This is a genomic window from Mesorhizobium sp. BHbdii, from assembly GCF_053848045.1.
In genome coordinates this window covers 615169-841192 of sequence record NZ_JBSPKX010000002.1, presented here as the reverse complement: position 1 = coordinate 841192, position 226024 = coordinate 615169, and the positions used below count along the sequence as shown (strand labels likewise).

At 62.8% G+C, this 226024-nt stretch carries 212 protein-coding genes, 1 tRNA gene and 5 pseudogenes (2 of these 218 running past the window's edge); 83 read left to right on the top strand and 135 right to left on the bottom strand.

Going from position 1 to position 226024, the window contains the following annotated elements:
- From ACWTU8_RS16830 to ACWTU8_RS16800, 7 genes are all read left to right on the top strand, one after another.
- Positions 1-562 carry the 3' portion of an ABC transporter permease gene (locus ACWTU8_RS16830; protein ID WP_029349227.1) on the top strand. Its footprint begins 281 nt before the window's first position, so only the last 562 of its 843 coding nucleotides appear in the window; the start codon falls outside the window, past its left edge; its stop codon occupies positions 560-562.
- On the top strand, positions 555-1349 hold the full coding sequence (locus tag ACWTU8_RS16825; RefSeq protein ID WP_455849011.1) for an ABC transporter permease: 795 nt from the start codon (positions 555-557) through the stop codon (positions 1347-1349). Before ACWTU8_RS16830 ends, ACWTU8_RS16825 begins: the two co-directional genes overlap by 8 nt.
- Positions 1346-2419 carry an ABC transporter ATP-binding protein gene (locus tag ACWTU8_RS16820; protein WP_455849010.1) on the top strand — a complete coding sequence of 358 codons (1074 nt, stop codon included), beginning with the start codon at positions 1346-1348 and terminating at the stop codon, positions 2417-2419. The genes ACWTU8_RS16825 and ACWTU8_RS16820 overlap by 4 nt, the downstream gene beginning before the upstream one ends.
- 17 nt (positions 2420-2436) lie before the next feature.
- Positions 2437-3711, top strand: coding sequence for a glycosyltransferase (locus ACWTU8_RS16815; RefSeq protein ID WP_455849009.1), 1275 nt, complete (start codon positions 2437-2439; stop codon positions 3709-3711).
- A gap of 235 nt (positions 3712-3946) precedes the next feature.
- Positions 3947-4297, top strand: a complete 351-nt coding sequence (locus ACWTU8_RS16810; protein ID WP_455849008.1) for a cupin domain-containing protein — start codon at positions 3947-3949, stop codon at positions 4295-4297.
- 24 nt (positions 4298-4321) lie between these two features.
- Positions 4322-4666 (top strand): cupin domain-containing protein, encoded by a 345-nt coding sequence (locus tag ACWTU8_RS16805; RefSeq protein WP_455849007.1) that lies wholly within the window; start codon positions 4322-4324, stop codon positions 4664-4666.
- Positions 4667-4685: 19 nt separating this feature from the next.
- Complete coding sequence (locus ACWTU8_RS16800) at positions 4686-6194, top strand: aldehyde dehydrogenase family protein (RefSeq protein ID WP_455849006.1); 1509 nt, start codon at positions 4686-4688, stop codon at positions 6192-6194.
- 16 nt (positions 6195-6210) lie between these two features.
- Here ACWTU8_RS16800 and ACWTU8_RS16795 read toward each other — a convergent pair whose 3' ends face one another.
- From ACWTU8_RS16795 to ACWTU8_RS16775, 5 genes are all read right to left on the bottom strand, one after another.
- Positions 6211-6972 carry an SDR family NAD(P)-dependent oxidoreductase gene (locus ACWTU8_RS16795; RefSeq protein ID WP_029349238.1) on the bottom strand — a complete coding sequence of 254 codons (762 nt, stop codon included), beginning with the start codon at positions 6970-6972 and terminating at the stop codon, positions 6211-6213.
- 10 nt (positions 6973-6982) lie between these two features.
- Positions 6983-7795 (bottom strand): ABC transporter permease, encoded by an 813-nt coding sequence (locus ACWTU8_RS16790; protein WP_455849005.1) that lies wholly within the window; start codon positions 7793-7795, stop codon positions 6983-6985.
- A complete protein-coding gene (locus ACWTU8_RS16785) occupies positions 7795-8658 on the bottom strand; it encodes an ABC transporter permease (RefSeq protein WP_455849004.1) in 864 nt (287 codons plus the stop codon). The genes ACWTU8_RS16790 and ACWTU8_RS16785 overlap by 1 nt, the downstream gene beginning before the upstream one ends.
- Positions 8659-8732: 74 nt before the next feature.
- Positions 8733-9896 carry an ABC transporter substrate-binding protein gene (locus ACWTU8_RS16780; RefSeq protein WP_455849003.1) on the bottom strand — a complete coding sequence of 388 codons (1164 nt, stop codon included), beginning with the start codon at positions 9894-9896 and terminating at the stop codon, positions 8733-8735.
- The gene (locus ACWTU8_RS16775) at positions 9877-11004 is read right to left on the bottom strand and encodes an ABC transporter ATP-binding protein (protein ID WP_455849085.1); all 1128 of its coding nucleotides are present in this window, start codon (positions 11002-11004) and stop codon (positions 9877-9879) included. The genes ACWTU8_RS16780 and ACWTU8_RS16775 overlap by 20 nt, the downstream gene beginning before the upstream one ends.
- Before the next feature lie 122 nt (positions 11005-11126).
- On the opposite strand from ACWTU8_RS16775, the gene ACWTU8_RS16770 reads away from it, so the two are divergent.
- Entirely contained in the window at positions 11127-11939 is an 813-nt protein-coding gene (locus ACWTU8_RS16770) for a response regulator transcription factor (RefSeq protein WP_135934205.1), read from the top strand.
- Positions 11940-11972: 33 nt separating this feature from the next.
- Here ACWTU8_RS16770 and ACWTU8_RS16765 read toward each other — a convergent pair whose 3' ends face one another.
- The 5 genes from ACWTU8_RS16765 to ACWTU8_RS16745 all read right to left on the bottom strand — a co-directional run bounded on the left by ACWTU8_RS16765 (position 11973) and on the right by ACWTU8_RS16745 (position 18675).
- Positions 11973-14042 carry a 3-hydroxyacyl-CoA dehydrogenase NAD-binding domain-containing protein gene (locus ACWTU8_RS16765; protein WP_455849002.1) on the bottom strand — a complete coding sequence of 690 codons (2070 nt, stop codon included), beginning with the start codon at positions 14040-14042 and terminating at the stop codon, positions 11973-11975.
- Positions 14043-14162: 120 nt separating this feature from the next.
- Positions 14163-15110 carry an ABC transporter permease gene (locus ACWTU8_RS16760; protein ID WP_455849001.1) on the bottom strand — a complete coding sequence of 316 codons (948 nt, stop codon included), beginning with the start codon at positions 15108-15110 and terminating at the stop codon, positions 14163-14165.
- A gap of 3 nt (positions 15111-15113) precedes the next feature.
- Positions 15114-16094, bottom strand: a complete 981-nt coding sequence (locus ACWTU8_RS16755) for an ABC transporter permease (RefSeq protein WP_455849000.1) — start codon at positions 16092-16094, stop codon at positions 15114-15116.
- A 1-nt stretch (position 16095) separates the two neighbouring features.
- The gene (locus ACWTU8_RS16750) at positions 16096-17616 is read right to left on the bottom strand and encodes a sugar ABC transporter ATP-binding protein (protein ID WP_455848999.1); all 1521 of its coding nucleotides are present in this window, start codon (positions 17614-17616) and stop codon (positions 16096-16098) included.
- Between the two features lie 45 nt (positions 17617-17661).
- Positions 17662-18675 (bottom strand): substrate-binding domain-containing protein, encoded by a 1014-nt coding sequence (locus ACWTU8_RS16745; RefSeq protein WP_455848998.1) that lies wholly within the window; start codon positions 18673-18675, stop codon positions 17662-17664.
- A 193-nt stretch (positions 18676-18868) separates the two neighbouring features.
- Here ACWTU8_RS16745 and ACWTU8_RS16740 point away from each other — a divergent pair, with 193 nt between their 5' ends.
- The 6 genes from ACWTU8_RS16740 to ACWTU8_RS16715 all read left to right on the top strand — a co-directional run bounded on the left by ACWTU8_RS16740 (position 18869) and on the right by ACWTU8_RS16715 (position 26570).
- A complete protein-coding gene (locus tag ACWTU8_RS16740; protein ID WP_455848997.1) occupies positions 18869-21271 on the top strand; it encodes a glucan 1,4-alpha-glucosidase in 2403 nt (800 codons plus the stop codon).
- Positions 21272-21389: 118 nt separating this feature from the next.
- Complete coding sequence (gnd, locus tag ACWTU8_RS16735; protein ID WP_455848996.1) at positions 21390-22406, top strand: phosphogluconate dehydrogenase (NAD(+)-dependent, decarboxylating); 1017 nt, start codon at positions 21390-21392, stop codon at positions 22404-22406.
- A 16-nt stretch (positions 22407-22422) separates the two neighbouring features.
- The gene (gene zwf / locus ACWTU8_RS16730) at positions 22423-23799 is read left to right on the top strand and encodes a glucose-6-phosphate dehydrogenase (RefSeq protein WP_455848995.1); all 1377 of its coding nucleotides are present in this window, start codon (positions 22423-22425) and stop codon (positions 23797-23799) included.
- Between the two features lie 17 nt (positions 23800-23816).
- Positions 23817-24521 (top strand): ROK family protein, encoded by a 705-nt coding sequence (locus ACWTU8_RS16725; RefSeq protein ID WP_455848994.1) that lies wholly within the window; start codon positions 23817-23819, stop codon positions 24519-24521.
- 147 nt (positions 24522-24668) lie between these two features.
- Complete coding sequence (locus ACWTU8_RS16720) at positions 24669-25130, top strand: MucR family transcriptional regulator (RefSeq protein ID WP_029349266.1); 462 nt, start codon at positions 24669-24671, stop codon at positions 25128-25130.
- 207 nt (positions 25131-25337) lie between these two features.
- A complete protein-coding gene (locus ACWTU8_RS16715; RefSeq protein WP_455848993.1) occupies positions 25338-26570 on the top strand; it encodes an MFS transporter in 1233 nt (410 codons plus the stop codon).
- 98 nt (positions 26571-26668) lie between these two features.
- Here the strand turns inward: ACWTU8_RS16715 and ACWTU8_RS16710 are convergent, their stop codons facing one another.
- Positions 26669-27271, bottom strand: a complete 603-nt coding sequence (locus ACWTU8_RS16710; protein WP_455848992.1) for a TetR/AcrR family transcriptional regulator — start codon at positions 27269-27271, stop codon at positions 26669-26671.
- Positions 27272-27491: 220 nt separating this feature from the next.
- On the opposite strand from ACWTU8_RS16710, the gene ACWTU8_RS16705 reads away from it, so the two are divergent.
- Entirely contained in the window at positions 27492-27848 is a 357-nt protein-coding gene (locus tag ACWTU8_RS16705; protein WP_455848991.1) for a hypothetical protein, read from the top strand.
- 89 nt (positions 27849-27937) lie between these two features.
- On the top strand, positions 27938-28753 hold the full coding sequence (locus ACWTU8_RS16700; protein ID WP_287336324.1) for an oxidoreductase: 816 nt from the start codon (positions 27938-27940) through the stop codon (positions 28751-28753).
- A 250-nt stretch (positions 28754-29003) separates the two neighbouring features.
- On the opposite strand, the gene ACWTU8_RS16695 is transcribed toward ACWTU8_RS16700, so the two are convergent.
- From ACWTU8_RS16695 to hemC, 6 genes are all read right to left on the bottom strand, one after another.
- Positions 29004-29720, bottom strand: coding sequence for a glutamine amidotransferase (locus ACWTU8_RS16695; RefSeq protein ID WP_455840854.1), 717 nt, complete (start codon positions 29718-29720; stop codon positions 29004-29006).
- 11 nt (positions 29721-29731) lie between these two features.
- Positions 29732-30211: a tellurite resistance TerB family protein gene (locus ACWTU8_RS16690; RefSeq protein ID WP_455848990.1), complete on the bottom strand. Its 480-nt coding sequence runs from the start codon at positions 30209-30211 to the stop codon at positions 29732-29734.
- A gap of 45 nt (positions 30212-30256) precedes the next feature.
- Positions 30257-31858 carry a heme biosynthesis HemY N-terminal domain-containing protein gene (locus ACWTU8_RS16685; protein WP_455848989.1) on the bottom strand — a complete coding sequence of 534 codons (1602 nt, stop codon included), beginning with the start codon at positions 31856-31858 and terminating at the stop codon, positions 30257-30259.
- 10 nt (positions 31859-31868) lie between these two features.
- Positions 31869-33365 (bottom strand): COG4223 family protein, encoded by a 1497-nt coding sequence (locus ACWTU8_RS16680; protein ID WP_455848988.1) that lies wholly within the window; start codon positions 33363-33365, stop codon positions 31869-31871.
- A 312-nt stretch (positions 33366-33677) separates the two neighbouring features.
- Positions 33678-34394, bottom strand: a complete 717-nt coding sequence (locus ACWTU8_RS16675) for a uroporphyrinogen-III synthase (protein WP_455848987.1) — start codon at positions 34392-34394, stop codon at positions 33678-33680.
- A 1-nt stretch (position 34395) separates the two neighbouring features.
- Positions 34396-35322, bottom strand: a complete 927-nt coding sequence (gene hemC, locus ACWTU8_RS16670; protein ID WP_455848986.1) for a hydroxymethylbilane synthase — start codon at positions 35320-35322, stop codon at positions 34396-34398.
- A gap of 104 nt (positions 35323-35426) precedes the next feature.
- Between hemC and tsaD the strand changes: the two genes are divergently transcribed.
- The 6 genes from tsaD to ACWTU8_RS16640 all read left to right on the top strand — a co-directional run bounded on the left by tsaD (position 35427) and on the right by ACWTU8_RS16640 (position 39475).
- The gene (gene tsaD, locus ACWTU8_RS16665) at positions 35427-36512 is read left to right on the top strand and encodes a tRNA (adenosine(37)-N6)-threonylcarbamoyltransferase complex transferase subunit TsaD (RefSeq protein ID WP_455849084.1); all 1086 of its coding nucleotides are present in this window, start codon (positions 35427-35429) and stop codon (positions 36510-36512) included.
- Positions 36509-37519, top strand: a complete 1011-nt coding sequence (locus tag ACWTU8_RS16660; RefSeq protein WP_455848985.1) for an NAD(P)H-dependent glycerol-3-phosphate dehydrogenase — start codon at positions 36509-36511, stop codon at positions 37517-37519. Before tsaD ends, ACWTU8_RS16660 begins: the two co-directional genes overlap by 4 nt.
- A gap of 24 nt (positions 37520-37543) precedes the next feature.
- Positions 37544-37840: a YciI-like protein gene (locus ACWTU8_RS16655; protein WP_065007224.1), complete on the top strand. Its 297-nt coding sequence runs from the start codon at positions 37544-37546 to the stop codon at positions 37838-37840.
- Between the two features lie 27 nt (positions 37841-37867).
- Entirely contained in the window at positions 37868-38293 is a 426-nt protein-coding gene (locus ACWTU8_RS16650) for an EVE domain-containing protein (RefSeq protein WP_065007225.1), read from the top strand.
- Positions 38294-38346: 53 nt separating this feature from the next.
- Complete coding sequence (locus tag ACWTU8_RS16645) at positions 38347-38946, top strand: class I SAM-dependent methyltransferase (protein WP_455849083.1); 600 nt, start codon at positions 38347-38349, stop codon at positions 38944-38946.
- A 109-nt stretch (positions 38947-39055) separates the two neighbouring features.
- Entirely contained in the window at positions 39056-39475 is a 420-nt protein-coding gene (locus ACWTU8_RS16640) for a DUF1761 domain-containing protein (protein ID WP_455849082.1), read from the top strand.
- A gap of 155 nt (positions 39476-39630) precedes the next feature.
- On the opposite strand, the gene gcvA is transcribed toward ACWTU8_RS16640, so the two are convergent.
- Positions 39631-40572 carry a transcriptional regulator GcvA gene (gene gcvA, locus ACWTU8_RS16635; RefSeq protein WP_029349297.1) on the bottom strand — a complete coding sequence of 314 codons (942 nt, stop codon included), beginning with the start codon at positions 40570-40572 and terminating at the stop codon, positions 39631-39633.
- Between the two features lie 167 nt (positions 40573-40739).
- Between gcvA and ACWTU8_RS16630 the strand changes: the two genes are divergently transcribed.
- Positions 40740-40976, top strand: coding sequence for a hypothetical protein (locus ACWTU8_RS16630; protein WP_029349299.1), 237 nt, complete (start codon positions 40740-40742; stop codon positions 40974-40976).
- A 137-nt stretch (positions 40977-41113) separates the two neighbouring features.
- Here the strand turns inward: ACWTU8_RS16630 and ACWTU8_RS16625 are convergent, their stop codons facing one another.
- The gene (locus tag ACWTU8_RS16625; RefSeq protein WP_455840861.1) at positions 41114-41710 is read right to left on the bottom strand and encodes a L,D-transpeptidase family protein; all 597 of its coding nucleotides are present in this window, start codon (positions 41708-41710) and stop codon (positions 41114-41116) included.
- 84 nt (positions 41711-41794) lie between these two features.
- Between ACWTU8_RS16625 and ACWTU8_RS16620 the strand changes: the two genes are divergently transcribed.
- Complete coding sequence (locus tag ACWTU8_RS16620; RefSeq protein ID WP_029349304.1) at positions 41795-42478, top strand: response regulator transcription factor; 684 nt, start codon at positions 41795-41797, stop codon at positions 42476-42478.
- Positions 42479-42707: 229 nt separating this feature from the next.
- Positions 42708-43163: a cyclic nucleotide-binding domain-containing protein gene (locus ACWTU8_RS16615; protein ID WP_455848984.1), complete on the top strand. Its 456-nt coding sequence runs from the start codon at positions 42708-42710 to the stop codon at positions 43161-43163.
- A gap of 214 nt (positions 43164-43377) precedes the next feature.
- On the opposite strand, the gene ACWTU8_RS16610 is transcribed toward ACWTU8_RS16615, so the two are convergent.
- From ACWTU8_RS16610 to tesB, 6 genes are all read right to left on the bottom strand, one after another.
- Positions 43378-44184 carry an exodeoxyribonuclease III gene (locus ACWTU8_RS16610; protein ID WP_455848983.1) on the bottom strand — a complete coding sequence of 269 codons (807 nt, stop codon included), beginning with the start codon at positions 44182-44184 and terminating at the stop codon, positions 43378-43380.
- A 382-nt stretch (positions 44185-44566) separates the two neighbouring features.
- A complete protein-coding gene (locus ACWTU8_RS16605) occupies positions 44567-45250 on the bottom strand; it encodes an outer-membrane lipoprotein carrier protein LolA (protein ID WP_455848982.1) in 684 nt (227 codons plus the stop codon).
- A gap of 167 nt (positions 45251-45417) precedes the next feature.
- Positions 45418-48072, bottom strand: coding sequence for a DNA translocase FtsK 4TM domain-containing protein (locus ACWTU8_RS16600; RefSeq protein ID WP_455848981.1), 2655 nt, complete (start codon positions 48070-48072; stop codon positions 45418-45420).
- Positions 48073-48344: 272 nt separating this feature from the next.
- Positions 48345-49772: an ammonium transporter gene (locus ACWTU8_RS16595; protein WP_065007235.1), complete on the bottom strand. Its 1428-nt coding sequence runs from the start codon at positions 49770-49772 to the stop codon at positions 48345-48347.
- A 31-nt stretch (positions 49773-49803) separates the two neighbouring features.
- Complete coding sequence (locus tag ACWTU8_RS16590; protein WP_023800571.1) at positions 49804-50142, bottom strand: P-II family nitrogen regulator; 339 nt, start codon at positions 50140-50142, stop codon at positions 49804-49806.
- Between the two features lie 218 nt (positions 50143-50360).
- Positions 50361-51236: an acyl-CoA thioesterase II gene (tesB, locus tag ACWTU8_RS16585; RefSeq protein WP_455849081.1), complete on the bottom strand. Its 876-nt coding sequence runs from the start codon at positions 51234-51236 to the stop codon at positions 50361-50363.
- A gap of 94 nt (positions 51237-51330) precedes the next feature.
- Between tesB and ACWTU8_RS16580 the strand changes: the two genes are divergently transcribed.
- Positions 51331-52593 (top strand): ubiquinone biosynthesis hydroxylase, encoded by a 1263-nt coding sequence (locus ACWTU8_RS16580; protein ID WP_455840866.1) that lies wholly within the window; start codon positions 51331-51333, stop codon positions 52591-52593.
- Between the two features lie 43 nt (positions 52594-52636).
- On the opposite strand, the gene ACWTU8_RS16575 is transcribed toward ACWTU8_RS16580, so the two are convergent.
- The 3 genes from ACWTU8_RS16575 to ACWTU8_RS16565 all read right to left on the bottom strand — a co-directional run bounded on the left by ACWTU8_RS16575 (position 52637) and on the right by ACWTU8_RS16565 (position 53850).
- Positions 52637-53164, bottom strand: a complete 528-nt coding sequence (locus ACWTU8_RS16575; protein WP_065007237.1) for a hypothetical protein — start codon at positions 53162-53164, stop codon at positions 52637-52639.
- 113 nt (positions 53165-53277) lie between these two features.
- Positions 53278-53634, bottom strand: a complete 357-nt coding sequence (locus ACWTU8_RS16570) for a YciI family protein (protein WP_455848980.1) — start codon at positions 53632-53634, stop codon at positions 53278-53280.
- Between the two features lie 3 nt (positions 53635-53637).
- Positions 53638-53850, bottom strand: a complete 213-nt coding sequence (locus tag ACWTU8_RS16565; protein WP_455848979.1) for a hypothetical protein — start codon at positions 53848-53850, stop codon at positions 53638-53640.
- 192 nt (positions 53851-54042) lie between these two features.
- On the opposite strand from ACWTU8_RS16565, the gene ACWTU8_RS16560 reads away from it, so the two are divergent.
- On the top strand, positions 54043-54468 hold the full coding sequence (locus tag ACWTU8_RS16560) for an OsmC family protein (RefSeq protein ID WP_065007239.1): 426 nt from the start codon (positions 54043-54045) through the stop codon (positions 54466-54468).
- Positions 54469-54513: 45 nt separating this feature from the next.
- Here ACWTU8_RS16560 and ACWTU8_RS16555 read toward each other — a convergent pair whose 3' ends face one another.
- The 7 genes from ACWTU8_RS16555 to ACWTU8_RS16525 all read right to left on the bottom strand — a co-directional run bounded on the left by ACWTU8_RS16555 (position 54514) and on the right by ACWTU8_RS16525 (position 60217).
- The gene (locus tag ACWTU8_RS16555) at positions 54514-55155 is read right to left on the bottom strand and encodes a YceH family protein (protein WP_455848978.1); all 642 of its coding nucleotides are present in this window, start codon (positions 55153-55155) and stop codon (positions 54514-54516) included.
- A 46-nt stretch (positions 55156-55201) separates the two neighbouring features.
- On the bottom strand, positions 55202-55981 hold the full coding sequence (locus ACWTU8_RS16550) for a succinate dehydrogenase iron-sulfur subunit (RefSeq protein ID WP_065007241.1): 780 nt from the start codon (positions 55979-55981) through the stop codon (positions 55202-55204).
- A complete protein-coding gene (locus ACWTU8_RS16545; RefSeq protein ID WP_455848977.1) occupies positions 55981-56439 on the bottom strand; it encodes a DUF3052 domain-containing protein in 459 nt (152 codons plus the stop codon). Before ACWTU8_RS16545 ends, ACWTU8_RS16550 begins: the two co-directional genes overlap by 1 nt.
- 306 nt (positions 56440-56745) lie before the next feature.
- The gene (sdhA, locus tag ACWTU8_RS16540; protein WP_455848976.1) at positions 56746-58584 is read right to left on the bottom strand and encodes a succinate dehydrogenase flavoprotein subunit; all 1839 of its coding nucleotides are present in this window, start codon (positions 58582-58584) and stop codon (positions 56746-56748) included.
- Between the two features lie 5 nt (positions 58585-58589).
- Positions 58590-58964, bottom strand: coding sequence for a succinate dehydrogenase, hydrophobic membrane anchor protein (gene sdhD, locus ACWTU8_RS16535; protein WP_210335001.1), 375 nt, complete (start codon positions 58962-58964; stop codon positions 58590-58592).
- A gap of 23 nt (positions 58965-58987) precedes the next feature.
- Entirely contained in the window at positions 58988-59407 is a 420-nt protein-coding gene (sdhC, locus tag ACWTU8_RS16530) for a succinate dehydrogenase, cytochrome b556 subunit (protein ID WP_455848975.1), read from the bottom strand.
- A 474-nt stretch (positions 59408-59881) separates the two neighbouring features.
- The gene (locus ACWTU8_RS16525; protein ID WP_455848974.1) at positions 59882-60217 is read right to left on the bottom strand and encodes a hypothetical protein; all 336 of its coding nucleotides are present in this window, start codon (positions 60215-60217) and stop codon (positions 59882-59884) included.
- Between the two features lie 246 nt (positions 60218-60463).
- Here ACWTU8_RS16525 and ACWTU8_RS16520 point away from each other — a divergent pair, with 246 nt between their 5' ends.
- Complete coding sequence (locus ACWTU8_RS16520) at positions 60464-60814, top strand: hypothetical protein (protein ID WP_029349337.1); 351 nt, start codon at positions 60464-60466, stop codon at positions 60812-60814.
- On the opposite strand, the gene ACWTU8_RS16515 is transcribed toward ACWTU8_RS16520, so the two are convergent.
- A complete protein-coding gene (locus tag ACWTU8_RS16515; RefSeq protein WP_455848973.1) occupies positions 60798-62021 on the bottom strand; it encodes a diguanylate cyclase in 1224 nt (407 codons plus the stop codon). The genes ACWTU8_RS16520 and ACWTU8_RS16515 overlap by 17 nt on opposite strands.
- Before the next feature lie 77 nt (positions 62022-62098).
- Complete coding sequence (locus tag ACWTU8_RS16510; protein ID WP_455848972.1) at positions 62099-63295, bottom strand: diguanylate cyclase; 1197 nt, start codon at positions 63293-63295, stop codon at positions 62099-62101.
- Between the two features lie 163 nt (positions 63296-63458).
- Between ACWTU8_RS16510 and ACWTU8_RS16505 the strand changes: the two genes are divergently transcribed.
- Complete coding sequence (locus ACWTU8_RS16505; protein ID WP_029349343.1) at positions 63459-63770, top strand: hypothetical protein; 312 nt, start codon at positions 63459-63461, stop codon at positions 63768-63770.
- A 68-nt stretch (positions 63771-63838) separates the two neighbouring features.
- On the opposite strand, the gene leuC is transcribed toward ACWTU8_RS16505, so the two are convergent.
- The 5 genes from leuC to rplS all read right to left on the bottom strand — a co-directional run bounded on the left by leuC (position 63839) and on the right by rplS (position 69027).
- Positions 63839-65248: a 3-isopropylmalate dehydratase large subunit gene (leuC, locus tag ACWTU8_RS16500; protein ID WP_029349344.1), complete on the bottom strand. Its 1410-nt coding sequence runs from the start codon at positions 65246-65248 to the stop codon at positions 63839-63841.
- Between the two features lie 387 nt (positions 65249-65635).
- Positions 65636-66271, bottom strand: a complete 636-nt coding sequence (locus ACWTU8_RS16495; RefSeq protein WP_455848971.1) for a class I SAM-dependent DNA methyltransferase — start codon at positions 66269-66271, stop codon at positions 65636-65638.
- A 56-nt stretch (positions 66272-66327) separates the two neighbouring features.
- Positions 66328-67143, bottom strand: coding sequence for an amino acid ABC transporter permease (locus tag ACWTU8_RS16490; protein ID WP_455848970.1), 816 nt, complete (start codon positions 67141-67143; stop codon positions 66328-66330).
- A gap of 284 nt (positions 67144-67427) precedes the next feature.
- Positions 67428-68225 carry a transporter substrate-binding domain-containing protein gene (locus ACWTU8_RS16485; protein WP_455848969.1) on the bottom strand — a complete coding sequence of 266 codons (798 nt, stop codon included), beginning with the start codon at positions 68223-68225 and terminating at the stop codon, positions 67428-67430.
- Between the two features lie 262 nt (positions 68226-68487).
- Complete coding sequence (rplS, locus tag ACWTU8_RS16480) at positions 68488-69027, bottom strand: 50S ribosomal protein L19 (protein WP_455848968.1); 540 nt, start codon at positions 69025-69027, stop codon at positions 68488-68490.
- Between the two features lie 316 nt (positions 69028-69343).
- Between rplS and ACWTU8_RS16475 the strand changes: the two genes are divergently transcribed.
- Positions 69344-70096 carry a sulfite exporter TauE/SafE family protein gene (locus tag ACWTU8_RS16475; protein WP_455848967.1) on the top strand — a complete coding sequence of 251 codons (753 nt, stop codon included), beginning with the start codon at positions 69344-69346 and terminating at the stop codon, positions 70094-70096.
- Here ACWTU8_RS16475 and trmD read toward each other — a convergent pair.
- Together trmD and rimM are read right to left on the bottom strand one after the other, a co-directional pair.
- On the bottom strand, positions 70078-70776 hold the full coding sequence (gene trmD, locus ACWTU8_RS16470; RefSeq protein WP_455848966.1) for a tRNA (guanosine(37)-N1)-methyltransferase TrmD: 699 nt from the start codon (positions 70774-70776) through the stop codon (positions 70078-70080). The two genes, ACWTU8_RS16475 and trmD, sit on opposite strands and share 19 nt — an antisense overlap.
- Positions 70773-71372: a ribosome maturation factor RimM gene (gene rimM / locus ACWTU8_RS16465; RefSeq protein WP_455848965.1), complete on the bottom strand. Its 600-nt coding sequence runs from the start codon at positions 71370-71372 to the stop codon at positions 70773-70775. Before rimM ends, trmD begins: the two co-directional genes overlap by 4 nt.
- A 128-nt stretch (positions 71373-71500) precedes the next feature.
- Between rimM and ACWTU8_RS16460 the strand changes: the two genes are divergently transcribed.
- The gene (locus tag ACWTU8_RS16460) at positions 71501-72439 is read left to right on the top strand and encodes a tyrosine recombinase XerC (protein WP_029349363.1); all 939 of its coding nucleotides are present in this window, start codon (positions 71501-71503) and stop codon (positions 72437-72439) included.
- Between the two features lie 115 nt (positions 72440-72554).
- A complete protein-coding gene (locus ACWTU8_RS16455; protein WP_455848964.1) occupies positions 72555-73622 on the top strand; it encodes a TraB/GumN family protein in 1068 nt (355 codons plus the stop codon).
- A 684-nt stretch (positions 73623-74306) separates the two neighbouring features.
- On the opposite strand, the gene lpdA (ACWTU8_RS16450) is transcribed toward ACWTU8_RS16455, so the two are convergent.
- The 11 genes from lpdA (ACWTU8_RS16450) to mdh form a co-directional block, all read right to left on the bottom strand.
- Positions 74307-75713 carry a dihydrolipoyl dehydrogenase gene (gene lpdA, locus ACWTU8_RS16450; protein WP_455848963.1) on the bottom strand — a complete coding sequence of 469 codons (1407 nt, stop codon included), beginning with the start codon at positions 75711-75713 and terminating at the stop codon, positions 74307-74309.
- Between the two features lie 24 nt (positions 75714-75737).
- The gene (locus ACWTU8_RS16445; protein WP_455848962.1) at positions 75738-76493 is read right to left on the bottom strand and encodes an SDR family oxidoreductase; all 756 of its coding nucleotides are present in this window, start codon (positions 76491-76493) and stop codon (positions 75738-75740) included.
- The gene (locus ACWTU8_RS16440; protein WP_455848961.1) at positions 76490-77002 is read right to left on the bottom strand and encodes a hypothetical protein; all 513 of its coding nucleotides are present in this window, start codon (positions 77000-77002) and stop codon (positions 76490-76492) included. The genes ACWTU8_RS16445 and ACWTU8_RS16440 overlap by 4 nt, the downstream gene beginning before the upstream one ends.
- 41 nt (positions 77003-77043) lie before the next feature.
- Positions 77044-78345, bottom strand: a complete 1302-nt coding sequence (odhB, locus tag ACWTU8_RS16435) for a 2-oxoglutarate dehydrogenase complex dihydrolipoyllysine-residue succinyltransferase (RefSeq protein ID WP_455848960.1) — start codon at positions 78343-78345, stop codon at positions 77044-77046.
- Between the two features lie 50 nt (positions 78346-78395).
- A complete protein-coding gene (locus ACWTU8_RS16430; RefSeq protein ID WP_455848959.1) occupies positions 78396-81383 on the bottom strand; it encodes a 2-oxoglutarate dehydrogenase E1 component in 2988 nt (995 codons plus the stop codon).
- 121 nt (positions 81384-81504) lie between these two features.
- A complete protein-coding gene (gene sucD, locus ACWTU8_RS16425) occupies positions 81505-82410 on the bottom strand; it encodes a succinate--CoA ligase subunit alpha (protein ID WP_065007261.1) in 906 nt (301 codons plus the stop codon).
- A 12-nt stretch (positions 82411-82422) separates the two neighbouring features.
- Positions 82423-82842: a PIN domain-containing protein gene (locus ACWTU8_RS16420; RefSeq protein WP_029349379.1), complete on the bottom strand. Its 420-nt coding sequence runs from the start codon at positions 82840-82842 to the stop codon at positions 82423-82425.
- A complete protein-coding gene (locus ACWTU8_RS16415) occupies positions 82832-83062 on the bottom strand; it encodes a hypothetical protein (protein WP_455848958.1) in 231 nt (76 codons plus the stop codon). Before ACWTU8_RS16415 ends, ACWTU8_RS16420 begins: the two co-directional genes overlap by 11 nt.
- Positions 83063-83123: 61 nt before the next feature.
- Complete coding sequence (locus ACWTU8_RS16410) at positions 83124-83495, bottom strand: cupin domain-containing protein (RefSeq protein ID WP_029349383.1); 372 nt, start codon at positions 83493-83495, stop codon at positions 83124-83126.
- Between the two features lie 4 nt (positions 83496-83499).
- Positions 83500-84693 (bottom strand): ADP-forming succinate--CoA ligase subunit beta, encoded by a 1194-nt coding sequence (sucC, locus tag ACWTU8_RS16405; protein ID WP_455848957.1) that lies wholly within the window; start codon positions 84691-84693, stop codon positions 83500-83502.
- A 31-nt stretch (positions 84694-84724) separates the two neighbouring features.
- A complete protein-coding gene (gene mdh / locus ACWTU8_RS16400; RefSeq protein ID WP_455848956.1) occupies positions 84725-85693 on the bottom strand; it encodes a malate dehydrogenase in 969 nt (322 codons plus the stop codon).
- 367 nt (positions 85694-86060) lie between these two features.
- Here mdh and ACWTU8_RS16395 point away from each other — a divergent pair, with 367 nt between their 5' ends.
- Positions 86061-86333 (top strand): GNAT family N-acetyltransferase, encoded by a 273-nt coding sequence (locus ACWTU8_RS16395; protein ID WP_455848955.1) that lies wholly within the window; start codon positions 86061-86063, stop codon positions 86331-86333.
- Positions 86334-86452: 119 nt separating this feature from the next.
- Here the strand turns inward: ACWTU8_RS16395 and zapE are convergent, their stop codons facing one another.
- Both zapE and ACWTU8_RS16385 read right to left on the bottom strand, forming a co-directional pair.
- Entirely contained in the window at positions 86453-87655 is a 1203-nt protein-coding gene (gene zapE / locus ACWTU8_RS16390; protein ID WP_455848954.1) for a cell division protein ZapE, read from the bottom strand.
- A gap of 138 nt (positions 87656-87793) precedes the next feature.
- Positions 87794-88333, bottom strand: a complete 540-nt coding sequence (locus ACWTU8_RS16385) for an AprI/Inh family metalloprotease inhibitor (protein ID WP_455848953.1) — start codon at positions 88331-88333, stop codon at positions 87794-87796.
- A gap of 261 nt (positions 88334-88594) precedes the next feature.
- Between ACWTU8_RS16385 and ACWTU8_RS16380 the strand changes: the two genes are divergently transcribed.
- From ACWTU8_RS16380 to ACWTU8_RS16350, 7 genes and pseudogenes are all read left to right on the top strand, one after another.
- Positions 88595-89635, top strand: coding sequence for an MBL fold metallo-hydrolase (locus tag ACWTU8_RS16380; RefSeq protein WP_455848952.1), 1041 nt, complete (start codon positions 88595-88597; stop codon positions 89633-89635).
- A gap of 99 nt (positions 89636-89734) precedes the next feature.
- Positions 89735-89896 carry a DUF1328 family protein gene (locus tag ACWTU8_RS16375; protein ID WP_029349395.1) on the top strand — a complete coding sequence of 54 codons (162 nt, stop codon included), beginning with the start codon at positions 89735-89737 and terminating at the stop codon, positions 89894-89896.
- 171 nt (positions 89897-90067) lie between these two features.
- Positions 90068-90952 carry a diaminopimelate epimerase gene (gene dapF, locus ACWTU8_RS16370; protein ID WP_455848951.1) on the top strand — a complete coding sequence of 295 codons (885 nt, stop codon included), beginning with the start codon at positions 90068-90070 and terminating at the stop codon, positions 90950-90952.
- Positions 90952-92289, top strand: a complete 1338-nt coding sequence (gene mtaB, locus ACWTU8_RS16365; protein ID WP_455848950.1) for a tRNA (N(6)-L-threonylcarbamoyladenosine(37)-C(2))-methylthiotransferase MtaB — start codon at positions 90952-90954, stop codon at positions 92287-92289. The genes dapF and mtaB overlap by 1 nt, the downstream gene beginning before the upstream one ends.
- An 11-nt stretch (positions 92290-92300) precedes the next feature.
- Positions 92301-94256, top strand: a complete 1956-nt coding sequence (ftsY, locus tag ACWTU8_RS16360; protein ID WP_455848949.1) for a signal recognition particle-docking protein FtsY — start codon at positions 92301-92303, stop codon at positions 94254-94256.
- Between the two features lie 61 nt (positions 94257-94317).
- A complete protein-coding gene (locus ACWTU8_RS16355; protein ID WP_095520069.1) occupies positions 94318-94992 on the top strand; it encodes a septation protein A in 675 nt (224 codons plus the stop codon).
- A 16-nt stretch (positions 94993-95008) separates the two neighbouring features.
- Positions 95009-95628 (top strand): annotated as a pseudogene (locus ACWTU8_RS16350) (pyridoxamine 5'-phosphate oxidase family protein).
- A 69-nt stretch (positions 95629-95697) separates the two neighbouring features.
- On the opposite strand, the gene ACWTU8_RS16345 reads toward ACWTU8_RS16350, so the two are convergent.
- A complete protein-coding gene (locus ACWTU8_RS16345; RefSeq protein ID WP_455840766.1) occupies positions 95698-96615 on the bottom strand; it encodes an SMP-30/gluconolactonase/LRE family protein in 918 nt (305 codons plus the stop codon).
- 296 nt (positions 96616-96911) lie between these two features.
- Here ACWTU8_RS16345 and ACWTU8_RS16340 point away from each other — a divergent pair, with 296 nt between their 5' ends.
- Positions 96912-97079, top strand: coding sequence for a hypothetical protein (locus ACWTU8_RS16340; protein ID WP_084646772.1), 168 nt, complete (start codon positions 96912-96914; stop codon positions 97077-97079).
- Between the two features lie 92 nt (positions 97080-97171).
- On the opposite strand, the gene ACWTU8_RS16335 is transcribed toward ACWTU8_RS16340, so the two are convergent.
- The 6 genes from ACWTU8_RS16335 to ccmA all read right to left on the bottom strand — a co-directional run bounded on the left by ACWTU8_RS16335 (position 97172) and on the right by ccmA (position 100787).
- Positions 97172-98218 carry a DUF2332 domain-containing protein gene (locus ACWTU8_RS16335; RefSeq protein ID WP_455848948.1) on the bottom strand — a complete coding sequence of 349 codons (1047 nt, stop codon included), beginning with the start codon at positions 98216-98218 and terminating at the stop codon, positions 97172-97174.
- A gap of 15 nt (positions 98219-98233) precedes the next feature.
- Positions 98234-98812, bottom strand: a complete 579-nt coding sequence (locus tag ACWTU8_RS16330) for a DsbE family thiol:disulfide interchange protein (RefSeq protein ID WP_455848947.1) — start codon at positions 98810-98812, stop codon at positions 98234-98236.
- Positions 98809-98976, bottom strand: a complete 168-nt coding sequence (gene ccmD, locus ACWTU8_RS16325) for a heme exporter protein CcmD (RefSeq protein ID WP_455848946.1) — start codon at positions 98974-98976, stop codon at positions 98809-98811. Before ccmD ends, ACWTU8_RS16330 begins: the two co-directional genes overlap by 4 nt.
- Before the next feature lie 107 nt (positions 98977-99083).
- Positions 99084-99461 (bottom strand): Imm50 family immunity protein, encoded by a 378-nt coding sequence (locus ACWTU8_RS16320; protein ID WP_455848945.1) that lies wholly within the window; start codon positions 99459-99461, stop codon positions 99084-99086.
- Positions 99461-100126, bottom strand: coding sequence for a heme exporter protein CcmB (gene ccmB / locus ACWTU8_RS16315; protein WP_095520063.1), 666 nt, complete (start codon positions 100124-100126; stop codon positions 99461-99463). Before ccmB ends, ACWTU8_RS16320 begins: the two co-directional genes overlap by 1 nt.
- Before the next feature lie 52 nt (positions 100127-100178).
- On the bottom strand, positions 100179-100787 hold the full coding sequence (ccmA, locus tag ACWTU8_RS16310; protein ID WP_455848944.1) for a heme ABC exporter ATP-binding protein CcmA: 609 nt from the start codon (positions 100785-100787) through the stop codon (positions 100179-100181).
- Between the two features lie 285 nt (positions 100788-101072).
- On the opposite strand from ccmA, the gene acnA reads away from it, so the two are divergent.
- Positions 101073-103763, top strand: a complete 2691-nt coding sequence (acnA, locus tag ACWTU8_RS16305; protein ID WP_455848943.1) for an aconitate hydratase AcnA — start codon at positions 101073-101075, stop codon at positions 103761-103763.
- A 69-nt stretch (positions 103764-103832) separates the two neighbouring features.
- Here acnA and ACWTU8_RS16300 read toward each other — a convergent pair whose 3' ends face one another.
- Positions 103833-104507 carry a ceramidase domain-containing protein gene (locus tag ACWTU8_RS16300; RefSeq protein ID WP_455848942.1) on the bottom strand — a complete coding sequence of 225 codons (675 nt, stop codon included), beginning with the start codon at positions 104505-104507 and terminating at the stop codon, positions 103833-103835.
- Between the two features lie 178 nt (positions 104508-104685).
- On the opposite strand from ACWTU8_RS16300, the gene ACWTU8_RS16295 reads away from it, so the two are divergent.
- Complete coding sequence (locus ACWTU8_RS16295) at positions 104686-105495, top strand: DUF1223 domain-containing protein (RefSeq protein ID WP_455848941.1); 810 nt, start codon at positions 104686-104688, stop codon at positions 105493-105495.
- Positions 105496-105991: 496 nt separating this feature from the next.
- Complete coding sequence (locus tag ACWTU8_RS16290) at positions 105992-106375, top strand: DUF2794 domain-containing protein (protein WP_455848940.1); 384 nt, start codon at positions 105992-105994, stop codon at positions 106373-106375.
- Here the strand turns inward: ACWTU8_RS16290 and ACWTU8_RS16285 are convergent, their stop codons facing one another.
- The 4 genes from ACWTU8_RS16285 to ACWTU8_RS16270 form a co-directional block, all read right to left on the bottom strand.
- On the bottom strand, positions 106376-106948 hold the full coding sequence (locus ACWTU8_RS16285; protein ID WP_455848939.1) for an N-acetyltransferase family protein: 573 nt from the start codon (positions 106946-106948) through the stop codon (positions 106376-106378).
- Positions 106949-107100: 152 nt separating this feature from the next.
- A complete protein-coding gene (locus ACWTU8_RS16280; RefSeq protein WP_029349432.1) occupies positions 107101-107880 on the bottom strand; it encodes a Bax inhibitor-1/YccA family protein in 780 nt (259 codons plus the stop codon).
- Between the two features lie 242 nt (positions 107881-108122).
- Positions 108123-110672, bottom strand: a complete 2550-nt coding sequence (locus ACWTU8_RS16275) for an ABC transporter permease (protein WP_455848938.1) — start codon at positions 110670-110672, stop codon at positions 108123-108125.
- Entirely contained in the window at positions 110672-111382 is a 711-nt protein-coding gene (locus ACWTU8_RS16270; RefSeq protein WP_455848937.1) for an ABC transporter ATP-binding protein, read from the bottom strand. The genes ACWTU8_RS16275 and ACWTU8_RS16270 overlap by 1 nt, the downstream gene beginning before the upstream one ends.
- 86 nt (positions 111383-111468) lie before the next feature.
- On the opposite strand from ACWTU8_RS16270, the gene ACWTU8_RS16265 reads away from it, so the two are divergent.
- Together ACWTU8_RS16265 and thpR are read left to right on the top strand one after the other, a co-directional pair.
- Positions 111469-112113 (top strand): arylesterase, encoded by a 645-nt coding sequence (locus ACWTU8_RS16265; RefSeq protein WP_455848936.1) that lies wholly within the window; start codon positions 111469-111471, stop codon positions 112111-112113.
- A gap of 131 nt (positions 112114-112244) precedes the next feature.
- Positions 112245-112841, top strand: coding sequence for an RNA 2',3'-cyclic phosphodiesterase (gene thpR, locus ACWTU8_RS16260; RefSeq protein ID WP_065007287.1), 597 nt, complete (start codon positions 112245-112247; stop codon positions 112839-112841).
- On the opposite strand, the gene ACWTU8_RS16255 is transcribed toward thpR, so the two are convergent.
- Complete coding sequence (locus tag ACWTU8_RS16255; protein ID WP_082982268.1) at positions 112745-113263, bottom strand: low molecular weight protein-tyrosine-phosphatase; 519 nt, start codon at positions 113261-113263, stop codon at positions 112745-112747. The two genes, thpR and ACWTU8_RS16255, sit on opposite strands and share 97 nt — an antisense overlap.
- A 52-nt stretch (positions 113264-113315) precedes the next feature.
- Here ACWTU8_RS16255 and ACWTU8_RS16250 point away from each other — a divergent pair, with 52 nt between their 5' ends.
- The 5 genes from ACWTU8_RS16250 (at position 113316) to ACWTU8_RS16230 (ending at position 116777) form a co-directional block, all read left to right on the top strand.
- Complete coding sequence (locus ACWTU8_RS16250; protein ID WP_455848935.1) at positions 113316-113612, top strand: 4a-hydroxytetrahydrobiopterin dehydratase; 297 nt, start codon at positions 113316-113318, stop codon at positions 113610-113612.
- Positions 113613-113764: 152 nt separating this feature from the next.
- The gene (locus tag ACWTU8_RS16245) at positions 113765-114127 is read left to right on the top strand and encodes a YkvA family protein (protein WP_095520051.1); all 363 of its coding nucleotides are present in this window, start codon (positions 113765-113767) and stop codon (positions 114125-114127) included.
- A 235-nt stretch (positions 114128-114362) separates the two neighbouring features.
- Positions 114363-114866 (top strand): invasion associated locus B family protein, encoded by a 504-nt coding sequence (locus tag ACWTU8_RS16240; RefSeq protein WP_029349450.1) that lies wholly within the window; start codon positions 114363-114365, stop codon positions 114864-114866.
- Positions 114867-115065: 199 nt separating this feature from the next.
- Positions 115066-116301, top strand: a complete 1236-nt coding sequence (rlmN, locus tag ACWTU8_RS16235; protein WP_029349452.1) for a 23S rRNA (adenine(2503)-C(2))-methyltransferase RlmN — start codon at positions 115066-115068, stop codon at positions 116299-116301.
- Positions 116298-116777 (top strand): hypothetical protein, encoded by a 480-nt coding sequence (locus tag ACWTU8_RS16230; protein ID WP_455848934.1) that lies wholly within the window; start codon positions 116298-116300, stop codon positions 116775-116777. The genes rlmN and ACWTU8_RS16230 overlap by 4 nt, the downstream gene beginning before the upstream one ends.
- Here the strand turns inward: ACWTU8_RS16230 and ACWTU8_RS16225 are convergent.
- On the bottom strand, positions 116749-117390 hold the full coding sequence (locus tag ACWTU8_RS16225) for a LysE family translocator (protein ID WP_029349456.1): 642 nt from the start codon (positions 117388-117390) through the stop codon (positions 116749-116751). The two genes, ACWTU8_RS16230 and ACWTU8_RS16225, sit on opposite strands and share 29 nt — an antisense overlap.
- A gap of 177 nt (positions 117391-117567) precedes the next feature.
- Here ACWTU8_RS16225 and ACWTU8_RS16220 point away from each other — a divergent pair, with 177 nt between their 5' ends.
- The 5 genes and pseudogenes from ACWTU8_RS16220 to leuB all read left to right on the top strand — a co-directional run bounded on the left by ACWTU8_RS16220 (position 117568) and on the right by leuB (position 121807).
- Positions 117568-118791, top strand: coding sequence for an argininosuccinate synthase (locus ACWTU8_RS16220; protein ID WP_455848933.1), 1224 nt, complete (start codon positions 117568-117570; stop codon positions 118789-118791).
- A 158-nt stretch (positions 118792-118949) separates the two neighbouring features.
- Positions 118950-119417, top strand: coding sequence for a hypothetical protein (locus ACWTU8_RS16215; protein ID WP_455848932.1), 468 nt, complete (start codon positions 118950-118952; stop codon positions 119415-119417).
- A gap of 71 nt (positions 119418-119488) precedes the next feature.
- Positions 119489-119968: a hypothetical protein gene (locus ACWTU8_RS16210; protein ID WP_455848931.1), complete on the top strand. Its 480-nt coding sequence runs from the start codon at positions 119489-119491 to the stop codon at positions 119966-119968.
- 85 nt (positions 119969-120053) lie between these two features.
- Positions 120054-120435 (top strand): annotated as a pseudogene (locus ACWTU8_RS16205) (RidA family protein).
- A 268-nt stretch (positions 120436-120703) separates the two neighbouring features.
- A complete protein-coding gene (gene leuB / locus ACWTU8_RS16200) occupies positions 120704-121807 on the top strand; it encodes a 3-isopropylmalate dehydrogenase (protein ID WP_455848930.1) in 1104 nt (367 codons plus the stop codon).
- Between the two features lie 417 nt (positions 121808-122224).
- Here leuB and ACWTU8_RS16195 read toward each other — a convergent pair whose 3' ends face one another.
- Both ACWTU8_RS16195 and ACWTU8_RS16190 read right to left on the bottom strand, forming a co-directional pair.
- Complete coding sequence (locus tag ACWTU8_RS16195; RefSeq protein WP_455848929.1) at positions 122225-122923, bottom strand: DUF805 domain-containing protein; 699 nt, start codon at positions 122921-122923, stop codon at positions 122225-122227.
- A 176-nt stretch (positions 122924-123099) separates the two neighbouring features.
- Positions 123100-124941, bottom strand: coding sequence for a DEAD/DEAH box helicase (locus ACWTU8_RS16190; protein WP_455848928.1), 1842 nt, complete (start codon positions 124939-124941; stop codon positions 123100-123102).
- Between the two features lie 436 nt (positions 124942-125377).
- Between ACWTU8_RS16190 and ACWTU8_RS16185 the strand changes: the two genes are divergently transcribed.
- The gene (locus ACWTU8_RS16185; protein ID WP_455848927.1) at positions 125378-126412 is read left to right on the top strand and encodes an aspartate-semialdehyde dehydrogenase; all 1035 of its coding nucleotides are present in this window, start codon (positions 125378-125380) and stop codon (positions 126410-126412) included.
- 267 nt (positions 126413-126679) lie between these two features.
- Here the strand turns inward: ACWTU8_RS16185 and ACWTU8_RS16180 are convergent, their stop codons facing one another.
- Positions 126680-127087: an ACT domain-containing protein gene (locus ACWTU8_RS16180; protein WP_455848926.1), complete on the bottom strand. Its 408-nt coding sequence runs from the start codon at positions 127085-127087 to the stop codon at positions 126680-126682.
- 155 nt (positions 127088-127242) lie between these two features.
- Here ACWTU8_RS16180 and ACWTU8_RS16175 point away from each other — a divergent pair, with 155 nt between their 5' ends.
- From ACWTU8_RS16175 to ACWTU8_RS16165, 3 genes are all read left to right on the top strand, one after another.
- Entirely contained in the window at positions 127243-128148 is a 906-nt protein-coding gene (locus ACWTU8_RS16175; protein ID WP_455840745.1) for a bestrophin family protein, read from the top strand.
- 130 nt (positions 128149-128278) lie between these two features.
- The gene (locus tag ACWTU8_RS16170) at positions 128279-128689 is read left to right on the top strand and encodes a DoxX family protein (protein WP_455849080.1); all 411 of its coding nucleotides are present in this window, start codon (positions 128279-128281) and stop codon (positions 128687-128689) included.
- A 151-nt stretch (positions 128690-128840) separates the two neighbouring features.
- The gene (locus ACWTU8_RS16165) at positions 128841-129104 is read left to right on the top strand and encodes a YMGG-like glycine zipper-containing protein (protein WP_292193300.1); all 264 of its coding nucleotides are present in this window, start codon (positions 128841-128843) and stop codon (positions 129102-129104) included.
- 78 nt (positions 129105-129182) lie between these two features.
- Here the strand turns inward: ACWTU8_RS16165 and rpsP are convergent, their stop codons facing one another.
- From rpsP to ACWTU8_RS16130, 7 genes are all read right to left on the bottom strand, one after another.
- Positions 129183-129584: a 30S ribosomal protein S16 gene (rpsP, locus tag ACWTU8_RS16160; RefSeq protein ID WP_455848925.1), complete on the bottom strand. Its 402-nt coding sequence runs from the start codon at positions 129582-129584 to the stop codon at positions 129183-129185.
- Positions 129585-129628: 44 nt separating this feature from the next.
- Positions 129629-129955 carry a chorismate mutase gene (locus ACWTU8_RS16155; RefSeq protein WP_127209851.1) on the bottom strand — a complete coding sequence of 109 codons (327 nt, stop codon included), beginning with the start codon at positions 129953-129955 and terminating at the stop codon, positions 129629-129631.
- A gap of 7 nt (positions 129956-129962) precedes the next feature.
- On the bottom strand, positions 129963-131582 hold the full coding sequence (ffh, locus tag ACWTU8_RS16150) for a signal recognition particle protein (RefSeq protein WP_455848924.1): 1620 nt from the start codon (positions 131580-131582) through the stop codon (positions 129963-129965).
- Positions 131583-131890: 308 nt separating this feature from the next.
- Positions 131891-132856 carry a CPBP family intramembrane glutamic endopeptidase gene (locus tag ACWTU8_RS16145; RefSeq protein ID WP_455848923.1) on the bottom strand — a complete coding sequence of 322 codons (966 nt, stop codon included), beginning with the start codon at positions 132854-132856 and terminating at the stop codon, positions 131891-131893.
- Between the two features lie 203 nt (positions 132857-133059).
- Positions 133060-133659, bottom strand: a complete 600-nt coding sequence (locus tag ACWTU8_RS16140) for a DUF1236 domain-containing protein (protein ID WP_455848922.1) — start codon at positions 133657-133659, stop codon at positions 133060-133062.
- Positions 133660-133722: 63 nt separating this feature from the next.
- Positions 133723-134814 (bottom strand): zinc-binding metallopeptidase family protein, encoded by a 1092-nt coding sequence (locus tag ACWTU8_RS16135; RefSeq protein ID WP_029349482.1) that lies wholly within the window; start codon positions 134812-134814, stop codon positions 133723-133725.
- Between the two features lie 100 nt (positions 134815-134914).
- Positions 134915-136162: a flavin monoamine oxidase family protein gene (locus ACWTU8_RS16130; RefSeq protein WP_455848921.1), complete on the bottom strand. Its 1248-nt coding sequence runs from the start codon at positions 136160-136162 to the stop codon at positions 134915-134917.
- A 265-nt stretch (positions 136163-136427) separates the two neighbouring features.
- Between ACWTU8_RS16130 and ACWTU8_RS16125 the strand changes: the two genes are divergently transcribed.
- Positions 136428-137222, top strand: a complete 795-nt coding sequence (locus ACWTU8_RS16125; protein WP_455848920.1) for a lytic murein transglycosylase — start codon at positions 136428-136430, stop codon at positions 137220-137222.
- A gap of 120 nt (positions 137223-137342) precedes the next feature.
- On the opposite strand, the gene ACWTU8_RS16120 is transcribed toward ACWTU8_RS16125, so the two are convergent.
- A complete protein-coding gene (locus ACWTU8_RS16120; protein WP_455848919.1) occupies positions 137343-138269 on the bottom strand; it encodes a hypothetical protein in 927 nt (308 codons plus the stop codon).
- A gap of 61 nt (positions 138270-138330) precedes the next feature.
- Positions 138331-138936 carry a 3-isopropylmalate dehydratase small subunit gene (gene leuD / locus ACWTU8_RS16115; RefSeq protein ID WP_065007311.1) on the bottom strand — a complete coding sequence of 202 codons (606 nt, stop codon included), beginning with the start codon at positions 138934-138936 and terminating at the stop codon, positions 138331-138333.
- 153 nt (positions 138937-139089) lie between these two features.
- On the opposite strand from leuD, the gene ACWTU8_RS16110 reads away from it, so the two are divergent.
- Both ACWTU8_RS16110 and ACWTU8_RS16105 read left to right on the top strand, forming a co-directional pair.
- Positions 139090-139515 carry a GNAT family N-acetyltransferase gene (locus ACWTU8_RS16110; RefSeq protein WP_455848918.1) on the top strand — a complete coding sequence of 142 codons (426 nt, stop codon included), beginning with the start codon at positions 139090-139092 and terminating at the stop codon, positions 139513-139515.
- 158 nt (positions 139516-139673) lie between these two features.
- Positions 139674-140462 (top strand): DUF72 domain-containing protein, encoded by a 789-nt coding sequence (locus tag ACWTU8_RS16105; protein ID WP_455848917.1) that lies wholly within the window; start codon positions 139674-139676, stop codon positions 140460-140462.
- Here ACWTU8_RS16105 and ACWTU8_RS16100 read toward each other — a convergent pair.
- The 4 genes from ACWTU8_RS16100 to ACWTU8_RS16085 form a co-directional block, all read right to left on the bottom strand.
- The gene (locus ACWTU8_RS16100) at positions 140381-141547 is read right to left on the bottom strand and encodes an NAD(P)/FAD-dependent oxidoreductase (RefSeq protein ID WP_455848916.1); all 1167 of its coding nucleotides are present in this window, start codon (positions 141545-141547) and stop codon (positions 140381-140383) included. The two genes, ACWTU8_RS16105 and ACWTU8_RS16100, sit on opposite strands and share 82 nt — an antisense overlap.
- A gap of 63 nt (positions 141548-141610) precedes the next feature.
- Entirely contained in the window at positions 141611-143113 is a 1503-nt protein-coding gene (locus tag ACWTU8_RS16095) for an ATP-binding protein (protein WP_455849079.1), read from the bottom strand.
- A 59-nt stretch (positions 143114-143172) separates the two neighbouring features.
- Entirely contained in the window at positions 143173-143868 is a 696-nt protein-coding gene (locus ACWTU8_RS16090; protein WP_455848915.1) for a response regulator, read from the bottom strand.
- A 3-nt stretch (positions 143869-143871) separates the two neighbouring features.
- Positions 143872-145422, bottom strand: coding sequence for a DUF4153 domain-containing protein (locus ACWTU8_RS16085; protein WP_455848914.1), 1551 nt, complete (start codon positions 145420-145422; stop codon positions 143872-143874).
- A gap of 298 nt (positions 145423-145720) precedes the next feature.
- Between ACWTU8_RS16085 and ACWTU8_RS16080 the strand changes: the two genes are divergently transcribed.
- Together ACWTU8_RS16080 and ACWTU8_RS16075 are read left to right on the top strand one after the other, a co-directional pair.
- The gene (locus ACWTU8_RS16080; protein WP_455848913.1) at positions 145721-146614 is read left to right on the top strand and encodes an HpcH/HpaI aldolase/citrate lyase family protein; all 894 of its coding nucleotides are present in this window, start codon (positions 145721-145723) and stop codon (positions 146612-146614) included.
- 25 nt (positions 146615-146639) lie between these two features.
- Positions 146640-146846, top strand: coding sequence for a DUF1737 domain-containing protein (locus tag ACWTU8_RS16075; RefSeq protein ID WP_095520027.1), 207 nt, complete (start codon positions 146640-146642; stop codon positions 146844-146846).
- Between the two features lie 91 nt (positions 146847-146937).
- Here ACWTU8_RS16075 and ACWTU8_RS16070 read toward each other — a convergent pair whose 3' ends face one another.
- On the bottom strand, positions 146938-147360 hold the full coding sequence (locus ACWTU8_RS16070; protein WP_029349504.1) for a metallopeptidase family protein: 423 nt from the start codon (positions 147358-147360) through the stop codon (positions 146938-146940).
- A gap of 173 nt (positions 147361-147533) precedes the next feature.
- Between ACWTU8_RS16070 and ACWTU8_RS16065 the strand changes: the two genes are divergently transcribed.
- Genes ACWTU8_RS16065 through ACWTU8_RS16055 form a run of 3 tightly spaced genes read left to right on the top strand, consistent with a single transcriptional unit; the run spans position 147534 to position 153338 of the window.
- Entirely contained in the window at positions 147534-148553 is a 1020-nt protein-coding gene (locus tag ACWTU8_RS16065) for an ImuA family protein (RefSeq protein ID WP_065007320.1), read from the top strand.
- Positions 148495-149976 (top strand): DUF6504 family protein, encoded by a 1482-nt coding sequence (locus tag ACWTU8_RS16060; protein WP_455840730.1) that lies wholly within the window; start codon positions 148495-148497, stop codon positions 149974-149976. Before ACWTU8_RS16065 ends, ACWTU8_RS16060 begins: the two co-directional genes overlap by 59 nt.
- Positions 149973-153338 (top strand): error-prone DNA polymerase, encoded by a 3366-nt coding sequence (locus ACWTU8_RS16055; protein WP_455848912.1) that lies wholly within the window; start codon positions 149973-149975, stop codon positions 153336-153338. Before ACWTU8_RS16060 ends, ACWTU8_RS16055 begins: the two co-directional genes overlap by 4 nt.
- A gap of 12 nt (positions 153339-153350) precedes the next feature.
- Here ACWTU8_RS16055 and ACWTU8_RS16050 read toward each other — a convergent pair whose 3' ends face one another.
- From ACWTU8_RS16050 to ACWTU8_RS16035, 4 genes are all read right to left on the bottom strand, one after another.
- Positions 153351-153587, bottom strand: a complete 237-nt coding sequence (locus tag ACWTU8_RS16050) for a Trm112 family protein (protein ID WP_095520024.1) — start codon at positions 153585-153587, stop codon at positions 153351-153353.
- A 195-nt stretch (positions 153588-153782) separates the two neighbouring features.
- A complete protein-coding gene (locus tag ACWTU8_RS16045; protein WP_455840728.1) occupies positions 153783-154454 on the bottom strand; it encodes an LON peptidase substrate-binding domain-containing protein in 672 nt (223 codons plus the stop codon).
- Positions 154455-154619: 165 nt separating this feature from the next.
- Entirely contained in the window at positions 154620-155618 is a 999-nt protein-coding gene (trxA, locus tag ACWTU8_RS16040) for a thioredoxin (RefSeq protein WP_065007341.1), read from the bottom strand.
- 94 nt (positions 155619-155712) lie between these two features.
- Positions 155713-156210: a prolyl-tRNA synthetase associated domain-containing protein gene (locus ACWTU8_RS16035; protein ID WP_455848911.1), complete on the bottom strand. Its 498-nt coding sequence runs from the start codon at positions 156208-156210 to the stop codon at positions 155713-155715.
- A gap of 231 nt (positions 156211-156441) precedes the next feature.
- On the opposite strand from ACWTU8_RS16035, the gene ACWTU8_RS16030 reads away from it, so the two are divergent.
- Positions 156442-156516 (top strand) — tRNA-Gly (locus tag ACWTU8_RS16030).
- A gap of 69 nt (positions 156517-156585) precedes the next feature.
- Here the strand turns inward: ACWTU8_RS16030 and ACWTU8_RS16025 are convergent.
- The 6 genes and pseudogenes from ACWTU8_RS16025 to ACWTU8_RS16000 form a co-directional block, all read right to left on the bottom strand.
- A pseudogene (locus tag ACWTU8_RS16025) lies at positions 156586-156787 on the bottom strand (IS256 family transposase); the annotation flags it as partial.
- A gap of 239 nt (positions 156788-157026) precedes the next feature.
- Positions 157027-158097 carry an adenylate/guanylate cyclase domain-containing protein gene (locus tag ACWTU8_RS16020; protein WP_455848910.1) on the bottom strand — a complete coding sequence of 357 codons (1071 nt, stop codon included), beginning with the start codon at positions 158095-158097 and terminating at the stop codon, positions 157027-157029.
- A gap of 3 nt (positions 158098-158100) precedes the next feature.
- A complete protein-coding gene (locus ACWTU8_RS16015) occupies positions 158101-158592 on the bottom strand; it encodes a Rab family GTPase (RefSeq protein ID WP_245316398.1) in 492 nt (163 codons plus the stop codon).
- Positions 158593-158608: 16 nt separating this feature from the next.
- Positions 158609-161266, bottom strand: coding sequence for an OmpA family protein (locus ACWTU8_RS16010; protein ID WP_455848909.1), 2658 nt, complete (start codon positions 161264-161266; stop codon positions 158609-158611).
- Between the two features lie 7 nt (positions 161267-161273).
- Complete coding sequence (locus tag ACWTU8_RS16005) at positions 161274-161939, bottom strand: coiled-coil domain-containing protein (protein ID WP_029349544.1); 666 nt, start codon at positions 161937-161939, stop codon at positions 161274-161276.
- 619 nt (positions 161940-162558) lie between these two features.
- A pseudogene (locus ACWTU8_RS16000) lies at positions 162559-162710 on the bottom strand (IS110 family transposase); the annotation flags it as partial.
- Positions 162711-162870: 160 nt separating this feature from the next.
- On the opposite strand from ACWTU8_RS16000, the gene ACWTU8_RS15995 reads away from it, so the two are divergent.
- On the top strand, positions 162871-165843 hold the full coding sequence (locus ACWTU8_RS15995) for a glycosyltransferase (RefSeq protein WP_455848908.1): 2973 nt from the start codon (positions 162871-162873) through the stop codon (positions 165841-165843).
- A 47-nt stretch (positions 165844-165890) separates the two neighbouring features.
- On the opposite strand, the gene ACWTU8_RS15990 is transcribed toward ACWTU8_RS15995, so the two are convergent.
- Both ACWTU8_RS15990 and ACWTU8_RS15985 read right to left on the bottom strand, forming a co-directional pair.
- Positions 165891-166571 carry a peroxiredoxin-like family protein gene (locus ACWTU8_RS15990; protein ID WP_095495752.1) on the bottom strand — a complete coding sequence of 227 codons (681 nt, stop codon included), beginning with the start codon at positions 166569-166571 and terminating at the stop codon, positions 165891-165893.
- 18 nt (positions 166572-166589) lie between these two features.
- Positions 166590-169889 (bottom strand): ATP-binding protein, encoded by a 3300-nt coding sequence (locus tag ACWTU8_RS15985; RefSeq protein WP_455848907.1) that lies wholly within the window; start codon positions 169887-169889, stop codon positions 166590-166592.
- A gap of 241 nt (positions 169890-170130) precedes the next feature.
- Here ACWTU8_RS15985 and ACWTU8_RS15980 point away from each other — a divergent pair, with 241 nt between their 5' ends.
- Positions 170131-171900, top strand: a complete 1770-nt coding sequence (locus ACWTU8_RS15980) for an adenylate/guanylate cyclase domain-containing protein (protein WP_455848906.1) — start codon at positions 170131-170133, stop codon at positions 171898-171900.
- Positions 171901-172108: 208 nt separating this feature from the next.
- On the opposite strand, the gene ACWTU8_RS15975 is transcribed toward ACWTU8_RS15980, so the two are convergent.
- The 3 genes from ACWTU8_RS15975 to ACWTU8_RS15965 form a co-directional block, all read right to left on the bottom strand.
- On the bottom strand, positions 172109-173494 hold the full coding sequence (locus ACWTU8_RS15975; protein WP_455848905.1) for a hypothetical protein: 1386 nt from the start codon (positions 173492-173494) through the stop codon (positions 172109-172111).
- A gap of 210 nt (positions 173495-173704) precedes the next feature.
- Positions 173705-174229 (bottom strand): GNAT family N-acetyltransferase, encoded by a 525-nt coding sequence (locus tag ACWTU8_RS15970; RefSeq protein ID WP_455848904.1) that lies wholly within the window; start codon positions 174227-174229, stop codon positions 173705-173707.
- A 75-nt stretch (positions 174230-174304) separates the two neighbouring features.
- Positions 174305-175129 carry a hypothetical protein gene (locus ACWTU8_RS15965; RefSeq protein ID WP_455848903.1) on the bottom strand — a complete coding sequence of 275 codons (825 nt, stop codon included), beginning with the start codon at positions 175127-175129 and terminating at the stop codon, positions 174305-174307.
- Positions 175130-175336: 207 nt separating this feature from the next.
- Between ACWTU8_RS15965 and ACWTU8_RS15960 the strand changes: the two genes are divergently transcribed.
- A complete protein-coding gene (locus ACWTU8_RS15960) occupies positions 175337-176752 on the top strand; it encodes a DUF5939 domain-containing protein (protein WP_455848902.1) in 1416 nt (471 codons plus the stop codon).
- 36 nt (positions 176753-176788) lie between these two features.
- On the opposite strand, the gene ACWTU8_RS15955 is transcribed toward ACWTU8_RS15960, so the two are convergent.
- The 8 genes from ACWTU8_RS15955 to ACWTU8_RS15920 all read right to left on the bottom strand — a co-directional run bounded on the left by ACWTU8_RS15955 (position 176789) and on the right by ACWTU8_RS15920 (position 187722).
- Positions 176789-177268: a class I SAM-dependent methyltransferase gene (locus ACWTU8_RS15955; protein ID WP_455848901.1), complete on the bottom strand. Its 480-nt coding sequence runs from the start codon at positions 177266-177268 to the stop codon at positions 176789-176791.
- A 208-nt stretch (positions 177269-177476) separates the two neighbouring features.
- The gene (locus ACWTU8_RS15950; protein WP_455848900.1) at positions 177477-178658 is read right to left on the bottom strand and encodes an ABC transporter permease; all 1182 of its coding nucleotides are present in this window, start codon (positions 178656-178658) and stop codon (positions 177477-177479) included.
- Positions 178655-179653 carry an ABC transporter permease gene (locus ACWTU8_RS15945; protein ID WP_065006533.1) on the bottom strand — a complete coding sequence of 333 codons (999 nt, stop codon included), beginning with the start codon at positions 179651-179653 and terminating at the stop codon, positions 178655-178657. The genes ACWTU8_RS15950 and ACWTU8_RS15945 overlap by 4 nt, the downstream gene beginning before the upstream one ends.
- Positions 179654-179655: 2 nt before the next feature.
- Complete coding sequence (locus ACWTU8_RS15940) at positions 179656-181524, bottom strand: ABC transporter substrate-binding protein (RefSeq protein WP_455848899.1); 1869 nt, start codon at positions 181522-181524, stop codon at positions 179656-179658.
- A 26-nt stretch (positions 181525-181550) separates the two neighbouring features.
- Positions 181551-183446, bottom strand: a complete 1896-nt coding sequence (locus ACWTU8_RS15935) for an ABC transporter ATP-binding protein (protein WP_455839311.1) — start codon at positions 183444-183446, stop codon at positions 181551-181553.
- A 148-nt stretch (positions 183447-183594) separates the two neighbouring features.
- Entirely contained in the window at positions 183595-184935 is a 1341-nt protein-coding gene (locus tag ACWTU8_RS15930) for an adenylate/guanylate cyclase domain-containing protein (protein ID WP_455848898.1), read from the bottom strand.
- 171 nt (positions 184936-185106) lie between these two features.
- Positions 185107-186450, bottom strand: a complete 1344-nt coding sequence (locus ACWTU8_RS15925) for a nucleotide sugar dehydrogenase (RefSeq protein WP_455849078.1) — start codon at positions 186448-186450, stop codon at positions 185107-185109.
- A gap of 111 nt (positions 186451-186561) precedes the next feature.
- Positions 186562-187722: a DUF3095 domain-containing protein gene (locus ACWTU8_RS15920; RefSeq protein WP_455849077.1), complete on the bottom strand. Its 1161-nt coding sequence runs from the start codon at positions 187720-187722 to the stop codon at positions 186562-186564.
- Positions 187723-187814: 92 nt separating this feature from the next.
- Between ACWTU8_RS15920 and ACWTU8_RS15915 the strand changes: the two genes are divergently transcribed.
- The gene (locus ACWTU8_RS15915) at positions 187815-188903 is read left to right on the top strand and encodes a glycosyltransferase family 4 protein (RefSeq protein ID WP_455848897.1); all 1089 of its coding nucleotides are present in this window, start codon (positions 187815-187817) and stop codon (positions 188901-188903) included.
- Positions 188900-189664 (top strand): polysaccharide deacetylase family protein, encoded by a 765-nt coding sequence (locus tag ACWTU8_RS15910; RefSeq protein ID WP_455848896.1) that lies wholly within the window; start codon positions 188900-188902, stop codon positions 189662-189664. Before ACWTU8_RS15915 ends, ACWTU8_RS15910 begins: the two co-directional genes overlap by 4 nt.
- A gap of 1 nt (position 189665) precedes the next feature.
- On the opposite strand, the gene ACWTU8_RS15905 is transcribed toward ACWTU8_RS15910, so the two are convergent.
- From ACWTU8_RS15905 to ACWTU8_RS15890, 4 genes are all read right to left on the bottom strand, one after another.
- Positions 189666-190520, bottom strand: coding sequence for an MBL fold metallo-hydrolase (locus tag ACWTU8_RS15905; protein ID WP_455839187.1), 855 nt, complete (start codon positions 190518-190520; stop codon positions 189666-189668).
- 133 nt (positions 190521-190653) lie between these two features.
- Positions 190654-191103 carry a cyclic nucleotide-binding domain-containing protein gene (locus tag ACWTU8_RS15900; protein WP_029349567.1) on the bottom strand — a complete coding sequence of 150 codons (450 nt, stop codon included), beginning with the start codon at positions 191101-191103 and terminating at the stop codon, positions 190654-190656.
- A gap of 303 nt (positions 191104-191406) precedes the next feature.
- Entirely contained in the window at positions 191407-194121 is a 2715-nt protein-coding gene (locus tag ACWTU8_RS15895) for an ABC transporter transmembrane domain-containing protein (protein ID WP_455848895.1), read from the bottom strand.
- A gap of 17 nt (positions 194122-194138) precedes the next feature.
- Positions 194139-194504, bottom strand: coding sequence for a hypothetical protein (locus tag ACWTU8_RS15890; protein ID WP_455848894.1), 366 nt, complete (start codon positions 194502-194504; stop codon positions 194139-194141).
- Positions 194505-194583: 79 nt separating this feature from the next.
- Here ACWTU8_RS15890 and ACWTU8_RS15885 point away from each other — a divergent pair, with 79 nt between their 5' ends.
- The gene (locus ACWTU8_RS15885; RefSeq protein ID WP_455848893.1) at positions 194584-195258 is read left to right on the top strand and encodes a class I SAM-dependent methyltransferase; all 675 of its coding nucleotides are present in this window, start codon (positions 194584-194586) and stop codon (positions 195256-195258) included.
- Between the two features lie 100 nt (positions 195259-195358).
- Here ACWTU8_RS15885 and ACWTU8_RS15880 read toward each other — a convergent pair whose 3' ends face one another.
- From ACWTU8_RS15880 to ACWTU8_RS15865, 4 genes and pseudogenes are all read right to left on the bottom strand, one after another.
- Positions 195359-196555, bottom strand: a complete 1197-nt coding sequence (locus ACWTU8_RS15880) for a glycosyltransferase family protein (RefSeq protein ID WP_455848892.1) — start codon at positions 196553-196555, stop codon at positions 195359-195361.
- On the bottom strand, positions 196552-197796 hold the full coding sequence (locus ACWTU8_RS15875) for a glycosyltransferase (RefSeq protein WP_455848891.1): 1245 nt from the start codon (positions 197794-197796) through the stop codon (positions 196552-196554). Before ACWTU8_RS15875 ends, ACWTU8_RS15880 begins: the two co-directional genes overlap by 4 nt.
- 1 nt (position 197797) lies before the next feature.
- The gene (locus ACWTU8_RS15870) at positions 197798-199012 is read right to left on the bottom strand and encodes a glycosyltransferase family protein (protein ID WP_455848890.1); all 1215 of its coding nucleotides are present in this window, start codon (positions 199010-199012) and stop codon (positions 197798-197800) included.
- Between the two features lie 638 nt (positions 199013-199650).
- Positions 199651-199731, bottom strand: a pseudogene (locus tag ACWTU8_RS15865) (DUF2726 domain-containing protein); the annotation flags it as partial.
- 435 nt (positions 199732-200166) lie between these two features.
- Here ACWTU8_RS15865 and ACWTU8_RS15860 point away from each other — a divergent pair.
- Positions 200167-200523 carry a hypothetical protein gene (locus ACWTU8_RS15860; protein ID WP_065006520.1) on the top strand — a complete coding sequence of 119 codons (357 nt, stop codon included), beginning with the start codon at positions 200167-200169 and terminating at the stop codon, positions 200521-200523.
- Between the two features lie 384 nt (positions 200524-200907).
- Here ACWTU8_RS15860 and ACWTU8_RS15855 read toward each other — a convergent pair whose 3' ends face one another.
- The 4 genes from ACWTU8_RS15855 to ACWTU8_RS15840 form a co-directional block, all read right to left on the bottom strand.
- Positions 200908-201999 carry a Gfo/Idh/MocA family protein gene (locus ACWTU8_RS15855; RefSeq protein ID WP_455848889.1) on the bottom strand — a complete coding sequence of 364 codons (1092 nt, stop codon included), beginning with the start codon at positions 201997-201999 and terminating at the stop codon, positions 200908-200910.
- 68 nt (positions 202000-202067) lie between these two features.
- Positions 202068-203234: an ABC transporter substrate-binding protein gene (locus ACWTU8_RS15850; protein ID WP_287336201.1), complete on the bottom strand. Its 1167-nt coding sequence runs from the start codon at positions 203232-203234 to the stop codon at positions 202068-202070.
- Positions 203235-203366: 132 nt separating this feature from the next.
- A complete protein-coding gene (locus ACWTU8_RS15845; protein ID WP_029348002.1) occupies positions 203367-204215 on the bottom strand; it encodes an ABC transporter permease in 849 nt (282 codons plus the stop codon).
- The gene (locus tag ACWTU8_RS15840; protein ID WP_455848888.1) at positions 204212-205039 is read right to left on the bottom strand and encodes an ABC transporter ATP-binding protein; all 828 of its coding nucleotides are present in this window, start codon (positions 205037-205039) and stop codon (positions 204212-204214) included. The genes ACWTU8_RS15845 and ACWTU8_RS15840 overlap by 4 nt, the downstream gene beginning before the upstream one ends.
- Before the next feature lie 271 nt (positions 205040-205310).
- Here ACWTU8_RS15840 and ACWTU8_RS15835 point away from each other — a divergent pair, with 271 nt between their 5' ends.
- Entirely contained in the window at positions 205311-206270 is a 960-nt protein-coding gene (locus ACWTU8_RS15835; protein ID WP_455848887.1) for a MurR/RpiR family transcriptional regulator, read from the top strand.
- A 175-nt stretch (positions 206271-206445) separates the two neighbouring features.
- Positions 206446-208224: an NAD(P)-binding domain-containing protein gene (locus ACWTU8_RS15830; RefSeq protein WP_455848886.1), complete on the top strand. Its 1779-nt coding sequence runs from the start codon at positions 206446-206448 to the stop codon at positions 208222-208224.
- A 164-nt stretch (positions 208225-208388) separates the two neighbouring features.
- On the opposite strand, the gene ACWTU8_RS15825 is transcribed toward ACWTU8_RS15830, so the two are convergent.
- Together ACWTU8_RS15825 and ACWTU8_RS15820 are read right to left on the bottom strand one after the other, a co-directional pair.
- Positions 208389-209618 carry an amidohydrolase/deacetylase family metallohydrolase gene (locus ACWTU8_RS15825; RefSeq protein ID WP_455848885.1) on the bottom strand — a complete coding sequence of 410 codons (1230 nt, stop codon included), beginning with the start codon at positions 209616-209618 and terminating at the stop codon, positions 208389-208391.
- A 29-nt stretch (positions 209619-209647) separates the two neighbouring features.
- Positions 209648-209950 (bottom strand): RidA family protein, encoded by a 303-nt coding sequence (locus ACWTU8_RS15820; RefSeq protein WP_455849076.1) that lies wholly within the window; start codon positions 209948-209950, stop codon positions 209648-209650.
- A gap of 323 nt (positions 209951-210273) precedes the next feature.
- Here ACWTU8_RS15820 and ACWTU8_RS15815 point away from each other — a divergent pair, with 323 nt between their 5' ends.
- From ACWTU8_RS15815 to ACWTU8_RS15805, 3 genes are all read left to right on the top strand, one after another.
- On the top strand, positions 210274-211032 hold the full coding sequence (locus tag ACWTU8_RS15815; protein WP_455848884.1) for an SDR family NAD(P)-dependent oxidoreductase: 759 nt from the start codon (positions 210274-210276) through the stop codon (positions 211030-211032).
- Positions 211033-211135: 103 nt separating this feature from the next.
- On the top strand, positions 211136-211891 hold the full coding sequence (locus tag ACWTU8_RS15810) for a COG4280 domain-containing protein (protein ID WP_455848883.1): 756 nt from the start codon (positions 211136-211138) through the stop codon (positions 211889-211891).
- Positions 211888-212097 (top strand): hypothetical protein, encoded by a 210-nt coding sequence (locus tag ACWTU8_RS15805; protein WP_065006511.1) that lies wholly within the window; start codon positions 211888-211890, stop codon positions 212095-212097. The genes ACWTU8_RS15810 and ACWTU8_RS15805 overlap by 4 nt, the downstream gene beginning before the upstream one ends.
- Positions 212098-212160: 63 nt before the next feature.
- Here ACWTU8_RS15805 and ACWTU8_RS15800 read toward each other — a convergent pair whose 3' ends face one another.
- Complete coding sequence (locus ACWTU8_RS15800; protein ID WP_455848882.1) at positions 212161-212589, bottom strand: Lrp/AsnC family transcriptional regulator; 429 nt, start codon at positions 212587-212589, stop codon at positions 212161-212163.
- A gap of 124 nt (positions 212590-212713) precedes the next feature.
- Here ACWTU8_RS15800 and ACWTU8_RS15795 point away from each other — a divergent pair, with 124 nt between their 5' ends.
- Positions 212714-213817, top strand: a complete 1104-nt coding sequence (locus tag ACWTU8_RS15795) for a saccharopine dehydrogenase C-terminal domain-containing protein (RefSeq protein WP_455848881.1) — start codon at positions 212714-212716, stop codon at positions 213815-213817.
- A 230-nt stretch (positions 213818-214047) separates the two neighbouring features.
- On the opposite strand, the gene lpdA (ACWTU8_RS15790) is transcribed toward ACWTU8_RS15795, so the two are convergent.
- The 4 genes from lpdA (ACWTU8_RS15790) to ACWTU8_RS15775 form a co-directional block, all read right to left on the bottom strand.
- Positions 214048-215445: a dihydrolipoyl dehydrogenase gene (gene lpdA, locus ACWTU8_RS15790; RefSeq protein ID WP_455848880.1), complete on the bottom strand. Its 1398-nt coding sequence runs from the start codon at positions 215443-215445 to the stop codon at positions 214048-214050.
- 141 nt (positions 215446-215586) lie between these two features.
- The gene (locus ACWTU8_RS15785; protein WP_455848879.1) at positions 215587-216975 is read right to left on the bottom strand and encodes a dihydrolipoamide acetyltransferase family protein; all 1389 of its coding nucleotides are present in this window, start codon (positions 216973-216975) and stop codon (positions 215587-215589) included.
- 20 nt (positions 216976-216995) lie between these two features.
- Complete coding sequence (locus tag ACWTU8_RS15780; RefSeq protein ID WP_455848878.1) at positions 216996-218009, bottom strand: alpha-ketoacid dehydrogenase subunit beta; 1014 nt, start codon at positions 218007-218009, stop codon at positions 216996-216998.
- 2 nt (positions 218010-218011) lie between these two features.
- Positions 218012-219244: a 3-methyl-2-oxobutanoate dehydrogenase (2-methylpropanoyl-transferring) subunit alpha gene (locus ACWTU8_RS15775; RefSeq protein ID WP_127314033.1), complete on the bottom strand. Its 1233-nt coding sequence runs from the start codon at positions 219242-219244 to the stop codon at positions 218012-218014.
- Positions 219245-219777: 533 nt separating this feature from the next.
- Here ACWTU8_RS15775 and holA point away from each other — a divergent pair.
- Positions 219778-220824 (top strand): DNA polymerase III subunit delta, encoded by a 1047-nt coding sequence (holA, locus tag ACWTU8_RS15770; protein WP_455848877.1) that lies wholly within the window; start codon positions 219778-219780, stop codon positions 220822-220824.
- A gap of 305 nt (positions 220825-221129) precedes the next feature.
- Here holA and ACWTU8_RS15765 read toward each other — a convergent pair whose 3' ends face one another.
- The 5 genes from ACWTU8_RS15765 to mnmE form a co-directional block, all read right to left on the bottom strand.
- Complete coding sequence (locus ACWTU8_RS15765; protein WP_455848876.1) at positions 221130-222014, bottom strand: ParB/RepB/Spo0J family partition protein; 885 nt, start codon at positions 222012-222014, stop codon at positions 221130-221132.
- A gap of 49 nt (positions 222015-222063) precedes the next feature.
- Positions 222064-222864, bottom strand: coding sequence for a ParA family protein (locus tag ACWTU8_RS15760; RefSeq protein WP_455848875.1), 801 nt, complete (start codon positions 222862-222864; stop codon positions 222064-222066).
- 37 nt (positions 222865-222901) lie between these two features.
- Entirely contained in the window at positions 222902-223537 is a 636-nt protein-coding gene (gene rsmG / locus ACWTU8_RS15755) for a 16S rRNA (guanine(527)-N(7))-methyltransferase RsmG (RefSeq protein WP_455848874.1), read from the bottom strand.
- On the bottom strand, positions 223534-225408 hold the full coding sequence (gene mnmG, locus ACWTU8_RS15750) for a tRNA uridine-5-carboxymethylaminomethyl(34) synthesis enzyme MnmG (RefSeq protein ID WP_455848873.1): 1875 nt from the start codon (positions 225406-225408) through the stop codon (positions 223534-223536). The genes rsmG and mnmG overlap by 4 nt, the downstream gene beginning before the upstream one ends.
- Before the next feature lie 515 nt (positions 225409-225923).
- On the bottom strand, positions 225924-226024 hold the 3' portion of the coding sequence (gene mnmE / locus ACWTU8_RS15745) for a tRNA uridine-5-carboxymethylaminomethyl(34) synthesis GTPase MnmE (RefSeq protein WP_455848872.1). It continues 1234 nt past the right edge of the window; 101 of the gene's 1335 nt are visible here — the last part of the coding sequence; its start codon lies beyond the right edge, outside the window; its stop codon occupies positions 225924-225926.

Here is a 226024-nt window from a genome sequence, read left to right as displayed (position 1 = left end):
GGTCCTGCCTTTCTGGTCCAACTACCTGATCCGCACCTACGCCTGGATCGTGCTGCTCAACCGCGAGGGCCTGATCACGCAGCTCTTGCGCTGGCTTGGCTACACCGGCGAGCCGCCGTCGATGCTCTACAGCGAAGGCGCCGTCATCGCCGGTCTGGTTTACAATTATCTGCCCTTCGTCATCCTGGCCTGCTACGCGCCGCTGTCGCGGCTCAATCCGGAGCTCGCCGAGGCCTCACGCGACCTCGGCGCTTCGGCGATGACCACATTTCGCCGGGTCATCCTGCCGTTGACGGTGCCGGGCATCGCCGCCGGGGCGGTGTTCGTCTTCGTGCTGTCGATCGGCAATTTCGTCACGCCGGCGCTGCTCGGCGGCGGCCGCTTCCAGATGATCGGCAATCTCGTCTACGACCAGTTCCTGACCGCCAATGACTGGCCCTTCGGCGCCGCACTTGCCATGGCGCTGATCGCCATAATGCTGCTAGTGCTGACGGCGCAGGCCCTGGCTGCGGATCGCGCCGCAGGCCGTGCCGCCGAGGCGAAAGGAGGCGCCGATGGCTGAGCGCTCCCCCGCCACGCGGCGCACGCTCTGGCTTGTGCTTTCGCTGGTCTTTGCCTTTCTCTACATCCCGATCGCGGTGCTGGTGGCGCTGTCTTTCAACCAAGGCGGGCTGCCGACCGTCTGGTCGGGCTTTTCACTGAAATGGTATGCCTCGTTGGTCGGAAACGCCGCGATCCTTTCGGCTGCCCTCAACACGCTGATCGTGGCGCTCGTCTCGACGGCAATCGCCACCTTGCTCGGCACGCTGCTGGCGATCGGTGTCGAAATACGCCGGCAATATGGGAGCGGCCTCGAGGCGCTGATCTTTGCGCCGATGATCATTCCCGACATCGTGCTGGCGATCGCGCTGCTCAGCTTCTTCTCTTTGCTCGATTTTACCCTGGGCCTGCACACCATCATCCTCGCCCATGTCGTCTTCAACCTCGCCTTCGTCTGTTCGGTGGTGCGCGCGCGAATGAAGAGCTTCGACTGGTCGATCGTCGAGGCCTCCGCCGATCTCGGCGCCTCCGCGCTCACCACCTTCAGGCGGGTGACATTGCCGGTCATCCTGCCGGCGGTCGTCGCCGGTGCGCTGCTCGCCTTCACGCTTTCGGTGGACGAGTTCATCATCGCCTTCTTCACATCAGGCGCCGGCCGCGCCTCGACCACGCTGCCGATGCAGATCTATTCGATGATCCGCTTCGGCATCACCCCGGAGATAAACGCATTGGCGACCATCGTCATGGCGGTCAGCATCACCGCGCTGACCCTGTCGCAGCGGCTCAACCGCGGGGTGATCGGCCAATGAGCGAACCCCGCACGCTGCTGGCGATCGACAAGGTGTCGAAGAATTTCGGCCGGGTGACCGCCGTCGACCGCATTTCGCTCGATATCCGTGAGAACGAGTTCTTCGCCCTGCTCGGGCCGTCGGGCTGCGGCAAGACCACGCTGCTGCGCATGTTGGCCGGCTTCGAGACGCCCAATGACGGGCGCATCCTGCTCGACGGGCACGACATCGCCAGGACGCCGCCCAACAAGCGGCCGGTCAATCTGATGTTCCAGTCTTATGCGCTGTTTCCGCATATGAGCGTCAGGGCCAACGTCTCCTACGGCCTCGAAATGGAAAGCTTGCCGGCAAAGGACATCCGCTCCCGCGTCGACGCCATCCTGGCGACGACCGAGCTCATTCCTTTCGCCGACCGCAAGCCGGAGCAACTGTCGGGCGGGCAGAAGCAGCGCGTCGCGCTTGCCCGGGCGCTGGTCAAGCGGCCGCGGCTGCTGCTGCTCGACGAGCCGCTCGGCGCGCTCGACAAGAAATTGCGCGGCGCCATGCAGCTGGAGCTGAAGCGCCTGCAGCACGAGGTCGGCATCACCTTCGTCATCGTCACCCATGACCAGGAGGAATCGCTTGTCATGGCCGACCGCATGGCGGTGCTGAGAGACGGCAAGCTGCTGCAATGCGACACGCCGCATGCGGTCTACGAGCATCCCGCCGACCGTTTCGTCGCCGACTTCATCGGCGTGATGAATTTCGTGCCGGGCAAGGCCACCGCCGACGGGGTGAAGGCAGCGGACGGCACACGGATCGTCGGAACGGTTCCCTCGCCTCTGGCTTCCGGCGCAGCGGCGGTCGCTTCAGTGCGGCCCGAGCGAATCCGGCTTTTCCCGTCGCCAGAGACAGCCAACCGGATCGCCGGCACGGTCGAGGCGCTCGCCTATCACGGGCTCGACCTGCAGCTGCATGTCCGCACCGCTCTGTCGCCAAAGCCGTTCCTGGTGCGCGTCACCGCCGACGCCGCCGACCGGCGCCCGGTCTCGTCGGGCGATGCGGTCGAACTCGGCTGGGATGCCGCCGACGTCAGAATTTTCGCAGATTGATTGGAAGGAGAAGCTTGATGGCTCAGAAGACGATCGCGTTTTTTCCGGAAGCAGCCTACGGCCCGGCGCTCAATTCGGTCGGCATCGCCCAGGCGGTCGAGGCGCACGGCCACAGAGCGGTGTTCCTGTCGGACCCTGGTTTCCTCGATGTCTACAAGGGCTACGGCTTCGAGGCTCATCCGGTGAACCTGTCCGAGCCGATGCCGCCCGAGCAGATGGCAAAGTTCTGGGAAGACTTCATCAACGGCCACATCCCGAACTTCCGCAAGTCGCCCTACGACCAGGTCGACAACTACGTGAAGGATTGCTGGACGGCCATTGTCGACAGCGCCAAATGGGCTGAGAAGGACCTGCCTGGTGTACTTGCGACGATCAAGCCGGATGTTATCTGCGTCGACAACGTCATCCTGTTCCCGGCGATCAAACAGTACGGCAAGCCGTGGGTGCGCGTCATCTCCTGCTCGGAAAATGAAATCGAGGACGAGGATATCCCGCCGCATCTGTCCGGCTGCGGTGAGAATGACCACGCCTGCCATCGGCGCTACCGCGATCATTTCAACGCCGTCATCAAGCCGATCCATGACGACTTCAACGCGTTCCTAAAGGCGAACAACGAGGCGCCGTATCCGATCGGCCAGTTCTTCGAGGCTTCGCCCTATCTCAACCTGCTGCTCTATCCCGAGGCGGCAAAGTTCAAGCGCCGCCATCCGCTCGACCCGGCAAAATTTCAGTATCTGGAAGGCTGCGTGCGGCAGGAGAAGCCCTACACCGTGCCGACCTTCGCGAAAAACAATGACGGGCCGCTGCTCTACGTTTCCTTCGGCAGCCTTGGCGCCGGCGATGTCGATCTGCTGAAGCGCATCATCGCGACGCTGGGCAAGACGCGCTACCGGGCGCTGGTCAATGTCGGGGGATACAAGGACCAATACGTGCAAGTGCCCGAAAACGTCATCGTCGAGAGCTGGTTTCGGCAGCCCTCGGTCATCCCGCAGGTCGATGCGGTGATCCACCATGGTGGCAACAACTCGTTCACCGAGTGTCTCTACTTCGGCAAGCCGGCGATCATCATGCCCTATGTCTGGGATGGCCACGACAACGCGACGAGGGTCGAGGAGACCGGCCACGGCTTCGGCATGCCGCGCTACGACTGGAGCGATGCCGAGCTGATCGCCAAGATCGAAACCTGCCTGACGGACCCGGCAATCAAGGCCAAACTGGCTAGGACATCGGCGCAGATGCAATCGCAGAACGGCCCGGAGAAAGCGGCGGGGCTGCTGGAGAAACTGCTGTGACCGGGCTTATGGGTATGGCGTTCCTTCGCGCCCCCCTCTGTCCTGCCGGACATCTCCCCCACAAGGAGGGAGATTGGCTGTCATCAGTGCTTTCGCAATCGCCAACTTCAGAAATGGGGCGCTCTCGGCGAGGCTGCCGATCTCCCCCAAGTGGGGGAGATGTCCGGCAGGACAGAGGGGGCTCCGTAGAGCGAAGGCCTCTCGAAAATGAGCGTCGCACCAACGGAGTACCCACATGACCTCCTCCGCGCCACATCTCCACCAGGCTTCCACCCGCGCCGACCTCATCGACTGGGGCACCCAGCCCAATGTGCTGGAAGGTGCTTCGCACTCGGCCGGCAGGCTGGTCCACAAGGGGCCGAACAACCAGCCGGAATCCGGCATCTGGGTCTGCACGCCCGGCCGTTGGCGGCTGGCGATTCCGCGCGACGAATTGTGCCATTTCGTTGCCGGCCGCGCGACCTACCGATCAGATGACGGCGAGGTGATAGACGTCTCCGCCGCCACGGTGGTCATGTTCCCGGCCGGCTGGGCGGGTGAATGCACCGTCTACGAAACCATTCGCAACATCTACATGCTGGCCTGAAGCCAGCCACTGGAGCTTTACGACATGCCGACACCGATCATGAAATCGCCGCTCGCCCTCACCGACCTGGTCGACTGGGGCGTCATCCCCACCATGATCGAGGGCGAATCCCGCACCTCCGGCAAGCTGCTGCACAAGGGACCGGAGGGCCGCTCCGAATGCGGGCTGTGGGTCTGCACCCCAGGCAAATGGCACTGCCATGTCACCCGCGACGAGTTCTGCCATTTCCTCGAGGGACGCTGCACCTATGTCCACGAATCCGGCGAGGTGATCGAGATCGAACCAGATACTGCGGCGTTCTTTCCGCAGGACTGGAACGGCGTTTGCACTGTCCACGAGACGATCAAGAAGGTCTACATGATCCGCTGAGCGGGTTGAAAGGAAGACCATGGAATTCTCCGCTGACCGGCCAACCTTTTTCGTCAATCCGGATTATCGGCCGATGACCGGTGCGGCAAAACCAGTAGTCGATCCGGCGACGCTGGGAACCGTGGGCGCCATCGCTGCCGCAGCCGACGGCGAGATCGACGGCGTGCTCACCGCGGCGACCAAGGCGCAAACGGCGTGGAAGAAGCTCGACGCCAAGAGCCGCGCCAGACATCTGCATGCTGTCGCAAACGCTATCGAGGCGGCCGACTTCACGCGCTGCGCCGAGCTGATGGTGCGCGAGATGGGCAAGCCCTATCCGGAAGCGATCGGCGAGATCGCCAATTGCGCACCGATCTTCCGCTATTACGCCGAAATGGCGCGTGACGACGCCGGCAAGGTCGCCGGCACGACGCAGGCCGGTTCGTTCCAATATGCGCGCTACGAGCCCTACGGCACGTCGGTGCATATCATGCCCTACAACTTTCCGATCCTGTTGATGTGCTGGACCGTCGCCGCTTCGCTTGCCGCCGGCAATGCCTGCGTGATCAAGCCGGCCGAGGCGACGACATTGTCGACGCTGGATTATATCAAGGTGTTCCGCTCACTGCCGGAGGGCCTGGTTTCCTGCCTCCCCGGCGGGGCGGCCACCGCTCAGGCGCTGATCGCTTCCGACCGTACCCATGCGGTCGCCTTCACCGGCTCGGTCGCCGCCGGCAAGGCCGTCGCCGTCGCCTGCGCCGAGCGCATGAAGCCTTGCGTGATCGAGGCCGGCGGCAGCGATCCGCTGATCATCAGCCAACACGCCCCGCTGGACGTGGCGGCGGCCGGCAGCGTCACCGCCGCGTTCCACCTCACCGGCCAGGTCTGCACTTCGGCCGAACGGTTCTTCGTCGTCGATGCCGTTCACGATCGCTTTGTCGATCTGTTTGCCGAGAAGACACGGACGCTTCGCATCGGCAACGGCCTCGACAAGACCGAGATCGGGCCGCTGGTCAGCGAGGCGGCGCGGGCGAAAGTCATGCGGCTGGTCGACGATGCGGTCCGCACCGGTGCCAAGGCGGTCACCGGCGGGCGCATCCCGCCGGCGCATAATGTCGGCTGGTTCTACGAGCCGACGATCCTGACCGGCGTCACCCCCGACATGGCGATTGTGCGCGAAGAGTGTTTCGGACCGGTCGCCGCGATCTGCCGGGTCAAGGATTTCGACGAGGCGATAGAGCTTGCCAATGACAGCCCGTTCGGGCTCGGCGCCTCCGTTTTCACCACCGATCTAGCCGAAGCGCATGAGGCTGCGGAGCGGCTCGAGGCCGGCATGGTCTGGGTCAACAATCCGCTCATCGACAATGACGCGCTGCCGTTCGGTGGCTGGAAGGCGTCTGGCCTCGGCCGCGAACTTGGACGCCAGGGGCTGGATGCCTTCCGCCGCTCGAAGATGGTGATCATCGACCACAAACCAGCGATCCAGGACTGGTGGTATCCCTATCCCGACAGCTGGTTCCGCGAAGCCGGCGGCCGCAAGCACGTATGAGTATGAACGGCTGCGGTCAGCCGATGCTCTCGCCGCCGTCAATCACCAAAGCCTGGCCGGTCATGAAGGACGAACGATCGGAGACGAGGAACAGGATCGCTTCGGCTATTTCTTCGGCGCTGGCCCAACGCTGCATGGGAATCTTGGTGCGGACATAGCGTTCGATCGCATCCCGCCCGCCCATCTGGGCGATGAAGGGCTCGTTGAAGGGCGTATCGACCCAGCCCGGACAGAGTGCGTTGACGCGGACATTGTGCGTGGCATAGTCGAGCGACATCTGCCGGGTCATCGCCACCACGGCATGTTTTGAGGTTGCGTAGGCGATCATCTCGCGGTCGTAGAACACACCTGAATTCGAGGCGGTATTCAGGATGACGCCGCCGCCCTGTTCGATCATCGACGGCATGACGAGCCTGGCAGCGAGGAACTGCGCCCGCACATTGATCCGCCACGAGGCATCCATGCCGTCGACGCCGACTTCGGTCAGCGTACCGCCGACCTGGACTCCGGCGTGATTGTGCAGGATATCGATCCGGCCATGTTTGCCCAGCGTTCCAGCGATGAGTTGCTCGACCGCCGCGTCCTCGCCGACATCCGTGGCGATCGCCTCGGCCCGGCCGCCGGCGGCACGGATGTCGAAAGCGGTGGCTTCGCCGGCAGCCTGATCCCTGTCGGCGATCACCACCACCGCGCCTTCCCTGGCGATGATCATGGCACCGGCGCGCCCGATCCCCGACCCGGCGCCCGTCACCACGGCGATGCGATCTTTCAGAATCATGATGCGACTTTCAGTTTGATGGTTTGCGTTGGCGCAATTGCCATTGGGCAAGCACCACAAGCAGCACCGAGGCGACGAGCACGATCGTCGCGATGGCGTTGATTTCGGGCGTCACCCCGCGCCGGATCGAGGCAAAGACATAGATCGGCAACGTCGTCTGTGCGCCGGCGACGAAGAAGGCGACGATGAAATCGTCGAAGGAGAATGTGAAGGCGAGCAGGAAGCCGGCGATCACCGCCGGCATGATCTGCGGCAACACGATGCTGCGGAAAGTCGTCAGCGGGGTGGCATAAAGATCACTCGAAGCCTCGACCAGATTGCGGTCGAGGCTGCCGAGGCGTGTGCCGACGATCATCGCCACCAGCGCCATCGAAAACAGGCCGTGCGCGGCGATGATCGACCCGTAGCCAAGCGCTAGGCGCGGCGGCTGGTCGTTCGGCCACAGCGATGCGAGAAACGGATTGACGACCCCAAATAGCTGGACGAGCGCGACCAGCGTCGAGATGCCGATGACGACGCCCGGAACGACGATCGCAGCACCCAAAAGCGCATCGAATATGGCCCGTGTCCGCGCGCCGACGCGCGCCAGGCCAAGCGCCGCCGCCGTGCCGCACAGCGCCGCGAGCAACGCGCTGGTGGTGGCGATGAACAGGCTGTTCTTCAGCGCTTCGACCAGGAAAGGGTTCGACAGCGCCTTGCCGTACCATTGCACCGAAAAACCGGTTAGCTCGCTGGCGTGACGGCCCGCATTGAAGGAGAACAGCACCACCAGCGCGATCGGCAAGTACAGGAAGGCAAAGACCGCAACGACGAAGGCGCGCATCAGATCAGGTCCACCCGACGCGCGCCCGAAAGCCGGGTCGAAATACGGTTGGCGGCAAGCAGCACCACCACCGAAACCAGAACCAGCGTGATTGCGATTGCCGATCCGAACGGCCAGTTGCGCGATTGCAGGAACAGGTCGACCAGCGCGTTGCCGATGAAGAAGACCTTGCCGCCGCCGAGCAGCGTCGGAATCAGATATTCGCCGAGCAGCAGGATCATGACCAGCGAGAAGCCGGTCATCACACCCGGCAGCGACAGCCGCAGCGTCACACCAAGGAATGTCGAGACTGGTGTCGCGCCGAGGTCGGCGGAGGCTTCCAGCAGCCGGCGATCGAGCCGCTCGAGGCTGACATAGATCGGCAGGATCATCAGCGGCAGATAGCCATAGACGATGCCGAGCAGGACTGCGCCCGGCGTGTTGATCAGCCGCACATCTTCGAACCCGACATAGGCCAGCAATGCCGGGATGCCGCGCCCGCCCAGAATATACATCCAGGCGTAGGTTCGCATCAGTAGGCTGGTCCAGAACGGGATGACGACAAGCGCAAGCAGGATCAGCCGCCACCGCTCCGGCGCGCGCAAGGCGAGGTAGTAGGCGACCGGATAGGCGACGAGAAGACAGGCCAGTGCGCCCGCCGGCGCCAGCACCATCGTATTCCAGAAGGCGGTCGCCCGCGCCGGAAGATTGGCATATTGCGCCAAGGTGAAAGCGGCCTGATAGCCGCCTTCCGGCGCCCGCTGGCCAACGCTGAAAACGGCGATCGCGACGAACGGCAAGACCAGAAAGACCACCAGCCACGCGGTTGCTGGACCGAGCAGCAGCGCGGTCAGGAGATTGTGACGAAGGACATTGCTGCGCATTGAAAAACCGCCCCGGTGCCGGCGGCTCTGCCCGCCGGTAGAGTTGCCTGCATCGGACCTATGGCCCGCCCGGTTCAAGCCGACTTGAAGCGCGCCATCAGTTCGGCCCGGCCCGGATCGGTCAGCGTCGCAGCCGCACCGAATTCCAGCGGCTTCAGCAGATCCGCCGCCGGGTAGAGGATCGGATTGGCCAGCACTTCCTTTGGCAGCAGCGCATTGACCCGCGCATCGGTGGAGGGCGCACCGTTGGCCAGGTGCTCCTTGACCGCGACTTTTGGGTCCATCAGGTAGTTGAGCAGGGCATAGCCGGCGGGCTTGTTGGGCGCATCCTTCGGAATGGCGTAGAAGTCGGTCCAGATCTCGCCGCCCTCCTTGCCAAGCACATAAGCGATCTCCGGAATGTCGCGGTGAAGCTGCGCCCCGTCATTGGTCCAGCACATCGTCATCCAGGCGTCTCCGGCACGCATCGACGGCTGATAATCGCTGGAAACCGCGAACAGATGCGGCTTGACCTTCAGCAGCAATTCTTCCGCCTTGGCGAGTTCGTCCTGCTTCAGCGAGTTGAACGAGAAGCCGAAATATTTCAGCGCATTGCCGATCGTGGTGAGCTGGTAATCATGAACCATGGTCCGGCCGTCGCCTTCCGCCATAGCCGTGTCCCAGAATTCCTTCCAGCTCGTCATCGGCTTTGTGAGCTTCTTGGTGTTGACGGCAAATCCGGTGGTGCCCCAATTCTTCGGCACCGCGTAGGTCACGCCATCGATCGTGCCTTCCGAGGTGAAGCGTGGGTCCTGTTGCGAGCCGTCGAAATTGGCGAGCTTGGCCATGTCGAGCGCTTCGATGATGTCGAGTTTCTTATAGGTGGAGATCGTGTAGTTGGTCGGCACGAAAAGGCTCCAGCCAGAAGCGCCGGCCTGCAGCTTGGCCAGCATCTCCTCGTTTGACCCGAACACATTGACCTCGACGGCGACGCCCGTCTCGGCCTTGAAATTCTCGAACGTCGCCGGGTCGTGGTAATTGGGCCAGGTGGCGATCGACATGCGGTCGCCAAGACCCTCCTGGGCGAAGGCCGGCGAGGGCATAATGCCGAGCTCGCGGGCCATCACCGCCGTTGCGATGCCAAGACCGGTGAGGCCAAGGAATTCGCGGCGGCCGATGGAACCGCGCTTGAGGCGCATCAATTGATCGACGAATTTTTCGGGGCTTATCGGCAGTCCGTCACGATATGATTTCGACATGTTTGTTTTCCCTCTGGTTGGTCCCGTTGTTCTTGGTATCAGGAAACGCGAGCGGCGTTCCGGCTGTAAAGCCGATGGCGACGGGTTCACCCGGCTTGAAGAGATTTTTACTGCCGATCAGGTGATCGGCCTTGGCGAGCAGCGTTCCGATACCCCCGACCTCGATCGCATATTCCGCGGTCGAGCCCAGAAAGATCCGGTTGCGGATAATGCCGTTGAGCCGGCCGCTTCCCGGCGCGCCGAGGCTTAAAGATTCAGGACGCAGGCTGACCGCAACGGCTTCGTCCTGCCGCAGCGAAGTCCGCTTGCGCGCGGCTATGACGGTACCGTCGGCAAGCGCTACCTCGACGAGGTTGCCCGAGTGCCCAGCGACCTTGCCGCTCAAGAGATTGGTCTTGCCGACGAAGTCGGCGACGAACAGGTCGGCGGGCTCGTCATAGATTTCGCTCGGCTGTCCGAGCTGGACGATGCGCCCGCCATTCATGACGCAGACGAAATCGCTCATCGACAGGGCTTCTTCCTGGTCGTGCGTGACAAGGACGAAGGTGATGCCGATCTCGCGCTGCAGGTTCTGCAACTCTATCTGCATGTCTGTGCGCAACTTCTTGTCGAGCGCCGCCAGCGGCTCGTCGAGCAGCAGCACCGCCGGCTTGTTGACCAGCGCGCGCGCCAGGGCGACACGCTGCTGCTGGCCGCCGGAAAGCTCGTGGATCTTGCGGCGGCCGTAGCCGGCAAGCCGCACCATCGCGAGCGCCTCGCCTGCCCTCAGGCTGATCTCCCGCGACGCCAACCGCGGCCGCGCCTGGCGCAGCCCATAGGCGATGTTGTGCTCGACATCCAGATGCGGGAACAGCGCATATTGCTGGAACACCATGTTGACCGGCCGCCGGTAGGGCGGCGTGTCGGCCATATCGCGGCCGCGGATGAACACCGCACCTTCGCTCGGCTGTTCGAAGCCGCCGATCATGCGCAGGCAGGTTGTCTTGCCGCAGCCGGACGGCCCGAGCAGAGCGACAAAGGCAGACGGCGGGATGGCAAGATCGATGCCGCTGACCGCAGTCACGCTGCCGTAGCGTTTGGTGACCCCGCGAAACTCGATATCTGGCATTGCGGTCAAAGCTGCGGGCTCCAGCGAAGGCGATTTTCACGACGCTATCAGAGCCAACGGTGACTAGTATATACCTCGCAGGTGGTATATTCAGTCTATTTTCTCGTTTAAAGGGGTATAAATTGAGCGGATCGCGCGGCGACGAATACAATCAGCTCGCTGCGCTCATCGCTGCGACACGGGAGACGAGCGGCGAGCTTTTCGGCAAGGCGATGGTCACCTGGCTCCGGCAGCATGTCAGCTTCGATCACTGTGTGGTCTTCGGCTATCGCGGCGCCTCGCGCCCGCCGCTGCTGTTCGAGACGTTCTCGCCAGCCGAAAGCCACGTCTTCGTAGCGCTCTATCAGGAGGGGCCTTATCTGCTCGACCCGTTCCACCACGCGGCGGTCGAGCGCAAGGAAGGTTTTTGGCGCATGCGCGAGCTGGCGCCGGACCGCTTCTATGCCAGCGAATATTACCGCTCCTACTATAGCCAGACCAAACTGGCCGAAGAGGTCGGCTTCTTCGTGCCGCTGCCGGGAAAGGACGCGCTGGTGGTCTCGCTGATGCGACTGCATGCTTCGGGACCCTTCGGAACCGCCGATGCCAGATTGCTGCGCGACATGGCGCCGGCGGTGATCGGTTTCGCAAGGCTGCGCTGGCCGGCCCTTCCGGCCGACGAACCGGCAGAGACGAAGCAGGACGAGGCGATTGCGCCGGTCAACGAGTTCGAACGTGCTCATATCTGGAAGAGCCTTTCGCTCACACCGCGCGAAAAGCATGTCGTCGATCTGGTGCTTCAGGGGCATTCGACGGAATCGATAGCCAGGGCGATGCGCATCGTACCGGGAACCGTAAAGGTCCACCGCCGCAACATTTATCGCAAGCTCAAGATCAAATCGCAGGCTGGTCTTTTCGCGCGTTTTGTCGAGATCATGGACGCGCGGATTCGGTAGTCCACGATTTTCTAAAATGGCCTCGCTCAGAGTTTAGCTGGCGACGCCTTCCCAGGCGCCGGTTTCAGCCATCTGTCTGAGCAGCGGCGCCGGCTTAAAAAAGTCCTTGCCGGTCCGCTCGTGCCAGTGGTCCAGCCGTCCGATGATCTTGTCGAGTCCTTCGAGGCCCGCCCAGAACATCGGCCCGCCCTTGCCCACCGGAAAGCCGTAGCCGTTTACCCAGACGACATCGATATCGGAGGCGCGGGCAGCTATCCCTTCCTCGAGGATCTTCGCCCCCTCATTGATCATCGGATAGAGCGTCCGCTCGATGATCTCGTCAGCGCCGATCGCGCGCGGCGCGATGCCCTTCTCGGCAGCCTTGTCGCGGATTAGCGCTTCGACCTCGGGATTGGGAGCCGGCGTACGCGAGCCGTTCTCGTAGAGATAAAAGCCTCTGCCGGTTTTTTGGCCGAAATGCCCCTGTTCGCACAGCGTGTCGGCGATCATTGCCGTCTGGCCGCGTGCCTTGCGGTTGCGCCAGCCTATGTCGAGGCCGGCGAGATCACCCATCTGGAACGGCCCCATCGGCCAGCCGAAATCGGTGAACACCCGGTCGATCTGCTGTGGCGTTGCACCTTCCAGCAAAAGCGCCTCGGATTCGGTGCCCCGCGCAGCCAGCATGCGGTTGCCGACGAAGCCATGACAGACGCCGACCACGACCGGCACCTTGCCGATCCGTCGCGCCAGTTCGACGATTGTCGCCAGCGCATCGGGCGCGGTCTTCTCGGCCCGCACGATCTCCAGGAGCTTCATGACGTTGGCCGGCGAAAAGAAATGCATGCCGACGACATCCTGCGGGCGCGACGTCGAGGCGGCGATTTCGTTGACGTCGAGATAGGAGGTGTTGGTGGCCAGGATCGCGCCTGGTTTGGCCACCGCGTCGAGCCTGCCGAACACATCCTTCTTGATCGCCATCTCCTCGAACACCGCCTCGACGATCAGGTCGCAATCGGCGAGGTCGTCATAGGCGGTGGAACCCTTGAACAGGCCGAGCCGCTGACGCTTGTTGTCTTCGCTGAGCGAGCCGCGGCTGACCGACACGGCGTAGTTCTTGTCGATCATCGCCAGCCCGCGTTGCAGCGCTTCCTGCGTCGCCTCCAGCACGGTGACGGAGAAACCGCCATTGGCGAACGCCATGGCAATGCCGCCGCCCATGGTGCCGGCGCCGATGACGCCGACCCGCGCGATCTTGCGCCTGACAATATCCCTGCCGGCAACCTTCGCCGCCTCCCGCTCGGCGAAGAACAGATGACGCTGCGCGCGCGACTGGTCGCCTGCAACGAGCTTGGCGAACAGTTCGCGTTCCGCCGCAAGCGCTTCTTCGAACGGCAGCGTCATGGCGTTGCGAACGGACTGCGCGCAGGCGATCGGCGCTTCGAGGCCGCGCGCCTTTTTGGCGAGTCCCGCCGCCGCCTTGTCGAATGCAGCCAAGTCAGCCTTCTCGAGATGGCCATCACGGTCGCGCACCGGCGTGAACGGTCCACCTTTGCCAGCCATTTCGCCGGCGAAACGAACCGCCTGCCCGGTCAAGGCGCCCTCGAAGACAGCGTCGATCAGGCCGGCGGCAAGCGCCTCGGACGCGCCGATCGGCGTTCCCGAAACGATCATGCTGAGCGCCTTGAGCGGCCCGACGAGGCGCGGCAGCCGAACAGTGCCGCCTCCGCCAGGCAGCAGGCCGAGCTTGACCTCCGGCAAGCCGAGCGTGGCCTGGCTGTCGGCAATGCGAAAATAGCAGCCGAGTGCCAATTCCAGGCCGCCGCCGAGCGCGGTGCCGTGAATGGCGGCAACCGTCGGCTTGGCAATGGTTTCCAGCATGGCAATGATGGCGCGCAGATCCGGCTGCTGCACCGGCTTGCCGAACTCGGTGATGTCGGCGCCGGCGACGAAGGTCCGCCCGGCACAGGCGATGACGATGGCCGCGACATCGGGCTCGTCGCGCAAGGAAACAAGCGCCTGCATCAGCGGCTCGCGAACATGGAAGCTCAGCGCGTTGACCGGCGGATTGTCGATGGTCACGACGGCAACGCCGCCGTCCCTTGTAACGCTCACGAAATTGGACACGCAAACCTCTCGCAATGATGTCGACCGACAACGCGACGGGATTTACAGGGCCAATGCCCGGAAGGGAACCCGACGTTTTCCGGCAGGCTCTCGTCAGGACCGGCTGACACTGACGCTACTTCAGCGCAGCGCCTTCTGGCCGCCCGCGGCGGTGATGACGCCGACGATGATCAGCCCCGTCAGCAGCAGCCGGACGCCGGCGCTGACGCCGAACGTGTTGAGCATGGTCAAAAGCAGCACCAGGAACAGGGCCGCGCCCCAGACGCCCGGTACGTTGGCCTTGCCGCCGGCCACCGACGTGCCGCCGATGACGACGACGGCGATAGAGGCCAGCAGGTACTCGTTGCCGATATCGACATTGGCGCCACGGAAATAACCGGCAAGCAGCGCCCCGTCGAGGCCGCCGAGCGCGCCCGACAGCGTGTAGGTAAGGAAGCGGATGCGGCCGACATTGACGCCGGCCAGCCATGCGGCGCGGATGTTCTGGCCGATCGCCAGCACTGAACGGCCATAGATCATGCGCTGCAGCGCGATTGCAGCGCCGATGGTGAACAGCACGGTAAGGATCGCCAGCACCGGAATGCCCAGAATCTGCCGGTTGGTGAAATCGGCGAAGCCTGGCGGTGGCTTGATCTGCAAGCCGCGTCCATAGCTGATGTCGATCGACTGGATGATGAAGCTGGCCGACAGAGTGGCGATGATCGGCGGAATGCGCAGCGCCCAGATCAAGAGATAGTTGGTGGCACCGACCGCCATGCCGCAGGCCAGCGCCGCCAGCAGCCCGACGGCAATCATCGAATCATTGCCGTCCATCACCTTCATGGCGACGGCGCTGGCGAGGCCGATATTGGCCGGCAGAGACAGGTCGACATTGCCCGGCCCGAGCGTGATGACGAACATCTGTCCGACGCCGACGATGACGGTGAAAACGGCGAGCGAAAGTGCTGCCGTGATCATGCCGCCGCCGCCATATCCGCCCGTGAAGGCAATCGTCGCCAGCCACACCAGCAGCGCGCCGATGAAGGACCAGATCCAGGGTTTGGCGAGCAGCAATCGCAATGATGCCATCGCTCACCTCTCCCTGCGGCTGATGAGCACCCGGGCCGCCAGCACGATGATGAGGATGGCGCCATTGGCAGCCACCTGCCAATCGGGCGGGATGTGCATGAAGGTCAGCAGCGGCGACGCGGCGAGCGCCAGCGTCAGCGCACCTATCACCGCGCCGATCGGTGACACCCGGCCGCCCACGAATTCGCCGCCGCCGAGGATGACGCCGGCGATCGAAAGCAGCGTATAGCCATTGCCGATATTGGCATCGGCCGATGTGGTGATGCCGATCAAGGCCATGCCGGACAGCACGCCGAACAGGCCGGCGAGTGCAAACAGGATGATCTTGGTCTTGAGCAGCGACCAGCCGGCGCGGCTGAGGGCCGCGGCATTGCCGCCCGATCCGCGCAGGATGACACCATAGGAGGTGCGCATCAGCCCGAAATAAACCACCGCAGCGATCAGCAGCGCCGCAATGATCGGGAAGGGAACCAAAGGCGGCTTGAAAGCCATGAGCGACAGCAGCCAATCCGGCGCCTTGCCGCCGGGCTTCGGCAGGATCAGGATGGCCAGCCCCTGCCAGACGAAGCTCATGCCGAGCGTCACCACGATCGAAGGCAGGTTGCGCAGGTGGATCAGCGCGCCGAGCAGCGCATAAACACCGATTGACCCGAGCAGGATCAAGGCGCCGACCAGCGGCGCATCCTTCAGCCACGTCGCGGTGACGCAGCCGACGAAACCGACAAAAGTGCCGATCGACAGGTCGAGCTCGTTGCCGGCGATGACGAACATCTGCGCGATCGTCGCTAGGGCGATCGGAATCGCCAGGTTGAGCATCAGGCTGAAGCCGAAATAGCTGATGGCGCGCGGGTTGAGCCAGGCGATCGCCAGCAGCACCAGCACCAGCGACAATGCCGGCAGCAGGCCGCGCAACAGGCGCGCCCGCGCCAGCCTGTCACGCTCGGAGGAACCCTTGAGACCGGTCTCGATGGGTGCTGCCGTCATCTCAGGCAGCGTCGCCGAACGAGGACTGGATGATCTTTTTCTCCGTCAGCTCGTCGCGACGAAGGTTGGCGACGATCCGGCCGTTCTTGAAGACGTAGATTTGGTGGCAATTGTCGAGCTCTTCAGTTTCCGTGGTGTACCAGAGGAAGGTGCGGCCACGGCCAGCCTCTTCGCGCAGAAGGTCGTAGACCTCGAGCTTGGTGCCGATATCGACGCCGCGCATCGGGTCGTCCATCAGCACGATCTTCGCGTCGGAACCGAGCGCCCGGGCAAACAAAGCCTTCTGCTGGTTGCCGCCGGACAGCGAGAAGATGTTGTTGTTCATGTCGGGGGTGCGGATGCCGATTTTCCTTTGCCAGAAGTCGGCGAGCTCGGCTTCGCGTTGCGACGAGATCAGCAGGCCGTTACGCAATCGCGCCAGCGAGCGGATGCCGATGTTTTGCGCAATCGACCATTGCGGGAAAATCCCGTCCGACTGCCGGTCCCCGGCCACCAGGGCCACCGGCGCGGTCACCTCGATGCCGGCTTTAGAACGCGCAGCGGCGGCGAAAATCGCGAGCAGCAGATCGGTCTGTCCATGGCCGGCCAACCCGGCAAGGCCGATGATCTCGCCAGCATGCGCCACAAGTTCGTTGCCGTCCTCCTGGCGCGCTGGGCGGGCCCGGACCCGCAATGGGCCGGTCTCCGGCTTTTGGGTCGCGATTTCGGCCGCGATCTTCTCACGCGCTTCCGCTCCACCCATGGTCGTCACCAACCTGTCGCGATCGAAAGCCTTCGCCTCATCTGACGCAACGACCTTGCCGTCGCGCATCACCACGATGCGGTCGGCATGCTGCAGCACCTCGCCCAGAACATGCGAGATCAGGATGCAGCTCCGGCCAGCTGCGACAAAGCGCCGGACGAATGCCAGCAACTGGCCGGCCGTATGCGCGTCTAGCGAGGATGTCGGCTCGTCGAGGATGACCAGTTCGAGCGGATCCTGCGTCACCGTGAAGGCACGCGCCACCTCGACCATCTGCCGTCTGCCGATAGAAAGGTCGCTGGCGATATCGGAGGCGGAGATGCTGTGGCCCGGGAATATCTCGTCGAGCTTGGCGGCGATCAGATCCGCCGCCTTGCGCCGCCAACTGAGGCCGCGCAATGCCGGGTGGTTGATACGCGTGTTCTCGGCAACGCTGAGATTCGGGCAGAGCGAGAGTTCCTGGAACACGCAGCGTATGCCGAGCTGTTGGGCGCGCAGCACCGAATAATTGTCCTCGATAACTCCACGCACTGCGATCTCACCGCTGTCGGGCACAAGCGTGCCCGACAGCATGTGCATGAGTGTCGACTTGCCCGCGCCATTGTGGCCGACGAGACCGACGCATTCACCGGCACCAACGTGGAAATCGACGCCGGCAAGCGCCCGGACGGCGCCGAAATGTTTTTCGGCTCCGTCCAGTCTGATGATGTCCATATTGGCGGCGCCGAAACCTTTTTCGGCGCCGTTCAGTCTGGCGATGTCTGTGTTACCCCTAGGCATCCCTAGCGATGTCCAGTTAGCAATGCAGCTGACAACGTGCCACGCTCACTTGATGTTGGCTTTGATCGCCGCGATGGCGTCTTCCTGCGTGTATTCGTGGCTGGCCACACCACCCTTGGGGATTTTCGGCAGCGCGGCCTCGAAAGTATCCTGGGTGAAGGCGAGGTATGGCACCAGCAGATCATGCGGGATGTCGGTGCGGCCGTCGAGCACCTGCTGCGCCACCCAGAAGGCCAGAGACGATACGCCGGGAGCGATGGATGCCGACCAGGTCTGGTAGCCGTCCTTGTCCTTCTGTTCCTTCCACCACTGCAATTCGTCCTGGCGGTTGCCCATGATGATGGTTGGGCGCGGTTTGCCAGCGGCGGCGAAGGCCTGTGCCGCGCCATAGCCGTCGCCGCCCTGATCGACGACGCCGACGATTTCCGGCAGCGATGGCAGGATCGTCGCCACCGCTTTCTGTGCCGTCGTCTGATCCCAGTCGCCGGTCACCGAACCGACGATCTTGAACTCGGGATGAGCGGCAACGCCTTCCAGAATTCCGGCATGGATGGCGTCGTCGATCGATGTGCCGGCAAGGCCGCGGATTTCCAGCAGATTGCCGCCCTCGGGATGGAACTTGGCCATCTGCTCGACTTCCTGCCTGCCCATATCCTTGAAGTCGACGACTACGCGGTAAGCACAGGGTTCGGTGACAATGCCATCAAAGGAGACGACGACAATGCCGGCATCGCAGGCCTGCTTGATGGCGCCGTTGAGCGCATCTGGCGATGCGGCGTTGATGACAATGGCGTCATAGCCCTGCAGGATCAGATTCTGGACCTGGGCTGCCTGGGTCGGCACCTCCTTGTCGGCCGTCGTGAAGATATCCGCGGCTGCCACCACCCCGTCGGCGACCGCCTTCTTGGTGACGATGGCATAGCTGTCGAGCATTGCCTGCCGCCACGAATTGCCGGCATAGTTGTTGGAAAAGGCGATCTTCTTGTCGCTTGTGTCGGCCAGCGCGGTGCCGGACGCTAACATCGCCGCGAAGGCGGCCAAAACGAATATTCTCTTCATGTCATACTCCTCCCATGGATTGATGGTCTTACTGATGGCTGATACGTTCGCGACGTTGTTTTTTATCTATTATCAGACAAATGCAGATAGGCAGCAAGCTGTCAACAGCAATCCGTCCCGACGATCAACTTGCGGTGCAATGATTGAAACGGGTTCGGCTCCTAGTCTAGGGATGGCACTGGAGACCGATTGAATGGCAGCGACGCCAAACCTTGCCCCGGGTGCACCCGGCATTCCGGCGCGCTGGACGTCGAGCGCCAAGAGCGGCGTCGGAACCGCGCTTTCACCGGCCTGCCCTATCTGGTTCACGATCAGCCACGGCATTCTCAACGAGGTCTATTATCCCAGCCTCGACAGCGCCTGCACCCGCGACATGGGGCTGGTCGTCACCGGCCCCGGCGGCTATTTCTCGGAAGAAAAGCGCGATGCCGTGCACAGCGTCGAGCCGTTCGAGGATGGAGTGCCCGCCTACAGGCTGGTCAACACCGCCGCCGATGGCACCTACCGGATCGAAAAGCGGATCACTACGGATCCGGAACGCCCCGTTTTGCTGCAGGAAATCAGCTTCACGCTGCTGAGAGGCCCGGTTGCCGACCACCGCGTCTACGCACTGCTGGCACCGCACCTGGTCAACGCCGGCATGGGCAACACCGCCTGGGTCGGCGACTACGAGGGAAGGCCTGTCCTGTTTGCGTCCGGGCGTCGCGTCTGCCTGGCGCTCGCCTCGTCGCTGCCTTGGGGAGCATGCTCGGCCGGCTATGTCGGTGTCTCCGACGGCTGGCAGCAACTGCGTCGTGACGGCCGGCTCGACCCGGCCTGCCGCAGGGCCGAGGACGGCAATGTCGCGCTGACCGGAGAGATCGGCTTTTCGGCTGTGAACCCAAAGGCCTTGCTGGCCCTGGGTTTCGGAACGACGCCGCAAGAGGCGGCGGAAAATGCCTCGGCCAGCCTGAAGCGGGGTTTTGAGCCCGCAGCCAAACCCTATGTCAAGAAATGGCGGGATTGGCAGGCTGGCTTGCTGCCGCTGGACCGGCATGTAGCAGGGATCAACACCTACCGCGTCAGCACAGCGGTTCTGGCGACGCACCGGTCGTCCGACGGAGCAGCCGTCGCCAGCCTGTCGATCCCATGGGGCTTCAGCATGGGCGACGACGATCTCGGCGGCTATCATCTGGTCTGGCCGCGCGATCTGGTCGAAACCGCGGGCGGCTTCCTGGCCGCCGGCGACCCGACGCAAGCGCTTGAGATCCTCGCCTATCTCCGCGCTATCCAGCAGCCGAATGGGCATTGGCCGCAGAACGCCTGGCTCGACGGATCAGCCTATTGGCCCGGCATCCAGATGGACGAATGCGCCTTTCCATTGCTGCTCGCCGACGCGCTCCGCCGCGCAGGGCACCTGGCAGACGCCGCGTTGCTCTCCTTCATGCCGATGATCGAGCGCGCCGCATCCTATGTCGTGCGCAACGGTCCCGTCACCGGCGAAGACCGCTGGGAAGAGGATGCCGGCTACAGTCCGTTCACCCTCGCCGTCGAGATCGCAGCACTGCTCGCCGCGGCCGACATGTTCGACGTTTGCGGCAAAGAAGAGCCGGCAAACTATTTGCGTGAAACCGCCGATGTCTGGAACGACCAGATCGAGCGCTGGACCTATGTCACCGGCACTCCACTCGGCGAAGAGGTCGGCGTCGCGGGCTACTACGTCCGCATCGCGCCGCCCGACACCGCCGGCGCGGCGTCGCCGAAAGACGGCTATGTGCCGATCAAGAACCGGCCGCCCGGCGATACCGACCGGCCGGCCGAGGCGATCGTCAGCCCGGATGCGCTGGCGCTTGTCCGCTTCGGCCTCAGGGCTGCCGGCGATCCGCGCATCGTCGACACCGTCAAGGTCATCGACGCGCGGCTGCGTTGCGACCTGCCGCAGGGGCCCGTCTGGTATCGTTATACCGGCGACGGCTATGGCGAACATGCTGACGGCGCGCCTTTCGATGGAACCGGCCGGGGTCGGCCCTGGCCGCTGCTGGTCGGCGAGCGCGCCCATTACGAACTGGCGGCGGGCCGCAAGGACAAAGCAGCGAGCCTGCTGAAGACGTTTGAAGGCTCGGCCGGGGCTGGCGGCCTGCTGCCGGAGCAGGTCTGGGATGGTCCCGACATGCCGGAACGCGAGCTGTGGCACGGCCGACCATCGGGCAGCGCCATGCCGCTGGTCTGGGCGCATTCGGAGCACATCAAGCTGCTGCGTTCGCTCAGTGACGGCGCGGTCTTCGACATACCGCCGCAAGGCGTGAAGCGCTACATTGATGACAGTAGCGTGGCGCCGCGACGGACATGGCGCTTCAACAACAAGGCCCGCACTATGCCCGCCGGCAAGATGCTGCGCGTCGAGCTGCTGGCGCGGGCGGTGGTGCATTGGAGCAGCGACGATTGGGCGACCGCCCATGATGCCGCGACGATCGAGAATGCCTTCGGCATCCATTTTACGGACCTGCCCGTTGCCGATGTTTCGCCGGGCAATACGATCGTCTTTACTTTTTTCTGGTCCGATGCCGGCCGTTGGGAGAATGTCGACTTTTCCGTCGGCATCGGCGAGCCGGACTAGAGCATGATCCCGAACCGAAGGTCAGCGTAGCAACAAGTGGAGACCGGTTTCGGAAAAGATCATGCTCCAACGACAGAGCCCGTAGATCTTCTATCCCTCAAGAACCAGGACGAGAAACATGCAGATCGGAATGATGGGACTGGGCAGGATGGGCGCCAACATGGTGCGGCGCCTGCTGCGCGATGGCCACGAATGCGTGGTCTACGACATCAACCCGGCCAGCGTCGCCGCCCTTGTGACGGCTGGTGCGATCGGAGCGGCCTCGATGGAGGAGTTCGTCGGCAAGCTGACCAAGCCGCGCACCGCCTGGCTGATGCTACCGGCGGCCATCACCAGCCGGATCGTCGACCAGGTGGCCGACCTTATGGAGCCGGGCGACATCATCGTCGACGGCGGCAATTCCTATTATCACGAGGCTGTCGACCACGCAGCGCGCCTGGCATTGAAAGGCTTGAACTACGTCGATGTCGGCACCAGCGGCGGCGTCTGGGGCCTCGAACGCGGCTATTGCCTGATGATCGGCGGCCCTGACAGCGCGGTCCAGCATCTCGACCCGGTCTTCGCGACACTGGCCCCCGGCGCCGATGCCGGGGTGCCGGCCCCTGGGAAGGCTGCAGGAACCGCCCCCTTCGGCTATCTCCACTGCGGACCGAGCGGCGCCGGCCATTTCGTCAAGATGGTCCACAACGGCATCGAATACGGCGTCATGGCCGCCTATGCCGAGGGCATGAACATTTTGAAGTCGGCAAATGCGGGCAAGAGACAGCGGACGGCCGACGCTGAAACCAGTCCATTGGAAAACCCGCAATACTACCAGTTCGACATCGATATCGCAGAGGTGGCCGAGGTCTGGCGGCATGGCAGCGTCATCGGCTCCTGGCTGCTCGACCTCACAGCCGGCGCGTTGAAGGCCGACTCGGCGCTGACGCAGTTCGGCGGACGAGTCTCGGATTCAGGCGAAGGCCGCTGGACCTTGAAGGCGGCGATCGACACCGGCGTGCCGGCGCCGGTTCTGTCCTCGGCCCTGTTCGACCGCTTCTCCTCGCAAGGCGAATCCGAATTCGCCGACAAGCTGCTGTCCGCCATGCGCTATGCCTTTGGCGGCCATGTCGAAAAGCCGAAGACCGGCTCGTGACAGGGAAGGCACGCTCATGAACCAGGAACGGTCCGACACGCTGGTGCTTTTCGGGGCGACCGGCGATCTCGCCCACAAGAAGATATTCCCGGCACTTTACACCATGGTCGCCAAGGGAACGTTGACGGAGCCGGTGATCGGCGTCGCTTTCGACGCCTGGGACGTGAAGCAGTTGCAGGCGCGCGCCCGCGACGGCATCGTCAAGGCCATCGGCAAGGTCGACGAAAAGATCTTCGCGAAACTTGCGTCGCTGCTTCGTTATGTCAGCGGCGACTACCGTAGCGCCGCGACCTTCGAGAAGCTGAAAAGCGCGCTGGGAACCGCACAGCACCCGCTGCATTATCTGGCGGTGCCGCCGACCATGTTCGAGACGGTCATCCAGGGGCTGGAACAGTCGAGCGCGGCCCAGGGCGCGCGCCTGATGGTGGAAAAGCCTTTCGGCCACGATCTGCAATCGGCGCGCTGGTTGAACCGGGTCCTGCACCTGGTATTCGAAGAGCAGTCGATCTTTCGCATCGACCATTATCTCGGCAAGGAGGCGATCCAGAACCTGCTCTATTTTCGCTTCGCCAATTCTTTTCTCGAGCCGATCTGGAACCGCAATTTCGTCGAGAGCGTGCAGATCACCATGGCCGAGGATTTCGGCGTCGAAGGCCGCGGCCGCTTCTATGACGAGGTCGGCTGCATCCGCGACGTCATCGAGAACCATCTGCTCAACATCCTGCTGCTGCTTGCCATGGAGCCGCCCGTTGGCCGCTCGGCCGACGATCTGATCGACGAGAAGGTGCAGGTGCTGCGGGCGATCCGGACGCTGACCAAGGACGATGTCGTGCGCGGCCAATTCAAGGGCTATCTCCGCGAGCCGGGCGTCGCGCCGAATTCGCCGGTCGAGACCTTTGCGGCGGTGCGGTTTTTCGTCGACACCTGGCGCTGGCAGGACGTGCCCTTTTTCATCCGCGCCGGCAAATCAATGCCGGTGCACGCCACTGAGGTCATCGTCCGGCTGAAGCGGCCGCCGCTTGCTGTCTTCGACCCTATCAAGCCTGAGGATGCCAACTACGTGCGCTTCCGCATCGACCCGCAGGTGGCGATCTCGATCGGCGCCCAGCGCAAGGCTGCCGGTGACGACATGATCGGCGAGCAGGTCGAACTCACCGCGCTCGACGACAGCAAGGGCGACATGCCGCCCTATGAGCGGCTGATCGGCGACGCGATGAACGGCAACGGCCAGTTGTTCACCCGCCAGGACGCCAGCGAACTCGCCTGGCGAATCGTCGGCCCGGTGCTCGGCGACACCACGCCGCCTCATCTCTATGAGCCGGGGACATGGGGGCCCGCCGATGCGATGGCCGGGTTCGGACCGCCGAACGGCTGGATCAATCCGGCGAAATGAACTCGAGAGGCGACGCAATGGCCAAAGCGGCGAAAAAGCCTGCACCGGACAGCGAGAAGATCGTACTTGCGATCGATATTGGCGGCTCCCATGTCAAGATCCTCACCAGCGCCGGCGGCGAGGAGCGCAGAACAGATTCCGGACCCGGCCTGACGCCGCAGCAGATGATCGCGGCCGTGCAGACGCTCGCCGACGGTTTGCCCTACGACGTCATCTCGATGGGTTATCCCGGCCCGGTGCACCACAACAGGCCGCTGACCGACCCCGCCAATCTCGGCAAGGGCTGGGTCGGATGCGACTTCGCAGCGCAGTTCGGCAAGCCGGTAAAGGTGGTCAACGACGCGCTGATGCAGGCCGTCGGCAGTTACGAAGGCCGGCGGATGCTGTTCCTCGGCCTCGGGACGGGGCTCGGTGCTGCGATGATCGTGGACAATGTCGCCCAGCCGATGGAACTCGCGCATCTTCCCTACAAGAAGGGCGGCAGTTTCGAGGATTATGTCGGCGAACGCAGCCTTGAAAAGCGCGGCAAGAAGAAATGGCGCAAACACGTGTTCGACGTCGTCGAGCGGCTGCGCGCCGCCATGCAGCCTGACTATGTGGTCATCGGCGGCGGCAATGTCGACAAACTGGACGAATTGCCTGCCGGTTGCAGGCGCGGCGACAACACACGCGCCTTCGAAGGTGGATTTCGACTGTGGCGCGACAAATCCCTGATCGTCTGATATTATGGGGGTTTAGGGCCAGACCTGTTGATCTGGCCCAGCCGTTAGTATTGTTATTCAAAATAATGTGTGGCGTGGTGCGCCGTCATTGCGTTACGCAGATTTGCCGACTAGGAATTCTGCGACCCCACTAACGGAGAAAATAGATTGACCGACGACAGCAACAAAGCCCGCAAGGACATTGACCTTCTCGAGCTGACCGCTCACATCGTGTCCGCTTACGTCGAGAAGAACCGCTTGCCCGCTTCCGGCCTCGGCGATCTCATCGCCAGCGTCAGCGCGTCGATAGGTGGGCTCGGACAACCCGCCGCTCCGGTGGCAGCGCCGCTGATTCCGGCGGTCAATCCCAAGAAATCGGTGACGCCGGACTACATCATCTGCCTCGAAGACGGCAAGAAGTTCAAATCCCTGAAGCGCCATATTGGCGTTCATTTCGGGCTGACGCCGGATGCCTACCGCGCCAAATGGGGCTTGCCGGCCGACTATCCGATGGTTGCCCCCACCTACGCGGCCTCGCGCTCGCAGTTGGCGAAGGCGATCGGTCTTGGCCGCAAGGCCGCCCCGCCGGCGCCGGTCAAGAAGACCAGGAAGCCCAAGGCCACGGTCTGACACGTCATTCGAAGCCCGGCAAATGGAAGCCTCGAAGATTGGCGCGAAGGACCTCGACCTGTGCGCCAAAATAACCTCTCCACCTCCGCCATTTACAATTAGCATGGTAGCGCGAAATCTTTGATCCAGAGCCGATTTTTGCGCGCGCCCCGCACCGAACCGCGCTAAAAGCGCTGTGGTCGGACCAGCGCCCGGGGCCATTCACAAATGACATCGGAACCCGATGCATCGCGCTATGCCGCCTTCCGCCACAAACCCTTCCTGAGCTATTGGGCGGCGCGCTTCCTCTCCACATTCGCCACCCAGATCGTATCCGTCGCCGTCGGCTGGCAGGTGTACGACCTGACCCGCGATCCGTTCGATCTCGGACTTGTCGGCATTGTCCAGTTCCTGCCTTCGCTGCTGCTGGTGCTCGTCACCGGGGTGGTCGCCGACCGTTTCGGCCGCCGGCTGATCATGGCGCTGACGGCGCTGCTGGAGGCGATCTGCGCGTTGGCGCTGCTGCTGCTGACGCTGCGCGGCCTTAGCGGGCCGGGGTTGATCTTCGGCGTGCTCGCCATGTTCGGCATCGCGCGCGCCTTCTTCGGACCGGCCGCGGCGTCGCTGTTCGCCAACCTCGTGCCGCCAGAGGATTTCGGCAACGCGATCGCCTGGAATTCGTCAGCCTGGCAGACGGCGACCATCGTCGGACCGGTCGCCGGCGGCCTGCTCTACGGGCTTTCGGCGGAAGCGGCATACGGCACCGCAGCCGTTCTGATGTTTGTCGCCGCAGTGCTGGTCTTCAGCATCCCGAAGCCTGCCCAGCGCAGCGAGACCGATAGGCCGACGATGCAGACCCTGTTTGCCGGCTTCGGCTATATCTGGAACGAAAAGATTGTGCTCGGCGCCATTTCGCTCGATTTGTTCGCCGTGCTTTTGTCCGGCGCCACGGCACTGCTGCCGGTCTATGCGCGCGACATCCTCGAACTCGGCCCATGGGGCTTGGGAATGTTGCGTTCGGCGCCGGGGATCGGCGCCATCTGCGTTGCCATCTGGCTGGCCGGACATCCGATCCGCAATCATGCCGGCGTGGTCATGCTCGGCTTCGTCGCGCTGTTCGGCGCCTTTACCGTGCTGTTCGGCCTCTCCATCATCACCTGGTTGTCGATCGCAGCGCTCGCCTTGCTCGGCGCCGCCGATATGTTCAGCGTCTACATCCGCGAGACGCTGATCCAGCTGTGGACGCCGGACAAGGTTCGCGGCCGCGTCAACGCCGTCAATCAGGTTTTCGTCGGCGCCTCCAACGAGCTCGGCGAATTCCGCGCGGGTACCATGGCGGCATTGATCGGCACCGTGCCCGCGGTGGTGATTGGCGGCGTCGGCGCAGTCGTTGTCGCCGGGCTGTGGGCGGTGCTGTTCCCGCAGTTGCGCAAGGTGCGCCACCTCAACGGGCGAAACTGATCCGGGGCAGACTGATCCGAGGTACGGGACCGCGAGTCCCGAATGACCCCGCGCTTGCCACGTAGCGCCGCTTTCCAGCAGCTCCCAACCATAAATAGTCAGTTCTCCAGACCTTCGAGCAGCGTGAGGAGGGCGGCGTCCAGGGGATTTGGGCCGACTTTTTCGAGTTGGAACAAACCTTCCATGGTCAACATGGTGATGCCATGGACTTGCGCCCAACAGGCTGCCGCGCGACCCCGCACGTCGCGCTTGCGCAGCACGCCCTCGGCCTCGCCCCGATCCAGCAATGCGATCACCACGCCAAACACAGCGAGCGCCCTCTCGCTCAGATGCACGTCCGCTGCCTTGCCGGCCTCCGCGCTGAACATGAGCTGGTAGAGACCCGGATTTGAGGTTCCAAACCGAACATAGGCCCGGCCGACGGCGAGAAATTCGTCCCGCCAGGAATTTGCCCCTCTTGGCTTTGCCGTCGTCATCGCCTCATGCAGCCTGTCGAATCCCAGCAGCGCCATTTCGGCAAGCAGGGCGGCCTTGTCCGGAAAGTGCTTGTAGGGAGCGGCATGGCTGACGCCGGCACGGCGCGCCACTTCCCTCAGAGTGAACTGCCAGCCCTTTTCCTCGTGCAGCATGGCCATGGCGGTCTCGATGATCGCGTACCTCAGATTTCCGTGGTGGTAGGGACGATCGGTGGCTTCTTGCATGCTGGCTCACAAAGTTATCATCAGAAACATTGTTGACATTGCCTACTTTCGGGCTTATGTCAATGCCTGGAAGTTAACGCTGTCAACATTGGAGCCTGCTATGAACACCGTTGCAAATGAAGTCGGAACCCGCCTCGCCCTTACTCATCAGCGCGCGCAATCGGCGCATCCTGCCCTCCCGGACCGGCCGAGAGCGGCACAGTCCAAACGGAGCCTCGCGATGATCAACCTCATCGGTGGTGTGGTGGCATTCGGCCTGGCCGCGTCTCCGCTGCATGCCGGTGAGCTGTCGGCCATGGCGGGGGAGAGTATCCGTATCGGCGGCCTTCATGGCGTCCTCTACTACACCAACGACAATGACGGCTATCGGGTGATCGCAACGATGGCGGATGGTGAGGCCGGGGCTCCGGTGCGCTTCTCGGCCACCCTCGCCGAAGGCCAGTCGGCCACCATATCGGTGCCGGGAAAATTGGGCGAACCTGACCAAAGCCTCGAGATGTCGCGCTCGGGCGACAAGCTTACCGTCACCGAGGTGGGATCGGTGTCCGACCAGAAAACTGGGGCCATTGCCGAGTAATGGCTTCCCTAGGTCGCCGGGGCGTGCGCCACATCTCCATTTGTGCGCACGCCTGCAGCCGGTAATCCAGCACAAAGAAAGCGATTTCCATGAACAAGACCAATCTTGGCGTCGCCCTGGTGACGGGCGCATCCACCGGCATCGGCCACGCAACGGCCAAAGCCCTGCAGAATGCCGGCTTTCGCGTGTTCGGAACCAGCCGTCGCGCGGTCGCCGAACGATCCGACGGCATTACCATGCTGACCTGCGACGTCACCGATGACGCGTCCGTGGCGAAACTGGTCGATGACGTTCTGGCCGAGGCCGGGCGTATTGATCTGCTCGTCAACAATGCCGGCATGGGTCTGCTTGGCGGCGCGGAAGAGTCCTCCATGGCCCAGGCTCAGTCGTTGTTCGACGTGAACGTCTTCGGCGTTTTCCGCGTGACCAACGCGGTGTTGCCGACAATGCGCCGCCAAGGAAAGGGCAGGATCGTCAATTTGAGCTCGGTGCAGGGTTTCATCCCAGCGCCCTATTTCGCGCTTTATGCGTCGACCAAACATGCCATTGAAGGCTATTCCGAATCGCTCGACCACGAACTGCGCCCGTTCGGAGTTCGCGTCGTGCTGGTCGAGCCCGCCTATACCCGTACGTTATTCGAAGACAATCTCGCCAGGCCGGATCAGTTGCTTGATATCTATGACTCTGCGCGCGCTGGCATGAATGTAGCCGTGCGGAAGGCGATGGAAAAAGGCGATGCGCCCGAAGTGGTAGCCAAGACCGTATTGGCGGCTGCGACCGATCCCGCTCCTAAGAGGCGCTATCCGGCGGGAAAAATGGCGCGCCAGGTCAGTTTCCTGCGCCGTTTCGTCCCGGCATCGGCATTCGACAAAAGCCTGCGTAAGCAAAATGGGCTGCCGGTCTGACGTCCCCGTCAACGACTGCTGCTTCGGTCGAACCGGCAAGCCAGGCTGCTGTCGCTCGGTTCACCGCTTCGGCAGGCAGACCTTGCCGTCCGGTGGGCTGACGAAACTCTTGGCGCATTGTCGGCTCCGGCGGTGGCGGGACTTGGAATCGGTGGCACGACTCCGGACACCTGAAGCCGCAGCGCCTCGTCCCCAAAAACGGCGAAACAAAATTAGATCAGGAGTTTGCGTTTATAGACGCAAAACTAGATCAGGACAGCGCGGGCTTACCGAAGATCGTCTGCAGGAATTCGCCGAGCCAGCGCTTCAGATGCATGTCCCAGATTAGCCGGCCGCCGAGATGGTCGCGGCCGGGCTGCGCGCCGGGCAGTTCGAAGCGATGCGCGCCGCGAACGACCCAGCGCTGCATCATCGCCCTGGTCAATTCGCCATGGAACTGGATGCCCCAGGCATTGTCGCCATAACGAAAGGCCTGGTTGGGATAGGTTTCGGCCGTCGCCAGCAGCGTCGCATCCTTCGGCAGCGAGAAGCCCTCGCGGTGAAACTGGTAGACCATCTCAGGCCAGCGCATCAGCTTCCTGCCATCCTCCGTCGCTTTCAGCGGATACCAGCCGATCTCGACCAGCCCCTCGCCATGCCCCTCGACCTTGCCGCCAAGATGTTTGACCAGCATCTGCGCGCCGAGGCAGATGCCGAGCAACGGCCGGTTCTCCCGGAGCGGAACTTTCAGCCAGTCGGTCTCGCGGCGGACGAAGTCGTCCTCGTCATTGGCGCTCATCGGTCCGCCGAACACCACGGTTCCGGCATGACCGTCCAGTGTTTCCGGCAAGGCGTCGCCGAGCGGCGGGCAGCGGAGATCGAGGTCGAACCCCTCTTCGATAAGCATGTGGCCGACGCGCCCGGGGCTCGAACTCTCCTGATGCAGCACGATCAGGATTTTTGGTCTCGGCCTCGGCGTGGATGGCATGGGTATCCTGTCTATTCGTCGCTCGACGTTCCAGTAGCATCCGGCGCTTCGGCGGCCGCCTTGCGGCGTGCCTCGACGCGGTCGTGGCGTTCGACATCCATCAGCTCGGCGACCCGCCAGACGATATTGTCCTCGAGTTCGTGCAATTCGCCATCGGCATAGACAATCTGCCACATCAGGCCGATGAAGGCTTTTCGCGCGTCCGGATCGAGCTGACGCTTCAAAACACTGGTGAAGGCGTAGAGGTCGATCGCCTCATTGTCGGCCCGCTCGCCGGCAGCGGCAAGCGCGTCGAGCTCGTCGCCGCCGATCGAATAGCTTTCCGCCAGCACCGCCTTGAACCGCTCCCATTCGGCATCCTGACGCACGCCGTCGGCACTCATCACATGGTAGAGAAGGGCGGAAGCGGCAATGCGCGGATCATCGGCGTTGTTGCGGGCGCTGCCAGCTGCCGGCAGGTCCTTCATAAACGACAGAAAGCGTTCGAACATGTGATTCCTACTTCCCATCGGCCAAAACTATCAAGCTCAGCCGAATCAAAACAATCGAAACTTGCGTGGTGATTTTTGGTCTTGGTCGTCCGGATCGACGCCGGGATCGTCGGGCAGCCGGGCCAGTTCCTCCGCCGGTTCGACAGCTTCGGCATCCGGCGGCACCGCGGCAAACGCCGTGGCGTTGACCGGCGCAACATCGTCTTCGCCACTTTCCGAGGCCGCCGCGGTGGTCGGTCTTTCGGCCGAACCAGCGGGGTTCAGCTCGATCACATTTTCTTTTGCCGGCTCGATGGGCGCCGCAATCGTCGGCACTACGGCGTCCGGCGCGTCCTCATCACTGTCGATGAGCTGGCCGAGCCGCTCCATCGGCGCCCGCCACTCAAAGGCGTCAAGCTTGCCGGTGATCGGCGACACCGGCGCCCAGCGTTCGGAGACGACGCTGTCGGCAACCCAGGCCGGATCGCGCGGTGCACGCACTGCCTTGGACAAAAGTTGCCGAATCTTGCCCTGATCGCCGGTCTCGGCCTCCTCAATGTCGGCCAGAAGCAGATAGGCGCCTTCGCGGCGATCCATGCGTATGGCTGCCTCGGCCTCTTTGCGGGCGGTTGAAAAGTCCTGCGCGTCGAGTGCGGCGCGTGCCACCGCCAGCGATGATTCGGCGTGGTTCTTCTTCATCTCCTGCAGCTTCTTCGCCCGGTTCAGGCGGTCGAGCACGGCATCGCCTGGCCGGGCGTGGGTGTAAAGCTGCGCGATCTCCGGATGCGGCTCGGCTTTCCACGCCGCTTCCAGTATCTTCGCGCCCTTGCGCACATCATTCTGTCTGAACAGCAGTTTGGCTGCGATCACCGCCGCCGGCGCGAAATCCGGCCGCAGCCGGTTGGCCTCGAGAGCAGCGGTTTTGGCGGCATTGGGATCGCTGTCGATCAGCGCCTGCGCCTTGGCAGTGAGCAGCACGGCGCGACGTCGGTTGGCGGCGTCGCGTTCGATCTGGCGCGTCGATTTCTGCGCCTCGACCAGTTTCAGCGCGCCGTCCCAGTCGCCGCGCCCGGTCAGATCTTCCAGCGTCGATTCGGCGGCCCAGGCCAGCTGCGGCGCCATCGCGGCGGCGCGGCCGGCATAGTGCCGCGCCGCGTCGCGGTCGCCGAGGCGCTCGGCCTCGAGGTAGAGCCCGCGCAGGCCGAGCAGCCGCATTTCGGGATCGTCGAGCATGGTCTCGAACTTTTCGCGGGCACCCTCATGGTCGCCTTCGAGCAGCGAGGCTTGCGCCTCGAGCAGGTGGATCAGCGGCTCCTGGTCGGAGCGAATGAGCTTTGCCGCTTCCTTGGTCTTCTTGCGGGCGAGCGCTCCGTCACCGGCGCCGGCGGCGATCATGCCGGTCGACAGCGCCTGATAGCCACGGTCGCGACGGCGCACGCGGAAATAGCGCGATATGGTGTAGGGGCTGTTCCACAGCGCCTTGAGCAGCCACCAGACGATCATCAGCGCGGCGACCACGGCGACAACCGCCACCGCCGCCACCATCAGGCTGACCTGGTATTGATAGCCGCTGAAGGTGACGACCATCTCGCCCGGCCGGTCGGCCAGCCAGGCGAAACCCAGCCCGAGCACGAAAACGACGGCGAGGAAAAGCAGAATGCGAATCATCGGGTTTTCCTCACGCCTTCATCGCACTGGCGATCAGCGCCTCAATCTGCGTCTCGACTTCGGTCCGCGCCTTCAGTTTGCCGGCAAATTCGGCGCCGGCGGCCTTGGCCGCCTCGGGCAGTGTGTCGTATTCGCTGAGCGCCTTGGCGTAGTCGCCCTGGTTGACCGCCACCTCCATACGCGCGACGGTTTCCGGCGCCCCGGCGCCTTCGACGGCGCCGATCGGCCGGACCTTGACCAGCGATTCGGCGCTCGACAACAGGTTTTGCAGGAAGCCGGCATTCTGGTCGACGGGCTCCGAGGCAGCGACCATGGCATTGGCCGCGGCGGGCATTTCGGCGGCGATCTCAGCCCGGGTCGGAACGCCCTTCTCGGCGTAGCTACGCAAGGTCGCGAGCTCCGGCGCATCGGGTGAAATCGCCGCAAAGGTTTCGAGTTCGGCCGCGAAAGGCGCACCGCGGTCGAGTGCTGCCTTCAGCGCCGATGCGGCAATGGCGAGCGCGATCTTCGGTTGCGCTGCCTGTGCCTCGAGCTTGCCGGAAAGCTGCGACACGGATTGTTCCAGCGCCGCAAGCCGGCCCTCCTGCGCTTTCGCCGTCTCGCCGGCGGATTTCACCAGTGCGTCGAGCCCGACCAGCTTTTCGTTGAGCGGGCCGAGATCGACCGGCGCCGTATTGCCGGTCTGGCCAAGAGCCGCAATCTCCGTCTCGATCTGCCTGACCTTGTCGCCAAGGGCTGCAAGCCCGGCACTGTCGCCTGCTCCACCCTGCTCGACCGCCGATTTCAGCGCAGCGACATCCGTCTTGACCTGATCCAGGGCCGACGACAGCCCGTCCACCTTGGCCGACGCATCATTGTTGCCGCCTGTGTCCTTGAGCCCGGCGATCTCGCTCTTTAGCGAAGCGATTTCGCCATTGATGCCATCGAGCGATACGCCGCCCGAGGAGGCATCGCCAGCCCCTGGCGCGCCGAGCAAGCCGGCAAACTGCAGCCCTCCGGCGGCGGCGAGTGCGATGACGCCGCCGATAATGCCGGCAGCGATGCCGTTGATGCCGCCACGCTTCGGCTGCGCCATGTATTCATTCCCTGTCTGGGTTTCTTTCGGCGCTTCATCGGTCCCGCTGCTGGTCCCCGTCCCGCTGGCTTCGGCGGATGCGTCGTCGAAACTGTAGTCGAAGGCCCGGCTCGCCGACGCCTCCGAGCCGGCCGGATAAGTCGGTTTGGGTCCTTCGGCACCTTTGGCGCCACCCTCTGCCGGCTCTTCCGAGCCGGCCGGCGGGGCCGCGTCGGCATGTTCCCACGGCTCGATGTCGGTCTGATCGGCATGCACGGGTTCATCAGGCGCTTCCGGCTGCGACGCGTTTGCCGCTTCCTCCGCCTTCGCCTCGTCGGTCCGCCCGTTGGCGGCATCCTCGTCGGCAACGCGCGAGACGGCGCCGGGTTCGAGCTCGATGGTCACCGGCTCACGACGGCTTTTCGAATGCCGCATCTTCGGCGTCTTGACCATGCTTGGGCTCCACAAAATTCGCTTCGGGATGGTTCAGAAAGGGTCTAGCACATCACCAAGCGATGAAAAGGGCGGCGTGATGACGCCGTGGCTTCGGGGTCGGTTTTGGCGAGACGCCGCAGGGCCCGTGTCTGCGCTTCAGGGAGATCAGAAACAAAAAACCCGCCTTGGCGGCGGGTCGTCGGCGCGAATGGGCACGACAAGCAATTGTTAGCACAGCTGCCGGCACAAAGCAAGAACAAACATGCCGATCCAGGCAGTCGCCCAGCGCTGACGCCCGGGACGGGGCAGGCAAGCAGCGGCAGGCGCCGGTCAGCGCCGCGCCTGCAAAAGGCCCAGCAGCGCATCTTCACTGGGCTCAGGCGCTATCCGGATCCTGTCGCCGGCGACATCGTCCAACACCGCGGCAATGCGCGCCGACAAAGCGAAAAAAACCGTCCTCTCAAAAACGCCAAGCAGCGCCGGCCGGCCAGCCAGTGCCTGCATCGCTGTGGCCGCATTGGCCGAGTAGAGCAGCACCGCCGCGACCGGCGGGCCGGACAAGCGCGCAAGAACGGCTTCGTCGGAATAGTCCCGCGCGACGGTGTCATAGGTCTCGACGGCGCGGACGTGAACGCCTGCCGCCTGCAGCCGCTGCTCGAAACCCGGAAACCGTACGCGCCCGCACAGATAGACGATGGTCTGTCCGGCGTAGCCGCCGGCAAGCGCATCCGCCAGCGCCTGGGCATCGCCGGGGCCTTCGCTGACGGAGAAGAATCCCGAAGTGTGGGCCGCTTCCGCGGTCCTTTTACCGACGGCATGGCAGGGCAAGCCGGCGAGCGCTGCGATGATTTCCTTCGGCGCGTGACGCACGGCATTGGCGCTGGTGGCGGCAACGGCCACGGCATTGTCTGCGACCCCGTCCGCATCGACCGGCAGAGCGACCGTCTCGGTCAATGGCAGCAGGATCGGCTGAAAACCCTGGTCCAAAAGCCGCTGCGCCGTGCGCGAGGCGCCCGGTTCCGGCCTCGTCACCAGGACACGAACCATGTCAGGCCCAGCCGTCGAAGAATTTTTCGCCGGCCTTGGCCCGTACGGTCCTGGCGGCATCCTCGCCGATGTGGGCGGCATCCTGCACCGGACCTTCCGCCTTGACCTCATGGGACTGCGTACCGTCCGGCGAGATTATCAGGCCGGCAAAGACAACCGTTCCGCCCGATATCGTCGCATGGCCGGCGATCGGCGTGCGGCACGACCCGTCGAGCGCTGCCAGGAAAGCGCGTTCGCAGGCCAGCGCCTGTCCGGTCGGCAAATCATGGATTGCCGTCAGCATCTTTTCCACATCGAGGTCGCCGATACGACTTTCGATGCAGATCGCGCCCTGCCCCGGCGCCGGCGGAAAGGTGTCGAGCGGCATCAGGTCGGTGATGACATTTTCGAGCCCGAGCCGCTTCAGCCCGGCATAGGCAAGGATGGTGCCGTTGGCAACGCCCTCGTCGAGCTTGCGCAGCCGCGTCTGCACATTGCCGCGGAACATCACCACGTCGAGGTCCGGCCGCATCCGCCGGATCAGCGCCTGGCGCCGCAGCGACGACGAACCGACCTTTGCGCCGTGCGGCAATCCGGCGATCGTTTTCGCCGCCTTGCCGACGAAAGCGTCGCGGGCGTCCTCGCGTGGCAGGAAGGCGGAAAGTTCCAGCCCGTCGGGCAACACCGTCGGCATGTCCTTCGACGAATGCACGGCGATGTCGATACGGCGCGCCAGCAGCGCTTCCTCGATCTCCTTGGTGAACAGGCCCTTGCCGCCGGCTTCCGACAGCGGCCGGTCCTGGATGCGGTCGCCGCTGGTCGAGATGACGACCACTTCAAATGCCTCAACCGGCATGCCGTGCGCGGCCATCAGTCGCGCCTGCGTTTCATGCGCCTGCGCCAGCGCCAGCGGGCTGCCGCGTGTTCCGATTTTCAAGGTTGTTTGCATGGCGCGCCGTCCGTGATAACCCCCGGCAGATTGAGGCCGTTTTCCGGGCTTCCTCCTAACGGGGAAAGACTGGTTGCACAATCTCTAGGGATAGCGACGAATTGATCCGCGTTCTGGGCATTGAGACGAGTTGCGACGAGACCGCCGCGAGCGTGGTGGCGCTGGACGGCGGCGGCGCGCCGAAAATCCTGTCCGATATCGTGCTCAGCCAGATCGAGGAGCATGCCGCCTTCGGCGGCGTCGTGCCGGAAATCGCCGCGCGCGCCCATGTCGAGGCGCTGGACGGCATCATCGAGGCAGCGCTCGCCGATTCGGGCGTCGATCTCGCCGACATCGACGCGATTGCCGCGACTGCCGGCCCCGGCCTGGTCGGCGGGCTGATCGTCGGGCTGATGACGGCCAAGGCGATCGCCGCCGCGGCGAACAAGCCGCTGATCGCCATCAACCATCTCGAAGGCCACGCGCTGACCGCGCGGCTGACCGACGGGCTCGATTTTCCCTACCTGTTGCTGCTGGTGTCCGGCGGCCACACGCAGATCGTCGCGGTGCGTGGCGTTGGCGACTATCAGCGCTGGGCGACAACCATCGACGATGCGCTCGGCGAAGCCTTCGACAAGACCGCCAAGATGCTCGGCCTGCCCTACCCCGGCGGGCCGAATGTCGAGAAGGCGGCGGCGACCGGCGACGCCGCACGCTTCGCCTTCCCGCGGCCGATGAAGGGATCGGCGCAGCCCGATTTCTCCTTTTCCGGGCTGAAGACCGCCGTGCGCCAGGCAGCAACGGCCATTGCCCCGTTGAGCGAACAGGACGTCGCCGACATTTGCGCCTCGTTCCAGGCGGCGGTGGCGGATGCGCTGGACGATCGTGTTTCGAGGGCGCTGAACCGATTCCGTCAGGAGTTTCCAGGCGAGATGGAGCCTGCGCTCGTCGTCGCCGGCGGCGTCGCTGCCAACCGGACGATCAAGGCCACACTCGAAGCCCTATGCGAGAAAGCCGGCTTTGCTTTCGTCGCACCGCCGCTCAAACTCTGCACCGACAATGCAGCGATGATCGCCTGGGCCGGCATCGAACGGCTGCGCGTCGGCATCGCGGGTGAGAACGCCGCCGATTTCGTGCCGCGCTCGCGCTGGCCGCTGGACAGTATCTCTGCCCCGATGGTCGGCTCGGGCCGGCGCGGAGCCAAGGCATGACCGGTAGCGGGCACAAGGCGCCAAGCGGTTGGCGCATTGCCGTGCTCGGCGGCGGTGCCTGGGGCACGGCGCTGGCGCTGGCCATGCTGCGAGCCGGTCATTTCGTCCGCCTCTACGCGCGCGACCCGGAGACCGTCGCCGCGATCGACCGTGGCGAAAATCCGCGCTATCTGCCGGGCATCGCGCTCCAGGCCGGCATCGTGGCAACGAGCGACATCGAGGCCGCGCTCGACGGCGCCGACTGCGTTCTGGCGGTGGCGCCGGCGCAGTCGCTTCGCGCCATGCTGGCCACCGCGAAAACCCATATGCCGAAAGGCGCCCCGCTGGTTCTCTGCGCCAAGGGCATCGAGCGCGACACCGGCGCGCTGCTGTCGGCCATCGCTAGAGAGATCCTGCCTGAAAATCCGGTCGCCGCCCTGTCCGGCCCAAGCTTCGCCACCGACGTCGCCAGGGGCCTGCCGACGGCCGTGGTGGTCGCCGCCCGCGACGAGGATCTGGCGGCGGATCTTGCCGCCCGCTTCTCGGCGCAAAACCTGCGCTGCTATTCGAGCGACGATCTCATCGGCGTCGAGATCGGCGGCGCGCTGAAGAACGTCTTCGCCATTGCCGCCGGTGCCGTCACCGGCGCCGCGCTCGGCGCCAGCGCCCAGGCCGCCATGGTGACCCGCGGCTTCGTCGAATTGCGCCGCATCGGTGCTGCCTTCGGCGCCAGGCCGGAAACGCTGATGGGACTTTCCGGCCTCGGCGATCTTTTGCTCACCTGCTCGTCCGCCCAGTCGCGCAATTTCGCCTACGGGCTGGCGCTGGGACAAGGCAAGGCACTTGCCGGCCTGCCATTGGCCGAAGGCGTGCCCACGGCGGCGATCGCCGCCCGCATTGCCGCCGAGCGCAAGATCGATGCGCCGATCATCACCGCCGTTGCCGCCATACTGGACGGCACGATCACCATCCGCCAGGCTGTCGCGGCGCTGATGACAAGGCCGCTGAAGACTGAAACCGACGTGTAATTTCGAACAATCCGGAGATGGAAGATGCTGTTTGCGTTGATTTGCAAGGACAAGCCTGGAAGCCTGCAGGTGCGGCTCGATACCCGGCCCGAGCATGTTGCCTTCCTGGAAGGATTGAACGGCGAGAAGAAGCTGGCCTTCGCCGGTCCGTTCCTCGAGGCCGACGGCAAGCCGAACGGCAGCCTCGTCGTGGTCGAGGCGCCCGATCTGGCCGCGGCACAAGCGCTGTCGGCGGCAGACCCCTATGCCAAGGCCGGGCTGTTCGAAAGCGTCGAGATCCGGCAATGGAATTGGACCTTCAACAAGCCGGCGGCTGCCTGATCGCCAGCTGCCAGGAGGAGCAAAAAAATGAACTACTGGCTGTTCAAATCTGAACCCTCGGTCTTCTCCTTCGAGGACCTCAAGGCGAAGGGCAAAGCCGGCACGCAATGGGACGGCGTGCGCAATTATGCGGCGCGCAACAATATGAAGGCGATGCAGATCGGCGACCTCGGCTTCTTCTACCACTCCAATGACGGGCTCGATGTGGTCGGCATCGCCGAGGTCTGCGCGCTGGCTCATCAGGACACGACTTCCGACGATCCGCGCTGGGAATGCGTCGATATCCGCGCCGTAAAGGATATGCCGAAGCCGGTGACGCTGGAACAGGTCAAGGCCAATCCCAAGCTTGCCGAGATGGCACTGGTCCGGCTCGGACGGCTTTCCGTGCAGCCGGTGACGCCAGCCGAATGGAAAGAGGTCTGCCGCATGGGCGGCCTGACGCCCGCTCCGTGACGGCGCTGACGCCGAACAGCGCGAAAAGCTTCATCCTCGACAACACGGCGCTGATGGCGCCGCCGCATGTGCCGGAGATCCTGCTGCATCTGGCCGACGAAGCGCACGATCTGTGGCAGCGGACCGAGGACGAACTGGCCGAAATCGGCCTGCCGCCGCCCTTCTGGGCTTTCGCCTGGGCCGGCGGCCAAGGCCTTGCCCGCTATATCCTCGACAATCCGTCCGATGTGCAGGGCAAGCGCGTGCTCGACTTTGCCTCCGGTTCCGGCCTTGTCGCCATTGCCGCGGCGAAGGCCGGCGCGGCAGAGGTGATCGCCGCCGATATCGACCCGTTCTGCGCGACCGCGATCCGCCTCAACGCCGAGGCCAATGATGTCGGGATAAAGTTCCTCGGCTCGGACTGCATCGGAGCCGATGCCGGCTGGGATGTGGTTCTGGCCGGCGACGTCTTCTACGACAAATCCTTCGCCGAACGGCTGATGCCATGGTTCGCGACGCTGAAGGCGCGCGGCGCCGACATTATCGTCGGCGATCCCGGCCGTTCCTATATGCCGCAAGCAGGACTGGAGCCGCTTGCCGTCTATGAAGTGGCGGTAACCCGGGCGCTGGAAGACGCCTTGGTCAAGCGCACGACCGTCTGGCGGTTTGCTTGACGGCATCGCCGAACCGGCGTTCCATCACGCATCGATTTTGAGAGTACGCATATCGTTGTCCCAAAACCGCTGGGCACTTTTGGGCGACATGCTTCCGGGGAGGGAAATCATGGATTTTTCAGCAGTGAACTGGCTGGCGGTGATCGTCGCCGCCGTGGTGGCGTGGTTGTTCGGGGCTGCCTGGTACATGGGTCTGAGCAAGCCCTGGCTCAAGGCCGTCAGGCTTGATCCGGCGACCATGAGTAAATCGCCGCTGCCCTTCGTCATCAGCTTCATTGCGGAACTTGTCATGGCGCTCGTCATGTCCCTGATTATCGGAGCGATGACCGGTGGCGAACCGAGCCTCGTTGCCGGGCTCGTCTTCGGCTTCGTTCTCTGGCTCGGATTCGTCGCCACGACGTTATCCGTCAATCATCGCTACGAAGGGTTCGGCTGGGACCTGACCATCATAGACTGCGGCCACTGGCTCGGCGTGCTGCTTATCATCGGCGCGGTGATCGGCTGGTTCGGAGCAGGCGTCGCGGGCTGACCCAGCCGCCACGAAACAATGCATGTCGCGCAAAAGTGTGCAGCGGTTTTGCGATAACGACATGCATAAAAACAACAACCTAAAGCGCGTCGCATGAGGCCGGTCAAACGCGACGCGCTTTAGTCGACGACCGCCGGCTGACGACGCAGAGCGACCTAAAGCTCATCCAGGCGTTGGTCCGGCTGCGGGTTGTGAACTTCGTTCAGGAGCCAATCCCTGAACGCCTCGATCCTGGCGTCGTTGGCCGATCCGATGGGGTAGACCAGATGATAGGCGAAGTCGGGCGGAACCCTGATGCCAAGTTCGAATGGCCGGATCAGCCGGCCCTCGGAAAGATCGTTTGCCACCATGGCAAAATCGGCGAGCGCGACGGCATTGCCGTCGAGCGCGGCCTGAACGGCGTCGGTCGAGGTGCCGAACACGATCGTCCGGCTGTCGTCGAAATCGTCTACGCCGGCCGCCGCCATCCACATGCGCCAATTCGGCCACGTCACGCCTTGTCGCGCCCACTCGATATGGGCAAGCGTGTGATGGAAGAGATCGCGCGGCTCGCGCAGCGGCGGGCCGGAGGCCAGCAGGCTGGGGCTGCACACAGGAATGATGATGTTGTCGAACAGCCGGTGGGTGCAAAGGCCCGGATATTTTCCCGCGCCGAAACGGATACCGACATCGACGTCGTCCAGGTCGAAATCGCGCAATTCGGACGCAATGTCGAAGCGGAGCTCGATGCCCGGCCGCTGCTTGCGAAAGTCATCGACGCGCCGCATTAGCCATTTTGTCGCGAACTGCGCGTCGAGGGTCACTTTCAGCAGCGCCGTTCCGCGCGCCATCTTGTGCGCCCGTGAGACGGCCCGGCCAAGCAGATCGAGCGCGTCGGTCGACGCCTCGAACAGCACCGCGCCCGCCTCCGTCAGCCGGATCGTGCGGCTGGTGCGCGTGAACAGCACGATGCCGAGCTGATCCTCGATTTCCTTGATCTGGTGGCTGACCGCAGCCGGCGTCAGGCCGAGCTCATCTGCGGCGCGGGTGAAATTGAGGTGCCGGGCCGCCGCCTCCAGCGTCCTCAGTGCACGGGTTCCCGGCAGCAGGCGAGCCATCACAGTAGGACGAGGAGAGGCCGGTCGATCATTTTCCAAATCCTCAAATAAAACTTGAAGATGCTGAGAAAACTACTCGTTTCTCATTTTAATTTCAATCCAGCATGATGGGACCATCGAAACAACATCAAACCGGATTTTACATCCCGAATGAAGTGGATTGTGCCATGTCCCACATAGTTATGACTCCTGCAATCGCCCGGTCGGCCTGGCTGCGCGCGACGCTCGACTGGTTTCGCCATGCGAAAGTTGCGGTCAATCTCCCGCATCAGAACGTCGACGATCTTGCGGACCGCCAACTGCGCGATATCGGCGCCGAACGCAAGGATGTCGCGCGCGTGATGGACCGGGAACTCGGCCGGTTGGGTCTGCTCGACATCGGCTGGCAGAGGCCGCGGACGTAGGGCAGTAGGGCAGCTAAAAGGTAAGCGGCGCGCCTGCGCGATCCTACTGACACTTTCTTATTCCCTTATTCCCTTATTCCCTTATTCCCCTATTCCCCTATTCCCCTATTCCCCTATTCCCCTATTCCCCTATTCCCCTACCTCACCACCTTCATCACCGTGCGATCCGACAGCAGCGGCAGCAGCCGTGCCATCGTGCGCGCCGTCACCGCGACGCAGCCTTGCGTCGGCGTGAAGCCGGGGCGCGCCAGATGAAAGAAGATGGCGCTGCCGCGCCCGCGGCGACGCGGAGAAATGTTCCAGTCGAGCACCAGGCAGGCATCATAGAGCCGGTCGGTGCGCAGCATCCGCTCGTGGCTGGCGCCATAGGGGATCCTGACCGGACGGTTGTAGTTGCGGTCATCAGGCACTTCGCACCAGCCGAGATCTGGACCGATCGGCGCCATCGCCAGCCGGGTTTTGCGGCCTCCGGAAAAATGATCGTTACGAAAGTATCCCGACAGGATCCGCATCGAACCAAGCGGCGTGGCGCCGTCGCCTTCGCGCTTGCCGGCCGATATGCCGCCGCGTCCCAGCGCACATGAAAACACCAGTTTGCCAGCTTGCAGAAGCCCCTGGCTGGCGTGGCCGGGCCTGGCGCGCACGGTGAGAACACGAAGCCCTTTTCGCAAAAATGCGCTCGCCTCATTGCACGCGCGTTTTTTCTTGTATGATCGTGCCACGGAACAAATCATTGTGATCGGCTGTTGTGTCGGTCAGCTTCCGCATAAACAGGCAGCGGTCAACTGAATTTTCTTTTCAAAACAACGGATTGATCCATGACTTCACGCACCATTCTGATCGTCGATGACGATGACGACCTGCGCGGCACGCTCGTCGAGCAATTGTCTCTCTATGAGGAATTCGACGTCCTGCAGGAATCAACCGCCGCCAAAGGTGTCGCCACGGCCCGCGGCGGCCTCATCGATCTGCTCATCATGGATGTCGGTCTCCCCGATATGGATGGCCGCGAGGCAGTGAAGATACTGCGCAAGGGCGGCTATAAGTCGCCCATCATCATGCTGACGGGACACGACACCGATTCCGACACGATTCTCGGCCTCGAAGCCGGCGCAAACGACTATGTGACCAAGCCATTCCGCTTCGCGGTTCTCCTGGCCCGCATCCGTGCCCAGCTTCGCCAGCATGAGCAGAGCGAAGACGCCACCTTTTCGGTCGGCCCCTACACTTTTAAGCCCAGCCAGAAGCTTCTGATCGACCAGCGCGGCGCCAAGGTGCGGCTGACCGAAAAGGAAGCCTCGATCATCAAGTATCTCTACCGCGCCGACCAGAAAGTGGTAACGCGCGACGTGCTGCTCGAGGAAGTCTGGGGCTACAATTCCGGCGTCACCACGCACACGCTGGAAACCCACGTCTATCGGCTGCGCCAGAAGATCGAGCGCGATCCTTCCAACGCAGAAATTCTTGTGACAGAAAGCGGCGGCTACAAGCTGGTTCCTTAAACATTTAATCATTCAATCAGCGGTCGGGGCAGGGGCCGCTTTCGGGTACGATCCTGAGACTGGAGGTGGTTCTGGATCGAACTCGCTGACGCATCGGACCAAAATCGGAAGCGATTTTTGGAAAGCACGGTGCGTCGATTTCAAAGCGTAAGAGCGTCCTTTGCGCGTTCAAAGGGATGCTCGGCGCTTTAAGGGAGGGATTGGACTGGCCGTTCGGGGACCTAGCTAGATGGCGTTGGATGACGACATCCGCATCCTGTCCGCCGTGAGGCTCTTCGAGGGCTTCACGGAGGAACAGTTGCGTCTGCTCGCCTTTGGCGCGGAAACCACCAAGCTGCAGGCCGACCACAAACTCTACCGCGAGGACGACGAGGCTGATTGCGCCTATATCGTGGTCAGCGGGCGCATCGTGCTGTATCGCGAGCAGGATGGCGCCGGCGTCCCGATAGGCACGGCCGGTCCCGGTACGATGCTGAGCGAACTGGCGCTGATCGCCGACACCAACCGGCTGACCAGCGCATCCGCCGAGATCGATTCGGAAGTGCTGCGGCTCAGCCGCAAGATGTTCCACCGCATCCTGGAGGAATATCCCGATATCGCGGTCCATCTGTACCAGCGCATCTCCGAGGATTTTCTGGCAATGATCCGCCGCATCGAGGAGCTGGCGCCGCGTTTCGACAACTGAACCCGGATGCTTTTCGACTCGCTCTCGCAACCAATGACCCGTGAAAGCCATCGAATCAGGGCGGCAAGGCTGATGTGTATCGAGATTCAGATCAGGCCTTAGCCGAGACTGGTGGGATCCGAGAACCGGAGCGGAGCGTACTTTTGGGTACGTGAGCACCGGAAGCGCAGGAAACCACCATTCGCCGGCCGGCCTCATCTGAATATCGATACACCTAATCCAGGTCGAACCGCGCTATGACCGGCACATGATCCGACGGCCGTTCCCAGCCGCGCGCCGGCCGCAGGATCTCGTAGCCGGCAAAGCTCGGCACCAGGTTTGGCGACGACCAGACATGGTCGAGCCGCCGGCCGCGATCCGACGCTTCCCAATCCTGCGCGCGATAACTCCACCAGGTGTAGAGCTTCTGCTCATAAGGCACGTTGAGCCGCATCAGGTCGACCCAGTCGCCGGCGAGCCGCATCGCCTCGAAATTTTCCGTCTCGACCGGCGTATGGCTGACCACCTTCAGGAGCTGCTTGTGCGACCAGACATCGTGCTCGAGCGGCGCGATGTTGAGGTCGCCGACCAGGATCGAACCGGACACTTCGTCGTGCTCGGCGCGGATGGCGTTCATTTCGGCGACGAAATCGAGCTTGTGCTTGAACTTGCGGTTGATGATCGGATCGGGCTCGTCGCCGCCGGCCGGGACGTAGAAATTGTGCAGCAGGATCGCCTTTCCGCCGGCCCGCATGGTGACCGACAGATGCCGGCAGTCCTCGATCTCGCAGAAGCGGCGCTTTTCGACAATCGCGATCGGCCGCCGCGCCACCGTCGCCACGCCGTGATAGCCCTTCTGGCCGTGGAAGGCGATATGCTCGTAGCCGAGCTTGCGAAAGGCCTTCTCGGGAAACAGTTCGTCGGGAACTTTGGTTTCCTGCAGGCAGAGCACGTCCGGTGCCTGTTCGACAAGCAGGCGTTCGACGATCGGCATGCGCAAGCGGACGGAATTGATGTTCCAGGTGGCGATGGAAAAGGGCATACGGAGGGTCCGGACGGCACGGGACCGCAGGAACCTGGATAGCTCCGACGGGCTGGTGCTTTTTTTGGCAAGGCAGTTCCGGAAACTACTGCCAGCCATACGCTGCAAAAACAAGCCGGGCGCAATCGTTGACCCTCGCGCCGCCCCTCATTGCCCTGCCGGGCATTTCTCCCCGGAGAAAGACGCTGGCTCCAGCCGCGGCGCCTTTCTTTCAACCATGGTGGATGGCGAAATCGTCGATTACAGCGTCCTTCTCCCCATTTACGGGGAGAAGATGGCGGTAGCCAGATGAGGGGCAGCGCTGACGTCCAGAAAGGCTCCCCACGACGAAACGCAGGGAACTACCGTTCGCAGGCCGGCATTATCTGAATATCACGATACCTCAGCGCGACTTGGTGTTCAGCTCGCGGTTCGCCGTATAGTCGATGGCAAAGGTGTCGGGGGCGAAGCTCACGCCTTCCCTGACGTTGAAGATCATCACCGTCGTGTCCTTGCCTTGCGCATCGGTGATCGTCCATTGGCGCAATTCGTAGGTTTTCGGATCGAACATCATGGTGATCTTCGAACTGCCGAACACCGATTTGTCGGCGAGTTGAATAGTGGTGACGTCGTTCTCTTCCTTGACGCTTTTGACGCGGCCGCCGGAGAGGTCGATCTTGGTGTCGAGCAGCAGCTTGAGCGGCGTTTTCGACAGTGGGTAGAGATCCGAGGTTTTCAGCCGCTTGTTGAGGATGACCACCGACTTGCCGTCGGAAATCACCCTGAAATTCGACGTCCCGTCATAGTTGAAGCGAATCTTGCCCGGCCGTTCCAGAAAGAACTTGCCGCCGGTCTGCTCGCCCTTGGGTCCGAACTGCACGAATTCGCCGGTCATCGATTTGACCGAGGAAAAATGGTCGGCGATCTTCTGCGCGGTGGGTGGCACCGCCGCTTGCGCCGACGCCAGCAACTGGACCCCGGGCACGACGTTGATGGCCGCAGCACCTGCCAGGACCAGGCCGAGGCCAAGCAGCTGGCGGCGGGTCGGGGCAAAATGGCTGATCGTGGCGAAAGAGGAGTTTTTCATGCCGGTCACTCTCGTCTGGTTTATCTGTTGTCGCCGTGTTTGGCCCCCCAGTTGGGCTTAAGTTTGGCGGCCTAACAGCGCTTGGTCGTTGCAAACGCGCCAGAAGGGTCATAGTTGCCGCCGTCGACCTTGCGGCCGGGCAAATCCCATGGTTCTTGCCGGTCGGATCAGAACTTGTCGTCCTCCGTCGGCACCAGAATCTCGCGTTTTCCGGCATGGTTGGCCGGGCCGACAATGCCTTCCTTCTCCATCTTCTCGATGATCGAGGCGGCGCGGTTGTAGCCGATGCCGAGCCGGCGCTGGATGTAGCTGGTCGAGGCCTTGCCGTCGCGCAGCACCACCGCAACCGCCTGGTCGTAGGGATCGTCGGAATCCTCGAAATTGCCGCCGCCACCACCCGAGCCACCCTTGCCCGACGGCTCGTCGTCGTCCTCATCGTCATCCTCGGTAATCGCATCGAGATATTCCGGCACGCCCTGCAGCTTCAGATGCGCGACGATCTTCTCGACCTCGTCATCGGAAACGAAGGGGCCGTGTACGCGCTGGATGCGGCCGCCGCCGGCCATGTAGAGCATGTCGCCCATTCCAAGCAGCTGTTCGGCGCCCTGCTCGCCCAGGATGGTGCGGCTGTCGATCTTCGACGTCACCTGGAAGGAGATGCGGGTCGGGAAGTTGGCCTTGATCGTGCCGGTGATGACGTCGACCGACGGCCGCTGCGTCGCCATGATGACGTGGATGCCGGCGGCTCGCGCCATCTGCGCAAGGCGCTGCACCGCGCCTTCGATGTCCTTGCCAGCGACCATCATCAAATCGGCCATCTCGTCGATGATGACGACGATGTACGGCATCGGCTCGAGATCGAGGTTTTCGGTCTCGTAGATCGCTTCGCCGGTCTGGCGGTCGAAGCCGGTCTGCACGGTGCGCGAGATTTTCTCGCCTTTCTTCTCCGCCTGCTGCACCCGCGCGTTGAAACCGTCGATGTTGCGGACGCCGACCTTTGACATTTTGCGGTAGCGGTCCTCCATCTCGCGCACGGTCCATTTCAGCGCCACCACCGCCTTCTTCGGATCGGTTACGACAGGCGTCAAAAGATGCGGGATGCCGTCATAGACAGAGAGCTCCAGCATTTTCGGGTCGATCATGATCAGCCGGCAGTCCTGCGGCGTCAGCCGGTAGAGCAGTGACAAGATCATAGTGTTGATGGCGACCGACTTTCCCGAACCGGTGGTGCCGGCGACCAGCACGTGCGGCATCTTGGCGATGTCGACGATGACCGCCTCGCCATTGATGGTCTTGCCTAGCGCCAGCGCCAGCTTGGCCTTGGTGGTCTCGAAATCGCGGCTGGCCATGATTTCCCTGAGATAGACGGTCTCGCGCTTGGCGTTCGGCAGCTCGATGCCGATGGCGTTGCGGCCCGGCACCACGGCGACGCGGCAGGCGATCGCGCTCATCGAGCGGGCGATGTCGTCGGACAGGCCGATGACCCGCGACGATTTGATGCCCGGCGCCGGCTCCAGCTCATAAAGCGTGACGACGGGGCCCGGGCGGACATGGATGATCTCGCCCTTGACGCCGAAATCCTCCAGCACGCCCTCGAGCAGGCGGGCATTCTGCTCCAGCGCGTCCTTGGACAGGGTGGCATCGCGCACGACGTTCTTCGGCTCGGACAGGAAATGCAGTGACGGCATTTCGAATTGTTCGGAGCCGATCAGCGAGGTCTGGGCTTCGCGCTGGACACGGGCGCCCGGAACGGGCCGGGGCGCCGGCGCCGCGACGCGGGTGGCCGCGTCGGAGCGGAACGGCTGCACCTTCGCATTGGGCGCAGTGCTGCGCTGGCCCACGGGCTCCGGCGCAAAATCCATGTCGTCGTCATCGTCAAAAACATCGGCGTCGTCGGGATCGAGCGAGGCGCTGCGGTCGTTGACCATGGCGGCGAAGAATTCCGGCTCGACGCGGGCCCGGCCATCGGCACTCATCCGCGATTCGGCAAATTCGGCCGATTCGACCCGCTCGGCAGCGCGCCGCCAGGCGCTGGCGCGCGGTTCCATCTCCGGTTCGAAGTCATCGTGCTCCCGGCGGCGCGCGGCACGGCGGCGGAGATAGGCGCGCAACGACAGCCACCAGTGCGTGATCGCGCCAAGCGCCAGAATGCCCTCGTCGCCCTCGTCCTCGTCATTGTCGAAAAGCAGTTCGTCCTGGTCCCGGGGATCGGGCGCAGCCGGTTGCTCCAGGACCGCGAAACCGTTCTGGCGTGCAATCAGCGCCGAGCCGTAGGCAAACAGCCACAGTGCCGGCGCGGCGAGAAGCACGGCGAGCACGCTGGCGATGAGACCGGTCGGGTAGCCGCCGACGACGAAGCCGGGAATCTTGAGCACCATGTCGCCGAACACGCCGCCGAGACCGGTCGGCAGCGGCCAGGTCTTGGGGGGCACCACGCAGCCGGCGATGGCCGCGGCAAGCACAGCGTAGCCAAACCAGGCGAGCCCGCGCTTCAGCAGCCTGTCGACGCCGCGCGCCGAAAACAGCAGAAATCCCCAGACCACCGCCGGCACCAGCGCCGCGACGGCAGCAAGGCCGAAGAACTGCATGGCAAGGTCGGAGAAGACAGCGCCCACATAGCCCATGGCGTTGCTGACGATATTATCGGTGGCGTGGGAGAAGCTTGGGTCGGCGACGTTCCAGGTGGCGAGGCTGGCGATACCGAAGGCGACCAGCGCAAACAGGCCGGCACCGACCAGCCGGCCGACCTGACGCCGCGCGAACGCCCGGATGCCGTACCCCGTATCGGCCAGCGCGAGCGGTGCTGAAGCCCCTGAACGCATGCTCTTCCCCGTCTGTCGTTGCCTGGCCGATAGCGTGCGCGCAGCTCGGCAGATTCGGGCACCAGACTATCGGCGGGAAGGTTAAGGCAGCATTAACTATAAGGGGTTGGGGGAAGTATCTTGCGGCGAGTATCTGGCTTGGCCGTCTGCGCAAAAAAGAGGCCCGGAACGGGTCCGGGCCTCAATGCGTGAGCCCTTGCAGGAGCGTCACGACGGGATGGGAGGATGCAGCGCGGCCGAGGCCGCCCAGACAAGACTTACGGGTGCAAGGCTTACGGGTGATAGGCCGCTTCGCCATGCGCGGTGAGGTCGAGCCCTTCACGCTCTGCATCGGCTGTTGGACGCAAGCCTACGATCATATCGACGATCTTGTAGAGGATGGCGCTGCCGATGCCCGACCACAGGACGGTTACCAGGACACCCTTGAACTGCGACCACAGCTGGGTCGCCGTGCCGGCATAGCCGGCGGCGAAGTCGGCTGTCGAATAATCGACGATGCCAGCGCCGCCGAGGGCGGGGTTGACCAGGATGCCGGTGCCGAGCGCGCCGATGATGCCGCCGACGCAGTGGATGCCGAAGACATCGAGGCTGTCGTCGTAGCCGAACTTGTTCTTCACGACCGAGACGAAGAAGTAGCAGACGCAGGTGGCGACGATGCCGAGCACGATGGCGCCCATCGGTCCGGCAAAGCCGGCAGCGGGTGTGACGGCGACAAGGCCGGTAACCGCGCCCGAAACCGCGCCAAGCATCGACGCTTTGCCGCGCAGCAGCGTTTCGAGCACGATCCAGGTCACTGCCGCCGCCGCGGTGGCGACGAAGGTGTTAACCATGGCCAGCACCGCGTAGGCGTTGGCTTCGAGGTTCGAACCGGCGTTGAAGCCGAACCAGCCGACCCACAGTAGTGAAGCGCCGACCATGGTCAGCGTCATCGAGTGCGGCGCCATAATGTCCTTGTTGTAGCCGATGCGCTTGCCGATCATCAGCGCGCCGACAAGGCCGGCGATGCCCGCATTGATGTGAACGACCGTGCCGCCGGCGAAGTCGATGGCGCCGAAGCCGAAGATGAGCCCCGACGGGTCGCTATAAGCGCTCGGGCCGCCCCAGAACCAGACCATATGCGCGATCGGGAAGTAGACGAATGTGACCCAGAGGATGGTGAAAAGGATCACGGCGGAGAACTTGACGCGTTCGGCGAAGGCGCCGACGATCAGGGCGGGCGTGATGCAGGCGAAGCTCATCTGGAAGATGACGAACACCAGCTCAGGAATGGCAACGCCCTTGGTGAAGGTTTCCGACACCGTCGTCACGTCGACACCGGCAAGAAACATCTTGGAAAGGCCGCCGACGAAGGCATTGCCGGGGGTGAAGGCAAGGCTGTAGCCGTAGAAAACCCAGACGATCATGACCACGCTGGTGATGGTGAAGACCTGCATCAGCACCGACAGCATATTTTTGGCGCGAACCAGGCCGCCGTAGAAAAGGGCAAGGCCGGGAATGGTCATCAACAGCACCAGGATGGTGGATATCATCATCCAGGTCGTGTCGCCCTTGTCCACGGTGAAGGCCGGCGCCGCTGGCGCTGCCGGTGCGGCCGGAGCCGCTTCCTGCGCGAATGCGGCGACCGTGCCCAGTGCTGCGATAGCGAGCGAGCCCAGCAGCGCGGTGCGCGCCGCCGACTTCAAAGTAGAAGGAATATTCATTGAACTCTCCATTGGAATACGTGTCCGCAGCTCAAAGCGCGTCGGTGTCTGTTTCGCCGGTGCGAATGCGCACCGCCTGGTCGATGCCGAAAACGAAGATCTTGCCGTCGCCGATCTGACCGGTCTTCGCCGCCGCGGTGATGGCTTCGACGGCCTTGTCGACCATGTCCAGGCCGACCGCGACTTCGATCTTGATCTTCGGCAGGAAGCTGACCGCGTATTCCGCCCCGCGATAGATTTCCGTGTGTCCCTTCTGACGCCCGTAGCCTTTGACTTCGGTGACGGTCAGGCCCTGGATGCCGACTGCGGTGAGCGCTTCGCGCACCTCGTCGAGCTTGAACGGCTTGATGATTGCCATCACGATTTTCATAAGGTTTCACCCTTTGCTGTTGCGGTCCCCCGCGTTTGTACGACGTCGCCGATCCCATGAGAGCCGGAGAGTGCCCGCTAGGATTCAAGCTCCGTGCCAGTTGCCGAAGCAGGGAGTTAACCTGTTGTTAAATAAGCGATTGGGGAAGGTTTGTCGGCTGACTGTGCATAGTCGCGACAACGCAGTTGATTAAAAAATAGGCAATTTTGAAAAAATGCCTATTCGGCGGGCGGCCGCTTCAGCCTGATCAGGCCCTCCTGAGCAACCGAGGCGATCAACGCGCCGTCGCGGGCGAACAGCGACCCGCGAGTGAATCCCCGCGACCCTTGCGTCGACGGGCTGTCCTGCGTGTAGAGCATCCAGTCGTCGAGCGGATGGCTGCGGTGGAACCACATGGCGTGATCGAGGCTCGCCGCCTGGATGTCGCTATCGAAAATGGCGCGGCCATGCGCAAAGGTCGAGGTATCGAGCAGCGTCATGTCGGAGAGATAGGCAAGCACTGCAGCCTGCGTGGCGCGATCGGCCGGAACCGGGCCGGTCGTGCGGATCCAGATGTTCTGCTTCGGCTGCAGCTTTTCCCGGCTGGTGTAATGCTCAAGCATCACCGGTTTCATCTCGATCGGCCGGTCACGCTCCCAGTAGCGCCTGATGCCGTCGGGCACGGCCTCGCCGAACTTGCCAATCAGTTCGCGCTGCGACAGCAATGTGTCGGGCGCCGGCACGTCCTGCGGCATCGGAACCTGATGCTCGAGCCCGGCCTCATCCTGCTGGAACGAGGCTTCCAGCGAAAAGATCGCCTGGCCGTGCTGGACAGCCACGACACGGCGCGTGGTGAAGGAGCCGCCGTCGCGGATGCGGTCGACCTGGTAGATGATCGGCACCTTGGTGTCGCCGGGCCGCATGAAATAGCCGTGCAGCGAATGTACGTGGCGTTCGGGCTCCACCGTTCGCTGGGCGGCGACCAGCGCCTGGGCGATGGTCTGGCCGCCGAAGACGCGCTGCCAGTCAAGTTTGGGGCTGCGACCACGGTACAGGTTGTGTTCCAGCTGCTCGAGGTCGAGAATGCCGAGAAGCTCGTCCATGGCCGCCGTCATGTTTCGCGCCCTCACCGCAAGTGTGATGGCGGTTTCCGACAGGAATGGCGGGCAGTCAAGGCCGGAAGGGAATTTGGCCGGAAAGGAATTTGCCATGGTGGATCGCAAGGAGGATGCAAAAAACCGAACCGCGCTCGACATTCTGGTCGCCGGCGCCGGCTATGTCGGGCTTGCCGCCGCAGTATCGCTGAAACAGGCGCGACCGAGCCTGGCGGTCGCTGTCGTCGACGCCGCGCCCGCCGGCGTCTGGCAAAAGGACGGCCGCGCCTCGGCCATCGCCGCTGCCGCTTGCCGCATGCTCGACCAGCTCGGCGTCTGGGCCGAAATCGCGCCCGAAGCGCAGGCGATCACCGAAATGATCGTCACGGATTCGCGCGCTTCCGATCCGGTGCGCCCGGTGTTTCTCACCTTCGATGGCGAGGTCGCGCCCGGCGAAGCCTTTGCGCACATGGTCGCCAACCGGGATTTGAACGGCGCCTTGCGCCGGCGCGCTGAAAAACTAGGCATCGACATCATCGAAGGCGTCGCCGTCAGTGCCTTCGACGTGAACGGCGCCGGCATCACCGTGCATCTTGTCGACGGCGCGACGCTGAAGGCGCGGCTGCTGGTCGCCGCCGACGGCGTGAACTCGAAGCTGCGCGACATGGCCGGCATCAGGACGGTGAAATGGCAGTACGGCCAGTCCGGCATCGTCTGCACCGTGGCGCATGAACGGCCGCACAATGGCCGCGCCGAAGAGCATTTTCTGCCAGCCGGCCCCTTTGCCACGCTGCCGCTCAAGCCGGACAAGGACGGGACCAACCGCTCGTCGATCGTCTGGGTCGAGCGGTCGGAAGATGCCGAAAAACTGGTCGACGGCGACGACCTCGTCTTCGAGCACGAGCTCGAACAGCGGTTTGGCCTGAAGCTCGGCGAAATCCGCGTCGCCGACAAGCCGCGCGCCTGGCCGCTCGGCCTGACGCTTGCCCGCGCCTTCGTCGCGCCGCGCATTGCCCTCGCCGGCGACGCCGCCCACGGCATCCACCCGATCGCCGGCCAGGGCCTCAATCTCGGCTTCAAGGATGTGGCGGCACTGGCTGAAGTGGTGGTCGAGGCCGACCGGCTCGGCCAGGATATCGGTGCGCTCGACGTGCTCGAACGCTATCAGCAGTGGCGGCGTTTCGACACGCTGCAGATGGGCATCACCACCGATGTCCTGAACCGGCTGTTTTCCAACGACATCAGCCCGTTGCGCGCCGTCCGCGACATCGGCCTAGGCCTGGTCGAACGCATGCCGCGGCTGAAGGATTTCTTCATCCGCCAGGCGTCCGGTCTGTCCGGCGACACGCCGAAGCTGCTCAAGGGCGAGGCGATCTGAGCCCGGAAGGGCAGCAAACCAATATTGAGCCAGGCAATTTCGTTCAATTGACCTCGAAGCCCAGCTTCTGCCGCAGCCGCAGTATCCGCTGGTCGGATATCTTCAGGGGTTGCTCGCCAGCCTGCGCTGCGCGGTTCACCATCTGCAGCAAATCGTTTCGCTCAGTCACATCCAGACGTTCGCGCAGGAACGGCGCCAGCTTGTCGATGACAACAGTGGCATCGTCGATCTGTGACGCCGCCCATTTGGCGTAGACCACGGCCTCATCGGTCTTCTTGTCGTCCGCAATCTCTGAGATCATCGACCGAATCGCGGCTTCGCGCTGCGGCAGGACAGGGCCGTTCTCGGAAACGATGGCGGTGATCAGCGTCGCGGCCGCCACGACCGGATCGTCGATCGCCGTCAGCGGTGAGAGCGCCGCCTGCTTGCGCAGTCTCTTGCGGCGAATGTTCCCTTGCACACGGCCGACGACGTCCGCGACCTCGCGCGCCGCATCGTTCATGGCCTTCATCCGATACCACCAGAACGCCGCCGCTCCCAACAGCCCAATTGCGGCAATCAGTATATGCATGCCCGTGATCCCCAAACCGCAGCGACGATAGGAGAAGTGCTGCCTCGCTTCAACGCGCAAAAGTTGCGCCCGCAGAAGAAACTGATTCAGCCGGACGCAAAACAGAATAATCTCTAGGACCCCGGCACGTTGTAGATCGCTCTGACCTCGATCGTGCCGATTTCGGCCAGAGGGATGCCGCCGGCAATCTCCATCGCCTCGTCGATATCCCCGGCCTCGACCATGACGAAGCCGAGCAATTGCTCCTTGGTCTCGGCGAAAGGGCCGTCGGTGACCAGCCGCCTGCCCTTGCGCCGGCGCACGCTTTTCGCGGTCTTCACCGATTGCAGCGCCTGCGCGATGATCAGCCGGCCGCTTTGCTCCACCGATTTGTCATAAGCCAGCGAGTCGGCGTCGAGCTTGGCCAACCTCTTCGGGCTCATTGCATAAAGCTCCTTTTCCTCACCGTAGACCAGGCAAACATATTTCATCTCTCATCTTCCTTGTTGGGACGAACCGTTGGCAACCGAGGTCCCAGCCGGGCTTTTGACCGCCGCATGATCGACAAGGGAAACCGCAGTCCCGATGATGGCGACCGCCGCAAGCAGTCGACCGAAACCGGAAGGTGACCGATGCAACCAGTCGGCTTCTTGTTCAGCCGCCTTTCGGCCGGTGTCTCTCCAGTGGGCAGAAAACAAATCATTCATGTGATCCTCCATCCGGCCACGAAACCCGTGGCCGCCCGCAGGACGGCCGAGGCAGATGGAAGTCGACATTTTTACACGCGGATTTTTTTTGCGTCGCCATTGGCGCGAAAGCACGGGTGGCCTTCGTGCCCGCGCGCGCTATAGTCGATCAGACGCCGATCACGGCTCAGCCACCGCATCAAGGAGGAATTCATGGACCGCACCGCAAACGCCGTCTGGAAAGGCAATCTGAAAGAGGGCAAGGGCACGCTCGACACGCAGAGCGGGACCCTGAAAGGCACGCCCTACTCGTTCAAGATGCGCTTCGAGGACGAGAGCGGCAAATCCGGCACCAATCCGGAGGAACTGATCGCAGCGGCTCATGCCGGTTGCTTTGCCATGCAGCTTTCGCATGTCCTGGCCGAGAACGGCACCCCCGCCACCGAACTCGACGCCAAGGCCGTGGTGACGCTGATTCCGGGCACCGGCATCACCGGCAGCGCGCTCACGCTGGTCGGCAAAGTGCCAGGCATCGATGCCGCGAAATTCCAGGAGCTGGCTGAACAAGCCAAGGCCGGGTGTCCGGTCTCGAAGGCGCTCGGCGCGATAAAAGTGTCACTCGACGCCAAGCTCGGCTGAGCGGCCGAACCTCGCGAACCGGCAGCGCAATGGACCGGCGGGGCGCTACTGTCCCTCGCCGGTCAGCGCGTTGATGCGTGCGCGCAGCTGTCCGACCTCTTCCTCGAGAGCTTGCACGCGTGCTTCGAGATCCGAGGCCGGCGAAGGTGATTGCACGGGCGTTCCAGCCACCACCGGCGTCTGCACCGGCCCGCTCAAGAGATGCACATAGCGGTCCTCACGCTGGCCGGGTCCACGATCGATCTGCTGAACGAGCGGCGGCTTGCGGCCGATCAACAGGTCGAGATTGCTGCGAAGCTCGTCGATGGAGGGCAACCGCGCCATGCGGTCGCTCCGCGCCAGCAATTCATAGGCGGTCTGCGGACCGCGCAGCAACAGCAGCCCAAGCAGCGCAATCTGCGCTGAGGTCAGCGAAAAGCGCTGCGCGACGACATGCTCGTAGCGCTCGACGCGCGAAGCAAAGACCTGCCTGACCAAGCCCTTGTGCTCAAGCTGGCCAAGCGCTCGTCTTACCTCGACAAGCTCGACCGACATCACCGGCTCGCGCGCCGTCTTCTGGTTGGCGGCGGCAAGTGCCGCATTGAGCGTCAGCGGGTAGATATCGGGCGTCAGTTCCTTCTTTTCGATCAGGCAACCGAGCGCGCGCGCTTCGACGGGAGAAAGGATGGGCAGTTCGGTGTCGGTCATAGGTCGGCTATCCTTTTTAGCTGGATCGCGACATGCGCCGCCGAAGCTACACCCTTCTCTCCACCATCATCTTCTTGATCTCGGCGATCGCCTTGGCCGGATTGAGCCCCTTGGGGCAGGTCTGGGCGCAGTTCATGATGGTGTGGCAGCGATAGAGCCGGAACGGGTCTTCGAGGTTGTCGAGCCGTTCGCCCGTGGCCTCGTCCCGGGAATCGATCAGCCAGCGATAGGCCTGAAGCAGCGTCGCCGGGCCAAGATAGCGGTCGCCGTTCCACCAATAGCTCGGGCAAGAGGTCGAGCAGCAGGCGCATAATATGCATTCATAAAGCCCGTCGAGCTTTTCGCGGTCCTCATGGCTCTGCAGCCATTCCTTGGCCGGCTCGGGCGACACCGTCTTCAGCCATGGCTCGATCGAGGCGTGCTGGGCGTAGAAATTGGTGAGATCGGGCACCAGATCCTTGACCACCGGCATATGCGGCAGCGGATAGACCTTGATCGCGCCGGAAATGTCGTCGCAGCCCTTGGTGCAGGCGAGCGTGTTCGAGCCGTCGATATTCATGGCGCAGGAGCCGCAGATGCCCTCGCGGCAGGAGCGGCGCAGCGTCAGCGTCGGGTCGATCTTGTTCTTGATGTAGAGCAGCGCGTCAAGCACCATCGGCCCGCAATCGTCCATGTCGACGAAATAGGTATCCATGCGCGGGTTCTCGTCATCGTCCGGCGACCAGCGGTAGATGCGGTACTCGCGCAGATTGGTCGCGCCCTCCGGTTTCGGCCAGGTTTTCCCGGCCTTGATCTTCGAGTTTTTCGGAAGCGTGAGTTCGACCATTACCTCAGGTCCTTTCGGATGACGAGCTTCAGCCCGGACCAGATATCGTTGACGGCTGCGACCTTCACGTCGACAAGATCGAGCTTCAGCGCCTCGGCGCGGATGACGTCCTCGGTGACGTCGGTCGGCACTTTCGACGCCCTCTTCGGCCAGGAGACCCAGACCATGCCGTCGCGCTTGACGGCCATCTCGACATCGCTCAGGCGATCCTCGATCTCGGCGCGCTGCCGGGTGAAGGCATGGACGGCATCATATTTGTGGCGAATACCCGAGATCGCAGACCATTCGGCCAGCCGGTCGAGCTGGGCAAAATTGACGGCATCGGCGAGATCATCCAGTTCCGCCGGCAGCGCGATGAAGGCCGCCGTCATCCCGTCCTTGAAGCCAAGCTTAGCCGGCAGGGGCGTGCCGGAATATCCCGCTGTCGTCGACGCCACCCTATTTCTCCGCGTGAACATAGAGGGAATTTACGAATCCCGTGCAACTGCCGTATACGCGCACTTCCACGGCTTTCCCTATTATTTGCTTTCTCGCGGCACGTGCTGGCAAATTCCGGTCTCCTACCACGCACCTAACTGGCCCATTGCCTTTCTCGAACCAAAACCTGTTTGACGACTGCGCGCTGGAGGCGTCCTTCCAAACCGGAATATCGTCCACTGCCTTTGAGTGCTTGTAGACGTCACTATAGATATAGACGGTATCGGCCGACGTCGCGCACCCGCTGACGGCAATGGAGAGTATCAAGATCGCCAGCAGTCTCATCGTCAATACACCCTCGCCTTGGGCGCGATCTTGGCCGGGTTGATGCCGCCGTCTGCTTCGCTAAGCAGCGGCTCGGTGTGCACCGGCCGGTAGCTGAGCGACACCTCGCCGTCTTCGCTCAGCCGGGCCAGTGTATGCTTGCGCCAGGCCAGATCATCACGAGCCGAAAAATCTTGCCGCGCATGCGCGCCGCGGCTCTCCTTGCGCGCCTCGGCGCCGTAGACGGTGGTGATGGCGTTGGCCATCAGATTTTCCAGCTCAAGCGTCTCGACCAGGTCGGAGTTCCAGATCATCGAGCGGTCGAACACTTTTACGTCCTTGAGCTCGGCCCAGATCTGCGAAATGCGCTTGCAGCCGCTTTCGAGCGATTCCTGCGTGCGGAACACCGCCGCATCGTCCTGCATCGCCTTCTGCATCTTTTCACGCAAAACCGCCGTCGGCGTCGAGCCGTTGGCGTGACGCAGCCGGTCGAAGCGGTCCACGATCTTCTCGACCGAGGCTTCGTTGGGCGACGGGATCGCGGCGTTGCGGTCGATCACCTGGCCTGCCCGGATCGCCGCAGCGCGGCCGAACACCACCAGATCGATCAGCGAGTTGGAGCCCAGCCGGTTGGCGCCATGCACCGAGGCGCAGCCGGCCTCGCCGACCGCCATCAGCCCTGGCGACACCTGGTCCGGGTTCAAGGCGGTGGGGTTGAGAACCTCGCCCCAGTAATTGGTCGGCACGCCGCCCATATTGTAGTGGACCGTCGGCAGCACCGGGATCGGCTCCTTGGTCAGGTCGACGCCGGCAAAAATTTTTGCCGATTCCGAAATCCCCGGAAGTCTCTCGTGCAAAACGGCCGGATCGAGGTGGTCGAGGTGGAGAAAAATATGGTCCTTGTTCTTGCCGACGCCGCGTCCCTCGCGAATCTCCAGCGTCATGCAGCGCGAGACCACGTCGCGCGAGGCAAGGTCCTTGGCCGACGGCGCGTAGCGCTCCATGAAGCGCTCGCCTTCGGAGTTGACGAGATAGCCGCCCTCGCCGCGCGCGCCCTCGGTGATCAGGCAGCCGGCGCCGTAGATGCCGGTCGGGTGGAACTGCACGAACTCCATGTCCTGCAGCGGCAGCCCGGCCCGCGCTGCCATGCCGCCGCCGTCGCCGGTGCAGGTGTGCGCCGAGGTCGCCGAGAAATAGGCGCGGCCATAACCGCCTGTCGCCAGCACCACCATTTTTGCCGAGAAGCGGTGGATGGTGCCGTCGTCGAGATTCCAGGCGACGACGCCGGTGCAGGTGCCGTCCGGCTCCATGATCAGGTCGAGCGCGAAATACTCGATGAAGAACTGGGCGTTGTTCTTCAGCGACTGGCCGTAGAGCGTATGCAGGATGGCGTGGCCGGTGCGGTCGGCCGCCGCACAGGTGCGCTGCACCGGCGGGCCGTCGCCGAAATTCATCATGTGGCCGCCGAACGGCCGCTGGTAGATCTTGCCTTCTTCGGTGCGCGAGAACGGCACGCCGTAATGCTCAAGCTCGTAGACGGCGGCAGGTGCTTCGCGCACCAGATATTCCATGGCGTCGACATCGCCGAGCCAGTCCGACCCCTTGACGGTGTCGTACATGTGCCACTGCCAGGAATCGGGGCCCATATTGGACAGCGAGGCGGCGATGCCGCCTTGAGCGGCGACCGTATGCGACCGCGTCGGGAAAACCTTGGTGATGCAGGCGGTGCGCAGTCCCTGTTCGGCCATGCCGAGCGTGGCGCGCAGGCCGGCGCCGCCGGCGCCGACGACCACCACGTCGAACTTGTGGTCGACGTAGCTATAGGCGGACGTCGTGTCGGCGTTTTTCGCGTCCTTGGCCAAAATTTTCAGCCTCCAAATGCCAGTTTGAGCAGGGCGAAGATCGAGGCGACGCCGACCACCACGGGAAAGAATGTGTTGAGTGCGAGCAGCGCCAGCCTCATGCCCTCGCCATGAACATAGTCCTCGATGATCGCCTGCATGCCGAGCCGCATATGGTAGAGTCCCGACAAGAGCACCAGGGCCAGGACCAGCGCCACGAACGGGTTGGCAAGTGCGGCGCGCACTTCCGCATAGCCGGCGCCGTTCAACGCGATCAGGAAGCCGACGAAGAACAGGATTAGCGGGATGTTGGCGATCGCCGTCAGGCGCTGGCGCCAGAAATGCTCCGTACCCTCGCGGGCGGAGCCGAGGCCGCGGACCTTCGCCAGCGGCGTGCGCATGTCGGTGTTGCGGTGGCTCACGATCAGGCTCCCCGCGCCATATAGCCGGTGACCCAGATCAGCAGCGTCAGCACGATCGAGCCGGCCAGCGTCGCCCAGGCGATCCTGGAGGCCGTGTCCTTTTCAAGACCTGCCCCGGTATCCCAGATCAGATGGCGCACGCCGCCCAGCATGTGGTGCATCAGCGCCCAGGTATAGAAGAACAGCACCAGCCGCCCCAGCCACGAGCCGAAGGCCCAGTTGACGGCATCGAAGGTGGATTGCGAGCTCGCCGCCGCCATCAGCCACAGCGCGACCAGCAGCGTGCCGAAATAAAGCGCCCCGCCGGTGATGCGATGGAGGATCGACATCGTCATCGTGATCGGCGGTCGATAGACGGTCAGATGCGGCGAAAGCGGCCGTTCACGTCTGGCAAATTCGCGGGTGGCTGGTGATTTGCTCATGGCTCCCCCAGTTCGGCGTCTCTGGAGCCCCAGGGGAAATGCGGCGTTACCGCTTCCGGTTGCGACTTCGGACAGCCGGTTTCTAATGCGCTTTTTGCACCGCGTCAAAGCCGGAAAATCGTTTCGAAAACGTAATTTAGTCTGACAAAAGGGCGGTGTTTCGCTTCAATCGATTAGGGCGCGAGCCAAAGCCGGCGCAATGTTCGCTGCAGTGCGGCATATCTGCCCGAACGAACAGCTGGGGTGTGTTGAGATTAAGATCAGGCCGCCGAAAATGGTAGATGCCGAGAACCGGAGCGGAGCGTACATTTCGGTACGTGAGCCCGCGCATGATCCCGAAATCGAATTCGTTTCGGAAAGGTCATGCGCAAAATCAAAGTTCTACAGCGTCCTTTGCGCCTGCGCGCAGCGCTGTAGGGAAGCGCAGGAATCGACCATTTGCAGGCCGGATCACCTGAATATCGACACACCCGGTCAGCGGGTGCAGGTCAGCGGCGTCTTCCCGCCGTTCATCACCAGCGCGTCGCGTCCGTCGATCACGATTGCGTCATGCGCCGCGCCGAAGCGGCTGCTTTGATTGGCGGGCGAGGCCGGCAGGCCCTCGCTGGCGCCGTCCGGGCCTAGCACGCGCACCGAAGTGCCGAGGTTTTCGATGGTGATCCTTGTGCCATCAGCGCAACTGTAGGTGGCGGTGCGCGGCTGTGGTGAATCGGTCGCGGTGGCCGGCGCATTGGTCTGCGAGACGCAGGCAACGGTGATCAGCAATGGAACATGGACAAGCGTCACCCGAAACGTCCGGCTTAACGCCATATGCTGCTGCCTCCCTACGCGTCAATCCAGCCGCGATGCGTGGCCAAGATCACCCGCGCCGGCCGCGATGGTGCGGGCAAGCATGGCCGAAAGATGGCCGCAGCCTTCCAAGGCGCCGGATATTAACCATGTTTGCCGAGATCTGGCTGCCAGCAGGCCTGGCCTCTTAACAACGGTTAATAAAAGGTTAATAAAAGGTTAATTTATGCTTCGAGGAAGACTCGCCTCTGACAAATGGGGGACGCCATGCATTCGAATTCAGGCAGATCGCGCTTTACGGCGCTCATCCTGGTGGCGGTGGCCATCGGCCTCGCAGCACCGGCACTCGCCGGGACGCGCGACCGCGTCTACGCCGATTCTTTTGGCAATCTCGTCATCGAAAGCGCCGCCGGCTACAAGCGCATCCTAGTTGGCGAGGGCAGCCTGGCCAAGGAACTGTCGGACTACACCGGCGCCGGCCAACCCAAAATCTATGAAAACGACGCGGATGACGTCAGCAGCCGCGACTGCTACAGGCCGCCGGTTTTCGTGAAGGGCCGCAGTTATATGTATGGGCTTTCCGACGGCGAGATGCCGGAACTCAGCCCCTGCCGCTGATCTTCGGCCCGGCGTTGGCAACAGCCGTCTGCCCGGCGGCGATTGATCCTATCGAGATGCGCACGCAATCGCGTCCGCTGCCCTTCGCCTGATAGAGCGCTTCGTCGGCGCGCCGCAGCAGGTCGGAAAACCCTTCGGCCGGGTGAAGCTCGGCTACGCCGAAGCTGGCGGTGCAACGATGGTCCGCCGGCAGACAGTCGATCGGCAAGGCCCCGAAAGCGCTGCGCGTCCCTTCGGCGAAGAGCCGCGCGGCGGCGAGGTTGGTTCCCGGCAGGATGATGGCGAATTCCTCACCACCAATGCGACCGGCGACGTGATGATCGGCGGCCGCATCACGCAGGAAGCCGGCAAAGGCTTCGATGACCCGGTCGCCGGACGCGTGGCCGAAACTGTCGTTGATGCTCTTGAAATGATCGAGGTCGGCGATGACCAGGGCGACCGGAATACCCTTGCGCACGGCGTCACGCATCGCCAGCTCGGCATGACGTTCGAAGCCGCCGCGGTTGAGCAACCTCGATAGCGTGTCCGTCTCCGACTTCGACGTCGCCTCGGCGAGCACGTCGCGGACCAGGATGACCAGAATGAGAAGCGCGATTGTCAGGCCGAACACCGTGCCGAGCGATTGCGATACCAGAGCGTAGTTGCTCTGCAGATAGGCCTGCGGATTGACACCCCAGCCGCCCATTGCATGGGCGATGAACGGCTTGCTCACGAATTGCAGAGCGCTGGCCGTCAGAACGGCCATCAACGCATGGTCGAGCCAGTCGCGTCTTTGCCTGGACGACCAGACGATGCCGACGCCGACGAACTGCATGGCCGCATAGGGAAGCTGGTAGGCCATCATGCGGGCAAGCGACTGGCGCGGCAGGTCCTGCACGAAATACACGGCCACGGTGGCCGCAAACAGGAAGACGAGCATCGGCGCCCAGCGCGGCGCCACGCCGTATTTATGGGCAAGCCCGCCATTGAAGGCGATGGTGGCGCCCAGGAAAACGGCGAAACCCGCGACGACTGCCGGTCGCGCATTGTCGAAGAGGGGAATGCTGAACTCGATGGCGAAATAGGCCATCCCGAGCAGATAACCGAAGACCAGCCAGCGCGCCGGCGCGCGCGCCACATCGTTGAACGAGATGGTCATGAAGGCAGCCGCCAACAGGCCGGCGACGAGCAAGTTGATTGCAAGGATGAACTCTGCGCCGCCGCCCATGTGGTTTTTCGCACTCCCTGCGCCAGCAAATCATGAACGGGCGAAAAAGACGTTAACGTCGGCCTAGAGCGGGATGATCAGCCGGCTTTGAGCGGCTCCACAACGAGCACCGTTTCCGACCGTTCATGGGATAGCTGCACGCTGTCGCGGCCGTTCCTCTTGGCTTTGTAAAGCGCCTCGTCGGCGCGGCGCATCAGCGGCTCCAGCCCTTCCTCGCCGGTGCGGGCCGCCACGCCGAAGCTCGCCGTCACTCTTGTGCCGTGCGGAAGCCCGTCGATGCTGCCCGCCGAATAGAGCGTGCGAATGGCTTCGGCAAACAGCCTTGCCGCGCCAAGGTCGCTCAGCGGCAAAAGCACGGCGAACTCCTCGCCACCGATGCGGCCTGCGACGCCGCTGGTGCCGGCAGCCGATAGAACCTTGGCGGCGAAGTCGGCGATCGCGCGATCGCCCGCCGCATGCCCATGCAGATCGTTGAGCGCCTTGAAATGATCGAGGTCGGCGAGCACCAGCGCGACCGGCAGTTTGGCGCTGGCGCAGTGCTGCAGGAGGAGCGTGGCGCGCTCCTCGAAACCGCGGCGGTTGAGCAGGCCCGACAGCGGGTCGGTGTACGCCTCGGCCTTCAGCGCTTTCATCACGTCGAGTGCAGCCGCGCAAAACAGGCAAAGCGCGATGAGCAAAGACAGCAGCGCATGCGACAGCAGCGCCGTTGTCCAGTAGGACGAGGCATAGAACCCGTCATAGCTTTGGTAAGGTCCATGCGCGATGACGATTACGAGGGTGCGCACGAAGAAGTTCAACCCGGAAAGCAGCGACAGCACGAACAGGATCATTTCCGTCGGGCCCTTGTCGCGCACCACGCGCAGTTCGGCGGCGACAACCAGACTGAGGCCGCCGAAGGCGAAATTCATCACCAGGATTCGCCAGGTGAGATCCGGCTGGAAGAACATGAACCAGCAAAAAGCGGCCAGGCCGCCGCTCGCCAGGACGCCGATCGCGACAAAGGGCACGCGCCGTCCATAACGCGTCACGATCGCGCCAGCGAGACCACAGGCGGCGATGGTGAAGCAGAGGTTGGAGAGTAGCTTGGTCGGCGCCATGCCGATGGGCAGCGTGAAATACTGCAACAGGAAACCGGCCGCCGAAAGCCAGTAGCTGGCGGCGAGCACGGTCAGATAGGGACGATGACGCTGATAGAACCACAGCACGAGAAACACCGTGCCGAGCGCAAGCGCGATCGTCGGGTTGAGCAACCCTATCAGCAGGCCGGTGTCCAAGGGACCGTGACCCCCACGCTTCCGTCAGGCAAGACCTTAGAGCGGAAGCCCGAACAAGCGGTTAAGCAAAGTCGAATATGCGCAAGGTCGCCGATGAAGCTGCTGTACGGAACTTGAAACCGCGGCCGGCGTTTTCCGGCAGCAGCCAAGAGGAGACGCTTTCATGGCCGATACGATCATGCTGACCGACCACGACGCAATTCGTTCATGGGCCGCGGCGCGCGCTGGATTTCCGGCAATCGTCGACGTGTCGCCCGAAGCAGGGACCCAAGCCCTGCTGAGGCTGGTCTTCGGCCAGCACGCCTATCAGGACCAGGATCAGGCCGAACGCCCGACCAACGCGGGCGGCTACGAACTGGTTGAATGGGACGAGTGGTTCAAGCTGTTCGACGAACGCCAACTGGCGCTGGTGGTCGCCGCGGAGCAACCCGGCCGGCGTGAGCAATTCCATGAACTCGTCAGGCGCCCGGCGTGAAAAGAGCCCGAACCGTATCGCGGTTCGGGCTCTGGTATGCACTCATATGCGGACAGTTGCAGCCTGAGTTATTTCCACTCGCGGATGTCGACGAAATGGCCGGCGATCGCCGCTGCCGCCGCCATGGCCGGCGACACCAGATGGGTGCGGCCCTTGAAGCCCTGACGGCCCTCGAAATTGCGGTTCGAGGTCGAGGCGCAGCGCTCATGCGGCTTCAGCCGATCGTCATTCATGGCAAGGCACATCGAGCAGCCCGGCTCACGCCAGTCGAAGCCGGCGGCGACAAAGATCTTGTCGAGACCCTCAGCCTCCGCCTGCTCCTTGACCAGACCGGAGCCCGGCACGATCATCGCATTGACCCGCGGATTGACCGTCTTGCCCTCGATCACCTTGGCGGCGGCGCGCAGATCCTCGATGCGGCCGTTGGTGCAGGAGCCGATGAAGACGCGGTCGAGCGCGATATCGGTGATCCTGGTGCCCGGCGTCAGGCCCATATAGTCGAGCGCGCGCTGCTTGGAGGTGCGCTTGTTCTCATCAGTGATATCGTCGGGGTTCGGCACGATGCCCTGGACCGAGACGACATCCTCCGGCGAGGAGCCCCAGGACACGATCGGCGGCAATTTCGCCGCGTCGAGCACGACCACCTTGTCGAAATGCGCGCCTTCGTCGGACTGCAGCGTCTTCCAGTAGGCGAGCGCGGCATCCCACGCCTCGCCCTTCGGCGCGCGCGGCTTGTCCTTGACATAGGCAAAGGTCGTCTCGTCAGGCGCGATCAGACCGGCCCGGGCGCCGCCCTCGATCGACATATTGCAGATGGTCATGCGGCCTTCCATGGACAGCGCGCGGATCGCCTCGCCGGCATATTCGATGACATAGCCGGTGCCGCCGGCAGTGCCGATCTCGCCGATGATCGCCAATATGATGTCCTTGGCGGTGACGCCCTCCGGCAATACGCCGTCAACGCGCACCAGCATGTTCTTGGCCTTGCGCTGGATCAGCGTCTGCGTGGCCAGCACATGCTCGACTTCCGAGGTGCCGATGCCGTGCGCCAATGCGCCGAAAGCGCCATGCGTCGAGGTGTGGCTGTCGCCGCAGACGATGGTCATGCCGGGCAGCGTGAAGCCCTGCTCAGGACCGATGATATGGACGATGCCCTGGCGGATATCCTTCTCGGAATAATATTCGACGCCAAAATCCTTGGCGTTCTTGGCCAGCGCCTCGACCTGGATGCGGCTTTCCTCATTCTTGATGCCGAACTTGCGCTCCGGCGAAGTCGACACATTGTGATCGACCACGGCCAGCGTCTTTTCCGGATGCCGGACCTTTCTGCCGGTCATGCGCAGGCCTTCGAAGGCTTGCGGGCTGGTCACTTCATGGACGAGATGACGGTCGATGTAGAGCAGGCAGGTGCCGTCGTCCTGGCGATCGACGACATGGTCGTCGAATATCTTGTCGTAGAGGGTGCGAGGTGCGCTCATGTGCGTAAATCCGTCGATATGAAAATGGGAAAGGACAAGCGCCGGCTAGCCGGCGAACACGGCCTAGCGAAGTCGGCTGGTCAGAGCGCCGGAAACGCGCGCCGAGAATCGCGACGGCAGGCGTTTTCTGTCCTGCAGCACGAAGCCCTTGTAGGTCGGATCGCCAAAAAGCTGTTCCATGGCGTGGCTCATATCAATCTTTGCGGATTTCGGCAATCGGTAGGGCTAGCTGCCCTCGCAGCATAGGGTGTGTTGAGGTCCAGGTCAGGCCGAGCCGAAAATGATGGCTTCCGAGAACCGGAGCGGAACGTACTTTTGGGTACGTGAGCACCGGACGCGCAGGAAGCCGCCATTTGCAGACCGGCATCACCCGGATATCACCACACCCTAAAGCACCTCGAACACGAAAGTCTTGACCAGCGCCTCGGGTTCGGCAATCGCATAGCAGCGGAACCACGGGCTTTCCTCGATGGGCCGCCATTTTTCGTCGTGCTCCAGTTCGGCAAAGACATCACGAAAACCGCCGCTCTCGAACACCTGGTCGCGAACGGTGAAGATGGCCTGGCCACCCTTTTTCGTGATGCGCACCAGTTCATACAGGCCGGACGCCGGTGCGTGGCTGATGGTGAACACGCCGGTCGAGAAGAAGGCGCGGAAATAGCCGTCCGGCCAAGGCAGCGGACCGCCAAGCATCGCCTGCTTCAGCTCGCTGTAGGCCTGGCGGCTGCCAGCGATTTTCAGCATGTCCTCCGACAGGTCGAGCCCGGCGATGTCCCGATAGCCGAGCGCCTTGAGCGACGGTCCCGACAGACCGGTGCCGCAGCCGGCGTCGAGCAGCGGCCCCTCGCCTGATGGCACATGGCGCGCCACCCAGGCGGCGATCAGGAACGGCAGGAGATAGCCGAGCGAGGCGGTTTCGCTGTCATAGGTCGCAGCCCATGCGGCATAGGCCTCCGCCAGCGCTTTCGGCGTATCTGCCGTATAGACGGAGTCCAGTGCCGCGTTGGCTTTGTCGATGTTCATGGATCAATTCCTCTGCAACCGGACAGGTCAATCGTAGCGCCGACTTCGCCCGCCGGCTATTGCTCATGCTGGCGGCGCAGCCGCTTCTCCAGCCCCCGCAAGGCCAGCGAAAGGCCGACCGTCAGGATAAGATAGATATAGGCGACGATCGAATAGGTTTCGAAGAAGCGGAACGAGCCGGCGGCGTAGATCTTGCCCATCTGGGTGATGTCGGCGACGCCGAGCACCGAGACCAGCGAGGAATCCTTGACCATGGCGACGAAATCATTGCCGAGCGGCGGCAGGATGGTGCGGATCGCCTGCGGAAAGACGATCAGCCGGAAACGCTGCGTGCGGGTCAGCCCCAGCGCCTTCGCGGCCTCGATCTGGCCCTTCTCGACTGCCTGGATGCCGGCGCGGAAGACCTCCGAGATGAATGCGGAGTAGCCGATGGTCAGCGCCATGATGGCGCGCCACAGCAACGACACGTCGCGCACCAGCAGTTCTCCGAAGAGACCCGCATTTTGCAATGGCGCGGTCACTGCGTTCCACGCCGCTACGAAGGCTGGCGCCCCGGCGAAGGCGATCCAGAACAACAGCACCAGCATCGGCACGCCGCGGATGATCTCGACATAGAAGCGAGCGATCTGGCGCAGCCAGCGCGATCCCGACAGCCCCATCAGCGCAATGCCGAGCCCGATTGCCGAGGCCAGCGCGAAGGCGACCATCGTGACGAAGACGGTGATGCCGATGCCCTTGGCGACGGTCGCGAAAACCTGGGCATAGAGGTCGCTTGCGGCGATGAAGATAGCGGCTGTCACGGCGAGCGCCGCAGCCACGGCAAGCCACCACGGGAAGTCGGTTTTGGACGTGGACGATGCGGGCGTTGCCATTTAACCGATAGCGGCAAAGCATGCTTTGCCGAAGCTAAGCGCCAAGCCATCCCCCTCTGGCCTGCCCTCTTCGCTAACACTTGGCATCTCCCCCTCAAGGGGGGAGATCGGCAGCTTTGACCTCGCCGCCCATTCTGCAAGATTGGAAATTGGCGAAAGCCGGTGCGACATCCAATCTCCCCCCTTGAGGGGGAGATGTCCGGCAGGACAGAGGGGGGTGTACGAGCGCAGAGTCAGCGCGAGTTCCGGCGCACTACCGTCACGCAACGCGCGCGACAAAAGTTTTACTGTCCCATCTTGTAATCAAGAAACCATTTCTTGTTTAGCGCGTCGAGCGTGCCGTCGGCCTTCAGTGCGGCGATCGCTGCATTGACCGGCTTCACCAGATCCGAGCCCTTGGGGAAGATGAAGCCGAAATCCTCGGTGCCGAGCGGTCCGCCGATCAGCTTCAGCCCGCCGTTGGACGCCTCGACATAGCCCTTGCCGGCAGTGCCATCGGTCAGCACGACATCGACGTCGCCGGACTTCAGCGCCTGCACCGTCGCGCCGAATGTTTCGAACAGTTTGATGCGCGGGTTCTGCTCATTGCCGTCGAGCACGCTGTAGACGGCGGTGTAGAACGGCGTCGTGCCGGCCTGTGCGCCGATCAGCCCATCCTTGAAGGCGCCGAACGTCTTGGCGTCGGTGAAGCGCTTCTCATCGCCACGCACCAGCATAAACTGTTCCGAGCGCATGTAGGGGTCGGAGAAATCGACCTTCTGCTTGCGGTCGTCCTTGATGGTGATGCCGGTCATCCCGATGTTGTACTGATTGTCGGAAACCGCCTGGATCATCGCATCCCAAGAGGTATTCTGGTATTCGACCTGGAAATTCAGCCGCTTGGCAATCTCGTTCATCGCGTCATATTCCCAGCCGATCTGCTTGCCGGTCTTGGCATCGATGAACTGCAGCGGCGGATAGGCGTTTTCCGTCACAACCACCACCTTCTTGCCGCCGAGATCGGGCAGCGCCTGCGCCAGGGCGGCGACGGGCGCAAGAATCAAAGCCAACAGGCCGGCTAACAGCAGTTTCGATTTGGTCATGGTACACCCCGAAAATTTGAACGGCCTCGACATGTCGAGGCTTGCAGGAAATCCGGCGCCGACTTTAGCTTTCCGCAGGCACCTTGCAAGCCGGTCCGATACGCCGTTCGACCCGAAAATGGATTCCGATGCTTTCAACGCCGGGATTACGAAACGATCCGTTTCGTTTGCGCACTGATGCGGCCCGGCAAGATCGAATCCATCCGGCGAAACAAAAAGGCGGCCGAAGCCGCCTTTCCGAAACATCGGTTTTAAAGACGCCTTATTCGGCGACGGCCGCTTCCGCAGCCTTGGCGGCCTCGTCGGCGGCCTTCTTCTCGGCGGCGTCCTGCGCCGCCTTCTCGGCGGCCAGCGCCTGGGCGGCGGCCAACTTCTCGGCCTCGATGCGGGCCTTCTCGGCGTTCAGCGCATCGCGCTCCTCATCGTTCAGCTTGCGGGCGCGCACGCCGGTGTTTTCCGAAATACGGGCCGACTTGCCGCGGCGATCGCGCAGGTAATAGAGCTTGGCGCGGCGCACCTTGCCGCGGCGCACGATCTCGACGCCTTCGACCATCGGCGAAAAAACCGGGAACACGCGCTCCACGCCTTCGCCGTAGGAAATCTTGCGAACGGTGAAATTCTCCTGGAAACCGGCGCCGGCGCGGGCGATGACAACGCCCTCATAAGCCTGGACGCGGGTGCGGGTGCCTTCGGTCACGCGGACCTGGACACGCACGGTATCGCCGGGCTGGAATTCGGGAAGCTTGCGCTTGGCTTCGATCTTGGCGGCCTGTTCGGCCTCGAGCTGACGGAGGATATCCATCTCTACAAATCCACTTCTTGTTCTTCCGACAGTCAGAGCGTCCGCACTCGCCTTGCAGTTCCATCGACCGCTCGGCTATGCCCTTTGTCGCGAGACATCGGGCAGGGGCGACTACACCGTCATTGTTGACGGGTCCGGCAGATTGTTCTTCCGGTTCGGCGCGCACATACAGCTATTTCGACGCTTTGTCACGCCTTCGCCGTGTCTTTTTTGGTCGCCGGCCGACATTGCAATCTTTCAGCGCAGGGGTTGCGTCGAAGGCTCAAGCTTTTTAAGCCGGGTAAAACGTGACTTTCCTCCGGCGGCAACACCCTCCATGCCAGTTCTCGATGCGGCCCTGCTCTTTTTCGCGGGCTTTCTCTCAGGTGCCGTGAACGCCATAGCCGGCGGCGGGACGTTTATAACCTTCGGCGCCATGTCGCTGGTCGGCTTGCCGCCGATCGTCGCCAACGCCACCTCGTCGCTGACACAGTTTCCCGGCTACATCACCTCGACGCTCGCATACTGGTCCGACATCAAGCATTTCTGGCGCACAGCGTTGCTGCTCGGCGTCATATCGGCCTTCGGCGCGCTGGCCGGCGCGCTCATCCTTCTGGCGCTCGACAATCCGTCGTTCCGCGTCCTGGTGCCCTGGCTGCTGCTGGCGGCAACCGCGCTGTTCGCCGCCGGGCCGTGGCTGAAGCCGGCGCCCAAGCCGGGGCATGAGGCCGCGGTGGGTTCGCTGGTCGGTTCCCTGGCGCAATTCGCCACCGCCGTCTATGGCGGCTTCTTCGGCGCCGGCATGGGCGTTATGATGCTGGCGACGCTCGGCCTCACCCAGCCCGGCGACTATCACCGCCTGAACGCGCTGAAGAACATGCTGGCCGTGGTCATCGCGGCGGTAGCCATCCTGGTCTTCATCTCCGGCGATGTCATCGCCTGGCGGCAGGCAATCATCATGATACCGGGCGGCGCGCTGGGCGGCTATGCCGGCGTCTGGATCGCCAGGCGCGTGCCGCAAATTGCCGTGCGCGGCTTCGTCGTCGGGGTCGGCGTGTTCCTGGCCTTTTACTATTTCACCAAGGGGTGAGCGGCCAACAGGTCCGGCCGCCGCTCCTTCGTCAGCCTTTCCGACTCGGCACGCCGCCACGCCGCGATCTTCTTATGATTGCCGGAGATCAGCACTTCGGGGATTTGCCGGCCCTCGAATTCCTGCGGCCGCGTGTAGTGCGGATGTTCGAGCAGGCCGTTTTCAAAGCTCTCTTCATCGCCCGACACCGCATTGCCCATCACGCCGGGCAACAGCCGCACGACAGCGTCGAGCAGCACAAGGGCCGCCGGCTCGCCGCCGGAGAGGATGAAGTCGCCGACCGAGACCTCTTCCAGCCCACGCGCGTCAATCACCCGCTGGTCAACGCCTTCGAAGCGTCCGCAGACGATGACGATACCCGGCCCGGCGGCCAGTTCACGCACGCGGGCCTGCGTCAGCGGCTTGCCACGCGGGCTCATCAGCAGGCGCGGGCGCGGATCACCCTCCGGCGAGGCGTGGTCGATGGCGCTGGCCAGCACATCGGCGCGCATCACCATGCCGGCGCCGCCGCCGGCCGGCGTGTCGTCGACGGTGCGATGGCGGTCGCTGGCGAAATCGCGGATCTGGATTGCTTCCAGCGACCATGTGCCTGATACCAGCGCCCGGCCCGCCAGCGACAGGCCGAGCGCGCCGGGAAACATCTCGGGATAGAGCGTCAGCACCGAGGCGGAAAAACTCACCGGTTTCCCCCGGCGTCCTTGGGCCCGCGCGGCCTGCCCTTCGGGTCGAAACCGTCGCGGCCGGGTTCATCGCCGTCTTCGTCATCGATCAAGCCCGCCGCCGCCGGATCGATGCGGACGAAGCCCTCTTTGATCGACACGTCGGGAACGGCGGCCTGGGTGAACGGGATCAGCACGCCTTTGCGCCCCGCCAACGTCACGTCGAGAATGTCGCCGCCGCCGAAATTATGCACGGCGACGACCTTGCCGATGTCAGCACCGGTATGGTCCCGGACCGCCAGCCCGACGAGATCGGCATGATAGAATTCGTCCTCTTCGCCATCGTCAGGCAGCATCGAGCGGTCGACGAACAATTCCGTGCCGGCAAGCGCCTCGGCGGCGTTGCGGTCGCTGATGCCCTTGAAACGCACCACCACGACGTTGCTGGCCGGCCTGATGTCGACGATCTGGAAGGCGCGGCCGTCCTTGGCATAGAGCGGCCCGTAGTCGGCCAGCGCCAGCGGATCGCCGGTGAAGGTCTTCACGCGCAATTCGCCCTTGATGCCGTGGGCGGCGCCGATCACGGCCATCTGGACGGGGTTTTGCGGTTTGGTCATCGGAAAAATCCTTTGCCTTGCTCTAGCTCCACCCTCTTGTCATTTCAATGACGCGGCTCTTCACGGCTTCCTAACCCGGCTGCCGGAAGATGGCCCAGAATGGAAGAACGGCATATCGGAAGAGCGCAATGCAGGAATTCCTCATCCCGGCCAAACCAGACCTTCAGGCGGCCCGCGAAAGCTGGCTGAAGATGCTGGCGCGCGAGCGCCGGATGTCGCCGGAAACCGTGGAGGCCTATGAGCGCGATACGCGCCAGTTCCTGCACTTCCTGACCGGTCATTGCGGCGGTTCGCCCGGCATTTCGGATATCGCCGATCTGCGCCCGGCCGATCTGCGCGGCTTTCTCGCCGCCCGCCGCGCCGGAGGCGCCGGCGCCCGCACGCTCGGACGCGGGCTGGCCGGCATCCGCTCGCTGCTGCGCTTTCTGGAGCGGCGCGGCCTCGTCAATGCGGCGGGTGCTGCGGCACTGCGCGCGCCACGGCAGCCGAAGTCGCTGCCCAAGCCGCTGACGGCAAGCGATGCGAAACACGTCGTTTCGGTGGAGGGCCAGCTGGCGGAGGAACCGTGGATCGCTGCCCGCAACGGCGCCGTGCTGACGCTGCTCTACGGCTCGGGCCTGCGCATTTCCGAGGCGCTCGGCCTGTCCGGCGCCGATCTGTCGTCCCCTGATGAAACGGTGCTGCGCGTCACCGGCAAGGGCGGCAAGACGCGGCTGGTGCCGGTGCTGCCGGTGGCGCTGCGGGCGATCGCCGAATACCGCCGGCTTTGCCCCTATCATCTCGACCCGAAGGGCCTGCTGTTTCGCGGCGCCCGCGGCGGCCCGCTCAACCCGGCGATCGTCCAACGCGACATGGCCAGGCTGCGCTCGGCGCTCAATCTGCCCGACACCGCCACGCCGCACGCCTTGCGCCATTCCTTCGCCACGCATCTGCTTGGACGCGGCGGCGACCTGCGCACCATCCAGGAACTTTTAGGTCACGCCAGCTTGTCGACGACACAGATTTACACCGGCGTCGACACCGCGAGGCTGCTCGAAATCTATGAAGCGGCCCATCCGCGGGCGTAACCGACGCATGATTTCGCAAAGTTGCAGCCAAGATATGAGCCGTGGAGCCATGTCCAAGACAATTTTGCTGCGCCGGTTAACCGTTTCGCCGTTCTTTGTCTCTAAAAAGCGGGCCATGAAACGCGTCATTGCCATCGCCGACCGCACGGCCCTTGCCTCGTTGAGGCTGCTCGTGGCGCTCAACGTCCTGTTTTTTCTTTCTTTCCTCATCATCGCGCTGCTCGCCGCCGGCAAGGCGCGGGCCGAAACCCCGGCCTGCGCCGGCGCCGACATGCTGTCGGCCTTGCAGAAGGACGACCCGGCCACCTACCGCAAGATCGAGACCGAAGCGGCCGCGACACCGAACGGCAAGGGCCTGTTGTGGAAACTGGAAAAGGCGGGCGAAAGACCGTCCTTCCTGTTCGGCACCATGCATATGTCCGACCCCCGCGTGACCACTCTGCCGCCCGCCGCGCAAAAGGCCTTTGACGCCGCCGACACTATCGTCATCGAGACCACGGAGGTGCTCGATCAGCAGAAGATGATGGCGGCGTTCCTGAAAGAGCCGGAACTGATGATGTTCACCGACAGCACCACGCTGTCCTCGCTGCTGTCGCCGGACGATGCGGCGGCGGTGAACAAGGCGCTCGACTCGCGCGGCATCCCGCCGGCGAGTGTCGCCAAGATGAAACCGTGGATGCTGTCGACCATGGTCGCGCTCCCGGCCTGTGAACTGGCCCGCCAGGCCGGCGGCACGCCGGTGCTCGACATCAAGCTTGCGCAGGACGCCAAAGCCTCAGGCAAAGCCGTCGATGGGTTGGAGACCATCGCCGACCAGCTTCGCGCCATGGCCTCGCTGCCGCTCGCTTTTCACATGAAGGGTCTCGTCGACATACTGAAGCTCGGCAACAGGGTGAACGACGTCAACGAAACCATGATCGTGCTTTACCAGCGCGGCGACATCGGCATGCTCTGGCCGCTATTTCGTGCCGTCCTTCCCGGCGACAAAGACGATTCGGCGGGCTATGCCGCCTTCGAGGAAACCATGATCACCAGCCGCAACAAGGTGATGATCGACCATGCCGGGCCGATCCTCGCCAAGGGCAACGCCTTCATGGCGGTCGGCGCCCTGCACCTTCCGGGCGCGGAAGGTCTGGTCGAGGATTTCCGCAAGGCCGGCTACACCGTCACTGCCGTCGATTGAGTTGCACGGTTGAGTTGCGAATCCGGCAAGACGTGATTCGGAGCGATGCCATTCCCGAATCACGGAAGCTTGTCTCAGTACAGGAAGGTCGAAAGGTTTATTTTGGCTCGATTGCTGCGAATTTTGCGAGTAAAGTGCGTGCGGACAAACGATTCCCGGCGAAGATTGCCCTGTTTTCGGCGGTTTCGATCCCTAGCGTGAAACCTGTTCGGCGATTGCGCGTTGATGTGTGTTGATTGATACCTTTCATCCCACGGAGGACACTTTTATGGCGAATCCAAACGACCCGTACACCACTCCGACACCCCCTCCCAGGTCGGGTGGCGGCAGCACCGGCTGGCTGATTGCCCTGGTTGTCGTTATTCTGGCTATTGTCGCTTACTATGTTTTTGGAAGAAGCAACGAAGCGCCAGCGCCTGCTGAACCGCCGGCCGCCACGACGCCGGCCCCGGCGCCCGCTGAACCGACGCCTGCTCCGGCAGAGCCTGCGCCAGCCCCGGCACCTGCAGAGCCAGCCCCAGCGCCTGCACCGGCACCTGCTCCGGCGCCTGCAGAGCCAGCGCCTGCTCCGGCGCCCGCACCAGCCCCGCAGTGATCGGCTGCTGACTCCAAATACGAACGGCCCGCTGAAAAGCGGGCCGTTTTGCTTTGAGCCGTAAGATGGCTGCTGGAGGTGGGGAAGGCCTAAATGTGGATCGGCTTGAAGAAGGTCGCCAGTGCCGCTTCCTTCACCGCTTCCGACATCGTCGGATGGGCGTGGCAGGTGCGGGCAAGATCTTCCGACGAGCCGCCGAACTCCATCAGCACCGCCGCCTCGTGGATCATCTCGCCGGCGCCGAAACCGACGATGTGGACGCCGAGCACGCGGTCGCTCTGCTTGTCAGCCAGGATCTTGACGAAGCCGTCGGTATGGAGCATGGCGCGCGCCCGCCCATTGGCGCTAAACGGAAATTTTCCGGCCTTGTAGTCGATGCCGGCCTTCTTCAGCTCTTCTTCGGTCTTTCCCACTGAGGCGATTTCCGGACTGGTGTAGACGACGTTCGGGATCACCTCATAGTTCACATGGCCGGCCTGCCCGGCAATGATCTCGGCCACCGCCACCCCCTCGTCCTCGGCCTTATGCGCGAGCATCGGCCCGGCGATGACGTCGCCGATGGCGTAGATGCCGGGTACATTGGTCTTGAGATGGCCGTCCGTCTTGACCCGGCCACGCTCGTCGACCTCGACACCGGCTTTCTTCAGCCCGAGACTGTCCGAATAGGGCCGGCGTCCCGTCGCGATTAGCACCGCATCGGCCTCGATGATCTCGGCCGCACCGCCCTTGATCGGCTCGAACGTCACGGTGGCACCCTTCTTGGCCTTGGCGACACCGGTGACCTTGGCGCCGAGCTTGAACTCGACGCCTTGCTTGGACAGCATGCGCTGGAACTGTTTGGCAACCTCGCCGTCCATGCCGCCCAGAATGGTGTCGAGGAATTCGACGACGGTCACCTTGGCCCCGAGCCGCGCCCATACCGAGCCGAGCTCCAGCCCGATGACGCCGCCGCCGACCACCACCAGATGGCCCGGCACCTTGGCCAGCGACAGCGCGCCGGTGGAGGACATGATGACCTTCTCGTCGATGTCGACCTTGACGCCCGGAATGCCGGCGACGTCGGAGCCGGTGGCGATGACGATGTTCTTGGTCTCGATCTCCTCGACCTTGCCGTCCTCGCCGGTCACCGACACCTTGCCGGCGGACAGGACCTTGCCGGTGCCGCGAAAGCTGTCGATCTTGTTCTTCTTGAACAGGAAGGCAACGCCGTTGACGTTGGACGACACGGTCGCATCCTTGTGCGCCATCATCTTCCCTAGATTGAGCTTTGGCGCACCGATCTCGACGCCGAGCGCGTCGAAGGAATGACCGGCCTCGGCAAAGATTTCGGAAGCATGCAGCAGCGCTTTGGACGGGATGCAGCCGATATTGAGGCAGGTGCCGCCGAAGGTCGGGTTCTTCTCGACCACCGCCGTCTTCAGGCCGAGCTGTGCCGCCTTGATGGCGCAGACATAACCGCCCGGTCCCGATCCGATGATAACGACGTCATAAGCCATGATACTGTCCTTCTGGTCTGGCACTCAGCGGCCGCCGCTAACATTCAGGATCGCGCCCGTCGTATAGGACGCGTCGTCCGACAAAAGATAAAGAACCGCATGCGCGACTTCATCCGAAGTGCCCGCCCGTTTCATCGGCAGCATGTCCTTCATCCGCTCGACGCGGTCGGGCTGGCCGCCCGAGGCATGGATCTCGGTGCCGATGATGCCGGGACGCACGGCATTGACGCGCACGCCCTCGGTTGCCACCTCGCGGGCCAAGCCAAGGGTGAAGGTGTCGATCGCGCCCTTGGACGCCGCGTAGTCGACATATTCGCCCGGCGAGCCATGCGCTGAGGCGGCGGACGAAATGTTGACGATCGCGCCGCCCCTGCCGCCATGGCTGCTCGACATGCGCTTCACGGCCTCGCGGGCGCACAGCATCGGGCCGATGACGTTGATGCGCATCATGCGCTCCAGCCGCGCGACGCTCATCTCGTCGACGCGTGCCTTGACGTCGACGACGCCGGCATTGTTGACAAGGGCGTCGAGCCGGCCGTAGGCGCGGTCCACTGCCTCGAACATGGCCACGACATCGGCCTCAACGCCGACATCGCCCTTGACCGCCAAAGCCTCGCCGCCTGCCGCCGCTATTTCAGCGACCAGTGCGTCGGCGGCGCTTTGGTTCGTCGCGTAGTTGACCGCCACGCGGTAGCCGGCCCTGGCTGCCAGCCGGCAGATGGCGGCGCCGATGCCGCGGCCGCCGCCGGTCACCAGCAGGACTTTTTTCGTCGCGCTCATTCCTGGCAGCCTTTCAGCGAAAAAACGTCCCACGGCACTTTCGAAAAGCCATTGGCGCCATAGGCGGACGACATCTGCAGCGACGGCCCGAGGTCGGGAAAGATCAGGGCCTTCGGCGCGTCCACGCCTTCGGCCGGCAGCAGAGCGATGTTGCCCTTCTCGTCAGCACTGTAGACGACCCCCTCCCACACTGTGCAGGCGGCGAGCTCGTCGCCGGTGACGTCGCCTGTCGGGCATTTGTACATCAGCGAACCATGCGGCCGCGCCACGCCTTCCGTCCACATGACGATACCGTCGAGTACGACGCCGTTGTCGAGCACCATCTTGAAGGTGTTGGTGACGACAGCCGATCCCCCGGTCGGCCTGAAATCGATCTCGGCCGCGCTTTCGGCATCGCCATAGACGGCGAGCTCGAGCGGACAGGCGGCAAAGGCTGCCGATCCCGTCTGCGCAACACCGGCCGTGCACAGCGTGAAAATCAATCCGGAGCGCAAACGAGAGGAGCTCATTCGGTGGCGCAGATCCATTCTCCGGCTCACCTCGACCTACCTTAGAGGTCGAGCACCAGCCGCTCCGGATCCTCCAGGCTTTCCTTGACCCGGACCAGGAAGGTCACCGCTTCCTTGCCGTCGACGATGCGGTGATCGTAGGAGAGCGCCAGATACATCATCGGCCGGATCACGATCTGGCCGCCGACCACCACCGGCCGCTCCTGGATCTTGTGCATGCCCAGAATGCCCGACTGCGGCGCGTTGAGGATCGGCGTCGACATCAGCGAGCCGTAGACGCCGCCGTTAGAAATCGTAAACGTGCCTCCTTGCATATCCGCCACGGAAAGCTTGCCGTCACGCGCGGCGACACCCAGCCTGCCGATATCCTTCTCGATCTCGGCGATCGACATCTGGTCGGCGTCGCGCACGACCGGCACGACGAGGCCCTTTTCGGTGCCGACGGCGACGCCGATATGGGCGTAGTTCTTGAAGATGATGTCGGTGCCGTCGATCTCAGCATTGACGGAAGGGATTTCCTTCAGCGCTTGGGTGACGGCCTTGGTGAAGAAGCCCATGAAGCCCAGCTTCACGCCGTGCCTCTTCTCGAACACATCCTTGTATTTGGTCCTGAGCGCCATCACCGCGCTCATGTCCACCTCGTTGAAAGTGGTCAGCATGGCTGCGGTCGACTGCGCTTCCTTGAGGCGGCGCGCGATGGTCTGCCGCAGCTTGGTCATGCGCACGCGCTCTTCGCGCGACGCGTCGTCGGCCGAGGACGGCGCACGGGCAGCAACCGGTGCAGGGGCCTTCGGCGTCTCGGCCGGTTGCGACGGCGCGCCCCTGGCGATCGCGTCGAGCACGTCGCCCTTCAGCACCTGGCCGCGCTTGCCGGAGCCCGAGACCTGGTCGACCGCGAGATTGCTCTCGGCCAGCAGCTTGGCCGCCGCCGGCGCCGGCGGCATCGCGCGCGCCTCGATCGGTCCGGCATCGCCGGCGATCTTGGCGGTCTCGGCCGCGGCTTGCTCGACTGTGGATGCGGCGGTCGGCGCCGAGGCCTGCGACACCGCGTCCTGCTTCGTTTCAGAAGTTGACGCCTTCGCGGGTGCTGCCGCTCTTGCCCCGTCGCCCGCCGAAATCATGCCGAGCAAAGCGCCGACCTCGACCGTCTCGCCTTCCTTGACGGCGATTTCGCTGAGCGTTCCTGCGGCCGCGGCCGGCACTTCCACCGTTACCTTGTCGGTTTCGAGCTCGACCAGCGGCTCGTCGGTGGCGATCGCGTCGCCCACCTTCTTGAACCATTTGCCGATGGTCGCCTCGGTGACGGATTCGCCAAGAGTGGGGACGCGGATTTCGGTAGCCATTGTGCCTGTCCGTTTTTCTGTCGGTTCTGTTCTATTCGCCGAGCTCTGTTCTATTCACCGAGGGCGTCTTCGAGCAAGGCGGCAAGCTGGGCGAGATGCTTCGACATCAATCCGGTGGCCGGCGACGCGGCGGCCGGCCGGCCGGTATAGCGCACCCGCTGATGCTTGGCGTCGATATGCGCCAGCACCCATTCCAGATACGGATCGATGAACGACCAGGCGCCCATATTCTTGGGCTCCTCCTGGCACCACACCATCTCGGCGTTGCGGAAGCGTGACAGCTCGGTGATCAGCGCCTTGGCCGGGAAGGGATAGAGCTGTTCGACGCGCAGCAGATAGATGTCGTTGATGCCGCGCTTCTCGCGCTCCTCGTAGAGGTCGTAATAGACCTTGCCCGTGCAGAGCACGACGCGGCGGATTTTCGAATCCTTGGTGAGCTTGATCGCCTGGCCGGGGAGCTGCTGGGCATCGTCCCACAACAGCCGGTGGAACGCGCTTTCGCCCGACATCTCCGGGAGCGTCGACACCGCCCGCTTGTGACGCAGCAGCGACTTCGGCGTCATCAGGATCAGCGGCTTGCGGAAATCCCGCTTCAACTGCCGGCGCAGGATGTGGAAGTAGTTGGCCGGCGTCGTGCAGTAGGCCACCTGCATGTTGTCTTCGGCGCAAAGCTGCAGGAAGCGCTCGAGCCTGGCCGACGAATGTTCCGGCCCCTGGCCTTCATAGCCATGCGGCAACAGGCAGACGAGGCCCGACATTCTGAGCCACTTGCGCTCGCCCGACGAGATGAACTGGTCGAACACCACCTGGGCGCCGTTGGCGAAATCGCCGAACTGGGCCTCCCAGAGCGTCAGCGCCTTCGGCTCGGCCAGGCTGTAGCCATATTCGAAGCCGAGCACGGCCTCTTCAGACAGCATCGAGTTGATGACCTCGAAGCCGGCTTGCGCCGCCGACAGATTGTTGAGCGGAATGTAGCGCGTCTCGTCGCGCTGATCGTAGAGCACGGAGTGGCGTTGCGAGAACGTGCCGCGCTCCGAATCCTGTCCGGACAGCCGGACCGGATTGCCGTCGAGCAGGATGGCGCCGAAGGCCAGCGCCTCGGCTGTAGACCAGTCGATGCCTTCGCCCGACTCGATCGCCTGGCGGCGATTCTCGAGAAACCGCAGGATCGTCTTGTGGGCCTCGAAATCCTTCGGCACCTCGGTCAGCTTCTTACCGATTTCCTTCAGCGTCTTGACCGGCACGGCGGTCTTGCCGCGCCGCTGTTCGTCCTGGTTGTCGGCCGTGCGCAGGCCCGACCAAGCGCCATCCAGCCAGTCGGCCTTGTTTGGCTTATAATGCTGGCCGACTTCGAATTCCTGCTCGAGATGTGCCCGCCAGTCCGCCTTCATCTTGTCGAATTCGGCCTGGGTGAGGTGGCCCTCGGCGATCAGCCGATCGGCATAGATCTGCACCGTCGTCTTGTGGCTGCGGATGTTGCTGTACATGATCGGCTGGGTGAAAGCCGGCTCGTCGCCCTCATTGTGGCCGAAGCGGCGGTAGCAGAACATGTCGACCACGACAGGCTTGTGGAACTTCATGCGGAATTCGATCGCCACCTTGGTGGCATGGACCACGGCTTCCGGATCGTCACCGTTGACGTGGAAGATCGGCGCCTCGATCATCTTGGCCACATCCGATGGGTAGGGCGACGAGCGCGAGAAGCGCGGATTGGTGGTGAAGCCGATCTGGTTGTTGATGATGAAATGCAGCGTGCCGGCGACGCGGTGGCCGCGCAGGCCCGACAAGCCGAGGATTTCGGCAATCACGCCCTGGCCGGCAAAGGCGGCGTCGCCGTGCAGGAGCAGCGGCAGCACCTTGGCGCGCTCTTCCAGCGGCACGATCTCCTCGCGGCTGCGGCCGAACAGGGAGTCCTGCTTGGCCCGCGCCTTGCCCATCACCACCGGATCGACGATTTCCAGATGCGAGGGATTGGCGGTCAGCGACAGGTGCACCTTGTTGCCATCGAACTCGCGGTCCGACGAAGCACCGAGATGGTACTTCACGTCGCCCGAGCCCTCGACCTCGTCGGGTGCGGCCGAGCCGCCCTTGAACTCGTGGAAGATGGCGCGGTGCGGCTTGGCCATCACCTGGGAGAGCACGTTCAGCCGGCCGCGATGCGCCATGCCGAGGACGATTTCCTTCATGCCGAGCTGGCCGCCGCGCTTGACGATCTGCTCCAGCGCCGGGATCAGCGCCTCTGCGCCGTCGAGACCGAAGCGCTTGGTGCCCTTGTACTTGACGTCGATGAACTGCTCGAAGCCTTCGGCCTCGACCAGCTTCTGCAGGATCGCCTTCTTGCCGGTGGCGGTGAAGGAGATCTCCTTGTCGGTGCCCTCGATGCGCGCCTGGATCCAGGCCTTCTCCTCGGGATCGGAAATATGCATGAACTCGACGCCGAGCGTCGAGCAATAGGTGCGGGTCAGGATATCGAGCATCTGCCGGATGGTGCCGAATTCGAGGCCGAGCACATTGTCGAGGAAGATCGGGCGATCGTAATCGACGGCGGTGAAGCCGTAATTTTCCGGCGACAGCTCGTTATAGTCCTCGAGCGGCTTGGCGATGCCGAGCGGATCGAGATTGGCGTGCAAATGGCCACGCATGCGGTAGGCACGGATCATCATGATGGCGCGCACGGAATCGCGCGTCGCCTGATGCACGTCGGCGTCGGAAAGGGAGACGCCGTTCATCACCGCCTTGTGCTGGACCTTCTTCTCGATGTGCTTTTCGACGATGCCCCAATTGCCGTCGAGCGCCGACACCAATTCGCCATTGGCCTGCAGCGGCCATGAGGGCTTGGCCCATGAGGCGCCCTTGGCATTCTTGCGGACATCGCCGGCGTCGTCCTTCAGTGCCGCGAAGAAATCCCGCCATTCGGGATCGACCGAAGCGGGATCGTCCTCATAGGCGGCGTAGAGCGCGTCGATATAATCGGCATTGCCGCCATAGAGGAAAGAGGTAAGCGAAAATTGGTCGTTGGCCTGATCTTGTCTTGCCATTTTCTCAGCGGAGCGCCTGCTCCGTCTCCTTTTTTAGGGGAGTAGGGGAGTAGGGCAGTACGGCAGTAGGGCAAGATACGCCCAGTCCCCTATTGCCGTACTGCCCTACTCCCCTACTGCCTTACTTTCCTTTTATCGCCTCGACCAACGTCGTGCCGAGCCGCGCCGGCGACGGCGATACCTTGATCCCGGCCGATTCCATCGCCGCGATCTTGTCCTCGGCGCCGCCCTTGCCGCCGGAAATCACCGCGCCGGCATGGCCCATGGTGCGGCCGGCCGGCGCCGTGCGCCCGGCGATGAAACCGGCCATCGGCTTCTTGCGGCCACGCTTGGCTTCGTCCTTGAGGAACTGCGCGGCGTCTTCCTCGGCCGAGCCGCCGATCTCGCCGATCATTATGATCGACTGGGTCTCGTCGTCGGCGAGGAACATCTCCAGCACGTCGATGAACTCCGTGCCTTTGACGGGATCGCCACCGATGCCGACGGCGGTGGTCTGGCCGAGGCCGACATTGGTGGTCTGGAACACTGCCTCATAGGTAAGCGTTCCCGAGCGGGAAACAACGCCGACCGAGCCCTTGCGGAAGATGTTGCCGGGCATGATGCCGATCTTGCATTCGTTGGGGGTCAGGACACCGGGGCAGTTGGGACCGATGAGCCGCGATGTCGAGCGGTCGAGCCTTGCCTTGACCTTGATCATGTCGATCACCGGGATGCCCTCGGTGATGCAGACGATCAGCGGGATCTCGGCTTCGATCGCTTCCAGGATCGCCTCTGCGGCGCCCGCCGGCGGCACATAGACAACGGAAGCATTGGCGCCGGTCGTTGCCTTGCCTTCGGCAACCGTGGAAAAGATCGGCAGGCTCTCGCCCTTGGCGCCGGTCCACGTCTCGCCACCCTTCTTGGGGTGGATGCCGCCGACCATTTTTGTCCCGTGATAGGCCAGCGCCTGCTCCGTATGGAACGTGCCGGTCTTGCCGGTCAGGCCCTGCACGAGCACCTTGGTGTTCTTGTCGACGAGAATGGACATTTTGCGACCTGATCAGTGAGTGCGGAAGGGATTGATGGCGACCACGGTGCCGTAAGTCTGTCCGTGGTTGAGGTCTTCGGTGTAAAGTGTCTTGACGCCAAGGCGCTCGGCGGCGGCGATGATTGCGCCATCCCAATATGAAATCTGGTAGCGCTGCGAGTTCTCAATGCCCCGCATGACGACCGCGCTGTCCAAATCCTGGCAGGGCTTCATGGAGATCGCGGCGACCCATTCGGCGGCCTTCGCTGGGGCCAGCGTGACATCTGCTCGTTTGGTCACATTCACATAGAACTCCTGCAGCACCTGTGCGGAGGTCGAATAGTCTTCCTTGGCGATCAACTCCACAGCGCGCTTGTACTTGGCGCGCTCGGATTTGTGCCCGATGGCGGCATAGACGAGCACGTTCGTGTCGAGGAAGCACTCAGCGGTCATAGAGAGCTTCCCGGTTCCACTTCTTGCCGCCCATGTCGCCTGCCGCCTCGCGGGCAAGGTTCAGCAAGGCTTGCCGTGCCTCGTCCTTGGCGCGCCGCTTCGTCGCCACTGCCGCGAAATACTCGCGCACCATGGCGTTGACGGTCGTTCGCTGTTCGGCAGCCGTCAGCTTGACCTGCTCCAGAATCTCATCCTCAACCGCAAGAGTGATGTTCTTCATTCTCTTTTCTCCTGAAAATGTCACACAGTATATGTGTAACTGTGTGACATTCACAAGGTCGCTACAGCCGTTTCAGTTCCGCGACGGTGAGGTCGCTCTTGGCATTGCCGGTGTTGAGCGTCGTCGCCGGCTCGAACATCAGCACCACCGGCTCCTCGCTCAGCGAGCGCGGCCGATGCTCGACCGCCCGCGGCACGACGATGAACTCGCCGCTGCCAAGCTCCACCGTGCCGTCGCGGAAATCGATAGCGATGCGGCCGCGCAGCACCAGGAACGCTTCGTCCTCATTGTCATGCGCGTGCCAGTCGAAGACATCGCCGAACTTGGCGATCTTGACCTGGGCGTCGTTCACGTCGCCGGCGATATGCGGATCGAAGACCTTTTTGATCTTCTGATCCGCCGCCTCGACCAGATTTATCTTGTGCGGAGGCACCAGATCAGCCCTTCACCGCCGCCACGATCTTCTTGGCCGCGTCGTCGAGGTCGTCGGCCGAGACGACGTTGAGCCCGCTGTCGTTGATGATCTTCTTGCCGAGCTCGGCATTGGTGCCTTCGAGCCGCACCACCAGCGGCACCTGCAGCCCGACTTCCTTGACCGCCGCAATCACGCCCTCGGCGATGATGTCGCACTTCATGATGCCGCCGAAGATGTTGATCAGGATGCCTTTGACCGCCGGATCCTTGGTGATGATCTTGAACGCCGCCGTCACCTTCTCCTTCGACGCACCGCCGCCGACATCGAGGAAGTTTGCGGGTTCGGCGCCATAGAGCTTGATGATGTCCATCGTCGCCATGGCGAGGCCAGCGCCATTGACCATGCAGCCGATATTGCCGTCGAGCGCGACATAGGCGAGGTCGTATTTCGACGCCTCGATCTCCTTCTCGTCTTCTTCGGTGATGTCGCGCAGCTCCATCACGTCGGGATGGCGGAACAGCGCGTTGTTGTCGAACGACACTTTTGCGTCGAGCACGCGGAGCCGGCCATTCTTCATGACGATCAGCGGATTGACCTCGAGCAGGCTCATGTCCTTCTCGACGAAGGCCTTGTAGAGGATCGGGAATAGCGTCTCGCCGTCCTTGGCGGGCTCGCCGTCGAGCTTCAGCGCGCCGTTGAGTTCTTTCAAATCGTCCGCCGTCACACCCTTTTCCGGGTCGATGGCGACGGTGATGATCTTTTCCGGTGTGTCATGGGCGACCGCCTCGATGTCCATGCCGCCCTCGGTCGAGACGACGAACGCGATGCGGCCGACGGAGCGGTCGACCAGCAGCGACAGGTAGAGCTCGCGCTCGATGTCGGCGCCGTCCTCGATATAGAGGCGGTTGACCTGCTTGCCCGCCGGGCCGGTCTGCTTGGTGACCAACGTGTGGCCGAGCATCTCGTTGGCGTTGGCAACGACGTCGGCCACCGACTTCGCCAGCCTGACACCACCCTTGGCGTCGGGACCGAGCTCCCTAAACTTGCCCTTGCCGCGGCCGCCGGCATGAATCTGGCTCTTCACAACATAGAGGGGGCCGGGCAGCGCCTTGGCGGCGGCTTCCGCTTCGCTTGCCTCGAACACCGGCACGCCTTCGGCCACCGGCGCGCCAAAGCCCTTCAGCAGCGCCTTGCCCTGATATTCATGGATGTTCATGCGCGTTGTCTCCAGGTCACTTGGCGGCGGGTCACTTGGCGGCGAGTTGCGGAGCGATCTTGACGCAGGCCTCGCACAGGCCCTGCACCGCCGCCACCGAATTGTCGAACATCTTCTGCTCGGGCTTGCTGAGCTCGATCTCGATGATGCGCTCGACGCCGCCGGCACCGATCACCACCGGCACGCCGACATAGGTGTTCTTGACACCATACTGGCCGGAGAGATGCGCAGCACAGGGCAGCACGCGCTTCTTGTCCTTGAGATAGGCCTCGGCCATCGAGATCGCCGAGGCGGCCGGCGCATAGAAGGCCGAACCGGTCTTGAGCAGGCCGACGATCTCGGCGCCGCCGTCGCGGGTGCGCTGAACGATCTGGTCGAGCTTTTCCTTCGAGGTCCAGCCCATCTTGATGAGGTCGGGCAGCGGGATGCCGGCGACAGTCGAATAGCGGATCATCGGCACCATGGAATCGCCATGACCGCCGAGCACGAAGGCGGTGACATCCTCGACCGACACCTTGAATTCCTCGGCCAGGAAATAGCGGAAGCGCGAACTGTCCAGCACGCCGGCCATGCCGACGACATGGCTCTTCGGCAGGCCGGAAAACTTCTGCAGCGCCCAGACCATGGCGTCGAGCGGGTTGGTGATGCAGATGACAAAGGCTTTCGGCGCGTATTTCTTGAGACCCGCGCCAACCTGCTCCATGACCTTCAGGTTGATGCCGAGAAGGTCGTCGCGGCTCATGCCGGGCTTGCGCGGCACGCCGGCGGTGACGATGCAGACGTCGGCTCCCTCGATGCCGGCGTAATCGTTGACGCCGGTCAGCCTGGAATCGAACCCATCGACCGGCGACGACTGCGCGATATCCAGCCCCTTGCCTTGCGGGATGCCCTCGGCGATATCGAACAGCACAACGTCGCCGAGGTCCTTGAGGCCGATCATGTGGGCGAGCGTGCCGCCGATCATGCCCGAGCCGATAAGCGCTATCTTGTTGCGTGCCATGTCAGGAGGTTTTCCCTTTAGACTGTGACGGCGCCCAAATCCTTCACGAATTTGATGACGGCGTCGAGGAAGGAGACCGGAATGCTGCGGGGAAGCCGCAAAGATTTCGCCGCACCCAATAGCCCCGGCGCACAAAATATTCAAACGATTATTTTGGAGCGAGTTTTTTCAATCGGTTAGATCGATTGGGAGTTACGTAAACGTCAAAGTTTGTAAGCCGACTTGGGAGATTTTACACAATGCATGTGGAAATCGTAAGGCTCAACTCAGGCGATGACGCCCTTGTGATGCGGGTCGCCGAGGATGTGTTCGATGAACCGGTCAGGCCGGATCGGCTGGCAGCATATCTCCGCGAACCGGCCATTTCATGATCGTCGCCGTGGCCGATGGCGTGGTCGGTCAATGCGCCGCCGTCATCCACCGCCACCCGGACAAGGTGAGCGAACTCCATATCGACGAAGTCGGCGTATCGCCGGCCTTCCTGCGCCAGGGCATAGCGACGAAGATGCTCGACGCCATGTTTGAGTTCGGCCGCGAGCTTGGCTGCGAGGAGGCCTGGGTCGGCACTGAGCCGGACATATTGCGGCCCGCGCGGTGTATGAGGCGCGGAAGGAACCGCATGGGGCGGAGGAGTTCGTGATGTATGTGTTTGAGCTGTAGGGCATTACAGCAGGACCGAACCTTTTGGGATGGCGGGACAGCATCCCCCTCTGTCCGGCAGGACAGAGAGGGGTGTGACGGGACGCTACGAAACGAGGTTTAGGCCTGCGCCTGCCTCGCCTCCACAGGCACCACCTTCCCCCTCTGCCTCCCCGCCCAGTCTTCCAGCCATTCATGGCTCTGCATCTCGATCAGCCGTGACGCGGTGCGCTCGAACTCGAAGACCTCGTTGCCGCGCCTGGCCGTGTACAGCTGCGGTGGCGGTGCAGCGGCGCTCACCACCAGCCGCACATGATGATCGTAGAGCGTGTCGATCAGCAGGATGAAGCGCTTGGCCTCGTTGCGCATGCCTTCGCCAAGCACCGGCACATGATCGATGAAGATGGTCGAGAAGCGGCCGGCAATCGCCAGGAAATCGCGGGCACCGAGCGGTTTTTCGCAAAGATCGGCAAAGGAAAACCGCGCTGCTTCACCGGCAGCGCGCGGTACCACGATCTGCCGGCCCTTTACCGTCAATGCCGCCTCGGCTGTCCGCCGGCCACGCGTCATCACTTCCCAGGCCTCGTCGAGGGCAGCATCGGCGGCGGCATCGGCAGGGGTGACATACACCGGTAGGCGGCTGAGCTTGTCCAGCCGATAGTCCTTGTCGGCATCCAGCGCCAGCACCTGCGCATGCCGCTCCAGGATGCCGATGAAGGGCAGGAAAAGCTGGCGGTTCAAGCCGTCGCTGTAGAGATCCTGCGGCGCGACATTGGACGTGGCGACCAGCACGACGCTGTTGGCAAACAGCGCCGAGAACAGCCGGGACAGGATCATCGCATCAGCGATGTCGGTGACGGAAAACTCATCGAAGCACAGCACCCAGGCTTCCTCGGCCAGCGCGCGGGCCACCGGCGCGATCGGGTCGTCTTCCCTGACGGCGCCCTCTTTACGCGCCTGCCGATGCTTCTGGATGCGATCCTGCACATCGGCCATGAAGTCGTTGAAATGCACACGACGCTTGCGCCTGACCGGCACCAGCTCGAAGAACATGTCCATCAGCATGGTCTTGCCGCGGCCGACGCCGCCATGGATGTAGAGGCCCTTGACGGCCTCGCGCGTTTCACGCTTGCGGGCGAACAGCCAGCCCAGCGCGCTCGATTTGCGCGCCAGCCGCTTTGCCGAGATCTCATCGATCAACCGGTCGAGTGCAGCGACGATCCGCTCCTGCGCCGAATCGCGGTCGATCAGGCCGGTATCGACCAGATGGTCGTAGAGCTGCCGGACGGTCGCATGGGTCTGAAGGCCGTCACGCAGATGCATCGGTCACGTCGTTCTAGAGCAATTCAAAAGTGCTTAGCGGTTTCGGTCCGGAATTGCGTATAAACAAAAGACAGCAATTCCAGGAAAAGTGTGTGGCGGTTTTCCGTTCGGAATTGCGTAAAACAAATAAGCGGCGGGTCAGCCTCTTGTAAGCGAGATCGGCAGGCCGTTGGAAGTCTGGCCGTCGAATTTCTCGCCGCCTGAGGAATAGAGCCGTGCCAGCGTGCCGCCATTCTCGTCGTACAGCGTCAACTGCTTGCCGGCGACGTTCCACGATTTGATGCCGTTGATCGGCGCCGGGCAATGCAGCGGTCCGGCCCGGTAGCCGGCGCCGAACTTGGTCTGCGGCGTTGCCACCTGGCAGCTCTGGCCGGACACACTGGCCTTCCACACGCCGGCGACGCTGCCTGCGGTAAGATCCGCGGCTCCGGCCGGAGCCGTCCCGTCCGGCGGCAACGAAGCGACCTGGGGGTCTTGCGGCGCCGTCGGAAATTTCGACGGGTCGGCCGTGCCGGGCGCCGCTGGCGGCGGCAACTGGTTTGCGGTCACTTTGCCGGAGGGCGCGGCTTGCAGCGGCGACGGCTGCTGGTCCATCGACGAGAACCGTGACGTTGAACAGCCGCTCGCAACGAGCGCGGCAAGCGATACGGCCAGCAGACCGGTCTTCGAAAAATTCATTTCAAACCTCCGTCGGATCCGGCTGGGGCTGCCGTCCGCACAATATCCCCTTCACCAAGATGGAGAAGGTGGCGAAATTTCAACCCGATATGGTTAAAATACCATTTGCGGCAGCATCTGTTGCAACTTTACCACAGAATGCGGTCGTCAAAGCCTGCTCTTCGCGCCTGACTCGAGGCTGCGCAGCGGTTTGCCTGGACAGGCGTGACCTGGCGTCCGGCCGCCAAATGCTTGCGCCAGCCCGCTTCGGTCCTATCTCTGATGAAACGGAACCCTGCCGGAGGCGAAACCTTGGCTGCGAGAAAAAGAGCCGCCAATCGCTACTATAGCGGCCCGCCCAGCGATCATTTCGACGGCACCTTGTTTTTCAATCCCAACGGCAAGCCGCCTGCCCGCTTTTCCGATCTTTTGAAGTGGCAGCTGGGCGGCGAGCGCTCGAAATGGCCGGCGGCGAATCCGAGTCCATTTCATCAAGCGACACCGGCCAAACGGATCGACGGCTCCGGGCTGAGGCTGATCATGGTCGGCCATTCCACGCTGCTCATCCAGACAGCCGGCCTGAACATCCTCACCGACCCGGTCTGGTCGCGGCGCGTCTCGCCGCTGTCCTTTGCCGGGCCGAAACGGGTCAATCTGCCGGGCATCGCCTTTTCCAACCTGCCGCCGATCGACCTCGTTTTGGTCAGCCACAACCACTACGACCATCTCGACCTCGCCACGCTGAAGCGGCTGAAGACAAAGCACAACCCGCTGGTGCTGACGCCGCTCGGCAATGACGCCATCATCGACGATGGCGTTCCCGGCATGCGGCTCTCCGTGCATGACTGGGGCGAGCGGGTCGAGATCGGCAAGGATGTGGCGGTCCATGTCGAGCCGGTGCACCACTGGTCGGCGCGCGGCACCCGCGACCGGCGCATGGCGCTGTGGGCGGGATTTGTGGTCGAGACGCCGGGCGGAAGGGTCTATTTCGCCGGCGACACCGGCTTCCACGATGGCATCAACTACCGGCTGATGGCCGAAAGGCACGGCGGCTTCCGCCTGGCCATCCTGCCGATCGGCGCCTACGAGCCGCGTTGGTTCATGGCGCCACACCACCAGAACCCGGAGGAGGCGGTGCAAGGCATGCTTTTGTGCAACGCCGCCCATGCTGCCGGCTGCCATTGGGGCACGTTCCGGCTGACCAACGAGCCGATCGACGAGCCGGCCAGAAAGCTTGGCGAAGCCCTCGACGATCAAGGTATCCCGCAAGAACGCTTTCGCGCCTTGCGTCCCGGCGAAGTCTGGGACGTGCCGGCGCTCTAGGCAGGCGGCCGGCTTCGCGGCCATCGGACCCCCTGCGGAACCTGGGCGTCGCAAACGCGTTGGTCAGCATCTACAACCGTCGGCTGCAAGGGGTCCCCCATGATCAAATGGATTGTCATTCTTCTGATTATCGCGGCCGCGGCCAGCTTGCTCGGCATGCCGGCATTGGCCGGAGCCGCCGCCACCGGCGCCCGTATTCTCATCGGCATCGTGCTAATCATCTTCCTGCTGATCGTGCTTGGCGTCTTCGCGGTGGCCTAATGCATGTCGGGCAAAAGTGCGCAGCAGAAAGCACGTGCGCTGGTTCAAAAATGTTCAGAGCGTACTTTGTGCGTCCAAATGGACGCAGGTCGCTCTGACGCGTGCGCACACTGGTAATTTCGGCCGGTATCCGCCATATAGGCGCCAAACCGACATGAGACCTTTCGATCCATGGCAAGCACTGCCCCCTTCGCCAAGATGAACGGCATTGGCAACGAGATCATCGTTGCCGACATGCGCGGTCGCGCCGATCGGGTGACGCCGGCTGCCGCGCTTGCGCTCAATGCCGATGCCGCGACGAAATTCGATCAGATCATGGCGATCCACGACGCCACAACGCCGGGCACCGCCTTTTTCATCGACATCTTGAATTCCGACGGAACCGGCGCGCAGGCCTGCGGCAACGGCATGCGCTGCGTGGTGCAGGCACTTGCCGCCGAGACCGGCCAGAAGACGTTCGCCTTCGAGACCGTGGCCGGCCTCCTCAACGCCGAAGAACATGCCGACGGGCTGATCTCGGTCGACATGGGCAAGCCGCGTTTTGGCTGGCAGGATATTCCGCTCGCCGAGGAATTTCGCGATACCCGCATGATCGAGCTGCAGATCGGCCCGATCGACGCGCCTGTGCTGCACTCGCCGTCGGTCGTGTCGATGGGGAATCCGCACGCTATCTTCTGGGTCGACCGCGACGTCTGGTCCTACGAACTCGACCGCTTCGGCCCGCTGCTCGAAAACCACCCGATCTTCCCCGAACGCGCCAACATCACCATCGCGCGGGTGACCTCGCCCGAGACGATGGTCATCCGCACCTGGGAGCGCGGCGCCGGCCTGACCAAGGCCTGCGGTACGGCGGCTTGTGCCGCCGTCGTCGCTGCCGCGCGCACCAGGCGGACCGGACGCAGCGTCTCTCTGGTGACACCCGGCGGCGGTTCGCTGCACGTCGAGTGGCGCGGCGACGACCACGTCATCCTCACCGGCGCCGCCGAATGGGAATTTTCCGGCAGCTTCGACCCGTCGACCGGCGTGTGGGCCCGCGACACCGAAAGCGCCGCCTGATGGCTCCTCTTGCCAAGAAGGGTCCCGCTCTTTCCAGGGGCCCCACAATTCCCAAAGGTGTAGACGTCGTCACCTTCGGCTGCCGGCTGAACACCTACGAATCCGAGGTGATGCGGCGGGAGGCGGAGAGCGCCGGCCTTGGCGCGCTGGACGGCGGCGCAATCATCTTCAACACCTGCGCCGTCACCGGCGAGGCGGTGCGCCAGGCAAAACAGTCGATCCGCAGGGCCCGGCGCGAGAACCCAGCCGCCCGCATCATCGTCACCGGCTGCGCGGCGCAGACCGAGCCGCAGAATTTCGTTGCCATGGACGAGGTCGATCTCGTCCTTGGCAACGAAGAGAAGCTGAAGGCGCATTCCTATCGCGCGCTGCCGGATTTCGGCGTCAACGATACCGAGAAGGCTCGCGTCAACGATATTTTTTCGGTACGCGAGACGGCCGGCCACATGGTCGACGCCATCGAGGGCCGGGCGCGGGCCTTCGTCCAGGTGCAGAACGGCTGCGACCACCGCTGCACCTTCTGCATCATCCCCTATGGCCGCGGCAATTCGCGCTCTGTGCCGATGGGCGCCGTGGTCGAGCAGGTCGAGCGGCTGAGCGGCAATGGTTATGCCGAGATCGTGCTGACCGGCGTCGACATGACCAGTTTCGGCGCCGACCTGCCTGGCAGCCCGAAACTCGGCAAATTGGTCAAGACGATCCTGAAGCAGGTGCCTGGCGTGAAACGCCTGCGCCTCTCATCGATTGATTCGATCGAGGCCGACGACGACTTGCTCGACGCCATCGCCACCGAGCCCCGGCTGATGCCGCATCTGCATCTGTCGCTGCAGGCGGGTGACGACATGATCCTGAAGCGGATGAAGCGCCGGCACAACCGGGATCAATCGATCCGTTTTTGCGAGGATTTGCGCAAATTGCGTCCCGGCATCGTCTTCGGTGCCGACATCATTGCCGGCTTCCCGACCGAGACGGACGCTATGTTCGAAAAATCGCTTGAGATCGTCGAGGAATGCGGGCTGACGCATCTCCACGTCTTCCCGTTCTCGCCGCGCGAAGGCACCCCCGCCGCGCGCATGCCGCAGCTTCGCCGCGAACTGGTCAAGCAGCGTGCGGCACGGCTGCGCGCCGCCGGTGACGCCGCTTATCGCCGCCACCTCGCTGCACTCACCGGAACACGCCAGTCGATCCTGGTCGAGCGTGACAGGCTCGGCCGCACCGAAGGCTTTACGCTTGCCACGATCTCCGAGGGCGCGCCGGGCGAAATCGTTGAGGCTGATATCGCCGGCCATGATGGCGCGCGCCTGATCGCGGCGCCGCTTGCCGCCCGCGCCGCCTGAGACGCAGGAACATGGCTGGTTTTCTCAAGAAGATATTTTCGTTCGGCAAGAAGGAAGTGGTCGAGGAGCGGATCGACGAGTCAGCACCCCTGCCGCCGATCAAATGGGACGCGCTGGAGGCGCTGAAGCCGGCCGCCGAACAGACTGTTCCGGAATTTTTGATACGCGAAGAGCCTCGGCCCGAAGCAGAAGCTGTGCCTCCGCCGCCAGTCGAGCCGGAAGCACCGCCCGCGCCGCAGCCGGCGCCTGTCGAAGAGGCCGAGCCCGAACCTGCGCCGACCATTCGGCCCGAGCCGGACATCCAGCCGGAACCTGCGCCGGTCGAGGAGCCGGAGGCGCCCGCCGAACAGGCGGCGCCAAAGGAGATTCCGGTCGCTCCCGTCATTCGCCAGCCAGTTCGGGAGCCAGAGCCGGAGGAAATTCCTGAGCCAGAGCCGACGCAGGAGATCGTCCAGTCTGAGCGTCCGTCATCCGAACGTGGCGCTGCCACTCATCCGCCTGCCGGCACCTTCTCCCGGTATAGGGACGGGGAGAAGGGTGCTGATCGTCACGCCGAGCCTCCTTTTGAAAGCGGCAACGAAGAAGCTCCTACGCTGACGCCCCCCTCTCCCCGTCCTTTACGGGGAGAGAGTAAGGGTGAGGGGCAGCGCGGACCTGCGCAAGATGCCGCACCGCCGGCCGAGCCCCCCTCAACTGCGCCCGAGCCTGAAGCGCCGCAAGCCGAAATCCCGCCCCCCATTCGCCAGCCGGCGCCGGTCGAGGCGAAGCCGGTCCGTGCCGAGATCGCGCCCGAGCCTGAAGCCGTGCCAGCGCCCCACCCTCCCCTCGATGGGGAGGGTCGCCGCGAAGCCGCGGGGTGGAGTGACAGCGCCGGCGCCAGCCACCCCCACCCCCGAGCTCCGCTCGGGACCTCCCCCATCGAGGGGGAGGTAAAGCGCGAGGCCGTTCCGCAGCCGCCGCCGGAGCCAAAGCCCGCCCCCGGCAAGGTCACCGTAACCAAGAAGGTCGAGCAGAAAGCCGGGCCGCAGAAGGCGCCGGAACCGGCACCGAAACGCTCTTGGTTCCAGCGCATGAAGGAGGGGCTTGCCCGCTCTTCCCGGGAACTGTCCGGCAACATCGCCGGCGTCTTCACCAAGCGCAAGCTCGATGAGGACACGCTCCAGGATCTGGAGGACGTGCTGATCCGCGCCGATCTCGGTATGGAAACGGCCCTGCGCATCACCGATTCACTGGCCGCCAGCCGCTACGGCAAGGACGTCTCCGAGGCGGAAGTCCGCGCCATCATGGCGACCGAAGTGGAGAAGGTGCTGACCCATGTCGCTTTGCCGCTGGAGCTCGACCTCAGCCACAAGCCGCATGTCATCCTTGTCGTCGGCGTCAACGGCACCGGCAAGACCACGACCATCGGCAAGCTGGCGGCAAAGCTCACCGATGGCGGCCTATCGGTGATGCTCGCAGCCGGCGACACGTTCCGCGCTGCGGCGATCGAGCAGTTGAAGATCTGGGGCGAGCGCACCAAGTCGCCGGTCATCGCCTCGAAGCTTGGCGCCGATGCGGCAGGTCTTGCCTACGACGCCTTCGAACAGGCCAAGCAAGCCGGCTCCGACGTGCTGATCATCGACACCGCCGGGCGGCTGCAGAACAAGACCGAGCTGATGGCGGAACTGGAAAAGATCGTCCGGGTGCTGGGCAAGCTCGATCCGGAGGCGCCGCACACCGTGCTGCAGACGGTCGACGCCACCACCGGGCAGAACGCGCTCAACCAGGTCGAGATCTTCCGCAATGTCGCCGGTGTCAACGGCCTAGTGATGACCAAGCTGGACGGCACGGCACGCGGCGGTATTCTGGTTGCGATCGCGGCAAAGCACAAATTGCCGGTCTATTTCATCGGCGTCGGCGAACAGGTCGACGACCTCGAACCATTCTCCGCAAGCGAGTTCGCCAGGGCGATCGCTGGAGTGGCGTAACAAGCATGATCCCAAAAAGTCGCACACTTTTTGGACAGGTCATGCGCAAGAAGGAAAGCCTATGAACCCGCGCATCCTCGAACGCGACCCGTCCGACCCGCAGAAACAGAAGAAGGAAGGCGTCAATCCGCTGCTCAAGATGGTGCTGGAGCTCGGCCCGTTGATGGTGTTCTTCTTCGCCAACGCGCGCGGCGCATGGCTGACGCAGAAATTTCCGGCGCTGGCCGAATTCGGTGGGCCGATCTTCGTCGCCACCGGCCTGTTCATGGCCGCGACCGCGATCGCGCTGATCGCTTCCTGGCTGCTCACCCGCACCTTGCCGATCATGCCGATGGTATCGGGCGTCGTCGTCTTCGTCTTCGGCGCGCTGACGCTCTATCTGCAGGACGACATCTTCATCAAGATGAAGCCGACCATCGTCAACATGCTGTTCGGCGGCGTGCTGCTCGGCGGGCTGTTCTTCGGCAAGTCGCTGCTCGGCTACGTCTTCGATTCGGCTTTCAGCCTCGATGCCGAGGGCTGGAAGAAACTCACCTTCCGCTGGGGCCTGTTTTTCCTGTTTCTGGCCCTTGTCAACGAAGTGGTCTGGCGGAATTTTTCCACCGACGCCTGGGTTACCTTCAAGGTCTGGGGGATCATGCCGATCACGCTTCTTTTCACCTTCAGCCAGATGCCGCTGATCATGCGCCATTCGCTTGAAGGTAAGACCGGAAACGAAGAGAAGGCCGGCAAGTAACGGTTAAGGAGAGGGCATGGAATTCGTCACCACGCGCGAGGTGCTGAGAACGATCTACAAGACGCCTCGGCCGACCGACGGCTCGATCCGCAAGGAATTGAAGGCGCTGGATGGCCACAGCCGTTCCTTCATCGGCAAAAGCCCGTTCGTGCTGATCGGCTCCTCCGACGGCGCCGGCAATAGCGATGTGACGCCGAAGGGCGACAGACGGGCTTCGCCGCCGTGCTTGACGAGAAGACCATTGCCATCCCCGACCGGCCCGGCAACAACCGGCTCGACACGCTGGAGAACATTCTTCTGAACCCCTCGGTCGGGCTGCTCTTTCTCATTCCAGGCATGAATGAGACTCTGCGCGTCAACGGCGATGCCCGCATCACTGTCGATGCGGCTTTGCGCGAGCGGCTCGCCGTCGACGGCAAGGAACCGCAAAGCGTCGTCCTGGTGACGGTCAAGGCCGCCTACATGCATTGCGCCAAGGCTTTCATGCGCTCCGATTTGTGGAAGCCGGAAACCTGGTACGACCGCGCGACGTTGCCGACGCTCGGCCAGATCCTGCGCGACCAGCTGGCGCTCGCCGATTCGGCCGAGGCGACCGATCGCTGGCTGGACGAAGAATACAAACACACCATGTGGTAAATCTGCTCGGGCGCGATCCGCCCGAGAAGACATTGCAATGTGCTCGCTTGCATATTGCTTGGCGGCCGCTCAGTAGGTCTTTGCGCCGTTGACCATCAGCCGGACCATGTAGAGCGAGGTCGTGCCGGCGATGTAGAGGCAGTTCAGCTTGTTGCCGCCGAACACGCAATTGGCGACGACTTCCGGCACCTTGATCCTGCCGATCAGCGTTCCGTCCGGATCGTAGCAATGGATGCCGTCGGCGGCGCTCGTCCAGATCCGCCCTTGATCGTCGAGCCTGAAGCCATCGAACAGGCCGGCCGTGCAGTCGGCGAAGACATTTCCGCCGGATACCTTCCTGCCGCCCTCGTCGACATTGAACACCCGCATATGCGCCGGATTCTGGGCGCCATGCGTGCGACCGGTGTCGACGACATAGAGCTTGCTCTCGTCGAGCGAGAAGGCAAGCCCGTTGGGCCTGACCATATCGGTGATCACCGCTTCGATCTCACCGGTGCCGGGGTCGGCCCGGTAGACATGACAGGCGCCGATCTCGCTCTCGGCCTTGTCGCCCTCATAATCCGTATCGATGCCGTAGGTCGGGTCGGTGAACCAGATCGAACCATCGGACTTGACCACCGCGTCGTTGGGCGAGTTCAGCCGCTTGCCGCGCCATTTGTCGGCGATGGTGGTGATCGAGCCGTCATGCTCGGTGCGGCTGACGCGGCGGCCCGAATGCTCACACGTGACCAGCCGGCCCTGCCGGTCGACGGTGTTGCCGTTGGAATTGCCGGACGGCTGCCGGAACACGCTGACGCTGCCATCGGTCTCGTCGTAGCGCAGCATGCGGTTGTTGGGGATATCGGACCACACCAGATAACGGCCGGCCGCAAACCAGGCCGGCCCTTCCGCCCACCGGCATCCGGTGAACAGCCTGTCCACCTGCGCGTTGCTGTTGAAAAGTCGCGCAAAACGCGGATCGAGAATCTCGTAGTCTTCGGCGGCCATGGTTTCCTCCCGGTCATGCAAATCGCTAGTGCCGGGGCGATCAAGCCAGCCGGAGATCGATATGGCAAGATCGTTGATATCGGATCTTGAGACATTGGGGCAAAACGCGGCAAGGCCGCCCTTGCTCAACGACGGGCCTAAACGACGGCGCTCATGTGCCGTTAACCGGCTATGCGTCCAGCGCAATGGTGCATTGCAACATCTTCTTTTTGCAAGGCACTATAACTATGTCATGCTCCGTATCGATCAGGGAGGAACAACCTGCCGCAGCAATGCGGCACAGAAGGAACCTCGCTATGATTCTCGACAACCTCATGAGCCGCGCTCGCACCAGCATCGCCAAGCGCCGGCAATACAACCGCCTCATCGCCGAAATAGACTCCTTTTCCAGCCGCGATCTGGCCGACATGCGCGCCGACCGCAGCGAAATGCTCTACCAGGTCCACAAGCAGATCTACGGCTGAGGCGAACGCATGATCCCGAACCGAAGGTCAGCGCAGCAAAAAGTTGCAGACTTTCGGACGAGATCATGCGCAACCAGAACGGTTTGATCGGCTCAGCCGATCCATTCGATCCAGCGGCCGTGGTAATCGCAATTGGCTAGGCGGCGTGTCTCGCCGCCGGGCCATAGAGTGAGGCTGAGTGCCGCCCACTCCTTTGTGGGATCGCGCGGCTCCATCCCCAGTCTTGCGATAGGCGCAACGGCCGTGGCCTCTCTGCCCGCCTGCTCCAGCGTGGCGGTGATGGCATCCTTGGTTGCCCGCGGCAGGTATTGCCACGTGATCGAATGATAGAGCACGAAGGCGCCGCCCAGCTGCTGCCGTGCGGCCAGCGCCTTCTCGACAAAATCCGCCGCGTCCGCTTTGACAAGCAGCGGTTGAAACTTTTCGGCAAGTGACAGCGCGGCGTCGAGCCGGGCCAGCCGCGATGCCTGATCGGCCCAGACGTAAGACCGAAGCCGTAACCGCGCCGCTGCGTCGGCGACGTCGACCGGCGCGATGTCGCAGCCGGCGCGATGGCGGACGTCGATCGCTCCACCAAGCGGAACAGCGCGCCCGCGCACCTCCGGTGCCAACCGGACGGGGGAGGCCGGGTCTCCCCACTCGGCATCGCCGTAGCGGTAGTGAAAGCTGTCGAACAGGAGATTGAGCCCGGCGCTGGCACCGATCTCGCACAAGTCCAGCGGCAGGCCGGTTTCCCGCGCGATCGTCAGAAATCCAGGCAGCAGCATCGCCGACCGGGCGATTTCATTGGTCTGCGGCGCGCCGGCGAGGCCGGCGACGATCTGCTCGTCGGATCGCGCAATTGCCTCCGGCAGCACCGCCGCGATCTCGGATACGCTTGTCTGGTTGGGCGGATAGATCACTGCCAGCCGCTCACTGCCACCCGTCAGGGCCAACGCATGCAGCGCGCCGCACACGCGCAATGCGAGGCCATCGGCGCGCGCGTCGCCCGGCCAGCCGAGCACCGCCCGCCCGGTCCTGGTGTTTGCGTCGAGAACCTTGGCCAGCGCACGGCATAAATTCGCGGTGAAAGGCGAGCCAAGTCCATCGCAGGCTTTCGCCTGAGCCAGAAAATGGTCGCGGATGTCTCGTTCGTCCATCGCGTTTTCGGTGTCTCAGCCCGGAGCGGCCAGCGCCTTCTCGATCTCGGGCAAAAGCAGCGTCTGTGCCGAGCCTGGCGTCAGCGGGCCGACATGCTTGTAGGCGATCTTGCCGTCCTTGCCGACGACGAAGGTTTCCGGCACGCCGTAGACGCCCCAGTCGATTGCCGCGCGCCCCGCCGCGTCGACGCCGATCGCCTGGAACGGGTTGCCGAGATTGCCGAGGAACCGGCGGGCGTTTTCCGGCTGGTCTTTGTAATTGAGCGCGGCGATGACGAAGCGCTTGTCCTGCGACAGCGCCAGCAGCACCGGATGCTCGTCGCGGCACGGCCCGCACCACGACGCGAAGACGTTGACCAGCGTAACCTCGCCGGCGAACTGCTTGGAGTCGAGCCCGGGCAAATTCATGCCCTCCAGCGCCGGCAGGTTGGTCGGCGGCGCGGGCAGGCCGATCAGCGCCGATGGCACTTCCGAAGTGTCGCGGCCGGACAGCAGCTGCGTCAGGAACAGTCCCGCCAGCCCGAGGAAAATCAGCAGCGGCAAAAGCACGATCAGGCGCCGCGTGCGCGCCGGCGTTTCCGTTTGCATGCTCATGATTTCCCCGCCTTGTCGGAGCGCCGCCGCACGCCGGACGCTTCCAACTCGGCGAGGTCCCTCTTGCGCGCACGCTGGTCGAACAGGATCCAGCCGATCAGCCCGGCCAGAACCAAGGCCGTGATGGCATAGGCAGCGGTCACATAAAGGGCGTGTACGCTCATTTCTCGATCCAAGGCTTCTTGCAGCGAAGTTCATAGCTCCACTGGCTGTTCGTCGCAATGAACGGCGTCTGCGGCGGATTTGCGGTCACTCGGAATCGGAACTTCATCTATTGCGACTGCAGCAGACCGGATATTTTGATGATACGCATGAACTGGCATGTCATGGACAGCCTGACAGCTCCTTCGCAGGTGAGCAGAATTTTGCCCGCGTCGTCCCACATTCTGACTGCGCTCCTGTCATGACTCTGGAATTTCCGAACGCTGATCGACTCGACACCTTCGAACGCGAGTTCAAAATACACCGCGTTGAATGCTCCCCATTTGACGGGAGGCCGGTAGGGGAGACGGGTCGATATAAAATGCAGGTGCAGGCTAGGCCCGTCGCGACTGATTTCGGCCTTGGTGATCTCGACAGAAGACAGGTCCGGATAGTTGCCGTAGATGGTCTGGAGAAAGATCGGATTTTCTATGCGTAGCGGCCACATCAGTCCGCCCCATGACGCAGCGCCAACGCTGCCGCAACTGGCCCCAGCACGGCAAGAAACAAGGTCAGCGCGGCGAGGATGAGGAAAGGCTGCAGGAACGGATCGGGGTTCGCCACCGCGCCATAGCTTGCCGAGACGCCAAAGATCAGCACGGGAATGGTCAGCGGCAGCACCAATACCGAGATCAGCAGCCCGCCGCGCGGCAGCGCCACCGCCACCGCCGCACCGGCAGCGCCGATGAAGGTGATCGCCGGCGTGCCGACCAGAAGGGTCAGCGCCGTGGCGCCGATGCCGATCGGCTCCATATTCATGAACAGGCCGAGCAAGGGTGCCGCGATGACCAGTGGCAGCACGCTTCCCGCCCAATGCGCCAGGCATTTCGTCAGTACGGTCAGCGCCAGCATCTGCCGGTCGTTGCCGAGCACCAGCAGATCGAGCGAGCCGTCTTCCCGGTCGGCCTGGAACAATCGGTCGAGACCGAGCAGGCAAGCGAGCAAGGCGCCGATCCACAGGATCGCCGGGCCGATGCGGGCAAGCAGATTGAGGTCCGGCCCGACGCCGAAGGGGATCGTCGCGATCACCGCGAGAAAGAAGATCACGCCGGTCAGCGCCCCGCCGCCGGCCCGGATACTCAGGCGGATATCGCGCAGGAAGAGGGCTAGCATGGTGTGAGACGCCCTTGCCCAGGACAGAGGGCGGCGCGAAGGAATGCCGACATTACCCAGTTTCCCCCATCACCAGCGCTTGTGCCCCATCGAGCCCCAGTGGCAGATGCGTTGCCGCAATGATGATCCCGCCTTCTCCGCGATGCTGCGTCATCAATCGGGCGAATCGCTCTTCCGAAGCCTTGTCCAGCCCAGCCGTCGGCTCGTCGAGCAGCCACAGCGGTCGCCGGCTGACCAGTAATTTTGCGATCGCCGCGCGGCGGCGTTGCCCGGTGGAGAGATAGCCGAACGGCAGATGGCCGATACCATCAAGCCCGACCATTTCCAGCGCCGCTTCAGCGCTCAAAAAATCCGCGCCTGAAAAATCGCGCCAGAAGCGCAGATTTTCAATCACGCTCAGCGCCGTCTTCATCGCGTTCTGGTGACCGAGATAGTGGCAGGCCGAGGCGACCGACGGAAAATCCTCGCCGCCGCCTTCGATAAGCAAACAGCCTGCCGCCACCGGCAGCAGCCCGGCGACCACCCTGAGCAGTGTCGATTTCCCCGCGCCGTTCGGCCCGGTGACGATCAGCGCCTGGCCTTTCTCAAGGGCAAAATTGATGCCGGAAAAAACCGCTTCGCCGCCGCGTTCGCCGCCCAGATTTTCGGCGATCAGCCGCATTCCTTGCCCGTCCCGAAAACACCGCGCCACGGCAGCTGCCGCATCGCACAAAATAGCCTTTCGACTGTCTAGAACTATTCCAGGAAATTCTCTATATCCGGGTCATCCGTGCCAGCGGTCGGCACGGGAAGCGAATTAGCGCCGAACCAGCGCACGCGCCGCCTTGAACGGCTCGGGTTGGCTGGGAACGGACAGCGGAAATGGCCGTACCCGCACCTTTGCGCGTGATTGCATGCCATCGGCGTCCGTTCCCTTTCAGGCTGAACAGACAAGGACGGATCGCACGTGTCAAAATCCCTCGATAGTTTCAATTGCCGCCGCACGCTGACCGCAGGCGGAACCGACTATGTTTATTACGACCTTGTCGAGGCCGAGAAGAACGGCCTCACCGGCATCGCCCAGTTGCCCTATTCGATGAAGGTGCTGCTGGAGAACCTGCTGCGTAACGAGGACGGCCGTTCCGTCACCAAGGAGAGCATCCAGGCGGTCGCCGGCTGGCTGACCGACAGGGGAACCGCCGGCGTCGAGATTGCCTATCGGCCGGCCCGTGTGCTGATGCAGGATTTCACCGGCGTTCCGGCCGTGGTCGACCTGGCCGCCATGCGCGATGCCATGGCCTCGCTTGGCGGCGACCCGCAAAAGATCAATCCGCTGGTGCCGGTCGACCTGGTCATCGACCACTCGGTCATCGTCGATGAGTTCGGCACGCCGCTGGCTTTCGCCCGCAATGTCGAGCTCGAGTACGAGCGCAACGAAGAACGCTACAAATTCCTGAAATGGGGCCAGCAGGCCTTCCGCAATTTCCGCGTCGTGCCGCCCGGCACCGGCATCTGCCATCAGGTCAATCTCGAATATCTCGGCCAGGTCGTGTGGACCAACACTGAAAGCGGCGAAACCACCGCCTATCCCGACACCTGCGTCGGCACCGATTCGCACACCACCATGATCAACGGCCTTGGCGTGCTCGGCTGGGGCGTCGGCGGCATCGAGGCAGAGGCCGCCATGCTCGGCCAGCCCGTCTCCATGCTGTTGCCCGAAGTTATCGGCTTCCGCCTCACCGGCAGACTGAGGGAAGGCGTCACCGCCACCGACCTCGTGCTCACCGTCACCCAGATGCTGCGCAAGAAGGGCGTCGTCGGCAAATTCGTCGAGTTCTTCGGTCCGGGTCTGTCCAACATGACGCTGGCCGACCGCGCTACTATCGGCAACATGGCGCCCGAATATGGCGCCACCTGCGGCTTCTTCCCGGTTGATGGCGAAACCATCCGCTACCTCACCATGTCCGGCCGCGAGGAAAACCGCATCGCGCTGGTCGAGGCATACGCCAAGGCGCAAGGCATGTGGCGCGATACCGGCTCGGCCGACCCGGTCTTCACCGACCTGCTCGAGCTCGATCTCGGCAGTGTCGTGCCGTCGATGGCCGGCCCCAAGCGTCCGGAAGGCCGCGTAGCACTTGAAGGCATTCCGGACGGCTTTGCCAAGGCGATGGAGACCGAATACAAGAAAGCCGCCGAAATCGACAAGCGCTATGCCGTCGAAGGCACCAACTATGATCTCGGCCATGGCGATGTCGTGATCGCCGCCATCACCTCCTGCACCAACACCTCGAACCCGAGCGTGCTGATCGGCGCCGGGCTTTTGGCGCGCAACGCAAACCGGCTCGGGCTCAAGCAGAAGCCGTGGGTCAAAACATCGCTGGCGCCGGGCAGCCAGGTCGTCGCCGAATATCTGGAGAAATCCGGCCTGCAGAAGGAACTCGACCAGATCGGCTTCAACCTGGTCGGCTTCGGCTGCACCACCTGCATCGGCAATTCCGGCCCGTTGCCGGCGCCGATCTCCAAGACCATCAACGATAAAGGTTTGATTGCTGCCGCGGTGCTTTCCGGCAACCGCAATTTCGAAGGCCGCGTCTCGCCCGACGTGCAGGCGAACTACCTCGCTTCGCCGCCGCTGGTCGTCGCCCACGCGCTGGCCGGGACCGTGACCAAGGATCTGACCACCGAACCGCTCGGCGAGGACCGTGACGGCAACCCGGTCTACCTCCGGGACATCTGGCCGAGCTCGGTCGAGATCCAGGAGTTCATCGAGAAGAACGTGACGCGCGAACTGTTCGCCCGCAAATATGCCGACGTCTTCAAGGGCGACGAATACTGGCAGAACGTCAAGGCGCCGGAAGGCCAGACCTACGCCTGGGACGACCATTCGACCTATGTGCAGAACCCGCCTTATTTTGCCGGGATGACATCAGGCTTCGGGACAATCGGCGACATCAAGGGCGCCCGGGTGCTCGGCCTATTCGGCGACAAGATCACCACCGACCATATCTCGCCGGCCGGCTCGATCAAGGCGGCCTCGCCGGCCGGCAAATACTTAACCGACCATGGCGTCGGCGTTGCCGACTTTAACCAGTACGGCACGCGGCGCGGCAATCACGAGGTGATGATGCGCGGCACGTTCGCCAACATCCGCATCCGCAACCACATGCTGGGCGAGAACGGCCGCGAGGGCGGCTACACCATCCACTATCCGTCGAAGGAAGAGAGATCGATCTACGACGCCGCCATGGAGTACAAGAAGGAAGGCGTGCCGCTGGTCATCTTCGCCGGTGTCGAATACGGCAACGGCTCGTCGCGCGACTGGGCGGCCAAGGGCACCAACCTCCTGGGTGTTCGCGCCGTCATCGCTCAGTCGTTCGAGCGCATCCACCGCTCGAACCTGGTCGGCATGGGCGTCATCCCGTTCGTCTTCGAGGAGGGCACCTCATGGGCGTCGCTCAACCTCAAGGGCGACGAACTGGTCGAGATCGACGGACTGAGCGCCATCAAACCGCGACAGAAGATGGTCGCGAAGATCACCTATGGCGACGGCAGGGTGAAGAACATTCCGATCATCTGCCGCATCGATACGCTGGACGAGCTCGACTACTTCAAGAACGGCGGCATCCTGCAATATGTGCTGCGCGATCTGGCGGCATAGGAATTAGGAGTAAGGGAGTAGGGCAGTAGGAGCAAGGACAAGCGACCTCTTCCCTACTGCCCTACTGCCCTACTTATACTCCGCCCTTGGCGCCCCGAAGCGCGCCGCCGCCGCCAGCAGCACACCGAGCATCAACCCGTTGAGCATGTGCCACAGGAAATGCGTCCCGAGCGGGAAGCTGCCGCAGACCAGCGGATCGATCATCCTGAAGGTGACCGACACGACGAAGATCGCCGAGCCTGCCAGATTGTACCAGCCGGCGCGGTTGCCGCCCGCCGCCACTAAGACGCCGAAGAAGGCAAGCGCCAGGAAGGGCGGCAGATAGCCGGTCGTGCCGTTCGATGCCTGGCGCAGCCAGTCCGGCACGGCCCAGGTCAATAACCCGGTGACGGCATAGAAGGCGACGAAGATGGCGATCGCCTTGCCCCATTTCATGCCGAGGAAACGGCGCAGGTTGAACAGCGTGTAGGCCAGCGTGAACCCGGCGATCGGCAGCACGTCGGCCCAGACCGTGCCATGGTTGGCAAAGGTGTGGAACAGCGCCGAGCCGACGCCGATCGCCACCACCCACCAGGCCAGCACTTCGGCGAAGATGCCGGTGCCACGCCGGCGCACCTCTCGGACACCCCACAGCCCGGCGACAAGAAAAGCCAGATTGGTCAGTGCGTTGACCGGCTCGGCCCAGAGCTCCGGCCCGACCCGCTCGCAGTATAGGTCGACCGGCGTCAGGAGAGTTTGCCACATGCTGATTGTTGCCCGAATCTATATCTACCCAGAAGTGTAGCCCGTCCTATTGCCCCCTTGCAGTTGGTTACAACGGTAAAATTTCACCTCAACGTGACTTCCCGTTGACTGCCGCTTCTGCCACATATTTCGCCAATCAGAATAAAGCCGGCCATCACCGGCGGGAGTCGAAACGGCTATGACACCTCGAAGACCATTGCGGCTTGCGGCATTGGCGCTGGCCCTCTCGGTGTTTGCCGGCGCTGAACTTGCCGGCAATGCGATCGCCGGCGAGGTCGACAAACCCCAGGCTGACAAAGCCTCGACTGACCAACCCTTGGGCGTGGTCGAGCTCTTCACCAGCCAGGGCTGCAATTCCTGCCTGCCCGCCGATGAATTCTTCGCCGAGCTTGCCGCCAAGGAGAACATCGTCGCGCTCGCCTATCATGTCGACTACTGGGATTATCTCGGTTGGAAGGACACGCTGAGCCGCAAGGAGAACACCGAGCGGCAATATGAGTATATGCGCGCCTTCGGCAGCCGCTCGGTCTATACGCCGCAGGCCGTCATCAATGGCCGCAGCCATGTCAGCGGCGCCAACCGCAAGGAAGTCGACGGCGCGCTCGCCCGCATGGAAAGATCGGGCGAAGGCATGCGGGTCAGCGTCAAGGTCAGCCGGACCATTGACCGCGTCACAATCGACGCCGGCGATGCCGGGACCGGCCCCAGCGATGCCCATGTCGTCATCGTTTATTTCGACCCGCCGCAGACGATCAAGATCGGCAAAGGCGAAAACACCGGCCGCAGCATGACTTATTGGAACGCCGTCTCCGGCATCCAGACCGCCGGTATGTGGCACGGCAAGGCGCAGCGCTACGAATTGCCGATAAGCGTGATTTCCAAGAAGGGGGGCTGCGCCGTGCTGCTGCAATCGGTGGGCAAGGACGGCCTGCCGGGTCCCATTCTGGGCGCCGCCTTAATCCACAAGCCCGCGCATTCTCGCCCTTAGCATTTTGCAGCCAAACGTCTTCGTTTGGCGTCCGACAAAATGCGTCAAATAATAAAGAGAGCGCGGTTTTGGTTCCACCAAAACGCAAAGCGCTCTAGCCGTCCACTTCCATCCAAGCAGAAAAAACCGGCGTCAGCTTGCTTCTGACGCCGGTCTATTAGGTTTTGGGATCGTCGCACCCGATTTTTCTCAGGGAAAAACCGAGGTTGGTTCGATCCGACGCAGACCCGTGGGCGGGGGGCTTGGGGTTTACGAGCCAGTGCCGGACCGAACCGTCTCAGGCAACACCCGTAAATTCGTCGGACATTGGGGCATGAGCGCGGATAAAAGATGGCAGGATTGTGGCGAAGCATCACCAATTCCAACGGGCGTTTTTATAAACGTGACTGGACACTGCGGAAACGGTGCGTCGCCGCCTTTGTCCGGCTAGGCTTGCAATTCCATGGCGAAAGCGCCAACTTTGGTTGGCGTAAGATTCATTCGAAGGGATCGAGGCATGACTGATCACGGCAGCGGGACGGAGGATGGGGACGCATCCGCAATACTAATCCCGCTGCATGAGGCAAGACGCGAACGCCTCGAGCCGGTGCGGTTCGACCGGCGTGAATTGGACCAGATCCTGAGGCTTTACGGGCGCATGGTCGCCGCCAATGAATGGCGTGACTACGCCATCGACCATCTCACCGACCGCGCCGTCTTTTCCGTGTTCCGTCGCACCAGCGAGGTACCGCTATTCCAGATCGTCAAGGATCCGAAGCTGGCGCGCCGCCAAGGCGCATTCGCCGTCATTGCCGCCGGCGGTCGCATCCTCAAGCGCGGCGAGGAACTTGGCCGCGTGCTTGGCGTCTTCGACCGCACGCTGAAGCTGGTCGAGGCCTAACTACTCATTTTGCTGGCGGAATTTCTGTTCCGGCAACGAGTTGGGATCGGGCGGAACCAGAGCTCCATCATTGATCGGCAGTTGCATGAACACCGTGTCAAGCCAGCGTCCGTGCTTGTAGCCGGAGCCTTCCAGGCGGCCCGAATGGCGGAAGCCGAGCTTTTCATGCAGCCGCACCGAGGCACTGTCCGGCCGACCGTCGCCGATCACCGCGATGATCTGGCGGAAGCCCGCTGCCTCGGCCGCCTCGATCAGCCCTTGCATGAGCTTGAACCCGATACCATGGCCCTTGGCCTCCGGCGCGAGATAGACAGAATCCTCGACGACGAAGCGATACGCAGGGCGTGGTCGGAAGGCGCCAGCATAGGCATAGCCGAGCACAATGCCGTCTTTTTCCGCCACCAGATAGGGAAAGCCCCCCGCTATCAAACTCTCGAAGCGCTGGCCCATTTCGGCGCGGCTCGGCGGCTCCAACTCGTAGCTCGCCGTGCCATGGGTCACCGCGTCGGCATAGATATGGGTGATCCGGTCGAGGTCCGCCGGCGTAGCCGCCCGTATGGTGATGCTGGTCATAATTTATGCACGTCTATCATCTGCCCGCAATTTTCATCAAAGACCGGGCAAAAGAAAAGGGCGGCCGTGGGGCCGCCCTTATCAAACTCGCTAGTCCAGTCAGAATATGATTTCCCGGTTTTCGGAAGATCATGGTTCAAAACAAAAGCCTGTTATCGGCGGTCGCCCATGAACTGCAGCAGGAACATGAACAGGTTGATGAAGTCGAGATAGAGCGTCAGAGCGCCCATGATCGCCTTGCGGCCGGCAACGTCGGTGGCGTCGCCCTCGAAATACATCTCCTTGATCTTCTGCGTGTCATAGGCGGTGAGGCCCGAAAAGATCAGCACGCCGAGCGCCGAAACGGCGAAGGACAGGGCTGACGACTGCAGGAAGATGTTGATCACCATCGCGATGATCAGGCCGAACACGCCCATCACCAGGAACGAGCCGAACGCGGTCAAATCGCGCTTGGTCGTGTAGCCGTAAAGCGACAGCGCACCGAAAGCCGCTGCGGTGGCGAAGAAGGTCTGCGAAATGCTGGCCGTCGTGTAGACCAAGAAGATCGACGACAGCGACAGGCCGACTAGGCCGGCATAGACCCAGAACGTCGTCTGCGCGGCAGAAACGCTCATCGACTGGACGCGGAACGACAGGAACAGCACGGCGGCGAGCGGGGCAAAGATCACCAGCCATTTCAGCGGCGAGCCGAAGATCGCGTAGCCGAAGGAGGTCAGCATGTCGCCGTTCGGCAGGGTGGCGACCGCCGAAGCCGGATCGGTGGTGGTGGCCAGCATGATCGTTCCGACCGCGGCGAGCCCGGTGATGAGGAGGCCAAGCCCCATCAGATTGTAGACCTTGATCATATAGGCGCGCAGGCCCTGGTCGATAGCAGCATCGACGCCGGCGCCGGGCACGGCACGCGTCTGATAATTGCGAACGGGTTCAGCCATTGAAATCCTCATATTGCTTCTGCCCCGTCCGGTGTCCGGTCCATTTGGACCGCGGCGCGCCGCTGGCGGGGCTCCAGCATGCCTGCTGCGAAATATGATGGTTATTGGCGTCAAGAACAAGACCGTAACCGAACGTAATGCTTCGTGAAGACCCGAAAATCTGCATTTATCGGCCTTCCGAAGCCAACATTAACAAGATTTAACCGAATCCTGGTCGCGTTGAGCCTGTATATGCTTGCAGATCAGAGATTGCGCAGCACCGGCGCCGCCTTGTGGCCCAGCACCCGCCAGGTGCCGGCGAGGCCGATCCCGACCGTGACCACCAGCGCAAAGACGATGGTCGCCACCGCCACATCAGGCATGAAATGCGACGGCAGCGTCATGACGCGCGCGACAACGAACCACGCCGCAATCCCGCCTGCCGCCAGCGCGAAGATCGCGGTGGCTAGGCCGATCAGCATGTATTCTAGCGAAAAGGCCGCGATCAGCGTCTTCCTGGTGGCGCCCAGCGTCTTCAGCACCACCGCATCGTGGATGCGGGCGCGGTTGCCGGCGGCCAGCGCGCCGGCCAGCACCAGCACCGAGGCGATCAGCGCCACGCCGGCCGCGGCCCTGATCGCGGTGCCGAGTTGCGCCACCAGCCGGTTGACTATGTCGAGCGCGTCCTTGACCCTGACTGTCGTCACCGCGGGAAAAGCACGGGTGACCGCGTTGAGAAGACGGGCATCGTCGGCTGGCGACGCGCCCTTTTCGGTCAGCGTCGCCAGCCAGCTATGCGGCGCGCCGGCAAATGTGCTGGGCGAGAACACCATGACGAAGTTGATGCCCATCGTCTCCCACTCGACCTGGCGGAAATTGGCGATCTTCGCCGTCACGTTGCGGCCAAGCACGTTGACGGTGATGGTGTCGCCGAGTTTCAGCCCGATCTCTTTGCCTTCCTCGGCCGAAAACGACACCAGCGGCTCGCCGGCATAATTGTCCGGCCACCATGTGCCTTCGGTCAGCGTCGCATTCGCGGGAATGCTGGCCTCGTAGGTCAGCCCGCGATCGCCGCGCAGCACCCAGGCTCCTTCCGCCGGAACTTTGACCTTGTCGACGTCGACGCCGTTCAGCGCCATCACCCGGCCGCGCAGCATCGGCACCTTGACCAGCGTGCCCTGCGGCGCTTGCCTGCTGACCAGCGCAGAGAACGCATCGACATCGCTGCTCTGGATATCGACGAAGAAGAAGTTCGGCGCCCGTTCCGGCAGGCTGCCGGAAATCTGCCCCCTGAGATTGCCGTCGATCAGCGCTAGCGTCACCAGAAGCGTCAATCCCAGTCCCAGCGACAGCACCACTGACGGCGTCAAGGCGCCTGGCCGATGGATGTTGCCGACGGCGAGCCTAAGCGCCGTCGAGCCAACGCGCGGGCTTCTTTTGGCGGCCCACTGCACCAGCGCGCCGACGACGCGCAGCACCAGGAAAGCGAAAATGGTGGCGCCGACGAAGATCGAGGCGACATAGCGGTCGCCGGAAAACAGAATGGCCAGCGCCGCCAGGAGCAGCGCGATGCCGAGCGCCGCCGCCGTGTAGAGCGGGCGCGGAAAACCGCGGCCCTCAAAACCCATTTCGCGAAACAACGCCGTCGCCGGCACGTCGCGCGCACGGCCGAGCGGCAGCAAGGCGAACGCCAGCGTCACCAGCAGCCCGAACAGCGCCGCCATGCCGAGCGCGCCGGGATAGAACCCACCTTCCGCCGGCACCGGAATAACCGCCTGGAGGACCGCGCTCGCCGCAAACGGCATCAGCGCGCCAAGCACAACGCCGAGCGTGATGCCGAGCGCGGCGATCATCAGGATCTGCACGAGGTAGACGGCAAAGACGAAACCGCCCGAAGCCCCCAGGCTCTTGAAGGTGGCGATGACGCCGCGCTTGCCGTCGAGATAGGCGCGCACCGCATTGGCGACGCCAACGCCGCCGACCACCAGCGCCGTCAGCCCGACCAGCGTCAGGAACTGCGAAAACCGTTCGATGTTGGAAGACAACGCCGGTGCTGCGTTGCTGCGCGTGCGGATCAACCAGCCGGACTCGGGAAAATCCTCCGCCGCCTGATCCTGAATGGCTTTTATGCGAGCCTCTCCGGTGCCGCCGGGGAGGCGGACCTTGTAGGCGTTCTCGACCAGGCTGCCCGGCTGGATCAAACCGGAAGCGGCAAGCCCGTCCGTCGAGATCAACAGCCGCGGCGCAAAGCCGAAGCCGTCGGACACCGCGTCCGGCTCGTTGACGAGCCTGGCGCGCAGTTCGAAGATGGCGCTGCCCAGCTTCAGCCGGTCGCCGATCGCAAGGTTCAGCCGCTCGAACAAAAGGTCGGGTGCGGCGGCGCCGAAAACACCGGATTTTTCGCCGAACAATTCCTGCTTCGAAAGCGCCGGCTCGGTCACCAGCGCGCCATAGAGCGGATAGGCTCCATCGACCGCCTTGGCCTCGACCAGCGCCTGGTCGGAACCGTCCTCGAGCCGCGCCATCGAGCGCATGTTGGCACTGTGCGAGACCGTGCCCAGCCCGTTAAGAAAGAAATGCTCGGCTTGCGTCGCGGCGCGCTGATTGAGCTGGAAACGAAGATCGCCGCCAAGCAGCGACTGGCCTTCATTGGCGACACCGGCGGTAATCGCCCGGGCCACCGAGTTGACGCCGCCGATCGCCGCGACACCCAGCGCAATGCAGGCAAGGAAGATTAGGAAGCCGGACAGCCCGCCGCGCATCTCGCGCAGCGAGAAGCGGAAGGCGAGCTTCAGCGTGCGCGACAGCGGCATCAGGCCGGCAGCTTACCGGGCTTTAGAGCTGGTTCTGGCGCGTCCTCGATCCGGCCCGACCGCATCGATACCTGCCGGGAGCAGCGTGCGGCGAGCGCCGGATCATGAGTGACCAGCACCAGCGTCATGCCGCGCTCGGCCGCCTTGGCGAACAGAAGATCGGCGACCTGCCGCCCCGTTGTCTGGTCGAGATTGCCGGTCGGCTCGTCGGCGATCAGAATGCGCGGCGAAGGCGCCAGCGCCCGGGCGATCGCCACACGCTGCTGTTCGCCGCCGGACAATTCGCCGGGATAATGAGTGACGCGGTCGCTCAAGCCCACCGCCTCCAGCTCCCGCGCCGCCACCCCGAACGGATCGCTATGGCCGGCTAGTTCCAGCGGTACTGCGACATTTTCGAGCGCCGTCATATTGGGGATGAGGTGGAAGGACTGGAAAACGATGCCAATATTTCGCCCCCGAAACGATGCGATCTGATCTTCACTCTTGCCGTTCAGCAATTCGCCCGCAATTCGTACCGTCCCCGAATCGACCCTTTCCAGGCCGGCAAGGACCATCAGCAGCGTCGACTTTCCCGAGCCAGAAGGACCGACGATGCCGGTCGCCTCTCCGGCAGCCACATCGAGGCTGACACCTTTCAGCACATGGACGGAAGACGCTCCTTCGCCGAGCGTCAGCGATACGTTTTTCAGCGCGATGACGGCTTCTGTCAAAATAAAATCGTCCTATATGGGAAAGGAAAAGGCTGGAATTCTGCCTGCCGCCAACAAAATGTTCTTCGTCATATGGGGCCTGCCGCATGGCTTTCAAACACACACTTCCCGCAGCCTTGATCCTTTTCCTTGGAATTTGCGGCGCCCTTTCGTCGGCGCGCGCCGAGCCCCTGAAGATCGTCGGTTTCGGCGACAGCCTGATGGCGGGCTTTGGCCTCGGACCGGACGAAGGCTTCACCCAGAAACTTGAGGCAGCACTTCGCGCCAAGGGCCACGATGTGACCGTAACCAATGCCGGTGTCTCCGGCGATACGTCGAGTGGCGGCCTGTCGCGGCTCGACTGGTCGGTGCCGGACGGCACGCAGCTGGTCATCCTCGAACTCGGTGCCAACGACATGCTGCGCGGCGTTTCTCCTGCCATCACGCAAAAGAATCTGGACGCCATGCTGGCGAAGCTGAGGCAGCGCAAGATCGCCGTGCTGCTGGCCGGCATGCGCGCAGCACCCAATCTCGGCGCCGACTACCAGAGCAGCTTTGACGCGATCTTTCCGAAACTGGCGGAAAAATACGGCGTCCCGCTCTATCCGTTCTTCCTCGAGGGCGTCGCCGGCGACGCCACTTTTCAGCTCGAGGACGGCCTGCACCCGAATGCCAAGGGCATCGACCACATGGTCGAGCGCATACTGCCGGAGGTCGAAAAAGCCATTGCCGCAGCTAAGGGCAACTCTTGAAGGACCGAATTTCGATGAGGGTTCGCTTTCCCCTGCGATTTAGGCCAGGTGCGATCAACAATCCGCTTGCCCCGCTTGATTTTCGATGATTCGCTAGGACAAGAGTTCGATTCGAGGACAGGAGGCTTACCATGCCGCGTCTTTTCACCGCCCTCGAAATACCGCGTGACGCCGCCCTTTCGCTGTCCCTGCTCCGGGGCGGCCTGCCCGGGGCCCGCTGGATCGACGTCGAGAACTACCATTTGACGCTGCGCTTCATCGGCGATGTCCAGGGCCATGTCGCCGACGAGATCGCCAACGCGCTCGACCGAGTCCACCGCCCATCCTTCCCGCTGACGCTGTCCGGCGTCGGCGCCTTCGGCCAGAAGAAACCGCATGCGGTATGGGCCGGCGTTTCCGCCTCGCCCGATCTTTCGGCACTGCAAGCCGAAATCGAGCGCATCTGCCAGCGCCTCGGCATCCCCGCCGATCCGCGCAAGTTCATGCCGCATGTGACCCTGGCGCGCTTACGCAATTCGAGCCCGCTCGACGTCGCCCAATATCTTTCGGCACGCGGCAATTTTTCGACGCTGCCCTTCCGTGTCGGCCGCTTCGTCCTGATGTCGTCGCGCGATTCGGTCGGCGGCGGACCCTATATCGTCGAGGAGGCCTGGCCGCTGTCGGGCGCCGACAGCCGTGCCTCGAGCCGCGTCGCCAGCGCCTCCGACGCTTCGCGGATCATGCGGTAGACCGAGGCAAACGCCTCCGGCCCCTCGTGATAGGGGTCCGGCACGTCGCTCACCGTTCCCTCCGCGAACTCCAGGAACAGATGGACCCGGTCGCGCATGGCGGCAGGCACCAGCGCTTTCAAATCCCGGAGATTCGATCGGTCCATCGCGAGAATCAGGTCGAAACGCGAGAAATCGTCCGGCGTCAGCTTGCGCGCCCGCTGTCTGGAAATATCGATGCCGTGCCGCTCTGCGATCGACATCGAGCGCGGGTCGGGTGCCGAGCCGGCTTCCCAGTCGCTGGTTCCGGCCGAATCAAGCAGGATATCCCGATCGAGACCTCGCTCCGCCAGGACGGCGCGCAACACGCCCTCCGCCAACGGTGAGCGGCAGATATTGCCGAGACAGACGAAAAGAATGGATTTTATCGGCTTTGCGCTCATCGATCCGGCACTATGCTGAAGACTGCGAAACCAGATAGCACGGGAAACGATCATGACGAGAGGGAAACTGGGCAAGGAGGCGGTCGCCGAGGCGCTGGCCGGGCTCGACGGCTGGTCGCTGGCCAGGGACGGCGGTTCGATCGCGCGCAGCTTCACCTTCAGGAATTTTTCCGAAGCCTTCGCCTTCATGACCCGCGTCGCCCTGGCGGCGGAGAAGATGGACCATCACCCCGACTGGTCGAACGTCTACAAGTCCGTGAGCGTGACGCTGAACACCCATGATGCCGGCGGCCTCACGGCGCTCGATTTCGAACTGGCCAAGACGATGGACCGCTATTTCGACGGCTGAGCCAAAGCACCAAGCCTGCCCCGGGGCTCGACCCGAGTTGCGCAGCTAATGAGATGCATGAAAGACAGCATCTTGCAGCCCGGTTCTGGTTTCACCACATTTCCATTCGCGGTCGCGCGTGGAGCCACGCGACGGCCGGCAAGGAGAGATTGATGGCACAAAAATCCGGTTTTGATTTCTTTGGCTTTGGCGGCAAGGCGGGCGATGCGAGCGAAGTGCGCGAGAAATTCTGGCGCACGGCCAAGAGGGCTGCCCGGCAGATCCCGTTCATGGAAGAGCTGGTCGCCGCCTACTACTGCGCCATGGACAAGAACACGCCGCTGCGCGCCAAGGGCATCCTGGTGGCGGCGCTCGGGTATTTCGTGCTGCCGGCTGACGTCATCCCCGACTTCGTCTTCGGATTGGGCTTTACCGACGACATCGCGGTGCTGACCGCCGCAATCACCACCGTCAAAGCCCATATCACACCCGCGCATCGGCTCGCCGCCAAGCAGGCGATTGCCGACAACAGCTGAGCCGGCGATAAGGCAGAAAAGTCAAACTCTTGCCGCTTTCGTGGCATCCAAGTCGCGAAAGGGACGTTGCAACTGCCGCTTTTGGAGCGACGGGCGCAAGGATGGCGGCGGTTTCCTGGGTGGATCTCCTTTTCCTGAAGGGAAGTTCACCGTTTGGTAACCCAGATTAAATCAAAATGAAGCGACGGGCAGGACGCCGAGCCGGCCTGCTTCCGCACCATATATGGGAAAAGCGATGCGCGGATTGATTGCTACAATTTCGAGCCTGGTCCTGGTGGCCGTGACGGCGCCGGCTCTGGCGCAGTCGGCGACCAAGATCGGCCAGCACAATGCCTGGGGCACTTACAGCTACCAGGCGTCGGGCGGCAAGGTTTGCTACGTGTTGACCGTGCCGACCGACAAGCAGCCGCCGACGCTTGACCATGGCGACATGTTCTTCTTCGTCAGCCAGCGGCCGGGACAACAGGTGTCCTATGAACCGCAATTCATCGCCGGCTACAATTTCCAGGAAAACTCCAAGGCCACCGTCACTATCGACGGCAAGAGCTTTTCGATGTTCACCCGCGGCAAGTCGGCCTGGGTCGAGAATGCCGCCGAGGAGCCGGTGCTCATCGCCGCGATGAAGTCCGGCAGCGACATGAGGGTGCAGGCGAAATCCGGCCGCGGCAACACCACTACCTATGTCTTTTCGCTGAAAGGCATTTCGGCGGCGCTGTCGTCCATCGCCAGGTGCAAATAGCCATAGGCGAAGCAAAGGTTGAGTAAGGGCCGGGCGGCAAGCCCGGCTTTCTGCTCTTTAAAACGCCGTCGGCGGCCACATCGCGGCGGGCCTTGCGCCGCCGCCACCCATGACTTGGCCATCAACCTGTGCTATGCGCCGCGCTTCATTTCCAGCACGATGCTGTAATCGGCCGCAAATCGCTTATATTGGCGCAACAATGACCCTTTCATTCGACCTTACCACTGAGGGCGCCCGTGACGCGTTGCGCGCCCGCGCCACGCCGGCCGAAAAACCGTCGCTGATCGGCCTGACCCGGGCCGAGCTTGGCGCAGCCCTCGTTGCCTCAGGCATCGTGCCGGAGCGCCAGGCCAAAATGCGCGCCCAACAGCTCTGGCACTGGATGTATGTGCGCGGCGTCTCCGACTTTGCCAGCATGTTCAACATATCCAAGGATTTGCGCGCCGAGCTCGACAAGCATTTCACCGTCGCCAGGCCCGAGATCGTCGAGGAGCAGATTTCCTCCGACGGGACGCGCAAATGGTTGTTTCGCTTTCCGCCGCGCGGCGCCGGCCGGCCGGTCGAAATCGAGACCGTCTACATTCCCGAAGAAGGCCGCGGCACGCTCTGCATCTCCTCGCAGGTCGGCTGCACGCTGACCTGCTCCTTCTGCCACACTGGCACGCAGAAGCTGGTGCGCAACCTGACGTCAGAGGAAATTCTCGCCCAGCTTTTGACCGCCCGCGACCGGCTCGGCGATTTCCCCGACCGCGACACGCCGGACGGCGCCATCGTGCCGGCCGAGGGTCGGAAAGTGTCCAACGTCGTCATGATGGGCATGGGCGAGCCGCTCTACAATTTCGAGGCGGTGAAGAAGGCGCTGCTGATCGCGTCCGACGGCGACGGGCTTTCTTTATCGAAAAGACGCATCACGCTGTCGACCTCCGGCGTCGTGCCGGAAATCTTCCGCACCGGCGAGGAGATCGGCGTCATGCTGGCGATCTCGCTGCACGCCACCAACGACGATCTGCGCGACCTTTTGGTGCCGATCAACAAAAAATATCCGTTGAAAGAGCTGATCGCCGCCTGCCGCGCCTATCCCGGCCTGTCGAACGCCCGCCGCATCACTTTCGAATATGTGATGCTGAAGGACGTCAACGATTCGATCGAGGACGCCAAGGGGCTGATCAGGCTGCTCAAGGGCATTCCGGCCAAGATCAATCTGATCCCGTTCAACCCGTGGCCAGGCACCAACTACCAGTGCTCGGATTGGGAGACGATCGAGAAATTCGCCGACTACATCAACAATGCCGGCTATGCTTCGCCGATCCGCACGCCGCGCGGCCGCGACATCCTCGCCGCTTGCGGCCAGCTCAAGTCGGAGTCCGAGCGCATGCGCAAGGTCGACCGGCTGGCGCTGGAAGCGATGATGATCGCGGGGCACGGCGAGGCGTGAACCGCCTTGTCGCCTATCTAATTCGCTTCGCCGTCATCCTGATCGGCTATGTCGTCGCCGCGCTGGCGGCCAGCGCCTTCCTCAACATCATGTTTCTGGCGTCGCTAGGGCTGATGACGGACGAGACGCAACCGGCGGCGCAGGCCTCGCTATGGTTTTCCGTTCCCTTCGTCGCGCTGTTCGTCGCCTATTTCGCCTTCATGCCGGCGGCCATCGCCATCCTCGTCTCCGAGATCTTCGGCCGGCGCGACTGGCTGTTCTACGCGCTGACGGGTGCGGTGGTCGCTGCGGTTTTCCTCGGCTTCGCCTACCAGACCGCCGATGCCAATTTCGAGATCACCGATCCGCGCGTCGTCGCTGCCGTGGTCGGCTGCGGCATGGTCGGCGGCATTTTCTACTGGCTGAGCGCCGGGCGCTGGGCCGGAAGCTGGCGCGAAATCGGAAACCCTATTTCGCCTGGGCGGTCAGGATCTTGAGCGCGAAGGCCGAAAACACCCCGGCGAATAGATAGTCGACGCCGCGCGTCACCCGCGGGCTGGCCTTCATCGCCGTCGAGAATTTCTCTGCCGCAAAGACCATCGGCGCTGTTACCGGGATCGACAAAACGACGAACATCGCGCCGAGGAAGAACAGCTTTCCGGGCGCGTTCGGATCATGGGCGGAGACGAACTGCGGAAGGAAGGTCATGAAGAACAGGATGATCTTCGGGTTGAGCAGATTGACGCCGAGCCCTGCCGCCCAGGCGCGGAACAGAGAAATCTCAGGCCCGCTCTTCTTCTCCGGCGAAAAGGCCGACCCCCTGGTGATCGCCTGCCAGGCCAGGAAGACGAGATAGCCGGCGCCGAAAATCTTGAGCGCAAGAAAGGCCCCCGGCGAGGCGACGATCAGCGCCGAGACGCCGACCACCACCAGCGTCGTGTGGATCAGCGTACCACACAGCGCGCCGGCCATCGAGGCAAAGCCGGCGGCGCGGCCCTGGCTCAGCGTGCGCGACACGAACAGCGTCATATCAGGCCCCGGCGTGATCGCCAGGATTACGGTGGCGATGGCGAACTGGATCAGCGTCGTGGTGTCGGGAATGAAGGACATGGGCGGGCCTTTGGAGGCGTAAGACGCGAAGCCTATAGCGCAGGCAGGGTGCCTGCGCCAGCGGCTGGCCCGCGCAATAGCTGATCCAGCGTGCCTGTCGCACCCTTCGTCCCTTGCACTAGCCGGAACCGGCGTGATACCTCGCCCGCCGAGAACTCCTGCCGCGGAACCGCCCAAATGTCAAAAGCAAAAGCCGTCAAGAAAGTCGTGCTCGCCTATTCCGGCGGCCTCGACACTTCCATCATCCTGAAATGGCTGCAGACCGAGCTCGGCGCCGAGGTGGTCACCTTCACCGCCGATCTCGGCCAGGGCGGCGAGCTGGAGCCGGCGCGGCGCAAGGCCGAGATGATGGGCATTAAGGACATCCGTATCATGGATGTCCGCGAGGAGTTCGTTTCCGACTTCGTGTTCCCGATGTTCCGCGCCAATGCCGTCTATGAAGGCACCTATTTGCTCGGCACCTCGATCGCGCGGCCGCTGATCTCCAGGCACCTCGTCGAGATCGCCAAAGAAACCGGCGCCGATGCGATCGCCCACGGCGCCACCGGCAAGGGCAACGACCAGGTCCGATTCGAGCTTTCGGCCTATGCGCTCAACCCCGACATCAAGGTCATCGCGCCATGGCGCGATTGGTCGTTCAAGTCGCGCACCGACCTGATCAACTTCGCCGAGCAGCACCAGATTCCGGTGCCGAAGGACAAGAAGGGCGACGCGCCGTTTTCGGTCGACGCCAACCTGCTGCACTCGTCCTCCGAAGGCAAAGTGCTGGAAGACCCGTGGAGCGAGCCGCCGGAATTCGTCCACCAGCGCACCATCTCGCCGATGGACGCGCCGGATAAGGTCACCGAGATCGAAATCGAATTCGTCCGTGGCGATCCGATCGCGCTCGACGGCAAAAAACTGTCGCCAGCGACGATGCTGGCGGCGCTCAACGATCTCGGCCGCGACAACGGCATCGGCCGGCTAGACCTTGTCGAGAACCGTTTCGTCGGCATGAAATCGCGCGGCGTCTACGAGACCCCTGGCGGCACCATCCTGGTATCAGCCCACCGGGCGATCGAATCGATCACGCTCGACCGGGGTGCTGCCCACCTCAAGGACGAGTTCATGCCGCGCTATGCCGAGCTGATCTACAACGGCTTCTGGTTCGCGCCCGAGCGCCTGATGCTGCAGGCGATGATCGACAAGAGCCAGGAAGATGTCGAAGGCACGGTGCGGCTGAAACTCTACAAGGGCAACGTCATCGTCACCGGCCGCAAGTCGAAGAAGACGCTCTATTCCGACGCGCTGGTCACCTTCGAGGACGATCGTGGCGCCTATGATCAGAAGGACGCCGAAGGCTTCATCCGCCTCAACGCGCTCAGGCTGCGGACGCTGGCGGCGCGCAACCGCAAGGATTGATATTTCAACAGGCCCAATGCTTAGACGAGTTGGAGCCCGGTGAAGCCGGGTTGTATTTGGCGTCTCTAATATAATAGAGGCTGCGCTCTCAGATCGTCTCCTGTTTGACCTTTCGGTTGTTTGATCTTACTTCTCTTGCGGGTCGGAGGGCTTTGACCGTGAAAAACAGAATTTTTCTTGTGCTTGCGGCGGTGGCCGTCTTTATCGGGTGTCAATCCACGCATGCCCCAGCGGGGCAAACATCCAAGTTCCGTACCTGCAAAAGTTTTGACGGCCCCTTCCAGATTCCCGCTTCCCAGAAATGCCCGTTGAGCGGCTACGCGCAAGGTTCCGGAGTCCCGATGGTGATCGAGGGCAAGCCAAAGGCGGCCACCCCGGCGCCGCGGGACTCCAGATTCCGTACCTGCAAAAGTTTTGACGGCCCCTTCCAGATTCCCTTTTCCCAGAAATGCCCGTTGAGCGGCTACGCGCAGGCTCCCGGAGTCCCGATGGTCATCGAGGGCAAGCCAAAGGCGGCTGCCCCGGCGCCGTGGACGCTCAAGTTCCGTACCTGCAACGGTGTTGACGGCACCTTCCAGGTTCCCATTTCCCAGAAATGCCCATTGAGCGGCTACGCGCATTATTGAGCGTGATGTGCCCCAGGCGCTCGGCCGCTCTTGGAACCGGTTTTCTGCCCGCGTTGGCTGTGCTGGCGAACTTGGCTGTCGCCAAAGCCAGCGACTATGATCCTACCTCGCTCAACCTCGCTGCGCTGATCGAATGCAGGGCCGACGTGCCGGCCTATAACGGGTTTGCCTTTTGGCTGAGCGGCGAGCCCGGCGCGCCAGAAAAACTTGGCTGGACGGAAGTTCCCGCCGGCAATTCTTTCCTCACGCAGTTTGAACTGCCGGCTGCGGTCGGCGTCTTCGGGTACGAAACGGCATCGATCGTCTTTACCGCCACCGGGCCTATGGCGGTGCTTGACGGCGTTTCCGCACCGGACCTTGCCCGCGAGCTCGGCATCGCGCCCGAAGTCGCGACGTTAGAAAAATTCCTCGGTGAAAAGGTCGTCGTCGAAAGCCGCGAGGAAGCCGACGGCATGACATTTTCCACGCGCATTGCGCTCAATGTCTCGACCGTCGATTCACATCCCGGCAAGGTGCTTGCCGGCTGTTCCTACGCTCTCGATGTGAACTGAGCTCCTGTTCGAGAAACACCGTCTGGCCCATGGCCGGAAGGCACTTCTTCAGCTCAACATTGCCTAAGGAATGTGCGAGGGAACCATGCGAAAACTGATCTCCACCGGCTCGCCCTTCGAGAAGGCAGCCGGTTATTCGCCCCGTGGTCCAGGGCGACTGGTGTTTCGTTTCCGGAACGACCGGCTACGACTATGCGACCATGTCGATGCCGGAGACGGTCGAGGCGCAGACGCGCAATTGCCTGGCGACGATCGCCAAGGCGTTGCAGGACGGCGGCTTCGAGATGGCCGATGTGGTGCGGGCGCACTACTACATCACCGACGCGGCTTTTGTCGACATCGTCTTTCCGATCCTCGGCGATGCCTTTGGCGACATCAGGCCGGCGGCTACGATGATCGTCTGCCAGCTCAACAAGCCGGAAATGAAGATCGAGATCGAAGTGACGGCGCTCAAGCGCACGGCCTGAGCGTGGCTGCGGTGCAGAAGCTTGCGCGGTGTCGGCTGGACAGCGTCCCGCTGTCCGGCAAGATTGATGGAGCACGAGGATCGCCAAGACGCTCTGAACCAAAGCTTGCGCATAGCCCGCTTGGCGTTTAGCAAGACCGCGGCTCACGACAGCGCCGCGCGTCCTTTTGGACGCGCAAAGGACGCTGTAGAATTTTGGTTCTGCGCACGATCCTTTCCGAAATCGATTCCGATTTCGGGGTCATGCGCCACAGTTTAGGACGGTTCTGATGGCTTCGAAAAATCTTCTCCTGCTCGCCGGCGACGGCATCGGCCCCGAGGCGATGGCCGAGGTGAAGAAACTGATCGTTGCCATGAACGACAAGCTCGGTAGCGGCTTCATCACCGATGAGGGGCTGGTCGGCGGCTGCGCCTACGACGCGCATGGCGCGGCGATTTCCGACGCCGACATGGCCAAGGCGATGGCTGCCGACGCGGTGCTGTTCGGCGCCGTCGGCGGGCCGAAATGGGATGCGGTGCCTTATGAAGTGCGTCCGGAAGCCGGACTGCTGCGGCTGCGCAAGGACATGGAGCTGTTTGCCAATCTCAGGCCCGCCATTTGCTATCCGGCGCTGGCGGCGTCCTCCTCGCTCAAGCAGGAGGTGGTCGAGGGACTCGACATTCTGATCGTGCGCGAGCTCACCGGCGGCGTCTATTTCGGCGAGCCGAAGCAGATCATCGATCTCGGCAATGGTCAGAAGCGCGGCATCGACACGCAGGTCTACGACACGTTCGAGATCGAGCGCATTTCGGGCGTCGCCTTCGAGCTCGCGCGGACACGCCGCAACCATGTGACCTCGATGGAAAAGCGCAATGTGATGAAATCAGGCGTGTTGTGGAACGAGGTCGTCACGCAGACCCACAAGGCGCGCTATGCCGACGTCAAGCTCGATCACATGTTGGCCGATGCCGGCGGCATGCAGCTGGTGCGCTGGCCCAAGCAGTTCGACGTCATCGTCACCGACAATCTGTTTGGCGACATGCTGTCCGACATCGCCGCCATGCTGACCGGCTCGATCGGCATGCTGCCTTCGGCGTCGCTCGGCGCGCCGGATGCCAGAACGAAAAAGCGCAAGGCGCTCTACGAGCCGGTGCACGGTTCGGCGCCCGACATATCAGGCAAGGGCATCGCCAACCCGATTGCCATGATCGCCTCCTTCGCCATGTGCATGCGTTATTCCTTCGGCATGGTGGCCGAGGCCGACCAGCTGGAAAGCGCCATCGCTGCCGTGCTCGACCAAGGCTTGCGCACCAGGGATATCTTGTCCGATGGAATGACCGAAGTCGGCACCACTGAGATGGGCGATGCGATCATCGCCAAGTTCCTGGGCTGAACCCATGGCGGTCGACGTCCGCTGGGCGACGACCGGGATCCGGCGGCACTCGCGCTCATGAGATGGCGGTGCATTACCGGCAGCCGCCGCTCGACGCCGACCGCGCTCTATCGGCTGCAAAAAACAGCTCGGCGACGAAAGCCCGGCCTATCCGCATTTTGCGCTCGCCTTCGTCGATGGCGATGTCTGCGGGGTGCCTCGGTCGCGATCGCGCATCCCGGCATTGATCTTGAGCGGCTGCTGTTTCTCAAGGACCTGTTCGGGCGCGAAAATGCCCGCCAACGCGGGTGTCGGTCGGGCGTTGATCGGCTTTCTCGCCCGCCATTGCCTGTGCGGTACACTGTGCCGCGCATTGCCTTCCCCTGAATCGCGGCCTATTACTACCTACAGTTGTATGTAGGCAAGATACACTTTCGGCTAAATCCCGACGCCTGTCGGCACCGGACCCCATTGGTTTTCACGGGCCTGCGTCGGGATCAGCGCGAAGACCAGGATGATCAGCCAGCCGATGGTCGGGATGAACACCACCAGAAAAAGCCAGCCGGTCAAGCCGATGTCGTGCAGGCGACGCACGTTCAGTCCGATGCATGGCAGCGCTGTCGCCAGCAGGAAGATTCCGCAAAGGCCGACCGTCACCACCGGCAATTCGCTGCCATCGAGATTGCCCATGGTGTCGTCGATGAACAGGCCGGCGCCGACAACCACGTTCAGCGCGATCGTCCAGAACAGGCAAAAGCCCCAATATTCCTTGCGGCGGGCGCGGCCGGCGAAATTGAAGTAATTTTCAGTCAGGCCCCGCCAGAAATAATCCCACAATCCGGTAGCCGCGGCGGGACCATTTCCAGCGGAACGGCCGAAATGTTGCGGCGCCCCGGGCGCATTGGCGGTTTGAGTCGGGGCGGCGGTTGCGGCGGCCGGCGGACTGGCGGTTTGGGCGCGGATCGAAAAAACGTCGCGTGCCCGTCCGCCAGCCGGCTGGAACTCGATGGCCGTGCCCCTGGCCATCGACGCTTCTCGACGCAGATCCTCGCGCGCGAACGTGTAGCGGTTGCCATCGGCTCCGGTGATGAAACCGAAGCCCTGGTCCTCGTCATAGTGAAGAACTTCGCCGCGCATGTCCTGCCCACCCCCCATTCGCGTCTCGCCAGACTGTGCAAAGTTCCGGCAGATCGCAAGGGTATGCGCGGAAATGGGGAAGCAATCGCTTCAGACAAAAGATAGCAGCGCAGACCTGAATCGAGCGAAAGACAGCCCCTTGCAGGCCATGACAAGCCAACGATGCCGGCACGTCGCTAAGCCGGCCGCTTCTTCGATTTCTTGTTCTTGGCGGGTCCGGTCTTTTCGAACTTCGCCTTTGCTGACTTCCCCGCCCAGGGCTTTGCCTCGAACGCGGCAGCGCGCTGATCGGCTGACGGTGTGCGCTTCTCGAATTTGGGCGCATTCTGGTCGAACGTCCGCTTGCCGCGGTGAGGCTTCTTGTCGGGGCGTGGTTCCTGATAGCCGGCCCGCGACAGGTCGGGCGTGCCGTCCAGCCGCTTCACCGCGATGTTGTTCTGCAGCTTGCGGTCGGGGCCGATCGCCTGGAGAAACCGGTCGGCCCAATCGGCCGCGATCTGCACGAAGGTTTCTTCCGGCTGCATCTTGATGGCACCGATCTCGCGCTTGCTGATCCCGCCGGTCCGGCACAGCATCGGGATCAGCCAGCGCGGCTCGGCATTCTGCCGGCGTCCCACCGACAGCGAGAACCAGACGCTGTCGCCGAAATCGTCGCGGCGGCTGGGCGCCTCGTCCCTGCGCGCAAACTTGTCGCCCGACGGCGTGAACGGCGCGACGTCAAGAAGATCCTCGGGCGCCGCGCGGCTGGAGCGGCACAAGCGCACGAACGCGGCGGCCACCTGTTCGGGGCCGTGCTGCTCGAGAAGCGCATTGATAAAGCCGCGCTCCTCTTCCTTCACCGGTTCGCTGAAGACTGGGTCGGCGAGGATGCGCTCGTCGTCGCGGCGCAGCACGTCGTCGGCCGAAGGCGGGCTTGCCCATGCCGCCGCAAGGCCGGCACTTTGCAGCAGCCGTTCGGTGCGCCTGCGGGCATTGTTGGGCACGATCAGCGCGCTGACACCTTTGCGTCCCGCCCGTCCCGTCCGCCCGCTTCGGTGCAGCAGCGTCTCCGGATTGGTCGGCAGGTCGGCATGGATCACCAGTTCAAGGTTGGGCAGGTCGATGCCGCGTGCCGCCACGTCGGTGGCGATGCAGACCTTGGCGCGGCCGTCGCGCATCGCCTGCAGCGCGTGGCTGCGCTCGTTCTGACTCAACTCGCCCGAAAGCGCCACGACGGAAAAGTTGCGGTTGTTGAAGCGCGCGGTCAGGTGATTGACGGCGGCGCGCGTGTTGCAGAACACCAGTGCGTTCTTCGCCTCGTAATAGCGCAGCGCGTTGATGATGGCGTTTTCCCGATCGGGCTGAGCTACGCTCAGCGCCCGGTATTCGATGTCGAGATGCTGCTTCTCCTCGCCGGAGGCCGAGATGCGCACCGCATCGCGCTGGTAGCCTTTGGCCAGCGTGGCAATGGCGCGCGGCACGGTAGCCGAAAACATCAGCGTGCGGCGCTCGGCAGGGGCGGCGTCGAGGATGAATTCGAGATCCTCACGAAAGCCGAGATCGAGCATCTCGTCGGCCTCGTCGAGCACCACTGCCTTCAGTTCAGACATGTCGAGCGAATTGCGGGTGATGTGGTCGCGCAGCCGGCCGGGCGTGCCGACAACGATATGGGCGCCGCGCTCCAGCACGCGCCGTTCGGTGCGCATGTCCATGCCGCCGACGCAGGACGCTATCGCTGCGCCGGTCGGTTCGTAGAGCCATTCGAGCTCGCGCGTCACCTGCAAAGCGAGCTCCCGCGTAGGCGCGATGGCCAGCGCCAGCGGTGCTGCGGCATGGGAAAACCGCTCCGCGCCGTCGAGAAGAGTCGGCGCCAGAGCCAGCCCGAAGGCAACGGTCTTGCCAGAGCCGGTCTGCGCCGAAACCAGCGCATCGGCCCGCCCGAGCTCGAGAACCGCCTTCTGCACCGGCGTCAGCTCGACATAGCCGCGTTTTTCCAGCGCCTTTGCAAGCGCGGGGACAATAGCTTCGAAATTGGACATATGCTTCTTTCGGAATTCGGATTCTTTTATGCCCCGCAATGGGTCATCCGTCGGCGAGCGCCAGAAGCGCCACGAGCCAAACGATCCAATCGTTCGTACTTCGCGCCGCCGCCATTGTATAGGGCAAGCCGCCTCGCCGGGTCGCGATTGACTCTTTGCGCAAACCGCGTAAAAGCCGGCACCGAACGGGATAGTTTCGATGCGCGGCCTTTTGATGGCGCTTCTTGCATTCGACCTCCCCGGCCGCAATGCGAACCATTGGGCCGGGCGTGTCGGCGCGTCTCCTCGTTCCAGCAAAACTACGGCTAAAACGACCACTAAAACGGTCTGATTCCCTTGGCCTAACCACCCTCTCCCGGGTCCGGCCCGGGGGTTGAAACCCGCATCGGTCGGCGGGTTTTCTCCAAAAACCGAGCGGAGAGGACAGGAGATTTCGATGAGTTTCAAGGTTGCAATCGTCGGCGCCACGGGCAATGTGGGCCGGGAAATGCTCAACATACTGGAAGAGCGCGGCCTTCCGGTGAGCGAGGTGGTGGCGCTGGCCTCGCGGCGCAGCCAGGGCACGGAAGTGTCGTTCGGCGACCGCACACTGAAGGTCAGGGCGCTCGACCAATTTGATTTTTCCGACACCGACATCTGCATCATGTCGGCCGGCGGCAACGTCTCGAAGGAATGGTCGCCGAAGATCGGCAAGCAGGGCTGCGTCGTCATCGATAATTCGTCGGCCTTCCGCTACGATCAGGACGTGCCGCTGATCGTGCCGGAGGTGAACCCGGACGCGATTTCGCTGTTCACGCGCAAGAACATCATCGCCAATCCGAACTGCTCGACGGCGCAACTGGTCGTGGCGCTAAAGCCGCTGCACGACTTCGCCACCATCAAGCGCGTCGTCGTCGCCACCTACCAGTCGGTATCCGGCGCCGGCAAGGAAGGCATGGACGAATTGTTCACGCAGACGCGGGCCGTGTTCGTCGCCGACCAGGTCGACGTCAAGAAATTCACCAAGCGCATTGCCTTCAACGTCATCCCGCATATCGACGTCTTCCTCGACGACGGCTTCACCAAGGAAGAGTGGAAGATGGTCGCCGAGACCAAGAAGATGCTCGATCCCAAGATCAAGCTGACGGCGACCTGCGTGCGCGTGCCGGTGTTCATTGGCCATTCGGAAGCCGTCAACATCGAGTTCGAAAAGCCGATCACCGCCGACGAGGCGCGCGAGATCCTGCGCGAAGCGCCGGGCTGCCAGGTTCTCGACAAGCGTGAGGACGGCGGCTACATCACGCCGCTGGACTCGGCCGGCGAAGATGCCACATTCATTTCGCGCATCCGCGAGGATTCCACCGTCGACAACGGCCTGTCGATGTGGATTGTCTCCGACAATCTGCGCAAGGGCGCGGCACTCAACGCGGTGCAGATCGCGGAGCTGCTGATCGAGCGCGGGCTGATCCAGCCGAAGAAAAAGGCGGCTTGATTCTCGCTCACGGGCCGTATCGCCGCTGCCGCGGCGGGCCCTCCGCGGGCGCCGGAAAGCCGGCGGCCCGCAGTCGCGGGCGCGGCCTTCGGCCATTAGCTTCCTTCTCCCCCTTCACGGGGGTGAGAAGTGGTTCCGCGAAGCGGACGGAAAGCCAATGCTTGGCTTTCCGAACGACGAACGCCCCTAGCGTAGCGAAGGGCCGGGATTCCGGCAGGGGGATGAGGGGCAGCACAGGCGTCTCAAGTAGGCAGCAAGGCGCCTGCGTCACAGCCGGCTCTCCTCCGCTAGCTTTTCCAGCAGCTCCATCGCCTCTTCCGCCCGGTCGGCGGGCACGAACAAATGGTCGTGGTAGAAGGCCGAGACCGGATTGACCCCCATGCCGGCGGCGGCCAGACGCGCGGTGATGGCGGCGAGGAAGCCGACCGCCTCCAGCGACGAATGGACGTTCAGCGTCACCATCCGGCAGCGGAAGATGGTCGCCAGGCCAGCGGCCTTGGCTTCCTCCTCTAGCGCGATCACCGTCGTGCCCTCGCGCTCGCGAAACAGCATCACCGTCTCGAGGCTGTCCGGCACGGGCGCAGCGGGCGGCAGTGTGGCGAAGACATAGATCCCGGGACGCAATTCCGGCGTCATCGTTGCCAGGAGTTTCTTCAGATCGGTCTCGCCGGCCATCGATTGCTCCCGAATGTCTTGCGGATTGTCGATAACGTGCTCGGCCCCAGCCGGCAAGGCGACGCCGCCATGTCGCTGACGGCTGGGCTTATGCGTGTATTGCATCGCACAATGGAACCGATCAGGATCATTGCCGGTCCGTGAAAGGGGTTTCGATGATCGTTCGCCCGCGCCCGGGATTCTTGCATCTGTTCTTCATCATGCGCGGCTCGGTGGTGCCGCGCATCCTGCCGCAGATCTTCGGCTTCGGTGTCTATGGCGCGCTGGTGGTGCTGGCGGTCGGGGCGCTGAAGCTCGACTTCGGCGATGCCGGCCCCGCGCCGTTTGCCTTACTCGGTGTGGCGCTGTCGATCTATCTCGGTTTCCGCAACAATGCCGCCTATGACCGCTGGTGGGAAGCGCGCAAGCTGTGGGGCCAGCTTGTCTTCGACATTCGCAATCTGGCGCGCGCCAGCACCGGGCTGATCGAGGATCGCATCGAACTGCGCGGGATGTTGATGGAGGCGATCGCCTTCTGCCATTTCCTGCGCGGCCTGCTTCGGCGGGTAGATGCCACGACCGAAGCACGCGCGTTCATCGGCGAAGAGGCCGAAAGTGCCGCCAAGCTGGCCAACCCGCCGGACGCCATGGTGCGGCGTATGGGCGAGCGAGCCGCCGCGCTATACAGGGCCGGGGCGATCGATGTCATGGGCTACCGCATCCTCGATGAGCGCCTGTCGGAAATCGCCGCAGCGCAAGCCGGCTGCGAGCGCATTATGGGGACACCGCTTCCGTTTGCCTACACGCTGCTCTTGCAGCGCACTGCCTATATCTTCTGCCTGCTGCTGCCGTTTGGGCTGGCATCGACTGCCGGCTGGGCGACGCCGCTGTTCACGGCGCTGATCGCCTACACCTTCTTCGGCCTCGACGCGCTTTCGGAAGAACTCGAGGACCCGTTCGGCACCGAGGCCAACGATCTCGCCCTCGACGGCCTGTGCCGCGTCTGTGAAATCTCGGTGTTCGAAGCGCTCGGCGAGCCGCCGCCGAAAATGATCCCTGCCGAAAAGTTCTATTTTTCCTAGGGTTTGTTCGGGCACTCATCGCAGCACATGCGCTCAAAAGATCGTAGGCGTGTCGGATCGTCGTCTCACGCCGCGTCCTTGGTTCGACCCTGGCGTAGAGGGGCCAGCGCTTGAAACAACCGGAGGACCAATAACCATGTCTCAAACTGCATCCGTCACGCCGGGCGCGCTGTGGACCGGCCGAGGGCTCAGCGCCCTCATCGTGCTGTTCATGATCTTCGACGGCGTCATCAAGCTGCCGCCGCTCGATGTCGTCACCCAGACCATGGTGCAGCTCGGCTGGCCGGCCGATCCCAATGTCTCGCGCATGCTCGGCATCATCGGGCTGGTCTCGACCGCGCTCTATGCGGTGCCGCGCACCTCGGTGCTTGGCGCCATCCTGCTCACCGCCTATCTCGGTGGCGCCATCGCGACGCATATACGTATCGGCAGCCCGCTGTTTTCGCACACACTGTTCGGCGTCTATCTCGGCTTCATCTTGTGGGGCGGCCTTTTCCTGCGCAACCCCAGGCTGCGCGCGCTGATCCTGCTCAACCGATAGAGCCGACTTCAAAAGCCGTTCGATGGCGGTCGCGTCGCCGGAGAGGACCACGGTCTGCCGCCACCCTTCTTTCGACTTTGGATCAAATCGCCCGTTTGCGAGTTAGAAGATGTGGCGGCGAGGACGGAAAACCCGGTTGAGAGGAACGACAATGAAGAAACTGGTAGTCCTGATGGTACTGGTAACCTCGCTCGCAGCCTGTTCCCGGACAGAACAGGGCGCGGCGGTCGGTGGACTAGGGGGCGCTGCTATCGGCGCTGCGGTGGCCGATGACGAAGTTGAAGGTGCGGTGGTCGGTGGTGCTGTCGGCGCCCTCGCCGGCGCACTGATCGGTCGTGCTACGGAACCCGGCCGGTGCCGCTATCGCGGTCGCGATGGGCGTGTCTACATCGCCCGCTGCCCTGAAGGCTATTGATCGGGCCGCGTCATAAGTCGGACGAAACAGCAAACGGCGGACAAAGGCGCCCGCCGTTTCGTGGGGGATAAAAGCAGATTATTCGGCGGTCGCGGCTTCCGCCTCGGCAGGCGCGGCTGCAGCGGCGGCAACAGCGGCGGCTGCATCGTCCTGCGCCTTCTTCAGAAGTGCGGCGCGTTCCTGCGCCTTCTTGCCGGGCTCGGCCTTCTTTGGATTGGAGCGGGCCTCACGCTTGGCAATGCCGGCCTCGTCGAGGAAGCGCAGCACGCGGTCGGTGGGCTGGGCGCCGTGCGAGAGCCAATGCTTGACGCGGTCGGCGTCGACCTTGACGCGCTGGCCGTCCTTGGGCAGCAGCGGGTTCCATGAGCCGAGCGACTCGATGAAACGGCCGTCGCGCGGCGAACGGGCGTCGGCGACGACGACGTGGTAATAGGGGCGCTTCTTCGAGCCCGCACGGGCCAGCCGGATTTTCAATGGCATTTCTTTTCTCCTAAAACTCTGATTTTCGGGTTTACGGCTGGTCCTCAGCCGGTTTTCGCTACGCCGTTGGATGCGGCGATCTGCTCATGATGTCGGATCACTTCGCGGACAACGAAGTTCAGGAATTTCTCCGCGAAATCCGGGTCGAGATGGGCATCCTTCGCCAGTTGGCGAAGGCGGGCGATCTGCTGCTGCTCGCGTGCCGGATCGGCCGGCGGCAGGCCATGCGACGCCTTCAGCTCGCCGACCGCCTTGGTGCAGCGGAAACGCTCCGCCAGCATGTAGATGAGCGCTGCGTCGATGTTGTCGATCGAGGAGCGGTAGTCGACCAGCGCCGCACGTGCGTCGGCCATGTCCTTTTCTTCGTTCATGGCGCCCTCACTTCTTCTTGCCAAGGCCGGGAAGCCCGCCACCGCCCAAGCCAGGAAGCTTCATGCCGCCGGGCAGCCCAGGCAGGCCGCCACCCCCACTGGGAAAGCCACCGGGCAGGCCCTTCATGCCGCCGAGACCGGCTGCCTGTGCCTGCTTCTGCAAGGCTTCGAGCTGCTTGGGGTCCATCTTGGACAGATCCGGCATGCCGCCGCCCATCATGCCGCCCGGCCCGCCCATGCCTCCCATACCCCCGGGCATCATGCCGCCGAGGCCCATCTTCTGCGCCAGCCCGCCCATCATGCCGCGCATCAGGCCACCGCCTTTGCCCTTGCCGCCCATCGCCTTCATCATGTCGGCCATGCCGCGGTGCATCTTCAGGAGCTTGTTGATCTCGGCCGCATCGGTGCCGGAGCCGGCAGCGATGCGCTTCTTGCGCGAGTGCTTCAGAATCTCGGGGTTGGCGCGCTCGGCCTTGGTCATCGATGATATGATGGCGAGCTGGCGGCCGAACATCTTGTCGTCGAGACCGGCGGCGGCCATCTGGTCCTTCATCTTGCCCATGCCCGGCATCATCCCCATGATGCCGCCCATGCCGCCCATCTTCGACATCTGCTGAATCTGGCCGGCAAGATCGTTCAGGTCGAATTTGCCCGACTGCATCTTCTTGGCCATCGCCGCCGCCTGCTCGGCGTCGATGTTTTCGGCAGCCTTTTCGACGAGGCTGATGATGTCGCCCATGCCGAGGATGCGGTCGGCGATGCGCTTGGGATGGAATTCCTCCAGCCCGTCCATTTTCTCGCCGGTGCCGATCAGCTTGATCGGCTTGCCGGTGACGGCGCGCATGGAAAGTGCTGCACCACCACGGCCATCACCGTCCATGCGGGTCAGCACCAGCCCGGTGATGCCGACGCGCTCATCGAAGCTTTTCGCCAGATTGACGGCGTCCTGGCCGGTCAGCGAATCAGCGACCAAAAGGATTTCGTGCGGCGACGACACCTTCTTGATGTCGGCCATCTCGACCATCAGCGGCTCGTCGATATGGGTGCGGCCGGCGGTGTCGAGGATGACGACGTCATGGCCGCCGAGCTTTGCCGCCTGCACGGCGCGGCGGGCGATGTCGACCGGCGTCTGGCCCTCGACGATCGGCAGCGTGGCGACCTTGACCTGTTCGCCGAGCTGACGGAGCTGCTCCTGCGCGGCGGGACGCCGCGTGTCGAGCGAGGCCATCAGAACCTTCTTGTTCTGACGTTCGTTGAGGCGCTTGGCGATCTTGGCCGATGTCGTGGTCTTGCCGGAACCCTGCAGGCCGACCATCATGATGACGACCGGAGCCGGTGCATTGAGGTCGATGGCGACGCCCTCGGCGCCCAGCATCTCGACCAGCTCGTCATGGACGATCTTGACGACCATCTGCCCGGGCTTGATCGACTTCAGCACAGCGGCGCCGACGGCCTTCTCGCGTACCTTGTCGGTGAAGGAACGCACCACTTCCAGCGCAACGTCGGCCTCGAGCAGCGCACGGCGCACCTCGCGCAGCGCCGCGGAGACATCGGCCTCGGACAGGGCACCGCGGCCGGTGAGGCCGTTCAGGATCGAACCAAGGCGCTCTTGCAGCGATTCAAACATTCTTTTTCCTTTTCCCTGGCACCCGGATGATGCCCGAGAAGTAATGCGTTCGCGCCCAGTATCCAAGTAAAGCCCAAAGCCAAAAAGCACCCGGGGGCGCACAGCGCTGCCGGATGTTGGCCTCCAGGATCGATTTACAGCACGACACCTCAAAGAGGCTTCGGCGTCCCGGTCGGCTTGCTCGGAGGGATACTCGTCGCGGAATTCGCGGCGTGTAGACAGGAAATCGGCCGCGGAGTCAAGGCGCGGGCCGAATACGCTGAACCGGGCCGGTTCGGTTTATGGCAGCACCACTGGCGTGATGCGCATCAGCTTGGGCCGCCGGGGTACGAAATATCCGGCTCGACCTTCAGCGGCGAGCGCTGATGCAGCAGCAGCAGAACAGTCAACAGGCTGCAGCCGATGCCGATCGCCGCGATGAGGACGGCATCAAGCGTCGTCCAGCCGGGGCCTTCGAGCGGCTTGGCGTTGAACAGGGCGAAGGAATTGTAGCTCTGCTGATGCGAAATCAGCAGGAAACCGGCGAGATTGTTGCCGAGATGAGCGCCGAAGGCCGCGCCGAGATTGCCGGTGGCATAGACCACAAGCGTCAGGAGCAGCGCAAAAGCGGCGATCGAGGCCAGCACACAGGCGTTGATGGCGGCCGTCGAGCTTGGGCTCCAATGCATCGAAGTGAACAGAAGTCCTGGCAGCAGCGCCCAGATGAAGGGGTTTTGAAACCGGTTGGCTAGGCCCCTCAGGAGATAGCCGCGAAACAGCACCTCTTCGGACGAGGTCTGCAGCAAAGTCAGCGCAGCGATCGGGATCAGTAACAGCAGCCAAGACGACAGGCCGATTGCGCCGCGCGCAATCTCGGGCTGCAGGAGATAGAGCAGGATCTCGGAGAGCAGCGATGTGATCAACACCGCGGCCAATCCCCTAAGAAATCCCGAGCGCGAAACGCGGCGGCTGGTGCCGATCAGCGCCATCAGCGGCTCGCGATGGACCCAGCGCATGGCAGCCCACAGGCCGAGCCAGATCCCGGCAAAGGAGGCGAGCGCGGCGAGGATCCCGGCGGGCGAGGCCATGAAATTCTGCACCGCCCCTCCTTCCATCGGGGCGCCGGACGATGCCTGCCAGATAACAAAAACATAGGCGCCGCCGAACAGCACGGCGATGGTTGTCGCGACCCAGAACAGGACGACGATCGCCGTTCCGAGCAGGAGCCGCGGCAGGGTCGTCTTGGCGTTGGGAGTATGCCGGTAACGCTCGAAGGCGGCAGGGTCTGATATCACGAGGGTTCCTTGCCTGATGCATGGGGTCGCATGGTCTAGAGCATCGGACCCGAAAGTGGAACTGGTTTTGGGCAAATCCGACGCTCGAACAAAAGGCTGGAGCGGCGGGCACGCCGCTCCAGCACGAAGCTCCGGTTAACGATAGCGGACAGAGGCGGCCGCAGTTGGCTCTTGCCGGGCGGCCGCCTGGTTGGTTTATGATGTCAGCGCTCGACGTACATGATGCGTCGGGTGCCCGGATCGACCAGTGCCGGCTGACCATTCACATAGACATAGCGGTAGTCATAGTCCGGAATCTCGCGCAACTCGACGGTATCGGGCAAGGTCGCGCCCGTAACTACCTCGCCCTCGAGATAGACCGGGTCGACCCGGTTGGTCTCGATATAAGTGCGGACTTCGGCCGGCGGCCGTCTGATGGGCTCGATCGGCTCGCCGGCGATAATCGCTCCGGTATAGGTGTCGGGATAGTCGACGTCGGCCGGGGCTTCGACGATGGCAATGCCTGCGTCGGCAGGGCGCTCCGTCAGGACGACCTCGTTGCCACCGAAATCGGCCGTCACATAGTCGGAATAGATCCAGCCTTGGCCATTGGCCTCGGCTATGGTGCACCATTTGCTGTTTTGGATGCAGCCATCAAGCGTTGCCGACTGGCCGGCGGCGAGCACGCCAATGACCGGGTATTGCGGGCCGGGGCCGGCGCGCACGTTGAGGTCGGCAACAGCCGAGACGGCGGTATCAGCCAAGGCTGTGCCCGACATGGCGACAAGCGCTCCGGCGACAGCAGGAAACAGTATGCGCTTCATGGTTTCGCTCCGTTTTGATGGTCCCTCACGAGGGAAAACGCAACCGGGCTTCATGCGTTCCGGCTAAAACGCCTCGGCCGGCTCACGTTTTGTTCCGGTTTCTTTCACTACAGTCAGCAGTTCATGGACGAAGGCGAGCTTCCGTGCGGTCACCTCCGAGATAACGAAGGGATAAAGGTCCGGCAGGCCCATACAGCGGTTGATCGAGTTGGACGCTTCCGACAGCACCAGCCAGCGGGCCAGGATCTTTTCGAACGGTTCGGGAACGGCGGCAGGTTCCGACGGCGCCGGTTGCAGTTCGCCGCCTGTGTCGCTGCGCGAAAGCTCGTTGGCCTCTACGGTTTCCAGTCGGCCGAGCGGGAAATTCAGCGCGTGCACCATCTCCAGCGTATCGGTGATGTGCAGGTGGTGTGCCCACGTCTCGGCCCAGTCCTCCCAGGGATGAGACGTGGCATAGGCCGAAATGTGGTCCTGCTGCCAGTCGGGCGCAGCACCTTTGGCATGGTAGGCCTTCAGCGCCTGCTCGTAATCGATGCGGTCATCGCCGAACAACGCCCGGAAGGCGGCAAGCCGTTGCGGGTCGTCGCGGATCAGGCGGTCCCAGTAATAGTGGCCGAGCTCGTGGCGGAAATGACCGAGCAAAGTGCGGTAGTTCTCGCCCATCTCGACGCGCCGTCTTTCGCGCTCGGCCGAGTCCGCCTCGGCGACATTGAGTGTGATCAAGCCGTTGTCATGGCCGGTCAGGATGCGCGCGCCCCCTGGGCCGCCGATCGGATCGGCGAGGAAGTCGAAGGCGAGGCCGGCCTCGTCGCCGGCGTTCCGCTTGGGCACGACCGGCAGTCCGGCGGCGAGCAGCGAATAGATTGCCCGCTTCTTAGCCGCTTCGACGCGGATCCAGCGACGGCGGTTGCCATCGACCGAAAGGTCCGGGATCAGCTGGTTCAGCTCGCAGGCGCGGCAGAAGGCATGGCCGGGTTCCGCCATCCAGTTGCAGGCGCACTCGTCGGCATTGGTGCACTGGAAAACGCCGCCGGCGCCTAACAACACGAAGCGCGCATGCCCGGGATCGTAGAGCACGGGGCTGGCGCAGTTCAGGCACTGGGCGTTCTCGAAATAGAGGCGGTGGCCGCAATGCGGGCAAGCGAAGAGCTTCATCCCAATCTCAAATCATCAGGTCTCAAATCATCAGGTCCGGATATAGTGCGGAGCGGCATATCGCCCAAACGCCTGTCGGCGGCCGGCGTTCCTGCTAATGCTATTTTGCCGCAAGCTGGGCGGCGACCGTTCTCGCCACTGCCTCGCCCGACAGCCTGGCGCCGCCGCAGGTCTGCATCAGCGGACCGGCCAGATGCTCGCCGGCGAAGAAGATTTTTTCCGCCACCGGCTGCATCAGCGTGGCGCGCGCCTGCGAACGGCCGGGGCGGGCCGCCGCATAAGCGCCGCGCACGAACCGCTCGCCGCCCCAATTGGTCATCATGGCGCGCCCGACATGTTTCCGCACGTCGCCGCCGAATATGGCGCACAGCCGGTCGACGACAAAGTCGACGCCTGCCGCCTCGCCCGCCGCCGACATCTCCCAGGCGAAATCGCCGCCGACGAAGCCGACCATGAGGTCGAGGTCGAAGGGAAAGCAAAGGAAGTAGATGTCGTGCCTGGCCAGCCGCTCGATCAGCAGGTCGTCGAAGGGCGCCATGCCGAGCCTTGTGCCCCTGATTTCGACCGGCAGCTTGGTCAGCATGCCCATCGGCAGGTCGAAGAAGGCAGCGAAATGTGTGTCGGGCAGCGCCGGCGAGAATTCGATCTCCTCGAAGGCGAGCACCGCCGGCGAGGCGGTGACGATGGCCGCCTTGGCGCGGATGGTGCCACGATCGGTGACGCAGGCGACGCCAGGCACGTCCCAGAGGATTTTCCGCACCGGCGTCGACAGCTCGACGGGGACGTCGGCGCCGAAACGGGCGACCAGTGCGCCGAACCCCTCCTTGGTGAAATAGTTCGGATCGAGATCGGCGGCGGCCTGAAAGTCGCGAATCGATATCTCGTCCTCGTCGGCGCCGAAGTCCATCGGCCCGGCAAAGGTGGCCGCGGCGCGCGGCGCATGGCCTTTGGCGAGCAACGCCGAAAGACGGTCGTCGTCGCCAACCTTGACCTCATGCGCCGCCAGAAGCTCGAACAGCCTGATATCGGCCGCCTTCATTGCGGCCTCTTCGTCCTCGCTCGCCTTTCGGTTGCGATAATAGAGATGATCGATATTCATGTCGTGATGGTGAAGCGTCCAGCGGGCGGCTTGCGCCTCCGGAAAATAGGGATTGCGGTCAGCCGCGTGCAGCCAGGCGCAGCCGATATCGAAAGGAATGCCGAAATGCTGATCGCTGGTCCAGGCGCGGCCGCCGATACGGTTCATCGCTTCGAACAGCTTGAAGGAAAGGCCGGCCGAATGCAGGGTCTTGGCGGCGGAAAGTCCCGCCGAACCGGCGCCGATGACCACGACGTCAACGTCTTCCATGAATATTTTAGCCCCCGCCACAATAATTACTTGATCGTAAGCAAGTTCTCCGGCATTCGCCAGCGCTGCGGCGAGGATGCGTAAACGAGTTCTTAGCGCGGCGGCTCGAAAATCGGTTCCGATTCTCGGAAAGCACGATGCGCAGATTGTGAAGTGCTGGAGCGTACTGCGTCCAAGTGGGCGCACGTCACTCCAACAGTGACAAGCGGGCGTTTCGCTGGCAAATTCGTATTCGGGACAAGATCCAGGCAACCAGGAGAGCAACATGGCATTTTTTGCCAAGGGAAAGATTTTCGCGGCGGCGGCATGGATGATGCTTGCGGCGGCAACAGGCGCACAGGCCGCCCAATGCGGCAATACGGGCGCGGGCTTCGAAGCGTGGAAGGCAGAGTTCGCGCAGGAAGCAAAGGCCAGCGGTGTAGGCTCGAAGGGTCTGGCCGCTCTGGCTCGCGCGACCTACGCAACAAAGACGATCGGCGTCGACCGCGCCATCCATAAGGCTTTCAGCGGCTCGGTGGAAAATTTCATGAAGCGCCGTGGCGCGTCCACCATCATTTCCAAGGGCCGTTCGCTGAAGAAGTCGAACGCGGCGCTGTTCGGCACGATCGAACGGACCTATGGCGTGTCGCCGGGTGTGTTGCTCGCCATCTGGGGTATGGAAACCGGCTTCGGTTCCTACTTGGGCAAGCAGAATACGGTCTCCGCCATTTTAACGCTTGCCTATGATTGCCGCCGCCCGGAGTTCTTCTACCCGCATGCTGTTGCAGCCCTGAAGCTGGTTGATAGCGGCGCTTTGAGCGCCTCGTCGGTCGGTGCCGCGCATGGCGAGATCGGCCACACGCAGTTCCTGCCGGGGAACGTTTTGACATACGGAGTTGGCAACAAAAATCTGCGCGACAAGGCCACTGCGTTGGCTTCCACCGCCAACTTCCTCAGAGGTCATGGTTGGCGGGCCGGCGCGAGCGCGCAGGCGAATATGGGCGCAATTGCTGGCTGGAATTCCGCGAGCGTCTATCAACAGGCCATCGCCCGCATGGCCACGGCGATCGATGCCGATTGATAGAAATCTCTGTTCGACGGAAAGCCCGGCCATGCGCTGGGCTTTTTTGTTGATGCTCCAAGGGTACGACGACAGCCGCCGCTCGGCCCCGCCTCGGGAACGAAGGCGCGAAGCAAGACGCTAATTCGGCGAGCCGAGCGCCTTGTCCATCGCTTCCCTGACCTCGGCGGGCCACGTGTTCACAGCTGGCCACGCGTCCGGCTCGGGCTTGTCGCCCCGGCGGGCGAAATAGAGCTTGTGGTTGGCCGGATCGACCGCCATGAAGCCGTCATTGCCGCCGCAATCGTGCGGCACGCAGCCGCTGGCATAGAAGGCGCCCGAGGCGGTTTTCTCGGTGCCGCCGCCGACCAGCAGGCTGGTCGCCATCTCGGGCATCTCCTTGCCGAGCAGCGTCTCGGCCAGCCTGTAGACGGCCTCGTTGTGGAAAGCGTCGACGACGTTGTCGTATTTCGACGGATCGACGTCTTTCCAGTCAGTGCCGGGCTCCGGCATATAGGTGAGATTGCCGGCAGTCGTCAGCCCGTCCGTCGGCGACCATTGCAGCGCCGGCTTGGAAACGCCCGGCAGCAGGTAGGGCACGAAATAGATCGCGCTGTCGGAGATCGCAGCCGGCGGTGCACCGCATTCATCCTGCTCGACCGTGATGCTCTGGATGGTGCCGCCTTCTGGCTTCCAGACGATCACCTTGGCCGGGCCGCACTGGTTGCCGCCATCGCCGACATCGACCAGCGCGACGTTGACCCCGCCGACCTTGACGATCTTGTCGAAGGACACCTCGTAATTGCTGGCCAGCTGCTTGCCGTCATAGGCCAGCACCTTCTCGCCATACTCTTCCTGCTGGGAGATGGTCAGCTGCCCACTCTCGAACGGGACCGGTGCTTGGCTGTCATCGTCTGCTAGGGCCGCATTGCTCGACGCGCCCAGGTCGGCGGCCCCGGACGCATCGTCAGCCGGCAGGAGCACCATGTCGGTCTGTGCATGCGCGCCAGCCACCGGCATCAGAATCCACGCCAGCGCGCAGGCGCCGGCAAGAAGCGAACGTGTCATGACTGTCCCTCCGTTCAGCCGACACGAACCCGGCCTGGCGCGGCCGGGTTCATCGTACCGTTCAGGCCCAGGGTCGCAACTCGGCGTTCTTCTTCTCGAACGAGGCGATGGCGTCGGCCTTTTCCATGGTCAGGCCGATATCGTCGAGCCCGTTGAGCAGGCAGTGCCGCTTGAAGTCGTCGAGGTCGAACTTGACCACGCCGCCGTCCGGTCCGCGGATTTCCTTGGCTTCGAGATCGACCGACAGCGTTGCGTTGGAACCGCGCGAGGCGTCGTCCATCAGCTTCTCCAGATCCTCGGGGCTGACGGTGATCGGCAGGATGCCGTTTTTGAAGCAGTTGTTGTAGAAAATGTCGGCGAACGAGGTCGAGATGACGCAGCGTATGCCGAAATCAAGCAGCGCCCACGGCGCATGTTCGCGCGACGAGCCGCAGCCGAAATTGTCGCCGGCGACCAGGATCTGCGCCTTGCGATAGGCGGGCTTGTTGAGCACGAAGTCGGGGTTTTCCGAACCGTCGTCCTTGTAGCGCATTTCGGCAAACAGTCCGCTGCCGAGCCCGGTGCGCTTGATCGTCTTGAGATAATCCTTGGGAATAATCATGTCGGTGTCGACATTGACGATCGGCATCGGCGCGGCAACGCCGGTGAGCTTGGTGAATTTTTCCATGTTCTTTGCCCGTCTTCTTTTCTCTGCGGGGATGTGTTGGCGCCCGGTTTACACAAAGCTGCGGGCAAATAAAAGGCGGCTGTTTTCGACTGGCCTTGGTCCTGGAGCACAGACCGCTTCAAAACCGCCGCCCTATGGTGCACCTTGGCCGGCATGACAACACGTCCCAAAGTTCTCTACGCCAGCGAACCGACCCTCGACGCAGCCGAGTTCCGCCGCGTGCTGGTGGAATCCGGCCTCGGTGTCACTCGGCCTATCGATGACGACGTCCGTCTGAAGGCGATGCTTGCCAATGCAGATCTGGTGTTGGGGGCGCGCCTCGATGGACCTGGCAGGCCGCTGATTGGCCTCGCCCGCGGCATCACCGACTTCTCGTGGGTGTGCTATATTTCCGAGCTCGCCGTCTGCAAATCGGCGCAAGGGCTCGGCATCGGCAAGGGCCTGCTCGACGAAGTGCGGCGGCAGCTCGGACCGTCCGTCGCCATCTCACTGATTTCCGTGCCCGACGCCGTCGGCTTCTACGAGCGGATCGGCATGAAGCGCATGCCCGACGCGTTCTGGTTCGACCGCGAGCGCTGACGGACGCATTTTTCTGCCGTCGGGAGCCAAGCAGCGGCCGAGCACGCGGAATAGTGCTGACAGGTGAGCGCCGGCCGCATGGTCTCGGCCTAGTACCGCTCCCTTGACCTGCGCAGTGCCCTGTCCACATCTCCAGCATGGAAAAGCATCGATGCTTCGTGGGCACGGCCGGTTGGGGCATCCCGTCGCGCTACAAGGATCTTTTCCCGGGATCCGGGGCGCATCTCGAGCGTTACTCCGGCCGTCTTGCCGGCGTCGAAATCAATTCATCCTTTTATAAGCCGCACCGCCGTGAGACCTATGAGCGTTGGACGCATTCGGTCCCGGAAGATTTCCGCTTCTGCGTGAAGGTCCCCAGGGCCGTGACACACGAGCATCGGCTTGCCGACTGCGAAGACCTGATCGGGGCATTCCTCGGGCAGGCCGGAGGCCTAGGCCGGAAGCTCGCTGTGCTGCTAGTGCAGTTGCCACCCAGCCTGTCCTTCGAGCCGCGTGTCACCGAGGAGTTCTTCGGTTTGTTGCGAAAGCAAACCGGCTCGAAAATAGCTTGCGAGCCTCGTCATGCGAGCTGGTTCGAACAGGACGCCGATGCGCTTCTGACCGGCTTCCGTGTAGCGCGTGTGGCAGCCGATCCGGCTCGCGTTCCCGCTGCAGCCACGCCATCCGGCTGGCCGGGTCTCGTCTATTTCCGCCTGCATGGCGCGCCGCGTATTTATTACTCGGACTATGACACTGACAGCCTGATCGCGATCAGGCATCGGCTGGATGCGGCGAGTGCGGCGGGCGCTGAGGTCTGGTGCATTTTCGACAACACGGTTAAGGGCCATGCGCTCGGCAACGCCCTTGCCATAGACGCGATGGCGCCTCAGATCACGTTCAATTCGCGAAACGCCCGCCCCTCTGCGACACGGCTGTACCCAAACGCCGCGCAATCCACCGTGCGGTAGCCGCCATGCACGATCAGCTCGGCCATCGCCTTGCCGACCGCCGGCGCCTGCTGCAGGCCGTGGCCGGAAAAACCGTTGGCGAAGAGGAAATTCCTGACCTGCGGATGCGGGCCGATCACCGCGTTCTGGTCGAGCGTGTTGTAGTCGTAATGACCGGCCCAGGCGCGCGTCGGCTTGATCGCTTCGAAGGCGGGAATGCGGGTCGCCAGCACTGGCCAGATCACCTCTTCGAACAGCGGCCAGTCGGGCTCGAAATCGCCGGGATCGGCGGGGCCGTCGCCCTCTTGCGGCTCGGCGCCGCCGGTGATGTAGACCGAGCCTTCCGGCCTGACATAAATGCCGCTCGGATCGACCAGCAGCGGCATGTCGGCATATTTCTCGCGCGCCTCGAAGATGAAGACATTGCGCTTGCGCGGTTCCACCGGCAGTACCAGTCCGGCCATTGCAGAAACCTTGCCGGCATTCGGCCCGGCGGCGTTGACGACGATGCCGGCCTCGAGCCGCTCGCCATTGTCGAGGTTGACGCTGGTGACGCGGTCGCCCCGCCGCTCGATGCCGGTCACGTCAGCGGTGACGAAATCGATGTTTTTCTCGCGCAGCGCCTTGCGGAACAGCATCAGCATCGCATGCGCGTCGAACCAGCCCTCGCCGCTGCGGCCATAGGCGCCCGCGGTGATGCCTTCGGCCGATAGCCATGGGAAGCGACGCACCAACGCATCCGCATCCTCAAGGACGATGTCGGCGCCTTCGGCGATCTGCGCCTCGTGGTTCGCCTTGAGGATCGGCAGTCCGTTCTCGCCGGCGAGGATGAGATAACCGCCTTCGCGAAAGCCGATATCGGCGTCGGCTCCAAACTCTTCCGTCAGCCGCCGGAACAGTTTCAGCGTGAACTGCGACAGGCGGATGTTCTCGGGAATTGAAAACTGCTGGCGAATGGAAGCACAGGACAGCGTCGTTGCCGCATGGGCGAATTGCGGGTCGCGCTCGACCAGCGCGATCGAACCGGAAAACCCTTCCTCGCGCAGATAATAGGCGATCGAGGAGCCGACGATGGCTCCGCCGATGATGACGACGTCGTAGCGCACTTTTTTGCGTCTCCAGTTCTAGAGCATGATCCCGAAAGCCGTTTTTCGGAATCAGGCTCCAATTCATACAGCCGGCAGGATGATCTCGAAGCGCGTGCCGCGCTCGGAGTCAACCAGGCGGATCGTGCCATCATGCGCTTTCAGGAGGGCCAGCACGATGCCGAGGCCCATGCCGGTGCCGCCTGCATCGCGGCGCGTGGTGAAGAACGGCTCGAATATCCGCCCCCGATTGCTGGGCGAAATGCCGGCGCCGTCGTCGCTCACCAGAATCATCGCCTTGCCGCCCGCGCTCGCCGCCGTGATCGAAACGAGCGTTGCGCCATGGCGCGCCGAATTGTCGATGAGATTGGCGAGCACGATGGCCGCGTTCTCGGCCGACATGCGCAGGCGGATATCGCCGCCTCCCTCGACACGGACCGCCACCCTGTCCTCGGCCGGCAGCAGCGCCAGTGCGGCGCCAACCAACGTGCTTTCGCCGCCGGGCGCAAGATTTTCGGCGCGCGCCAGGTCGAGCAGACGGCGCACCAGAAGGTTGAGCCGTTCGGCATCGGTGACGATGTTGTTCGAAAACCGCCGCCGTTCGCCCTCATCCATCGCGCTGCCCGAATCGCGCAGCAGTTCGGCCGCCCCCTGGATCGCCGTCAGCGGCGATTTGAGCTCGTGCGAGACATGCGTAGCGAAGGTCTGGATGCTGTCCGAGCGCGCATGCAGCTTTTCGGCCATGTCGAGGAAGGCGTCGGAAAGCGCCGCCATCTCGCGCGTGCCGTGATGATCGAGCGGCCTGATGGCGTCGCGCTCACCGGCCGCGATGCGCTTTGTCCGTTCCATCAGCGCGTAGATCGGCCGGCTGACGGTGCGCAGGAAGACCAGGCCGATAAGCAGCGTGCCGCCGAGGATGGCGATCGCCGCCAGCCCCACTTTGCCGCGCTCGCCATAGAGGTGCTTGACGATGTTGTTCGGCGTTCGCGACAGATATACCACGCCGGCGACCTTGCCGTCGACCGCGACCGGCATCGCGACGAAGACGCGGACTCTCGTACCGCGGCTGACCGAATAGAGCGATGGTGGCGGCTCGTCGGAGATCCTCTGCCGGAGCGCGCTGGCATAGCGGCCGGCCAGCGCCTGGCGAACCTCCTCGACGGCGCCGAGCGACAGGCCGATCTCCTCGCGCCCGGCGATGACGACGCCTTTGGGGTCGAGCAGCCGAAAGCCGGCAAGCGTGGTTTTCTGCGTCTCGGCAAGAATGCCCGACAGCCGCGCGCCGATCGCCGCGACGGCTGGATCCGTGGCGATCGCGGTGATGGCGGGCGGCCGGGCCGTCAGAACGTAGTCGGAGGCAAGATCGAGGCGCGGCTCGATCGGCCGGTAGGGAGAGTCCGGATCGGTGGCACTGTCCGCAGGCACGGCCGCGCCGAGCTTTTCGATGGCGACGCCGGCGTCGCGGACCTCTTGCGCATAGATGGCGCCAAGGGCCGCACCTTGCGCGATCAGCTCGGCCTCGGTCTGGCGGATCAGCTGGTTCTCGTAGAGCCGGAAGAAGAACAGGCCGACCAGCGGCAGCGCCATCACCATGATCAGGATGGCAACAACGATCGTGGCGAGGCGCGGCCGCCATTTATGCGCGGTCACTCGCCGCACCGGCCGAGCCGGAAGCCGACGCCATGCACGGTCTCGATCGCATCCGTGCAGCCGGCCGCCGCCAGCTTGGCGCGGATGTTGCGGATATGGCTGTCGACGGTGCGGTCGGCGACATGGATGTTGGCGGCATAGGCATTGGCCATAACCATGTCGCGGCCGAGCACATGTGCTGGCCGCGCCAGAAACCCTTTCAGGATGGCGAATTCGATCGAGGTCAGCACCAGCGGCCTGCCGTCGAAGCTGGCCGCGTGGCTAGCCGGCAGCAAAGCCAGTCTGCCGTGCGAGAATTGCCGGTCGTCGGCCTGTTCCGCCTTTGTCGGGCGAGCGCGCCGCAGGATGACTTTGACGCGTGCGACCAGTTCACGCGGGCTGAACGGCTTGGTGACATAGTCGTCGCCACCCATTTCGAGCCCGAGGATGCGGTCGATTTCTTCATCACGCGCGGACAGGAACAGCACCGGCACATCCGATGTATGCCGCAGCCTACGGCAGACCTCCAGCCCATCCATCTCCGGCATGCCGATGTCGAGCACGACAAGATCGGGCGCGCGGCGCCCGATCGCCTGCAATGCGGCGGCGCCGTCCGATACGGCAACCGTCTTCATCCCCGCCTTTTCAAGCGCAAAGCAGATGATTTCGCGGATATGCGGATCATCGTCGGCGACAAGGATGTTGTGCGGCATGGATCAGCGGCCCGGCGCGAAGGGTTCGGAGCCCTGAGGAACCACGAACAGGATATATGTGTCGAGAGTACGAAGTAGCCGCCAGTCGCGGAAGCTCCAGGCGCGCCAGTTTTCCTGGCCCGCGCGGTAGCGGGCCTGGTCCTGCCCAAGCAGACGGGCGAGTTGGCGGTAAGTGGGAACGCTGGCCGCATTCGTCTCGGCCTGATGCTCGAGGAAGCGATCAAGCGCCGGCCAGGCGCTAGGACCGAGCGAACGCAAATACCAGAAATCGAGCTTGGTGCCGCGGCCGGTCATTTCGAATGAGTGGTCGACATTGTAGTTGGCAATCAGCGCCGCGAAGTTGATGAAGGAGCAGGCATAGAGCGTCACCGAAAGCGTCAGAAGATTGGCGGAAAGCAGCCATTCATTGGATTTTTCGAGGGCGATGCGGGCGATGATCAGAGCAAGGCCCGTCGCCACCAGCCCCATCCAGACGAAGGCGGCGACGCGCCAGTAGGTCAGCGCATAGATGCCGATATAGAGATCGAGCCGCAGGATCGACGAGATGACCAGCACGATGTTCTGCGCCACCCAGACATAGACCAGCCGGCGGATGAGCGGATCGCTGGAGGTAGCATTTCCCGGCCGCAGCGCCGCCAGGACGAAGCCGGCGGCAAGCAGCGCCGTGACGATCAATGGATAGGCGCCGCGATGCGCATAGGCGGCGTAGGTCAGCCCTTCGGGAAGGGCGATGCCGCCCCACAGATAGGTGGCGTCGAGTGCGGTCTGCACTGCGAACAGGATGTTGAAGACGACCAGTGCGCGAAGGATGGCGGCCTTGCCGAAGACGATGTCCTCGATCGCCTTGGCGGGTTTTGTCGTCGTCACCCCGAGGGGGATAGGCAACGCGAGATGTGCAATGCGGCGGAAAAAGCGCGGCAGGCGCGGGCGCAGAAAGACCCAGACGCCGGCAAGCACGACCAGCCAGAACGCCAGCCGCGGCAACTGGATGAGGTCGAGCAGTGCGTGGAGATCGATCAGCGACAGCCAGTATTCGATAACCGGATTGGCGGCGCCGAACAGCGCGAGAAACACTGCGCCCAGGGTCAGCGGCATGATCCAGACGCCGATCGCCGCAAGGCGGATACGCCGCTGGCCAAGCCGCCGCGCCGCCTTGCGCCAGCGGAAGAAATCGTGGACTAACCGGAATGGTGCCGCGAGCAGGAAGAGCGCGACCTGGCCGGCAATGCGGGCAAGCCCACGCCGCAGCCGGCCGATCAGCCAAAGCGCGAAGACGACCATCGCCGCCAGCCCGATCGCGACGGACAGCGCACTGGCATTTTCAATGAGCGGCAGCAGCCCGACAAGCAGGGCGGCGAGTCCGAGCCACAGGCCGCGGGCGCTGAGCGCCGAGGGATGGATGGCCGCGACTGCGGCGGCAAGCGTAGTGCCGAACAGGAAAAGCGTGATGCCGACGGGCTGCCCGTAGAAGAAGAAATCGGCCAGCGCGGCAAGCAGGACCGCAACGCCGAATCGCGCGCAATAGGTCGGCGCCGCCGTAAGCAACGATGTCATGATCGGATTTTCTCAGCGGCCTTGATCCGGCCGGCATACTGGGGCGGAGATTTGCGGATGAAGGGGAAGATGGTCGCCGAACGGTGCGTTTGGGGTGGATCGACGAGCCACCAACCCTCATTGCGGAGTCGGTAAGGCAGGGACCAACGGGGTTTTTCTCGCATCTGCATACCGCCTATATCGCCGATCGACATGCAGGCGGCGGGGCGGATCCGAGGAGATTTTCCGGACTTTTGTGCAGTTTTTATGCAGGTGAAGACGGCTTGCCTCGACTGACTACAGGCGGCATAGATCGGGCATGATTGAAACCTACCGCCCGCGCCGCTCGGTGCTCTATGTCCCGGCCTCGAACGACAAGGCGCTTGCCAGGACCTCATCGCTGGCCTGCGATGCCGTCATCATCGATCTCGAAGATGCCGTCGCCCCGGCCGACAAGGTTGCCGCGCGGGAAAAACTGGCCGGCATCTTCGCCAAGCGCCCGGTTGCCAACCATAGGGGGCGGCGCTGCGAGATGGTCGTTCGCATCAACCCGCTCGCCAGCGAATGGGGCGCCGACGACTTGCTGGCTGCGTTACGCGGCGAGCCCGACGCCATCCTGCTGCCCAAAGTCGACACGCCGCGCGACGTCCTCGAGGCGGGCGACGTGCTCGACGACAATTTCGCGCCGGACGAGGTGAAACTATGGGCGATGATCGAAACGCCCAAGGCTCTGCTCAACATCGGACCAATTGCCGAGCTTGGCCGCGATCCGGCCTCGCGGCTGGTCTGTTTCGTTGCCGGAACGAACGATCTGGTCAAGGAGACCGGCGTTCTCGCCACGCCCGACCGGCGCTATCTCACACCGTGGCTGATGCAGATGGTGCTCGCCGCGCGCGCCGGTGGCCTCGACCTGCTCGATGGTGTCTTCAATGAGTTTCGCGATCTGGATGGCTTTGCGCGCGAATGCACGGAAGCGGCCGCCATGGGATTTGACGGCAAGTCGCTGATCCACCCGGCTCAGATCGATGCCGCGAACCGGGCCTTCGCGCCATCTGCCGAAGCCGTGGCCGAGGCGCGCTTGGTGAAAGCTGCCTTCGCACTTGCCGAAAATGCCGGCAAGGGCGTTATCGCACTGAATGGAAAAATGGTCGAGCGGCTGCATCTGGCGCAGGCCGAAAAACTGCTGGCGAAGGCGGCCGCCATCGGGGCATGATTGGCAACCCACCACAGGAATGAAAATGAAACTCTACCGCTTTCTGTCCGGTCCGGACGATTCCAGCTTCTGCCACAAGGTGACGGCGGCGCTGAACAAGGGCTGGCACCTGTTCGGTTCGCCGACCTATGCCTACGACAAGCAGACCAAGAGCATGCGCTGCGGCCAGGCCGTGGTGAAGGATGTCGAGGGCCAGGAATACGGGCCCAACACCAAGCTCAGCGATTGGTAGGGCGCTGAAACGCTCATCCCTCGTCATCCCTGGGTGAAGCAGGAGCGAAGCTCCGTCGCGGAGACCCTGGGATGACGAAGCGTGAGGCAGCCTACTCCGCTGCCTCTTCGATCCGCTCCATATCGTCGTCCGACAGGCCGAAATGGTGGCCGATCTCGTGGATCAGCACATGGGTGACTATGTCGCCCAGCGTCTCTTCGTTCTCGGCCCAGTAGTCGAGGATGGCGCGGCGGTAGAGCGTGACGCGGTTCGGCCCCTCGCCGGTCTGCGGATTCCAGCGCTCGGCGATGCCGCGCCCCTCGAACAGGCCGAGCAGGTCGAATGGCGTTTCCAGCGACAGGTCGTCCATGATCTCGTCGGTCGGGAATTCGGCGATTTGGATGACGATCTCGCCGGTCAGCTTGCGAAATTCCTCCGGCAGATGGGCATAGGCCTCCAGCGCCAGGAACTCCATTTCCTCCATCGACGGCGAAAGCTCGGCGTGCCAGGTGCGGGTTTTGTAGATGCGGGCCATGCTTTGTCCTTTGATCCCGGCATATAGGCTTTCGAGCCGGAGTCGGCAAATGGCCAGGTTGCAGCCTTTGCGCGGACAGGAATAAATTCCCCATGACTCCGCTTGACTCTTCGGGCGGCCTCTGGAATCAATAGGAACATAACAGGAACAATTGTGAGTGGAAGCTGACCGTCATGGCGACAAGCGCCGTGGCGCGGGAGACTGTTTTTGCCCTGCGCCGACAGATCGCGAAAATCGAGGGAACGCTGCCCGAGCGCCTGGAGGCGCCGGCCGGCGCAGCTCCCGTTGATGCGGATGTCACGCCCCGGGATCTAACAATCGTCCGCCGCGGCCTCGCCGTGGCGCCGCCCGATGCGTTTCTGCGCACCGGCGCGGAGGGTCTCGATACTGCGCTCAGCGGCGGCCTGCCGAAGGCGGCGCTGAGCGAGATCCATGGCGCCGCGACACGTGATGCCGGGGTTGTCGCCGGTTTCGCCCTGTCGCTCGTCAGCCTGATCCTCAAACAGGAGCCGCCGCGACTGCCGGTCCTGTGGATCGGCACCGCGGAGGTCTTCCGCGAGGCCGGCTTCCCCTATGCCAGAGGGCTTCATGGCCTTTTCGGGATCGAGCCGGAGCAATTGCTGTTTTCCGAGGCGCCAAGGCTCCTCGATGGGCTGTGGGTCGCTGAGGAAGCCGCCCGGATGACGGCGCTCGCCGCCGTCATCCTCGAAATCCGCGGCAGCCCGCAGCGGCTGGACCTCACCGCGACGCGGCGGCTGCACGCCCGGGCACAGAGCGCCGGCCGGCCGGTGTTCCTGCTGCGCCAGGCCGGCGAGGCCGAACCGACGGCGGCATCCGTCCGCCTCGTCCTGTCGGCTGCGCCGTCGGCACCACGCCAGACGCTCGCTGGGCCGCTCGCCGGCTCGATCGGCCGCCCCGCCTTCACCGTCAGCATCGGCAAGAGCCGCACGGCCTTGCCGGGACAATTCACACTGGAGTGGAACCCGGATGAACGCAATTTCGAGGAAAGAAGGGCCGGGGAAGAACGGGCAGCGAATCCTGTCCCTGTGGTTTCCGCACCTCGCCGCGGAAAGGATCCTGCGGCAGCGTCTGGGGCGGTCCTGGCGTTCGCGGCCGTCGGATCACCTGCCCCTGGTGATCAGCCATCGCCAAGCGAACGCGCAGCGCATCGCCGCCCTCGACGAGCGGGCTGAGGCGCTTCATCTGAAGCGCGGCATGGGCATAGCCGACGCGCGCGCCATGCACCCATCGATCGACGTAGTGGAAGCCGATCCCGAGGCCGACCGCCGCCTGCTCGAAAGCCTCGCCGACTGGTGCGACCGCTACACTCCGCTGGTGGCGATCGACGCAGCCGACGGCCTGTTTCTCGACGTCACCGGCTGCACCCACCTTTTCGGCGGCGAACGGGCGATGCTGGACGACATTCTGTCGCGCTTTTTCCATCAGGGTTTCGATGTCCGCGCCGGCCTTGCCGCCACACCTGGTGCTGCTTGGGCGGCAACGCGGTTTGCCAGTGACCGCATCGTCCCCGGTGGCGAGGAGGAAGCGCTACTCGCACCCTTGCCGCTGGCGGCGCTGCGCATCGAGCCTGATATCCGCGCCAGCCTGGAAAGCGTCGGCCTGCGCACGGCGGGCGCCGTCATGGCAGCACCGCGCGCGCCGCTCGCCCGCCGCTTCGGCACATCGCTGCTTTTACGCCTCGACCAGGCGCTCGGCCGCCTCGACGAGGCGGTGTCGCCGCGCCTGCCGGTCGCGCCGCTTTCGGTCGAACGCCATCTCGCAGAACCCATCATGCTGACCGACGAATTAGAGCGGCTGGTGAAAATGCTGGCGACGACATTGAAGGTGGACCTCGAGCGCCGCGGCGAGGGCGCAAGAAGGCTGGCGCTGCTGCTTTTCCGCGTTGACGGCGCCGTCAGCCGCATCGCCGTCGGCACGTCGCGGCCCTTGCGCGAGCCGTTGCTGATCCAGAAATTGTTTCACGAAAGGCTCGCCGCGCTCGAACAGGACATCGATGCCGGCTATGGCTTCGATCTCGTGCGCCTCTCGGTCCTGTCGGCCGCGGCCTTCGACATGCAGCAGGCGGATCTCGCCGGCGAAACGCACGATGACGGCGCCGACATCGCCCTTTTCGCCGACCGCATCCGCGCCCGGCTCGGCGAAAGCGCGGTTTTGAAACCGGTTGCCGTCGAGAGTCATCTGCCGGAGCGCGCCGTCGCCACGCTTCCCTATGCGGAGGCGCCGCAAAGGGTCTCTCCGCCGAAGAAGCCGGACAAGATACAAGACACTTCATCCACGCCTGTCTTTCGGCTGGAACGGCCGATCCGGCTGTTCCGTTCGCCCGAGCCGATCGAGGTGCCGGCCACCGAAATGCCTGAGGGACCGCCGATGAACTTCCGCTGGCGGCGCGCGCTGTACCGGGTCGCGCGCGCCGAAGGGCCGGAACGCATCGCCCCGGAATGGTGGCGGGAGACGTCGGGGCCGGAAGACGCGCCGACCCGGGATTATTTCCGCATCGAGGATAGCGACGGCCGCCGTTATTGGCTCTACCGCCAGGGTCTCTACGGCGCCTCTCAAGTCCCGCCGCGCTGGTTCATGCATGGGGTCTTCGCATGAACGCGCTGACGGTCGTTCCCTATGCCGAATTCGGCATCCAGTCGAATTTCTCGTTCCTGCGCGGCGCCTCGAAACCGGAGGAGCTGGTGGTCGCGGCAAAGTTTCTGGGCTTTTCGTCGATCGGGCTTGCCGATCGCAACACGGTGGCCGGTGTCGTGCGCGCTTGGCAGCAGGCCAAGGTGGAAGGTCTTTCCTATCATCCCGGCTGCCGCCTGGTTTTTTGCGATGGCACGCCCGACGTTCTCGCCTATCCGCAGGACCGCAAGGGCTGGGGCCATCTGTGCCGCATGCTGACGCAAGCCAATATGCGCGACGATAGCGAAAAGGGCGCACCGCTTCTCTATCGCGACGACTTTTTTGAATGGGGCGATCTCATGTCCCTGGCGGTCCTGCCGGATCTGTCGAGGCCGGCGGAGGATGATCTCAGGCTGGTTAGCCGGCTCAAAGACCGCTTCGGCAAGAATCTGCGGCTTGCCGTTTCGCCGGATTATCGCGGCAACGACCACTACCGTATCGAGCAGGCAGCTGCCATGGCTGAGGCATCAGGCCTTCCGCTGATGGCGACCAACGACGTTCTTTACCATACGTCCGAACGGCGCCGGTTGCAGGACGTGCTGACGGCGATCCGCCTCAACGTGCCTGTTGCCGAAGCGGGGCTGGAACTGGCGGCCAATGCCGAGCGCCATTTGAAGCCGCCAATGGAGATGGCGCGGCTGTTCCGGCGGCATCCGCAAGCACTGGCGGAAACGCTGCGCTTTGCCGGCGAATTGAGCTTCTCTCTCAGTGACCTCCAATACAATTATCCCGATGAACCGACGGAATCGGGCCTCGGGCCACAGGCCGAGCTGGAAAGGCTGGCTCGAGAGGGAGCCGCGATGCGCTACCCCTCAGGCGTTCCCGCCGATGTGACTAGGCGGATCCGGGAAGAGCTCGCTTTGATCGAGCGCCTGAACTACGCGCGCTATTTCCTGACTGTCTACGACATCGTCAAATTCGCCCGCAGCCAGAGCATACTCTGCCAGGGGCGTGGCTCCGCGGCTAACTCGGTGGTCTGCTATTGCATCGGCATCACCGAAGTGGGACCCGAGCGGATCGACTCGCTTTTCGAGCGTTTCATTTCCGAGGAAAGAAACGAGCCGCCCGACATCGATGTCGATTTCGAGCATGAAAAGCGCGAAGAGGTCATCCAGTACATCTACGAGAAATACAGTGCCAAGCGCACTGCGCTTGCCGCGGCCGTCGTCAGCTACCGGGGCCGCTCGGCGATGCGCGAAGTGGCCAAGGCGATGGGCCTGTCGGACGATGTCAGGAGCGCGTTGTCCAGCTCGATCTGGGGTTGGTCGACCTCGGAGCTCGGCGAAAAGGAGACCAGGGCCGGCGGCCTCGACCAGACCGACCAATCGACAAGGCATGTGATCGAATGCGCCAACGAGATCATGGGCTTTCCCCGTCATCTGTCGCAGCATGTCGGTGGCTTCGTCATCACCAGGGACCGGCTCGACGAGATCGTGCCCATCATCAAGACGGCGATGGACGAACGCAAGATGGTCGAGTGGGACAAGGACGATCTCGACGCGGTGAAAATCCTTAAAGTGGACGTGTTGGCGCTCGGCATGCTGACCTGCCTGCAGCGCGCCTTCACCCTGCTCCAGGATCATTATCCGGAGGCGCGGGATGGCTATGGGCAACCCTATGTGCTGGCCACCCTCCCTGCCGAGGACAAACATGTCTACGACATGATCTGCCGCGCCGACACGATCGGCGTCTTCCAGATCGAATCCCGCGCCCAGATGTCGATGCTGCCGCGCCTCAGGCCGAAAACATTCTATGACCTGGTCATCGAGGTGGCGATCGTGCGACCAGGCCCGATCCAGGGCGACATGGTCCACCCCTATCTGCGCCGCCGGCAGGGCAAGGAAAAGCCCGAATATCCCAAGCCGGAACTGGAAGAAATACTCGGCAGGACACTGGGCGTTCCGCTGTTCCAGGAACAGGCGATGAAGATCGCCATCGTCGCCGGCGGCTTCAGGCCGGGCGAGGCCGATGAACTGCGCCGCGCGATGGCCACCTTCAAGCGCACCGGCACGATCGGCAATTATCGCAAGCGGATGGTCGATGGCATGGTTTTGCGGGGTTACGAAAAGGACTTCGCCGAGCGCTGCTTCAAGCAGATCGAGGGTTTTGGCGAATACGGCTTTCCCGAAAGCCATGCCGCCTCCTTCGCCCTGCTGGTCTATGCCTCCTGCTGGTTCAAGACATTTTATCCAGACGTGTTCTGCGCCGCGATCCTGAATTCCCAGCCGATGGGATTTTATCAGCCGGCTCAGCTTGTCCGCGACGCGCGCGACCATGGCGTCGAAATCCGCGAGGTCGACGTCAATTTTTCCGGTTGGGACTGCGAATTGGAGGACGCACCCTTCGACCCGGCCCGCATCCTCGGCCGCCATGCCGAAATGCGCGGTGTCATCCGGACCAATCATGCCGTCCGGTTGGGTTTTCGCCAGGTCAAGGGCCTGTCGAAGGAGCGCATGGAGGTGTTTGTCGCCAGACGCGGCGAGGGCTACGAATCCGTTCGCGATGTCTGGCTGCGCTCAGGCCTCTACGTCGATGAGATCGAGAAACTGGCGCAAGCTGACGCTTTCCGTTCGCTCGGCCTCGACCGCCGCGACGCCCTGTGGGCGGTCCGCGCGCTCGACGGCAAGAGTGCCGCCGAGACCTTGCCGCTGTTCGACCAGCCGGCGATCCGCTTGCGCGATCTTGAGCCCGAGACCAGGCTGCCGACAATGCCGCTCGGCGAGCACGTCATCCACGACTACCGTTCGCTCGGCCTGTCGCTGAAGGCGCATCCGCTTGCCTTTCTGCGCCAGCGGCTGGACCGTTCCGGCGTCACGCCCAATGCGCGCCTCGGCCAGGTTCGGGACGGCAAGCGGGTTTCGGTCGCCGGTCTTGTCCTGGTGCGGCAGCGGCCGGGTAACGCCAAAGCGATTTTCCTGACGCTGGAAGACGAGCAGGCGGTGGCCAACGTCATTTTCTGGGAAAGAACCTTCAACCGCTACCGGCCCATTGTCATGGGCGCGCGGTTAATCCGTGTCACCGGCAAACTGCAGTCGGAATCGGACGTCATCCATATCGTCGCCGACAAGGTCGAGGATTTGACACCGTGGCTGTCCGTGCTTTTGGAGGAGGCCGGCACCGGCCAGCCTGTCAATGAGCCTTCGGCCAGTGGGCGCATGGAGAATGACAACCGCGAAGAGGGCGTTGCAGACGCACATGCCCCACAAGCCGCGCCGGTCCAGCGGGATCTCGTGGCGCTGTCGGGAAAGGCGGAGAAGGTCATGCCCAAAGGGCGCAATTTTCAATAGGCCTTACACCGTTCAGGACGGTCCGCCCAGACGCGGCGGCAATCCGTCCTCGAAGGGGAGCGAGCGCGCCTCCGAAGGCAGCATGATCGGGATGCCGTCACGCACCGGATAGGCAAGCCGTGCGACCCTCGAGATGAGCTCGCCTCGCTCCGGATCCCAGGTAAGCGGGCCCTTGGTCAGCGGGCAGGCCAGCAATTCCAGCAGTTTGGGGTCGACATTGGCCTTCTTTCCATCACGCCCATCCACCATTCGGTCTGTCCTTCTCTGGGGTCACTTTAGGTTTCGCGCGGCTCTCCCTTCTCCCCTTGTGGGAGAAGGTGTCGCCGAAGGCGACGGATGAGGGGTGTTCCAGCTTGGCACCAACGGCGCTCCGTCCAGCACCCCTCAACCGTCTTGGCGCTGCGCCAATCTTCCTTCTCCCCTTAGGGGAGAAGGAAAAGCCCCCTATTGCAGGCTCGACCCGAAATCCTCGTTCTCACGTGCCAGTGCCATTTCGGTGATGGCTATCAGCGTTTCGGCGCGTGTCTTCAGGTCCGCCGCTTCAAGCAGCGCCTGTTTCTCGGCCGGCCCGTAGGGAGCCATCATCGACAGCGCGTTGACCAGCATGGCATTTTCGGCGCGGCTGACGCTTTCCCAGTCGGCTTCAAGATCGTTGGCCTGCAAATAGGCGCGAAATGCCCTGAGCAGCGCTGGCCGGTCTATCTCGGCCTCTGCCTGATCTTCGTCGAGATCGGTGAGAAAGGGCGCAAACCGGCACTGGCGGAAGGGCGTTTTGACCGCAAGCTCCTGCACGATGCGGAACCGGCACACACCTTGCAGCGAAATCAGGTAGCGGCCATCGCCGCTCTCGGAAAGTGCGATGATACGTCCGGCGCAGCCGACATTGCAGAGTTCCGGCTCGCCATCGCCACGCCGTGCACCGTCGAGGCTGGGCTGTATAACGCCGATCAGCCGCGATCCGGCGATCGCCTCATCCACCATCTCAAGATAGCGCGGCTCAAAAATGTTGAGCGGCATGCGGCCGCCCGGCAGCAGCAATGCGCCTTCGAGCGGGAAGATCGGCACCGTCGACGGCAAATCCGTATCGAGTCGGTAATGCGCGTTTCCCGCCTGCACTTCAAGCCTCCGGTCGCTCCCTCAAGAAGCGCATGAAGCCCCCCCATCCCGTCGCAACCTGACGCGTAATCGTCACGAAGCGAAGAACGGATCGGTCAGGCCTCCTAATCTGGCGCAGCCGTCGTCGATCGCAAGGCCATCAGGAAAAAACAGCTTGATGCGCGCTCAGGAAAACAGCAGCGACGACAATTTGCGCCGCGCCGCCAGCGTTGCCTCGTCGGTCATGCCCCATGCCTCGAAGAACTGCAGCAACTGCGTCTTGGCGCCGTCGTCGTTCCACGAGCGATCAGCCTTGACGATCGCCAGCAGATTGTCGGCCGCGGCCATGCGCTCGCCGTTGGCGTTCTGGATCATCGCAAGATCGAAACGTGCCTGGTGGTCCCCGGGGTTCTCAGCCAGGCGCCGCTGGAGTTCGGCCGGATTGCCAAGTGCTGCTGCCTGCGCGGCAAGCGCCATCTTGGCGCGTACGGCGGCGAGTGGCGGCGCATCCTTCTTGGCTTCCGGGGCCCGCGCCAGCACCGCTTCGGCGCCCTCGGCATCGCCGGCCTCGAATAGCAGATCGCCAAGCCCGGCAATCGCCTCGATCGTGTCCGGCGCCTGTTCCAGGACGGCGTCGTAGATGTCCGCCGCGGTCTGCACATCGCCGGCGGCGCGCGCCTCGGCGGCCGCGGCAAGCGCCTCGGCCACCTGCGGCGCACCATTGTTCTTGCCGCCGACCTTCTGGATGAACGCGGCGATCTGGCTCTCCGGAATGGCGCCCATGAAGCCGTCGACCGGCTGGCCATCCCTAAAGGCGATGACCGCCGGTATCGACTGGATACCAAGCTGGCCGGCGATCGAAGGATGGTCGTCGATGTTCATCTTGACCAGCTTGACCTTGCCGCCGGCGGCGGTGACCGCCTTTTCCAGCAGCGGCGTCAGTTGCTTGCAGGGCCCGCACCATGGCGCCCAAAAATCGACCAGCACCGGCTGACGCCGCGATTCCTGGATGACATCGGCGGCAAATGTGGCGGTCGTCGTATCCTTGATGACGTCGACGGTGACAGGCGGCTCGCCAAGCGCGACTCTCGCGGGAGTGGCCTCAGTGCCGCCATACTGCACTGTGGTGGCATACTGTCCGCCATTGCTGCCAAATGGGCCGCCAAATTGATTGTTGTCACTCATCTCGTCGCCCTTTCGGTCGCGCCGCCGGCCACCGGCCCGGCGCAACGTCCTTTATCCTCACTCAGAAATCGGTTTATCGTCATCCATGTGGCGATCATCCCGTGACTTTCAAGATAACAGGATCATGCCCGGTTGCCTCGACGAATTTGACGAGGTCGGCAGCGGCGATCGAGGTCGTTGCCTCATTGGTCAGCGGATGGGCATTGATGACGGCCTGGCGCATCAACTCCTGGTCGAGAACGACCTTGACCCGCAACTCCGTATCGTTGATCACGCCGAAAACCGTGACCGCGCCCGGTACGACGCCGAGAAGCTCCATCAGCATCTCCGGCTTGCCGAAGGAAACGCGCCCGGCGGCGCCGATGACATGATGGATCTGCTTGAGATCGACCACCGCCTCCTCATCGACGCTGACCAGGAAGAAATTGTCCTTCTTGTCCTTGAGGAACAGGTTCTTGGTGTGCCCGCCGGCAATTTCTCCACGCAGCGCCTGCGAATCGGCGACCGTGAACAGCGGCGGATGGCGCAAGGTCGAGACCTCGATCCCGAGATCGGCGAGAAAGGCAAAAAGCTCGGCTTCGGTTTTCGGCATGTTGTTTCTTGTCGGACTTCTTGCTGTCGCGGTTTGGATCATGCCGTTTACGGCCAATGACGCGGCCGAGACAAGACCGTTGCGCGGCGACACGCTGAATTCCGTGGCGATACACGCCACGGAAGGCTCGGTTACGTCGCCGGGTGCGGCCAAAAAACCTGCGATTCCCCTGTTGCAATCGCCGCGCCCTTCAGCCATATAGGCGCGGCTTGCGGCCCAAAAGCCGCGCGAGCGGGTGTAGCTCAGGGGTAGAGCACAACCTTGCCAAGGTTGGGGTCGAGCGTTCGAATCGCTTCACCCGCTCCAGTTTCCTCAAGGGGAATCAAGCGATTAAGAGGCGCCTTTCGGGGCGCCTTTTGCTTACATGGCGTTGCAACCGGCGCGCGTCTCCCAGTCGCGCTCGCGATAGCGTTGCGCTGGGCCGTGCGCAACGGGTTCTTCTCGCCATAGGCGCCGGTGGCGGCCCCCAACCTCCAACTCCATCAGCCGCCCGGCGGCAAAGCCAATCATCTCGCGCAAGAGGTCGGAATCTGGAGGCTTCTCCACGAGGGCGCAGGTTCATCATGCCATCGGTCATCGATGGTTCGTTCGAGGTGGTGTCAGCAACCCGACCTCACCGGCGAATTGTCGATGGACCACGGCAAAGCCGCTCGCTCGCTACAGCGCTATCGAGGGCGCGCTCGCGAGCGGCGTGGCTACGGCCGCGCCACACCACGCGACCCCGCTCGGTGGTCGGCTGCACCTCTGCGGACATACGAAACTACGATGTTGCTTGAGCTGCAATGCGCTCCAGCGTCGGCACTGCCAACCGGCAAATCAGGCCGGGAGCCGCCACATTCGCACACGACCTGTACCACGCAATTCCGTTTCCGCGAGTGGGTCGCAAGCAAAATTTGGTCCAAGCAGTTTGCGAGTTGCATCCGAAATACGGATTTCATCGGGATCCGCTGACGTTTGAATACGTGCGGCGAGATTAACGGTCTCGCCCCACAGGTCATAGGCAAACCGCCTTTTGCCTATGACGCCCGCGACGATTGGTCCTGAGTGAATTCCAATCCTGAGTCTTATCGGTTCTCCTGCGAAGCGTTCGCGCTTAACCGCCTCCCGCAGTTCAAGTGCATAGTGCGCAAGGGCTTCTGCATGATCGGATCGCGCGGCGGGCAGGCCAGCGACCACCATCACGCAATCGCCGATTGTCTTGATCTTTTCGCAGCCGTATCGTTCCGAGAGCAGATCCGCCGCCTTGAAGAAGTAATTTAAAATAGCGAGCGTTGTCTCGGCTCCGACGCTTCGCGCTCTTTCCGTAAAGCCGACGATGTCGGCAAAAAGCACACTCACGTCAGCATGGTTGTCTGCAATTTGTTCGTCCGCTTTTAACCGCTCCGCGATCGACGCCGGAAGAATGTTGAGGAGTAGGCTTTCGGCGCGCTGGTATTCACGCGACAATCCCTCTTGGCTCTGCCTCAACGCCTCGTTCGTCAATTGTAATTTTTCGTTGAGTTGACGCTCCCTCTCTTGCAGGAGTGTCATTTCATAAGCCTTCTGTTGAAGCCGCTGCCTATTGTCGCGTTCGGCAGTGGCGTCAAGAAAGAGCAGCCATACGCACGCATTGTCAGCAAAAAGATGAAGGTCCGCGACACGCCCGCTGGGCAGTTCGACCATGGCCATATGATATGGAAGCTCCGGGCAAGGCAGCAAACCTTCCATGAATTCAAGCTGCTCGGCTACGGGCTTGCCAATGCAAAGTGATGATAGGCCGTAATGTTCAACACTACCGCCCTTCGCAGCGATGCAAAGCTGGGCGTCAATTTTCAGATACGCGACAGAGTACTCGTTGTAGAAGAAATCGTAAATCCAGCTTCTGACTTCTCTTGGCAATCCATGCATGGTCTATTTGGCAACCATCGAAGCAAGCTGACGAAACGCATCATCAACACATTCACCCGAAAGCGCACTTGTTAGATAGATTTGCCATCCAAGTTGCCTCAGTTCGTTAATCTCACTATCCGATATTGCCCACCGATCGGCCAGATCCGATTTGTTGAACAGCAATACGAACGGCATAGCGCCGAATTCGGCCTCGGCCCGCTCGCGCAGCGTGAGCGCCACGGCAAGAGTAGCGGCGCGGGTTCCATCGACGACAAGCACGAGCCCGCTCGCACCTCGCACATAGCTGACGCGGAATGAGCCGATATCGTCTTCGCCGGCCAAATCCCATAAAATCAGATCCACGGTTTTATCCGGCAGTACAACACTCTTCTTGTCGATTTTCACTCCCACCGTGGTCAAGTAGGTTTCTGAAAAGATGCTTTGCACAAACCTGCGAACCAGACTCGTTTTTCCGACAGCGAACCCGCCCAACATGCAGATCTTCTTTTGCAATATCCTGGGCTCCGCCCTAGTGGAAGTTTACCGTAACCGAAACTCTGCGATTGGCGGAGCTCCCGGTTCGGCTATTTTCAGTCTCCGCTGGCTCAAAGGTGCCCGCGCCGCGAACCAAGAGCAATTCCGGATCGACGCCGCGCTTCTTGAGAAGCGCACGAACTGTCTCCGCGCGGGCGGCGCTGATCGACACGTTGGCCGTTTCACGGCCCGTCGCGTCCGAATGGCCGGTCAACATGAACTGGGCTGTTACGCCTGCCTCGCGGGCGTCCTTGGCCAATTCCTTCAACTGATTCGCCAATTTGTCGAGAACCGGCAATTGCTCTGGTCCCGGTACAGCCTTGCCAGAATCGAAGAAAATGTCGACCGCTTGAATAGCGTCCCTCAAATGCGTGAGTTCCTGAGGGGTTGACTCACGCAGCTCGGAGATTTCTAGAGTGAGTCCGTCCGCGGACAGCTGTTGGGAGGCGACCCGCGCCCGGTTTATCCAGGCGGCAGGAGCCTCACCCACGGCAACGATGCGATCCTGGATGATCATAAGCCGAACCGATTTCGGCGGAGCCAGCGACGCCACCAGCCGCTTCAGCACGAACTTCGGATCAAGGCTCTGATAGAATTGCCACTGCGAATGAACGCGAGCCGGATCAACCCCTGTTCCGGACAGCAGAGCCTGCGGGTCGGCGGCCTGCGGATCTCTCAGGCCGGAAATGTAGAAATGTCCGCCCCTCGCCGTTTGTTGGGCGACGATGATTCCCGGTTGGGCCTCAAGTCGCGACACATAATGCTGCCAGTGCTCCGCCGCGCGTGCTTCGGGGCTCACATCACGAACCTTGGAGATGTCGAATACCGGTCCACCTGCCGAAAGCTGTCGGGCCGCCGCGCGTGCCCGATCTATCCAGGTGTCGGGAGCCTCACCCTCGGCAACGATGCGATCATTGACGATCGAAAGCCGAACCGATTTCGGCGGGGTCAGTGACGCGGTTAGCCGCTTCAGCACGAACTCTGGATCAAGGCTCTGATAGAATTGCCACTGCGAATGAACGCGGGCAGGATCGACCTCCGTTCCGGACAGCAGAGCCAGCGGGTCGGCGGCAAGCGGGTCTCTCAGGCCGGCAATGTAGAATTGGCCATCGCGCACCTTTTGTTCGGCAACCATGATTCCCGGTTGGACCTCAAGTCGCGACACATAGGCCTGCCAGTGCTCCGCCGCGCGTGCTTCGGGGCTCACATCACGGACCCTGGAGATATCGAATACCGGTCCGCCTGCCGAAAGCTGTCGGGCCGCTGCGCGTGCCCGATCTATCCAGGTGTCGGGGGCCTCACCCTCGGCAACGATGCGATCATTGACGATCGAAAGTCGTACTGAATCCGGCGGAGCCAGCGACGCCGTTAGCCGCTTCAGCACGAACTCCGGCTCAAGGCTCTGATACAATTGCCACTGCGAATGAACGCGGGCGGGATCGACCTCCGTTCCGGACAACAGCGACAGCGGGTCGGCGGCAAGCGGATCTCTCAGACCGGCAATATAGAATTGGCCATCGCGCACCTTTTGTTCGGCAACGATGATGCCCGGCTGGGTACTCAGCCGCGACACATAGGCCTGCCAGCGTTGCCCGGATTGCCAGGAAAGAAGAAACCAACCGCCTGCCGGAATCAGGACCAGCAGGACTGCAGCCACCACCAGCCAAGGAAATCCCTGGTTAGAGTCCTCCTGCTTCAGTTCAACGCAGGTGTGCAACAGCGTCTCTACGCCGGCCAACTGCGAACTGTCGCCGTCAAACTGCTCTAAAGCCTGTGAGCATTCATCATGGATGCGAAGCAACACATCGCGAAATATTTCATGTAATTCCTCTGGCGGATTTCCCCGGATCACCGCGACTAAGGTCGCAAACGGTCCAACTTCCGACCAGAGACGAAGCTCCCCGAAACGGATAGTGTCCAGGCCGCTCTGTTCTTTCTCGTTAAATGAGTCTTTCACAAAATCTTGAATTGCACTAAGCATCGACGAAATGAGTTGCGGATCTTCGCTCGTTGCATTATCGGCAGTTACATGCGCTATCAAAAGCCCGGAATTGCGGTTAATCAGAAAGACATGCTCTACACGATAGACAAGTGAATGCTTAAGAACAACTTCTGAGAAGCTTGCGCCCGTTCTCCAAGCTTCAAATCTCCACTTGAGCCCATGCCAAGTAAATATATGTCTTAAAGTTTCATTCAGCGACTGAAAGGTCTGATCGATCTTTTCCCCGATCGACTTGCGAATTGCCGGCAGAAACACCGGGTATAGTATATCCGTAAGCGTACGCGGGCTCTTCTGGATGGACCGTTGCACGGCCCTCTCGACAGCTGGCGCAAGTGCCTCGCCGAGTTGCGCATGAGGCGCACGTGCGGCTGCACTGGGGAGAACACCCCCAACTGCAGACGCAAGCTGCTCAGGTTCGTCGAGCAGGTGCGAAACTCGTGAAAGCTCCGAAATTTCGCGGCCGACCAGCAACTGGCGCAGCGTTTCCATGCGAGGATCGGCGGTGGGAACTCCGTGGAAACGCGCACGATAGTCCGGATCAACGTTCCGGGCAATTTCGACCAAAAGATTAGCCAGAGCCTCGCGATCAATCTCTGTATCGTTCGAAGCTGCTCTTTGAGGAAGGCTGATTGGGTCGACGGTCGACGTCAAGTTCCGATCAACTCACTTTCCAACTACGTTCCGAGTTGCTCTTGCTGCCGACGGGATCCTGATTTAGACATTTTGCAACCTCGACAAACAGGCCAGCCAAAAGATTTCGGTCGGTCTTGACGTTGCTGAGATCGGAAAACATTTTCTCCATTAGCATCTGAATGCTTTCATTCTTTTGCTTGATTTCCTCACGCAGCAATTGATCGCTTCGATTTATCCGGTCCGCAACTTCGCGCTCAAGCTCGCTCAATTGATCCGACAGCGCGCGCACCTGCTTTTCAAGCGCCTGATTTTGCTCGCGAAGATTCCGGTCAATCTCCTTGTCGGCCTCGGCTCGTGCATCTTTTTCGTTCCGCAATTGCGCCGCGAGCGATTCGACCTGCTTCTTTGCATTTGACTCGTACATTTCAAGATTGCGCTTGGCCTCGGATTCGACATCCTTGAAGCGCTGCAAGAACCGTTCTTCAAGCTTGGAAAAACGGCGGTCGTAGTCCTGCATCTGGTTGCCGAACAGCAGATCACGTATCTTGTCGACACCTACAGCGTCGCCGGAGACCCCGCTCTCGCGAGCCTGGACCCCCATGAAGGCCAGCCCGTTCCCGTCTGCATTACTTATCAGATTTTCGTCCGCTTTATTTGCTGAAGAAGCGGTACTCGAAGATTCCTTAGCCATCGTTATGCCCCTTCATTTGAACACCTGCCACAGTGCAAAACTGAAAAACACCCAAACATGTCAGCAAAATACCCGGCTCGCAAGCCGGAATCTTCTTGACGTAAGCCAATTCGTGCGTCCCTTTTACATCTCTTCGACTAGCAGCAAATGCACGAGTTCCGATTGGTGTCGCTCTCGCATCTCTTTGTGATAGCAGCCATAACCGGCTAATCTGATCGACCATTGGACGCAATCTACTATCGAAATGAGTAATACAATGTCCGGCTATAGCTACTGGAGCGCAATTAAGTAGCGCAGACACATTAGAAGTATCTAAATTAGCTGGTCTGGCGGCGCACATGCGGCGCACATACTGTCTCGCACCCGGCTGTATACTGCGACGATCCGCTTCCGATGCGGGCCCAACGGTAGAAGGGAGTTCTTCTTTCGCACGGAGAATGGCTGTTCGAGAATGCACCTCGGAATCGAGGCGTTTCGGTCGACAGGAGGGGAGCAATTGTCCCAATAACGGCAGTCATTCAACACCAAAGCTTCAGTGGGCTTGCATTTACGGTGCCCCCGATTGCAAAAGACGTCAGTCTGCCGTAGCTGTTGCACTCATACGGTGCCAGGGACCGCAGCTTGTGGTCATGGTGCCGACTCCGGGGATCGACATGAGTATGCGGCATGCTTGGCTTTGACGTGCATCTGCGACAGCTGGCGCCCAAACTCGGCGGCACGGATGCGAATGCTGCGCCAGGCTTCCAGCATCGGTAGCACAACAGGAGCAAGCTCGCTCTGCAGCCAAATGGCGGCGTCGCGGCGGCTCGGAAGAGTTCGCAGGAGACTGTTTGGACGCAGCGTCCCTGATGACCGTTCCCTTTGGCAGGAAATCGCCGGCTATGTTTCGGGACTCTTGTTCTACCTTCAAACCAGGCACGGGTAAGACGGCGTGGTGCATGATCCCTTGGTTTCAATCGTGGTTCCTGCGCACGACGCGGAGGTAACGCTGGCGCGCGCACTCGATTGCCTTCTCGATCAGGAAATAATGGACTGGGAGGCGATCGTCGTCGACGACGCCTCCACGGACGCCACCGCCGCGATTGTCGCCGGTTATGTGGAGCGCGATGCCCGGTTTCGGACGCTGAGTTCTTGCGCGTATAGCGCCGCCGGCGCGCGCAATAGCGGGATTTCGACAGCGCGCGGACGCTGGCTCATGTTCCTGGATGCGGACGATTGGGTGGACGCCAGCTTCCTTGCGAAAATGCTCGCCGCACTTGAACACGCGCCCGATGCGGTCGCCGCCTATTGCGGTTCCCGGCGCGTGATGCCCGATGGCGAACTCACCCCGTCGAGCATCCCGACGGAGGTTGCGATCCAGCCCTTCGAAACATTCGCGCGCCGGTGCGCGATCCGCACTCACGCGCTGCTCGTCGACCGGAAGACAATTGTCGAGTTGGGCGGCTTCGATGTTTCGCTGCGCACCTGCGAGGACTGGGATCTGTGGCAGCGCCTTGCACGTCTAGGCAAACGTTGGGTGATGGTCGACGAGCCGCTCGCTTTTTATCGGACCAGCCCCAAATCGCTCACCCGCAATTCGACGCAGACGCTGGCCGATGCGGAAATCGTGATCGCCCGCGGCTTTTCTCCTGATCCCAGGGTCAAACAGCCAGCTTCGGCACACGCCAATGGAGCGATCGAGGCGAACGGCCGCACCGCTTCCGAAGCACTCGCGTGGTTCGCGTTGTGGAACGCCGCGTCGGATTGCGGCAGCGGCCGCCGCTCGATCAGCCCGCGGACCCTGCGCGCGCTCCCGGCAGGACGTAAGTGGGCCCCTGAGATCGCCAAGGTGGCCTTCGATGGCCTTATGGTAGGAAGCCTGTCGGTGCCAGCGCAATTGGCTGCCAGGTGGGACAGGTTCGGCGGCCCCCTCACCGAGTTGATCATCGAACTCGGCAAAGTCTGGGACGATCCCGTCGCGGGTCGCCGCGTCCAGTATCAGCTTGAGGAAATGCTTCTCGACTTCGACGATCTTGCCGCGCCGCGCAGGCTGGCGCGGACGCTTGGAATTCGCGTCGATATTCGAAATCCGACCTCGATCGAACTTCCGGAAGGAATCGATCAAATTTATGCCTATCTGATGATGGATGGCCAGATCGAGGCTGTCGTGCAGTTCGGCGTACTCGGGAAAGTGACAAGGCGCCATTGGATTGAATTGATCCGGAATTTCGTGCCCCCTGAGCGGCTTATACACAGTGCCGCGCGACTTGCGAGGCCATCGCCTGTACATGCCCCGCAACAGGGCGCCGGTGCCGACAAGTCAAACATGTTTGCAACCGAGGCATTGTTGTCCATCGCGGGACGTCGGTCTGATCGGGACAGCCACTTCGGCAAACTCGCGCGGTTGGCCGCGGAAGCGCGGCGGCTGGTTCGGTCGAGCGCCGAAGCGACAGAGCCGCTTGCAGCGCCACGCCGCGCATCGGCCGCGGATGGGCACGACAATGATCGCACGTCGTTCTGGAATCGCCGTTTCGCGACCGAGGATCCCTGGAACTACGGTTCGTCCTATGAGCAGGAAAAATATGAGCGGCAGCTCGAAATTCTGCCTGCCGGTCCGATCGGACGGGCGCTTGAGCTGGCCTGCGCGGAGGGGCACTTCACGCGGCAGCTGGCGCCGCGAGTGGGCCATTTGACGGCAACTGACATCTCCGCCGTAGCCATCGGGCGAGCGCGCGCGCGATGCAGCGATCAGCCGAATGTTGAGTTCGGCGTACTGGATTTCTGCGCGGACACGCTGCCCGGTGAGATGGACCTGATCGTCTGTTCGGAAGTGCTCTACTATCTGGATGATCTCGCCGAGTTGCGGCGCATCGCCAAAAAAATCGTTGAGGCATTGGCGCCTGGCGGCAGTTTCATCAACGCACACGCATTCGTGTTACGGGACAATGTTGAAAGGACCGGCTTCGACTGGAACACATTCGGTGCACAAGCGATCTCAGAGACGCTGGCCGGGACCGAAGGCCTCGTCCTCGATCAATCGATCCAGACCGAGCTCTATCGCATAGACCGCTTCCGCCGCCTGTCACCGGACGACGTGGCGACGGAACCCATGATTGATCAAGTGCCAATCCGCGCTCCCCTTGAAATCGGGGTCGCGCGAAATATCGTCTGGGGCGGGGCGCGGGCCTTGCGCCGCGACGTTGCGCGTAGCGAGCGGCGGCAGCATATCCCTGTCCTCATGTATCACAGCGTCTCCGATGAAGGGCCGGCCGCGCTCGCCCGTTTTCGGCTCACGCCCGCCGCATTCCAAAGCCAGATGGCATGGCTGCGCGCCAATGGCTTTCACGCGATTAGGTCCGAGCAGCTGGAATGGTTCATCGCCAACCGTCAACCTTTCATTGGCCGCCCAGTGCTCATCACCTTCGACGACGGCTTCCAGAACTTTGCCGACCATGCCTGGCCGATCTTGCGCGCGAACGACCTGACCGCGGAAGTGTTCCTGGTGACGGACCTGGTGGGTGAAAGTGCACTGTGGGACGCCGACAGCGGTCCGCCAACGCAGCTTATGGACGCCGGGACGGTGCGACGCCTCGCTGCCGAAGGTGCATTCTTCGGAAGCCATCTGGCGACGCATCGCGCGATAGATGGTCTGTCGAGCTCTGACTTGGCCAGCGAGCTGCTTCGCTCTCGTATGTTCATCGAACGGTGGACCGGTCGGCTAACCACGGCGTTCGCGGCACCCTTTTCTGTCACCGACCGACGGCTTGGCAGGCTGGCCAAGGAGTGCGGCTATCGGATCGGCTTCGGCGGCAGACACGGCCCGGCGGACCTCGATTGCGATCCCATCGACCTTCCGCGCATCGAGATTCGCGGGGATCGCTCGCTCGATGACTTTGTTGCGAGGGTCGAGGCCGTGCTGAAATGAAACGGTGAACTTGTCAGTGTCCCGCCCGTTTACCTCGTTCGCAAACCCTATTGGGCGACTTGGGACACCGCTGACATCAGCTCCTGCGGGTTTGGCGCCCCAAACATGTATCGCCCACCCTCTGGAACCTCCGTGAAGCTCCAGCGGACGATCCCCTGCCGGTCCAGCAGGAACTGACCGACCAGTTGTCCGTGTCCCGTTGCCATCATCTGCTCGTCGGCTTCGGTCAGTTCGTAATGGTCCCTCTTGTCGAGGATCTCGCCGGCCGCAATAGGATCCATAGGACCGGGCAACTCGCTTGGTATGTCGACCCGCATATCCTTTACCGCTGCCATCGAGACCTTGTACGGCCAGTTCGTCTCGTTTTCGGTGAATTCGAGATTGGGGAGTCCAAAAGCACGATGTGAAGCGCGTTCAGGGTCGGAGGCCGCAAGCAGATTCGGCATCGGGTGGTAACGGAAATAGAGACGCGCTCGTTCGATCGGCGTGTTGACCACCGTCAGGCTCTCCACGCCCTTTTCGCGCAGCTCCGGATCAAGCCGCGCCTGGGCGGCGATATGGCGCCGGCAAAACGCACAATGCAGACCTCGAAACAGGCCGACCAGCACCGGTTTTTGTCCGCGAAAGTCGTCAAGCGCGATCTTGCCTTCCTGGGTAATGGCGTCGAGTACCACGTTCGGCGCACGGTCGCCCGGTTGAAGCGGTACCAAGTCGCTACGCGCGGACATTTCCAACCTCCAACCCGGCTAATCGAGAAAAGGCAGCACCACAAGCGCTTCCGGGTCGAGCCCGTGCTGGGCGCATATACCCTGCGCCAAGGAAAAGCAGCGTTCGGCCTCGGCCAGATTGTCGAGGTCGAGGTTAAGCGTTGCCAGACCATCATAGCACGGAAACAGCAGTTGGGGCTCGCCCGTTTCGCGGGCTACGTCCAGTGCTTCGTGGAACAAGCCAACCGCCAGTTCCGGACGGCCGTGGCACTGGTGGATCTGCGCAAGCACGATCAACGGCACCGGCAGGTGCTCGCGCTGGTCGAGCGCCCGGTCGATCTCGATGGCCTTCTCGGCAGCAGGCACACCCTCCGTTGGACAGCGATCCGTGAAAGTACAACAAGCGACCGCCAGATTGGCGAGGAGGCGCGCTTGGAAACCCAAGTCACCAATATGGCGCGCCACTTCAAGACCGCGCCGACAGACATCCATTGCCTGTGCCGGATCGATGGTTGTGTAAAGCACGCCGAGATTGGTGTAGCCGCGGCAGGCCGCGCCCAGTAGACCGGCGGCTTCGGCCAATTCAATGCTATGCTCAACCTGACGCACGGCTTCACGGTTTCGCCCAAGGCGAGCCAACGCAACAGCCTTGGTATTAAGTGCCTCGGCGGTCACAAGAGTGGCATCACACCCTATCTCGGAGAGATGCTCCGTTGTCAGAGAGCGCACGCAATCCAGCGCCGCGTCTGCCCATTTTGCCGCGAGAGCGTGATCTCCGCTACGGAACGCCTGTCGGCCACGTTCTTGCCAGAGATGCGCCTGCTCGATCGGGGCATCCGCTCCATCGAGAAGCGCTGCCGCTTCAGCATAGCGGGATTCTGCGTTGTCCCGCCGGCCGACGTCCCAGAGCAGCCGACCGATCTTACGCAAAACTCGCGCCGATGCCACACGATTGGCTGACTCGCGGTATGCCTGCAACACGGTCTCGTAATGGTGGTGCGCGATCTCGCGGCGGCCTATCGGGCCGCTCAAATCGGCAATGCGCTCTGCAATTGCCAGTTTGAGCGGTGTTTGCCCGATCGCGCCCAACGCAGTCAGTGCTCGCTCGTAGAAACGAAGGGCGTCGTCGTTGGCGTATATCATGCGAGCGCGATCGCCCGCCGCCTGCAGATAATGCGCGCCCCTCTCCCGCTCGGCGCTCTGTGCGAAATGATGACCGAGCACGGTCAAATCCTCGAGCCGTTCCGGCTTGCCGCCGCACACTTGCTCCAAGGCAGCACCGACCCGCCCGTGGATGTCGGTCCGGCGTTGCAGGAGCATATTCTGGTAGATCACGTCCTGCAGCAATGTTTGCGTAAAGCGGTAGCTTTGCGACGAGACCGAGCCTGATCCGGCAACTTCCTCGATGATTTCCGCATCGCAAAGCAGTTCGCAGCCGGCTTCTAGCCGGCCGGGGTCGGCTGTCACGGCTTTCAGAAGTGTGACATCGAAGCGCGGGCCGATTACCGCGGCTTCCTGGGCCAGCCGGCGCACCTCTTGGGGCAGCCGGTCGACGCGAGCAAGCAACATTGCCTGGATAGTGGCGGGAATGCCGGTTGCGACTTCGCCTGCCACAGTCCGCCATCGCTGGCCCTCGCGCATCAGTACACCGCGATCGATAAGGCCGCGGACGATCTCCTCTACAAAAAGGGGGTTGCCGTCCGCGCGCTCAAGGATCTGGTCGAGAAGCCCTCCTGCGGAGTTAACCCAGCTCTCGCCGAAAAGCGCCGCCAGCAGGCTGCGTCCGTCATCATTGTTGAGCGGCGAAATCCTGAGCGCTGTGTGACTGACCCGACTTGAGTCGAGCTGGCCGTTGTCCCGCGCCGGACGATGCGTGACCAGCAACATCAACCGCGTGCGTTCCAACCTGTCCATCACGAAACGTAGTGCCTCGAGCGACACGGCGTCGGCCCAGTGCAGGTCTTCGACGACAATCAACAGCGGCGACAGCGCAAGCCGCCGTTCGATGATTGTGCGGACTGCGTAGAGAATTTGCCGCCGCAGCTGCTCGGGCTCGACATGCTGCAAGGTGGCATCGGGGTCGCCAAGGCCGAGCACATGGTAGAGCAAAGGCATCAGTCGCTTCGCCTCCTCGCCCTGCAGGCCGAGATCGGTAAGCAAGCCTGCGAGCTTCCCCCGCACTTCGTCCCCACTGTCGTTTTGCATCATCCCGGCAGCGCTGCGCACCACTGCGCCCAAGGCGCCAAATGATTGTTCGCCCAGCGGTGAGCACGTGGCCAGCCGCACGGCGACGTTGCGAAAACGATCCTCGTCGCTGACTCGGGCGACGAACTCCTTCACCAGCCGCGATTTCCCGATACCGGCTTCTCCGACGAGGCGGACAAGTTGGGCCGAGCCGCTGCATGCCTGGTCAAGGCTCGCCATCATTCTATTGAGCTCCGCACCACGACCTATTATCGGCGCACTGAGGCCGAGCGCCTCAAGCCCACGCGCTGCACGCGGCGTCGCGAGCGGTGCATCCAGTCGATGGACGAGCACACTGCCAGCCTTGCCGCGAAACACGACATCACCGAGCGATTCGTAGGAGAAGGCATGCCGGGTCAGCCTGTGAGTGAGCTCGCCTACCAGCACCTCACCCGGTGCGGCCAGCGATTGCAGGCGTTGCGCCGTATTCACTGTGTCGCCGGTCACCGAATACGATTTGGCGGTGCCGATGCCCAATCCGCCAGTAACGACCGGACCAGTGTTTATGCCGATGTGGAGTAACAGAGGCGAGCCGGAGTGGGGGGTGCTTTCGCCGAGCCGCGCCGTCCGGGCGATCATGTCGAGAGCGGCGCGAAGCGCACGTTCCGGATCGTCCTCATGCGCGACCGGCGCACCGAACAAAGCGAGCAGTGCATCGCCGATGAATTTGTCGACGAAACCACCAAAGTTTCGCACGGCCGCCGTCAATTCCTTGAACAGTTGGTTCTGCAGCGCTTGCATGACCTCGGGGTCGAGCTGCTCGCTGAGTGTCGTGAAGCCGCAAAGGTCTGCGAACAGGACCGTGACCGTCCGTCGATCGGCGTCGGAGACGGGGTGCAGCCCATCTTCGCTTTCGATATTCGGAAGCAGCGACGGAGTCCGAGAAGGCGGCACAATGGTCCGGTTTGGCGTCGGAGCAGGCCGTTCAACGGCTTTTGCGGGCGCACCGACGCTTGCCCCACATTTCGGACAGAACTCGAAATCAGGTGCGCAGGGGTAGCCGCAACTGACGCATGGCACGGGCTGGCGCCTGCCACACCTCGGACAGAAGGCATAACCGCCCTCAACCTCGAAACCGCAGCCCGAGCAGTCCATCGAACAAGACCTCACTAGAGGCCGTGACGCCGTGATCTCGCCACGCACTTCACGGCAGGCTATTAACAAGGATGCACCGATAGCCGTCGACCGGCAAGCGGCAGCGCAAATGGGCATCGAGCAATCCGTGTGGGTCCGGTGGCAGAGCGCTGCCGATTCGGGCGGCTGCGTGGCCGTCGTTTGCGAAAGTTCCCTCTTACCCTCCGTCTTCCTGCTATTGTGGAGACGAGGAGATGGCCCTGTGAGCGAGAACCGCAAGCTAGCCGCGATCCTGGCCGCCGACGTGGTCGGGTACAGCCGGCTGGCCGGCGCTGACGAAGATCGTACTTTGGCCAGGTTACGGGCACTGCGCAGCGACCTGATTGACCCGACCATCGCTGTCCACAACGGACGCGTGATCAAGCGCACAGGCGATGGCGCACTGGTCGAGTTCCGCAGTGTGGTAGACGCCGTGCGCTGCGCCCTCGAAGTGCAGAATGGCATGGTCGAGCGCAATGCCGGCGTGCCGCAGGACCGCCGCATCGAGTTCCGGATCGGTATTCATTTGGGCGACGTGGTCGAAGAAAGCGACGGCGATCTGATGGGCGACGGCGTCAACATCGCCTCGCGTCTGGAGGGCGTCGCGGCGCCCGGCGCCATCTGCCTGTCCGAGGACGCCTATCGCCAGGTTAAGACGAGGCTCGACCTTTCGGTCAGCGATCTCGGCCCCACGCAGCTCAAGAACATCGCCGAGCCGATCCGGGTCTATTCCCTGCAAGTCGGCAGCGCCGGGACCAAGGCGGCCGCGACAAGGGAAACCGCGCCGAGCCGGCCGGCGGCAGCGCCGCCAAAGCTGTCGATCGCCGTCTTGCCGTTCGCCAACATGAGCGGTGACGCCGAACAGGACTACTTCGCCGACGGCATCTCTGAAGATATCATCACGGCGCTGTCCAAACTGTCGCAGCTCTTCGTCATAGCACGCAATTCGTCGTTCACTTTCAAGGGCCAGAACGTCCATGTGCAGGAGGTGGGCACGAAGCTCGGCGTGCGGCATGTACTTGAGGGCAGCGTACGCAAGTCGGGGAACCGGGTACGCATCACCGCGCAGCTCATCGATGCAACCTCGGGCGGCCATCTTTGGGCGGAGCGGTTCGATCGCGACCTGACCGACATATTCGCCGTGCAGGACGACGTGACGCAGCAGATCGTCGATGCGCTGGCGCTCAATCTGACTGAGGGTGATCGTCAGCGGCTGGCGCCCGAGCACCCGCGCAACACGGAGGCATATGACTGTTTCCTGCGGGGCCGGGAGCTGTGGCACCGGCTGACGAAGGAGACGAACATCGCAGCCCGCAACCTCTTGCAACGTGCCATCGAACTGGACCCGATGTTTGCCTCTGCCCACGCGTTCCTCGCCCTCACGCACGGACTCGATTACCTGAACAGGTGGAGTGCGTCGCCGCCAGAATCGATGGCGCAAGCGGAAGAGGTCGCAACGCGAGCGGTAACGCTGGATGGCAGCGATCCCTGGGCGCACTGGGCGCTGGCTATCGTCAAGCTGTACTCACGACGGCACGATGGGGCCATCAATGAGGCCGAGCGCGCGATAGTCCTCAATCCGAACTTCGCTGAAGGGCACGTCGCCCTCGGCGAGGCGCTGTACTATTCGGGCAGATCCGAGGAAGCCCTCGAGAGTTTCGGCCGGGGGAAGGCTTTGAATCCATACTTTCCGGATGTGCTTCTGCACTTCCAGGCTTTGGCCTCGTTTCAGCTAGGGAGGTACGAAGAGGCCGTTGACCTCTTGATGCAACGGCTGGCTCGCAACGCTGTCACCGACGTCTCGCGCGCGCTTCTGGCCGCCAGCTACGGCCATCTGGGCCGTTTCGCCGAGGCCCGCGCGGCATGGCAGGAGGTGCTTCGCGTCAATCCCGACTATTCGCTGGAATACCGTCGCAAAGTGTTGCCCTACAAGAACCCTGCCGATTTCGAACACGTGGTGGATGGGCTCCGCAAGGCCGGTGTCGTGCAATGACAGGTGTGGCCTATGCGGCCGGATCAGACGCCGGAGGCTCACCGATAGATCGCCGTCGCTTGCGGTTGCGCACTAGAGCAATTCCAGGGAAAGTGCGTACCGTTTTCCGTCAGGAATTGCGTCAAACAAAGAGATAGAGCGGTTCTGCGTTTCCGTGAAACGTGAACCGCTCTAGAAAATCAACCTGAACTAAGGCCTGAAGTGAGGCTCAGGTCGCCTTGATCTCTGCCTGGCCGATCTTGCGCCATCGGGCGTTTTCGCGAACCAGTTTCAGGTCGTCGGTCGTCTCGGCAAATGTCCGCAAACGGTATTGCCGGAGCAGGTCGGGGAAGAGTGCCCCTTCCGGCAGGCCGGCAAGCTGCTCGCGGACCGAGATCTTTTCATCGATGACCCGCATGCCCCAGGCATTTTCCCGAACCTGCAGCTCCGCAGCCAGATCGCGCTCTTCCGGCGCGGTTTCGTCTAGCACAGCCAGCAGGATCGAGTGGAAAAGCGCTACATAGCCAATCTGTCTCAGGCCGCCCACAACCCGCACGCGCGGCAATATGGCAAGGACGAGGAACATCAGGAACAAGTTCGGCAGCAGCACGCCGTCCAGCAGCGCCTGCTTGAGATGCGGCCGCTCGAACGGGATGGAAAGACCATGCGGCCTGCCAGGCTCGATCAGGTGCCCGTTCTCGAGGACGAGCTTTCGCACACGCTCCTCGCGGATGCCCCAGAAATAGGCCGTGGCATTGGGCAGGAATGTGCCAAATGGGCTCGATGCGGCCTCTTGCAAGGCAAATTCGAGACGCTGGCGCCTTGCGGGCTCAATGAGCAGCCTGGAAAGAAGGCTGCCGTCATATTCTAGATGCCGCGCCACGGCAGCCGCGGCGAGCCGATCGTCGATGAAAACCGGCAGGGCCATGCCGGAACGATCCCAATCGGCGACCAGATCCTCGTTGAGGGCTGTCAGCGCATCGGCGGCGGTTCCAAAAACCTTGTCCTGGCTGGCAAGCAGTGTGCCCAGCCAGCGGCTGGCATCCGTTTCGTCGCCCACCGCTTCGAGCGCGCGCTTGTTGAGGGTGACGGGACCGGCCACGCAGGCGCTTTTGCGGCACAGTTTGTGGCGCCCCATGCCAAACAGGTTGATCTTGTCGTCTCCGACATCGAGCCATCCCGGCCCCTCCCGGCCAATTGTCTCCATGGTCATCGTCGTTCCCATGAAGCCGAAGAAGGCCGACAGCCCGTTTTCGACCGCGCCGAGCCAGGCAAGCAGGAGGGCATCGAAGGTGGTCCGGTCCATCAGAAGCAGGCAGTGCAGGCCGGACTGAATCACCGGTCTGTGCTCGAATTCGTCGAGGGCCTTGCCGATCTCTTCAGGCTGCATGATCGCACCAAGGCGCTGATGCAGGACTTCGCGCAGGATCGAGCGGGCAGCGATCGCCGGGCCCGATGCAGGCCTTGCCACCGGCCGCCACAGATGGCGGGCGTAATCGGAAACCGGTGCATTCCAGTTCTGCTCGATGTCACGCGCGACTTCCGGGCAGAGCAGCGACAGCACAGTCAGAATTTCCACCGGAGGCGTAGTGGTTGGGTCAAAGACGGCGGTCATTGCTCCCGTCTAGCCGCTTGCGGTGCAAACGCCAAGGGAGACCAGACTTTCGGCCGGCCCACACATAGCCCACACATAGATTGTCAACTCGATCAAGATGGTGTGAGACGAAATTGACCGTATCCAACGGAGTTCTCCTTGAGCAATCGCTGTCGCCGACTCGGCACGAATTGTTAGATTGGCTAAACAGCTAAGGCCAAACAGCGGCTCTCAGAACCGCAGCCGGGCCATGCTCAGGAGGTCGTGGTATTGCCCATCGGTAAAACCGGCCTTCACATGCCGGCCTTCGACCTCGAAGCCGTGGCTTGTGTAGAGACGGACGGCCGGTTCGTTGTCGGCAAAGACGGTCAATTCGACCCGCTTCAGGGCGCGCCAGTTGTCGGCCACGTCAAGCAGCGCGCCAAGTATGGCAGAGCCGATACCCTTGCCGACAAACGCATCGTCAAGGCCGATATTGATCTCGCCTACATGCGAACGGCGCGGCGAACTCTGCACGACCAGGCTGCCATGGCCGACGACCTTGCCGTCCAACTCGGCAACGATCCAAGTGGTTTCCTGGCCGGACTTGGCGATGCGCCGCTCCACCTGCTCCACCATCTCGAAGGGCATCCTCAGCGTGCCCCAGCGGAAGCCCGGCATGTTGAAGATAGCGCAAAGCGCCTCCGCATCGCTTGGCCGGACGGACCGGAGCTGCGGCTGGATTTTCTCGGAGGATAGCGAGGTCGTGCTGGTCATGGCGTTTTCCGGCGATGGCAATCGACCCGGCACGATGCACCGGACGTCACCTGAAAATCCAGCCGTCTCTGCAACCTATGATGCCGATTGCGAGCTAAAATACCGGGAGGCGGCGTAGAGTTTGAAGACGCCGCTGACGCCGATCCAGCCGAAAAGGGTGAGCCAGGACAATGTCCCGGTCGCCGTCCAGTCGATCCGGTGCACCGCAGCGTCGGTGATGACGATGCCAAGGATGGCAAGCAGGCCAATCAGGAACTGCGCCAAGCCGAGCACCAGCAGTTCCTCGCGCGGCGCGCTTCTCCAGACGAGATATATGCCGCCCGCACCGGCGAGGAAGATGGCGCTGTAGACCTGAGCGTGGAAGGCATCGATCGGCCATGGCCAGATGCTGCCGAATGTCAGGGGAAACAGCAACAGGCCGACGCCATAGAGCCCAAGGATCGCCGATTCCACCGGCATGTAGCCTCGCCATGCGGGATTCAAGGTCACGCCTTTTACAGAAGGACGGGCCCTGGCCCGCCACAGGAACAGCCAGGATACCGCGACCGAAGCAAGATAGACCAAAAACCAGAGCCAGGGCGCTTTGCGCTCGAAGTTGAAATAGCCGAGGTTGATGAACGAGGCCACCGACACGATGAGGGTGAAGATGAAGGCCATGACGAGCACGAGCCTGCCGGGCGACCAGCGATTCCAGACCAGCAGCGCCGCCATCACGACCATTTCGGCGGTGTAGAAGCCGCCGAGGAAGCGGGCATTGAACGGCGTGACGGCCCAAGGCCAGCGCGGCTTGACCAGCACAGGCGCGGAAAACAGGCCGGCGCCTACGATCAGGACGATGATGACCGCCCCAGAGAAAAGGCGCAGGGCCGCGGGAAATGGCGGGTTGTCGGATGTCGGCATGGGAGAAAGCCCCAACGATGAATGGCCCCATGGACCATCATAGTGCCGCTTGCGGTCGGTGAAAATCCGCCGAATGGAAATTGAACTGTCACCAGGCTTGGCCATTCGAATGGCCGTACGGTCCGTTTCGAAGTAAGATGGAGCACTCGGACCAAAGATCTGGTCCAGCCCAGACGCCTCGGGGGCGCATTTTCCGGAGCCTGCACGATGAACGAATCTCAGGATCTGTTCTCGCTTCTGCGGCAATCGACCGATGTCGATCCACAGGCAATCGACGCGATCAAGCGAACCATCGCGGAGGGCAAGGACCGCGAACTTTGCCGCATCAATGCGCCAACCTTCGCCAGCAAGCATGGCCTCGACGAGGAACGCGTCATAAGCGCCTTTCTCCATGCAGCGCGGGTGGGCATCTTCGACATTTCCTGGAATGTTCTGTGCCCCGGCTGTGGCGGCGTGCTCGACACCAACGCCACGCTGAAAACCCTGCAGAAGGACGAATACACCTGCGCGCTGTGCTCCGAGGGCTATTCGCCGACCCTTGACGAGATGGTCGAGGTGACATTCACCGTCAGTCCCCGCGTGCGCAGGATTGCCGCACACAATCCGCACGAACTGCCGGTTGTGGAATATTTCCGCCAGATCTACTGGGCGTCCGGCGTCGATCTGCCGGAAGAGGATTTCGCGAAAAAGATGGAAGCGTTCTCGCTGGAGGATATCGAGCTTGCCCCCGGTGAAAAGGCGGTTCTGCCCATACAGCTTCCGTCCGAATTCATCATCGTCTTCGAGCCGGTCACCCATTCAGCGCAGTTCATCGACGGGAAGGGCGAACCAACAAAAGAGCGCCGAAGCCTCTCTTTGGTCTTCGACCGCGACCATGTCCAGAACCAGACGCTGGAGATGCAACCCGGCCCGTTGCGCATTTCGCTGGAGAACAGGACCGACGCCCGCGTGCTGCCGACGGTCTTCATCGCCGGCCAGCTATTGCATGATTTCCTGGGCAAACGCCGGCCCTTCCTGACCGCCAAGCGCCTGCTCACCAACCAGACGTTCCGCGATCTCTATCGCACGGATACACTCGACATCGACCAGCGCCTGAAGATCACCAGCCTGACCTTCCTGTTCACCGACCTGCGCGGATCGACCGAGCTTTACGAGCGGGTGGGCGACCTTTCAGCCTTCGATCTCGTGCGCGTGCATTTCCAGGTTCTGCACGAGATCGTCGCGGCGGAGGCAGGCGCGGTGGTGAAGACGATCGGTGATGCGGTGATGGCGACCTTCGCGACACCTGATCGTGCGATTGCTGCGGCCCTCAGGATGCGCGATGCCATGCGTGCGCTCAACGACAAGAGCGGGCGCGAGGATCTGCTGCTCAAGATCGGAGTCCATGCCGGCCCCTGCATCGCGGTGTCTATGAACGAGCGGCAGGACTATTTCGGCCAGACGGTCAACATTGCTTCGCGGGTCCAGAACCTTGCAAACGCACAGGCGATCTTCGCCACTCGTGCGGTGGTCGACGACAATCTCACCGCCGATCTGTTGCACAGGAACGCGCTGACGCCCGTGCCCCACGAGGTTTCGCTGCGCGGCATTGAGCGGGAGATCGCAGTGTATACGATCCCCTAAAGATTTGGCCCCTGAAGATTTGGGTCGTCTAGCCCCTCACACGCGCCTGCAGACAAAATAACGATCGGCGGGCACCGAAGGCGGTGGCGGGAGGCGTTGCAACAGCGGGTGATCGAGCGGCGTGCCGCTGACCGCTATGCCACCCACGCGAAGCAGGCGCGCGATCAGATCGGGAAGCCAGGTAGAGGTCACTGCATCGCGATCGTCATAGCCGGTGCCGATGTCGGCATGAACAAGAGCCGCGTCGATGCCAATGAACCTGCTCGCCGTCTCGCGTATTTCGCCGAGCACGAGGTTTTCAGCTTCGGGAATTGAGCTGGCGTGTGCGCCAAGTTCGCGGTCGAACACCACGATCCGGCGTCCGGGCAGGCGCTCGCGCAGATGGTGGAACGTCCGGCCATTGCCGAGGCCGAGCTCAAGCACCAGCCCTTCCATCTTCGCCACCTCGGGGCAAACTTGATCGAGAATGTCGCGCTGTGCGGTCATCCTGCTGATGAAATTCTCGAGGCGAGTCATTTGCGTCTGTGTGTCCTGAAACCAGCTCAAGAGATCGGCAATGCCCCCGACCAGAACGGTTCACGGGTGAAACCCGAGGGCCACGTATTAAACCCCGATCGCGTCTCGCCACATATAGAAGCGAACGATGAACACTGCAATAACCGAACAGGCTGCCGAAAAGGATCATACCGGATGGAGTCGGCGGCCCGGCGGCGGAGTAGCGATCTCACTTGTAGGGGTCTGCGGCGTCCCGCAGCCCGTCGCCGAGGAAGTTGAACGCCAAGATGACGAGAATGACGGGGAGCATCGGCAAAAGCAGCCATGGATAGAACGCGATGACGCTGACGCTGCGCGCCTCGGTGAGCAGGATGCCCCAACTGGTTATCGGCGCCCTTAGGCCTAGCCCGAGGAAGCTCAGCGCCGTCTCGCCCAGGATCATGCCGGGTATGGAGATCGTCGCCGTCGCGATCAGATGCGACATGAAGCCGGGAATGAGATGCCGCCCGATAATGCGGCTGCTTTTGGCGCCCATCAATTGCGCGGCCAGAACGTAATCCTCCTCGCGCAAGGCTAGAAGCTTTGAACGCACGGCCCGCGCCAGTCCGGTCCAGTCGAGCAGCCCGAGAATGATGGTGATGCCGAAATAGATCAGGATCGGACTCCAGGTTATCGGCATGATCGCCGCCAGAGCCAGCCATAGCGGAATGCTGGGGATCGATTGCAGAACTTCGATTATCCGTTGAACGATCAGGTCGAAGATACCGCCGTGATAGCCGGCCAGTCCGCCGATCACAATGCCGAGCAGGAAGCTGAAACTGATGCCGACGAGGCCGATTGTCAGTGAAATGCGTGCGCCATAGATGATGCGCGAGAGCACATCGCGCCCCAGCCTGTCAGTGCCGGCCAGAAAGAGCTGGCCGTTTTCGGCAGGGCAGACAAAATGCCAGTCACCTTCGATGAGGCCCCAGAACCGGTAACTGTCGCCCTTGCAGAAGAAACGGATCCGCTGAACATCATCCTGTTTCTCGATGTAGTTCCGCTTCAGCGTCTCCATATCCAGCGTCATCTGGCGGCCATAGACGAACGGCCCAACGAACTGGCCGTTGTGGAACAGGTGCACCCGCTGCGGCGGCGAATAGATGTAGTCCATGTTGCGTGTGTGCAGATCGTAGGGCGCCAGGAACTCGCAGATCAGTATCCCGAAATAAAGCGCTGCCAGGAATACGCCGGATATAACGGCAAGCCGGTGCTTTCGGAATTTCCACCACATCAGCCGCAACTGCGACGCCTGAAAGACCTTCGACTGCTCCGGCGTCATCGCCTCGACCGACTGCAGGTCAATGGGCGCGATGGAAACGTAGTGTTGCAGTGGAGCACCTGGAGCGGGCAGCGGGGAAAGCGTGTTCATTTGGTGCTGCCGCCCTGCAAACGAATTCGTGGATCAAGCAGCGCCAGCGCCAGGTCGGAAATCAGGACACCGATGACCGTCAGGAAGGCGAGAAACATCAGGAATGACCCTGCCAGATACATGTCCTGGCTTTGCAGCGCCTTGATCAGCATCGGCCCGGTCGTTTCCAAAGACAGCACGATCGCCGTGATTTCGGCGCCGGAAATGATGGCCGGCAGGATAGAGCCGATGTCGGAAATGAAGAAATTGAGCGCCATGCGCAGCGGATATTTGACCAGCGCCTTGAACGGATGAAGTCCTTTGGCGCGCGCGGTCACGACATATTGCTTGTGTAGCTCGTCGAGAAGATTGGCGCGCAGCCGCCTGATCATGCTTGCCGTGCCCCCGGTGCCGATGATCAAGACCGGAATCCAGAGATGGGCGAGGATCGACTTCGCCTTGGCCCAGCTCATCGGCTCGCCGAGATATTGCTGGTCCATGAGATGGCCGATGGATGTGCCGAACCAGATGTTGGCGAAATACATCAGGATCAGCGCCAGCATGAAGTTCGGAATGGCAATGCCGAGAAGGCCGAAGAAAGTCAGGCCGTAGTCGCCCCAGCTGTATTGATGCGTGGCGGAGTACATGCCGATCGGAAAGGCGATGAGCCAGGTGAAGATGATCGTGACGAAGGAAACCAGCACGGTCAGCCACATTCGGTCCCCGACGACGTCGCGAACCGGCATCTCATATTCGAAGGAATAGCCGAAATCGCCGCGTAGCATCCCGCCGACCCAGTAGAAGTAGCGAATGACCGGTGGCTGGTCGAAACCATAGTCCTTGCGCATCATCTCGATGCGATCGGAATCCACCGCTTCGCCCAGAGCCCGAAGCTCGGCAACATGGCTGTCGAAATAGTCGCCTGGTGGAAGTTCGATGATCGTGAACACCAGTGCCGATATGACCAGCAGCGTTGGAACCATTACGGCGATGCGCCAGACAAGATATCGAAGCACGCTCAGGACTCTCCAAGCCAGAATGTATCCGGCATGTAGACACCGAAATAGGCGGTCGGGTCATAGCCGTAGAGCGCCTTGTCAGGCAGATTGCGCAGCCGCGAGGACACTAGGACCGGCTGAAGAGTTCCGTTCACGGTGCCGATCGAAAACACCTGATCGGTGTAGATCGACAGCATCGAATTCCAGATTTCGGCGCGCTCCGTGGCTTCGGTCGATGCGTTCCAGCGCTTGAGCAAAACCATCAGCTCGACCACGGGCGGAAGATCGGGCGCCTCACCGACCTTGCCGTGAGACAAGTAGTGAGCACCCCAGAGCGGCCATTGCAGCTGGTCGTCGATGGTGGGGGCCAGCTGGTACGGGTTCATGTCGGCGGTCGGCACGCCATTGTCGATGCCCGACCACATCGACATCATGATCTGGCCGCCAAGCGCGCGGCTGCGGAAGATATCGCGCTGCGAAGTCCGGATGAACAGGGCGATCCCGATTTTGCGCCAGTGATCGGTGATGAGTTCGAGCGCGTCGGTTTCCAGCGTGCTTTCGCCGGCCGTTTCCACTATGATCTGCGCTGGGCGCCCATCGGGAAGTATCCGCAGGCCGTCATCGTCACGCGTCTGAAGCCCGACCTCGTCGAGCAAGGCATTGGCCTGGTCGGGATCATGGGCGATCCAGGCTTTCGCGAATTCCGGCCGGTAGAGCGGGCTCTCCGGCAGGACCGTATCGGCACTTTCCTGCGCCAGTCCGTAGAACACGGCCATATTGATCTCGCGCCTGTCCACAGCGAGCGAAAGTGCGCGGCGCACGCGCACGTCACGCAAAAGGCCACGCCACGTCCGGTCGGCACAATTCAGATTGGGCAGCAGCGACAGCCGCGAACCCTGTGTGCGTTTCCAGAGATGCATCTTCACCGGGTAGCGCTTCTCCGCGTCCTTCAGGAAGGAGTAATCACTGAAGTCAATTCCCATGCTTTGCAGGTCGCTCTCCCCCGCACCGGTCTTGGCGGAGATGATCGCCGACGAGCTGACATTCATGACGATCCGGTCAACATAGGGCAGTTGCCGGCCATTCTCGTCTATTCGATGAAAGAACGGGTTGCGCTCGAAGACGAATTGCTCGGCCGGCGGCTTGGTCCGGTTCTGCCAGGGATCGAGCGTCGGCAGTTCCGGGTTCTCCGGGCGATACTGCCGCGACATGCGGATATGCAGGAGCGTCCATTTCTTGGCCCGGTTCTCCTTCATTAGGCCGGCGAGCCGGAATGGATCCTGGTATTTCTTGTGGAACTGCTTGAGATAGGCGGCCGGCAGAGCAAGCGATAGCGGCGAAGCAGCAGCAAGCTTGGGCAGGAAGTCGGGATTGGGCGCATCCCAACTATAGCGGACCGTCGACGGATCGACGATCTCGAAGCGTGGCGGCTTGCCGTCCGCCAGCAGGGCCGGGGCAAGCCCGCCTTGCGAAAGCTCATCGTTCAGCCAGACATCTTCCCAGCAATAGCGAAAATCCTCCGGCGTCAGCAGGCTACCGTCAGACCATTTATGCCCTTCCCGAATCTTGAAAGTGAAGACGCGATCATCCGCTACGTCGAAACTTTCGAGGATATCGGGTTGCAAGTTAAGCTTTTCGTCATAGCCGACCAGGCGAGCATACCCGTAGATCGTCATCATCCGGATATCTTTCTGGCTGCCGATGATCGTGCGCAGCGTGCCGCCATACTGGCCGGGCTGCCTGCCCATCGCGGCGAGGTTCAGCGCGCGCGGGCTCTTGGGCAGGCGTTCGGCGAGTGCCGGCAGCGCCTTGGCCTTCAGCTGTGGCTGAAGAAATTCCGGCTCCAGATCGCCGGCGCGCGACGTGCCCGGCAGAAATGCCGAAGCCATGAGTCCAAGGACGGTGCGCCGGCTGATCAATGGCGTAACTCGCTGACATCGGCCGAACGTCGGGCCAGCACGAGGTGGCCGCCGCCAAGATCGAGCGGCGACAGCATATCCTCGTCGCCCTCGTCGCGGAATTGCGGTCCCCATGCGCTGGTGTCGGAAGCGCCGCTGAGCTTCAGCGTCTTGAAATCCATCGGCCTGTCGAGATCGGGGAAAGGTACTGCGGCAACCAGTGAGCGGGTGTAGGGGTGGACCGGTTTCCTAAGCAGGATTTCGCGCGGCGCAAGCTCGACGATACGCCCGCCGCACATCACCGCGATGCGGTCTGCCATGTAGTCCACCACCGCCAGATTGTGGGATATGAACAGGTAGGTCAGGCCCAGTTCCTTCTGCAGGTCCTTCAAAAGGTTCAGGATCTGCGCCTGGACAGAGACATCGAGTGCCGAAACCGGCTCGTCGCAGATCAGGAGTTCAGGCCCCAGCGCCAACGCGCGCGCGATGCCGATACGCTGACGCTGCCCGCCGGAGAAACTGTGCGGATAACGCTTGATGAAGCGCGGATCGAGCCCGATTGCCTGCATCAGGCTCTTTACCGTGGCGAGTCGGGACGCGGCATGGCCACGTTGATGGATTTCCAGCGGCTCGCTCAAGATGTTCTCCACCGTCATGCGAGGTGAAAGCGACGAAACCGGATCCTGGAAGACCATCTGGATTTTCGCGCGCAGCATGCGCAGGGCGTCTCCCTCGGCTTCCAAGACGTCGATCGGTCCATCGCGGCCGTTGAAGATCACAGAGCCGCCGCTAGGGGTGACAGCCCGCATGAGGATCTTGCTGACGGTGGTTTTGCCGGAGCCGCTTTCGCCGACCAGACCCAGGCACTCACCCCGCCTGATATCGAAGCTCACGCTGTCCACGGCGCGAACAGAGGTTTGATGACCCGCTCCGAACCATCCGGACTTGCGGGTGGTGAAAGTCTTTTTCAGATCCCTGACCGACAGCAGGACGTCGTCCGGCCCCTTCGACGCCGGCGCCGTCTGCTTGCCGAGCAGGTTCCCGACATTCACCGGCACCTCGCGGAGCGCTTTTAGCCTTTCGCCAGGCTTCAGATCGAAATGCGGAACGGCTGCCATCAGGCCCTTCAGGTAAGGGTGACCTGGCCGGCGGAATATCGCCTCGACAGGTCCCGCTTCCATGATCTCGCCATGGTAGATGACCACCACCTCGTCGGCGACATTGGCGACCACGCCGAGGTCGTGCGTGATCAGTAGCATCGCCATGTTCAGCTTGGTCTGAAGCCCGCGCAGCAATTGCAGGATTTGCGCCTGGATGGTGACGTCCAACGCCGTCGTCGGCTCGTCGGCGATCAACAAGGCGGGCCGGCAGATAAGCGCCATCGCGATCATGGCGCGTTGACGCATTCCTCCCGAAAGTTCAAAGGGATACATGTCATAGGCGCGCTTGGGATTGGGGAACCCGACAAGGCCGAGCATTTCCTCGGTCCGCGCCTTGCGCTCCGCTCGAGCCATGGGCGTATGAATCTGCAGGGATTCGCTGACCTGGTTGCCGATCGTGTGCAGCGGCGACAGCGATGTCATCGGCTCCTGAAAGATCTTGCCGATGCGGCTGCCTCTCAACGCCCGGATATCGGGTCCGTCACGCGGCATCTGCAGGATATCCTGCGTCGTGCCGGGCTTTTCAGGATCGGAAAACAGGATACGGCCGCGAACTTGGGCTGTGTTCGGCAAAATGCCCATCACTGCCTGGCTGATAACCGATTTTCCGGAACCCGACTCGCCCACAAGCGCGGTAACCTTGCCGGGGAGGACGCGAAGATTTGCACGCCTGACGGCATGCAACGGTCCCCCGATAATGGCAAAAGAGATGCCAACATCCTCGATCCGCAGCAGATCAACGCCCGAATTCATTCTCATACCAGCCCCACTCTGGCAGGTCCAAAAGGCGAGACTAGCGCATTGCCAGCCTAGAGCAACTTGGATTCGAAACAATCGCCAGTTCCCTGGCGGAACGGCGACCGGGCTGCATACCAAAGGCGTTCGGATCAGATCGGGGCGGTTACTGGAGCTTCCTCGGGGCGCCCGCCGACAGCCGCGCTGCATCGCGATGAAGCAGCATGACCTGCTCGGCGTCGGATATTCGGTCGTAAATCGGCTCCAGCGTGCCGTCCTCATCGAGTGCGAGAGCACCCGACAGATCGGGTGAAAGCACCGTCAGCTTCTGTTTGATACCCGCCAGTCCCTCCTTGCCGAGCGTCAGCCAGCTGTTGGCGCCGCAATAGCCGGCGAAGTCTTTACTGGCGAGGATGCTGTGCGGATATTTCTTGGTCAGGGTCTGGAGGCGCTGGACCTCGTTTACAGCCGAGCCGAAGACAGAGAATGTTAGCCGGTCGGTAAGTCCGACATTGCCGAACATCACATTGCCGACATGCAGGCCGATGCCAAATTTTATGTCGCCCAATCCCTGCTCCTTTCTGCGCAGATTGAGTTCCATCATGCGCGCGGTGGCCTTGTGCGTTGCCGCAAGAGCAGCCTGGCAGGCGATCTCGGACTGCGCACGGTGCCTTTCGCACGGGAAGACGGCAATAAAACCATCACCTATGAAACTCATGATCTGCCCGCCTTTGCGATTGAAAGGTGCAGCAATGGCATCGAAAAACTGGTTCAGCGTATCGATGTAGATTTCGCGGCCGGAAGTTTCGGCAAGCCTTGTCGACCCGCGCATATCGGCCATGACCAGTGCGGCCCGGATTGTATCGCCCTCGCCACGCTTGATCTGGCCGTCCAGCACGCGCCTGCCAGCGTCGCCGCCCAGATAAGTGGTCATCATGTTGTCGGCCAGCTTGGTGAGCACCGCCATCTTGGTTGCGATAGCGAGATGGTTCTGGATGCGCAGCAGCGCTGAAATCATGCTGTCGCTGAAGCCTGAAGCGCTGTCGGTGGACCAGGACCCGATCATGCCCTGACTGGTATTGCCGTTGAAGGGATGGACGAAAGCCATGTAATCGGTCACGCCCATAAGCCTGAGTTCATCGAAAACAGGAAATTCCGACGGCACCGACGGGTCGAGCCGGCGCCTCAGATGGTCGAGCTTGTTGCTGAGCAGATGGTAGTATGGGCTGGTCAGGAATCTGTCAGAATGAACGCCGTCCTTTTTGCGGAAGCCTTCCACTTCCATGCCCTGGCCGCGAAGCCAGGTGAAGCCAAGCGCGTCATAAAGCGGATGAAGCATCGAAAAGCTCAAATGCACCCGCTTCAACGGCAGGCCGGCAGCAGCCAGCCGTTCACAAAAGCCCTTTACCAATGTTTCCAAGTCGTCGCCCGCCAGCGCCGATTGGGTCAGCCAATCGGCAACCTTATCCATGAGAATGGTGGAAATTTCTGCTTGCGCTGTGCTCATGCTATCTCGAGACCCGTCGAAGACGAGCCATTCTCCTTTCTAACGACACAAAGATAAGACCCTCGAAGTCAATAGTGCCCTTTGACGGCAAAAGCCGGCGAAGGGGCATTATGTGGCGAGGCTGCCGGCGGAGTGCAATCATGATCCTGCCATCAGGTAAAAAATGCGCCGTCAGGCCTTCACAACCGTCTCTCGGGCTAGCCCGAGTCGGCCAAAAACATTGCGTGTGTCGACGATCAGAAGAGCGTGATCAGCGATCGCCTGATAATCGATCGCGTCGTGGTCGGTTGCAACGACGACAGCGTCGAAATCCTTCAAGGCCGCCTCGGTCAATTCGACCGAGCGCCGCCCCTTGATCGCCATATGCTCCCGCGTGGTCGGGATCTCGGTAACATGCGGATCGTGGAATTCCGCCTTGCCGCCCCATTCCTCGATGAGTTCAATGAGCCGCAATGAGGGGCTTTCGCGGATGTCGGGCACATTCTTCTTATAGGCGAGCCCGATGATGAGAATGCGCGAGCGGCTGAGCGCCTTGCCGCAGCGCCGGTCCAGCGCCTTCGCCAGTTCATCGACCACATGACGCGGCATGGCCGTGTTGATCTCTGCCGCCAGTTCGATGAAGCGGGTCGGCAGTTCGTATTCGCGCGCCTTCCACGTCAAGTAAAAGGGATCGATCGGAACGCAGTGCCCGCCAAGTCCGGGGCCAGGATAGAAAGGCATGTAGCCGAAGGGCTTGCTCTTTGCCGCCTCGATCACCTCCCAGATGTCGATGCCCATCGCACCGAGCACGACCTTCAACTCGTTGACCAGGGCTATGTTGACCGAGCGGAAGATGTTTTCCGTCAGCTTGACCGCCTCGGCGGTCGCCGTGGTGGAAACCGGAACGACGGTCTTGACCACGCCCTGGTAGAAAGCCTGCACGAGCGTCGCCGCTTCAATGCCGTCGCCTGCCACGACCTTGGGGATCGTCGCGACTTCAAAGCTACGGTTGCCGGGATCCTCACGTTCGGGCGAGAAGCCGAGGAAGAAGTCTATTTTCGACTGCAAGCCGGTTTCTTCCAGTATGGGCTTGATCACGTCGTCGGTGGTGCCGGGATAGGTGGTCGATTCCAGCACGATCAGTTGGCCGAGACGCAGATGCTTCGCGATGGTGCCTGCCGTGTTCCTGACAAAGGAGAGGTCCGGCTCACGGTTTTTCGTCAGCGGTGTCGGAACGCAGATGATGATGACATCGCAGACGGCCAGTTCGGCAAAATCCGCAGTGGCGCGGAACCGTCCGCTCGCCACCTGGCCGGCAAGGGCTGTCGATGTCACCGCCTCAATGTAGGATTGGCCGTTGTTCAGCTTCTTGACCTTCTGGGCTTCGACGTCGAAGCCGGAAACCGGAAAGCCGGCGCGTGCGATCGCGACCGCCAGCGGCAACCCGACATAGCCCAGTCCAATCACGCCGACTTGCGCGGCGCGCGTCGAAATCCGGTTCAGAAGACGGTCATATGTCGATCGTGAGGCGTCCAAAAATCTGCTTTCCGTCAATTCGGACAGGCCGTCCGCTCCCATGGCGAGGCTCACCTGGTTCCCCAAGAACACCGAGGCATATTGCGGAAAATCGATTTCCGCAAGCCGTCGTCAGACCGGCACCTTCGCCTTCAGGCTTGCGGCGGCCATCGCATAGCCGCCGGCGGCGCCGTCGATGAAATGAACGTGGTCGCGCTGCAGCGGCGAGGCGACCAGGCATGTCATCAAGGCCGATTTCTGGCGGTGCAGGCCATAGTTGCAGATGCCCGCCTGTTCCGCCTGTTTCAGCCGGTCCTCGATCTGTTGCAACACATTCGCGTCAACGTCGATGGTCATCTTCAAGCCGTCGTCGAACTTCCGGAAATCCGAATTGCTGGCCACGTCGCGTTTGTAGACCTTCGGATCGAAACTGCCGATCGTCCAGCCATATCTGTCGGTGACAGCCGTAAGCGTCATCAGAAACAATATCCACAGCTTCGACAGCCATCGCCATCCTGCCGGCGCCATGGCCCGCGCCTCGATATCGAGGCCGGCGGGCGGAAAACTGAAGCCCGGCCCGTTCACCGGCACCGGGTGGCCATCGCGTTCCTGCCTGCCGGCAAGAGCGATGATGTCGGAAGCCAGAAACTGAAAACCGCGCAAGTCGCGCGACGCCCCCGGTATGGCTATGATCGAGACGATTTCGCCATGCCGGGCTTCGATCGGGTCCCAGCGGCAGGAGAGGCCGGTCAGATCCGGCCGCGCGCCGGCTGGCGCAGGATCGATGCGGTAGCGCCCCGCTTTCATCTCGGCTTCCGCCCAACTGCCGCCACCGCCGGCGAACATGGCATAGAAGACCGCTTCGGAGGCCCGGAACCTAGCCACGCGAACGTCGAGGCCTTGCGCTCTTATATCCTTTATCGGCACGATTGCGGCACGCAAGGTCAGGTCCAGTTCGTCCGCCACCCATCTCTGGACAGCCGCCAGCGCGTTGCGGGTGATCTCCAGCGCCGAGCCGGGAAACGCCACGAGCGCGCCGTCGCCGCCGAAGACAAAGGGAAGATCTTGCCGCCCCAGCGCATTGAGCAGCGCCGAAATGACGCTGGCGCCGGCCATATTGACGTTTTTATAGCGCCCAGCCCCGATCGCCTTGGTCGAGCCGACGATGTCAGCGGTGGCTAGCGCCCAGCCATCCGGGAGAGGCCGATAGTTATCGATATCGGCAACGCTTTCGAACTTTGCGAAGACCGGCAAAGAAGCGACAAACGGGTCGGACGCGGCAGCTGTTTCCATGAGCATCAGATAGCACATTCCACTGCTTGAAGGTGAAGTCGATCATGCTTCGAAATTGACTTGCGCAGGTTTTCCGATGATAGGGTCCGGCGATGCGAATTGCCTTCTACGCGCCGCTGAAGTCGCCCAATCATCCCGTTGCCTCCGGCGACCGCCAGATGGCACGGATGCTGGTCAAGGCGCTGGAGCATGGAGGGCATAGCGTCGAACTAGTATCCGAATTGCGCTTCTATCTACGCGAACCGGAGTCGAAAAGTTTCGCTGCGCTCAAGATCGAGGCCCGAGAGGAAGCCGCGCGGCTGACAAGGCTTTGGGATCGTGACGGCAAGCCCGATCTCTGGTTCTCCTATCATCCCTATTACAAGGCGCCCGACCTGATCGGACCCGAACTGGCGTCGGCCTTTGCTATCCCCTATGTGACAGCGGAAGCCTCCTATTCGAGGCGGCGCAACGTCGGTTTGTGGGCCGATACCCAAGCGTTGGTGGCGCGAGCCGTCGAACAGGCAGCGCTGAACATCTGCTTCACGCAAAGGGATCGTCATGGACTGACAGTTGCGATTCCCGACGCCGCTCTCGGTTTGCTTTCGCCCTTCATCGACACATCGGAATTTCGGGAAATGCCGGCAAGGGGTTGTCCGACGCGCCTCGTTACCGTCGCCATGATGCGCCCGGGCGACAAAGTCGAAAGCTATCGCATGCTGGCGCAGGCGCTCGGTCCGATCGGCCACCTGCCCTGGACCATGTCGGTGGTCGGGGATGGGCCTGCCCGTGACGAGATCAAAGCGCAATTCGCCGGCTTTCCCGCCGACCGTATCGAATGGCTTGGCGCGATTGAGCCAGCCGCCGTGCCGGACGTCCTCTACGGTGGGGGAATTTACGTCTGGCCGGGTTACGGCGAGGCCTATGGTGTTGCCTATCTTGAAGCACAGGCCGCCGGTCTTCCGGTGGTGGCTCAGGACATCGCCGGCGTGCCGGAGGTCGTGCGGGATGGCCAGACCGGGTTTCTCACCCCGGCGGGCGATGTGGCGGCGTTCGCTTCTGCCATTGAAAGGCTTCTGGCCCGTAACGACGAAAGAACCATCATGGCCGCGGAAGCCAGACGTTTCATCCTCGAAGAACGCTCCCTCGGTGTTGCAGCGGCGCGTCTGGCCGAACTTCTTGCGAGGATCCCGGTTTCATGACATCCGATCAGATCTGGCAGCCCTTGGTGGAAGAACTGGCGTGCCGGCAACGGGCGGACCGTAAGGCAGAGTTCTGGCTGCGTGACGATGACGCCGTGGAGCCGACGCCGGCGCTTGATCGGCTGCTCGACCTCACCGGTGAATTCGCGGTTCCGGTCACTCTGGCCGTCATTCCGGCCCTGACTGGTGAGAAGCTTGTCGCCCGGCTTAACGAGGCGCCACATGCCACGGTCGCCATCCATGGTTGGACGCACCGAAATCATGCGCCCGAGGACCAGAAAAAGCAGGAGCTCGGCGCGCATCGGCCACGCGAGGTGGTGCTCGATGATCTGGCTCGCGGGCTGTCGCACGTAACCGGCCTGCACGGCGCACGTGCCGTTCCGATGCTGGTGCCACCCTGGAACAGGATCGACGCCGGCTTGGTATCCGACCTTGGATCGATAGGATTTGCGGCATTGTCGGTCTATGGGCCGCCGAAGCCGGCTTCACTGGCGGTCATCAACAGCAATGTCGACATCATGGATTGGCATGGCACGCGCGGCTGCCGCGATCATGGCTCATTGGTTCAGGCTATCATCGCGCAATTGCAGCGTGCATTCGACGGCGGCGAACCGGTCGGCCTGCTCACCCACCATCTCGTACATAATGAATCGGCCTGGCTTTTCCTCGAACGGCTGTTCACAGTCACAGCACAGACTGAAGCCTGCGCATGGCTTCCGATCAGGACACTGATCGGGCGCAGCGCCGGTAGAGGAAAATAGCTCAGCGCTTTTTGTGCAATGAGACTGGAAATGTGAGCGTCTGGCCATCCCGCGCGGCAAAAGCGCCGGCAAACCTGTCTTTGGCCAGTTTCTCGATCTCATCCAGTTCCTCGTCGGTGCGTGTCGGATCGTGGTGAAACAGCGCAAGCCCGCGCGCACCGGCCGCCTCACAGAGCTTGGCGCCCTGTTGCCATGTCGAGTGCCCGTAACCGCGGCGGCGTTCCATTTCCTCCTCGGTGTAGGTGCAATCGTAAATGACGAGGTCGGCATCTTCGATCAGGCCGAGCACCGCCTGATCGAGTTTGTCCGGCTCGTGCTCAGTGTCTGTTATCACCGCCACGACGCGGCCGCCCCATTCGACCCGGTAGCCTATGCAGCCGCCCGGATGGGTAAGACTGCCGGTTCGGACCACCACCCCTTCGCGCGGCCGAAGCACGTCTCCGGATACGAAATCGCGATAGTCGAGCCTTGCCTTGCAGAACTCCAGTTTCATCGGAAACCACGGCGGCCGCATGAACTTATCGACCATCTGCCGGGTCGTCATGTGTCCTGCAAGATGCCCGGACCAAAGCGTAACCTTAACGCTCCGGTCATAGATCGGCGCAAAAGACGGCAACCCGATGATGTGATCGTAATGGCAATGGGTGAAAAGCAGGTCGAAATCGGTCACGCCCAGAGCCTGAAGCGCCCCGCCGGCAGGTCGTAGGCCAGAGCCTGCGTCGAATAGAAGCGTATGCTTACCGCATCGCATCTCAATGCAGATTGTGTTGCCGCCATAGCGAGAGAATTCTGGCCCCGATACCGAAATGCTGCCGCGCACGCCCCAAAACCTGACCAGGAAAACGTCGTCGTCCATGCTACCCCTTCGCAGTCCCCGTCGCCCATCGTAGCCAAACAACTGCTGCTAGGCGAGACAGGTTTTCCCGGGTGACCTTCTCAGCAAGAGGCCGGTGCCATCACGACTGCGAGGATCGAGCGGACGTCATCCGTTATTTGGCGCTTCGTGCATCGATCAGATCCGCGGTCGTATGGCTTAGGCGATCGGCAAGAACCCGCAATATCTCGATGGTCATTTCCGGGAACTCCTTCATAAGCCTCAGGAAATGATCCTTGCTGATTCTCAACGCTTCCAGCGGACTTGCCGCTCTGACGGTGGCCGTGCGGGAGCTGTTGCACAATATGGCGATCTCGCCAACAATCGAATTTGGCTCCAGTTCGGCAACTTTTATCGGTCCGCTGTCGGAATCGACCAGGATATCCGCCCTGCCTGAAAGGATGACATAGGCGGCGTCTCCCTCGTCGCCCTGCCGGAAAAGGATCTGGCCGGCACTGTAGCTTACACGATCGGATGTGAACGCAAGCAGCTTGAGCTTTGTCGGCTCGATAGCAGAGAACAAGGGAACGCGTTGCAGCATTCCAACTTCGTCCTTGAGCAGCATTGTCGCAAACCTTCCCAAAATTCGCGTTTGCCAGACTAGAGCAACGGCCGCCCAGATGGAATTAGTTCTGTTTCCCGGAATGGCGAGACGACCACGCGAAAGGCGGCGAGCCCGATGTCGGGCGATCGGGCGATGCCGCCTGACAAATGGGCGCCCGCCAGCCGAAACCAGAAGAGCCGGTGAATTTGCGGCAAATGCTTCGGGTTTCGGCGCGGATGTATTCCCGCTACGCCCTTCGCTGAATCCCTCGACCTTGCAGCAAATTCCCACCGGCAGAATGATCCCATCTGAATGTCCGTTGCTCTATGACAGCAGTTCCTTGAAGATACCGTTCCCTGCCAAAAGTGTCTCGTGTGTTCCGTCTTCCACCAATTGACCCCCGTCGAAGACGATAACGCGATCGAACATCATCGCCATTGCCGGGTTCGTCAGGACCCACACAATTGCCGGCGAATGGCCGTCGCGCCTGGCTTCCTCGAGCACGTTTCGCAGCACCTTATCCTGCATGCGCTGGTCGAGCGCCGACAGCGGGCGGTTGAGAATGAGAAAATCGGGACGCTTGAGCAGGGCCCGGGCAACATCGAGCTTCTGTCGCTGTCCACCGGTCAGCCGCCTGCCGCCGGAGCCGACATTGAAGTCCAGGCCGACATCCAGAAGTTCGGCGTAAAGCCCCAGTTCGTCAAGAATGTCATAGACGATGGTCCGTATGCGGTCCGGCGCGTCGGGATGGTTGTTGCCCACACGCCCGAACAGGACATTATCCATGACGGTGGCCGCCGCAATGTATTTGGCAGGATCATACCGTTCGATTGCATTTTTCAGCTCGGGCGGCAGGTTTTCATGGAACCGGTTGCGTGCAGCGACGATCTTGCTCATCAGCTCGTCGCTCAGCAGTCCGAAGCGGTGCCGGGGCTCGATATAGGCAAAGCTCAAGGAGACGATCATGGCGCGGTCGCTCTCCGAAACCGCCTCGTAGGGACGGTTCTTGAGCCGTTGCAGCAAGGTTTCGTAGGCGGGTATCTCCTCGGCGCTCATGAAGGCGAGCTGCTGGAAGAACTGGTGATCGGGCGGCAGGTCGGCAAACAGCTCGATCGCCTGTTCGGCGATCTCCATGCCCATTTCGTAGAGCGTGCGGTCGAGGCCGGCTTGCCTCAGCACAGAAGCAAAATAGGGATTGGCCGCTAGAGCCCTGTCGGCCAGTTCGGGGCCGGCGGCAGCGCCGAAGAGCAGGTTTTGGCCGATCGTTGCTTCCTTGTTGTAGGCGCCCGGTTCGAAAGGAACCACCAGTCCGCTCAGCCCTTCGCGTTCCAGCCGGCTTCGCAGCGCCGCACGCAGTTCGACGATCCGCCTGGCAAGCTCCGTATGACGCGTGAGGTCGGCCGAAGAGCGCAAGCCAAGATCCAGAATGTCGCGCGACAGAACAACCGCGTCGAGCACCCGGCGCACGGCTTCAAACAGGTCGTGCGGGCCGGTAGCGCCGGCGGCAGCATAGTCGATCCAGTCGCTGTGGATATCAAGTTCCGGATTGCCCGACCGGCGCGCCTCGTGGACGTTCCAGCGGTGCTGGTCTGCCGCAGCATCGTCATAAGTCACCGATGTCAGCGGCGCATGCTTCAACCCATAGAGCAGGTTATCGCGGAGGCTTGCCTGGAACAGGAAAACATCCGACGAGGCATAGGACATCCGCCGGCCGGTCACTGCTTCGGGGAGTTCAAGCAGATCGTCGGCGCCCGAAACGACCCTTCCGCTGTCCGGCCAGTTCAACCGCGCGAAGGCTTCTGCAAGCGCCTCGGCCCCACCTGTTGCGGTACTGACCAGCGCCACCGTCTCACCCGGCTTGACCTGGAGGGAGATACGGTCGAGGAGCATTGCACCGCCATCGTCTGCAATGCACAGACTGATCGCCGACAGGGGTTTGGTCATCGGCTCGGGAGCGTCGATCGTCAATGCCCCGATTCTCGGCGCGATGAGACCATCGACGGTGAACTGTTCAACGACCTGCTGGTATTTGACCTGGACATCCTGCCGCGCCTGATCCCAGTCGATCAGTTCCTTCATCGGTCCGGGAAGTTCCTTGTAGGCGCTGATCACGGCCACTAGCTGGCCGACATCCAGCCGCCCCTGGATAACTAGGTACCCGCCTATCATGTAGAACAGAAAAGGCGTGACCTGCGCGAGAAAATTGTTGAGGAACTTTACCATGAATTTCCATTGGTAAAGATCGAAGCGGATCTTGAAGATGAGCCCGAGCCGGGCAGCTATGTCGGCGCGCTCGTAGTTTGATGTATCGTGGACGTGAACCGCGCCGATGCCGTCGACGATTTCGCCAATCCGGCCCGAAAGCGCGCGCGCCGTCAACTGCCGTTGGCGCCCGAGCACGATCAGCCGCCGCCGCATTCGCGGGATGAGCACGATCTGGAACGCCACGATCACGGCGGCTATCATTCCGAGCCAGAAGTTCTGGATCATGATGAACAGCATGGCCGTCAGCGCCTGGCCGCCGAGCAGCACCGGCTGCACGAAGGCATCGCCGATGAAGCCGCCCAGCGGCTCCACCTCGTCCTTCACCATGGTCGCCACTTCGGCGGATTTCACCCGCTTGAAGTAAACCGGGGGAAAGCGCAGCACACGATCGAGAAGATCGAAGCGGATCCGCCGCAGCATGCGTTCGCCGAGGCGGCCCTTGTAGGTGTTGATGTAGAGTTTGAACAGGCCGTTGATGACGACTAGCAAGAGGAAGACAATGCTCAGGGCAAACAGCGTCTCCTTGCGGTCGAGCTGAAAACCGGAGAAGAACTGGACCTCTCCGATGAACGGCAGGTTGTAGTGCAGCCTCATGAACGGCTGGGTCGCGCCCGGTTGCTCGAAGCCGCTACCTTGGATCGGGCCGTTGACGATCAGCTTCGGCAGGTCGAAGGACATGAAATACGGGATCATCGAAAGCATGACGATCATCAATATCCAGAGCTGCTGCTTCTTGGTGTGCGTCCAGATATAGCGGGCTAGGCTGGGTTCCATATGCGGCTGTGGACCCTTCAGTTGAATGCATGCAGGATGTAAAAGCACCTGCTGGCGAATGGCGTATCGGCAATTTCTTCGTCGCCAACGACAAGCTCGAAGCTGCAGCGCACGGAGATTGTCCTGCGCTCAACGAAGGAAGGAACCTGCGAGGCGGCGCGATCCAGTTCCGGCGCATGGTCGATGACAACGCCATGGGCATTGTTGATCAGCGAAGAAAGCAGCTGGCCAAATGGTTCGGGGCTTCCGTAGGGTTTTGGCGAATAGCCGAGCAGCACGAGGCTGCAGCTGCGCCGCTGGTGCTGGCGGATGGACGCCGATGGTCCGGACAGATGCAACAGGCTCTCTCCGGCACCGGGCAATGGCGAAGCGGCTTGCTGCATAATCACGTCCGCGAATCAACAGCCTTGCGGGAGGCAAGATTGCGTTGTGTCGCCCGAAATCCCAACATACAAGACAAATATGATGGATGTCACGCAGCCACGCAATGCCGGCATGGACTGGCACGAGCAAGCCTTGGACCTCACGCGGGGAATTGCTGCCTATGTCAACTGCCCTCTCGTGGCAGGGCTGGCGCGCGTCATCGCCAAGCATCCGAAGGCCGATATCGCAAACGCCTTCAACCACAAGCAGGTCGCCTGCAAGATGTGGGCGCTCGACAGGCTGTTCGAAAGCTGCGGCGGCCGGTTCGGGCGCGTATGGGTTCTGGGCGGATGGTACGGCGTATTGCCTGCAATGCTTTTCAACGACGCCCGCTTCGACGTCGCGGCGGTCGACAGCATCGACATCGATCCCGAAGTCGCGCCGGTCGCGCGGACCCTCAACCGGGAAGCCGGCGACCGGTTCCGGGCGCTCACGGCAGACATGTACGTACTCGACTATGCGGCCGGGCGGCCCGACCTGGTGGTCAATACGAGCTGCGAACACATAGCCGACCTGCCCGCCTGGCTTGCTCTGCTTCCGCGGGGCACGAATGTACTGTTGCAATCGAACGATTATTTCAGCGAGCCGACGCACATCAACTGCGTGGCTTCACTTGCAGCCTTTGAAGCAATGGCGGCGCTACGGGAGGTGCGGTTCTCCGGCGAACTGCAGACAAAAAATTATACGCGCTTCATGCTGATTGGAATTGTTTAATGCATTTCGCCCAAAAGTGCGTTGCGGTTTTGGGACAACGACATGCATAAAAACAAGGACTTGAAGCGCGTCGCACGAATCTCACCAGACGCGACGCGCGTTAGCATCTATCGTTTGTTTGATCATGAACTTTTCCGAAACCAGACCCATTTTTAGGGACCATTGTTCTATACCGCTCGCGCAGGATTTGCGCCGAGCGACGGGCGCCTTCCAGATCGAGACGATGCGCGGATGGCGTCGGTCCCACAAGCGCCTGTTCGATCGCTTCCGCCAAACCTTCAGGCGTTAGGTCCTTTTCCATCAGCACCGTTGCAAGACCGAGTTCTTCGAGCATCAGAGCGCGAACCGTCTGCTCGGTTTCCCCGCCGGCTGCAAATGGAACGAGCAGGGACCGACAACCTGCGCCCAGGACATCGCAGACTGTGTTGTAACCCGCCTGCGAGACTGACAGGCGGGCGCCGGTGAGCAGGCTGGCGAAATCCTCGCGGAACCGGAAGATGGACAGCACCGGCGTGGCATCGCGTGCGATCGCGTCAAACTCGTCTTTCGGCAGGTTTGGGCCGGTGATCAGACACCATTTCCAAGCGTTGCTGGCATTCCGCGCCGCTGCGATGGTGGATCTGACAAGGCTCGTTCCGGCAGCCCCGCCGCCAACCGACACCAGAACGTCGAAGCGCTCGGAGGCCGCGGGCGATGGCGGCGCGGCAACGAGCCCTGTGTAGGTGACCTCGGCTTTGATCGCCCCAGCGAGTGGAAATGTCTTGTCGATGGTTGCGAAAGCCGGATCGCCGTGGATCATGACAAGGTCGAAATGCCTGTTGATGAGATCGACCGTTTCCTCGTTTCGGCCCGGCTTGACGCGCTCCTGAAGGATATCACGGACGGACGTCGCCAGCAGCGGTCTGGGTGACGTCGCGTCGATGGCCTCGATCAGCGGCAGGAGTTCGAAACGCATCTGCCGGCGTCCAAATGGAAACGCCTCGACAATGACGATATCAGGCCTGCAATCCCGGAATGCCTGCAGCAGCATCTCTGAACGCCATTTCTTGAAATCATCGTCGATGGGTTTGCCCTGAAGGTCGACAAGTCCGGAAAATCCTTCATCACCGGAGGTGACAGGCGGCAGGGTTACAGATTTTACACCCAGTCCCGGAAACCCCGCGATCGGCGCTCCGCCGGTCACGACGGTTACGTCAAACCCGTCATCGACCAGAGCCGCCGCAATGCGGCTGGCGCGCGCGAGATGGCCGATACCGAGCAGGTGCTGGACATAGAAGAAAGCGCGCAGCCGCTTCATTCGGCGGCCCGCCACTCCCGCTCGAACAGTTCCTTGAGCTGTCCAATACTTTCCATATGATCGAAATTGCCGCGCACGCGCCGCTCTGCGGCGTCGCCGAGGCGGGCGCGCAGCACGGGATCACGGATCAGGCGCTCCAGCGCCTGTGCCAGGGCAATTGGGTTTTCCGTCGGAACCAGCAGCCCGGTTTCATCCGGCGATAAAAGCTCCGGCACGCCGGAAATATCGGTCGACACGCAGGCAAGCCGCTGGCTAGCCGCCTCCACCAGAACATTCGGCAGACCGTCCCGGTCGCCATTTGCGGTGATCCTGCAGGCCAGGGCGAAGATGTCGGCGCAGCGGTAGTGCTCAAGCACCTCCTCCTGCGCAAGCGCGCCTTTCCAAGAGACGCGACCATCCAGTCCGAGCTTTTGCGCCAGCGCCCTGAACCGTTCCAGTTCCTCGCCGCCGCCGATATGCTCGAAACGCCACGCCAAATCACCAGGCAAGAGGGCAAGGGCCTCCAGCAACGTATCGTAACCTTTCTTTTCAACGGCGCGCCCGACACTCAGAACGATAACCGGTTCGTCCGGCGCCGAGCCGTCATGCTGTTTTCGCGCCTCGCCGAAACTGCCGAAGCGATCAAGGTCGAGCCCATGATAGCTCAGATGCACAGACGAGTTGCCGTTAGCGAGTTTTTTCAGACGGTCGAAGCCGGTTTTCGTGCAAGTGACCGTCCAGCGCGCCGAGGAAAGCTTGCCAGCCAGATCCCAGTCCGCCGAAGTCCAGATGTCCTTGGCATGGGCCGAGCAGCTCCAGGGCAGGCCACGAAGCTGGCTGGCATAGCGCGTCACCGATGCCGGTGTGTGCGCGAAATGTGCATGCAGCCAGCCCGCGCCTTCCGGCCATTCGGCGGCCAGCACGAGCGCTTGCCCGAAGCGGCGCGCGCGATTGCGGGTAAAGTCGCGGCGGATATCGGTGGCAAGCGATCCGAGCGCGCGCCAGAAGCCCGGCCGAAGCAGATAAGCAAACAGCGAGCGAACCACGCGCAGCGGCTCTTCATGCAGATATTCCGGCAGATAATGGACGGGCGCTTTGATCTCGTCATGCACGGGGTGGCGTTTTGCGTCGGTCGGCCGCCTGAGCGCGACGAGTATCAGGTCGAACCCCGCACGCTCCAGACCGAGCAGTTCCTGCGCGATGAAGGTTTCCGACAGCCGCGGATAGCCCTTAAGAACCACGACGATCTTGCGATGTTTCAACTCAGTTCATGCCTTCAATGACCGAAAGGTGATGGCCACCCCGCCGGTCGAGCAGTTCCGAGACGATTTCGGAAATATGAGGCAGGCCTTCCAGCGTCAGATGCGGATTGCTCTGCGATGGGCGGCGCCGGTCCGGCAGCACCTCCAGTGCATCGGCAAACCGCTGGGAATCCTCGGCTTCTTCCGGCAAAAGCATCTCGATGAGGCCGCGTTCGGCTGCGCGCCGTGCTCGGATCAGTTGTTCCTCGCGGGGCTTGACGCGCGGCACGATCAGCGCCGGCTTGTCGAAAGACAGTATCTCGCAATAGGTGTTGTAACCGCCCATCGCCACGACCGCCTTGGCGCCGGCAATCAGCTCTTCCATGCGGTTGTCGAACTCGATGATCTTGATATAAGGGATTTTGGATCCCTTCTTGAGCAGCTTGTTGCGCTTGCGCGCCGGCATGTAAGGCCCAAGCACGATCAGCGCCCTATGCTGCAATTGCGGATCCTGCTGATAGGCATCGATGACGCTGTGGATCAGTTCGGCGCCGTCACCGCCGCCACCGGTGGTAACGAGGATATAATCGCCCTCGGGCCGGTGGCCGGGCAACTCGTTCTTCTGCAGGCTCCGTTGCAGGAAACCGACGAACTTCATCTTTGCCCTGACAGCCGGCGGCACATCCAAGCCGGTCAACGGATCGTAGAAATCCGGCGGACCATAAACCCAGACCTTATCGTAGAACAGGCCTATCTTGCGCATCACATCCCTGCGTGCCCACTCTGCTTCGAGCAGATGCGGGGCGTCCATCACCTCGCGCAGGCCAAGCACGAGCGTGGTGCCCCGCGTCTTGAGATAGGACAGCGTGTCCTCGATCTCACCGCGCAGGCCAAGCGGTTCCTTGTCGACGATGAAGATATCCGGCCGGAAGGTCTCGGCTGTGTGGCGGATGATCGACTGGCGCATCCTTAGCGTCTCATGCAGATCGATATCCTTTTCCAGCGAGGTGTATTCGCCGTTGCGCAATTTGATGACGCTGGGGATCTTCACGAAGTCGACACGGGCGCGGTAGTCGAAGGCGCCAGCGATAGTCGCACCCGAAATGATAAGCACCTGAAGTCCACGGAAATCCTCGACCAGCGAATGCGCGATCGTCCGGCAGCGCTGCAAATGGCCGAGCCCGAACGTGTCGTGGCTGTACATGAGAATTCGAGCGTTTTGTACGTGCTGGGTCATTGTTGAACGTCTTTTAGAATTCTCGGCTTGAGGACCGTGGACGACCCCGCACGAAACCATCCTCGCGGGTCTACCGACCTGTTTTGAAACATGAGGGCGCAATTTTCAATTCGTATTACCCAAGAGGGTCCATATGCTGAAGCCAGGAAGCTGCGTCTGCTCAGCTGCCCGCTTGCCACGTGGTCCAGAAGAACCTGCATCATTTCATTGGTATTGATCATCTCGGATTCTGGTAGCGGAAATTCGGATAGGGCGGCGTTGGCAGAAATTGACGATTTCAAGGTTGGGTCGAGCGTTCGAATCACTTCACCCGCTCCAGTTTCCTTCCGGGGAATCAAACATCGAATAGCCGCGGTTCGGCGCGGCTTTTTGGTTTTTGGGGCAGCACCAAACTGGCTGATAGTGGACCTTTCATATTGGAGAGTCCTCACATTCCATGCTGGCGGGAGGGCGGCTCGAGAGGAATGGCTTCGCTCCTACCTTGGAATCGGGTCACAAGGAAGCGCCAGCGAGCTAAAGCCAGCGCATCCAAGTTGTGCAATGTCGATTTCTTTCCTAACAAGCATGTGGACCGGCAGATTTTTCCTAAAAGAGCACAGCTGCTCGCTTTGTGCTGCCGATAGCAGCGGCGGTCGCTACTACTGAGCCTCTTTTGGCTTGTCTACGGGTTTCTCGACCAGCCGCCGGAGCTCGGAAGGGGTAGTGTGCCCGGCAACAACCAGGGAGCGGAGCGTTTGACTTTAAGGTTGGAGCGACCGGAAGATCTGAATGCTCGGCGAGCCGATCAGCTCCAGCATACTCATCAAAGGTTGGGGTCGAGTATTCGAATCGCTTCACCCGCTCCAGTTTCCTTCCAGGGAATCAAGCATCGAAAAGCCGCGGTTCGCCGCTGCTTTTTCGTTTTGGCGGCAGCACGGCATCACCCAGCAGAGGGAGCGAGCTTGTCGCTTCGCCAGCTGCCCGTGGCCAGCAGGCGCTTTTGTTCGCCGCGCCAAATACGTCCCCAAGTAGAGTCTAGGACCTTTGCCTTTCAATTTCGGACCAAGGTCCCTTGCGGACAGATGGATTTAAATCAAACTGGCCGATAGTGGACCATTCATATTAGAGAGTCCTCATATTCTTTCCTGGCGGGAGGGCGGCTCGAAGGAGGAATTATGAAAACTCGAACCAGTCTGTTCGCAACGGTCGCCGCTCTCGCCCTTGTCGCGTCTCCAGTCCTCGCCGGACCCGGCGGCAATGGCGGCGGGAAGGGTAACGGCGCAAGCAACGGCAATGGCGGAAATTCGGCTGGGGCTGGATCGCAGGGACACGGAGCCGCAACGTCTGCGGCGGCCAAGGACAAGTCCACTCGGGGAATTGCCCATGCGATGGCCGTCGTTTCTACGACGCCGGCCTCACCGCAGGCCACCCTGTCCTTGCAGGCAGCCTTGGACAAGTTCCTGGCAAGAAAGGCCGATCCGGCAGAGACTTCCGACGACACCTCCGGCGAAATTCCTGACGCAGCCGAATAATATTGCAAATCATGCGCTGCTCGGCGGCACATCGCACTGTCGAGATTCTTAGCCAGTTGGCAGGCTCCTTCATCTGTTCGGCCGATGCCATTGGTCAAGGAAAAGCCGACATTTGAGTCCGATCCTAAGGGATCCCTGGAACGGTCCTGCCCCTACAGACTGTCCAGAGAGCACCACCGGCTTCGGGCCGGTGGTGCGTTTTTGCGTGGGCGCTCAATTGGCCGCTAACCGTTGGCCGTTTCCTCTCTGCAACGCCAGAGATTGGCGAAATCCTTGAGGGGCGGCGCCAGGATCGGCCCTTAAACGCTCAACACGGGGTCGCTCATTCGTCTGAGGCGACTGGCCTTGCTGGCATCTCTTCTTCGAGCCCGCAGCCGGATCACCTTACCCCAACTCGACGGTCCGCCCTTCCGCGATGCTCTGCTCGGCGGCAAGCACGATGCGCAAGCTGTTGACCGCGGCATCCATTTGCTCGGTCAGATCAAGATCCTCGCGGATGGCGCGCAGGAAGAATGCCTGCTCGCGGTCGCAAAGCTCCTGGTGACCGGGCTCGTCCTCCATGCTGACGATCTCGTCGGGCTTCTTGAAATTCTTGTCGCCGTCGACCTCGGCATAGTGGATCTTGAGCGCGTCGGTCTTGGTGTGTCGGTCGATATCGGCTGAGTTCGACACCTCGGCGAGTTCAGCTGCGCTGCTTGCCGTCTGGCCGGCGACGATCGAGACCGCGCCCTCCGGGCCGATCACATCCTTCACAAAATAGGCCGTCTCGCTCATCATCGGCCCCCAGCCCGCCTCATACCAGCCGACCGAACCGTCATCGAAGGTGACGTGCAGATGGCCATAATTCTGCTTGGCGGCATCGGCCCACAATTTCGCGCCGATACCGTGAACGCGGACCGGTTTGGCGCTGGTCAGCTGGCACATCACATCGACATAGTGCACGCCGCAATCGACAATCGGGATCAGCGAATCGATCAGGTTCTTGTGCCAGTGCCAGGCGCTGCCGCCGCTCTGCTGGTTGAGGTTGAGTCGCATGACCAGCGGCTTGCCGAGCGTCTTGCCGACCTCGATGAACTTGATCCATGACGGGTGGACGCGCAGGATATAACCGAGCACCAGTTTGCGGTTCTTGGCGCGGGCCGCAGCGACGACCTTTTCGGCGTCTTCGATATTGGTGGCGAGCGGCTTTTCCATGAACACGTGGCAGCCCGCGGCAATCGCCTTCAGCGCATATTCGGCATGCGTGTTGGGCCAGCTGTTGATGGAGACGGCATCCGGCCTGGTCTCGTTCAGCGCTTGGTCGAAATCCTCGTAGAGCGGATAGCCGGCTAATTCCGCCGGGATCTTTGTGTTGCTCTTGATCGTGCGGCTCATGATGCCGACGATCTCAAAACCGTCGAGCCTGTGATAGGCGCTGGCATGCGACGCGCCCATATTGCCGAGACCAATCACCAGCACTTTCACCTTCTCGGTCAAAGCCACCTCCCTTTTTTGATTTAGTTGGGGCGGCGACCCAGTCGCCGCCCATATCGTCACGAAGTGCCCTACTTGACCGCTGAGTCGAACAGATGCGCCTTGATCTTCTCGACGTCGAGAGCAGCAAAGCCCTCCGACAGCTTGGTGCCGTCGGCATCGGCCTTGACCTTGGCCTTGTCGAAATCATTGGCCGGGCCGATCAGTTCGTTGGTGCAGACGTCCTCGGCCTTCACCGGGTTGGTGATCTGGCCGATCTTGTGGATCTGGTCGAAGAAGCCCTGCCAGCTAGCCATGTCGTGCGAACCCCAGCCTTCGCGCTTATCCATGTCGCCACGGAAGACGTTGATCTGCTGCAGGATCGAGGTGGTGCCCAGCTCAGGCCCGAGATTCTTGGCCAGCGTCGGGAACTGCTCGAACACCGCTTCGACGGCCGCGCGCGGATTCTGGTAGCCGAATTCCAGGCCCATCGCCCAGCCGCGCAGGTATTTCTCCAGGAACGCCTTGCGGTCGGGATCGTCGAGATCGGCCGACCGCACGACGAAAGTGTTCGCTGGCAGCTTCGAGTTCTGCACGCCGAGCCAGTATTCGAAGTCGAGGTTCTTGGCGATCCATTCGGCCCGCAGACCTTCCCACGACAGCGCCGCATCGCCTTGGCCGCCGGCCAGTGCGGTGCCCCAGGTCGGCCAACCGGCCTCGACATATCGAACTTTCTTGATGTCGACGCCTTGCGAGGCCAGCAGCGGATCGGTGATCGACTGCCATGCGGCGGAGCCGAGCAGGATAGTCTTGCCCTCGAGCGTCTTCAGGTCGTTCGTTCCCTCGCCCTTGCGGAAGGCGAAGCTGAACGTGTCGCGCGCCCCCATGTGAAACACGGATTTGAGCTTCATGCCGTTCTGGATGGCGAAGGAGAAGACGCCGGGCGAGGGAAAGCCCATGTCAGCCTGGCCGACATCGACGAACTTCACCGTCGCGGTGCCGTCCGACGGGCCCGGCTGCATGTCGGTGTCGAGGTCGCCGAAATAGCCTGCCTTCTTGGCCGCCCAATAGGGATAGTCGTCGAGCACTTCGAGCGTGCCGCGCGGCGAAATCCAGGTGAACTTGCCGTATGGCTCGGCCTGTGCCCTGAACGCCGAGGCGCCGAGCGCGGTGGCGGTCACCACGCCTGCTCCGGTGACTTGCAGAAAATAGCGGCGGCTGATCCCCGCCTTGAAACCGATGTGACTTTCCTTGGTCATGCATTTCCCCTTTTTGTTGGCCGGTAGTTTCTCTCGCCCGCCTCCCAGGCGCCATCATTGCCCCGCGCGCTAAGTCCTCGTTTTATGCATGTCGTTATTCCAAAATTGCTGCGCACTTTTGGGCGACATGCACTACGCCTCCCAGCTCGCCCACTTCTTGCCGATCAGAAAGAACAGCACGTAGATCAGGATGCCGAGGGTCGAGAGGATCAGAACCACCGCGAAGAATTGCGGCATCTGGATCATCGACGAATAGGTGGTCAGCCGGTTGCCGAGGCCGAAGCCGCCGCCGACCATCTCGGCGCCGACCGCGGTCAGCAGCCCGAAGATCGCGCCGATCATCAGGCCAACAAGGATCATCGGCAGCGCCATCGGCGCGCGGATCTTCCAGAATATCTGCAAGGTGCTGGCGCCATAGGAACGCGCCAGCGCGATCTTGGCGCTGTCGACGCGGCGAAAGCCCGTCGCCGCATTGATCATCACCATCGGCCCGGCGGCAAGCGCGACCGCGATGATGCGCGGCGTGTAACCGAAGCCGAAGCGCAGGATAAGAAGCGGTACCAGCGCCAGCATCGGCGTGGTGACCAGGATCAGGATGTAGGGCGCAACGATCTTTTCGGCGAACGGGAATTGAGTGATCACCGCGGCCATCACCAGCCCGATGATGGCGCCGATCGAGAAGCCGGAGACCAGCTCGACCAGCGTGTAGCCGAGATGCGGCGCGATCAGCGGGAACTCGTCGTACAGCGCGTAGGCGATCGCGCTTGGCCCCGGCATGATGTAGTGCGGCACATTGAACAGCCGCAGCGCCAACTCGATGCCGCCGATGATGACCACCGCAACAGCGATGATGGCAGCGACCTCGGCGCCCGACCTGATGCCGGGGCCGCTGGCGAAGGCCGAAAGATTGGTCAGGCTGACGTCATGCCCGTCGCCCGCCTTGGTTTTGGAGAATTCCGGTATGGCGTCGCCTCCGCTCACGGCCTGATCCTCACAATTTCTGCGGTGCCGCGCTCCCGCGCCTTCGGTCGTATGCGTTCGCCGACGATGTCCATCTTGATCGTGTTGGTGAGGTCGAAGACTTCTTTCGTCGCCATGATCTCCAGCGAGCGCGGGCGCGCAAACGGCACGCGATATTCCTGGGCGACGCGCCCCGGCCGCGCGCTCAGCACCACCACCCTGTCGGACAGGAAGATCGCCTCCTCGATGCTGTGGGTGATGAAGACGATGGTGGTTTTGGTGTCGAGCCAGATCTCCTCGACGAGACGGTTCATCTCCTCGCGGGTGAAACTGTCGAGTGCACCGAACGGCTCGTCCATCAAAAGCACCGAGGGCTTCAGCGCCAGCGCCCGCACGATCGCCGCTCGCTGCTGCATGCCGCCCGAAAGCTCGCGCGGAAACTTGCCGCCGAAGCCGTCGAGCCCAACACGATTAACGAGGTGGGCGATCCAGGCGCGATCCGGCTTCTCGCCCTTGATCTCGAAGGGAAAATGGATGTTGGCGTCAAGATTGCGCCAAGGCAGCAGGTTTGCCTCCTGGAAGACGATGCCGATATCCGGATGCGGCCCGGTGATCTCTCTGCCGTCGAGCCGGATTGTCCCGCTGGACAGGCGATGCAGGCCGGACATCGACCACAAAAGCGTGGTTTTGCCGCAGCCGGAGGGGCCGACGATCGAGACGATCTCATTGGCGTGAACGTCGAGGCTGCAGCGATCCAGCGCCAGGAGGTCGCCGGAAGCCATATGATAGATCTTGGTCGCGGCCTGCACGCCAAGCTTCGGGGTTTTTGCACTGCCCGCGTTCATGCGCCCCTCGCAGGTTGCGCGATGATCCATTGGGTCATCCGTCCGTAAAAATCAGTCTGTAACTATCCTACTTTACTGTCAAGCGGCGACCGCTGCTCTAGTCAGAGAGATCGTTTGTACCACGGTTACATCGTTGTTTAGATTGCCTTTTCTATTTCTTGAAAAGCTTGTTGCTTTCCTACATACTTCGGACACCGGCCGCGTGAGGCGAAGCAGGCAAGCGGTGCAAAAACATGGTAGAGGTCGACTTCCACGAACGGCAGGATGACTCATGACCGAAGCTGACGGCCAGGGGCGGCCGACCTCGGACGGTGACCCGAATGGGCGCGATCCAAATGGGCGCGATCATGTCAGGCGCATTCCCGACATCATTTCGCTGGTGAAGGACTCTTACGGTGAATTGCGCCCGGCTGAGCGGCGCGTCGCCGATGTCGTGCTCGACGACGTCAGGTTCGCGGTCGACGCCTCCAATGCCGTGCTCGCCCAGCGCGCCCAGGTCAGCGAACCCACGGTGACCCGGTTCTGCCGCGCTATCGGCTGCGAGGGCGTGCGCGACTTCAAGCTGAAGCTGGCGCAAAGCCTCGTCGTCGGCGCGCTCTATCTGAGCAAGCCGCCGCCCACCAGCAGCGACAATGGCATGCCGTTCTGGAATGCGGTGTTCGGCGAGGCACGCCGGGCGCTGCAGGAGGCCGAACGGCAGCTTGATCCGGCGCAGCTGGTGAAGGCGGCCGAGCTCATCGCCAAGGCGCGCCAGGTCACGGTGTTCGGTCTCGGCGGCAGCTCCTCGGCGCTGGCGCAGGAGACCCAGTACCGGCTGTTCCGCTACGGCATCACCGTCAGCGCCCAGTGCGATCCGTATCTGATGCGAATGACCGCGTCGACCTTGAAGCCCAGCGATCTGGTGATCGCCATCTCGGCGACCGGACGCACGCGCGAAGTGATCGAGGCCGTCGAGCTGGCCAAGCATTACCGCGCCAACGCGATCGGCGTGACCGCGCCCGACACCGACCTTGCCCGCGCCTGCGACGTCAGGCTGACGGTTGCGGTTCCCGAATATCCCGACACGCTGAAGCCGACCGCCTCGCGTTTTGCTTTCCTCGCCGCGATCGACCTGATGGCCGTGGCGGCCGCCTACAAGCTCGACGGCTCGGCCCGCGAAACGGTCCGCCGCATCAAATACAACGCCCAGATCCATAGGACGGGCAAGGAGATGGAACCGCTGGGGGATTGAGGCCTGGTGTATGGGCGTTTGCGCTTACCCTCCCCGCACAGAACGGCGAAAGGGGATCGCCAGCGTTGCGGCCATCCCCTTCTCCCTGTCCCTATACGGGGAGAAGGTGCCGGCAGGCGGATGAGGGGCGGCGCCGACTTTGACAATTGGGACGATTGAAGGAGAGAAAAAACAGATGCTCGACATGGCACCATCGAAACAGGCGGCCACCTGGCTTTCCTCCCTCTCCCGAGTGCTCGAAACGGGCGACGCAGCGGCCGCGGTCAATCTGTTCGTCGAAGACTGCTACTGGCGCGATCTGCTGACCTTCACCTGGAACATCAAGACGATGGAAGGTCGCGCGGCGATCCGCGACATGCTGGAAGCCACACTGGCGACGACAAGGCCGACCGCCTGGCAGCTCAATGGCGAGGCGAGCTCGGACGAAGGCATCGTCGAGGCCTGGTTCACCTTCGAGACATCATCGGCGTGGGGCCAAGGCATCATGCGCCTGCAGGACGGCCGATGCCGAACGCTGTTCACGACGATGAGCGATCTCAAGGGCTTTGAGGAGCGCAAAGGGCCGGCGCGGCCTTTGGGTGTACGCCACAAGGCCGACCCGGACCGCGAGACCTGGTCGGAAGCGAGAGCGCGCGAGGCGCGTGATCTCGGCGCCATTAAGCAGCCCTATTGCCTGGTCATCGGCGGCGGCCAGGGCGGCATCATGCTGGGGGCACGGCTCAGGCAGCTCGGCGTGCCGGCCATCATCATCGAGAAGAATGCGCGGGCCGGCGATTCCTGGCGCAACCGCTATCGCTCGCTCGTGCTGCACGACCCGGTCTGGTACGACCATCTGCCCTACATCCCGTTTCCGGAAAACTGGCCGGTGTTCACGCCCAAGGACAAGATGGGCGACTGGCTGGAAATGTACACGCGCGTCATGGAGCTCAATTACTGGACCTCCACAAGGTGCATCAGCGCGTCCTATGACGAAGCCGAAAAGGTCTGGACGGTCGAGGTCGATCGCGCCGGCGAGCGCATCGCGCTGAAGCCGAAGCACATTGTCTTCGCGACTGGTGCCTATGGCCCGCCCAGGCGGATTGATCTGCCCGGCGACGAGGCGTTCCAGGGCGAAATCCTGCACTCCAGCCAATATTCCAGCGGCGAAAAATTCCGCGGCAGACGCGTCGCGGTCATCGGGGCGGCGAGTTCGGGACACGATGTCAGTGTCGACCTCTGGGAGAGCGGCGCTGAGGTGACCATGATCCAGCGCTCGCCGACGACGGTCGTCAAGTCCGACACGCTAATGGAGGTCGGCTTCGAGATCTTTTCGGAGAAGGCGCTGGCCCGCGGCATCACCACCGAGAAGGCCGACATGATCGTTGCCTCGACGCCGTTCGCGCTGCTACCGCAAAGCCAGCGGGCGCTCTACGACATCATCAAGGCGCGCGACGCGGCATTCTACGACCGCTTGTGCGAGACCGGCTTCGCCATTGATTTCGGCGACGACGAGACCGGGCTGCTGATGAAGGCCTACCGCACCGGCTCGGGCTACTACATCGATGTCGGCGCCTCGGATCTGATCATCGACGGCGAGATCGACGTCCGCAGCGGCGTCGAGATCAAGTCGCTGACGCCGACCGGGATCCTCTTCGACGACGGCACCGAACTGGCTGCCGACGTCATCATCTCCTGCACCGGCTATCAGTCGATGAACGAGACCGTGGCGGCGATCGTCTCGCGCCGGGTCGCCGACAAGGTCGGCCCATGCTGGGGGATCGGTTCGGGCGTGAGGGGCGACCCGGGGCCGTGGCAAGGCGAATTGCGCAACATGTGGAAGCCGACGGCGCAGCAAGCCCTATGGTTCCACGGCGGCAACCTCGCACTGTCGCGTTTCTATTCGAAGTTCGTCGCGCTCCAGATCAAGGCGCGCATGGAAGGGGTTGCAACGCCGGTTTATGGGGCGCCGGGGTGAAGCTGTAATCTCCCCCCTTGAGGGCGAGATGGCCGGCAGGCCAGAGGGGGTCGCCGCGCGTCGAGCGCCAACCTCCATCCGTTGCAGGAAGGCGAGCCCGGTCGAACCGACCCCTCTGTCGCTTTCGGCGACATCTCCCCCTCACGGCCCTTCACGGGGGGAGATTACCCACGCCCGAAATGCCGGCTCACCACATCGACATGCGTCTCATGCGCATGCGCTTCGAAACGCTCGGTATCCCCAAAATCGTTAGCAGCTTCGCTCGGCCACCAGGTCCCGCCAATCACGATGCCGTCCGAGACCAGCCTTTGCTCGGCGACCAGCGAGGCGCCGACCGCATCGACAAAGGTGAAGCGCCCCGGACGCAGCCGCAGCACTGCGACGTCGCCAACGGCACCGACCGCCAGCGTGCCGAGCTCGGGTCTTGCGATCGCCTCGGCCGGCCGCTGCGTCGCGGCGCGCAGCACCTCGACCAGCGGCATGCCGAGCGCCAGCAATTTCGACATGCAGACCAGAATATCGAAGGCGGGACCGTCGACACAGTAGAGATGCACATCGCTGCTGATCACATCAGGCGCCAGCCCTTCGCCGAGCATCGCTTTGGCGACCTCGAAGTCGAACGAACCCATGCCGTGCCCGATATCGAAGATGACGCCGCGCTCGCGCGCCAGCCGCATGTCGGGCCGCACCGCACCCGATGCGAAGATCGGCGCGTTGGGAAACGGCCGGAAGCAGTGGGTGAGAACGTCGCCCTTGCGCAGGCGCGGCAGCACTTCCGAACGGCCCGGCGGCGGCTCGTCGATATGTGCCATCAGCGGCAGGCCGGCCTGGTCGGCGGCCTCGAGCGCCAGATCGACCGGCGCGATGCCGCTGCTGCCGCCGGCATGGCGACCCGAGCGGACTTTTACGCCGACGATCACGTCTGCGTGCTCGCGCACCGCCGCCACCGTCTCGCGCGGTTCGCAGAGTCGGAGATCGCTGCACTCGCCGACCGAAACGGTCTGTGAGAAGCCGAAAATGCCGGCAAAGGAAATGTTGACATAGGCCAGGATGCGGACCTTCGAGCGCTCGATGACATGGCGGCGAAAGCCGAGAAAGTTGCCGGCGCCAGCACTTCCGGCATCGATGAAGGTGGTGGTGCCGCTTTTTGCGGCGAGGCGGTCGGCATCGACGCCGAGCGAAGTACCGCCCCAATAGACGTGGCTGTGCAGGTCGATGAGGCCGGGCGCGACGATGGAACCGGTGGCGTCGATGACGCGTGCGGCACGCTCGAACGGAATGTCGGAATCGATCGCGGCGATGCGGCCACCGGCGATGGCCAGATCGCGTTGCGCGTCGAGGCCGGACGCCGGATCGATAAGGCGGCCGCCCTTCAGGAGAAGATCAAATTGCATCGGCGTGCGGCTCCGTTCCCGTCTTCTCGTCAAATCGGTCTGTAGGCGACAGCCTCGACCTCGATCTTGATGTCGATCATCAGCCGTGACTCGACCGTGGTGCGGGCCGGCGGATCCTTTGGGAAATGCCTGGCATAGACGGCATTGAAAGCGCTGAAGTCGCGCGCGTCCTCGAGCCAGACTGTCGTCTTGACCACGTCGTCCATGCTGCAGCCGGCCAGCGCCAGCGCCGCCTTGACATTCGAAAGCACCTGCTCGGTCTGCTGGGCGATGCCGCCCACAACCACGGTGCCGTCGCTGCCGACCGGCACCTGGCCGGAGACATAGACCATGTCGCCGGCCCGGACCGCCGGCGACAGCGGCACGTGGGATGTTCCAAAACACTGCTTGGGCAAGGAAAAGTCCCCTGTTCAAAACATTGGCGGTAATCGCCGCAGAGTCCGCGCGGCTCGGGCTCTTTCGCTGCGCCGGTTTCCCGGTTACCTGCCGCAAGGTCTACGCCGACCCCGGCGATTCTCATACAGGCCGTGTTGGAAAGCAACATTTTTTAGAATTTATGTTGCTTTATTACAAGAGCACCAGCATCCTGCGTGGCAGGTGGTTGCGTCAAGTCATCCGGCAAGCGAGGATTGGCCCGGGAAAAGCGGGGAGCCGCATGATCGATTTCAGTGGCCGCAGCGTGGTTGTGACAGGTGCGGCTGGCGGCGTCGGCAGCGCGCTGGTTGCCGTCCTGTCCGCATGCGGCGCAAGGGTGGTCGCCTGCGATCGCGAGGGCACCGGCCTGACCGGGGCCGGAATTGAAGAAGCGCACCATTTTGACTTGCTCGATGACGGCGCCGTGGCGGCATTTGCCAAGCGCATCGCGGAAAGCGCGGCACCGGCGGCGATCATCTCCAACGCCGGGTGGACGCGGGCGGAAACGCTCGCCGATGTCTCGACGACCGCCCTCGACCGCGAAATGAATCTGAATTTCCGCAGCGCCGCCCTGCTGTCGCAGGCATTGCTTCCCGTCATGCGCAACCAGCCGCAAGGCGCCGCCTTCGTGTTCATCTCCTCGGTCAACGCGCAAGCCCATTTCGGCAATCCCGCCTACGCCGCCGCCAAGGCAGCACTCAATGCCTGGATGCGCGCCATCGCCACCGAGGAAGGCCGCAACGGCATCCGCGCCAACGCCGTCATTCCCGGCTCGATCCGCACCGGAGCCTGGGAGCATCGCCTCGCCCACAAGCCGGAGATCCTCGCAGCCGTCGGCAAGCTCTATCCGCTCGGCAGGCTGGTCGAGCCCGTCGAGGTCGCCCGCGCCGCGGCGTTCCTGGCGTCGCCCTTTGCCAGCGGCATTACCGGCACCACCTTGAATGTCGACGCCGGCCTGATGGCCAGCAATCTGCCGTTTCTGGATCTGATCGGCGGTTGAGTGCCAAGAGACGTTCAACGGTTCGGTCGCCAAGGCAGAGGCAGCGCCGACAAGCCCCCGCGTCCATGCTAAGAAGCGGTCATAGCCCCCGAGGACGGAAAAAATGACCGGCTTCACACCCATCTTCTCGACCATCACAGCCGCTTTTCTCGCTTCCTTTGTCGAGGTCGTCGAAGCTTTCACCATCGTGCTCGCGGTCGGCGTAACGCGCAGTTGGCGACCGGCGCTGATCGGCGCGACGCTAGCGCTGGCGCTGCTCGCCGCACTGGTCATGACATTCGGGCCGCTGCTGGCGCTCGTTCCCATCACCATCATGCAGTTTGTCGTCGGTGTCCTGTTGATCTTGTTCGGCATGCGCTGGCTGCGTAAGGGCATCCTGCGCGCCGGCGGTGTCATCGCCCTGCATGACGAGGAGGCGGCCTTTTCCAGGGAAACCGCGGTGCTGCATCGGCAGGCCAATGACCGGCGGGCCGATTATCTGGCGGGAGTGGCGGCGTTCAAGTCGGTGCTGCTCGAAGGTGTCGAAGTGGTGTTCATCGTCATCGCAGTCGGCGCCGCCCACGGGCAGACTCTCTATGCGAGCCTCGGCGCGCTGGCGGCGTTCGTCCTGGTGATGCTCATCGGCCTCGCTTTGCATCGGCCGCTGGCCCGCGTCCCGGAAAATGCGCTCAAATTCGTCGTCGGGCTGATGCTGACCAGCTTCGGCATCTTCTGGACCGGCGAAAGCATCGATGCGCACTGGCCGGGCGACGATCTGGCCTTGCTCGCGATTTTCGCGATCGTCGCGCTGGCGTCCTTTGCCATCGTGCGCTGGCTGCGCAGCGCCTATCCCGCAGCCATCGGCGGGTTGGCCCGATGAACCTCGTTCGCCTTGCTGTGAGGGAATTCATCGGCATGTTCGTCGACGACGGCAATCTGGCGCTGCTCGCCCTGCTGCTGATCGCGGCGATCACGGCGGCGGTGAAGTTTCTGGCGCTGCCGCCGCTCTTTGGCGGCATCCTGCTGCTAATCGGCTGCCTCGCCATCCTGGTGCAGAGTGTCCGCCGCGCCGCGCGGCACCAGTGATCAGAGGAGCGGACACCCGCTCTCTCGTACATTGTTTTACGATGCAGGTCAGCTGAAGGCCCGTCAGCGATCGATCCGCGTCGACAGGATGATCGAGGACGATGTCCGCTCGACCCCGTCCATCGCGCCGATCTCGTCAAGGAGCGTGTCGAGATCCTTGATCGACGGCGCGTCGACGATGACGATCATGTCGAAATTGCCGCTCACCGAATGCAGCGTCCGCACCGGCGGCAGCGCCTGCAGGCGGCGCACCACCTTGTCGGCAAGCTTGGGCGTGACGGTGAGCAGAACATGCGCCCGCACCAGTCCCTGTTCGTAATCCTGCGAAAGCCTGACCCCATAGCCGGTGATGATGCCGCGCTGTTCCAGCCGCTCGATCCGGCTCTGCACTGTCGTCCGCGACACGCCCAGCAGCCGTGCCAGCTCGGCCGTCGAGGCGCGCGCATTCGCGCGCAGCAGGGAGAGCAGGGCCTGTTCCGCGTTGCTAAGCACTTTCGACGAACCTCATCGGCATATTGATCAGCAAGCCACTTCGTTTCGAACAATTCCACGCTTCCTTTCGACGGGCAAGCTGCGATTCTATCTTCTTTATCAAAGGTAAGGCGAGGGAACTGTTATGAAGAAAATCATCGTTGTCGGCGCCGGCAAAATCGGCTCGACCATCGCCGAGATGCTGGCGTCCACCGGCGACTATCACGTCACCCTCGTCGACCGCTCGGTGGCACAGCTCGGCGCGGCCGAAATGCCCGAAACGGTCAAGACGCTGGAACTCGACATCGAAGCATCAGGCACGCTCGAAGCCGCTTTGGCCGGCAAATTCGCCGTGCTCAGCGCCGCCCCCTTCCACCTGACCACGCGCATTGCCGAAGCGGCAGCCAGCGCCGGCGTCCACTATCTCGACCTGACCGAGGACGTCGTCAGCACCAGGCGCGTCAAGGAATTGGCGCGCTCCGCCAACAGCGCCTTCATCCCACAATGCGGGCTGGCGCCGGGCTTCATCTCGATCGTCGCCAACGATCTGGCCAGCCGCTTCGACACCCTGGAAAGCGTGCGCATGCGGGTCGGGGCGCTGCCGCAGTACCCGTCGAATGCACTGAACTACAATCTGACCTGGAGCACGGACGGCGTCATCAATGAATATTGTGAGCCTTGCGAGGCGATCGTCGAAGGCGAGCTGATCGAGGTGCCGCCGTTGGAGGAGCGCGAGGAATTCTCGCTCGACGGTGTCACCTACGAGGCGTTCAACACATCCGGCGGGCTCGGCACGCTGGCCGAAACGCTGAAGGGCAAGGTGCGTACGCTGAACTATCGCACCATCCGCTACCCCGGCCACGCCGCGATCATGAAGGCGTTGCTCAACGATCTCGGCCTGCGCCACCGACGCGACGTGCTGAAGGACATTTTCGAGAGCGCCCTGCCGGCGACGCTGCAGGACGTGGTCATCGTCTTCGTCACCGTCAGCGGTCGCAAGAACGGCCGCCTGCTGCAGGAAACCTACGCCAACAAGATCTACGCCAAGCGCGTCGGCGACATGGTGCGCAGCGCCATCCAGATCACCACCGCGTCAGCCATTTGCGCGGTCCTTGACATGCTGGCCGACGGCACCTTGCCGGCGACGGGCTTCATCAAGCAGGAAGACATCGCGCTCGACGCCTTCCTAGCCAACCGCTTTGGCCACGCCTATGCGCAACACGAGATGGTTAGCCGGCTGGCGGGTTAGGTTCCCGGCGACGCCTTCGTCATCCTGGGGCTGAGCAAGGAGGGAAGCGACGCGGCGCAGACCCATGCCGTGATGTAAGGGCGCATCCACGGTGCAGAATTCTGCTCCGTCGCATTCTTCGGCCGCTTTCACGACATGGATCCCAGGGTCTTGGCTCCGCTTTGCGTTCGCAACGCTCTGGGATGACGAAGCATAGGGGCCGCCCTTATCAACGTCCCTGCCACCTGCATCTAGATATGCAGCGCATGCCCGAGCGCCTTCAGCGCCGCTTCCTGAAAACCCTCACCTTGCGTCGGGTGGGAATGGATGGTGCCGGCTATATCCTCCAGCCGCGCGCCCATTTCCAGTGCCAGGCCGAAAGCCGTCGACAGTTCCGACACGCCGTGACCGACCGCCTGGATGCCGAGCACCAGATGGTTGTCCGCGCGGGCAACGATCCGGACAAAGCCCTCCTCACCCATCTTCGTCATCGCCCGGCCATTGGCGGCGAAGGGGAACAATCCGACCTTGATGTCGCCGCCGAGCCCCTTTGCCTCTTCCGGCGACAGGCCTGCGGTGACCAGCTCCGGATCGGTGAAGCAGATAGCGGGAATGCAGCGTTTGTCCCAGCCACGCTTGTGGCCGGCGACGATCTCGGCGACCATTTCGCCTTGCGCCATCGCCCGGTGCGCCAGCATCGGCTCGCCGGTGACGTCGCCAACGGCAAAGATGCCGCGCATCGAGGTGCGGCACTGGTCGTCGATGCGGATGAATTTTCCCGCCATGTCGAGGTCGATCTGCTCCAGCCCCCAGTCTTCGACCACCGGCTTGCGCCCGACGGTGACCAGAATCCTGTCGGCAACGATCTTGCCATTCTTGCCGTCCTTCGTCTCGACCAGCAGCGCATCCCCCTTGGTCGACAACCCCTTGGCCTTGGCGCCCACAAGCACCTCGATACCGAGCTCGGCGAGCCGCTTCACCACCGGCCGGGTCAGTTCGGCATCATATTGCGCCAGTACGCGCGGCAAAGCCTCGACCACGGTCACCTTGGCGCCCATCTTGGCGAAGGCGATGCCGAGCTCCAGCCCGATATAGCCGCCGCCGACGACGGCAAGCCTTTCCGGCACTTCGCTCAGCCCCAGCGCTTCGGTCGACGAGATCACCGGTCCACCGAACGGCAGCGACGGCAGCTCGACCGGCGCCGAGCCGGTCGCGATGACCACAGTCTCGGCGCGGACCACCTGCATTCCGGTCTCGGTCTGGACTTCGACGGTCTTGCCGTCACGGAATTTCGCCCAGCCGTGCACGGTCTTGACCCCGGCCTTCTTGAGCAGGCCGGCCACGCCGCTATTCAGCCGGCTAACAATACCATCCTTCCAGGCGGTGGTCGTTTCGAGATCAATGGATGCTGTTCCAATCGAAATGCCGAGCGGACTCTTGCCGCCCGCCATATGCGAGATTTTCTCGAACTCCTCGGCCGCATGGATCAGCGCCTTGGACGGAACGCAGCCGACATTGAGACAAGTGCCGCCCGGCTTGCCGAACTCGACGATAACCGTGTCGATGCCAAGCTGGCCGGCGCGGATGGCACAGACATAGCCACCGGGGCCAGCACCGATAACGAGCAGCTTGCAGGAGATTTCCTTCATGGGGTTCCTCTCAAGGCGTCGCAGCGGTGCAAAATTTTTCCTGCCGGAGGGACAGCACCCCCCTCTGTCCTGCCGGACTGTCCGGTCGGACAGAGGGGGTGGGAAGGATCGCTGCCGCTGTCATTTCTTGCACCACCAGCCTCAATCCACAAAAATCAGCGCCGGGGACTCCAGCAGCGCCTTGATCCGTTGAATAAACACCGCGGCGTCCCAGCCGTCGATCACCCGGTGGTCGAAGCTGGAGGACAGGTTCATCATCTTGCGTGGGATGAACTGGGTGCCGTCCCACACCGGCCGCACCATCATTTTGTTGACGCCGAGGATCGCCACTTCCGGATGATTGATCACCGGCGTCGTCGCGACACCGCCCATGGCGCCGAGCGAGGTGATGGTGATGGTCGAACCCGAGAGCTCGTCGCGCGTCGCCGTGCCTGATTTGGCCGCCTCGGCGAGTCTGTTGAGCTCGGCGGCGCAGTCCCAAATGTCGCGCGCCTCGGCGTGTTTGACCACCGGCACCACCAGCCCCGAAGGCGTCTGCGCGGCAATGCCGATATGGACGCCGCCATGCTGGTGGATGATGCCGGCTTCGTCGTCGAACAGCGCGTTGAGGTTGGGCTGGTCGGCGATCGCCCTGACCATCGCCCGCATCAGGAACGGCAGCAGCGTCAGCTTCGGCCTTTCCGCGCCGGTGCGCTTCTCCTTGTTGAGCGCGGCGCGCAAATCCTCGAGTGCGGTAACATCGATCTCCTCGACATAGGTGATGTGCGGAATGCGCGACTTGGCCAGCGTCATCTTCTCGGCGATTTTTCGCCTGAGCCCGATGATTTTGATGTCCTCGATCGTCTCGTTGGGGGCGAGGCCGGAGATTTTCGCGAGCCGCGGCCCGCGCGCCAGAAACGCCTCGATGTCCTCATGCTGGATACGGCCGGCCGGGCCGCTTCCTGTGACCTGACGCAGATCGATGCCGGCCTCTTTCGCCCTGAGGCGGATGGCCGGCGACGCCAGCGGCTTTTCGCCTTCGAGGCGTGGCGCGCCGGAGACGGCCGCGAGACCCCCACCGACCGCAGTACCCCCAACCCCTCCCCACAAGGGGGAGGCGGATTCCGTCGCCGGTTCATCCTCACGCGCGGAAACTTTTGCGGACGGGCGCGCGACCGATTTGGCATCGGCTTTGGCGGCCGAAGCTCGTCCCCCTCCCCCTTGTGGGGAGGGGCCCGGGGTGGGGGTAGCCTCGGTGGCTTTCGCCTCACCTCCCGACGATTCCGCAGCGGCCTTCACATTGCCTTCGCCGGCCACCTTCAATCTGACGATGGGCGAGCCGATCGCCACCGTGTCGCCGATCTCCGCACCGAGCCAGACGATCTCGCCGTCAACGGGCGAGGGAATCTCGACCGTCGCCTTGTCGGTCATGACGGCGGCCAGCACCGCGTCCTCGCGCACGAGATCGCCGACCTTGACCTGCCATTCGACCAGCTCGGCCTCGGCGACGCCTTCGCCGACATCGGGCAGCTTGATCACATATTCGCCCATCGTCGTCAGGCCTCCCCCTTTTAGGCTTCCATCGTTTCAACGAGCGCGCGGCCGAGCCTAGCGGGACCGGGAAAATAGTCCCACTCCTGCGCGTGCGGATAGGGCGTGTCCCAGCCGGCGACCCGCGCCACCGGCGCTTCCAGATGGTAGAAGCAGTTCTCCTGCACCAGGGCCGACAGCTCGGCGCCGTACCCGGACGTCAGCGTCGCCTCGTGCACGATCACGCAGCGGCCCGTCTTTTTCACCGAGCCGACGATCGTCTCGAGATCGAGCGGCAGCAGCGTCCTCAGATCGATGATCTCGGCGTCGATGCCGGTCTCCTCGGCCGCCGCCTCGGCGACATAAACCATGGTGCCATAGGCGAGCACGGTGACAGCGGAACCCGGCCGGCGGATCACCGCCTTGCCGAGCGGGACCGTGTAGTGGCCGTCGGCCACCTCGCCGAGTTCATGCTTCGACCACGGCGTCACCGGGCGCTCGTGGTGGCCGTCGAAGGGCCCGTTGTAGAGCCGCTTCGGCTCCAGGAAGATCACCGGGTCGGGATCCTCGATCGCCGCAATCAAGAGACCCTTGGCGTCATGCGGATTGGACGGCACCACGACCTTCAGGCCGGAGACATGGGTGAACAGCGCCTCCGGACTCTGGCTGTGGGTCTGGCCGCCAAAAATGCCGCCGCCGGTCGGCATCCTGACCACGATCGGACAGGTAAAGTCGCCATTCGACCGGTAGCGCAGCCGCGCCGCTTCCGAGACAATCTGGTCATAGGCCGGATAGACATAGTCGGCAAACTGCACTTCGACGCAAGGTTTCAGGCCGTAAGCGGCCATACCGATGGCCGAGCCAACGATGCCGGATTCGCTGATCGGCGCATCGAAGCAGCGGCTCTTGCCATATTTGGCCTGCAGCCCTTGCGTGCAGCGGAAGACGCCGCCGAAAAAGCCGACATCCTCGCCGAACACGATGACGCGTTCGTCGCGGGCCATCGACACGTCCATGGCGTCGCGGATCGCCTCGATGATTGTCCGTCTTGGCATGGTCAGACCCCGGCCTGCTGGCGCTGGCGCCTGAGATGCGGCGGCATCTCGGCATAGACGCCCTCGAACATGTCGCGCGCCGAAGGCTTGCCACCGGCATGCAGCGTGCCATGGCGCTCGGCCTCCCTTTGCGCCGCGATCACTGTTTCGAGGATTTCTGCTTCGGCCTGGGTGTGGCGCTCGTCCGACCAGACGCCGCGCTGGATGAGATGGTTCTTCAGCCTGACGATCGGATCGCCGAGCGGCCACGCGTCGGACTCAGCCTTCGGCCGATAAGCCGACGGATCGTCGGAGCTCGAATGCGCGCCGACACGGTAGGTGACATATTCGACCAGCGTCGGGCCGAGATTTTTCCGCGCGCGCTCGGCCGCCCATTTCGCCACCGCATGGACGGCGAGATAGTCGTTGCCATCGACCCGCAGCGACGGAATGCCGAAGCCGAGACCGCGGGCGGCGAAAGTGCCGGAGCCGCCCCGGGCGATGCCTTGGAAGGTCGAGATCGCCCACTGGTTGTTTACGACGTTGAGCACGACCGGCGCCTTGTAGGTGGAGGCGAACACCAGCGCCGAATGGAAGTCGGACTCGGCCGTCGAACCGTCGCCGATCCAGGCGGCAGCGATCTTCGAATCATTGCTGATCGCCGAAGCCATCGCCCAGCCGACCGCCTGGATATATTGCGTCGCCAGATTGCCGGAGATCGAGAAGAAGCCGTGCTCCTTCGACGAATACATGATCGGCAGTTGCCGCCCCTTCAGCGGGTCGGCCTCGTTCGAATAGATCTGGTTCATCATCGTGACCATCGGGTAGCCGTCGGCGATAAGCAGGCCTGCCTGCCGATAGGTCGGAAAATTCATGTCGCCCGGCGCCAGCGCCTTGCGGAAGGCGCAGCTCACCGCCTCCTCGCCCAGATGCTGCATGTAGAAGGAGGTCTTGCCCTGCCGCTGCGCCATCTGCATGCGCGCATCGAAGCTGCGCAGCGTCATCATATGGCGCAGTCCTTCCAGCAATTCGTCGTCGGAAAGCAGGCCAGCCCAGGGTCCGACCGCCTCGCCGGCGCGGTTGAGCACGCGGATGATCGAGAAGGCCATGTCGCGGATGGTGCGCGGATCGACGTCGATCTCGGGACGCGGCACCGAGCCGGCCTTAGGAATGGTCACATCAGAGAAATCCGGCGTCCCGCCCGGCCGCACCTCGGGTTCCGGCACATGGAACCGCAATAGTCCTGCATCGGCCATGACCTTCGTCCTCCAATGTTGCCCGGCGCGATACTTGCACACCGGCAGACCAGTGCCAATTCGTCGGCTGGTGCTTCAACCGGGAACGACCACAGAAAGCCGCCTCCCCGATACCGCCAGCCAAGATGCAGATATGTCGCCGAAATTTCTTGTCGATCTTCTGGTGCCGCGCGCAACTAGGCGAATGGTCCGGCCTGATTTGGCGCAAGAGCCGGTATTTTTGGGCTTGCAACGGGTTCCTCGCCCCCAATGAAATGGGGGAGAGGTGGCTCGGCAAAGCCGAGACGGAGAGGGGGAAGGCGCGACCTGAATGATTCAGAGGCTCGCCAGCGTGGTTGCCCCCTCTCCGACCGCTTAACGGCCACCTCTCCCCCGCTTTGCGGGGCGAGGACTGCAAGATCGGCAAACCTCTCGAAATTCCTATATCCGGGGAGATGTCGGCGGGACAGAGAGGGCGCTGTGCTATAGGTGTTTCGGAAGATAGCGGCGTCCTTTTGTTCACCCCGCGCCCGCATTCATGCTAACCAGAGCCCATGGCACAGAAGAAAGGTTATGAGGTCGATTCGTGGCTGGCGCGGCCGGATCCGCGCATCTCGGTCGTCCTGCTGTATGGTCCCGATCGTGGGCTCGTCGCCGAGCGTGCAAAGGCCTTTGCCGGCAAAACCGGCCTGCCGCTCGACGATCCGTTCTCGGTGGTCAGGCTGGACGGTTCGGAAGTCGATCGCGACGAAGGCCGCCTGCTCGACGAGGCTCGCACCGTGCCGATGTTTTCGGACCGGCGCCTGCTCTGGGTGCGCAATGCCTCCGGCCAGAAGGCGCTGGCCGACGACGTCAAGGCGCTGATTGCTGAGCCCGCGCGGGACGCGATCATACTGATCGAGGCCGGGGACCTGAAGAAGGGCGTCGGGCTGCGCGCCATCGTTGAGGCGGCGGACATTGCCATGGCGCTGCCGTGCTATGCCGACGAGGCCCGCGACATCGACACGGTCATCGACGACGAACTGCGCAAGGCCGGCATGTCGATGACGCTGGAGGCCCGCCAGGCGCTGCGCCGCAACCTCGGCGGCGACCGGCTGGCCTCGCGCGGCGAGATCGAGAAGCTGGTGCTCTACGCCCACGGCCAGACCGAAATCGGCCTCGACGACGTCAAGGCGACTTCGGGCGACGTCTCCGGTCTATCCTTCGACGACGCCGTCGATGCCTTGCTCGAGGGCAAGGTCGGCGATTTCGACATGGCCTTCACCCGCCACTGCCAGTCCGGCGGCCAAGCTTTTCTGGTGCTTTCCTCGGCGATGCGGCAGCTGCAGGCGATCCAGGCAATGCGCGGCCTGATGGACACCGGCGGCCGCAACGCCGCTTCAGTCGTTGCCGCGGCGCGCCCGCCGGTTTTTTTCTCGCGGCGCAAGCTGGTGGAGAAGGCCCTCGATCGCTGGAACAGCGAGGCGCTTGGCCGCGCTTTGACCCGATTACAGACGGCGGTCCTGCAGACCCGCCGGCGGCCGGATCTCTCGGTCGCGCTGGCAAGGCAGGCGCTGCTCGGCATTGCTGTTGAGAGCGCAAGGCTGGCGCAGAGAGCCTAATCTCCCCCCTTGAGGGGGAGATGTCGCCGAAGGCGACAGAGGGGGTCGCCGCGCGAGAAGTGCCAGCGCTTTCCGCGACGACAGACGACGTGGGCGAATTATGTGAGACGACCCCTTCTGGCCTGCCGGCCATCTCCCCCCTCGAGGGGGGAGATTGATTGCTCTGACGATTTCGCCAATCACCAGCATCGCAAAAGAAAGGGCCGGCGCAGTGCCCGGCCCTTTTTCCTTATCCATCGACGCGATGCGTTAATCCTAAGCTGGAACCCTTATTTGCCGGCTAAATATCGTGTCGCCTCAAGCACCTACCGCTCCTGCTTCAACCGACGGCAGAGCTCGTCGAGCTGCTCCAGCGTCCGGTAAGCGACGCTGATCACGCCGCCGCGTTCCTTGTGCTCGATCGTGACGATCATGCCGATCGTGCCGGTCATCAGCTTTTCCAGCGCCAGCGTATCGGCATCCTTCTGTGCCGGTGCTGCAGGCTGTCGCTTTACCGTTGGAGCGCCGGCCGGCATCTGCGCCAGCGCTTCGGCCTGGCGCACCGAAAGCCCGTCCTCGACGATCCGCTTGGCCAGGCCCGCCGGATCCTGCGCCGTCACCAATGTGCGGGCGTGGCCGGCCGACAGCGCGCCATCGACCAGCATATCGCGAATCACGTCCGGCAGCTTCAGCAGCCTGAGCGTGTTGGCGACGTGGCTGCGGCTCTTGCCGATCACCTGGCCGAGATCGGCCTGGGTGTAGCCGTGATCGTCGATCAGCTGCTGGTAGCCCATCGCCTCCTCGACCGGGTTGAGGTCGGTGCGCTGGACGTTTTCGATGATCGCCAGTTCGAGCGCGGTGCGATCGTTGACATCGCGCACGATGATCGGGATCTCGACCAGCCCGGCGCGCTGCGCCGCGCGCCAGCGCCGCTCGCCGGCGATGATCTCGTAGCGGCCAGCTTGCGTCGGCGACGGCCGCGCCACCACCGGCTGCACCACGCCATGTTCGCGGATCGACTGGGCAAGATCGGTCAGGTCGGCGTCGCCAAAATGCCGGCGCGGATTCTTTGGGTTCGGGCTCAGGAACTCGATCGGAACCTTGCCGTCGGCATTCATGCTCTGCTTTTCCACTGCTGCCGGGCGATCGATTTCGCCGATTAGCGCGGCCAGTCCCCGGCCCAGTCTTTTTCTTGAAAGGTCTTCACTCATCGTCTGTCCAGATCGTTTCGCTATCGAATCAGCTTCTTTGGCGGCAGCATTAGGCGGCGCGCAATTTGCGCTCGCGGCGGATCACCTCGGAGGCAAGCTGCAGATAGGCCTGGCTGCCGGAGCATTTGAGATCGTAGAGGATCGCCGGCTTGCCGTAGGACGGCGCCTCGGAGACACGCACATTGCGCGGGATGACGGTTTCATAGACCTTGTCGCCCATATGCGCGCGCACGTCTTGCACCACCTGGTTGGCGAGATTGTTGCGCCCGTCGAACATGGTCAGCACGATGCCCTGGATCGTCAGGTCGGGATTGATCGAGCGGCGAACCTGCTCGACCGTCTCCAGCAGCTGGCTCAAGCCTTCGAGCGCGAAGAATTCGCACTGCAGCGGCACCAGCACCGAATCGGCCGCGGCCATCGAGTTCAGCGTCAGAAGGTTGAGCGACGGCGGGCAATCGATCAGCACATAGCCAAAATTCGCAGAGCGTCCGGCCGAGGCGCGCAGGGCATTGCGCAGCCGCAGCACCCGGTCCGGCGCCGACGCGATCTCCATTTCGATGCCGAGCAGATCGAGCGTCGACGGCACGATCAACAGGCCCGGCACCGCCGTCGGGATCGCCGCCGCCTCCAGATCCAGTTCGCCGGTCAGCACGTCATAGGACGAAACCGTGCGGTCGCGCCGGTCGATGCCGAGGCCGGTGCTGGCATTGCCTTGCGGATCGAGATCGACGATCAGCACCCGCTCGCCGATCGCCGCCAGCGCCGTGGCCAGGTTGATGGCCGTCGTCGTCTTGCCGACGCCGCCCTTCTGGTTGGCTACGGTGATGATTCGGGGGCCATTCTTCATCATGGGTCTATGCCAGAAATTCATTCCGAGGTCGCCGATCTCAAGTCAGTGGGCGCAAATCAGACAGTTCGAGGATGACGCCATGAGCGTCGGTCGCGCTGGCATGTTCTACCAGATCGAATGACCATCGTTGAGCGCTTTCTGCCACTTCGGCGCGGTAATCCCGGCCTTTGTGGAACAGGCCGCACGCGCCCGCCGTCAACCACGGCGCCGACAGTTCGAGCAGGACCGGAAGCGACGCCAGCGCCCTGGCCGTGACGATTTGTGGCGTCGAAACAAGCGGATAGACGTCGTCAATGCGCCGCGCGATGATGCGGGCAGGCAGGTTGAATTGGCCGACGACCGCTTGCAGGAATGATGCCTTTTTCCGATTGCTTTCAACCAGATCGATGCTGGCGCCGTCACGCTCGGCGAGCAGAAAGGCAAGGACCAGACCGGGAAAACCGCCGCCCGAGCCCAGATCGACCCAGCGCTTCGCCTCCGGTTTGATTCGCGCAAGCTGCGCACTGTCAAGGATGTGCCGGCGCCAGACATCGTCCTGCGTCGACTGCGCCGCCAGGTTTATCCGGCGGTTCCATTTCTGGAAGACCGTCTCGAAGTCGATCAGACGGTCGAATGTTTCACGTGAAACCGGGCCCGCAGCCTCTTGCAGGCTTGCCCATGAGGCAGCGCTCACGCAACATTCCTTCGCGCGGCGGCCTCGGCGTTGCGGACATGCGCGACGATGATCGCCAGCGCCGCCGGCGTCATGCCTTCCATCCGCTGTGCATCGGCTATGGAACGCGGCTGGCGCGCCAGCATCTTCTGCTTCAGCTCGTTGGACAGGCCCGGAACAGAAGCAAAATCGAGCGAGGTCGGGATCAGCCGGCTCTCCTCATGCCTGATCTGGGTGACATCCGCCTGCTGCCGGTCGAGATAGACCGAATATTTCGCTTCCGTTTCGAGGCGTTCGGCCGTTTTGCCCTCGATTGCCGCAAACTCCGGGACGATTTGGGCGAGCCAGGCGACATCGACACCCGGATAGGCCAGCAACTCATAGGCGGAGCGGCGCACACCGTCCCTGTTGATTTCGAGTCCATGACGCGCCGCTTCGTTGGGGGTCATGGTCGTGCCAACCGCAAGCTTGCGCGCCTTTTCTAGCTCCTGCACGACATCGCTAAACCGTTGCATCCGTTGCCGCGAGGCGATCCCGAGCTTCGTGGCCAGCGGCGTCAGCCGCTCATCGGCGTTGTCGGCCCGCAGCGACAGCCGGAACTCGGCCCGCGAGGTGAACATACGGTAGGGTTCGGCGATGCCGCGGCTGGTCAGGTCGTCGACCATCACCCCGATATAGGCCTCGGTGCGGCTGAGCACGACCTGATCGCTTGCCGATGCCTGCCGCGCGGCGTTGAGGCCGGCGAGCAGCCCCTGCGCCCCGGCCTCCTCGTAGCCGGTCGTGCCGTTGATCTGCCCGGCGAGGAAAAGACCACCAATCCGCTTGGTTTCCAGCGTCGGCTTGAGCTCGCGCGGATCGACATGATCATATTCGATGGCATAGCCGGGCTGCAGCATGACAGCATGCTCCAATCCCGGAATGGTTTTCAGAATGTCGAGCTGCACGTCCTCTGGCAGTGAGGTCGAAATGCCGTTCGGGTAGACGGTGTCGTCGTCCAGCCCTTCCGGCTCCAGAAAAATCTGGTGGCCCTCGCGGTCGCCGAACTTGACGATCTTGTCCTCGATGGACGGGCAGTAGCGCGGCCCCATCCCTTCGATCGAGCCGGAATACATGGCGGAACGGCCCAGATTGGCGCGGATCAACTCATGCGTCGCCGCGGTCGTGCGCGTAATGCCGCAATGGATCTGCGGGTTGGCGATGCAGTCGGTCATCAGCGAGAACGGCACCGGATTATCATCCGCTGCCTGGCTCTCCAGCGACGCCCAATCGATCGTCCTGCCATCCAGCCGTGGCGGTGTGCCGGTCTTCAGCCGCCCGAGCTTGAAGCCCGCGCGCGCCATGGTGGCGGATAGGCCGAGGCTGGCCTGCTCGTTCATCCGGCCGGCAACGATCTTCTTCTCGCCAATATGGATCAGCCCGCGCAGAAACGTTCCGGTCGTCAGCACCACGCCGCCGCAGGCAAGCCGGCGGCCATCGGCCAGCAGCACAGCCTCTATGCGGCCATTGACGATTTCGAAATCCAGGACCTCGCCCTCAACCACGTCGAGACCGGCCTGCTCGCGAATCGCCGCCTGCATGGCGAGCCGGTAGAGCTTCCGGTCCGCTTGCGTGCGCGGCCCGCGCACGGCGGGTCCCTTGCGGCGGTTGAGCAAACGGAACTGGATGCCGGCGGCGTCAGCGACGCGCCCCATCAACCCGTCCATGGCGTCGATCTCGCGAACCAGATGCCCCTTGCCCAGCCCACCGATCGCCGGATTGCAGGACATCACGCCGATCGTCTCGAAGCGCAGCGTCACCAGAGCCGTTTTGCCACCGGCGCGCGCCGCAGCGCTGGCCGCCTCGCAACCAGCATGGCCGCCGCCCACCACAACCACATCATAGCGATCGGTCATTTCAGAATCCCGAATTCAAGTCGACCGACACATGTCGCCGACAGCCTGCGCTGTCAAGGACGCTCGACGAATCGTTTCACGTGAAACAATGCAACTGATGCGCTGGCACTGCGATCTTGGCGGGCGGCGACCAGTCCATCGCGGAGTATCGCGAACTTCGGAGATTGGCCAAGGTATCCCCTTCGTCATCCTAGGGCGGAGCAGGAGCGAAGCGACGTCGCGGAGACCCTGGGATTCCATGCCGTTACCTGACGGCCGTGCACCGGGACCCGAACAGACTGCCCGGCAGCGGCGTTGCGAACGCAACCGACATTCCAAGCCGCCGCATTCTTCGGCTGGCGTTACGACATGGATCCTGGGGCCTGCCTCGCGTTCGCTCCGCCCGAGGATGACGAGCCATGGAGGGCCTACGCCGATCTCAGACGTGAGGGGCCGAGACCGGTCTCCTCCTGCCGCAACGCTCAGCGTTTCACGTGAATCACCGAAGCCGGCCGGCCTGCAATGTTTCACGTGAGTCACTTGCCGATACAGAACTGCGCAAAGATGACGTCGAGCATGTCCTCAACATCGACGGCACCGACGATCCGGCCGAGCCTATCCGCTGCGAGCCGCAATT

Bases quoted from the DNA above. Each gene is read 5' to 3' on its own strand.
- ACWTU8_RS16825 (WP_455849011.1), top strand. From the start codon at position 555: ATGGCTGAGCGCTCCCCCGCCACGCGGCGCACGCTCTGGCTTGTGCTT.
- ACWTU8_RS16820 (WP_455849010.1), top strand. From the start codon at position 1,346: ATGAGCGAACCCCGCACGCTGCTGGCGATCGACAAGGTGTCGAAGAAT.
- ACWTU8_RS16815 (WP_455849009.1), top strand. From the start codon at position 2,437: ATGGCTCAGAAGACGATCGCGTTTTTTCCGGAAGCAGCCTACGGCCCG.
- ACWTU8_RS16810 (WP_455849008.1), top strand. From the start codon at position 3,947: ATGACCTCCTCCGCGCCACATCTCCACCAGGCTTCCACCCGCGCCGAC.
- ACWTU8_RS16805 (WP_455849007.1), top strand. From the start codon at position 4,322: ATGCCGACACCGATCATGAAATCGCCGCTCGCCCTCACCGACCTGGTC.
- ACWTU8_RS16800 (WP_455849006.1), top strand. From the start codon at position 4,686: ATGGAATTCTCCGCTGACCGGCCAACCTTTTTCGTCAATCCGGATTAT.
- ACWTU8_RS16795 (WP_029349238.1), bottom strand. From the start codon at position 6,972: ATGATTCTGAAAGATCGCATCGCCGTGGTGACGGGCGCCGGGTCGGGG.
- ACWTU8_RS16790 (WP_455849005.1), bottom strand. From the start codon at position 7,795: ATGCGCGCCTTCGTCGTTGCGGTCTTTGCCTTCCTGTACTTGCCGATC.
- ACWTU8_RS16785 (WP_455849004.1), bottom strand. From the start codon at position 8,658: ATGCGCAGCAATGTCCTTCGTCACAATCTCCTGACCGCGCTGCTGCTC.
- ACWTU8_RS16780 (WP_455849003.1), bottom strand. From the start codon at position 9,896: ATGTCGAAATCATATCGTGACGGACTGCCGATAAGCCCCGAAAAATTC.
- ACWTU8_RS16775 (WP_455849085.1), bottom strand. From the start codon at position 11,004: ATGCCAGATATCGAGTTTCGCGGGGTCACCAAACGCTACGGCAGCGTG.
- ACWTU8_RS16760 (WP_455849001.1), bottom strand. From the start codon at position 15,110: ATGGCATCATTGCGATTGCTGCTCGCCAAACCCTGGATCTGGTCCTTC.
- ACWTU8_RS16755 (WP_455849000.1), bottom strand. From the start codon at position 16,094: ATGACGGCAGCACCCATCGAGACCGGTCTCAAGGGTTCCTCCGAGCGT.
- ACWTU8_RS16750 (WP_455848999.1), bottom strand. From the start codon at position 17,616: ATGCCTAGGGGTAACACAGACATCGCCAGACTGAACGGCGCCGAAAAA.
- ACWTU8_RS16745 (WP_455848998.1), bottom strand. From the start codon at position 18,675: ATGAAGAGAATATTCGTTTTGGCCGCCTTCGCGGCGATGTTAGCGTCC.
- ACWTU8_RS16740 (WP_455848997.1), top strand. From the start codon at position 18,869: ATGGCAGCGACGCCAAACCTTGCCCCGGGTGCACCCGGCATTCCGGCG.
- gnd (WP_455848996.1), top strand. From the start codon at position 21,390: ATGCAGATCGGAATGATGGGACTGGGCAGGATGGGCGCCAACATGGTG.
- zwf (WP_455848995.1), top strand. From the start codon at position 22,423: ATGAACCAGGAACGGTCCGACACGCTGGTGCTTTTCGGGGCGACCGGC.
- ACWTU8_RS16725 (WP_455848994.1), top strand. From the start codon at position 23,817: ATGGCCAAAGCGGCGAAAAAGCCTGCACCGGACAGCGAGAAGATCGTA.
- ACWTU8_RS16715 (WP_455848993.1), top strand. From the start codon at position 25,338: ATGACATCGGAACCCGATGCATCGCGCTATGCCGCCTTCCGCCACAAA.
- ACWTU8_RS16710 (WP_455848992.1), bottom strand. From the start codon at position 27,271: ATGCAAGAAGCCACCGATCGTCCCTACCACCACGGAAATCTGAGGTAC.
- ACWTU8_RS16705 (WP_455848991.1), top strand. From the start codon at position 27,492: ATGATCAACCTCATCGGTGGTGTGGTGGCATTCGGCCTGGCCGCGTCT.
- ACWTU8_RS16700 (WP_287336324.1), top strand. From the start codon at position 27,938: ATGAACAAGACCAATCTTGGCGTCGCCCTGGTGACGGGCGCATCCACC.
- ACWTU8_RS16695 (WP_455840854.1), bottom strand. From the start codon at position 29,720: ATGCCATCCACGCCGAGGCCGAGACCAAAAATCCTGATCGTGCTGCAT.
- ACWTU8_RS16690 (WP_455848990.1), bottom strand. From the start codon at position 30,211: ATGTTCGAACGCTTTCTGTCGTTTATGAAGGACCTGCCGGCAGCTGGC.
- ACWTU8_RS16685 (WP_455848989.1), bottom strand. From the start codon at position 31,858: ATGATTCGCATTCTGCTTTTCCTCGCCGTCGTTTTCGTGCTCGGGCTG.
- ACWTU8_RS16680 (WP_455848988.1), bottom strand. From the start codon at position 33,365: ATGGTCAAGACGCCGAAGATGCGGCATTCGAAAAGCCGTCGTGAGCCG.
- ACWTU8_RS16675 (WP_455848987.1), bottom strand. From the start codon at position 34,394: ATGGTTCGTGTCCTGGTGACGAGGCCGGAACCGGGCGCCTCGCGCACG.
- hemC (WP_455848986.1), bottom strand. From the start codon at position 35,322: ATGCAAACAACCTTGAAAATCGGAACACGCGGCAGCCCGCTGGCGCTG.
- ACWTU8_RS16660 (WP_455848985.1), top strand. From the start codon at position 36,509: ATGACCGGTAGCGGGCACAAGGCGCCAAGCGGTTGGCGCATTGCCGTG.
- ACWTU8_RS16655 (WP_065007224.1), top strand. From the start codon at position 37,544: ATGCTGTTTGCGTTGATTTGCAAGGACAAGCCTGGAAGCCTGCAGGTG.
- ACWTU8_RS16650 (WP_065007225.1), top strand. From the start codon at position 37,868: ATGAACTACTGGCTGTTCAAATCTGAACCCTCGGTCTTCTCCTTCGAG.
- ACWTU8_RS16645 (WP_455849083.1), top strand. From the start codon at position 38,347: ATGGCGCCGCCGCATGTGCCGGAGATCCTGCTGCATCTGGCCGACGAA.
- ACWTU8_RS16640 (WP_455849082.1), top strand. From the start codon at position 39,056: ATGGATTTTTCAGCAGTGAACTGGCTGGCGGTGATCGTCGCCGCCGTG.
- gcvA (WP_029349297.1), bottom strand. From the start codon at position 40,572: ATGGCTCGCCTGCTGCCGGGAACCCGTGCACTGAGGACGCTGGAGGCG.
- ACWTU8_RS16630 (WP_029349299.1), top strand. From the start codon at position 40,740: ATGTCCCACATAGTTATGACTCCTGCAATCGCCCGGTCGGCCTGGCTG.
- ACWTU8_RS16625 (WP_455840861.1), bottom strand. From the start codon at position 41,710: ATGATTTGTTCCGTGGCACGATCATACAAGAAAAAACGCGCGTGCAAT.
- ACWTU8_RS16620 (WP_029349304.1), top strand. From the start codon at position 41,795: ATGACTTCACGCACCATTCTGATCGTCGATGACGATGACGACCTGCGC.
- ACWTU8_RS16615 (WP_455848984.1), top strand. From the start codon at position 42,708: ATGGCGTTGGATGACGACATCCGCATCCTGTCCGCCGTGAGGCTCTTC.
- ACWTU8_RS16610 (WP_455848983.1), bottom strand. From the start codon at position 44,184: ATGCCCTTTTCCATCGCCACCTGGAACATCAATTCCGTCCGCTTGCGC.
- ACWTU8_RS16605 (WP_455848982.1), bottom strand. From the start codon at position 45,250: ATGAAAAACTCCTCTTTCGCCACGATCAGCCATTTTGCCCCGACCCGC.
- ACWTU8_RS16600 (WP_455848981.1), bottom strand. From the start codon at position 48,072: ATGCGTTCAGGGGCTTCAGCACCGCTCGCGCTGGCCGATACGGGGTAC.
- ACWTU8_RS16595 (WP_065007235.1), bottom strand. From the start codon at position 49,772: ATGAATATTCCTTCTACTTTGAAGTCGGCGGCGCGCACCGCGCTGCTG.
- ACWTU8_RS16590 (WP_023800571.1), bottom strand. From the start codon at position 50,142: ATGAAAATCGTGATGGCAATCATCAAGCCGTTCAAGCTCGACGAGGTG.
- tesB (WP_455849081.1), bottom strand. From the start codon at position 51,236: ATGACGGCGGCCATGGACGAGCTTCTCGGCATTCTCGACCTCGAGCAG.
- ACWTU8_RS16580 (WP_455840866.1), top strand. From the start codon at position 51,331: ATGGTGGATCGCAAGGAGGATGCAAAAAACCGAACCGCGCTCGACATT.
- ACWTU8_RS16575 (WP_065007237.1), bottom strand. From the start codon at position 53,164: ATGCATATACTGATTGCCGCAATTGGGCTGTTGGGAGCGGCGGCGTTC.
- ACWTU8_RS16570 (WP_455848980.1), bottom strand. From the start codon at position 53,634: ATGAAATATGTTTGCCTGGTCTACGGTGAGGAAAAGGAGCTTTATGCA.
- ACWTU8_RS16565 (WP_455848979.1), bottom strand. From the start codon at position 53,850: ATGAATGATTTGTTTTCTGCCCACTGGAGAGACACCGGCCGAAAGGCG.
- ACWTU8_RS16560 (WP_065007239.1), top strand. From the start codon at position 54,043: ATGGACCGCACCGCAAACGCCGTCTGGAAAGGCAATCTGAAAGAGGGC.
- ACWTU8_RS16555 (WP_455848978.1), bottom strand. From the start codon at position 55,155: ATGACCGACACCGAACTGCCCATCCTTTCTCCCGTCGAAGCGCGCGCG.
- ACWTU8_RS16550 (WP_065007241.1), bottom strand. From the start codon at position 55,981: ATGGTCGAACTCACGCTTCCGAAAAACTCGAAGATCAAGGCCGGGAAA.
- ACWTU8_RS16545 (WP_455848977.1), bottom strand. From the start codon at position 56,439: ATGTTCACGCGGAGAAATAGGGTGGCGTCGACGACAGCGGGATATTCC.
- sdhD (WP_210335001.1), bottom strand. From the start codon at position 58,964: ATGCGCACGCCGCTGGCGAAGGTCCGCGGCCTCGGCTCCGCCCGCGAG.
- sdhC (WP_455848975.1), bottom strand. From the start codon at position 59,407: ATGAGCAAATCACCAGCCACCCGCGAATTTGCCAGACGTGAACGGCCG.
- ACWTU8_RS16525 (WP_455848974.1), bottom strand. From the start codon at position 60,217: ATGGCGTTAAGCCGGACGTTTCGGGTGACGCTTGTCCATGTTCCATTG.
- ACWTU8_RS16520 (WP_029349337.1), top strand. From the start codon at position 60,464: ATGCATTCGAATTCAGGCAGATCGCGCTTTACGGCGCTCATCCTGGTG.
- ACWTU8_RS16515 (WP_455848973.1), bottom strand. From the start codon at position 62,021: ATGGGCGGCGGCGCAGAGTTCATCCTTGCAATCAACTTGCTCGTCGCC.
- ACWTU8_RS16505 (WP_029349343.1), top strand. From the start codon at position 63,459: ATGGCCGATACGATCATGCTGACCGACCACGACGCAATTCGTTCATGG.
- leuC (WP_029349344.1), bottom strand. From the start codon at position 65,248: ATGAGCGCACCTCGCACCCTCTACGACAAGATATTCGACGACCATGTC.
- ACWTU8_RS16495 (WP_455848971.1), bottom strand. From the start codon at position 66,271: ATGAACATCGACAAAGCCAACGCGGCACTGGACTCCGTCTATACGGCA.
- ACWTU8_RS16490 (WP_455848970.1), bottom strand. From the start codon at position 67,143: ATGGCAACGCCCGCATCGTCCACGTCCAAAACCGACTTCCCGTGGTGG.
- ACWTU8_RS16485 (WP_455848969.1), bottom strand. From the start codon at position 68,225: ATGACCAAATCGAAACTGCTGTTAGCCGGCCTGTTGGCTTTGATTCTT.
- rplS (WP_455848968.1), bottom strand. From the start codon at position 69,027: ATGGATATCCTCCGTCAGCTCGAGGCCGAACAGGCCGCCAAGATCGAA.
- ACWTU8_RS16475 (WP_455848967.1), top strand. From the start codon at position 69,344: ATGCCAGTTCTCGATGCGGCCCTGCTCTTTTTCGCGGGCTTTCTCTCA.
- rimM (WP_455848965.1), bottom strand. From the start codon at position 71,372: ATGACCAAACCGCAAAACCCCGTCCAGATGGCCGTGATCGGCGCCGCC.
- ACWTU8_RS16460 (WP_029349363.1), top strand. From the start codon at position 71,501: ATGCAGGAATTCCTCATCCCGGCCAAACCAGACCTTCAGGCGGCCCGC.
- ACWTU8_RS16455 (WP_455848964.1), top strand. From the start codon at position 72,555: ATGAAACGCGTCATTGCCATCGCCGACCGCACGGCCCTTGCCTCGTTG.
- lpdA (WP_455848963.1), bottom strand. From the start codon at position 75,713: ATGGCTTATGACGTCGTTATCATCGGATCGGGACCGGGCGGTTATGTC.
- ACWTU8_RS16445 (WP_455848962.1), bottom strand. From the start codon at position 76,493: ATGAGCGCGACGAAAAAAGTCCTGCTGGTGACCGGCGGCGGCCGCGGC.
- ACWTU8_RS16440 (WP_455848961.1), bottom strand. From the start codon at position 77,002: ATGAGCTCCTCTCGTTTGCGCTCCGGATTGATTTTCACGCTGTGCACG.
- odhB (WP_455848960.1), bottom strand. From the start codon at position 78,345: ATGGCTACCGAAATCCGCGTCCCCACTCTTGGCGAATCCGTCACCGAG.
- ACWTU8_RS16430 (WP_455848959.1), bottom strand. From the start codon at position 81,383: ATGGCAAGACAAGATCAGGCCAACGACCAATTTTCGCTTACCTCTTTC.
- sucD (WP_065007261.1), bottom strand. From the start codon at position 82,410: ATGTCCATTCTCGTCGACAAGAACACCAAGGTGCTCGTGCAGGGCCTG.
- ACWTU8_RS16420 (WP_029349379.1), bottom strand. From the start codon at position 82,842: ATGACCGCTGAGTGCTTCCTCGACACGAACGTGCTCGTCTATGCCGCC.
- ACWTU8_RS16415 (WP_455848958.1), bottom strand. From the start codon at position 83,062: ATGAAGAACATCACTCTTGCGGTTGAGGATGAGATTCTGGAGCAGGTC.
- sucC (WP_455848957.1), bottom strand. From the start codon at position 84,693: ATGAACATCCATGAATATCAGGGCAAGGCGCTGCTGAAGGGCTTTGGC.
- mdh (WP_455848956.1), bottom strand. From the start codon at position 85,693: ATGGCACGCAACAAGATAGCGCTTATCGGCTCGGGCATGATCGGCGGC.
- ACWTU8_RS16395 (WP_455848955.1), top strand. From the start codon at position 86,061: ATGATCGTCGCCGTGGCCGATGGCGTGGTCGGTCAATGCGCCGCCGTC.
- zapE (WP_455848954.1), bottom strand. From the start codon at position 87,655: ATGCATCTGCGTGACGGCCTTCAGACCCATGCGACCGTCCGGCAGCTC.
- ACWTU8_RS16385 (WP_455848953.1), bottom strand. From the start codon at position 88,333: ATGAATTTTTCGAAGACCGGTCTGCTGGCCGTATCGCTTGCCGCGCTC.
- ACWTU8_RS16380 (WP_455848952.1), top strand. From the start codon at position 88,595: ATGAAACGGAACCCTGCCGGAGGCGAAACCTTGGCTGCGAGAAAAAGA.
- ACWTU8_RS16375 (WP_029349395.1), top strand. From the start codon at position 89,735: ATGATCAAATGGATTGTCATTCTTCTGATTATCGCGGCCGCGGCCAGC.
- dapF (WP_455848951.1), top strand. From the start codon at position 90,068: ATGGCAAGCACTGCCCCCTTCGCCAAGATGAACGGCATTGGCAACGAG.
- mtaB (WP_455848950.1), top strand. From the start codon at position 90,952: ATGGCTCCTCTTGCCAAGAAGGGTCCCGCTCTTTCCAGGGGCCCCACA.
- ftsY (WP_455848949.1), top strand. From the start codon at position 92,301: ATGGCTGGTTTTCTCAAGAAGATATTTTCGTTCGGCAAGAAGGAAGTG.
- ACWTU8_RS16355 (WP_095520069.1), top strand. From the start codon at position 94,318: ATGAACCCGCGCATCCTCGAACGCGACCCGTCCGACCCGCAGAAACAG.
- ACWTU8_RS16345 (WP_455840766.1), bottom strand. From the start codon at position 96,615: ATGGCCGCCGAAGACTACGAGATTCTCGATCCGCGTTTTGCGCGACTT.
- ACWTU8_RS16340 (WP_084646772.1), top strand. From the start codon at position 96,912: ATGATTCTCGACAACCTCATGAGCCGCGCTCGCACCAGCATCGCCAAG.
- ACWTU8_RS16335 (WP_455848948.1), bottom strand. From the start codon at position 98,218: ATGGACGAACGAGACATCCGCGACCATTTTCTGGCTCAGGCGAAAGCC.
- ACWTU8_RS16330 (WP_455848947.1), bottom strand. From the start codon at position 98,812: ATGAGCATGCAAACGGAAACGCCGGCGCGCACGCGGCGCCTGATCGTG.
- ccmD (WP_455848946.1), bottom strand. From the start codon at position 98,976: ATGAGCGTACACGCCCTTTATGTGACCGCTGCCTATGCCATCACGGCC.
- ACWTU8_RS16320 (WP_455848945.1), bottom strand. From the start codon at position 99,461: ATGTGGCCGCTACGCATAGAAAATCCGATCTTTCTCCAGACCATCTAC.
- ccmB (WP_095520063.1), bottom strand. From the start codon at position 100,126: ATGCTAGCCCTCTTCCTGCGCGATATCCGCCTGAGTATCCGGGCCGGC.
- ccmA (WP_455848944.1), bottom strand. From the start codon at position 100,787: ATGCGGCTGATCGCCGAAAATCTGGGCGGCGAACGCGGCGGCGAAGCG.
- ACWTU8_RS16300 (WP_455848942.1), bottom strand. From the start codon at position 104,507: ATGTGGCAAACTCTCCTGACGCCGGTCGACCTATACTGCGAGCGGGTC.
- ACWTU8_RS16295 (WP_455848941.1), top strand. From the start codon at position 104,686: ATGACACCTCGAAGACCATTGCGGCTTGCGGCATTGGCGCTGGCCCTC.
- ACWTU8_RS16290 (WP_455848940.1), top strand. From the start codon at position 105,992: ATGACTGATCACGGCAGCGGGACGGAGGATGGGGACGCATCCGCAATA.
- ACWTU8_RS16285 (WP_455848939.1), bottom strand. From the start codon at position 106,948: ATGACCAGCATCACCATACGGGCGGCTACGCCGGCGGACCTCGACCGG.
- ACWTU8_RS16280 (WP_029349432.1), bottom strand. From the start codon at position 107,880: ATGGCTGAACCCGTTCGCAATTATCAGACGCGTGCCGTGCCCGGCGCC.
- ACWTU8_RS16275 (WP_455848938.1), bottom strand. From the start codon at position 110,672: ATGCCGCTGTCGCGCACGCTGAAGCTCGCCTTCCGCTTCTCGCTGCGC.
- ACWTU8_RS16265 (WP_455848936.1), top strand. From the start codon at position 111,469: ATGGCTTTCAAACACACACTTCCCGCAGCCTTGATCCTTTTCCTTGGA.
- thpR (WP_065007287.1), top strand. From the start codon at position 112,245: ATGCCGCGTCTTTTCACCGCCCTCGAAATACCGCGTGACGCCGCCCTT.
- ACWTU8_RS16255 (WP_082982268.1), bottom strand. From the start codon at position 113,263: ATGAGCGCAAAGCCGATAAAATCCATTCTTTTCGTCTGTCTCGGCAAT.
- ACWTU8_RS16250 (WP_455848935.1), top strand. From the start codon at position 113,316: ATGACGAGAGGGAAACTGGGCAAGGAGGCGGTCGCCGAGGCGCTGGCC.
- ACWTU8_RS16245 (WP_095520051.1), top strand. From the start codon at position 113,765: ATGGCACAAAAATCCGGTTTTGATTTCTTTGGCTTTGGCGGCAAGGCG.
- ACWTU8_RS16240 (WP_029349450.1), top strand. From the start codon at position 114,363: ATGCGCGGATTGATTGCTACAATTTCGAGCCTGGTCCTGGTGGCCGTG.
- rlmN (WP_029349452.1), top strand. From the start codon at position 115,066: ATGACCCTTTCATTCGACCTTACCACTGAGGGCGCCCGTGACGCGTTG.
- ACWTU8_RS16225 (WP_029349456.1), bottom strand. From the start codon at position 117,390: ATGTCCTTCATTCCCGACACCACGACGCTGATCCAGTTCGCCATCGCC.
- ACWTU8_RS16220 (WP_455848933.1), top strand. From the start codon at position 117,568: ATGTCAAAAGCAAAAGCCGTCAAGAAAGTCGTGCTCGCCTATTCCGGC.
- leuB (WP_455848930.1), top strand. From the start codon at position 120,704: ATGGCTTCGAAAAATCTTCTCCTGCTCGCCGGCGACGGCATCGGCCCC.
- ACWTU8_RS16195 (WP_455848929.1), bottom strand. From the start codon at position 122,923: ATGCGCGGCGAAGTTCTTCACTATGACGAGGACCAGGGCTTCGGTTTC.
- ACWTU8_RS16190 (WP_455848928.1), bottom strand. From the start codon at position 124,941: ATGTCCAATTTCGAAGCTATTGTCCCCGCGCTTGCAAAGGCGCTGGAA.
- ACWTU8_RS16185 (WP_455848927.1), top strand. From the start codon at position 125,378: ATGAGTTTCAAGGTTGCAATCGTCGGCGCCACGGGCAATGTGGGCCGG.
- ACWTU8_RS16180 (WP_455848926.1), bottom strand. From the start codon at position 127,087: ATGGCCGGCGAGACCGATCTGAAGAAACTCCTGGCAACGATGACGCCG.
- ACWTU8_RS16175 (WP_455840745.1), top strand. From the start codon at position 127,243: ATGATCGTTCGCCCGCGCCCGGGATTCTTGCATCTGTTCTTCATCATG.
- ACWTU8_RS16165 (WP_292193300.1), top strand. From the start codon at position 128,841: ATGAAGAAACTGGTAGTCCTGATGGTACTGGTAACCTCGCTCGCAGCC.
- rpsP (WP_455848925.1), bottom strand. From the start codon at position 129,584: ATGCCATTGAAAATCCGGCTGGCCCGTGCGGGCTCGAAGAAGCGCCCC.
- ACWTU8_RS16155 (WP_127209851.1), bottom strand. From the start codon at position 129,955: ATGAACGAAGAAAAGGACATGGCCGACGCACGTGCGGCGCTGGTCGAC.
- ffh (WP_455848924.1), bottom strand. From the start codon at position 131,582: ATGTTTGAATCGCTGCAAGAGCGCCTTGGTTCGATCCTGAACGGCCTC.
- ACWTU8_RS16140 (WP_455848922.1), bottom strand. From the start codon at position 133,659: ATGAAGCGCATACTGTTTCCTGCTGTCGCCGGAGCGCTTGTCGCCATG.
- ACWTU8_RS16135 (WP_029349482.1), bottom strand. From the start codon at position 134,814: ATGAAGCTCTTCGCTTGCCCGCATTGCGGCCACCGCCTCTATTTCGAG.
- ACWTU8_RS16130 (WP_455848921.1), bottom strand. From the start codon at position 136,162: ATGGAAGACGTTGACGTCGTGGTCATCGGCGCCGGTTCGGCGGGACTT.
- ACWTU8_RS16125 (WP_455848920.1), top strand. From the start codon at position 136,428: ATGGCATTTTTTGCCAAGGGAAAGATTTTCGCGGCGGCGGCATGGATG.
- ACWTU8_RS16120 (WP_455848919.1), bottom strand. From the start codon at position 138,269: ATGACACGTTCGCTTCTTGCCGGCGCCTGCGCGCTGGCGTGGATTCTG.
- leuD (WP_065007311.1), bottom strand. From the start codon at position 138,936: ATGGAAAAATTCACCAAGCTCACCGGCGTTGCCGCGCCGATGCCGATC.
- ACWTU8_RS16110 (WP_455848918.1), top strand. From the start codon at position 139,090: ATGACAACACGTCCCAAAGTTCTCTACGCCAGCGAACCGACCCTCGAC.
- ACWTU8_RS16095 (WP_455849079.1), bottom strand. From the start codon at position 143,113: ATGGCGCTGCCGCTGGTCGGCCTGTTCTTCTTCCGGCTCTACGAGAAC.
- ACWTU8_RS16090 (WP_455848915.1), bottom strand. From the start codon at position 143,868: ATGCCGCACAACATCCTTGTCGCCGACGATGATCCGCATATCCGCGAA.
- ACWTU8_RS16085 (WP_455848914.1), bottom strand. From the start codon at position 145,422: ATGACATCGTTGCTTACGGCGGCGCCGACCTATTGCGCGCGATTCGGC.
- ACWTU8_RS16080 (WP_455848913.1), top strand. From the start codon at position 145,721: ATGATTGAAACCTACCGCCCGCGCCGCTCGGTGCTCTATGTCCCGGCC.
- ACWTU8_RS16075 (WP_095520027.1), top strand. From the start codon at position 146,640: ATGAAACTCTACCGCTTTCTGTCCGGTCCGGACGATTCCAGCTTCTGC.
- ACWTU8_RS16070 (WP_029349504.1), bottom strand. From the start codon at position 147,360: ATGGCCCGCATCTACAAAACCCGCACCTGGCACGCCGAGCTTTCGCCG.
- ACWTU8_RS16065 (WP_065007320.1), top strand. From the start codon at position 147,534: ATGGCGACAAGCGCCGTGGCGCGGGAGACTGTTTTTGCCCTGCGCCGA.
- ACWTU8_RS16055 (WP_455848912.1), top strand. From the start codon at position 149,973: ATGAACGCGCTGACGGTCGTTCCCTATGCCGAATTCGGCATCCAGTCG.
- ACWTU8_RS16050 (WP_095520024.1), bottom strand. From the start codon at position 153,587: ATGGTGGATGGGCGTGATGGAAAGAAGGCCAATGTCGACCCCAAACTG.
- trxA (WP_065007341.1), bottom strand. From the start codon at position 155,618: ATGAGTGACAACAATCAATTTGGCGGCCCATTTGGCAGCAATGGCGGA.
- ACWTU8_RS16035 (WP_455848911.1), bottom strand. From the start codon at position 156,210: ATGCCGAAAACCGAAGCCGAGCTTTTTGCCTTTCTCGCCGATCTCGGG.
- ACWTU8_RS16020 (WP_455848910.1), bottom strand. From the start codon at position 158,097: ATGCATGGATTGCCAAGAGAAGTCAGAAGCTGGATTTACGATTTCTTC.
- ACWTU8_RS16005 (WP_029349544.1), bottom strand. From the start codon at position 161,939: ATGGCTAAGGAATCTTCGAGTACCGCTTCTTCAGCAAATAAAGCGGAC.
- ACWTU8_RS15990 (WP_095495752.1), bottom strand. From the start codon at position 166,571: ATGTCCGCGCGTAGCGACTTGGTACCGCTTCAACCGGGCGACCGTGCG.
- ACWTU8_RS15985 (WP_455848907.1), bottom strand. From the start codon at position 169,889: ATGGACTGCTCGGGCTGCGGTTTCGAGGTTGAGGGCGGTTATGCCTTC.
- ACWTU8_RS15975 (WP_455848905.1), bottom strand. From the start codon at position 173,494: ATGACCGCCGTCTTTGACCCAACCACTACGCCTCCGGTGGAAATTCTG.
- ACWTU8_RS15970 (WP_455848904.1), bottom strand. From the start codon at position 174,229: ATGACCAGCACGACCTCGCTATCCTCCGAGAAAATCCAGCCGCAGCTC.
- ACWTU8_RS15965 (WP_455848903.1), bottom strand. From the start codon at position 175,129: ATGCCGACATCCGACAACCCGCCATTTCCCGCGGCCCTGCGCCTTTTC.
- ACWTU8_RS15960 (WP_455848902.1), top strand. From the start codon at position 175,337: ATGAACGAATCTCAGGATCTGTTCTCGCTTCTGCGGCAATCGACCGAT.
- ACWTU8_RS15955 (WP_455848901.1), bottom strand. From the start codon at position 177,268: ATGACTCGCCTCGAGAATTTCATCAGCAGGATGACCGCACAGCGCGAC.
- ACWTU8_RS15950 (WP_455848900.1), bottom strand. From the start codon at position 178,658: ATGAACACGCTTTCCCCGCTGCCCGCTCCAGGTGCTCCACTGCAACAC.
- ACWTU8_RS15940 (WP_455848899.1), bottom strand. From the start codon at position 181,524: ATGGCTTCGGCATTTCTGCCGGGCACGTCGCGCGCCGGCGATCTGGAG.
- ACWTU8_RS15935 (WP_455839311.1), bottom strand. From the start codon at position 183,446: ATGAATTCGGGCGTTGATCTGCTGCGGATCGAGGATGTTGGCATCTCT.
- ACWTU8_RS15930 (WP_455848898.1), bottom strand. From the start codon at position 184,935: ATGAGCACAGCGCAAGCAGAAATTTCCACCATTCTCATGGATAAGGTT.
- ACWTU8_RS15920 (WP_455849077.1), bottom strand. From the start codon at position 187,722: ATGGAAACAGCTGCCGCGTCCGACCCGTTTGTCGCTTCTTTGCCGGTC.
- ACWTU8_RS15915 (WP_455848897.1), top strand. From the start codon at position 187,815: ATGCGAATTGCCTTCTACGCGCCGCTGAAGTCGCCCAATCATCCCGTT.
- ACWTU8_RS15910 (WP_455848896.1), top strand. From the start codon at position 188,900: ATGACATCCGATCAGATCTGGCAGCCCTTGGTGGAAGAACTGGCGTGC.
- ACWTU8_RS15905 (WP_455839187.1), bottom strand. From the start codon at position 190,520: ATGGACGACGACGTTTTCCTGGTCAGGTTTTGGGGCGTGCGCGGCAGC.
- ACWTU8_RS15900 (WP_029349567.1), bottom strand. From the start codon at position 191,103: ATGCTGCTCAAGGACGAAGTTGGAATGCTGCAACGCGTTCCCTTGTTC.
- ACWTU8_RS15895 (WP_455848895.1), bottom strand. From the start codon at position 194,121: ATGGAACCCAGCCTAGCCCGCTATATCTGGACGCACACCAAGAAGCAG.
- ACWTU8_RS15890 (WP_455848894.1), bottom strand. From the start codon at position 194,504: ATGCAGCAAGCCGCTTCGCCATTGCCCGGTGCCGGAGAGAGCCTGTTG.
- ACWTU8_RS15885 (WP_455848893.1), top strand. From the start codon at position 194,584: ATGATGGATGTCACGCAGCCACGCAATGCCGGCATGGACTGGCACGAG.
- ACWTU8_RS15880 (WP_455848892.1), bottom strand. From the start codon at position 196,555: ATGAAGCGGCTGCGCGCTTTCTTCTATGTCCAGCACCTGCTCGGTATC.
- ACWTU8_RS15870 (WP_455848890.1), bottom strand. From the start codon at position 199,012: ATGACCCAGCACGTACAAAACGCTCGAATTCTCATGTACAGCCACGAC.
- ACWTU8_RS15860 (WP_065006520.1), top strand. From the start codon at position 200,167: ATGAAAACTCGAACCAGTCTGTTCGCAACGGTCGCCGCTCTCGCCCTT.
- ACWTU8_RS15850 (WP_287336201.1), bottom strand. From the start codon at position 203,234: ATGACCAAGGAAAGTCACATCGGTTTCAAGGCGGGGATCAGCCGCCGC.
- ACWTU8_RS15840 (WP_455848888.1), bottom strand. From the start codon at position 205,039: ATGAACGCGGGCAGTGCAAAAACCCCGAAGCTTGGCGTGCAGGCCGCG.
- ACWTU8_RS15835 (WP_455848887.1), top strand. From the start codon at position 205,311: ATGACCGAAGCTGACGGCCAGGGGCGGCCGACCTCGGACGGTGACCCG.
- ACWTU8_RS15830 (WP_455848886.1), top strand. From the start codon at position 206,446: ATGCTCGACATGGCACCATCGAAACAGGCGGCCACCTGGCTTTCCTCC.
- ACWTU8_RS15825 (WP_455848885.1), bottom strand. From the start codon at position 209,618: ATGCAATTTGATCTTCTCCTGAAGGGCGGCCGCCTTATCGATCCGGCG.
- ACWTU8_RS15820 (WP_455849076.1), bottom strand. From the start codon at position 209,950: ATGGTCTATGTCTCCGGCCAGGTGCCGGTCGGCAGCGACGGCACCGTG.
- ACWTU8_RS15815 (WP_455848884.1), top strand. From the start codon at position 210,274: ATGATCGATTTCAGTGGCCGCAGCGTGGTTGTGACAGGTGCGGCTGGC.
- ACWTU8_RS15810 (WP_455848883.1), top strand. From the start codon at position 211,136: ATGACCGGCTTCACACCCATCTTCTCGACCATCACAGCCGCTTTTCTC.
- ACWTU8_RS15805 (WP_065006511.1), top strand. From the start codon at position 211,888: ATGAACCTCGTTCGCCTTGCTGTGAGGGAATTCATCGGCATGTTCGTC.
- ACWTU8_RS15795 (WP_455848881.1), top strand. From the start codon at position 212,714: ATGAAGAAAATCATCGTTGTCGGCGCCGGCAAAATCGGCTCGACCATC.
- lpdA (WP_455848880.1), bottom strand. From the start codon at position 215,445: ATGAAGGAAATCTCCTGCAAGCTGCTCGTTATCGGTGCTGGCCCCGGT.
- ACWTU8_RS15785 (WP_455848879.1), bottom strand. From the start codon at position 216,975: ATGGGCGAATATGTGATCAAGCTGCCCGATGTCGGCGAAGGCGTCGCC.
- ACWTU8_RS15780 (WP_455848878.1), bottom strand. From the start codon at position 218,009: ATGCCAAGACGGACAATCATCGAGGCGATCCGCGACGCCATGGACGTG.
- ACWTU8_RS15775 (WP_127314033.1), bottom strand. From the start codon at position 219,244: ATGGCCGATGCAGGACTATTGCGGTTCCATGTGCCGGAACCCGAGGTG.
- holA (WP_455848877.1), top strand. From the start codon at position 219,778: ATGGCACAGAAGAAAGGTTATGAGGTCGATTCGTGGCTGGCGCGGCCG.
- ACWTU8_RS15765 (WP_455848876.1), bottom strand. From the start codon at position 222,014: ATGAGTGAAGACCTTTCAAGAAAAAGACTGGGCCGGGGACTGGCCGCG.
- ACWTU8_RS15760 (WP_455848875.1), bottom strand. From the start codon at position 222,864: ATGATGAAGAATGGCCCCCGAATCATCACCGTAGCCAACCAGAAGGGC.
- mnmG (WP_455848873.1), bottom strand. From the start codon at position 225,408: ATGACCGATCGCTATGATGTGGTTGTGGTGGGCGGCGGCCATGCTGGT.